This window comes from Streptomyces sp. NPDC048196 (assembly GCF_040652715.1).
GTDB classification, from domain to species: domain Bacteria; phylum Actinomycetota; class Actinomycetes; order Streptomycetales; family Streptomycetaceae; genus Streptomyces; species Streptomyces siderophoricus.
This window is the reverse complement of record NZ_JBEZMM010000006.1, coordinates 113,259-281,856: the sequence shown is the minus strand read 5'-3', so window position 1 is coordinate 281,856 and position 168,598 is coordinate 113,259. Positions and strand designations below refer to the sequence as shown.

The 168,598-nt window shown below is 71.8% G+C and carries 165 protein-coding genes, 2 pseudogenes and 1 riboswitch (1 of these 168 running past the window's edge); of the genes and pseudogenes, 81 read left to right on the top strand and 86 right to left on the bottom strand.

Annotated elements, in window-relative coordinates:
* Window positions 1-808: 808 nt before the first annotated feature.
* On the bottom strand, window positions 809-2,062 hold the full coding sequence (efeB, locus tag AB0E02_RS10590) for an iron uptake transporter deferrochelatase/peroxidase subunit (RefSeq protein ID WP_362137625.1): 1,254 nt from the start codon (window positions 2,060-2,062) through the stop codon (window positions 809-811).
* Window positions 2,063-2,383: 321 nt separating this feature from the next.
* Here efeB and AB0E02_RS10585 point away from each other — a divergent pair, with 321 nt between their 5' ends.
* Window positions 2,384-2,767, top strand: coding sequence for an acyl-CoA carboxylase subunit epsilon (locus AB0E02_RS10585; protein ID WP_362137624.1), 384 nt, complete (start codon window positions 2,384-2,386; stop codon window positions 2,765-2,767).
* A 22-nt stretch (window positions 2,768-2,789) separates the two neighbouring features.
* Here the strand turns inward: AB0E02_RS10585 and AB0E02_RS10580 are convergent, their stop codons facing one another.
* Both AB0E02_RS10580 and AB0E02_RS10575 read right to left on the bottom strand, forming a co-directional pair.
* Entirely contained in the window at window positions 2,790-3,044 is a 255-nt protein-coding gene (locus tag AB0E02_RS10580) for a hypothetical protein (RefSeq protein ID WP_362137623.1), read from the bottom strand.
* Window positions 3,025-4,527: an MFS transporter gene (locus tag AB0E02_RS10575; protein WP_362137622.1), complete on the bottom strand. Its 1,503-nt coding sequence runs from the start codon at window positions 4,525-4,527 to the stop codon at window positions 3,025-3,027. The genes AB0E02_RS10580 and AB0E02_RS10575 overlap by 20 nt, the downstream gene beginning before the upstream one ends.
* A 64-nt stretch (window positions 4,528-4,591) precedes the next feature.
* Between AB0E02_RS10575 and AB0E02_RS10570 the strand changes: the two genes are divergently transcribed.
* The 4 genes from AB0E02_RS10570 to AB0E02_RS10555 all read left to right on the top strand — a co-directional run bounded on the left by AB0E02_RS10570 (window position 4,592) and on the right by AB0E02_RS10555 (window position 9,194).
* The gene (locus AB0E02_RS10570) at window positions 4,592-5,383 is read left to right on the top strand and encodes a helix-turn-helix transcriptional regulator (protein ID WP_362137621.1); all 792 of its coding nucleotides are present in this window, start codon (window positions 4,592-4,594) and stop codon (window positions 5,381-5,383) included.
* A gap of 189 nt (window positions 5,384-5,572) precedes the next feature.
* Complete coding sequence (locus tag AB0E02_RS10565; protein ID WP_362137640.1) at window positions 5,573-7,159, top strand: APC family permease; 1,587 nt, start codon at window positions 5,573-5,575, stop codon at window positions 7,157-7,159.
* 150 nt (window positions 7,160-7,309) lie between these two features.
* The gene (locus AB0E02_RS10560) at window positions 7,310-8,206 is read left to right on the top strand and encodes a PP2C family protein-serine/threonine phosphatase (RefSeq protein WP_362137620.1); all 897 of its coding nucleotides are present in this window, start codon (window positions 7,310-7,312) and stop codon (window positions 8,204-8,206) included.
* A gap of 1 nt (window position 8,207) precedes the next feature.
* Window positions 8,208-9,194, top strand: a complete 987-nt coding sequence (locus AB0E02_RS10555; RefSeq protein WP_362137639.1) for an MASE1 domain-containing protein — start codon at window positions 8,208-8,210, stop codon at window positions 9,192-9,194.
* A gap of 27 nt (window positions 9,195-9,221) precedes the next feature.
* On the opposite strand, the gene AB0E02_RS10550 is transcribed toward AB0E02_RS10555, so the two are convergent.
* Window positions 9,222-10,283, bottom strand: coding sequence for an ATP-dependent DNA ligase (locus AB0E02_RS10550; protein WP_362137619.1), 1,062 nt, complete (start codon window positions 10,281-10,283; stop codon window positions 9,222-9,224).
* A gap of 74 nt (window positions 10,284-10,357) precedes the next feature.
* Between AB0E02_RS10550 and ligD the strand changes: the two genes are divergently transcribed.
* The 3 genes from ligD to AB0E02_RS10535 all read left to right on the top strand — a co-directional run bounded on the left by ligD (window position 10,358) and on the right by AB0E02_RS10535 (window position 13,258).
* Complete coding sequence (ligD, locus tag AB0E02_RS10545) at window positions 10,358-11,380, top strand: non-homologous end-joining DNA ligase (RefSeq protein ID WP_362137618.1); 1,023 nt, start codon at window positions 10,358-10,360, stop codon at window positions 11,378-11,380.
* 179 nt (window positions 11,381-11,559) lie between these two features.
* The gene (locus AB0E02_RS10540; protein ID WP_362137617.1) at window positions 11,560-12,789 is read left to right on the top strand and encodes a SpoIIE family protein phosphatase; all 1,230 of its coding nucleotides are present in this window, start codon (window positions 11,560-11,562) and stop codon (window positions 12,787-12,789) included.
* A 154-nt stretch (window positions 12,790-12,943) separates the two neighbouring features.
* Complete coding sequence (locus AB0E02_RS10535; RefSeq protein ID WP_362137616.1) at window positions 12,944-13,258, top strand: hypothetical protein; 315 nt, start codon at window positions 12,944-12,946, stop codon at window positions 13,256-13,258.
* Window positions 13,259-13,313: 55 nt separating this feature from the next.
* Here AB0E02_RS10535 and AB0E02_RS10530 read toward each other — a convergent pair whose 3' ends face one another.
* The gene (locus tag AB0E02_RS10530) at window positions 13,314-14,858 is read right to left on the bottom strand and encodes an AMP-binding protein (protein WP_362137615.1); all 1,545 of its coding nucleotides are present in this window, start codon (window positions 14,856-14,858) and stop codon (window positions 13,314-13,316) included.
* A gap of 448 nt (window positions 14,859-15,306) precedes the next feature.
* Between AB0E02_RS10530 and AB0E02_RS10525 the strand changes: the two genes are divergently transcribed.
* Entirely contained in the window at window positions 15,307-17,391 is a 2,085-nt protein-coding gene (locus tag AB0E02_RS10525; protein WP_362137614.1) for a SpoIIE family protein phosphatase, read from the top strand.
* Window positions 17,392-17,715: 324 nt separating this feature from the next.
* Window positions 17,716-19,185: an APC family permease gene (locus tag AB0E02_RS10520; protein WP_362137613.1), complete on the top strand. Its 1,470-nt coding sequence runs from the start codon at window positions 17,716-17,718 to the stop codon at window positions 19,183-19,185.
* A gap of 227 nt (window positions 19,186-19,412) precedes the next feature.
* Here the strand turns inward: AB0E02_RS10520 and AB0E02_RS10515 are convergent, their stop codons facing one another.
* Window positions 19,413-19,760, bottom strand: coding sequence for a hypothetical protein (locus AB0E02_RS10515; protein WP_362137612.1), 348 nt, complete (start codon window positions 19,758-19,760; stop codon window positions 19,413-19,415).
* 418 nt (window positions 19,761-20,178) lie between these two features.
* Between AB0E02_RS10515 and AB0E02_RS10510 the strand changes: the two genes are divergently transcribed.
* Entirely contained in the window at window positions 20,179-22,923 is a 2,745-nt protein-coding gene (locus tag AB0E02_RS10510; protein WP_362137610.1) for a SpoIIE family protein phosphatase, read from the top strand.
* 163 nt (window positions 22,924-23,086) lie between these two features.
* The gene (locus tag AB0E02_RS10505) at window positions 23,087-23,350 is read left to right on the top strand and encodes a hypothetical protein (protein ID WP_362137609.1); all 264 of its coding nucleotides are present in this window, start codon (window positions 23,087-23,089) and stop codon (window positions 23,348-23,350) included.
* 82 nt (window positions 23,351-23,432) lie between these two features.
* On the opposite strand, the gene AB0E02_RS10500 is transcribed toward AB0E02_RS10505, so the two are convergent.
* Complete coding sequence (locus AB0E02_RS10500) at window positions 23,433-23,918, bottom strand: MarR family transcriptional regulator (RefSeq protein WP_362137608.1); 486 nt, start codon at window positions 23,916-23,918, stop codon at window positions 23,433-23,435.
* A gap of 52 nt (window positions 23,919-23,970) precedes the next feature.
* Between AB0E02_RS10500 and AB0E02_RS10495 the strand changes: the two genes are divergently transcribed.
* From AB0E02_RS10495 to AB0E02_RS10485, 3 genes are all read left to right on the top strand, one after another.
* Window positions 23,971-24,690, top strand: a complete 720-nt coding sequence (locus AB0E02_RS10495) for a TIGR03086 family metal-binding protein (protein WP_362137607.1) — start codon at window positions 23,971-23,973, stop codon at window positions 24,688-24,690.
* 111 nt (window positions 24,691-24,801) lie between these two features.
* Entirely contained in the window at window positions 24,802-25,110 is a 309-nt protein-coding gene (locus tag AB0E02_RS10490) for a 2-oxoglutarate and iron-dependent oxygenase domain-containing protein (protein WP_362137606.1), read from the top strand.
* Complete coding sequence (locus tag AB0E02_RS10485; RefSeq protein ID WP_362137605.1) at window positions 25,026-25,871, top strand: 2OG-Fe(II) oxygenase family protein; 846 nt, start codon at window positions 25,026-25,028, stop codon at window positions 25,869-25,871. The genes AB0E02_RS10490 and AB0E02_RS10485 overlap by 85 nt, the downstream gene beginning before the upstream one ends.
* Window positions 25,872-25,899: 28 nt before the next feature.
* Here AB0E02_RS10485 and AB0E02_RS10480 read toward each other — a convergent pair whose 3' ends face one another.
* Complete coding sequence (locus tag AB0E02_RS10480; RefSeq protein WP_362137604.1) at window positions 25,900-26,130, bottom strand: hypothetical protein; 231 nt, start codon at window positions 26,128-26,130, stop codon at window positions 25,900-25,902.
* Between the two features lie 301 nt (window positions 26,131-26,431).
* Here AB0E02_RS10480 and AB0E02_RS10475 point away from each other — a divergent pair, with 301 nt between their 5' ends.
* The gene (locus AB0E02_RS10475; RefSeq protein WP_362137602.1) at window positions 26,432-27,670 is read left to right on the top strand and encodes a cytochrome P450; all 1,239 of its coding nucleotides are present in this window, start codon (window positions 26,432-26,434) and stop codon (window positions 27,668-27,670) included.
* Window positions 27,671-27,694: 24 nt separating this feature from the next.
* Here the strand turns inward: AB0E02_RS10475 and AB0E02_RS10470 are convergent, their stop codons facing one another.
* From AB0E02_RS10470 to AB0E02_RS10415, 12 genes are all read right to left on the bottom strand, one after another.
* Complete coding sequence (locus AB0E02_RS10470) at window positions 27,695-28,087, bottom strand: DUF6578 domain-containing protein (RefSeq protein WP_362137601.1); 393 nt, start codon at window positions 28,085-28,087, stop codon at window positions 27,695-27,697.
* Window positions 28,088-28,132: 45 nt separating this feature from the next.
* Window positions 28,133-29,338, bottom strand: a complete 1,206-nt coding sequence (locus tag AB0E02_RS10465) for an MFS transporter (RefSeq protein WP_362137600.1) — start codon at window positions 29,336-29,338, stop codon at window positions 28,133-28,135.
* A 105-nt stretch (window positions 29,339-29,443) separates the two neighbouring features.
* Window positions 29,444-31,252 carry a M4 family metallopeptidase gene (locus AB0E02_RS10460; RefSeq protein ID WP_362137599.1) on the bottom strand — a complete coding sequence of 603 codons (1,809 nt, stop codon included), beginning with the start codon at window positions 31,250-31,252 and terminating at the stop codon, window positions 29,444-29,446.
* 389 nt (window positions 31,253-31,641) lie between these two features.
* A complete protein-coding gene (locus AB0E02_RS10455) occupies window positions 31,642-31,941 on the bottom strand; it encodes a hypothetical protein (RefSeq protein ID WP_362137598.1) in 300 nt (99 codons plus the stop codon).
* Between the two features lie 214 nt (window positions 31,942-32,155).
* Entirely contained in the window at window positions 32,156-32,341 is a 186-nt protein-coding gene (locus AB0E02_RS10450; protein ID WP_234442032.1) for a hypothetical protein, read from the bottom strand.
* Between the two features lie 134 nt (window positions 32,342-32,475).
* Window positions 32,476-33,594 carry a PP2C family protein-serine/threonine phosphatase gene (locus AB0E02_RS10445; RefSeq protein ID WP_362137597.1) on the bottom strand — a complete coding sequence of 373 codons (1,119 nt, stop codon included), beginning with the start codon at window positions 33,592-33,594 and terminating at the stop codon, window positions 32,476-32,478.
* A gap of 20 nt (window positions 33,595-33,614) precedes the next feature.
* Complete coding sequence (locus tag AB0E02_RS10440; RefSeq protein WP_362137596.1) at window positions 33,615-34,328, bottom strand: flavodoxin family protein; 714 nt, start codon at window positions 34,326-34,328, stop codon at window positions 33,615-33,617.
* 96 nt (window positions 34,329-34,424) lie between these two features.
* Complete coding sequence (locus tag AB0E02_RS10435) at window positions 34,425-37,145, bottom strand: fumarate reductase/succinate dehydrogenase flavoprotein subunit (protein WP_362137594.1); 2,721 nt, start codon at window positions 37,143-37,145, stop codon at window positions 34,425-34,427.
* Window positions 37,146-37,158: 13 nt separating this feature from the next.
* A complete protein-coding gene (locus tag AB0E02_RS10430) occupies window positions 37,159-37,938 on the bottom strand; it encodes an ABC transporter ATP-binding protein (RefSeq protein ID WP_362137593.1) in 780 nt (259 codons plus the stop codon).
* Window positions 37,935-38,885, bottom strand: coding sequence for an ABC transporter permease subunit (locus AB0E02_RS10425; protein WP_362137591.1), 951 nt, complete (start codon window positions 38,883-38,885; stop codon window positions 37,935-37,937). Before AB0E02_RS10425 ends, AB0E02_RS10430 begins: the two co-directional genes overlap by 4 nt.
* Entirely contained in the window at window positions 38,882-40,258 is a 1,377-nt protein-coding gene (locus AB0E02_RS10420; RefSeq protein WP_362137590.1) for an ABC transporter substrate-binding protein, read from the bottom strand. The genes AB0E02_RS10425 and AB0E02_RS10420 overlap by 4 nt, the downstream gene beginning before the upstream one ends.
* Before the next feature lie 13 nt (window positions 40,259-40,271).
* Window positions 40,272-40,499 carry a ferredoxin family protein gene (locus AB0E02_RS10415; protein ID WP_030411784.1) on the bottom strand — a complete coding sequence of 76 codons (228 nt, stop codon included), beginning with the start codon at window positions 40,497-40,499 and terminating at the stop codon, window positions 40,272-40,274.
* Between the two features lie 361 nt (window positions 40,500-40,860).
* On the opposite strand from AB0E02_RS10415, the gene AB0E02_RS10410 reads away from it, so the two are divergent.
* The 5 genes from AB0E02_RS10410 to AB0E02_RS10390 all read left to right on the top strand — a co-directional run bounded on the left by AB0E02_RS10410 (window position 40,861) and on the right by AB0E02_RS10390 (window position 47,012).
* On the top strand, window positions 40,861-41,766 hold the full coding sequence (locus tag AB0E02_RS10410; protein WP_362137589.1) for a DMT family transporter: 906 nt from the start codon (window positions 40,861-40,863) through the stop codon (window positions 41,764-41,766).
* A gap of 13 nt (window positions 41,767-41,779) precedes the next feature.
* Window positions 41,780-42,115, top strand: a complete 336-nt coding sequence (locus AB0E02_RS10405) for a PASTA domain-containing protein (protein WP_362137588.1) — start codon at window positions 41,780-41,782, stop codon at window positions 42,113-42,115.
* 162 nt (window positions 42,116-42,277) lie between these two features.
* Entirely contained in the window at window positions 42,278-42,829 is a 552-nt protein-coding gene (locus AB0E02_RS10400; RefSeq protein WP_030801275.1) for a MarR family winged helix-turn-helix transcriptional regulator, read from the top strand.
* Window positions 42,826-45,414: an MFS transporter gene (locus tag AB0E02_RS10395; RefSeq protein WP_362137587.1), complete on the top strand. Its 2,589-nt coding sequence runs from the start codon at window positions 42,826-42,828 to the stop codon at window positions 45,412-45,414. The genes AB0E02_RS10400 and AB0E02_RS10395 overlap by 4 nt, the downstream gene beginning before the upstream one ends.
* 137 nt (window positions 45,415-45,551) lie before the next feature.
* On the top strand, window positions 45,552-47,012 hold the full coding sequence (locus AB0E02_RS10390; protein ID WP_362137586.1) for an SDR family NAD(P)-dependent oxidoreductase: 1,461 nt from the start codon (window positions 45,552-45,554) through the stop codon (window positions 47,010-47,012).
* On the opposite strand, the gene AB0E02_RS10385 is transcribed toward AB0E02_RS10390, so the two are convergent.
* Window positions 46,991-47,956: a LysR substrate-binding domain-containing protein gene (locus tag AB0E02_RS10385; protein ID WP_362137585.1), complete on the bottom strand. Its 966-nt coding sequence runs from the start codon at window positions 47,954-47,956 to the stop codon at window positions 46,991-46,993. The genes AB0E02_RS10390 and AB0E02_RS10385 overlap by 22 nt on opposite strands.
* 104 nt (window positions 47,957-48,060) lie before the next feature.
* On the opposite strand from AB0E02_RS10385, the gene AB0E02_RS10380 reads away from it, so the two are divergent.
* Window positions 48,061-48,678 carry a maleylpyruvate isomerase family mycothiol-dependent enzyme gene (locus AB0E02_RS10380; protein WP_362137638.1) on the top strand — a complete coding sequence of 206 codons (618 nt, stop codon included), beginning with the start codon at window positions 48,061-48,063 and terminating at the stop codon, window positions 48,676-48,678.
* 39 nt (window positions 48,679-48,717) lie between these two features.
* On the opposite strand, the gene AB0E02_RS10375 is transcribed toward AB0E02_RS10380, so the two are convergent.
* Window positions 48,718-50,775 (bottom strand): M3 family metallopeptidase, encoded by a 2,058-nt coding sequence (locus AB0E02_RS10375; RefSeq protein WP_362137584.1) that lies wholly within the window; start codon window positions 50,773-50,775, stop codon window positions 48,718-48,720.
* A 118-nt stretch (window positions 50,776-50,893) separates the two neighbouring features.
* On the opposite strand from AB0E02_RS10375, the gene AB0E02_RS10370 reads away from it, so the two are divergent.
* Window positions 50,894-51,328, top strand: coding sequence for a CBS domain-containing protein (locus AB0E02_RS10370; protein WP_030411793.1), 435 nt, complete (start codon window positions 50,894-50,896; stop codon window positions 51,326-51,328).
* Between the two features lie 204 nt (window positions 51,329-51,532).
* On the opposite strand, the gene AB0E02_RS10365 is transcribed toward AB0E02_RS10370, so the two are convergent.
* Window positions 51,533-52,234, bottom strand: a complete 702-nt coding sequence (locus AB0E02_RS10365; protein WP_362137583.1) for a transglycosylase family protein — start codon at window positions 52,232-52,234, stop codon at window positions 51,533-51,535.
* A gap of 768 nt (window positions 52,235-53,002) precedes the next feature.
* Between AB0E02_RS10365 and AB0E02_RS10360 the strand changes: the two genes are divergently transcribed.
* From AB0E02_RS10360 to AB0E02_RS10340, 5 genes are all read left to right on the top strand, one after another.
* Window positions 53,003-53,278 carry a hypothetical protein gene (locus AB0E02_RS10360; protein WP_362137582.1) on the top strand — a complete coding sequence of 92 codons (276 nt, stop codon included), beginning with the start codon at window positions 53,003-53,005 and terminating at the stop codon, window positions 53,276-53,278.
* Window positions 53,275-53,817: a sigma-70 family RNA polymerase sigma factor gene (locus AB0E02_RS10355; protein ID WP_362137580.1), complete on the top strand. Its 543-nt coding sequence runs from the start codon at window positions 53,275-53,277 to the stop codon at window positions 53,815-53,817. Before AB0E02_RS10360 ends, AB0E02_RS10355 begins: the two co-directional genes overlap by 4 nt.
* Window positions 53,817-54,488 (top strand): hypothetical protein, encoded by a 672-nt coding sequence (locus AB0E02_RS10350; RefSeq protein WP_362137579.1) that lies wholly within the window; start codon window positions 53,817-53,819, stop codon window positions 54,486-54,488. Before AB0E02_RS10355 ends, AB0E02_RS10350 begins: the two co-directional genes overlap by 1 nt.
* 214 nt (window positions 54,489-54,702) lie before the next feature.
* Window positions 54,703-55,527, top strand: a complete 825-nt coding sequence (locus AB0E02_RS10345) for an SDR family NAD(P)-dependent oxidoreductase (protein ID WP_362137578.1) — start codon at window positions 54,703-54,705, stop codon at window positions 55,525-55,527.
* A gap of 92 nt (window positions 55,528-55,619) precedes the next feature.
* Window positions 55,620-56,123 (top strand): metallophosphoesterase, encoded by a 504-nt coding sequence (locus AB0E02_RS10340; RefSeq protein ID WP_362137577.1) that lies wholly within the window; start codon window positions 55,620-55,622, stop codon window positions 56,121-56,123.
* An 18-nt stretch (window positions 56,124-56,141) separates the two neighbouring features.
* Here AB0E02_RS10340 and AB0E02_RS10335 read toward each other — a convergent pair whose 3' ends face one another.
* On the bottom strand, window positions 56,142-56,651 hold the full coding sequence (locus tag AB0E02_RS10335; protein WP_362137576.1) for a DUF664 domain-containing protein: 510 nt from the start codon (window positions 56,649-56,651) through the stop codon (window positions 56,142-56,144).
* 190 nt (window positions 56,652-56,841) lie between these two features.
* Between AB0E02_RS10335 and AB0E02_RS10330 the strand changes: the two genes are divergently transcribed.
* A complete protein-coding gene (locus AB0E02_RS10330) occupies window positions 56,842-57,591 on the top strand; it encodes a L,D-transpeptidase family protein (protein WP_362137575.1) in 750 nt (249 codons plus the stop codon).
* An 87-nt stretch (window positions 57,592-57,678) separates the two neighbouring features.
* Here AB0E02_RS10330 and AB0E02_RS10325 read toward each other — a convergent pair whose 3' ends face one another.
* From AB0E02_RS10325 to AB0E02_RS10310, 4 genes are all read right to left on the bottom strand, one after another.
* Window positions 57,679-58,185, bottom strand: a complete 507-nt coding sequence (locus AB0E02_RS10325; RefSeq protein ID WP_362137574.1) for a hypothetical protein — start codon at window positions 58,183-58,185, stop codon at window positions 57,679-57,681.
* Window positions 58,186-58,424: 239 nt separating this feature from the next.
* Window positions 58,425-60,551, bottom strand: coding sequence for a trehalose-6-phosphate synthase (locus tag AB0E02_RS10320; RefSeq protein WP_362137573.1), 2,127 nt, complete (start codon window positions 60,549-60,551; stop codon window positions 58,425-58,427).
* A 79-nt stretch (window positions 60,552-60,630) separates the two neighbouring features.
* A complete protein-coding gene (locus AB0E02_RS10315) occupies window positions 60,631-61,557 on the bottom strand; it encodes a carbohydrate kinase family protein (protein ID WP_362137572.1) in 927 nt (308 codons plus the stop codon).
* A 118-nt stretch (window positions 61,558-61,675) separates the two neighbouring features.
* Window positions 61,676-61,903 carry a hypothetical protein gene (locus AB0E02_RS10310; RefSeq protein ID WP_362137571.1) on the bottom strand — a complete coding sequence of 76 codons (228 nt, stop codon included), beginning with the start codon at window positions 61,901-61,903 and terminating at the stop codon, window positions 61,676-61,678.
* Here AB0E02_RS10310 and AB0E02_RS10305 point away from each other — a divergent pair.
* Complete coding sequence (locus AB0E02_RS10305; protein ID WP_362137570.1) at window positions 61,902-62,126, top strand: hypothetical protein; 225 nt, start codon at window positions 61,902-61,904, stop codon at window positions 62,124-62,126. The two genes, AB0E02_RS10310 and AB0E02_RS10305, sit on opposite strands and share 2 nt — an antisense overlap.
* A 1-nt stretch (window position 62,127) precedes the next feature.
* Here the strand turns inward: AB0E02_RS10305 and AB0E02_RS10300 are convergent, their stop codons facing one another.
* Window positions 62,128-62,988 (bottom strand): AraC family transcriptional regulator, encoded by an 861-nt coding sequence (locus AB0E02_RS10300; protein ID WP_362137568.1) that lies wholly within the window; start codon window positions 62,986-62,988, stop codon window positions 62,128-62,130.
* A gap of 98 nt (window positions 62,989-63,086) precedes the next feature.
* Between AB0E02_RS10300 and AB0E02_RS10295 the strand changes: the two genes are divergently transcribed.
* Window positions 63,087-63,458: a cupin domain-containing protein gene (locus tag AB0E02_RS10295; protein WP_362137567.1), complete on the top strand. Its 372-nt coding sequence runs from the start codon at window positions 63,087-63,089 to the stop codon at window positions 63,456-63,458.
* 69 nt (window positions 63,459-63,527) lie between these two features.
* On the opposite strand, the gene AB0E02_RS10290 is transcribed toward AB0E02_RS10295, so the two are convergent.
* Together AB0E02_RS10290 and AB0E02_RS10285 are read right to left on the bottom strand one after the other, a co-directional pair.
* Entirely contained in the window at window positions 63,528-64,229 is a 702-nt protein-coding gene (locus AB0E02_RS10290; protein WP_362137566.1) for a hypothetical protein, read from the bottom strand.
* Between the two features lie 123 nt (window positions 64,230-64,352).
* The gene (locus AB0E02_RS10285; protein WP_362137565.1) at window positions 64,353-65,000 is read right to left on the bottom strand and encodes a TetR/AcrR family transcriptional regulator; all 648 of its coding nucleotides are present in this window, start codon (window positions 64,998-65,000) and stop codon (window positions 64,353-64,355) included.
* A 64-nt stretch (window positions 65,001-65,064) separates the two neighbouring features.
* On the opposite strand from AB0E02_RS10285, the gene AB0E02_RS10280 reads away from it, so the two are divergent.
* Both AB0E02_RS10280 and AB0E02_RS10275 read left to right on the top strand, forming a co-directional pair.
* Window positions 65,065-65,844, top strand: coding sequence for an alpha/beta fold hydrolase (locus AB0E02_RS10280; protein ID WP_362137564.1), 780 nt, complete (start codon window positions 65,065-65,067; stop codon window positions 65,842-65,844).
* On the top strand, window positions 65,841-66,311 hold the full coding sequence (locus AB0E02_RS10275; RefSeq protein ID WP_362137563.1) for an SRPBCC family protein: 471 nt from the start codon (window positions 65,841-65,843) through the stop codon (window positions 66,309-66,311). Before AB0E02_RS10280 ends, AB0E02_RS10275 begins: the two co-directional genes overlap by 4 nt.
* Window positions 66,312-66,344: 33 nt before the next feature.
* On the opposite strand, the gene AB0E02_RS10270 is transcribed toward AB0E02_RS10275, so the two are convergent.
* The gene (locus AB0E02_RS10270; RefSeq protein WP_362137562.1) at window positions 66,345-67,082 is read right to left on the bottom strand and encodes a class I SAM-dependent methyltransferase; all 738 of its coding nucleotides are present in this window, start codon (window positions 67,080-67,082) and stop codon (window positions 66,345-66,347) included.
* A 51-nt stretch (window positions 67,083-67,133) separates the two neighbouring features.
* Window positions 67,134-67,682, bottom strand: coding sequence for a DoxX family protein (locus AB0E02_RS10265; protein WP_362137561.1), 549 nt, complete (start codon window positions 67,680-67,682; stop codon window positions 67,134-67,136).
* A gap of 781 nt (window positions 67,683-68,463) precedes the next feature.
* Here AB0E02_RS10265 and AB0E02_RS10260 point away from each other — a divergent pair.
* Window positions 68,464-69,201 (top strand): ribonuclease H, encoded by a 738-nt coding sequence (locus AB0E02_RS10260; RefSeq protein WP_362137560.1) that lies wholly within the window; start codon window positions 68,464-68,466, stop codon window positions 69,199-69,201.
* Between the two features lie 28 nt (window positions 69,202-69,229).
* Here the strand turns inward: AB0E02_RS10260 and AB0E02_RS10255 are convergent.
* Window positions 69,230-69,892 (bottom strand): annotated as a pseudogene (locus AB0E02_RS10255) (hypothetical protein); the annotation flags it as partial.
* A 153-nt stretch (window positions 69,893-70,045) separates the two neighbouring features.
* On the opposite strand from AB0E02_RS10255, the gene AB0E02_RS10250 reads away from it, so the two are divergent.
* Window positions 70,046-71,533, top strand: coding sequence for a PLP-dependent aminotransferase family protein (locus AB0E02_RS10250; RefSeq protein ID WP_362137559.1), 1,488 nt, complete (start codon window positions 70,046-70,048; stop codon window positions 71,531-71,533).
* Here AB0E02_RS10250 and AB0E02_RS10245 read toward each other — a convergent pair.
* A complete protein-coding gene (locus AB0E02_RS10245) occupies window positions 71,490-72,290 on the bottom strand; it encodes an alpha/beta hydrolase (RefSeq protein ID WP_362137558.1) in 801 nt (266 codons plus the stop codon). The genes AB0E02_RS10250 and AB0E02_RS10245 overlap by 44 nt on opposite strands.
* Before the next feature lie 238 nt (window positions 72,291-72,528).
* Between AB0E02_RS10245 and AB0E02_RS10240 the strand changes: the two genes are divergently transcribed.
* The 6 genes from AB0E02_RS10240 to AB0E02_RS10215 all read left to right on the top strand — a co-directional run bounded on the left by AB0E02_RS10240 (window position 72,529) and on the right by AB0E02_RS10215 (window position 78,201).
* Window positions 72,529-73,923 carry a tetratricopeptide repeat protein gene (locus tag AB0E02_RS10240; RefSeq protein ID WP_362137556.1) on the top strand — a complete coding sequence of 465 codons (1,395 nt, stop codon included), beginning with the start codon at window positions 72,529-72,531 and terminating at the stop codon, window positions 73,921-73,923.
* Window positions 73,924-73,956: 33 nt separating this feature from the next.
* Window positions 73,957-74,355: a DUF4345 domain-containing protein gene (locus tag AB0E02_RS10235; RefSeq protein WP_362137555.1), complete on the top strand. Its 399-nt coding sequence runs from the start codon at window positions 73,957-73,959 to the stop codon at window positions 74,353-74,355.
* A gap of 72 nt (window positions 74,356-74,427) precedes the next feature.
* Window positions 74,428-75,054 carry an alpha-ketoglutarate-dependent dioxygenase AlkB gene (locus AB0E02_RS10230; RefSeq protein ID WP_362137554.1) on the top strand — a complete coding sequence of 209 codons (627 nt, stop codon included), beginning with the start codon at window positions 74,428-74,430 and terminating at the stop codon, window positions 75,052-75,054.
* Window positions 75,055-75,225: 171 nt separating this feature from the next.
* A complete protein-coding gene (locus tag AB0E02_RS10225) occupies window positions 75,226-75,801 on the top strand; it encodes a hypothetical protein (RefSeq protein ID WP_362137553.1) in 576 nt (191 codons plus the stop codon).
* Between the two features lie 170 nt (window positions 75,802-75,971).
* The gene (locus AB0E02_RS10220) at window positions 75,972-77,204 is read left to right on the top strand and encodes an FAD-dependent oxidoreductase (RefSeq protein ID WP_362137552.1); all 1,233 of its coding nucleotides are present in this window, start codon (window positions 75,972-75,974) and stop codon (window positions 77,202-77,204) included.
* Window positions 77,205-77,298: 94 nt separating this feature from the next.
* Window positions 77,299-78,201, top strand: a complete 903-nt coding sequence (locus AB0E02_RS10215; protein ID WP_362137551.1) for an aminoglycoside phosphotransferase family protein — start codon at window positions 77,299-77,301, stop codon at window positions 78,199-78,201.
* Between the two features lie 42 nt (window positions 78,202-78,243).
* Here the strand turns inward: AB0E02_RS10215 and AB0E02_RS10210 are convergent, their stop codons facing one another.
* Genes AB0E02_RS10210 through AB0E02_RS10200 form a run of 3 tightly spaced genes read right to left on the bottom strand, consistent with a single transcriptional unit; the run spans window position 78,244 to window position 79,710 of the window.
* A complete protein-coding gene (locus tag AB0E02_RS10210) occupies window positions 78,244-78,468 on the bottom strand; it encodes a helix-turn-helix transcriptional regulator (RefSeq protein WP_362137550.1) in 225 nt (74 codons plus the stop codon).
* Window positions 78,468-78,965, bottom strand: coding sequence for a DUF2975 domain-containing protein (locus tag AB0E02_RS10205; protein ID WP_362137549.1), 498 nt, complete (start codon window positions 78,963-78,965; stop codon window positions 78,468-78,470). Before AB0E02_RS10205 ends, AB0E02_RS10210 begins: the two co-directional genes overlap by 1 nt.
* A gap of 31 nt (window positions 78,966-78,996) precedes the next feature.
* The gene (locus tag AB0E02_RS10200; RefSeq protein ID WP_362137548.1) at window positions 78,997-79,710 is read right to left on the bottom strand and encodes a TetR/AcrR family transcriptional regulator C-terminal domain-containing protein; all 714 of its coding nucleotides are present in this window, start codon (window positions 79,708-79,710) and stop codon (window positions 78,997-78,999) included.
* Between the two features lie 180 nt (window positions 79,711-79,890).
* Between AB0E02_RS10200 and AB0E02_RS10195 the strand changes: the two genes are divergently transcribed.
* The 4 genes from AB0E02_RS10195 (at window position 79,891) to AB0E02_RS10180 (ending at window position 84,690) form a co-directional block, all read left to right on the top strand.
* Window positions 79,891-81,663, top strand: a complete 1,773-nt coding sequence (locus tag AB0E02_RS10195; protein ID WP_362137547.1) for an FAD-dependent monooxygenase — start codon at window positions 79,891-79,893, stop codon at window positions 81,661-81,663.
* Between the two features lie 179 nt (window positions 81,664-81,842).
* Complete coding sequence (locus AB0E02_RS10190; protein ID WP_201801089.1) at window positions 81,843-82,052, top strand: ferredoxin; 210 nt, start codon at window positions 81,843-81,845, stop codon at window positions 82,050-82,052.
* Entirely contained in the window at window positions 82,042-83,412 is a 1,371-nt protein-coding gene (locus AB0E02_RS10185) for an FAD-dependent oxidoreductase (protein ID WP_030411827.1), read from the top strand. Before AB0E02_RS10190 ends, AB0E02_RS10185 begins: the two co-directional genes overlap by 11 nt.
* Before the next feature lie 45 nt (window positions 83,413-83,457).
* Window positions 83,458-84,690 carry a cytochrome P450 gene (locus tag AB0E02_RS10180; RefSeq protein WP_362137545.1) on the top strand — a complete coding sequence of 411 codons (1,233 nt, stop codon included), beginning with the start codon at window positions 83,458-83,460 and terminating at the stop codon, window positions 84,688-84,690.
* A gap of 86 nt (window positions 84,691-84,776) precedes the next feature.
* Here the strand turns inward: AB0E02_RS10180 and AB0E02_RS10175 are convergent, their stop codons facing one another.
* Together AB0E02_RS10175 and AB0E02_RS10170 are read right to left on the bottom strand one after the other, a co-directional pair.
* Entirely contained in the window at window positions 84,777-85,430 is a 654-nt protein-coding gene (locus tag AB0E02_RS10175) for a CAP domain-containing protein (RefSeq protein WP_362137543.1), read from the bottom strand.
* 342 nt (window positions 85,431-85,772) lie between these two features.
* Complete coding sequence (locus tag AB0E02_RS10170; protein WP_362137542.1) at window positions 85,773-86,681, bottom strand: LysR family transcriptional regulator; 909 nt, start codon at window positions 86,679-86,681, stop codon at window positions 85,773-85,775.
* Window positions 86,682-86,765: 84 nt separating this feature from the next.
* Between AB0E02_RS10170 and AB0E02_RS10165 the strand changes: the two genes are divergently transcribed.
* On the top strand, window positions 86,766-87,698 hold the full coding sequence (locus tag AB0E02_RS10165) for a PhzF family phenazine biosynthesis isomerase (RefSeq protein ID WP_362137541.1): 933 nt from the start codon (window positions 86,766-86,768) through the stop codon (window positions 87,696-87,698).
* A 101-nt stretch (window positions 87,699-87,799) separates the two neighbouring features.
* Window positions 87,800-88,588, top strand: coding sequence for an MBL fold metallo-hydrolase (locus tag AB0E02_RS10160; protein ID WP_362137540.1), 789 nt, complete (start codon window positions 87,800-87,802; stop codon window positions 88,586-88,588).
* Window positions 88,589-88,609: 21 nt separating this feature from the next.
* On the opposite strand, the gene AB0E02_RS10155 is transcribed toward AB0E02_RS10160, so the two are convergent.
* Window positions 88,610-90,877 (bottom strand): FUSC family protein, encoded by a 2,268-nt coding sequence (locus AB0E02_RS10155; protein WP_362137539.1) that lies wholly within the window; start codon window positions 90,875-90,877, stop codon window positions 88,610-88,612.
* Between the two features lie 365 nt (window positions 90,878-91,242).
* Between AB0E02_RS10155 and AB0E02_RS10150 the strand changes: the two genes are divergently transcribed.
* Window positions 91,243-91,707, top strand: coding sequence for a hypothetical protein (locus tag AB0E02_RS10150; RefSeq protein ID WP_362137538.1), 465 nt, complete (start codon window positions 91,243-91,245; stop codon window positions 91,705-91,707).
* A gap of 221 nt (window positions 91,708-91,928) precedes the next feature.
* The gene (locus AB0E02_RS10145) at window positions 91,929-92,219 is read left to right on the top strand and encodes a hypothetical protein (protein WP_362137536.1); all 291 of its coding nucleotides are present in this window, start codon (window positions 91,929-91,931) and stop codon (window positions 92,217-92,219) included.
* A 24-nt stretch (window positions 92,220-92,243) separates the two neighbouring features.
* Here the strand turns inward: AB0E02_RS10145 and AB0E02_RS10140 are convergent, their stop codons facing one another.
* Window positions 92,244-92,483, bottom strand: a complete 240-nt coding sequence (locus AB0E02_RS10140; RefSeq protein WP_362137535.1) for a hypothetical protein — start codon at window positions 92,481-92,483, stop codon at window positions 92,244-92,246.
* A gap of 308 nt (window positions 92,484-92,791) precedes the next feature.
* Between AB0E02_RS10140 and AB0E02_RS10135 the strand changes: the two genes are divergently transcribed.
* Complete coding sequence (locus tag AB0E02_RS10135; RefSeq protein WP_362137534.1) at window positions 92,792-94,228, top strand: FG-GAP and VCBS repeat-containing protein; 1,437 nt, start codon at window positions 92,792-92,794, stop codon at window positions 94,226-94,228.
* Here AB0E02_RS10135 and AB0E02_RS10130 read toward each other — a convergent pair.
* The gene (locus AB0E02_RS10130) at window positions 94,174-94,683 is read right to left on the bottom strand and encodes a hypothetical protein (RefSeq protein ID WP_362137533.1); all 510 of its coding nucleotides are present in this window, start codon (window positions 94,681-94,683) and stop codon (window positions 94,174-94,176) included. The two genes, AB0E02_RS10135 and AB0E02_RS10130, sit on opposite strands and share 55 nt — an antisense overlap.
* Complete coding sequence (locus AB0E02_RS10125; protein WP_362137532.1) at window positions 94,673-95,269, bottom strand: hypothetical protein; 597 nt, start codon at window positions 95,267-95,269, stop codon at window positions 94,673-94,675. The genes AB0E02_RS10130 and AB0E02_RS10125 overlap by 11 nt, the downstream gene beginning before the upstream one ends.
* An 18-nt stretch (window positions 95,270-95,287) precedes the next feature.
* Between AB0E02_RS10125 and AB0E02_RS10120 the strand changes: the two genes are divergently transcribed.
* From AB0E02_RS10120 to AB0E02_RS10105, 4 genes and pseudogenes are all read left to right on the top strand, one after another.
* The gene (locus AB0E02_RS10120; RefSeq protein WP_362137531.1) at window positions 95,288-95,977 is read left to right on the top strand and encodes a hypothetical protein; all 690 of its coding nucleotides are present in this window, start codon (window positions 95,288-95,290) and stop codon (window positions 95,975-95,977) included.
* Between the two features lie 103 nt (window positions 95,978-96,080).
* Complete coding sequence (locus AB0E02_RS10115; protein WP_362137530.1) at window positions 96,081-96,797, top strand: 1,4-alpha-glucan branching protein; 717 nt, start codon at window positions 96,081-96,083, stop codon at window positions 96,795-96,797.
* 171 nt (window positions 96,798-96,968) lie between these two features.
* Window positions 96,969-97,502 carry a hypothetical protein gene (locus AB0E02_RS10110; protein ID WP_362137528.1) on the top strand — a complete coding sequence of 178 codons (534 nt, stop codon included), beginning with the start codon at window positions 96,969-96,971 and terminating at the stop codon, window positions 97,500-97,502.
* 116 nt (window positions 97,503-97,618) lie between these two features.
* Window positions 97,619-97,765 (top strand): annotated as a pseudogene (locus AB0E02_RS10105) (TetR family transcriptional regulator); the annotation flags it as partial.
* A gap of 57 nt (window positions 97,766-97,822) precedes the next feature.
* On the opposite strand, the gene AB0E02_RS10100 reads toward AB0E02_RS10105, so the two are convergent.
* Window positions 97,823-98,323: an RICIN domain-containing protein gene (locus AB0E02_RS10100; protein WP_362137527.1), complete on the bottom strand. Its 501-nt coding sequence runs from the start codon at window positions 98,321-98,323 to the stop codon at window positions 97,823-97,825.
* 569 nt (window positions 98,324-98,892) lie between these two features.
* Window positions 98,893-99,291 (bottom strand): DUF3662 domain-containing protein, encoded by a 399-nt coding sequence (locus AB0E02_RS10095; RefSeq protein ID WP_362137526.1) that lies wholly within the window; start codon window positions 99,289-99,291, stop codon window positions 98,893-98,895.
* Between the two features lie 177 nt (window positions 99,292-99,468).
* Between AB0E02_RS10095 and AB0E02_RS10090 the strand changes: the two genes are divergently transcribed.
* A complete protein-coding gene (locus AB0E02_RS10090) occupies window positions 99,469-100,332 on the top strand; it encodes a calcium-binding protein (RefSeq protein ID WP_362137525.1) in 864 nt (287 codons plus the stop codon).
* Between the two features lie 138 nt (window positions 100,333-100,470).
* On the opposite strand, the gene AB0E02_RS10085 is transcribed toward AB0E02_RS10090, so the two are convergent.
* From AB0E02_RS10085 to gntA, 3 genes are all read right to left on the bottom strand, one after another.
* Entirely contained in the window at window positions 100,471-101,010 is a 540-nt protein-coding gene (locus tag AB0E02_RS10085) for a DinB family protein (RefSeq protein ID WP_362137524.1), read from the bottom strand.
* A gap of 51 nt (window positions 101,011-101,061) precedes the next feature.
* Window positions 101,062-101,754, bottom strand: coding sequence for an RraA family protein (locus tag AB0E02_RS10080; RefSeq protein WP_362137523.1), 693 nt, complete (start codon window positions 101,752-101,754; stop codon window positions 101,062-101,064).
* A gap of 107 nt (window positions 101,755-101,861) precedes the next feature.
* Window positions 101,862-102,614 carry a guanitoxin biosynthesis heme-dependent pre-guanitoxin N-hydroxylase GntA gene (gene gntA, locus AB0E02_RS10075; RefSeq protein ID WP_362137522.1) on the bottom strand — a complete coding sequence of 251 codons (753 nt, stop codon included), beginning with the start codon at window positions 102,612-102,614 and terminating at the stop codon, window positions 101,862-101,864.
* Between the two features lie 804 nt (window positions 102,615-103,418).
* Here gntA and AB0E02_RS10070 point away from each other — a divergent pair.
* On the top strand, window positions 103,419-105,056 hold the full coding sequence (locus AB0E02_RS10070) for an APC family permease (RefSeq protein WP_362137521.1): 1,638 nt from the start codon (window positions 103,419-103,421) through the stop codon (window positions 105,054-105,056).
* A gap of 146 nt (window positions 105,057-105,202) precedes the next feature.
* Here the strand turns inward: AB0E02_RS10070 and AB0E02_RS10065 are convergent, their stop codons facing one another.
* The gene (locus tag AB0E02_RS10065) at window positions 105,203-105,967 is read right to left on the bottom strand and encodes a Clp protease N-terminal domain-containing protein (RefSeq protein WP_362137520.1); all 765 of its coding nucleotides are present in this window, start codon (window positions 105,965-105,967) and stop codon (window positions 105,203-105,205) included.
* A 162-nt stretch (window positions 105,968-106,129) separates the two neighbouring features.
* Here AB0E02_RS10065 and AB0E02_RS10060 point away from each other — a divergent pair, with 162 nt between their 5' ends.
* On the top strand, window positions 106,130-106,354 hold the full coding sequence (locus tag AB0E02_RS10060; RefSeq protein WP_362137519.1) for a hypothetical protein: 225 nt from the start codon (window positions 106,130-106,132) through the stop codon (window positions 106,352-106,354).
* Between the two features lie 129 nt (window positions 106,355-106,483).
* Here AB0E02_RS10060 and AB0E02_RS10055 read toward each other — a convergent pair whose 3' ends face one another.
* Window positions 106,484-108,103: a M4 family metallopeptidase gene (locus tag AB0E02_RS10055; RefSeq protein ID WP_362137518.1), complete on the bottom strand. Its 1,620-nt coding sequence runs from the start codon at window positions 108,101-108,103 to the stop codon at window positions 106,484-106,486.
* A 427-nt stretch (window positions 108,104-108,530) separates the two neighbouring features.
* Between AB0E02_RS10055 and AB0E02_RS10050 the strand changes: the two genes are divergently transcribed.
* Window positions 108,531-108,992 carry an SRPBCC family protein gene (locus AB0E02_RS10050; RefSeq protein WP_362137517.1) on the top strand — a complete coding sequence of 154 codons (462 nt, stop codon included), beginning with the start codon at window positions 108,531-108,533 and terminating at the stop codon, window positions 108,990-108,992.
* Between the two features lie 23 nt (window positions 108,993-109,015).
* Here the strand turns inward: AB0E02_RS10050 and AB0E02_RS10045 are convergent, their stop codons facing one another.
* Both AB0E02_RS10045 and AB0E02_RS10040 read right to left on the bottom strand, forming a co-directional pair.
* A complete protein-coding gene (locus AB0E02_RS10045; RefSeq protein WP_362137637.1) occupies window positions 109,016-109,756 on the bottom strand; it encodes a class I SAM-dependent methyltransferase in 741 nt (246 codons plus the stop codon).
* Between the two features lie 179 nt (window positions 109,757-109,935).
* On the bottom strand, window positions 109,936-110,862 hold the full coding sequence (locus AB0E02_RS10040) for a hypothetical protein (RefSeq protein ID WP_362137516.1): 927 nt from the start codon (window positions 110,860-110,862) through the stop codon (window positions 109,936-109,938).
* Between the two features lie 478 nt (window positions 110,863-111,340).
* Between AB0E02_RS10040 and AB0E02_RS10035 the strand changes: the two genes are divergently transcribed.
* Window positions 111,341-111,679, top strand: coding sequence for a hypothetical protein (locus AB0E02_RS10035; RefSeq protein ID WP_362137515.1), 339 nt, complete (start codon window positions 111,341-111,343; stop codon window positions 111,677-111,679).
* A gap of 140 nt (window positions 111,680-111,819) precedes the next feature.
* On the opposite strand, the gene AB0E02_RS10030 is transcribed toward AB0E02_RS10035, so the two are convergent.
* Together AB0E02_RS10030 and AB0E02_RS10025 are read right to left on the bottom strand one after the other, a co-directional pair.
* Window positions 111,820-112,353 carry an ABC transporter substrate-binding protein gene (locus tag AB0E02_RS10030; RefSeq protein ID WP_362137514.1) on the bottom strand — a complete coding sequence of 178 codons (534 nt, stop codon included), beginning with the start codon at window positions 112,351-112,353 and terminating at the stop codon, window positions 111,820-111,822.
* Window positions 112,350-113,093 carry a 2OG-Fe(II) oxygenase gene (locus tag AB0E02_RS10025; protein WP_362137636.1) on the bottom strand — a complete coding sequence of 248 codons (744 nt, stop codon included), beginning with the start codon at window positions 113,091-113,093 and terminating at the stop codon, window positions 112,350-112,352. The genes AB0E02_RS10030 and AB0E02_RS10025 overlap by 4 nt, the downstream gene beginning before the upstream one ends.
* Before the next feature lie 356 nt (window positions 113,094-113,449).
* Here AB0E02_RS10025 and ctaD point away from each other — a divergent pair, with 356 nt between their 5' ends.
* Window positions 113,450-115,168: a cytochrome c oxidase subunit I gene (gene ctaD / locus AB0E02_RS10020; protein WP_362137512.1), complete on the top strand. Its 1,719-nt coding sequence runs from the start codon at window positions 113,450-113,452 to the stop codon at window positions 115,166-115,168.
* The gene (locus tag AB0E02_RS10015; protein ID WP_362137511.1) at window positions 115,165-115,554 is read left to right on the top strand and encodes a cytochrome c oxidase subunit 4; all 390 of its coding nucleotides are present in this window, start codon (window positions 115,165-115,167) and stop codon (window positions 115,552-115,554) included. Before ctaD ends, AB0E02_RS10015 begins: the two co-directional genes overlap by 4 nt.
* Window positions 115,555-115,612: 58 nt before the next feature.
* Here the strand turns inward: AB0E02_RS10015 and AB0E02_RS10010 are convergent, their stop codons facing one another.
* The 16 genes from AB0E02_RS10010 to AB0E02_RS09935 all read right to left on the bottom strand — a co-directional run bounded on the left by AB0E02_RS10010 (window position 115,613) and on the right by AB0E02_RS09935 (window position 128,518).
* Window positions 115,613-116,644 carry an NAD-dependent epimerase/dehydratase family protein gene (locus AB0E02_RS10010; RefSeq protein WP_362137510.1) on the bottom strand — a complete coding sequence of 344 codons (1,032 nt, stop codon included), beginning with the start codon at window positions 116,642-116,644 and terminating at the stop codon, window positions 115,613-115,615.
* 9 nt (window positions 116,645-116,653) lie between these two features.
* Entirely contained in the window at window positions 116,654-118,306 is a 1,653-nt protein-coding gene (locus tag AB0E02_RS10005; protein ID WP_362137509.1) for a cytochrome bc complex cytochrome b subunit, read from the bottom strand.
* Window positions 118,307-118,445: 139 nt separating this feature from the next.
* On the bottom strand, window positions 118,446-118,862 hold the full coding sequence (locus tag AB0E02_RS10000; protein ID WP_362137508.1) for a phage holin family protein: 417 nt from the start codon (window positions 118,860-118,862) through the stop codon (window positions 118,446-118,448).
* A gap of 140 nt (window positions 118,863-119,002) precedes the next feature.
* On the bottom strand, window positions 119,003-119,485 hold the full coding sequence (locus AB0E02_RS09995) for a DUF4383 domain-containing protein (protein ID WP_362137507.1): 483 nt from the start codon (window positions 119,483-119,485) through the stop codon (window positions 119,003-119,005).
* 40 nt (window positions 119,486-119,525) lie between these two features.
* Complete coding sequence (locus tag AB0E02_RS09990) at window positions 119,526-120,095, bottom strand: hemerythrin domain-containing protein (RefSeq protein WP_362137506.1); 570 nt, start codon at window positions 120,093-120,095, stop codon at window positions 119,526-119,528.
* A gap of 3 nt (window positions 120,096-120,098) precedes the next feature.
* Window positions 120,099-120,638 carry a DUF892 family protein gene (locus tag AB0E02_RS09985; protein WP_362137505.1) on the bottom strand — a complete coding sequence of 180 codons (540 nt, stop codon included), beginning with the start codon at window positions 120,636-120,638 and terminating at the stop codon, window positions 120,099-120,101.
* Between the two features lie 25 nt (window positions 120,639-120,663).
* Window positions 120,664-120,795: a hypothetical protein gene (locus tag AB0E02_RS09980; RefSeq protein ID WP_362137504.1), complete on the bottom strand. Its 132-nt coding sequence runs from the start codon at window positions 120,793-120,795 to the stop codon at window positions 120,664-120,666.
* On the bottom strand, window positions 120,792-121,577 hold the full coding sequence (locus AB0E02_RS09975) for a hypothetical protein (protein ID WP_362137503.1): 786 nt from the start codon (window positions 121,575-121,577) through the stop codon (window positions 120,792-120,794). The genes AB0E02_RS09980 and AB0E02_RS09975 overlap by 4 nt, the downstream gene beginning before the upstream one ends.
* Complete coding sequence (locus tag AB0E02_RS09970) at window positions 121,574-122,635, bottom strand: hypothetical protein (RefSeq protein ID WP_362137502.1); 1,062 nt, start codon at window positions 122,633-122,635, stop codon at window positions 121,574-121,576. The genes AB0E02_RS09975 and AB0E02_RS09970 overlap by 4 nt, the downstream gene beginning before the upstream one ends.
* Complete coding sequence (locus tag AB0E02_RS09965) at window positions 122,623-123,357, bottom strand: DUF6084 family protein (RefSeq protein ID WP_362137501.1); 735 nt, start codon at window positions 123,355-123,357, stop codon at window positions 122,623-122,625. Before AB0E02_RS09965 ends, AB0E02_RS09970 begins: the two co-directional genes overlap by 13 nt.
* Window positions 123,354-123,563 carry a hypothetical protein gene (locus AB0E02_RS09960; protein ID WP_030801082.1) on the bottom strand — a complete coding sequence of 70 codons (210 nt, stop codon included), beginning with the start codon at window positions 123,561-123,563 and terminating at the stop codon, window positions 123,354-123,356. Before AB0E02_RS09960 ends, AB0E02_RS09965 begins: the two co-directional genes overlap by 4 nt.
* 18 nt (window positions 123,564-123,581) lie before the next feature.
* On the bottom strand, window positions 123,582-124,223 hold the full coding sequence (locus AB0E02_RS09955; RefSeq protein ID WP_362137500.1) for a DUF5947 family protein: 642 nt from the start codon (window positions 124,221-124,223) through the stop codon (window positions 123,582-123,584).
* Window positions 124,220-124,753, bottom strand: a complete 534-nt coding sequence (locus tag AB0E02_RS09950) for a NifU family protein (protein ID WP_362137499.1) — start codon at window positions 124,751-124,753, stop codon at window positions 124,220-124,222. The genes AB0E02_RS09955 and AB0E02_RS09950 overlap by 4 nt, the downstream gene beginning before the upstream one ends.
* Window positions 124,754-124,761: 8 nt before the next feature.
* Window positions 124,762-126,549 carry a nickel-dependent hydrogenase large subunit gene (locus tag AB0E02_RS09945; protein ID WP_362137498.1) on the bottom strand — a complete coding sequence of 596 codons (1,788 nt, stop codon included), beginning with the start codon at window positions 126,547-126,549 and terminating at the stop codon, window positions 124,762-124,764.
* A gap of 162 nt (window positions 126,550-126,711) precedes the next feature.
* Window positions 126,712-127,761 (bottom strand): hydrogenase expression protein HypE, encoded by a 1,050-nt coding sequence (locus AB0E02_RS09940; protein ID WP_030417211.1) that lies wholly within the window; start codon window positions 127,759-127,761, stop codon window positions 126,712-126,714.
* Window positions 127,762-128,029: 268 nt separating this feature from the next.
* The gene (locus AB0E02_RS09935; RefSeq protein WP_362137497.1) at window positions 128,030-128,518 is read right to left on the bottom strand and encodes a helix-turn-helix domain-containing protein; all 489 of its coding nucleotides are present in this window, start codon (window positions 128,516-128,518) and stop codon (window positions 128,030-128,032) included.
* Between the two features lie 222 nt (window positions 128,519-128,740).
* On the opposite strand from AB0E02_RS09935, the gene AB0E02_RS09930 reads away from it, so the two are divergent.
* Complete coding sequence (locus AB0E02_RS09930; RefSeq protein ID WP_362137496.1) at window positions 128,741-129,814, top strand: FAD-dependent monooxygenase; 1,074 nt, start codon at window positions 128,741-128,743, stop codon at window positions 129,812-129,814.
* Between the two features lie 161 nt (window positions 129,815-129,975).
* Here AB0E02_RS09930 and AB0E02_RS09925 read toward each other — a convergent pair whose 3' ends face one another.
* The gene (locus AB0E02_RS09925; protein ID WP_362137495.1) at window positions 129,976-130,563 is read right to left on the bottom strand and encodes a histidine phosphatase family protein; all 588 of its coding nucleotides are present in this window, start codon (window positions 130,561-130,563) and stop codon (window positions 129,976-129,978) included.
* Between the two features lie 399 nt (window positions 130,564-130,962).
* Here AB0E02_RS09925 and AB0E02_RS09920 point away from each other — a divergent pair, with 399 nt between their 5' ends.
* From AB0E02_RS09920 to AB0E02_RS09905, 4 genes are all read left to right on the top strand, one after another.
* Window positions 130,963-131,316: a hypothetical protein gene (locus AB0E02_RS09920; RefSeq protein WP_362137494.1), complete on the top strand. Its 354-nt coding sequence runs from the start codon at window positions 130,963-130,965 to the stop codon at window positions 131,314-131,316.
* Between the two features lie 467 nt (window positions 131,317-131,783).
* A complete protein-coding gene (locus tag AB0E02_RS09915; protein WP_362137493.1) occupies window positions 131,784-132,512 on the top strand; it encodes a VC0807 family protein in 729 nt (242 codons plus the stop codon).
* A gap of 524 nt (window positions 132,513-133,036) precedes the next feature.
* Window positions 133,037-134,008 (top strand): DMT family transporter, encoded by a 972-nt coding sequence (locus AB0E02_RS09910; RefSeq protein ID WP_362137492.1) that lies wholly within the window; start codon window positions 133,037-133,039, stop codon window positions 134,006-134,008.
* 308 nt (window positions 134,009-134,316) lie between these two features.
* A complete protein-coding gene (locus AB0E02_RS09905; RefSeq protein ID WP_362137491.1) occupies window positions 134,317-134,589 on the top strand; it encodes a hypothetical protein in 273 nt (90 codons plus the stop codon).
* Window positions 134,590-134,891: 302 nt separating this feature from the next.
* Here the strand turns inward: AB0E02_RS09905 and AB0E02_RS09900 are convergent, their stop codons facing one another.
* Window positions 134,892-135,173, bottom strand: a complete 282-nt coding sequence (locus tag AB0E02_RS09900) for a DUF6355 family natural product biosynthesis protein (protein ID WP_362137490.1) — start codon at window positions 135,171-135,173, stop codon at window positions 134,892-134,894.
* A gap of 591 nt (window positions 135,174-135,764) precedes the next feature.
* Here AB0E02_RS09900 and AB0E02_RS09895 point away from each other — a divergent pair.
* Both AB0E02_RS09895 and AB0E02_RS09890 read left to right on the top strand, forming a co-directional pair.
* On the top strand, window positions 135,765-136,841 hold the full coding sequence (locus AB0E02_RS09895) for a mechanosensitive ion channel family protein (protein ID WP_030410941.1): 1,077 nt from the start codon (window positions 135,765-135,767) through the stop codon (window positions 136,839-136,841).
* 496 nt (window positions 136,842-137,337) lie between these two features.
* A complete protein-coding gene (locus AB0E02_RS09890) occupies window positions 137,338-138,213 on the top strand; it encodes an NAD(P)H-binding protein (RefSeq protein ID WP_362137489.1) in 876 nt (291 codons plus the stop codon).
* A gap of 98 nt (window positions 138,214-138,311) precedes the next feature.
* Here AB0E02_RS09890 and AB0E02_RS09885 read toward each other — a convergent pair whose 3' ends face one another.
* Window positions 138,312-139,832, bottom strand: a complete 1,521-nt coding sequence (locus AB0E02_RS09885) for a DUF4419 domain-containing protein (protein WP_362137488.1) — start codon at window positions 139,830-139,832, stop codon at window positions 138,312-138,314.
* Between the two features lie 378 nt (window positions 139,833-140,210).
* Here AB0E02_RS09885 and AB0E02_RS09880 point away from each other — a divergent pair, with 378 nt between their 5' ends.
* Complete coding sequence (locus tag AB0E02_RS09880) at window positions 140,211-140,855, top strand: hypothetical protein (RefSeq protein WP_362137486.1); 645 nt, start codon at window positions 140,211-140,213, stop codon at window positions 140,853-140,855.
* A 93-nt stretch (window positions 140,856-140,948) separates the two neighbouring features.
* A complete protein-coding gene (locus AB0E02_RS09875; protein WP_362137485.1) occupies window positions 140,949-141,209 on the top strand; it encodes a hypothetical protein in 261 nt (86 codons plus the stop codon).
* A 72-nt stretch (window positions 141,210-141,281) separates the two neighbouring features.
* On the opposite strand, the gene AB0E02_RS09870 is transcribed toward AB0E02_RS09875, so the two are convergent.
* Window positions 141,282-142,013, bottom strand: a complete 732-nt coding sequence (locus tag AB0E02_RS09870; RefSeq protein ID WP_362137484.1) for a hypothetical protein — start codon at window positions 142,011-142,013, stop codon at window positions 141,282-141,284.
* Between the two features lie 288 nt (window positions 142,014-142,301).
* Between AB0E02_RS09870 and AB0E02_RS09865 the strand changes: the two genes are divergently transcribed.
* Complete coding sequence (locus tag AB0E02_RS09865; protein ID WP_362137483.1) at window positions 142,302-142,988, top strand: Clp protease N-terminal domain-containing protein; 687 nt, start codon at window positions 142,302-142,304, stop codon at window positions 142,986-142,988.
* Window positions 142,989-143,491: 503 nt separating this feature from the next.
* Window positions 143,492-144,319 (top strand): EamA family transporter, encoded by an 828-nt coding sequence (locus AB0E02_RS09860; RefSeq protein WP_362137635.1) that lies wholly within the window; start codon window positions 143,492-143,494, stop codon window positions 144,317-144,319.
* A gap of 416 nt (window positions 144,320-144,735) precedes the next feature.
* On the opposite strand, the gene AB0E02_RS09855 is transcribed toward AB0E02_RS09860, so the two are convergent.
* Together AB0E02_RS09855 and AB0E02_RS09850 are read right to left on the bottom strand one after the other, a co-directional pair.
* Window positions 144,736-145,608 (bottom strand): alpha/beta fold hydrolase, encoded by an 873-nt coding sequence (locus tag AB0E02_RS09855; RefSeq protein WP_362137482.1) that lies wholly within the window; start codon window positions 145,606-145,608, stop codon window positions 144,736-144,738.
* A complete protein-coding gene (locus tag AB0E02_RS09850; RefSeq protein ID WP_362137481.1) occupies window positions 145,605-146,054 on the bottom strand; it encodes a helix-turn-helix domain-containing protein in 450 nt (149 codons plus the stop codon). The genes AB0E02_RS09855 and AB0E02_RS09850 overlap by 4 nt, the downstream gene beginning before the upstream one ends.
* A gap of 298 nt (window positions 146,055-146,352) precedes the next feature.
* On the opposite strand from AB0E02_RS09850, the gene AB0E02_RS09845 reads away from it, so the two are divergent.
* Complete coding sequence (locus AB0E02_RS09845) at window positions 146,353-147,108, top strand: hypothetical protein (RefSeq protein WP_362137480.1); 756 nt, start codon at window positions 146,353-146,355, stop codon at window positions 147,106-147,108.
* Between the two features lie 25 nt (window positions 147,109-147,133).
* Here AB0E02_RS09845 and AB0E02_RS09840 read toward each other — a convergent pair whose 3' ends face one another.
* The 5 genes from AB0E02_RS09840 to AB0E02_RS09820 all read right to left on the bottom strand — a co-directional run bounded on the left by AB0E02_RS09840 (window position 147,134) and on the right by AB0E02_RS09820 (window position 154,158).
* The gene (locus tag AB0E02_RS09840; RefSeq protein WP_362137479.1) at window positions 147,134-147,712 is read right to left on the bottom strand and encodes a GNAT family protein; all 579 of its coding nucleotides are present in this window, start codon (window positions 147,710-147,712) and stop codon (window positions 147,134-147,136) included.
* 156 nt (window positions 147,713-147,868) lie between these two features.
* Window positions 147,869-148,627, bottom strand: coding sequence for a class I SAM-dependent methyltransferase (locus AB0E02_RS09835; RefSeq protein WP_362137634.1), 759 nt, complete (start codon window positions 148,625-148,627; stop codon window positions 147,869-147,871).
* A 208-nt stretch (window positions 148,628-148,835) separates the two neighbouring features.
* The gene (locus tag AB0E02_RS09830) at window positions 148,836-150,296 is read right to left on the bottom strand and encodes an MFS transporter (RefSeq protein WP_362137478.1); all 1,461 of its coding nucleotides are present in this window, start codon (window positions 150,294-150,296) and stop codon (window positions 148,836-148,838) included.
* The gene (locus AB0E02_RS09825) at window positions 150,293-152,716 is read right to left on the bottom strand and encodes a PEP/pyruvate-binding domain-containing protein (protein WP_362137633.1); all 2,424 of its coding nucleotides are present in this window, start codon (window positions 152,714-152,716) and stop codon (window positions 150,293-150,295) included. Before AB0E02_RS09825 ends, AB0E02_RS09830 begins: the two co-directional genes overlap by 4 nt.
* An 8-nt stretch (window positions 152,717-152,724) precedes the next feature.
* Entirely contained in the window at window positions 152,725-154,158 is a 1,434-nt protein-coding gene (locus tag AB0E02_RS09820; protein WP_362137477.1) for an ATP-grasp domain-containing protein, read from the bottom strand.
* Window positions 154,159-154,499: 341 nt separating this feature from the next.
* On the opposite strand from AB0E02_RS09820, the gene AB0E02_RS09815 reads away from it, so the two are divergent.
* Both AB0E02_RS09815 and AB0E02_RS09810 read left to right on the top strand, forming a co-directional pair.
* On the top strand, window positions 154,500-156,038 hold the full coding sequence (locus AB0E02_RS09815; RefSeq protein ID WP_362137476.1) for a PAS domain S-box protein: 1,539 nt from the start codon (window positions 154,500-154,502) through the stop codon (window positions 156,036-156,038).
* A 209-nt stretch (window positions 156,039-156,247) separates the two neighbouring features.
* A complete protein-coding gene (locus tag AB0E02_RS09810) occupies window positions 156,248-157,114 on the top strand; it encodes a dienelactone hydrolase family protein (protein WP_362137475.1) in 867 nt (288 codons plus the stop codon).
* A gap of 104 nt (window positions 157,115-157,218) precedes the next feature.
* On the opposite strand, the gene AB0E02_RS09805 is transcribed toward AB0E02_RS09810, so the two are convergent.
* On the bottom strand, window positions 157,219-157,650 hold the full coding sequence (locus AB0E02_RS09805) for a VOC family protein (RefSeq protein ID WP_362137473.1): 432 nt from the start codon (window positions 157,648-157,650) through the stop codon (window positions 157,219-157,221).
* 466 nt (window positions 157,651-158,116) lie between these two features.
* On the opposite strand from AB0E02_RS09805, the gene AB0E02_RS09800 reads away from it, so the two are divergent.
* The 4 genes from AB0E02_RS09800 to metE all read left to right on the top strand — a co-directional run bounded on the left by AB0E02_RS09800 (window position 158,117) and on the right by metE (window position 165,760).
* Window positions 158,117-159,565 carry a glyceraldehyde-3-phosphate dehydrogenase gene (locus tag AB0E02_RS09800; RefSeq protein ID WP_362137472.1) on the top strand — a complete coding sequence of 483 codons (1,449 nt, stop codon included), beginning with the start codon at window positions 158,117-158,119 and terminating at the stop codon, window positions 159,563-159,565.
* 256 nt (window positions 159,566-159,821) lie between these two features.
* Window positions 159,822-160,328, top strand: a complete 507-nt coding sequence (gene lspA, locus AB0E02_RS09795; RefSeq protein ID WP_362137632.1) for a signal peptidase II — start codon at window positions 159,822-159,824, stop codon at window positions 160,326-160,328.
* Between the two features lie 115 nt (window positions 160,329-160,443).
* On the top strand, window positions 160,444-163,011 hold the full coding sequence (locus AB0E02_RS09790; RefSeq protein WP_362137471.1) for a SpoIIE family protein phosphatase: 2,568 nt from the start codon (window positions 160,444-160,446) through the stop codon (window positions 163,009-163,011).
* A gap of 14 nt (window positions 163,012-163,025) precedes the next feature.
* Window positions 163,026-163,248, top strand: a riboswitch (cobalamin riboswitch).
* A 175-nt stretch (window positions 163,249-163,423) separates the two neighbouring features.
* A complete protein-coding gene (gene metE, locus AB0E02_RS09785; protein WP_362137470.1) occupies window positions 163,424-165,760 on the top strand; it encodes a 5-methyltetrahydropteroyltriglutamate--homocysteine S-methyltransferase in 2,337 nt (778 codons plus the stop codon).
* 143 nt (window positions 165,761-165,903) lie between these two features.
* Here metE and AB0E02_RS09780 read toward each other — a convergent pair whose 3' ends face one another.
* Both AB0E02_RS09780 and AB0E02_RS09775 read right to left on the bottom strand, forming a co-directional pair.
* Window positions 165,904-166,077, bottom strand: coding sequence for a hypothetical protein (locus AB0E02_RS09780; protein WP_362137469.1), 174 nt, complete (start codon window positions 166,075-166,077; stop codon window positions 165,904-165,906).
* Between the two features lie 12 nt (window positions 166,078-166,089).
* Window positions 166,090-166,401, bottom strand: a complete 312-nt coding sequence (locus AB0E02_RS09775; RefSeq protein ID WP_362137468.1) for a hypothetical protein — start codon at window positions 166,399-166,401, stop codon at window positions 166,090-166,092.
* A 154-nt stretch (window positions 166,402-166,555) separates the two neighbouring features.
* On the opposite strand from AB0E02_RS09775, the gene AB0E02_RS09770 reads away from it, so the two are divergent.
* Both AB0E02_RS09770 and AB0E02_RS09765 read left to right on the top strand, forming a co-directional pair.
* A complete protein-coding gene (locus AB0E02_RS09770) occupies window positions 166,556-167,809 on the top strand; it encodes a histidine kinase (RefSeq protein ID WP_362137467.1) in 1,254 nt (417 codons plus the stop codon).
* The gene (locus AB0E02_RS09765) at window positions 167,794-168,441 is read left to right on the top strand and encodes a response regulator transcription factor (protein ID WP_362137466.1); all 648 of its coding nucleotides are present in this window, start codon (window positions 167,794-167,796) and stop codon (window positions 168,439-168,441) included. The genes AB0E02_RS09770 and AB0E02_RS09765 overlap by 16 nt, the downstream gene beginning before the upstream one ends.
* 88 nt (window positions 168,442-168,529) lie before the next feature.
* On the opposite strand, the gene AB0E02_RS09760 is transcribed toward AB0E02_RS09765, so the two are convergent.
* Window positions 168,530-168,598, bottom strand: partial view of a penicillin-binding transpeptidase domain-containing protein gene (locus tag AB0E02_RS09760; RefSeq protein ID WP_362137465.1) — the end only. It continues 1,581 nt past the right edge of the window; the window shows 69 of its 1,650 coding nt (coding positions 1,582-1,650); its start codon lies off the right edge, out of view; its stop codon occupies window positions 168,530-168,532.

The window sequence follows — 168,598 nt, the reverse complement described above, 5'->3', positions numbered from 1 at the left end:
GGGGCAGGGCCCGTGGACTGCTGCCGATTTCCGCCCAAAACCCCGGCCCCTCCGGCCCGTCCCCTCCCGTTGGGGGATGGGAATGCGGTGGGTGGGGGGCGGGCGTTGGGGGTACCAGGGGCCCTTGGGACCCGTAGGGGACGGTCGAACAGAACCCGTAAGGGTCGCGAGCACCCCCTGCGGGGCCACAACCCAACGGGCTGGGGGAGGTATTCCCGCTGACCGGCGACGTCAGAAGTACGTGATACGACGCGCGCCCCCACTCACCCGCACACTCCCCCCAGCGGGAGGGGACGGGCCGGAGGGGCCGGTGTTTGGGACGTAAAGCGACAGCAGTCCCAAACACCGGCCCCGGAGGTCCGTCACCGCACCCGACAACCACCCGCCCGCCGCAGGCGCAACGGCGAACAACACCCGCGGCGCAGCAGACAGCTACATGCGGGGCGCCGCAAAGCGCAACGGCGACCAAGCCCCGCAGCGCCGCAGACAGCCACGTGCGGAGGCGCCGCAAAGCGCAACGGCGAACAACACCCGCGGCGGGAAAGACAGCTACGTGCGGAGCCCCGCAAAGCGCAACGGCGAGCGAGCCCCGCGGCGCAGCAGACAGCCACGTGCGGAGGCGCCGCAAAGCGCAACGGCGAGCAACAACCGCGGCGGAGCAGCCAAGTACGTGGGCGGCACCGCAAAAGCGCACAACGGCAAGCCCCGCGGCGCAGCAGCCAGGTACGTGGGAGGCGCCGCAAGCGCAACGGCGAGACGACCCGCGGCGGGAAAGCCAGGTACGTGGGCGGCGCCGTAAAGCGCAGCGTCACGCCTTCAGGAGGTGGGAGCCGAACCAGTCGTCCTCGTCGCGGACGCCGGGGAGGACGAAGAAGTAGCCGCCGCCGATGGGGGTGATGAAGCGGGCCAGCGGCTCGTGTTGCAGGCGTCGTTGTACGGTCGCGAACTGACGCTCGGGGTCCTGCTGGTAGCCGCAGAAGACCAGGCCGAGGTCCATCCGGCCGGTGTGGTCGAAGCCCTGGTCGTAGTTGTAACTGCGCCGCAGGAAGCGGGAGCCGTCCGTCCGGTGGGTGCGCGGGTTGGCCAGCCGGATGTGGGAGTCGAGCGGGACGATCCGGCCGTGCGGGTCGTTGCGGTAGTCCGGTGCGTCCGTCTCGTGCCGGCCGTCCAGCGGTGCACCGCTCGCCTTGTGCCGGCCGAAGATCCTCTCCTGTCGCCGCAACGGCACCTTGTCCCACTTCTCCACGTGGAAGCGGATCAGCCTCAGCACCTGGTAGCAGCCGCCCAGTGCCCAGTCCGGTTCGCCGCAGGGCGGTGTCACCCACATCAGCCGGCCCATCTCGCGGGCCGATTCGGTGTCCGGGTTGACGATGCCGTCCTTGAAGCCCAGCAGGTTGCGCCGTGCCCCGGACGGCCGGGACGGGTTGAGGAAGGCGTCCGTCCGCCAGCGCGGCCGCAGCAGGCCGTCCGTCTCCCGCGCCAGGTCGCGCAGTACGTGCACGATGGCGTCCGGGTGCTCGCCGCAGATCTGCAGGGACAGGTCGCCGTGGCAGCGGGACGGCTCCAGCCGGTCGTCGGGGAACGCCGGCATCGCCTTCAGATGGCGCGGCTTGTGCCCGGACAGCCCGTAGCGGTCGTCGAACAGCGAGGCGCCCACGCCGAGCGTGATGGTGAGCGAGTCCGGCGTGGGGCGCTCCGACGACACCCGCTCGTCGCGCGGCTTCACCCCGCCCGTAAGGACCCGGGAGCGGTGGGTGAGCTTCTGGAACAGCTCCACCAGACCGTCCCGGTCCTCGGCCAGCACGTCGAAACCGACGAAACCCGCGAAGAGCTGCTGCGGCGTCACCACACCGGCCTGGTGGTGGCCGTGGAACGGCACCCGGTCGGGCAGGTCCTCGCGGCCGTCCCGCCGCCCGGCCGCCGGCCGCTCCGCGGCGGCCGCCTCGCCGCCGAGGCCTCCGGCGGCCGCCACCCCCGCGACGCCGGCCGCACACCTGAGGAATTCCCGTCGCCCGTCGCCCCGCGCCGCGGCACGCCCGTCTCCGGCCTGATCACATCTCATCGTCCCGCCCATCCTGACTGCGTCATCCGGCACCCGCGTGCCTGCACATACCTGTGCGTGATGCTCGCCGCCCGGGGCGCACGCGCCGGGACCAACACGGTCTCGGCGCCGGATATCACGCCTCGGGCCCCCGCCCGGTCGCCCGAACGGCGCAGCCGACCGCCGCCCCGCGCGCGAGGGCGCCGGGGCGCTCTTAGCGTCGCCCGTGTGACCTGCCCGAACACGGCACGGGCCGGGGCCGGCGCGGCTCCCGGCAGGGCCGCCCCGCGTGGCCGGCGGGCACCGGCCGCGCCCCGTCCCCGACTCCAGGAACCCCCGCACATGAACGCCTTCACCGACGAGAGCACCCAGACCGCCGAGAGCCCGCCGGCCGGCGCGCGGACACCGAACGGCCGGCCGCGGCCGGACGACCCCGCCGGCATCCCGCTGGGCCTGGTCACGGTGCTCGGCGCCCAGCCGGTCGACGAGCAGGGCCCGCCGGAGGAAGCGCCGCCCGGCCTGACCTTCCGCATCGAACGGGGGCATGCCGAACCCGAGGAACTCGCCGCGCTCACCGTCGTGCTGTCCGCCCGGCTCGCCGGTCTGCGGGCCCTCGTCGACGGTCAGGAGCCGGCCGAGGAAGAACGCCCGGCCGACCGTCGGCACGCACCGGGGCACCACCCGTACCGTTCCGCCTGCTGGTCGGGCTGCTGGACGTGCGGCTGAGCCGCGACCGGGCCGTGCCTCGTCAGCCGAAGAAGGCCAGCAGCAGCGCCACCGCCGTGACCACGACGGCGCTGAGGACGAAGCCGAGGATCACCTTGCGCTGCCAGGGCGCGACATACCCGCCGCGCAGCGCGCTGCCCATCCTGCCGTACTGCTCGATCCGTCCCATGGGCGTCAGCGGTTCCGTCGGACCCTGTGGCATCCCCTGTGTCCAGTCGGGGCCCGGCTGCGGGTAGCGGCGGCGCCAGCTCTCGTCCTCACGCCATGGCAGTGTCATCGGCTTCTCCTCGCCTCGTGCGCCGGCCACGGACGGATCCCCCCGTGCACCGATCCTCTGTTCCCGTCTTCCTTCCTACCCGCTCCCGCCGGTTGATGCCCGGAATCCGGCGCGCGGCGAGCGCGGCCGCGACGAGGAACCCCGCGGCGCCGATGACCACCGAGGTGTGCAGGCCCGTCACCAGGCCGCCGGCGATCAGCGTGCCGAACAGCGCCACGCCGAGTGCGCTGCCGGTCTGCCGGGCGGCGTTGAACACCGCGGCCGCGACACCGCTCCGCCCGCCGGGTGCGGCTTCCATCACCGCCGCGGTGGCGGCCGGCATGGTCAGCGCGGTGCCGAACCCGGCGGCCGCCATCGGCGCCACCAGCACCGCGTACGGCGTGCCCGGTCCCGCGGCAAGCCAGCCGGCCAGTCCGGCCGCGCCCACCACCAGGCCCACCACCATGGGCAGCCTCGGTCCCGTACGGGCGGTCAGCCGCCCGGCGAGCGCCGAACCGGCCGCCACCACGCCCACGGCGGGCAGCAGCGCGCATCCCGTCCGCAGTGCGCTGTAGTGGTGCAGCTGCTGGAAGTACAGCGGGGCCAGGAACAGCAGCCCGTAGAAACCGGCGTTGAGCAGCACACCGATGACCGCGGAGGCGGAGAAGGCGGCGTTGCGGAAGAGCGTGAGCGGCAGCATCGGGGCCGGCGAGCGCCGCTCCAGCACCAGGAACGCCACCAGGCCCGCGGCGCCGGCCGCGAACCCGCCGAGGACCGCCGGATGGCCCGGGCCCAGCGCCCCGGCCTCGATGCAGCCGGTGGCCGGCCCGCCCAGGCAGACCGCCGCCGCCAGCTGGGCCGGAAGGTCCAGCCCCGTCCGTGACCGGTCCGCCGGGGGCCGCGGCACGTACCGTACGGTCAGCAGCAGCGCGGCCAGGCCCACCGGCAGGTTCAGAAAGAACACCGACCGCCAGCCGAGCGCCGCGACGAGCACCCCGCCCAGCACCGGGCCGGCGCCCGCGGCGAGGCCGGCGACCGTGCCCCACACGCCGAACGCCCGGGCCCGGGCCGCCCGGCCCGGGTACGCCGTCCGCAGCAGCGCCAGCGAGGACGGCACCGTCAGCGCCGCGCCCAGGCCCTGCACCAGGCGGGCGAGGACCAGCACCGCGGTCGTCGGGGCCAGCGCGCAGCCGGCCGAGGCGAGGGTGAACACCACCAGACCGCCCAGGAACACGGACTTCCCGCCCAGCCGGTCGCCCAGGCCGCCGCAGAACAGCAGCAGAGCGGCGAACACCAGGGTGTAGCCGTCCACCACCCACTGCAGGCCGGTGATCCCGGCGTGCATCCGGGCCCCGATGACCGGCAGGGCCACGGTGACGACGGTGACGTCCAAGATGACCATGAAGTACCCCAGGCACACCGCGACCAGCGGCAACGGCGAGGGCCGGCCGGGGCGGTCGCGGTCCGGGGCGGGGGCACGGAGCAGGGCTGATAGATGGCGCATGCGGCCAGTCTCGGACCGGATCGGTACGGCATCCGCCGAAACGTCGTCGGCGTACCGTCGAGACATGGAGCCCCGGACCCGAGCCGCGAAGACCCGCACCCGAGACGCGGAGGCCGGCACCGGCGCCCGTGCCGAGACCGACGTCGCCCACGTCGCGGCGGCGATCGGTGACCCCTCCCGTGCCAAGGTGCTGCTGGCGCTCGCCGGGGGCGGCGCGCTGCCGGCCAGTGCACTGGCCGCCGAGGCCGGTGTCAGCAACTCCACCATCAGCGGCCACCTCGCCAGGCTCCTCGACGCCCGGCTGCTCACCGTCGAGCTCGACGGCCGGCACCGCTACTACCGGCTCGCCACCACGGACGTCGCCCGCGCCCTCGAACAACTCGCCCTGATCGCCCGCCCGTTGCCGGTCCGTTCGCTCAACGCCGACACCCGCGCCAGGGCCCTGCTGCGCGCCCGCCTCTGCTACGACCACCTGGCGGGCCGGCTCGGCGTCGCCCTGATGGACGCCCTCCAGGAGCGCGCCGTCCTCACCGCCGAACGCCCCGCGTCGGGCGGCGACGACACCGCCCCCGGGGCTGTCCGCTACGTCCTCACCCCGCACGGGCGCCGGGAGCTCACCGCCTTCGGCGTCGACACCGACCGGCTGCCGCGCCGCCGCCCCTCGGTCCGCTACTGCGTCGACTGGGGCGAACAGCGCCACCATCTCGCCGGTGCGCTGGGCGCCGCCCTCACCACCCGGATGTTCGCCCTGGACTGGCTGCGGCACGGCACGTACCGGCGGGTGGTCCGCCTCACCGACGCCGGCCGGGAGGGCCTGACCGCGACCTTCGGGGTGCCCGCGGACCGCCTCTCCTGATCGGCCGTCGGCCCGTAGTGCGGACGGGGGATTCCTCTCCGGTGCCGGTCAAGTAGGGTCCGGCGAACCGGGACACCGGCCGGGACCCGGCCGGGACAGTGCGACGAGGAGTCTTTTGTGGCGGAGAGTCACGTATCAGCGGGGTCCGACGGGGCCGGCGCGCCGGAGGTCCAGGCCGAGGAGCGTCGGCTGCGCCGGGACCTCGGCTTCTGGGGGCTGACCGGCATCGGCTTCTCCAACATCGTCGGCTCCGGCTGGCTGTTCGCGGCCCTGTACGCGGCGCAGACGGCCGGTCCGGCGGCGCTGCTGTCATGGGTCGGCGCCGGTCTGCTGTGCGGTCTGGTGGCCCTGGTGCTGATCGAGCTCGGCGCGTCCCGGCCGGAGGGCGGCGGCACGGTCCGCTGGCCGCTGTTCGCCAACGGCCGGCTGGTCGGCACCCTCATCGGCTGGTCGACCCTGCTGTCCGTGGGCGGCACCGCGGCCGAGATCAGCGCGATCATGCAGTACACGGCGCACTACCTCCCCGGCCTCTACAACGGCCACACCCTCACCCTCGGCGGGCTCGGCCTGGCCGCCGGGCTCAGCGTGCTGCTGACGGCGCTGAACTGGTACGCGGTGCGGATGTTCGCCCGGATGAACAACCTGATCTCGGTGTTCAAGATCGCCGTACCGGTCGTCACCGTGATCGCACTGCTCGCCTCCGGCTGGAACTCCGGTCGGCTCACCGACCACGGCGGCTTCGCCCCGTACGGCTACGTGGCCTGCCTGACCGCGCTGGCCGGCGGCGGCATCGTCTACTCCGTCAACGGTTTCCAGGCCCCGCTGGACTTCTCCGGCGAGACCCGCAACCCCCGCCGCACCATCCCGTGGGCGGTCCTCACCGGCATCGGCCTGGCCGTGGCGATGTACCTCGCGCTGCAGCTGGCGTTCCTCTTCACCGTGCCCGAGAGCCTGCTGGGCCACGGCTGGCAGGGCGTCTCCTTCGACTCGCCGTTCGGTCAGCTCGCCCTGATCCTCAACCTGCACTGGCTGTCCAGCCTGCTCTACGCGGACGCGGTGATCTCGCCCGGCGGCTCGGCGTACGTCGGTGTGGCCATCGACGCCCGGCACACCTACGCGCTCGCCAAGAACGGCACGATCCCGCGGTACTTCATGAAGGTCAACGAGCGGTTCGGCGTCCCGCGCCGGGCGCTGGCCGTCAACCTCCTGGTCATCGTGGTCTTCCTGCTGCCCTTCGGCGGCTGGCAGGACATCGTGAGCGTCATGGGCGACATGTACCTGCTGATCTACGCCGCGTCGGCGGTCGCGGTCGCGGTGTTCCGCGCCGCCCCGGGCGAGGAGACCGCCGGCTGGGTGCCCGGCCTGCGCTGGATCGCGCCGGTCAGCTTCGTCGTGGCCAGCGAGTTCGTCTACTGGTCGGGCTGGCACGACCTGCGGCTGGCCCTGCCGCTGGTCCTCGCCGGCCTGCTGATCTTCCTCGTCATGCGGCGCCCGGGCGCCCGCGGCGGCACCGCGGCTGTCGAGAGCGACGGCGCCGGGCCGCTCCGCCCGCTCTCCGCCGAACTGCGCACCGGCGCCTGGCTGGTGGTCTACCTCCTCGCCCTGACCGCCCTCTCCGGGCTCGGCACCTTCGAGGGCTCCGGCCGGCTGCCCGCCCCGTACGACTCGATCACGGTGGGCGTTCTCGCCCTCGGGGTCTTCTTCTGGGCCGTACGGTCCGGCGTCCGCCACCTGGCGGTGAACCGCTCCGCGGCCGGGGAGGGCCCGGCGTCGTGAAGCGGAAGTCACCCCGCAGAAATATGATGAACCGGACAGGCGGGCTCCCTCCGAGAGGCCCGTGAGCCCAGGTCAGGAGGCCCCCGCGGATCCGCCGCACGGAGCGCGCCGCCGCAGTGGCCCATGCACCGATGCCCCCGGGAGCGATCCATGCTTCGGCGTCGTCCCCCGCGGTCGGCGAGCGCCGACGATCTGCTGGCCACGCTCGGCCGGCTGACCGCCCAGGCGCGGGAGGGCGCCGAGAAGCAGCGGGCCCGCGTGGAGCTCGCCGAGGCGCTGCAGCGCGAGATGCTGCCGGCCCGGCTGCCGCAGCTCCCCGGGCTGCGCGCCGCCGCCACCTACGCCCCGGCCCGGCACGGCCTGGACATCGGCGGCGACTGGTACGACGGCTTTCCGCTGCCCGACGGGTCACTGGCGTTCTGCATCGGCGACGTGCAGGGCCACGACGTCGAGGCGGCCGCCTTCATGGGCCAGATCCGGCTCGGGCTGCGGGCCGTCGCCGTGCACGCCGCCGACCCCGGCGAGGTGCTCAGCCGCGCCAACGACCTGCTGCTCTCCGTCGACTGCGGGCTCTTCGCCACCTGCACCTTCCTCCGCTTCGACCCGGCCGGCTGGGAGCTGACCAGTGCCCGGGCCGGCCATGTACCTGCCATCTGGGCCACCACCGACGGCCGGTTCGGCCTCGCCGACGACCCCGGGGGCCTGCCGCTGGGCATCGTGCCGGGGGAGGAGTACCCGGTCACCCGCCGCCGGCTCGCCATGGCGGGCGCGTTCGCGCTGGTCACCGACGGGGTCGTGGAGGGGCCGTCGTTCCCGATGGAGGCCGGGCTGACGCAGGTGATGCGGCTGGTGCGGGCCAACGCGGGCAGCGATCCGGCGGCGGTCGCCGCGGCGGCGATGAGCGTGGCGGAACTGACCGGGCACACCGACGACTCCGCGGTACTCGTGCTGCGCTTCGACGGCGCCGGCGGCCAGGAGTGGGTGAAGCGCGAGCGGGGCGCGCGTGTCGTGGCCGGCGCCCGGTCGCCGGCGTTGTCTGATGGCTGATGTGGTGCGTACCGAGCAACTCCGCCGTCTCGCACCGGCAGCCCTGACGATCCTCGTCCTCGCCGCCGTCTACTACGCGTCCGCCCGGATCGGGCTGCTGGAACAGGTGGTGGTCGCCGGTGCCGTGGTCACGCCCTTATGGCCGCCCACCGGCATCGCGCTCAGCAGCCTGCTGCTGATCGGGCTGTGGACCTGGCCGGCCTACTTCCTCGGCACGCTCTTCGTCGTCGCCTCCCTCGGCCCGCTCGACGGATCCGTCCTCGCCATCATGACCGGCAACACCCTCGCCCCGGTGTGTGCCTGCCTGATGCTGCGCAAGGTGGGGTTCCGGACCGAGCTGGACCGGCTGCGGGACGGCGTCGCGCTGGTCGCCCTCGGCGCGTTCGCCGGCATGGTGATCAGCGCGACCTTCGGCAGCGGCACCCAGGTCATCACCGGTGACCTGCCGGCCGGGGACTTCTGGCGGACCTGGGCGGCGTGGTGGGTGGGCGACGCGATGGGTGTCCTCGTCGTCGCCCCGCTGGTGCTCGCCTTCCGCACCCTGCGGCCGCCCCGGGAGCTGCCCGTGGTCCGGTCGGTCGAGGCGGCGGCGCTGCTGGCCGCCGCGGTCCTCGCCTCCCTCCTGGCGGTGCACAGCGCGCTGTCGCTGCTGTTCCTGGTCTTCCCGGTGATCGTGTGGGCGGCGCTGCGCTTCCAGCTGGCCGGTGCGGCGCCCTGTGTGCTGGTGGTGTCCGTCCTGGCGATCTCGGCGGCGACCGACCGGACCGGGCCCTTCGCGGGCCAGAGCCTGCTGGAGGCCATGGTCAACCTGCAGGCGCTGAACGCCTCCGCCGCGCTGACCGCGCTGCTGCTGTCGGCGGTCGTCACCGAGCAGATCGCCGTCCGCCGCAAGATCGAGCTGGCCTGCACCGAACTGGCCGAGGTCGTCGACCGCCTCGCCCCGGGGGAGAGCCGGCGCCGCTGGCCGCCGGAGGAGGACGGGCGCTAGGCGGAGACGCCCCGCGGCCTCCCGGCGTCAGCCCCGCAGCAGTTCCCCCAGGTCGTAGCCCACCGGCTCCTCCAGCTGGGCGTAGGTGCAGCTCTCCGGCGTACGGTCCGGGCGCCAGCGGCGGAACTGGGCGGTGTGCCGGAACCTGTTGCCCTCCATGTGGTCGTAGGCCACCTCGCACACCCGCTCCGGGCGCAGCGGCACCCACGACAGGTCCTTGCCGCCGCTCCACCGGCTCGGCCCGCCGGGCATACGCCGGGACGCATGCGCCTCCTCGTCCGTCCAGGCGCCCCACGGGTGTTCCCCGGCATCGTCCGTCCGCAGCGGCGCCAGCTCCTCGACCAGTGCGCGCCGCCGGGCCATGGGGAAGGACGCGCACACCCCGACGTGCTGCAGCTGACCGGCGTCGTCGTGCAGGCCCAGCAGCAGCGAGCCGACCACGGGGCCGCTCTTGTGCAGCCGGTAGCCCGCCACGACGCAGTCGGCGGTGCGGGCGTGCTTCACCTTGAACATCACCCGGTCACCGGGCCGGTACGGCAGGTCCAGCGGTTTGGCGATCACCCCGTCCAGCCCCGCGCCCTCGAACTGGGTGAACCAGCGCTGCGCCAGTTCCTGATCGGTGGTGGCGGGCGCGGTGTACACCGGCGGCCCGGCCGTCCGCAGCGCCGCCACCAGCGCCTCCCGGCGCGCCGCCTGCGGCTCGCGCAGCAGCGAGTCGGAGCCCAGGGCCAGCAGGTCGAAGGCGACCAGGGAGGCCGGGGTGCGCTCGGCGAGGGTGCGGACCCGGGAGTCCGCCGGGTGGATGCGCTCCAGCAGCTCCTCGAAGTGCAGCCGGCCGTCATGGGCGATGACGATCTCACCGTCGACGACGCAGCGCGGCGGCAGCTCGTCCCGGACCGCCGCGATGACCTCGGGGAAGTAGCGGCTGAGCGACTTCGTCGTACGGCTGGCGATCTCGACCTCCGTACCGTCCCGGAAGACGATGACCCGGAAGCCGTCCCACTTGGCCTCGTACTGCATGCCGGCGGGGATGCCGGACACCGGCTTGGCGAGCATGGGGGAGACCGGGGGCATGACGGGCAGGTCCATGGTCCCGATCCTGAGGGCTCGGGCCGCTTCCCGCGCGCCGGGCGGAACCCCCGGGCACGCTCTAGCGTGGAGGCATGACCGGAGGTCGGGCCAACGAGGCCGTCGAGCTGGACGTCGCGGGGCGCACGGTGCGGGTGTCCAACCCGGACAAGACGTACTACCCGGAGCGCGGCTTCACCAAGCTGGACGTCGCCCGGTACTACCTCGCGGTCGCGGACGGGGTGTTGCGCGGGCTGCGCGACCGGCCCACCACGATGCAGCGCTTCCCCGACGGCGTGGAGGGCGAGTTCTTCTACCAGAAGCGGGCGCCCAAGGGCCTGCCCGACTGGCTGCCCACCGCCCGGATCGCCTTCCCCAGCGGGCGGTTCGCCGACGAGATGTGCCCCACCGAGCCCGCCGCCGTGGTCTGGGCGGCCAACCTCGGCTGTCTGACCTTCCACCCGTGGCCGGTCCGCCGCGACGACACCGAGCACCCCGACGAAATGCGGATTGACCTCGACCCGCAGCCCGGCACCGGCTTCGCGGACGCCGTACGGGTCGCCCACGAGCTGCGGGGACTGCTCGACGAACACGGGCTGCGCGGCTGGCCCAAGACCTCCGGCGGGCGGGGCGTGCACGTCTATGTGCCGATCCGGCCGCAGTGGACGTTCACCGAGGTCAGACGGGCCGCGATCACGGTGGCGCGGGCCATGGAACGGCGGTTGCCGGAGCTGGTCACCTCGGCGTGGTGGAAGGAGGAACGCGGCGCGAAGATCTTCGTCGACTACAACCAGATGGCCCGGGACCGCACCATCGCCTCGGCGTATTCGCTGCGCGCCCGGCCGCGCGCCACGGTCTCCGCCCCGCTGCGGTGGGAGGAGCTGTCCGACGCCGTGCCGGAGGACTTCGACCTGCGGACGATGCCGCGGCGGTTCGCGGAACTCGGCGATGTGCACGCCGACATGGCGGACCACGCCTTCGGGCTGGAGTCCGTCTTCGACCTCGCGGACCGGCAGGCGGCCGACGAGGGGCTGGGCGATCTGCCCTATCCGCCCGACCACCCGAAGATGCCGGGGGAGCCGACCCGGGTGCAGCCGAGCCGGGCCCGCAAGCGCTGACTCCCCGGCCGGTCCGGCAGCGGATGCCCCGGACGGCCGTACCCGGCCCGGCCGGTGCACCTCCGGGACGGCCTCGCGGTTCGCACGCGGGAGGCGGCCCGCGGCCGGTCGCCCGGTGTGCGCGGCGGCCCGCCGGCCGAGATCATTCCGCACGTGGCGAACGAGAATGCGGGCGGGCCGTGAACGAGTTCCCGATCGATTACGCGGCGGTCTTCCGGGCGCTGCCGGGCGGCGCGCTGCTGCTCACCCCCGACCTCGTGATCGCCGACGCCAACGAGGCCCTGCTGCGCCGGTCCGGCCGGCAGCGGCGTCAGGTGGTCGGGCACCACCTCTTCGCCGTCTTCCCCGACAACCCCCAGGACCCCGACGCCACCGGTGCGCGCAATCTGCGGGCGTCCCTGGAGCGGGTGCTGGCCACCGGCCTGACCGACACCATGGCCCTGCAGCGCTACGACGTCGAACTGCCCGGCCGCCCGGGCGAGTTCGAGGAGCGCTACTGGAGCCCCGTCAACGCACCGGTCCTCGACGCGGACGGGCAGGTGCGGCTGATCGTGCACCGGGTGGAGGAGGTCACCGAGATCATCCGGGCGGGCGCCCCGCGGGAGGACGGCGGCGCCCGGCAGCGGATGGCGGCCGAACTCTACGCCCGGGCCCAGGAACTCCAGCAGCTCAACGACCGGCTCCGCCAGGCCCACGCCCGGGAACGGCTGGTGGTGCTGGCCCTCCAGGCCGCGATGCTGCCCGCGCCCCGCCCGGTGGGGCACCACCGGGCCGCGGTGCGCTACCGGCCCGCGGTCGGGGCGCTCAACGTCTGCGGGGACTGGTACGACCTGGCGGAGCTGCCCGGGGACCGGATGGCGGTAGGGGTCGGCGACGTCGTCGGCCACGGGCTGGAGGCCGCCTGCGTCATGGGGCAGCTGCGCAGTGCGCTGAGCGCCGCCACGCTGGTCACCCCGGGGCCGGCCCGGGCGCTGGAGGTGCTGGGCGTCTACGCGCGCTCGGTGGAGGGCGCCGAATCCGCCACCGCGGTGGAGGCGTTCATCGACTGGACCACCCACACCATCGCCTACAGCAGCGCCGGCCATCCGCCGCCGGCGCTGCTGTACCCGGACGGCCGGGTGGAGTTCCTGGACGGGGCGACCGATCCGCCGCTGGGGGCGCGGCCGGAGCACGTGGACCGCCCCGAGGCCTGGGTCTCCTTCGCCGACGACGCCGTGCTGGTGCTGTACACGGACGGGCTGATCGAGCGCCGTCGCGAGGACATCGATGTCGGGCTGGCGCGGCTGGCCGGCTCGCTGTCCCGGCACCGGGGCGCCGGGGCGGAGACCCTCGCCGATGCGCTGCTGGCCGAGCTGCTGCCGCCCGACGGGGCGACCGATGACACCGCGCTCGTCGTCATCCGACTCTGACCTGTGTGTTCCCCGCCCGGCTTTGCCTTTTCATTACCGCGACTGGAGCAATTCTTGGGGCCGTTGGAGTGGCTCTTCGTCGTGTCTGCGCGGATCGGGACGCCGCGCGGTACTCATCGGAATGTCAGATTTCCTGCCAAACAGGAGAAACGCAATGCGCAAGATCATAGGTCGCTCCGTGGCCGCCGCGGCGATTGCCGCTGCCACCGTCGTCCCGCTCGCCGGTGTGGCTTCCGCCGCTCCCGCCAAGCCGGCGGCGTCTTCGTCCGGCCACGACCACTACGGCCGCGGTCACCACCGTCACCACCACCACCACGGCTGCCACCACCACCACTTCGGTTACGACCGTTTCGGCTTCGGCGGCTACGGCGGCTTCGGCAACGGCTACGGCAACGGGTTCGGCTACGGCAACGGCTACGGGAACGGCTTCGGTCCCTTCGGGTTCGGTGGCCTGTTCGGCTGGCTCTGACCAGCAGTAGCACAGCGAGGCCGCCGCAGCGCTGAGCTGCGGCGGCCCCACTGCGTCATCCGGCCGCCGCGGCCTCCTGCTCGGCCCGCCGGCGCAGCTCCTTCTTGTCCGGCTTGCCCGCATCGGTCAGCGGCAGCGCGTCGACGAACGTGAGGTGCGCCGGCTCGTACATCGCGCCGCGCTCCGCGCACACCATCGCGCGCAGCTCCGGCCCGTCGACCGTGCTTCCCGGCACCCGTACCACCGCGGCGTGCACCCGCTCCATGCGGTCGGCGTCCCGGACCCCGAACACGGCGCTCTGGAGTACCTGCGGGTGCGTGTTCAGCAGGTCCTCCAGCTCGGTGGTGTACACATGGCCGCCGACCACGACGATCATGTCCTTGATCCGGTCGACGATGGTCAAGTACCCCTCGTCGTCGAGGAATCCGATGTCGCCGGTGTGCAGCCAGCCGTCCCGCAGCACCTCGGCGGTCAGCTCCGGCTGCTTCCAGTAGCCCTGCATGATCATGGCCGAGCGCACACAGACCTCGCCGTGCTCGCCGTTCGGCAGATCGCGGCCCGACTCGTCGCGGATCGCCACCTCGACGTCGCGCAGCACCTTGCCCGCGGACCGCAGCCGGTCGGGCCGGTCCGGGTCGTGGTCCTCCGGGGTGAGCACGCTGATGCCGCCGGCCTCGTTCTGCCCGTACCCCTGCATCAGCACCGGGCCGAACGCCCGTATCGCGTCGGCTATCCGGGCCGGGGACGCCTGGCAGCCGCCGTAGGCCACCCGCCGCAGGCTGGAGGTGTCGGTGCGCGGCCGGTCCGGATGGTCCATCAGCTGGTAGAGCAGCGGCGGCAGCAGGAACAGGTCGGTGATGCGCTCGCGCTCGATGGCGGCGAGCGCCTCGGCGGGGTCGAAGTCGTCGAGCAGGACGACCGTGCCGCCGGCGTACAGGGTGCCGTCGGCCATCGCGCCGGCCGCGTGCGCCAGCGTCGTCACGACGAGCTGCCGCCGCTCGCCCTCCACCTCCGGCAGCACACCGCGGAACCAGCGGGCCTGCTCGAAGGTGGTGCAGATGCCCTTGGGGTGGCCGGTGGTGCCCCCGGTGTGCCGGATGGTGCAGACGTCGTCGGCCCGGGCCAGGCTCGCGAACGGCTCGTCGGACTGCTCGGCCGCCAGCTCCAGCAGGTCCGTGCCGAGCTTCGCCGGGCCGAGGACGAGGACGTCCGGCACCGGCGCCAACTCGGTCACCTCGGCGGCGCGTTCGGCGTACCGCGGGTCGACGATCAGCGCCCGGGTCTCGACGTCGCGGACGATGTCGGCCTGGGACTCGGCGGACAGCTTGTTGTAGAGGTGGTTGACCCGGGCGCCGATCAGGTTGGCCGCGTAGCGCGCGACCAGGGCCTCGGGGAGGTTGCCGCTCAGCAGGGTGACGGTGTCCTCGCGGGCCACGCCGCGGGCCCGCAGCGCCCGCGCCATCCGGTGGACCAGGCTGCGGAACTCGCCCGCCGTGACCCGGCGGCCCTGGTGGACCACGGCTTCGTGTGCCGGGTCGGAGCTAAGTACATCGAGGTTCTCCTCCACGTAGGTGCTAAATGTCCGGTCAGCGATGGACATGATGTCGGGCTTCCTCCTGACGCCGGCGGGCCCGGTCATGGCCGCCGGGTGCGTTCGCAGATCTTTAGTTGCTAGAGGCAACTAAAGATTCAGGGTAATCCCTGGTGATCGACATCTCCAACTCGGAGCTTCCGGCGGGGAGGTGGCGCGGCGGCCCGTGGCAACGCCACCACGGCCATGACCTGCCGGTCCCGCCGTGCCACCGGGACCGCACGACGGCCGGAATGCTCACCCCGAATATCGTCGACAAGGTCGCCGAGCCGGCACCCGCGGCGGATAATGCTCCCTCGCGCACCGGGCGCCCCGGCCCTGCCGCTCCCGCTCTCCCTGCGGGGCCGTCCCGTGGCGAGAGATGATGGAGGGCAGCGGAAACACGGCGAGAATCGGCCGATGTACGGAGAGCGCCACGGCTGTCGGTCCCGGGGGGACCGGCGGAAGGAGTGCCTGGATGGGTGCGACCGACGCGTTCCCCGAGGGTGCCACCCCGGTCGGGGCCACACCGGGGCAGCCCGGCGGCCTGCTCGACGTACTGGGCGTGGCCGCGGTGATGCTGGACGCGGACGGCCGGATCGCCCTGTGGAGCCCCCAGGCGGAGCAACTCTTCGGCTGGACCGCCAAGGAGGCGCTCGGCCGGCCCGCCGCCAAACTGCTGGTCCCGCCGGAACACCTCGACCTCGTCCTGCAGCTGTTCTCCGAGGTCATGGCGGGCGGCGAGAGCTGGGCCGGGGTCTTCCCCGTCCGGCACAAGGACGGCAGCACCCGGCTGGTCGAGTTCCGCAACATGCGCCTGCTGGACGAGCGCGGCGAGACCTACGCCCTCGGCATCGCCACCGACCAGTCGGTCCTGCGCCGGGTCGAGCGCGACCTGGCGCTGTCGGTACGCCTGGTGGCCCAGTCGCCGATCGGCCTGGCCGTCCTGGACACCCATCTGCGCTTCGTCATGGTCAACCCGGCGCTGGAGCGGATCAACGACCTGCCCGCGGACCGGCACATCGGCCGGCACGTCCGGGAGGCGCTGTCGTTCCTCGACACCGAGGTCATCGTGGACCGGATGCGGGAGGTCCTGGAGACCGGGCGGCCGCTGCTGGACCAGTTCACCGTCGGCCGCACGGCCGCCGACCCGCACACCGATCAGGCGTGGTCGGTGTCGTACTACCGGCTGGAGGACCCGGGCGGCCGGGTCCTCGGGCTCGCCACCTCCGTCGTGGACGTCACCGAACAGCACACCGCCGCCACCGAGGCCGCCCGCGCCCGGCGGCGGCTGGCCCTGATCGCCGACGCCTCGGCGACCATCGGCACCACCCTCGACGTCGACCAGACCGCCCACGAGCTCGCCGACGTCATCGTCCCCGAGCTCGCCGACCTGGCCGCGGTCGACGTCCTCGACGCCGTCCTGGACGGCCGGCGCCCGGCCGCGCTCGCCACCGGCGGCCCGGCCCGCTTCCGCGCCCTCGCGGTCTCCGCGGCCTACGCCACCGACGCCGTCCGCGCCGCCGACCCCACCGGCCAGATCGCCTCCTACGACACCGACCGGCTGATCACCCGCTGTGTGACCGACGCCTGCCCGGTGCTCGTCGCGCGGGTGGCCGAGGACGACCTGCCGCACATCGCCGCCGACGCCGAGGGCGCCGCCCTGCTGCGCCGGGCCGGACTGCACTCCTATCTCGCGGTGCCGCTGATCGCCCGCGGCGAGGTGCTCGGCGCGCTCTCGCTCTACCGCGTACGCAACCAGGTGCCGTTCGACGAGGACGACGCGCTGCTCGCCGTCGAACTGGCCGCCCGGGCAGCGGTCTGCATCGACAACGCCCGCTCCTACCAGAGCGAACGCCGGACCGCGCTCACCCTCCAGCGCCACCTGATGAACCACCGGCCGCCGCAGCCCACGGCCATGGAGATCGCCTACCGCTACCAGCCCGCGCAGGCGGCCAGCGAGGTCGGCGGCGACTGGTTCGACGCCATCCCGGTGGCCGGCGACAAGACCGCCCTGGTCGTCGGCGACGTCATGGGCAGCGGCATCAACGCCGCCGCCACCATGGGCCAGCTGCGCACCACCACCCGCGCGCTGGCCGATCTCGATCTGGACCCCGCCGAGGTGCTCAGCCACCTCGACCACATCGCCGCCGGCCTCGACCCGGCCTTTGCCACCTGCCTGTACGCGGTCTACGACCCGGAGCACGGCCGCTGCCGGATCGCCGTCGCCGGGCATCTGCCGCCCGTCGTCCTGCGGGAGGGCCGCCCTCCCGAACTGCTCGACCTGCCCACCGGCGCCCCGCTCGGCGTCGGCGGCGTCCCGTTCGAGCAGACCACGGTCCCGCTGCACGACGGCGACCTGCTGGTGCTCTACACCGACGGTCTGATCGAAACCCGCGACCAGGCCATCGACACCCGCCTGGAGACCCTGCTCACCGTGCTCGCCGAGCCCGAGGGGGACCTGGAGGGGCTGTGTGACCGCCTGCTGAGCGCGCTGCGCTCCGAGCACGGCCACGACGACGTCGCCCTGCTCATCGCCCGGGTCCGCAGCGCCGGGAAGTGACCGGGGGCACGCCGTCCGCTCGGGAGCGGGAGAATCCTGCGCCGGTTTCCGGATGCCGGGCGCAGAATCCGCACCCGCTCTCCAGCGCCGCGAAATCCGCTCCTCTATGGCAGTTAGTGAATGGATCCATGTTTCAGAGTGGTCATTGACGACGGATTTCGTCGTCTCACACTCTTAACAAGGTATTGACGGAGCTCGACGGCGAGGGTTTTATTCGGGCATCGAAGCGGCGCCCGTGGTCAGCCTGGCGCTTCCGCTCATGGCGCTCTTCCCCCACAAGGCGCCCCTCCTGGCCCCCGCACCGATGGGACACGGATAACCGATATGCCCTACACGCCTGTTGCCCCCGCAGCGTCCGAGCGGGACACCCCCAGTGCGGCGGAAGGAACCGCCGCCGCGCCCAAGCTCACCCGGTCCATCGGTGTGGTCGGCGGCACCCTGCTCACGCTCTCCTGCCTGACACCGGCCTCGTCGCTCTTCGTGATCGTGCCGGACTCGTTCGCCAGCCTGGGCACCGGCACCGCCCTGACCATCGCCATCGCGGGCCTGCTCTGTATCGGCGTGGCCTTCACCTACTCCGAGCTCGGCACCCTGATCCCGAGCTCCGGCGGTGAATACGCGATGGTCGGCACCCTCATGGGCCGCCTCGCCGGCTGGCTGGTCTTCATCCTGTCGCTGATCGTCGTCATGATCGTGCCACCGATCATCGCGCTCGGCACCGCCGACTATCTGGCGCCGATCGTCCATCTCGATCCGCAGTACACCGCCGCCGGCGTGATGCTGCTGGCCACCGCCATGGGCCTGCTCGACCTGCGCGCCAACGCCTGGATCACCGGCATCTTCCTGGTCCTGGAGGTCGTGGCCTGCGCGGTCGTCGCCTACCTCGGCTTCACCCACACCCACCGCTCCGCCTCCGTGCTCGTCCACCCCGTGATCGACGCCGGACACGGCCACAGCACCGCCGTCACCGCCGGACTGATCGTGACGGGACTGGCCACCGCGCTCTTCATCCTCCAGGGCTTCTCCACCGCCGTGTACCTCGCGGAGGAGATGGAGAACCCGCGCCGCAACGTCTCCCGCACGGTCCTGTGGACCCTCGGCATCGGTGCCGCGGTCGTGCTGATCCCGGTGATCGCGATCACCCTCGGCGCACCCGACCTGAAGACCCTCGGCGCCGGTGACGTGGCCGGCATGGTCCAGAGCTGGAGCAACTCCGGCATCGGCACCTTCGTCAGCCTCTGCATCGCCCTGGCCATCATCAACGCCACCATCGTGATGGTGATCCAGAACTCCCGGGTGGTCTTCTCCTCGGCCCGCGACGCCGCCTGGCCGACCGCCGTCAACCGCGCCTTCTCGCACGTCGGCCGGCGCTTCGGCTCCCCCTGGGTGGCGACCCTCGTGGTCGGCGTCCCCGGCGCGGTGCTCTGCTTCGTCAACCTCGACACCCTGAGCGAGGTCACCGGTGTCGCCGTCGCCGCGATGTACGTCTTCGTCGCCCTCGGCGCCCTGGTCTCCCGCCGCGGCGAGCACAAGCACCGGATGGCCTGGCGGATGCCGCTGTGGCCGGTGGTCCCGGCGCTGCTGATCGTGGTGCTGGCCTGGGTGCTCTACCAGCAGAGCACCAAGAGCCTGCTCATCACCGGCGCCCTCGTCGCCGCCGCCGCGGTCTACTGGGCGGTCTACCTCCGCCCGCGCCAGGCCACGCACTGGGTCATCTCGGTCCCCGAGGACGAGCAGGCCCCCGTCGAGGCGCCGCCGGCCACCACGGCCCCCCTGCCCGGGCTGACCGGGTAGCGGCACAGACGGCCAGGCACACCACGAGGCCCGCCCGGAGCATCGCTCCCGGGCGGGCCTCGTCGTGTGTGGTCCGAGCAGCCGTGGCCGGGCAAGTCGTGGCCCGGCAGTCGCATGGCGCCCCCGAGTCGGGGGTGAACCGCGGGAGTCGGGGGTGCGCCAACGGCGGGCCCCAGGTGCGCGTACGAGGGGCTCGTACGTGCGCCTGGGGGCCCGGCTGCCGGCTCCTACCGGCCGGAGGACTCCGCGGGGCGGGACAGCGCCAGCGCGTCCAGCAGCAGGCAGACATGGTCGACGGCGTCCCGCCCGGCGGGGCCGTCGGCCTCCGGGGCGTCGTCGAGCAGCGCGGCGGTGCCGTGCAGCAGCCTCACCAGCCGCTCGTCGGCCGGGTCCGCCGGTGCCGGGTGTGCCAGGGCGGACCGGATCTGCTCGCCCGTGAGCGGCAGCCCGGTCTCCAGGAAGCGGAACAGCGCGACGGCGACCTGACGGTCGGCGTCGTTCGGCTTCCACCGGCCGAGCGCGTGGTGGTCGATGAGGGCGGCCGCGTCGGCACGGATCTCCTCGGGAACATGCATGCCCAAGAACGTCTCATACCGGCCCGCCGGCGCGTAGGCGGCCGAGGCTCTCCCCGCGCCCGTCGCCACGGCCCCGACCGGAACCCGGCGAACCGTGCTGACCAGGCAACTTGCCCCGCGGTGCCGATCACCCGAGCGGTGCCGGCCGAACGGAAGCAGGAATAAACCTGTGGGGAGAGTTACATGGACGGTCCAGAACTCGGGCGCCCGTATGTCCCCTTCGTCGAAGACGTTCGCATATGTGCGGCAGTAAAACGTACCCGGGGGTCTTCCCGCCCTCTGGCGCCCGGACCCGGATCACGGGACGATCTGCGGACAGACCATGAGGCTCGGTCGCGTGCCGCGGGGCCGGCCGGCGGCGGCTGCGCTCCGCAACGCGCGGCTCGCCCACCGTATGCGGGAGGTGTAGAAAGAGGACATGGCCGGACGCTACGGCCGCCCGCGTTCGGTTCTCAGGATGCGAACTGTCGCAGGTCAGGTCTTTCTCCTGCAGGTGGCGATCGTGGTCCTGCTCGTCGCCGCCGCCATGGCCGCCCTCGTGCTGCAGTCCCGGACCGACTCCGAACGCGAGGCCAGCAACCGATCGGTCGCGGTCGCCCGCACCTTCGCGAGCGCACCGGGACTGGAGGCCGCGCTCAAGAGCCCGGACCCGACCGCCGTCCTCCAGCCGCGGGCCGAGGCCGCCCGCAAGCTCTCCGGCGTCGACTTCATCGTCGTGATGAACACCGACGGCATCCGCTACACCCACCCCCTCACCAACCGGATCGGCAAGAAGTTCGTCGGCACGCTGAAGCCGGCACTGGCCGGCGGGATCGTCACCGAACGGATCACCGGCACCATCGGGCCGCTCGTCCAGGCCGTCGTCCCCGTCTTCGGGCACAACGGCAAGGTCGTCGGGCTGGTCTCGGCCGGCATCACCATCAGGAAGGTGAGCGGGGTGGTCGACCAGCAGTTCCCGCTGCTGTTCGGCGCCGCGGCCGGGGTGCTGCTCCTGACCACCGGCGGCACCGCCCTGGTCAGCAGGCGACTGCGCCGCCAGACGCACGGCCTCGGCCCCGCCGAGATGACCCGGATGTACGAGCACCACGACGCGGTGCTGCACGCCGTACGGGAGGGCGTGATCATCGTCGGGGCCGACGGGCGGCTGCTGCTCGCCAACGACGAGGCCCGCCGGCTGCTCGGTCTGGCGGCGGACGTCGAAGGACGCCCGGTCGCGGACCTGGGTCTCGACCCGGACACCGCCCGGCTGCTGTCCTCCGGCCGGACCGTCACCGACGAGGTCCACCCGGTCGGCGACCGCCTGCTGGCCGTCAACCAGCGCTCCACCGCACAGGCCGGCGGCCCGCCCGGCAGCGTCACCACGCTCCGCGACACCACCGAGCTCCGGGCGCTCACCGGCCGCGCCGAGTCCGCCCGCGGCCGCCTCAAGCTGCTCTACGACGCCGGCACGGAAATCGGCACCACGCTCGACGTCGTGCGCACCTGCGAGGAACTGGCGGAGTTCGCCGCGGCCCGGTTCGCCGACATCGTCACCGTCGACCTGGCCGAGGACGTGCTGACCGGTGAGGAGCCCACCGACACCGCCGGCACCGGCACGGAGATGCGCCGCACGGCCGTCAGCGGCGCACCGCCGGACAGTGGTCTGTACCCGGTAGGCCACCTGGTCCGCTTCGACCCGTCCACCTCGGTGGGCTCCGGTATCGACCGCGGCGAGCCGGTCCTCGAACCGGACCTGACCGCGTTCCGGGGCTGGCACCTGCAGAATCCCCAGCGCGCCCGGCGGATCGTCGCGCACGGCATCCACTCGATGATCGCCGTCCCGCTGCGGGCCCGCGGCGCCATCCTGGGCGTGGTCCTCTTCTGGCGCTCCCAGGAACCGGGACCCTTCGAGGAGGAGGAGCTCTCGCTCGCCGAGGAGCTGGTCGCGCGGGCCGCGGTGAGCATCGACAACGCCCGCCGCTACACCCGCGAGCACACCATGGCGATCACCCTCCAGCGCAGTCTGCTCCCGCGCGCACTGCCCGAGCAGAACGCCGTCGAGGCCGCCTACCGCTATCTGCCGGCGCAGGCCGGCCGTGGCGGGCTCGGCGGCGTCGGCGGCGACTGGTTCGACATCATCCCGCTGCCCGGCGCCCGGGTCGCGCTGGTCGTCGGCGACGTCGTCGGCCACGGGCTGCACGCCGCCGCCACGATGGGCCGGCTGCGGACCGCCGTGCACAACTTCGCCAACCTCGACCTGCCGCCCGACGAGATCCTCTGGCACCTCGACGAACTGGTCACCCGCATCGACCAGGACGAGGGCGCGGAGGAGGCCGGCGGCTCGATCACCGGCGCCACCTGCCTGTACGCCATCTACGACCCGGCGTCCGGCACCTGCACCATGGCCCGCGCCGGGCACGTCCAGCCGATGGTGCTGCGGCCCGACGGCACCGTCGAGACCGCCGAGGTGCCGGGCGGCCCACCGCTGGGCCTCGGGGGCCTGCCGTTCGAGACCTGGCAGCACCAACTGCCGGAGGGCAGCCGGCTGGTGCTGTTCACCGACGGGCTCGTCGAGGACCGCGACCGGGACATCGACGAGGGCACCGCGCTGCTCGCCCGTACCCTCGCCGACCGGCCCGGGCGGACCCCGGAGGAGACCTGCGAGGCCGCGCTCGGCGCGCTGCTGCCGGAGAGCCCGAGTGATGACATCGCGCTGCTCGTCGCCCGCACCCGGGTGCTGGACGCCGCGCACATCGCCGACTGGGACGTCCCGCCCGACCCCTCCGCGGTGGCCCAGGTCCGGGCCGCTGCGGTGCGCAAACTCATCGAATGGGGCCTGGCCGCCGAGGCGTTCACCACCGAGCTGATCCTGAGCGAACTGGTCACCAACTCCATCCGCTACGCCTCCGGCCCGATCGGCGTGCGCCTGATCCGCGACACCTCCCTGATCTGCGAGGTCTCCGACCGCAGCAGCACCTCACCGCACCTGCGCCAGGCCGCCACCACGGACGAGGGCGGCCGGGGGCTCTTCCTGGTCGCCCAGCTCGCCGAGCGGTGGGGGACCCGCTACACCGCCGGCGGCAAGGTCATCTGGACCGAACAGGCGCCGGCCGACGGCGCTCCGTTCGCCGGGGCGGACGATCTGCTCGCGGGGACCGTCGACGGCGAGGATCCCGGCATGTGACCGGGCTCGGCCCGGGAGGTCACACCGGGCGCCCCCTTCTGGCTATGGCGACGGTGGATTACTCCGACTCGCCCAATTAACGATGAGTCAGGTTTTAGGAGGTTCTGTGAAGGTGATCCCTGAAAAGGTCGATATACCTCTTTGATCCTCCTGAGGAGCAGACATGCGCATTCGCGCCGCGATCGCCGCTAGCGCCCTGGCCACCAGCATCGTCATGGGCGGTGCGAGCGCCGCCATGGCTTCCGGCAAGGACCACGGCTCCAAGCACCACCACAAGCGCCACCACCACTACAACCACCACCGCGGCCACGGCAACTACGGTGGCTGCTGGCTGAACGCGGGCGTCAGCGACTACTTCGGCCCGTACTTCAGCGAGGGCTGCCAGCACGGCGGTTACGGCTGGGGCGGCGACGGCGACTGGAAGTGATGCCGGCAGCATCCGGCCGGTGCCGGCCCCGGCGACCACGGGTCGCGGGGGCCGGCACCGGCTTTTGTGCGCTCGGGTGCCCCTAGGGCCGCTTGCGGGGCGGTCGCAGCTCGGGCAGCGCCGACAAGGTCTGCAGCGCACGGAGGAAGGCGGCGCGGTCCGCGGCCGGCAGCCGGGCCAGCAGCCGTTCCTCGTTCTCCTGGATCGCCGCCCGGGTGGCGTCGCGCACCCGCCGCCCCTCGGGGGTGAGCGACAGCAGCCGTACCCGGCGGTCCCCGGGGTCGGGCTGACGGCGGATCAGGTCCCGGGATTCCAGGTCGTCGAGGACGGCGATGATGCGGGTCTTGTCCGCGCGGATCGCCTCGGCGAGCGCGGCCTGGGTGCGGATCGGCGTCTCGTCGAGGTGCAGCAGGACCGAGTAGCCCCACATGGTCAGACCGTGGGCGTCGAGGGCCGGCTGCTCGGCGGCCATCAGGGCGCGGCCCAACGGCACCATCATCGCCGCCAGATCGGGGCGGTCCGCCCGTTCTCCGGAGGGGGTGCCGCGGTCGGCCGGTTTCTCGGTCATGGCACGAAAATACCCGTTGACAAATTCATACGCGGAAGCAGATCGTAAGCGTATGCACACCAATGAAGGAGCCGCTGACGGCGCGCTCACGGACTCCCGCGCCACGGACTCCCGCGCCACGGACTCCCGCGTCGCGGACTTCGTCCGGCTCAAGCGGCTGCACGCGCAAGCGGTCCGGGACAGCGTGGCGCTCGTCCGCCGGATCCGCCCCGACGACCTCACCCGGCCGACCCCCTGTGCCGCATGGACGCTGGCCGATCTGCTCGCCCATATGACCGTCCAGCACCACGGGTTCGCCGCGGCCGCGCGCGGGGACGGCCGCGACCCGGCGCACTGGGCGGTCCGCCCGCTCGGGCCGGACCCGGTCGCGGCGTACGGCTCGGCGGCGGAGCAGGTCATCGCCGCCTTCGCGGCCGTCGACGACCCCGACCGCGAGTGCCACCTCCCCGAATTCACCGCCGCGCGGACCTTCCCCGCGCGCCGGGCGATCGGCTTCCACCTCATCGACTACGTCGTCCACAGCTGGGACGTCGCCCGCGCCCTGGGCCTCCGCCACGAGCCCGGCCCGGAGCTCCTGCGGGCCGCCCTGCCGATAGCCCGCGCCGTCCCGGACGACGACTCCCGGCTCGCCCCCGGCAGCGCCTTCCGGCCCGGCCTCCCCGTCGACGACACCGCGGGCGAACTGGACCGCATCCTGGCGCTGCTCGGCCGCTCCCCGTCCTGGCGCGCCCCCGGGCACGCCGCCGGCCCGGCAGCTCCCCGCGACGCGTAGCGGCCGGTTCCGGGCGGAGACAGGGGCGTTCCGTTTTCGGCAGAATGGTGACCAGGCGGACCGGCGTGGCCGCACCCCGCGCCCCCAGCCGCGACGAGAGGGCGTCCCACGATGGGCGGCAGCGACGGGCGCACCGGCGACCGGGCCGCCCCGGACGTACCCGTCATCGACATCTCCGGCTGGGAGAACGGCACCGAGGCCGCCCGTACGGCCCTCGCCACCGCGGTCGACCGGGCGGCGCGCACCGTCGGCTTCCTGCAGATCCGCGGCCACGGCATCCCGGAGGAGGCGGCCGAGCCTTCGCCGACGCGCTGGACGCCTTCTTCGCACTGTCCATGGAGGAGAAGCAGCGACTACGGGCGCCGTCCCCCGGCATCAACCGCGGCTACACCCCGCCGCGCACCGAGAAACTCAGCCTGAGCCTCGGCGTGCCCGCGGCCGCCGAGGACCTCTTCGAGACGTTCGACGTCGGCGCCGAGGCATCGTCGTTCCCCGGGCTGGACCTGCCCGAAGCGCACTACCCGGCCAACATCTGGCCGGCGCTGCCGGACTTCCGCCCGGCCGTCGAGGAGTGGTGCCGCCGGGCCGGCGGGCCGGCCCGGCGGATGACCGGGATCTTCGCGCGCGCACCGGGCCTGCCGGAGGGCTGCTTCGCCCCGTTCACCGACCACTCCCTCGACGTGCTGCGCATGAACCACTATCCGCTCCCGGACCGCGAACTCACCCTCGACCGCGGCCGGATGGGGATGGGTGCGCACACCGACTACGGCATCGTCACCGTGCTGTGGGCCGACCGCGTCCCCGGGCTGCAGATCCTCGACGGGGACGGCTGCCGGCACGACGTCCTGCCGGAGCCCGGGTGCCTGCTGGTCAACCTCGGTGATCTGCTGGCCCGTTGGACGAACGACCGCTGGCTGTCCACGATGCACCGGGTGCTGCCGCCCACCGATGAGCGGGGGCGGGTCGTCCGGCGCCGCTCTGCCGCGTACTTCCACGACGGCAACTGGGACGCGGAGATCAGCGCTCTGCCCGGCTGCGTCCCGCCCGGCACCGCACCGCGTCACCCGCCCACCACGGTCGGCCGGCACCTGACCGAGAAACTGGCGGGCTCCCGGGCCGGCCGCCGCAACGACAACTCACCCCGCGAGGCCGCCCGCCTGCGGGCCGCCAGAAGTGACTGAGCCCTGCCCGGGGCCGACGGTGGTCGCCTCAACTCCTGTCGGGCGCATGCGCGTTGGCGTACCGTCTGCGGGCGGCCGTGACCAGGCCCGCGGTCGCGAGCACGGCCAGGCCGGCGACGGTGCCCAGGCCCATGAACACCAGCGGCTTGCTGCCGGCCGCCGCGCTGGTGGGCTTCCCGGGCGGCCCGGCGGTGGACCGCTGGCCGGCCGCGGCCGGGGCGGCGACGGCGTACAGCAGCGCGACGAGCGTGGCCGCCACGGCGAATCCGCGGCGGAGACGGCGGCGTGACGGCGGTGGGTCGGACGCGGACATGGCGGGTCTCACCCCTGTCTGGGACGATCGCGCTCCGGTCCCGGAGCGGTCGTGCGGCTCCCAGCGTCGACGCCCGGGGCGGGCGGGGCGCCCCGTACGGGGCAGCGGAGTGACGGCGGCCGACCGTCCGGGTGAAAGAGGGCGCCCCGGACGTGTGGACCGGCGGCCAACGATGCGCCCCCGGCGCACCCGCACACCACCCACGCACCCTGGCCGACCCCGCGCCCCGGCCCTAGCGTCCGGCGGCGTGACCACCCTTCCTCCGCCGCCCGACATCCTGGCCCCGGAGTTCGCCGCGGACCCCTACTCCGGGTACGGGGTCCTGCGCGAGCACTACCCGCTGTTCCACGACAAGGGCACCGGCAGCTACCTCCTCTCCCGCTACGAAGACGTCCAACGCGCGTTCCGGGAGCCGGTGTTCACCACCGACAACTACGCCTGGCAGATCGAGCCGGCCCACGGCGGCCGCACCCTGCCCCAGATGAACGGCCGGGAGCACGCGGTGCGCCGCGCCCTGGTGGCGCCCGCCTTCCGCGGCCGCGAACTGCAGGAGACGTTCCTGCCGGTCATCGAGCGCAACGCCCGCGAGCTGATCGACGCCTTCCGGGACGCCGAGGAGGCCGATCTGGTGGCGCGGTTCGCGACCCGCTTCCCGATCAACGTGATCGTCGACATGCTCGGGCTGGACCGGGCCGACCACGACCGCTTCCACGGCTGGTACACCGCGGTGGTGGCCTTCATCTCCAACCTCGCCCAGGACCCCGGGGTCGCGGCCGCCGGACGGCGCGCGGGCGAGGAGATCGCCGGTTACCTCCGGCCGGTCATCCGGGAACGCCGCGCGGCCCCCGGCGCCGACCTGCTCTCCCGGCTCTGCACCGCCGAGGTCGACGGCGTCCGGATGACCGACCAGGACATCATCGCGTTCGTCAGCCTGCTGCTGGCCGCGGGCGGGGAGACCACCGACAAGGCCATCGCGCTGATCTTCCGCAATCTGCTCGCCCGCCCCGAGCAGTTCGCCGCGGTGCGCGCCGACCGGTCGCTGATCCCCGCCGCGTTCGCCGAGACGCTGCGGTACACCCCGCCGGTCCAGATGATCATGCGCCAGCCCGCCGCGGAGGTGACCGTCAGCGGCGGCACGATACCCGCCGGCGCCACGGTCACCTGCCTGATCGGCGCCGCCAACCGCGACGCGGACCACTACGACCGGCCCGACGAGTTCGACATCTTCCGTCCCGACCTCAGCCCGGCCGGCGCCTTCACCGCGGCCGCCCAGCACGTCGCGTTCGGCCTCGGCCGGCACTTCTGCGTGGGGGCCCTGCTGGCCCGGGCCGAGGTGGAGACCGGCGTCAACCAACTCCTCGACACCTTCCCCGATGTGGCCTTCGCGGACGGGACACCGCCGGTCGACACCGGCGTCTTCACCCGCGGCCCCAGTCACCTGCGGTTACGGCTCGGACGGGGCGAAGGGGGGCGGAAGCCGGCCTGAGACCGGCCCAGGGCCGTCGGTTCCTCACCGGGCCGGGGCGTCGAGCTCGACGAGGAAGCCCACGAACCGGAGGTCGCCGCGGTCGGCGTGCCACCGGGGGGCCGAGGACAGCGGGGTGAGCGTACCGCTGCCCGGCACCGGACAACGGGTGTGGCCGGGCTCGCCGGGCAGCGGTGCGAAGCGGCAGTGCACGGCGCGGATGCCGGTGACGGTGCCGCGGACCGGCGCCGGCTGCTCGGGGCGACCGCCGTGGTGCTCCTCGACGCCGTCGACCGTGGCCGCGGTCGTGGCGCCGAGCACCTTGGTCAGCCACTCCCGGTCCGGGGCGACGACCGCCCAGGACACCTCCGCCCCGATGGCGAAGGGCTCACCGCAGCACTCCATCTGCCAACTGTCCATCCAGACCGTGGTGTTCATGCCTCCCGATTCTGCCCGCCCGGTCCCGGCTTGGGCCGCGGGGCGTCAGTCGTCGACGGCCGGCGGGTGGCGCAGTACGTACAGGCCGACGGTCACCGCGAGCACGATGACGCAGCCGGCGAAGGTGAGGCCGGCGCCGCGCAGTCCCAGTTCCATGGTGAGCGCGCCGACCCCGACCACCGGCAGCGAGATGCCGAAGTAGGCGACGAGGAAGAACGCCGAGATGGTGCCGCCGCGGTGCGCGGCGGGCGCCGCCCGGCCCACGGCGGTCAGGCCGGCGCGGAAGGCCAGGCCCTGGCCGGTGCCGCCGCACAGGGCGCCGAGGACCAGCACCGGCAGTGAGGTGACGGCAAGTGAGGTGGCCACCAGTGCCAGACCGATGACCAGCACCAGGCAGCCGCCCGGCAGCGCCTTGCGCACCCCGATCCGCCCGGCGAGCGACTGGCCGGCGGTCGAGCCGAGGAACACCGAGAACACGATCGCGCCGGCGACGGCCAGGTTCGTCACACCCAGCGTCTGCCCGACGAAGCTCGGTGCGACGGCGGTGAACAGGCCCAGCAGCGCGAAGCCGGCGAACGCGGCGACGGCCGAGGGCGTGAACACGCCGCGTACCTCGGGCGGCAGGTGGAGGCGTTGGGGACGCAGCCGGTGCGGCCGGTGCGGATCGCGGACGGTCTCCGGGAGCAGCCAGGTCGCCACGGCCGCCACCGCCACCAGCACCAGGTGCACCGCGAACGGCAGGACCAGCGGCCAGGGCGCGTACTGGGCGAGCAGCCCGGACAGCAGCGGGCCGCAGCCGAGCCCGCCCATGTTCGCGGCGGTCGCGGCGAATCCGGCATGCGCCTCCTGTCCCGGCTTCGCCAGCTCCAGTACGGCCGCGGTGGCGGCACCGCTGAACAGCCCGGCGGCGAACCCGGAGAGCACCCGGCCCAGGAAGAGGAAGGGCAGCCCGCCCTCGAAGATGAAGCAGAGTGCGCTGGCCGCGGAGAGCGCCAGGGCGCAGAACAGCACCGGTCGCCGGCCCACGTCGTCGGAGACGTTGCCGGCGAGCAGCAGCACGGTGATCACGCCGAGTGCGTACACGGCGAAGACCACGGTCACCATGAGCTCGGAGAACCCGATCTCCTGGCGGTAGAGCCCGTACAGCGGGGTGGGGAGGGTGGTTCCGGCCATGCCGATGGCGAACACGCCCGCCGCCACGGCATATCCGGGACGGCGGCCGGTTGCTGCTGCCTTGCGATCGCTGATCATGGCCTCAACGTAGGCTCCGGCCGGCCGGGGCGTCGAGGAGCGCGGCACAAAGCGGCACGGTGCCCCCGCCGGCCGGCGGGGGCACCGTGGGACGGAGGTCCGGGCTCAGTGCTTGGCCGACGGGGCGTTGGCCGCCGTCACGTTCACCGCCGACCAGGCCTTGTTCACCGTCTTGTACTCGGTGCTGGTGGCGCCGTAGAGGTCCTTCGCCGCGTGCAGCGTCGCGGTCCGGGCGTCGTGGAAGTCGGTCGTGGAGACCATGTACCGGGTGAGCGCCCGGTAGAAGATGGCGAGCGCCTTGGTGCGGCCGATCCCGGTCACCCGCGAGCCGTCGCGGGTGGGGGAGTCGTAGGCGACGCCGCCGATGGTCTTCTTGCCGCTGCCCTCGGCGAGCAGGTAGAAGGCGTGCGAGGAGACGCCGGAGCCGGCGTGCACCTCGGTGTCGTAGGACGCCTTCGACCAGTAGTCGACGGTGCCCTCCAGCTTGTCGAGCGACGGCTTGTCCAGGCGGCGCAGGAACTTCTGCTCAAGGCCCAGCTTCTCGCCCATCAGGTAGTTCGGCGGGTTCTTCGGGTTGTTGGTGGCGAACTCCACCGCGCTGCCGAAGATGTCCGCGAGCGACTCGTTGAGCGAGCCCGGTTCGCCGAACTGGTTTCCCTCCTCGTCGACGCGGGTGGGCTGGAGGTTGGCGGTGGCGTCGACCACGCCGTGGGTCAGCTCGTGGCCGGTGACGTCCAGGACGACCAGCGGCTTGGCGAACGTCTTGCCGTCGCCGTCGCCGTAGAGCATGCAGCCGCAGTCCGACGACCAGAAGGCGTTGCCCACGTTCTTGCCGAAGTGCACCAGGGCGTGCGCGCCGCGGCCGTCGTTCTTGATGCCCTTGCGGCCGAACGTCTTCTTGTAGAAGTCCAGGGTGCTGGTGATGCCGTACTGGGCGTCCACGGCGGCGGTGGTCCGGTCGCTCGTGGTGCCGTTGCCCCAGCGGTTGGTGGCGGAGGTGAACGCCTTGCCGCCGGAGAACTTCTCCAGCTCCTTGTCACCGGCGTCGCGGGTCTCGGTGTTGCCGCGCGTCGAGTCCTTGAGGACGAAGGACTTCTTGGCGGTCCGCGTGGTGGACAGCGGTACGCTGCCGACGAAGAAGGACGCGCCGGTGCCCTTGGCGGCGGCCGGGTAGCCGGCGGTGGCGGCCGCCTGGCCGGTGGCCGGCGCGGCGGGCGAGAACTCCCGGGTCGCGGGGTTGAGCCGCTCGCCCCGCTTGCGCAGCTTCTCCTGGACGGCCGGCGACAGGAAGGAGTCGTTGGCGGGGGTGTTGCTCAGCACCGCGCCGGTGGCCGCGTCGAGGACGACCGTACGGGCGCCGCCGGCCTCGTCGGTACGGCTGTCCGCCACCTCGACCTGGTAGGCCAGGGTGAGCCGGTCGTCACGGGCGTCCACGACCAGTTCGGCGGTACCGGCCTCGCCCTCGGCCACCTTGGCGGCCTTCGCCTCGGCCTGACCGGCCGACAGCTTGGGGTCGGTGTCGGAGAGGTCGACCTGGTGCCGGTAGGCCCGGGTCACGCCCTCGTACGCCGAGTGGGCGCTGAGGTGGACGACGAGGTCGCCGCCGAGGACGGGCAGGCCGCGGTGGGTGCGGACGAAGCGGACGTGCTGCCGGCCGTCCGGGTCGACCATCGTGTCGACGGCCTTGAGGGTGTCCTTCTTGCCGACTCCGGTGGCCGAGCCGTGCGCGACCGCGGCGGCGCGGGCGGCTTCGACGATCTTGCTGGAGGAGGGGGCCGCGGAGGGGGCGGCGGCGGCCGGAGCGGCCGAGTGGTGCGCGGTGGCGGCGCCCGCCACCCCGGCCGTCAGGGTCGCGGCCGTCGTCACCGCGACCGCGATGGCCAGGCGGTGGCTGCGTATGTGGGGTCTACGCACAGATGTGGGTCCTTAGCGCTGCGGGGGCGGTGGCCACGCCAACCGCCCGTACACGCGGTGCCGTTGGGCACCGCGGGGGCCGGTCGGCCCCGCGCAAACCCTGTCTGCCTGGCATGAGCATGTAAAGCCATATGCTCGGTATGCGAGATTCGTGGTGAAAATTTGACAATTGATCACCTTTGGGTGATGGCAAGGTGACCAACGGTGCCTGTGTTGTCAGGGGAGACTCGATGCGACCGGAATTGGTTGCTCCGCCGGCGCAGCAAAAAGTCCACGACCCGTCAGGTCGTGGACTCGCAAGGCCGGGACGCGGGCCCGGACTTCAGCGGAGGATTCCGGCACTCACGGACGATCCAGGCGCCCGCTGCCCGCTGTGGTGCGACTGCCTGCTACTGCTCCTGCCGGTGGAACAGCTCGTCGAGGGACGCCTCGGCCCGGTCCCCGCCGCGGACCGCCTCCACCACGGCCTGGTGGAAGCTGCGGCTGGCCGCTTCGGAATCGCAGGGCACGGGACTGCCGGCCATCGTGTACCAGTCCGAGGACCCGGTGTACTGCACAGCTACGTGCGCCAGATTCTCCGACCAGGTCGTGTGGATGGTCAGATCGCCGTTCATCACGCCGATCTCCTCCGCGCGCACCGCGCCGGGGAGCGCGTGGATCCCGACAGTGGTCCAAGATGCCCAGGTCATGATGTTCCCCTCGGCGGCAAGGGCACCGGCCGGCGGCCGGGCGCGGTGTCTTTCAGTTTCGCATCTGCCGTCCGGCGGCGCACCGCATGCGGGGGCGCGGATTCCGCCACCGGCCCCCGACGCCCTGTGACCGTCCGCTCACGCCGTGTCGCCCGGCGCGGCCCGTGGCGGACGGCTGTGCACCGGTGCGGTCCCCGGTGTCTCGGGTCGGGACTCAATCGATGACCGTATGGAAGAACGTGACCCCGGCGCCGAACGCCGCTCCGCCGACCAGGGCGGCGGACGCCAGGGTTCCGCCGTTGACACAGGTGAGCACACCGGCGCCGAGGGCGGTGAGGGCGCCGAGCAGGAAGATGACGGCGGCGCGCTGGCTCAGCAGGGCTGATCTGTTCTCGGACACATCAACTCCGATCTGCGCGGGAGCGGAGGACCGCTCGGGGCGGATGCTGATGCTCTGATCGATCTTCTCATCCGCCGCCCCGAATCCCCGGTAGCACACGCTGTCGGCGCCGGTCGGCCACCCGATCCGGGCAGTCAGCCGGCCGCCGCCCGCCGGGTGAGCGCGAGCACCGCCATGTCGTCGTCGCGCGGCCCGCCGGTCCACCGCTCGACCTCCCGCACCAGGACGTCGATCAGCTCCTGCGGCCCGCCGAACGGGCCGCGGCCCGCCAGCTGCGCCGCCGGGTCGTAGAACCGCCCGCCGCGGTCCCGGGCCTCGGTCACTCCGTCGGTGACCAGCAGCACGGTGCTGTCCACGGGGAACGGCACGCCGACCGGCTCCGGCCGGGCCGGCGCCAGCCCGCCCAGGCCGAGCGGCAGTCCTGGTTCGCCGGTCGCAAGGGCCCGCACCTCGCCGTCCCGGCACAGATACGGCGCCGGGTGGCCGCAGTTCAGCAGCCACAACTCACCGCTGTCCGGCCGGACTTCCCCCAGCAGGGCCGTGATGAAGCCCTCCAGACGGCTCTCCTGGGAGAGTTGCTCGCCCGCCCGCAGCAACGACCGCTCCAGCCGCTCGGCCAGCCCGGTCAGCTCCGGCTCCTGCTCCGCCGCCTCCCGGAACGCGCCCAGCAGCACCGACACCGCGCTCACCGCGCCCAGCCCCTTGCCCCGCACATCGGCGATCAGCAACCGCACCCCGTACGGCGTCCGCTGCACGGCATAGGCGTCACCGCCGATCCGGGCCTCGCTCTGGGCGGCCTGGTAGCGGGCCGCCACGGACAGCGGCCCGATGCGCTCCGGCGGGGCCGGCAGCACGGCGAGCTGTGCCGCCTCCGCCACCATCCGCACCACGTCCAGATGGCGGCCGTGTCGGGCGATCACCCGGTTCACCCCGATGCCCATCAGCGCGGCGAACAGGGTGTTGGCCAGCTCCAGATGACCCACCGCGTCACCGGCGGTGCCGTCCTTCACCGTCAGCGCGAACACCCCGAGCACCAGCACCAGCCCGATCGCGACGGTGTGCCGCAGCGTCAGCAGCGCACCCGCCGTCACACTGGCCGCGGTCAGCATCGGATCACCCCAGTAGTCCTGCGGCGACAGCGCGTCCCAGAGGAGACCGCCGGCCACCAGGACGGCCGGGGCGAGCCGCGCGTAGCGGGGCCAGCGCACGGCCGGCGGCCGGAGCGCGGGCGCGGGCGCGTGCGGATCGGCCACCGCCGACCCGGCGGGGGTGCTCAGCGGTGCTCCGGATTGGCCTGGTCCGCCCGGCAGCCGGCGTCCCACTCGGTGCGCTGGTTGCCGTGCGCCGGGATGCCGCCCGCCCGCTTGAGCATCGCCGCGACATGCATCAGGTTCCAGCTCATGAAGGCGGTGTTGCGGTTGGTGAAGTCGTTCTCCGGCCCGCCCGAGCCCGGATCCAGGTACGACGGTCCGGGCCCGGCCTCACCGATCCAGCCGGCGTCGGCCTGCGGCGGGACGGTGTAGCCCAGGTGCTGCAGGCTGTAGAGGACGTTCATGGCGCAGTGCTTGACGCCGTCCTCGTTGCCGGTGATCAGACAGCCGCCCGCCCGGCCGTAATAGGCGTACTGGCCACGGTCGTTGAGCACGCTGGAACAGGCGTAGAGCCGCTCGATGACCTGCTTCATCACCGAGCTGTTGTCACCGAGCCAGATCGGCCCGCACAGCACCAGGATGTCCGCGGCCAGCACCTTGCGGTACAGCGCCGGCCAGGCATCGGACGCCCAGCCGTGCTCCGTCATGTCCGGCCACACCCCGGTCGCGATGTCCTCGTCGACGGCCCGGATCACCTCCGTCGTGACCCCGTTGCCCGCCATGACGGCCCGGCTCCGCTCGACCAGGCCCTCGGTGTTGCTGATCTCCGGCGAGCGCTTGAGCGTGCAGTTGATGAAGAGGGCGCTCAGGTCGTCGTAGCGGTACGCGGGGGTCATCGGAACTCCTTGCACGGGCGGCTGCGCCTTCGGGGATCTCTCCCCGAGCCTTCAACCCGGCCGGGCCCCCGGCCACCCGGACGGCCCGAACGTGTGTCACCCCTTCGCCGCCAGCCGGGCGTAGGCCCGGACATCGGCGTCCGGGTCGTCGGCGGCCGCGGCCAGCGCGCTCCGCGCGTCCGCCCGCCCCGCGTGGGCGCGCAGCGCCAGCACCGCGGCCCGGCGCACGTCCGCCTCCGGATCGGCCAGGGCGGAGCCCAGCGCGGGCACCGCGACGCCCGGCCCGGCGGCGGCCAGTGCCCGGGCGGCGCCGGCCCGGACCTGCCATGCCGGGTCCCCGAGCGCGGCGACCGCGGCGGCGTCGTACGGCGCCGGGCAGCCCGTGGTGGCCAGCGCCGCCAGCGCCGCGGCCCGTACCAGCGGGTCCGGGTCGGTCAGCAGCGCCGCCAGGTCGTCCGGGCCGCCGGCCGTGCCCAGCCCGTGCGCGGCCGCCACCCGTACCTCACGCGACCCGTCCCCGGCGGCCCGCCGCAGGTCGGCGACGGCGTCCAGGGACACCAGGGCGCGTACGGCCTGGATCCGGACGTCCACGGCGGGGTCGTCCAGCGCACCGGCGAACAGCGCCCGGTCGCCCAGGCGCAGCGCCCGCAGCACCTCCACCGCGGCCCCCCGGACCGCCGCGTCGAGTCCGGCGTGCACCGCGGCGGCCAGCGGCGCGCCCAGCTCCGGCTCCGGTTCCAGCACCTCGACCAGTTCCCGCAGCGAGGCACCGGCGGCCGCCCGTACGGCCGGGTCGGGATCGGCGAGCGCGGCGGCGAGCGCCGGGCCGGTGCCGGCCGGCACGCCCTCGGTGAGCGCGTCGACCGCGGCCCGCCGGACGGCCGGGTCCGGATCGGCCAGGTAGGGCCGCAGTGCCGTCAGGCCGGGCTGCTCCTCGGCGAGCGCGAGCAGCCCGAGCAGCCGCGGCGAGGGGCCGCCCGCGGCCACCGGGTGGGCCGGCCCGCCGCCCGGCGATCCACCGGCCGTCCGGGACCCCACCGGCGGGGTGTCCCGTGGGCCCGCGGTGGCGACCTGCTCCGGTTCGACCTCCCCGAGGAACCGGGACGGGCCGCCGGTCGGCGCGTACTCCGGCACCGGGACCACGTAGGGCGCCACCGGGCGGGCGGTGAACTCCATCCGGCCCGCCGCCGACCTGCGCAGATCGAGATGGTGCAGCCAGCGGGCGTCGTCGGTGTGCGGATGGTCGGTGCGCTCGTGGTACAGGCCCCAGCGCGACTCGGTGCGGGCCAGCGACGACCGGGCGGCCATCTCGGCGCAGTCGCGGATGAAGTGCACCTCGGCGCAGCGCATCAGCTCGTGCGGCGTACGGGCGCCCATCCGGTCGATCTCGCCGCGCATCCGCTCGAAGTGCTCGACGGCCAGCGACAGCCGGGCGCCGCTCTTGGGCGGGGCGACGTAGTCGTTGACGAAGCGGCGGAGTTTGTACTCGACCTGTGTCTGCGGGGGGCCGTCGGGGTGGCGCAGCGGACGGTAGATCAGCTCGTGCGCGGCACGCAGCTGGTCAGCGGGCAACTCGCCTTCGTGGGCGCGGAATCGGGCCGCGTCCTCGCCCGCCAGATCGCCGAAGACGAACGCGCCGATCATGTAGTTGTGCGGGACGCAGGCCAGGTCGCCCGCCGCGTACAGCCGCGGCACGGTGGTGCGGCCGTGGTCGTCGACCCGCACCCCGGACGCCGAATGGCCGCCGCACAGCCCGATCTCGGAGATGTGCATCTCCACGTCGTGGGTGCGGTAGTCGTGCCCCCGCCCGGCGTGGAAGGTGCCGCGGGTGGGGCGCTCCGTGGTGTGCAGGATCGTCTCCAGGGCGGCCACCGACTCCTCGGGCAGATGACTGAGCTTCAGGTACACCGGGCCGCGGTCGGAGGCCACCTCCGCCGCGAACTCGGCCATCATCTGCCCCGACCAGTAGTCCGACGTCACGAACCGCTCGCCGTGCCGGTTGACCTGGTACCCGCCGAAGGGGTTCGCGACGTAGGCGCAGGCCGGGCCGTTGTAGTCCTTGATCAGCGGGTTGATCTGGAAGCACTCGATACCGGTCAGCTCGGCGCCCGCGTGGTACGCCATCGCATGCCCGTCACCGGCGTTGGTGGGGTTCTCGTACGTGCCGTAGAGGTAGCCCGAGGCGGGCAGCCCCAGCCGGCCGCAGGCGCCGGTGGCCAGGATCACCGCGCCCGCCCGGACCGTGGTGAACCGGCCCGTACGGGTGTGGAAGCCCGCGGCCCCGATCGCCCGGCCGTCGTCGCCGGTCAGCACCCGCACCGGCATCACCCGGTTCTCGATCCGGATCTTCTCGCGCATCTCGCGCCGCCGCAGCTGCCGGTACAGGACCTTCTTGACGTCCTTGCCCTCGGGCATCGGCAGCACGTACGAGCCGGACCGGTGCACCTGGCGGACCGCGTACTCCCCGTGCTCGTCCTTCTCGAACTTCACGCCGTACCGCTCCAGCCGCTGCACCATCGCGAAGCCCCGGGTGGCGGTCTGCCGGACGGTGGACTGGTCGACGACGCCGTCGTTGGCGCGGGTGATCTCGGCGACGTAGTCGTCGGGCTCGGCCCGGCCGGGGATGACCGCGTTGTTGACGCCGTCCATGCCCATGGCCAGCGCACCGGAGTGCCGGACGTGCGCCTTCTCCAGCAGCAGGACGGACGCGCCGCGCCCGGCGGCGGTGAGCGCGGCCATCGTGCCGGCGGTGCCGCCGCCGATGACCAGGACGTCACAGACCAGTTCCTCGGCGTCGGCGAGGGCGGGGATGTCCATGTGGATCTGCCTTTCAGCTGCAGAGGGAGGCGAGGGCGGTACGGCGCAGCTCGGCCGTGGCCGGATCGGTGTGCGCCGCGCGGTCGCGGGGGCGGGGTACGCGGATGACACGACGGGTCCGGCCGGTGCCGAGCAGGGCCACCCGGTCGCCGAGGAAGAGCGCCTCGTCGACGTCGTGCGTGACGAAGACGACGGTGGCGCCGGTGCCCCGCAGCACCTCGACGAGGAGTTCCTGCATCCCGGCCCGGGTCCGGACGTCCAGCGCGCCGAACGGCTCGTCCATCAGGACCGCACGGGGCCGGCCGGCCAGCGCGCGGGCGAGCTGGGCGCGCTGCCGCTGACCGCCGGAGACCTGGTGCGGCAGCCGGGCGGCCTGCTCGCCGAGCCCGACCCGGGTCAGCCATCCGGAGGCCCGCGCCCGGCGCTCGGCACGCGCCAACCCACGTACCGCAAGCGGGAGTTCGACGTTGCCCCGCAGGGTGCGCCAGGGCAGCAGCGCGTCCTCCTGGAACACCAGGGCGCGGTCGGCGCCGGGCCCGGTGAGCGGCTCGCCGTCCTGGCTCAGCCGGCCGCCGAGCGGGGGCAGCAGACCGGCGAGGGTGCGCAGCAGCGTGGACTTGCCGCAGCCGGACGGGCCGACGACGGTGAGGATCTCGCCCGGGGCGACATCGAGGTCCAGGCCGTGCAGAACGGGCGCGCCGGGCCGGCCCAGCACGGCATCGGCCAGGGTCAGCCGCAGGCCCTGCGCGGGGGCTTCGGCGGGCGCCGGGGCGGTGCGTTCGGTGCGGGTCATACCTGCTCCCTGATCGTCGCCGGGCCGGTGTGCGCCGGAGCCCGTCCCTCGGGAGGCGTCTCGGCCGGCAGCGGGCGCCCGGGGGCCTGGCTGGCCTCCGTTCGGGGAAGCCGGCGCGTCGGCGCCTGGCTCCCCTCCGCACCGGGTGGCAGCCAGCGCCGGGGCGCCCGGCCTCCCTCCCGGTGGGGTAGCCAGCGCACCAGGCGCCGTCCCGTCAGCTCCACCGCCGTGGCGGTCAGCCGTCCCAGTAGTCCGATGGTTGCCATCCCGACGAATACGCCGGGGTAGTCGACGATGGTGTAGTCCTGCCAGGTGCGGTAGCCCACGCCGTACTCCCCGGAGATCATCTCCGCGGAGATCACACAGATCCACGAGACCCCGATGCCGACCGACAGTCCGCCCAGGATCCCCGGCAGCGCCCCCGGCAGCACCACCGACCGCAGCACCCGCCAGCGGCCGCCGCCCATGGTCAGCACCGCCTCCTCCCACACCGGGGTCACCGCCCGCACCGCGTGCCGGGTGGAGACCGTGACCGGGAAGAACGCCGCCGCGAAGGTGATGAAGACGATGCCCTGCTCATTGCTCGGGAACAGCAGGATCGCCACCGGCACCAGCGCGATCGCCGGTATCGGGCGGAGCACTTCGAGCAGCGGGCCCAGCAGGTCGGAGGCGAGCGGGGAACGGGCGACGGCGGTGCCGACGGCCACGCCCAGCACGGCCGCGAGCGCGAAGCCGCTGATGATCCGGGTCAGGCTGTCGGTGACGTCCTGCCAGTACGTCGCGGTGCCGAGCCGGCGGACGAACTCGCCCGCCGTCTCGGTGACCGTCGGGAACTGCCCGAACCGCAGCCACAGGTTCACCCGGAACTGGGCGAGCAACTGCCAGCCGGCCAGCGCCGCCAGGACCGCCGCGGCACGTCGGGCGCGCCGGGTCCACGGCGCGCTCACCGGGCCTGCTCCAGAGCGGCGGGGTAGCCGATGGTGCGGGCACCGGGGTGCTTGTGGGTCCAGGCGTCCGCGGTGGCCCGGGTGACGAACGGCAGCAGCCGCCCGCCGTCGTGGACCCAGACCGCCTTCTCGGCGAACCAGCGGCTGCCGGTCGTCGCATCGGCCACGTACGCGGCCCGCACCGAGGCGCGGTGCGCGGCGACGAACCGCAGCAGGGCCGCCGGGTCGGCGAAGGAGTGGGTGCGGTCCTCGCCGCGCAGCCACACCTCGTCGGCGGACGGATGCGCGGTGGAGCGCACGGCCGTGGCGTAACCGCTGCCGTAACCCGCCTTGACGAAACGGTCGTTGACGAAGGAGTCGACATCGACCGGCCCGGTCAGCCGGGCCGCCCGCAGCACCGGGACGTCCTTCTTCAGCGCGGCGATCAGCTGCGGCTTGAGGGTGGGGTCGAAGGTCGCGATGCCTCCGGCGCCGTTGTAGAGGTAGACCACCTCGGCCGGCAGCCCGGTGGCCCTGGCGACCCGCTCGGCGGCGTCGACCGGGTGGCGCTGCACGTACCGGGTCGCCTCCCGTTGCGCGGCGAGGAACGCCTTGACGACCCCGGGGCGTTGACCGGCGAAGGCGTCCCGCACGGTCACGCCGTGGAAGGTGGGCAGACCGAGCGCGCCGCCGTCGTAGAACGCCTGCGCCTTGCCCTGGAAGGCGAGCAGCCCCGGCCAGGCGACGAACTGCGAGAGCGCGTCGGCGCTGCCCGACTGCAGCGCCGAGGCGCCCACCGCCGGCTGCTGGTTGAGCTTGTGGACGCCCTGCTCCGGGTCGATGCCGGCCCGCTGCAGGGCCCGTACCAGCGTCCCGTCGGAGGCCGAGCCGACGCTGCTGGAGACCTTCTTGCCGCGCAGGTCCGACAGCGAACGCAGCGCCGAACCGGGCTTGGTCACAATGGTGTTGAGCGCTCCGCGCAGGTTGTAGCCGGTGACCGACACCAGCCGGGTCGGGGCGTGCAGCTGCTTGCCGCGGGCGGCGTTGATGAGCAGCGGGAAGTCGCCCATCGAGCCGATGTCGACCTTCCCGGCGACCATCTGCGCGGTGATCGGCGCACCGGTCGCGTAGTCCTGCCAGGCGACCTTGTACGTCCGGCCGTCGCGCTTGCCCTGCGCCCGCAGCTCCCGCTCGAAGTAGCCGAGCGAGCGCAGCAGGGTGCCGGCGGTGACGGTGTTGATGGTCTTGGACTGGTAGCCGACGGTGACGGTGACGTGCTTGCCGTCGCCCGCCTCCGCGGCACCGCCGCAGCCGGCGAGGGCGAGGGGGAGGAGCAGGGCCGCAGCCGCGAGGGGGATCGCGGGCCGGGTGCGCTTCAGGGTGGTGTGCCGCATGGGGACGTGCCTCTCATCGCAACAAATAGGGCATGTTGACCGTGACCGCGCCGGTGGGACAGCGAGCGGCGCACGGGCCGCAGTACCAGCACTCGTCGACGTGCATGTACGCCTTGTTGCTGGCCGGATCGATGGCCAGTGAGTCCAGCGGGCACATGTCGACGCAGAGCGTGCAGCCGTCGATGCACTTGGACTCGTCGATGGTCACGGGCACGTCGGCCCGTTGCGACGTCAGAGGCATGGCGGTCTCCAGGAAGCGGGGAGGCGGGGGAGGCTGGGGGAGCGGGAGGCGGGAGCGGGGCGCGGACCGCGTGGGGGAGCGGCCCGGCGAGCGGCCGGGGCGCTCGGCGGGTATGCCGGGACCATAGCGATGCCTTCCGGCCAGTGGTGTTGCCGCAGTATTGCGCCACCCACGGAACCCGAGGCACCCGCTGTGACCTGGGCTTGTGTGCGGTCCGGGGGAAGATCTGCCACCGGGCGGGCCGGCCGGGTGCGGTGCCGCCGGCCGGACCACCCGGCCCCCGTGTCGGCAGGCCGGCCGCGCCGCCTCCGGTTAGCGTCGAAGCTCCAAGGCTCCGCCGCCGTGCCCGGGAGGTTGCCGCATGGCCACATGGCCGGCCGTGCTCTTCGCCCTGCTCGCCGCGGCCAGCAACGCGCTGGCCACGGTGCTGCAGCGGCGTGCGGCCCGCACCGTCCCGCTCGCCCGCGGCCTGCGCGTGGGCCTGCTCGTCGACCTGCTGCACCGGGCCGCCTGGCTCGGCGGCATGCTCGCCGTCATCGCCGCGGCCTGCTTCCAGGCGCTGGCGCTCTCCCAGGGCGCGCTGTCCGTGGTCCAGCCGATCTTCGTCCTCGAACTCCCGCTGGCCCTGCTCATCGGCCGGCTGCTGCTCGGCGGGCGGATCTCCCGCGGCGGCTGGACCGGCGTGGCGCTGATCGTCGTCGGCCTCGGCTCCGCGCTGGCCGCCGCCGCCCCCACCATCGGCACCGACCACGCCCCGCTCAGCCGCTGGGTACTCGCCCTGGCGGTGTGTGCCGCGGTGGTCGGGACGGCGGTCGGCGCCGCGCTGCGCCGCGGGGCCGGCGGCGTACGGGCGGCCTGCTTCGCCGCCGCCGCGGCCGTCTCCTACGCCCTGACCGCGGCCCTGATGAAGGACGCCACGCACGCCTGGCAGACCGGCGGCCCGGCCAGCTTCTTCGCCTCCTGGCAGACCTACGGGTTCGCGGTCGTCGGCGTGCTGGCCCTCTTCCTCTTCGAGAACGCCATGCAGTCCGGCCCGCTGACCGCCTCCCAGCCGGTGCTCACCCTCGGCGACGCGCTGGTGAGCCTGTCGCTGGGCGTCACCCTCTTCGACGAACGGGTCCGCACCGGCTGGTGGCTGATCCCCGAATGCGCCGGCATCGCGCTGGTCCTGTGGGGCGCCCTGTACCTCTCCCGCGTCGCACTGACCAGAGACGTGGTCACCGGCCAGGAGACCCCTTCGGCGGTCAGTGACCGGCCCGCCCGCTGATCGTTCACCGGAGATGAACCACACCGGCCCCGCCAGAACCGCCCTCGCCACGGCCACCGCCGCCACGGCCCTCGCCGTCTCCCTGCTCGGCCCGGCCGCACCGGCCCGCGCCGACGGCCGCCCGATGCCCGACGTGACGGGCAAGAACCTGGTCACCGCCTACGGGGAGCTCAACTACAACACCACCGTCCGGTTCCGGGACGGCCGCGGAGCCGGCCGCCTGGTGCTCTGGCCGGCCTCGTGGAAGGTCTGCGGTCAGGACCCGGCGCCGGGCACGCCGATGGACGACCGGAAGATCACGCTCACCGTGGTCAAGGCCACCGAGGAGTGCGCGGCCCCGGCCGCGTGAGGACCACCGCGGTGCGGCCGCCGCGAGCCGCCGGACGGTCGCACCGGAAGTCTCCGCCCCCGGTGCGCAGCACCGCCTCCAGGGCGCTAAGCTTGCTGGATACAAGCAATCTATTGGCCCGGATCGAGCCGGATCGATGCTTCACCGCTAAGGATCAACACGATGAGTAAGGGTCTCGTGCCGGGATGTGACCGGGCGGCCCCGCGGATCACCGTCGAGTCGGCGCTGGAAGAGGCGGCGGCCGGGCTGGGAACGGAGATCGTCCGTTTCTCCCGGCTGCTCGCGGCCTGGAAGCAGCGGGCCAAGACCGACGGCGGCGCCGCGGACCGGGTGCTGCTGGCCCGGCTGGTGGTCGGCGGGGACATGCGGGCGACCGACCTGGCCGCCGACGCGTTCCTGGACCTGTCCACGGTCAGCCGCCAGGTGCGTTCGCTGGTCGAGCGCGGCCTGGTGGCCCGCCGTCCCGACCCGGAGGACCGCCGCGGGTCACTGCTGGCCGCGACCGACGCCGGACGGGCCGCGTTCGAGAACTACCGGCGTCAGCGCGACGCCGAACTGGCCGCGCTCCTCGCGCCGTGGTCGCCCCAGGACCGGGCCGACCTCATCCGGCTGCTGGGCCGGCTCAACGAGGACATGGCGACACGACAACACACACGGCTGGGTCCCGGGGGAGACCAGGGTGCCGCCGTGGAGCAGGGAGAGATACGTACATGAGCACCACCTCCCCGCCCGAGGCGGGAGCCAAGGCGATACCCGGGTCCGGAGTGCTGACCCACCGTCAGATCCTCACCATCCTCAGCGGCCTGATGCTCGGCATGTTCCTCGCCGCGCTCGACCAGACCATCGTCAGCACGTCCATCCGGACCATCGCCGACGACCTGCACGGCCTCAGCCAGCAGGCCTGGGCGACCACCGCCTACCTGATCACCTCGACGATCGCCACCCCGCTGTACGGCAAGCTGTCCGACCTGCACGGCCGCAAGCCCTACTACCTCACCGCGATCAGCATCTTCGTCATCGGCTCGGTGCTGTGCACCTTCTCCACCTCGATGACCGAACTCGCCGCGTTCCGCGCGGTGCAGGGGCTGGGCGCCGGCGGTCTGATGTCGCTGGCGCTGGCGATCATCGGTGACATCGTCCCGCCCCGCGAACGCGCCCGCTACCAGGGCTACATGCTCGGCACCTTCGCCACCTCCAGCGTCGCCGGACCGCTGATCGGCGGCGCGCTGGCCGGCCAGGACCAGCTGCTGGGCGTCACCGGCTGGCGCTGGGTCTTCCTGGTCAACGTGCCGGTCGGCATCATCGCGCTGTTCGTCGTCGCCAAGGTCCTCAACATCCCGCACACCCGGCGCGACCACCGCATCGACTGGTGGGGCGCGCTCACCATCTCCGTCGGCGTCGTCCCGCTGCTGCTCGTCGCCGAGCAGGGCCGGGAGTGGGGCTGGGACTCGTCCCGGTCGATCGCCTGTTACGTCATCGGCGTGGTCGGCATCATCGCCTGGATCTTCGTGGAGCGGTGGATCGGCGAGGACGCGCTGATCCCGATGCGGCTGTTCCGCAACGGCACCTTCAGCAAGACCAGCCTGATGTCCGTGCTGATCGGCATGGGCATGTTCGGCGGGATGCTGATGATCCCGCAGTACCTCCAGATCGTGAAGGGCGCCAGCCCCACCAGGTCCGGCCTGGAGATGCTGCCGCTGATGGCGGGCATGTTCATCGCCTCCATCGCGTCCGGCCAGATCACCGCCAAGACCGGCCGCTACAAGGTCTTCCCCATCGTCGGCACCGCGCTGATGATCGCGGCGATGCTGCTCTTCCACTACCGCGTCCAGTGGGACACCCCGCTGTGGGAGACCACGGCGTACATGCTCGTCTTCGGCCTCGGCCTGGGCGGCTGCATGCAGACCCTGGTGCTGGCGGTGCAGAACGCCGTGCCGCCCAAGGACATGGGCGTGGCGACCGCGTCGTCCACCTTCTTCCGGCAGATGGGCGCCACCGCCGGTACCGCGATCTTCCTGTCGGTGCTGTTCAGCACCGTCGGCGACAAGATCGCCTCGGCGTTCCGGGACGCGGCGGGCACCAAGCGCTTCCAGGCCGCCCTGCACGACCCCGCCGTCCTGCACGACCCGGCCAACAAGCCGGTGCTGGACATGCTCAAGCACCCGGGCAACGGCAACTCCTCGGGCGTGCTCAGCGATTCGTCGTTCATCCAGCAGCTCGACCCGCGGCTCGCCGAGCCGTTCAAGCGCGGCTTCGCCGACTCGATGCACACCGTGTTCCTCATGGGCGCGGTCGTCGTGGCGCTGGCGTTCCTGCTGATGTGGTTCATCAAGGAGGTGCCGCTGCGGCAGATCTCCGGACTGCAGGCGCGGGCCCAGGCGGAGGCCGAGGCCAACGGCGAGGCCCCGCCCGCCGCGGACGCCGCCGAGGCCCCGGCCGAACCGGCCGAAGCCGCTGCACACGCCGCCGCCCCGGCCGGTGACGCCGTACCGGTACCGGCGCACACCCCTGCGACCGCCGCGGCCGACGCCACCGGACCGGCCATCAGCGGCGCGGTCCGGGACGGCTCCGGACAGCCGGTGACGGGCGCCGCGGTCACCCTGATCAGCGTCGGCGGCCGGCAGCTCGGTCGTACGCGGACCACGGCCGACGGCGGCTACGCGCTGCCCACCACGGGCGCCGGCACCTATGTGCTGATCGCCTCCGCCGGTGCCCGGCAGCCGCAGGCCGTGACCGTCGTCGTCGGCGACGGACCGCTCACCTACGACCTGGTGCTCAGCGGCGCCGCCGGGCTCGCCGGCGAGGTCCGCGAGGAGAAGGGCGACGAGCCGGTGCCCGGCGCGCTGGTCGTGGCGACCGACGTGCGCGGCGAGGTCGTGGCCTCCGGTGTGGCCGGCCAGGACGGCGGCTTCGCCTTCGGGGAACTGACCCCGGGCAGCTACACCCTGGCCGTCAGCGCCGAGCAGCACCGCCCCTCCGCCCTCCAGGTGGAGGTCACCGTCGGCACCCGCAACTGGTACGAGGTCCGGCTGACGCTCGGCGCCCAGGTCCGCGGCACCGTCCGCACCCCCGAGGGCGCCCCGGTGGACGACGCCCGGGTGACCCTGCTCGACCCGGCGGGCAACGTGGTCGGCACCGCCACCAGCGGCCAGGACGGCGAGTACGTCTTCACCGACCTCGACAGCGGCGAGTACACGCTGATCGCCAGCGGGTACCCGCCGGTCGCCACCCCGCTCCGGCTCGGCGCCGCCGGCCAGAGCGACTGCGACATCGAGCTGAGCCATGACGCGGTGAACTGAACGGCACCCTCGGCGGTGTGCGGGGCCCGGTGCGTGAGCGCGCCGGGCCCCGCACCGGTTTGGCGGACCCGGCCCCGGCTACGTACAGTTCCGCCGGTACAGCAATCGAACACAGATCCAGGAAGCGGCAGCGGCTAATGACGGTGACCGAAACAGGCCGGGCCGAGGGCACGGGCATCGACGCGGAGCGCATGGCCATCTGCCTGAGCGTGCTCGAAGAGCTGGACGCGCTGCCGATCGACCACCCCGACGCGGTCACCATACGCCGCGCCACCGCCGGCATTTACCGCAAGGTCAAGCAGCGCCGGCGGCAGGAGTCCCGGGCGGCGAAGACGGCCAACGACCGGGCGGTCACCGCGGCCACCGCCACCGGCGCACCCGACCGGATCGACGACGAGACCGAGGGCCTGGCCCTCACCAGCTCCGTCACCACGGAGATCGCCGGGATCCTGACGCGCCCGCGCTCCTGCTACGTCTGCAAGAGCCGCTACACCGAGGTCGACGCCTTCTACCACCAGCTGTGCCGCGACTGCGCCAAGGAGAACCGCGCCCGCCGCGACGCCCGCACCGACCTCACCGGCCGGCGCGCCCTGCTCACCGGCGGCCGCGCCAAGATCGGCATGTACATCGCGCTGCGGCTGCTGCGCGACGGCGCGCACACCACGATCACCACCCGCTTCCCCCACGACGCGATCCGCCGCTTCACGGCCATGCCCGACAGCGCCGACTGGCTGCACCGGCTGAAGATCGTCGGCATCGACCTGCGCGACCCGGCGCAGGTCCTCGCGCTCGCCGACGCGGTCGCCGCCGAAGGCCCGCTCGACATCCTCATCAACAACGCCGCCCAGACCGTGCGCCGCTCACCCGAGGCGTACGGCCAGCTCCTCGCCGCCGAGTCCGCGCCGCTGCCCGCCGGCGAACTGCCCGCCTCCTTGGTCCTCGGCCACTTCGGCAGCGGCGCTCCCGCGGCACTGCCCGCCGCCCCGGGTACCACCGGCGCCCTGACCGCCGAGGACGTCACCGCACTCGCCCTGACCACCGGCTCCGCGACCCCCGCGCGGATCGCCGCGGGCACCGCGATCGACGCCGGCGGGCTGGTACCGGACCTGCACGCCACCAACAGCTGGATCCAGAAGGTCGACGAGGTCGACCCGGTCGAGCTGCTGGAGGTCCAGCTGTGCAATATGACCGCACCGTTCCTGCTGGTGAGCCGGCTGCGCCCGGCGCTCGCCGGATCCCCCGCGCGCCGCAAGTACGTGGTCAACGTGTCCGCCATGGAAGGGCAGTTCAGCCGCGGCTACAAGGGCCCCGGCCACCCGCACACCAACATGGCCAAGGCCGCGCTGAACATGCTCACCCGCACCAGCGCCCGGGAAATGCTGGAGACCGACGGCATCCTCATGACCGCCGTCGACACCGGCTGGATCACCGACGAACGCCCGCACCCCGAGAAGATGCGGCTGGCCGAGGAGGGCTTCCACGCCCCGCTCGACCTGGTCGACGGCGCGGCCCGGGTCTACGACCCCATCGTCCGCGGCGAACAGGGCGAGGACCTGCACGGCTGCTTCCTCAAGGACTACGCGCCCAGCCCCTGGTGATCCCGGGCCGGCCCGGCCGGTCCCTCGTCCCCGCCCGCCGGCACCGGCAGGGCCGTGTGCAGCCGGTCGCGCAGCGCCCGGGCCGCGGGCGTGGCCGGGCCCGCCGTCCGCCAGGCCAGGGCGACCCGGCCGCGCGGCTTCGGATCGGTGAGGGCGAGGGTCCGCAGCCCGTGGCCCGCCACGACGTCCGGCGGCAGCGCCGGGATCACCGCCACCCCCAGCCCCCGCGCGGCGAGCTGCGCCAGCACCGCCGGGGCCGCCGCCTCGAACGCGATCCGCGGCCGGATACCGGCCTGGGCACAGGCCCGCTCCAGCACCCCGCGCAGGCCGGTCCCGCGCGGCAGGCTGATCAGCGGACGCCCCTGGAGCTCGGCCAGCGGAACAGCGGCCCGGTCCGGCGGGGTGAGCAGCGGATCGCCCGGGGCCACCGCGGCGACCAGCGGCTGGTCGACCACCAGGCGCAGCGAGACGCCCGGCGGCGCCTCCTCCTGCGCCAGCCCGATGACCGCGAGGTCGAGCTCCCCGCCGCGCAGCGCGGCCAGCATCCGCTCCGAGGTGTCCTCGGTCAGGGAGATCTCCACCTGAGGATGGTCGTCGTGGAAGGCGGCCAGCAGGGCCGGCACCTCGAAGGCGTCGAGGGCCGCGCCCGAGACCAGGCCGAGCGCGACCCGGCCGCGCAGCAGCCCGGTGAACTCGTCGACGGTGTGCCGGATCCCGTCGACGGCGGCGAGCGCGGCCCGGGCGTACCCGAGGACCGCCTCGCCCACCTCCGTCACCGTCACCCGGCGGCCGGAACGGTCCAACAGCGGCTGTCCCAGCTCCCGTTCGAGCTGCCGGATCTGTGCGCTCACCCCCGGCTGGGCCAGGTGCAGCCGGGCGGCGGCCCGGGTGAAGCCGCCCTCCTCCACGACCGCGACGAAGTACCGGAGCTGGTGGAGTTCCATGCCGGCGATCCTAACCAGCCCCATAACCACTGCTTCTGGCAGGCAGAACCAGTTGCTCTTGGACTTATGGCCGACGGAACAAGATCCTTGACGGTATGGACGGTATGGACATCAGAGCGGCGATAGCGGCCGAACGCCGGGAGCTGGCGGACATGTTGGACGGCCTGCCGGAGGCGCGGTGGGACGCGCCGACGCTGTGCGCGGGCTGGCGGGTGCGCGAGGTCGCGGCCCACATGTCGATGGGCTTCCGTCACCCGCTGCCCAAGGTGGCGGCCGAGCTCCTCAAGTCCGGCGGGAACATCAACAGGATGGCCGACCGGCTCGCCCGCAAGGACGCGGCGGCCGCCACCCCGCGGCAGCTCGCCGGCTTCCTGCGGGATCACGCGCACCACCCCTGGAAGCCGCCGGTCGGCGGGCTCGCCTCGGCCCTGGGCCACGACGTCGTCCACGGCCTCGACATCACCGTCCCCCTGGGCATCGACCGCCGGGTCCCCGAGGACCGGCTGCGCATCCTGCTGGACCACGTCACCCCGCGGTCCGCCAAGTTCTTCGGCGCCGACCTCCGCGGTCTCGCCCTGCACGCCGACGACCTCGACTGGTCCTTCGGCACCGGCACCCCGCTGACCGGCAGCGCCCAGGACCTGTTGCTGGTCGCCTTCGGCCGCAAGCTCCCGCCGGGCCGGCTGCACGGCGCGCAGCAGGACCGGTTCCTGGCCGCCTGAGCCGCCCGGCCCTGCCGCGGGCCCCGGGAACCACGGGAATCAGCCTGCCGGCCCGGGGCCGTCCGTCCCGGGGCCGTCCAGTCCGTGCCGGGCCAGCAGCGGGGCGATGTCCGCATCGCGTCCGACCACCGCACGGAAGGCTGCCATGGCGTCGACGCTGCCGCCCCGGGCGAGGAGTTCGCGGCGGAAGATCTCCCCGCTCTCACGGACCGGCCGCCCGTTCTCCCGGAACCACCGCACGGTGTCCGCGTCCAGCACCTCGGCCCAGCGGTAGCCGTAGTAGCCGGCCGCGTAGCCGTGGGCGAAGATGTGGTTGAAGTAGCCGGTGCGGTAGCGCGGCGGGATCGCCGCCGACGCCAGGCCCGCGCGCTCCAGGGCGGCCGCCTCGAACGCCTCGGCCTGGTCGGCGTCCGGCAGGCCGTCGTCCGCGGACAGCGAGTGCCAGGCCCAGTCCAGCACCGCGGCGGCCTGGTGCTCCACCATCCGGAAGCCCGCGCCGAAGGTCGTCGCCGCGCGCAGCCGGGCCGGCAGCTCGGCGGGCATCGGCTCGCCGGTGCGGTGGTGCCGGGCGTAGTGCGCGAGCACCTCGGGCCGTTCCGCCCACATCTCGTTGACCTGGGAGGGGAATTCCACGAAATCCCGCGGCACCTGGGTACCGGACAGCAGCGGATACCGGACGTCCGAGAACAGCGCGTGCAGCGCATGCCCGAACTCGTGGAAGAGCGTGGTGACTTCGCTCCAGGTCATCAGCACCGGTTCGCCGGCCGGCGGTTTGGCGATGTTCAGGTTGTTCACGACCACCGGCCGCTGACCCAGCAGAGCGGACTGGAGGATCAGCGAGTTCATCCAGGCACCGCCCCGTTTGGACGGGCGGGAATGGAAGTCGCCGAGGAACAGGCCGAGCGGGCCGCCGTCCGCGTCGTGCACCTCGAAGACCCGGGCGTCCGGGTGGTAGGCGACCAGGTCGGGCCGCTCGGTGAAGGTGATGCCGTAGACCAGCCCGGCGGCGTGGAACACCCCGTCGTGCAGTACGGTCTCCAGCTCCAGATAGGGCCGCAGGTCGGCCGCGTCGAGGTGGAACCGCTCCTTGCGGACCCGTTCCGCGTAGTACTGCCAGTCGGCCGCGCGGATCTTCGGCACCCCGGCTGCCTCGGCCAGCGCCGCGGCCTCCCGTTCCGCATTGGCGAGGGCGGGCCCGGTCAGCCGGGCGAACATCTCCTCCACCGCGTCCGTGGTGCCGGCCGTCCGGTCGGCGACCTCCCAGGCGGCGTGGCTGGCGTGGCCGAGCAGCGCGGCACGTTCGGCGCGCAGCCGGGCCAGTGCCACGGCGACCGGGCCGTTGCTGTCGGTGCCGCGGCCCAGGGAGGCGGCGAGCAGCCGTTCCCGCAGCGCGGGGTCGTCCAGCGCGGCCAGCTCGGTCTGCTGGGTGAAGTTCTTCAGCACCAGCGCGAACCGGCCCGCGTGGCCCAGCGCCCGGGCGTTCTCCGCCGCGGCGGCGATCTGAGCCTCGGGGAGGCCGGACAGCTCCCCGGCGCTGTCCACGATCAGCGCCGCGGCGGCGGTGGCCGCCCGGACGTTCTGCTCGAACCGCGTGGACAGCGTCGCCAGCTCGCCGTTGATCTCCCGCAACCGGCGCTGCTGTACGGCCGTGAGCCGCGCGCCGGCCCGTACCCGGAGGGTGTGGTGGCGTTCCAGCAGCCGCAGTTGTTCCGGGTCCAGGCCGAGCTGCTCGCGCCGGGCGTACAGCGCGTCCAGATGCGCGAACAGGCCGGGGTCGAGCAGCAGCGCGTCGTCGTGGGCGGCCAGCCGGGGCGCGATCTCCGCCTCCAGCGCCTCGATCTCGTCGTCGGTGTCCGCCCCGGCCTTGAGGAAGAACACCCGCCGCACCCGGTCCAGCAGCGCACCGCTGCGTTCCAGTGCCTCCACGGTGTTCTCGAAGGTCGGCGGCCCGGTCCGGCCGGCGATCGCCGCGACCTCGTCCAGCTGCTCGGCCATGCCGCGTTCGAAGGCGGGCAGATAGTGATCGGTGCGGATCCGCGCGAAGGGCGGCAGCTCGTAGGGAAGATCACTCGGCTCGAAGAAGGGGTTCGGCGTCACGGGTTTTGAGCCTACGCCGGGGGTGGCTCGGCCGGGGCCGTTCCCGGGAAGCGTCGGGGGGCCATTCGTGGTGTCATCGAAGGGCGAGGCAAGCAACGCTCCTGAGACGGGAGGAATCATGGCCGGCAAGCTGCGAGCCCGAGAGATCATGACCGGCGGTGTGCGCTGTATCGGCGCGCACGAATCGCTGCAGGACGCGGCCAAGATGATGCGCGACCTGGAAGTCGGAGCCCTGCCCATCTGCGGTGACAACAACAAGCTCATGGGCATGATCACCGACCGCGACATCGTCATCACCTGCTGTGCCGAAGGTGTGGATCCGGCGACCGTGCAGGCCGGTTCGCTGGGCGGGGAACTGCACTGGATCGACGCCGACGCGGACGCCAACGAGGTCCTGCAGACCATGGAGAACCACCACATCAAGCGTCTGCCGGTGATCGACGTCGCCGGTGGCCACCGTCTGGTGGGCATGATCACCGAACAGAACCTGGCCAAGAACCTCAGCGACCGCCAGATCGCCGAGTTCGCCACCCGCGTGTACGCGACCGCCTGAGGGGAACGCCCTCGGCGCGGCCCGCACCCGTCCGCCCGCGGGCCCGGCCCCCGGCCGGGCATGCGGGCAGGCCGTCCGCGGCGCCACGGACGGCCTGCGACCCTCACCGTGCGTCAACCGGTAAGCCGGTGAGCAGGGTTGCCCGGACGGTCCGGCGCGCCGGACCTCCAGGAATTCCCCCACGCCCTTCGGTGGCTACCGAATTCACTCGGTGGCGCCGGAGTGCGAGCGCGGTACGGCGAGCCGGGTCCCCGGGAAAATGAGGTGCGGATTCGCACCGATCACCTTGCGATTGGCCCGGTAGAATTCCTGCCAGCGGAATCCGTGGGCGGCGGCGATACTGCTCACCGTATCGCCGGAATTGACGACGATCGGGCCGTGGGCACTCCGGTGCCGAATGGCCTTGTACCGCTTTTCGTGGAACTGCGGGTGGTGGACCCGGGAGCGGGCCGGCGCCTGGACGTGCCGCCGGGGTGCCAGGTGCGCGGTGCCGGACCGTGGAGTGGTGTGCCGGGCCGCCGAGTTGAGCCCCAGGCGGGCCGAGCAGGCGGGCCAGGCCCCCCAGCCCTGGCGCGCCAACACCCGTTCCGCCACCTGGATCTGCCGTGCACGGCTGGCGTGCGCGGCGCGCGAGCCGTACGCCTGGCCGCCGAACGAGCGCCAGGTGCGGTGGGCGAGTTGCAGCCCTCCGGAGAATCCGTTGCCGGTGTCGATCCGCCAGTTCCCGCCGCTCTCGCACCCGGCCAGCCGGTTCCAGGTGCCGCCGCTCACCGCGTCCGCGGGCTGCTCCGTCGCCACGTTCAGCGCCCCGGCCGCCAGCAGGACGGCCGCCGCCGTGATGCCCCGGACTCCATTGCCCCGGAACTCACCCCGGGCGGTCGATTCCGATACCTGAGGAAATTCCATGCGTTGCTCCCCTCGCTCGCCGCGCAGTTTCCTGGCGGCTCTTCGGGACACCTGACGCCGTATCGGATTTCGCGGCCGAGTGCGGTGGTGCGGGGTGTTCGTGCACTCGTCGGCGAATTCCCGGTGCGGCGCCGTGAATTCGACGGGCAAGAGACAACCACGCGCCGAGTTCGGCCCGGGAGAGCGCGCGGTAGCGCCGCCGCGGCCCGCCCTGCCCCCTTGTCGCGGCGGCCCGGCCGTGCCTGCGGAGGGTGCACCCGCTGTGACCGGCAGGGGCGCAACCCCCGTGCCGTGGCGCATCCCTCCGGTGCTGCCGGCGATCACCCACCGGCTCCGGGGGGTGTCCGCCGAGCGCATCCGGAGCTCTTGGTGCATGCGCTGCGCAGGCACGCACGCACCGCGCACAGACCTCTGGCCAGTGCTACGGCTCGTCGGGCCGCGGGGTGTGCGGGCCGCGGCCCGCATCGCCGGTGAGCGCGGTGCTGCTGACGCACCGTCGCGTTCGGCGCGAACCCAACCCCCGGGTTTCGAACGCTAGTTACCCGTGATTAAACCTCACGTCAATGTGGCATTGATCACGCCGCATGCACAAAAGTGCAGGTCGGAAGCACAGTGTGCAATTGATCGATCACTTTCTGCTGATTCTGTGCGAAGCCTGATTAACCCTGAGGCCCCCTCTCATCGGTGAGAGGGACAGGAACGGCTTTCCGTTCCGCCCCCTCCGCAACGACGCGGAGCGGGGCTGCACCTCACAAGAAGGGAGGGCTCGTGGAGCACTTGCGGCACGAATGGCCCTGGTACGCGCTGGCACTGGTCGGCGCCTACCGGTTGACCGCCACAGGACTCGACGCCCTTGTCCGCCGCGTGGTCCGCGCCGCCTCGCAGGCCCGCGCGGAGCACCCGTACGCCCCCGCCCGTCCGTACACCGGCCCGGCCCCGCGCGGCCCCCTCGGCCCGTACCGCCCGCGCCCCGGCGCGTTCCCGGACGTCATCCCGCCGCCACTGCGGCCCACGGCCGGCTCCCGCTGTGAGGAGAGCCGGTGAACGAGCACTCTCCCCTGGCCAGCCCCACCGACCTGCCACTGGACTTCGAGGTCTTCTTCCAGCGCGAGCAGAAGGCCCTCCTCGCCGTCGCCGCCTCCCGGCTCAGGGACCGCCGGGACGCCGAGGAGGCCACGCTGGAAGCCGGCCGCCGCATGTACGTCAAATGGGAACGCATCCTCGCCCACGTCAACCCCAAGGCCATGACCTACACGATCCTGCACGGTGTGATCTCCGACTTCTACCGCCGCGAGATCCGCAACAGCCGGGTCCAGCCCTACGCCGACCCGCCGGACACCGCCTACCTCCAGGAGCTGCGCAGTTGCGAACCGCTCGACCTCGCCCTGGACGCCCTGGAGGCCACCGCGCCGCTGCAGGCCAACTCCGTGCGCCTGCGCCACCTCGCGGGCCTCTCCTACGAGCAGATCGCCGAGCGGCTCCACACCACCCCGGGCGCCGCCAAGGTCAGCACCAGCATCGGCCTGCAACGGCTCAAAGAGATGATGACGAACGGTTCCTGCGGGACCGGAGAGGACGCGTGATGCCCGACGACCTGCTCGTGGACCTGCTGCGCCGGCAGGCCGAGGCCATCGGCCGGGAGTTCGCCGACCACGACCCGGTGGCCTTCACCCAGCGGCTGGCCGCCCGCATCGCCGACGGCACCGGCCGGGAACCCGACCCCGTCACCCGCGGGCCGGTCGGCGGCATCCGCCCCACCCCCGTACGCCCGGCCGCCGCCCGCGGACGCCGGCGCCGCCGCCCCACCCCCCTCCTCGACGCGGGCGTCCCGCCCGCAGCCGTCCTCGCCGAGGCCCGGCGGCTGTGCCACGTCGTGCTCCGCTCCAAGGACATCGACACCCTCGGCGCCTTCGCGGCGGACTACGACGCGGCCGGCGCACGCACCTTCGCCTGCCTCCTCTACACGCTCGACAAGTGGGACAGCGCCCTGTACTGGTGGCGGTTCGCGGCCGGCGCGGGCGACGAGCTCGCCGCCCACCTGCTGGCCGTGCACCACGCCGCGGTCGGCCGCAGCACCGACGCCCGGCTCTGGCGCGCCGTCGCCCGCATGATGGGCTTCGCCGCCGAACGGCACCTCCCGCTCCCGGTACGGGGCACGACCGAACTCGCCCTGGGCTTCGCCCGCACCTGGGACCGCACCCTGCAGTCCTTCCTCCAGCGCAACCACCTCCCGCGCGAACTCGCCGCCCACTGACCCCCGCCGGACCCACCGCCCGGCAGGCACACCATGCCTGCCGGGCCTCACCCATGAAGCGCAAAGACCGCCCGCCACCGGGCTCCCCGGGTGATTCCGCCCCGAGGAGGGGTACGGGCAGGGCGGGACCGGCCGGCTCGCCTCGCGCGTGACCAAGGACGCGCGGGCGAGCGATCAAGGTCCCCGAGGCGAGCGACCAGGAGGAGCGGCGGACATGCACACCGAAGAGAGCGGCCACAGCAGCGCGGCGGGCGGGTCCGGGACCGCAGGGGCGCCCGGTCGCGCCGGCCGCGCACCGCTGGCCGGCACCGTGGCGCTGGTCACCGGCGCCTCCAGCGGCATCGGCGCGGCCACCGCGCTGGCCCTGGCCCGCGCGGGCGCGTCCGTCGCACTGGTCGCCCGCCGCCGCGCACGGCTGGCGGAACTCACCGCGACCCTCGACGAGCTGGGCGTTCCGTCCCTGGCGGTGGCCGCCGACCTGACCGACCCCGCCCTGCCGCAGCGCACCGTCGACGAGACCGTCGCCCGCTTCGGGCGGCTCGACATCCTGGTCAACAACGCGGGCTACGGCGCACGCAGCCCCGTCGAGCAGAGCGACCCCGAGGACTGGGACCGGATGGTCGACCTCAACCTCCGGACGGTGCTGCGGATGTCGCACGCCGCGCTCCCGCATCTGCTCCGCGCCGCGACCGACGCCCCGCGCGGCGTCGCCGACCTGGTGACCGTCAGCTCGGTCGCCGGGCGGGTGCCCCGGAAGGACAACAGCGTCTACTCCGCCACCAAGCACGCGGTGTGCTCCTTCAGCGAAGCGCTGCGGCAGGAGGTGACCGGCCGCGGCGTCCGGGTCGGACTGGTCGAACCGGGCATGACCACCACGGAGATGACGCTCGGCAGCCAGGCCGCCGCGGCGCACGGGATGCCGCAGGAGAGCTGGCTGCGGGCCGAGGACATCGCCCGCTCCCTCACCTTCATGGTCACCCAGCCGGCCCATGTCGCCATCAACGAGATCACGGTCCGGCCGACCGCCCAGGAACGCTGACCCGCGGCGCACGGGACAGGGGGCGCACAGCCAGCCGGGCAGGGGCGCACGCCGACATGCCGGGCGGCCGGGGGAGGGCTACCGTCGGGGCCGTGCGACTCCTGCTCCTCTCCGACACCCATCTGCCCAAGCGCGCCAAGGCCCTGCCGCCCCAGCTGCTCGACGAGGTACCGCGCGCCGATGCCGTCCTGCACGCCGGGGACTGGGTCGACACCGCCACCCTGGACCTGCTCCAGACCCGCGCCCGGCGGCTGATCGGGGTGTACGGCAACAACGACGGCCCGGAACTGCGCGCCCGGCTGCCCGAGGTGGCCCACGCCGACCTGGCGGGCCTGCGGTTCGGCGTGGTGCACGAAACCGGCCCCGCCCAGGGCCGGGAGCGCCGCTGCGCCGCCCGCTTCCCCGACCTCGACGTCCTGATCTTCGGGCACAGCCACATCCCCTGGGACTCGGTCGCCGACGGCCGGCTGCGCCTGCTCAATCCCGGCTCCCCGACCGACCGCCGACGCCAGCCGTACTGCACGTACATGACCGTGGAGCTCGCCTCCGGCCGGCTGACCGGGGTCGAACTGCACCGCCTGCCCCCGCGGACCTGAGCCCCGTCGGCGGCGCCCTCAGTACCCGAGCAGCCCCCGTACGTACGCCGCCTGTCCCGCGTGCTGCAGACCGTCGGCGATCACGCTGACGAGGCGGACGCCCATGGTGACCGACGGCGTCCAGGACCGGTCGACGACGCGCTTCAGGTCCTTGTCGGCGATGCCGGCCAGATACTGCACCGTGGTGTCGTGGACGACCTCGTGATAGCCGGTGAGCAGCTCCTCGCTGAGGTCCTTCACCGCCGCCACCTCCTTGCGGGAGTGGCCGTAACCGGTGTCATCGGCCGGGAACGGCAGGCCGAAGCGCTCGTACCAGCCGTCCGACGTCCACAGCTGCTCGGTGCCGGCCACCCCGGCCAGGTGATCGTCCTGGATCCGGGTCAGATGCCAGACCAGCCAGCCGATCGAGTTGGCGTCGTCCTCGGGACGGGTGCTGAGCTCGTCCGGACCGAGTCCGGTGACCGCCTCCTCGACGGCCTCCCGGATACGGCCGAAGGCATCGACGAGCAGGTCCGTGCTGGCGGTCATGACAGCCTCCTTGGCGGCGACACAGTTCCCCCGCGGCGTGCCCATCGTCGCAAGCCCGGGGCACGAATCGTGGGAGGCCGGTCCGTCCCCTCACCACCCCGGAGACCACCGGCGGCCGGATCCGGCGTATCCGATATTCCGGGTCGGTCACGGCTGCAACCACCAGGTGGGGCAAACAGTCCTACCGGGCATGAAAAGACGATTCTCGCTGCGCATACCCCGGCGCATCCCGACGCGGCCCCGTGCCGGACGCCGGGCCGCCGCCGCGCTCGCCCTCACCACGCTGACCGTTCCGCTGACGGTCGCCCTCGGCGCCCCGGCCCAGGCCGCCACCGCGGCCTCGGCCTGCACCGCGTCCCGCGGCCCGTACCAGAAGCAGGCCGAACGCTTCCTCGGACTGCCCGTGGACGGCCGGCAGTCGGCCGCCGACTGCCGCGCGATCCGGGCCTTCCAGACCAGCCACGGCATCACCCCGAACATCGGTTACGCCGGGCCCGTCACCTGGGGCGTGATGAGTCTGGTCACCCAGCAGCGGGCGGCCGGCCACCACCCGAACAAGGCGCACCACTGCCCGACCACCAAGGGCCGCATCGCCTGCGTCGACCTCACCCGTCAGCTCAGCTGGATCCAGGACGGCTCCCGGCTGGTCTACGGGCCGGTGCCGATCCGCAGCGGCCGGGACGGGTACGAGACCCGCACCGGCGCCAAGAAGATCTACTGGCGCCATCTGCACCACGTCTCGACGCTGTACCACGTGGCCATGCCGTACAGCCAGTTCTTCGACGGCGGTCAGGCCTTCCACTCCATCAGCGGCAGCGTCTGGTCGGCCCCCGGCTCGCACGGCTGCGTCAACATGCGCAGCGGCGACGCCGCGAAGTACTGGTCCCTGCTGCGGACCGGCGACGACGTCCACGTCTACGGACGCAAGCCCGGCACCTGACGGGCCGGGCGATGGGGCCGGTGACGGCGTCGGGAGACGGCCGGGGGTGAGGCGCCGTGGAACGGACCGCCGCCCCCGGCCGCCCGCTCAGTCGGTGGCCAGCAGCGTGTACAGCGCCATCGGCGTCACATAGCCGGACCAGCGGCCGTCCGCGAAGAGGTGCACCCCGCCGTCCTGGTAACACTGGTCGACGAGCTGGGAGCAGATCATGTGCCGGGTGCTGGCGACATAGCGGCGCAGGCCCGGCACGGGCACATGGAAGCGGTGCGTGGCGATCGCGAGGTAGTCGAGGAAGCTGTAGGGCACGCCGACATAGCGCGTGGCGGCCCGGCAGATGGCCGAGCGCTGCTGTGCGGTGAGCCCTTCCGGGCAGACGTAGAGCACCTCGGCGTCGTCGTACCAGGTGAGCGGCCGGATGCGCGCGCCGCCCGGCTCGGCCTCCAGCAGCCGGTCGTCGGGCAGGACCAGGAAGGCGTGTTCGTAGTCGGCGAAGCCGTCGCCGTTGATCCACTGGCCGAAGCGGATCAGCCGGCCGGTGACGCCGTTGATGCGGGTGAGCCCGATGTCGCCGGGCTGGGGGTGGGTGTGCTTCATGAGCGGCTCCCGGGAGCGCGGAAGGGTGAGGCGCGAAGGGGGAGAAGGAGAGAAAGGGGGAGGTGCGGAGAAGCGCCGCGGAGGAGTGGCGCGGAGAAGTGGTGCGGAGAAGCTCCGCGGAGAAGTGGTGCGGAGAGGTGATACCCGCTGTGCGTGCCTGTGCACCCTGGGTCAAGGGGGGAAATTCGGCCAGGCCGGTACCGGTGTCGGGCCGTCCTGACGTCATGTCACCTACGGAGCTACGCCCGGGGCCGCCGGTCCGCCGCCGCTTCCCCGATGGCCGTGAGGATGTCGCGGGCCCACCGGGCGGGCGATGGATCGTCGAGCAGCGCCGCCAGGCGGCCGAGGTGGGCGGTGCGTTCGCCGGGCGTCATGGTCAGCGCCCGGTGCAGCGTGTCGACGAGGTCCTGCGGTGAGCGCGGGTCGGTGAGCAGTGCCGCGGTGCCCAGTTGGGCGGCCGCGCCGGTGTGCCGGGAGAGGATGAGGACCCCGGGACGGCCGGTCGCGGCGTGGCTGGCGATGAATTCCTTCGCGGTGAGGTTCATCCCGTCCTGGAGAGAGGTCACCCAGAACACCTCCGCCGCGAGGTACTGGTCGACCACCTCGGCGAACGGCAGGGCCCGTGGCAGATAGTCGACCGGCCGCCAACTCCCGTTGTCCCAGTGGCCGTTGACCTCGTCGATGGCGTGTTCCAGGGCCGCCCGGGTGGCGTCGTGGATCCGGATCCCCGGCTCCGGCGGCGGGCACACCAGCCGGAACACCAACCTGCCGCGCAGTGACGGTCGCTGGGTGAGCAGTGTGTCGATCGCCCGGACCTTCTCCAGCGGGGCCTTGGCATAGTCGAGCCGTTCCACCGACAGGACCAGGAGCGGCCCGCCGCGGGCCCTACCGGCGCGGACGTTGCGCGCGCGGGCCAGCTCTTCGACGGCCCGGCGGTCGATGCCCAGCGGATGCACACCCGTACGCGGCATCGGCGCGGCACCGGCCAGCACCTGCCGGAAGTGGCCGGCGAACGCCTCGGTGTGGAACCCGGCCCAGTCCAGGCAGGCGAGGGACTCGCGCAGCTGCCCCGCCGTCGGCAGCCGGTTGAAGGCGTCCGCCGGGGGAAAGGGCGTGTGGTGGAACAGCCCCAGCCGCAGGTCCGGGCGCGTGGCGCGCAGCATGCCGGGCACCAGCCACAGGTTGTAGTCGTGCAGCCAGACCGTGGCGTCACGGGCCGCATGGGCGCTGAGGTGGTCGGCGAAGCGGGCGTTGAACCGTTCGTAGTGGCGCCAGGCCGAGGCGCTGTACCGCATCCGGCCGGGCTGCGACATCAGCACCGGCCACAGCGTCTCCTTGCAGGCGCGGTGGAAGTACTGCGTCCACTGCGCGCCGTCCACCGGCAGGAACGCCAGCGGAAGCCCGGTGCGGTGCGGACGGCCGGACTCCGGAGCGGCGTGCGGTGCGGTGCCGTCCTCGACCAGCGCGGTGGCCCACACCCCGTCCGGCCCGTCGGTGCCGAAGAGGCCCTGCAGGGTGGGCAGTACGCCGTTGGGGCTCACCGGCCGCCGCCACCGCCCGTCGGCCCAGCGCACCGGCGGCCGGTGGTACCCCACCACCACGTCGTGCGTGCGCTCGATCCAGCCCAGGCCCTCCAGGGCGGCGAGGATGCCGGCCGCACCGGCCCGGTCCGGCCGGTACACCTCGGTGCGGTCCGCGATCCGCTTCCGCAGGGCCGGTTCCGCCTCGCTCATCAGGACGCCGTGGGCGCCGAGTTCGAACAGCGACAGGTCGTTGAGCGAGTCGCCCGCCACCAGCACCGACTGCATGGACCACTGGAGTTTGCGGGCGAGCAGGGCGAGCGCCCGGCCCTTGCTCGCCGCGGCGGGCAGCACGTCGAAGTAGCGCCCCGCCGAGTACGTCCATCCGCAGCCCAACTCCCTCACCGCGGCGGCGATGTCGTCGGTGAGCCGCCCGGGTCGCAGGAAGAACGAGCAGCGGCCCTCCTGGACCACCCCTTCCTGGTACTCCAGCTCCGGGAACCGTGCCATCCGCTCACGCACCCGCCGGTGTCCCGGCCAGCCTTCGCGCAGCTGGTTCTGCACCACGTCGACGCGGCTCCGGTCCGATCCGTCGATCACGCTCGCCCCGACGTCGGCGATGATCCACCGGGGCCGGGGGACCAGCGGGTCCCGGTCCAGGATCCGCTCGACCGACGCCAGTGAGCGGCCGGTGGCGAACACCACGGTCACCTCGGGGTGCCGGTCCAGCGCCGCCCGCAGCCGCCGGCGGTCCGCGCGGTCACCGCCGAGCAGGGTGCCGTCCAGGTCGGTGACGAGCACCTTCGGTGCGGGGGCGGGCCGCTCGTCCGGTCGCAGCGATGTCATGGTGCCCCCGTTGTCCTCGGATGCCGTGGGTGGTGGAACGCGGAAGACGCTCAGCCGTGGTGTGTGAGGGTGCGCGCGGTCATCCGGGGAGACGCGCGAGCCAGCGCTCCAGGCCCGCCGCGTCCGGTGCGGCGGCCGAACCCGCGGCCGTGACGGCCGCCGCGCCGCAGGCGACACCGGCGGCCAGGCACTCGGCGAGCGTCCCGCCCGCCAGCCGCCGGTGCACGAAGCCCACGTTGAAGCAGTCTCCCGCGCCCGTGGTGTCCACGACCTCCACCGGCACCGACGGCTGCGCGAGCCGTACCCCGTGCTCGGCGGCCAGGGCGCCCGCGGCGTCCTGCTTGACCACGACGGTGCGCACGAGCCCGGCCAGCACCTCGACCGCGTCCGCCACGGAACCGGCCCCCGTCACCCGCAGCGCCTCCGCGGCGTTGGGGGCGAACACGGCCACCCTGCCGAGCACCTTCGCCACCTCCGGCACATCCACCGTGCCGGCGAAGTCCTGGCAGTCCATGAAGACCTCCGCCCCGACGCGGTCGGCAACGTCCAGCGCCGCGGACACCTCGGCCCCGTACTGGAGATGCGGCAGCATCACCAGCGCCGGCCGGTGTGTCTCGATCAGTTCGGCCAACGGGCGGACGGCGACCGGGTCTTCGTAGGAGACCATGGCGCGGTCCTCCGGCCGGGACAGGGCAACCGTCACCCTGCGCACGGGGCCCGGATGGTGCCGGAAGCCCCGCTCGTCCAGGCCCTCGTGGCGCGCGGCGGCCAGCACCTCCCGGCTGAACGGGTCGGTACCGAAGTCCGTCGCCCAGACGACCTCCCGGCCCAGCCGCCGCAGCCCCATGGCGAGGGTGTACGCCCCACCGGGCGCCATCCCGAAGCCGTCGGCCCACACTTCCTTCCCGTACGCGACGGGTTCCGCCGGCTCCCGGAACACCAGATCCACCGAGTAGGACCCGGCCACCAGCACCCGGCCGTCCACCGCGTCACGCCCATGCCTCATGGCGGGACTGTAGGCAGCCACGCAGCGCAACAAACCTGTTGCGAAGGTGAATTGGCCGAAATGACGGTCTTTCCCGGCCGGCGCGACCCGAAGTGCGGTCTTGGGGAACGGCCCTGGGTCATGCCCCCGCCGGCGCCCGGGCGACCGCGATGCGGGTCGCCGCCTCCGCGTGCGCGGCGCGGCCCTCGTCGGTGAGGGCCGGCGCGGGGAGCGCGGCGCGACGGGTCCAGCCGCCGGCCGCGCACTCCGCGATGATGCCGTCGAGTTGTGGCTCACCGTGCGTGCGGACCGCCGCGCTGCTCGGCGTCGACCAGCCGAGGTCCAGTCGGCCGACCGCGCAGGCCATGGAGGCCGGGCTGCTTCGGCGCGGGGTCGATCAGCGGGACGGCCGTCGCTCGCTGTTCGTCCCCCCTCAGGAGGGGCGGGACGTCCTCGCGCGGATCCGCGGCTTCCGCTGCCGGGTCATCGCCGAGTCCACCGCCGGCTGGTCCACCGCGGACCGCGCCGCCCCGGCCCGCCTGCTGACCCGCTTCGTCCGCGACTTCGAGGCCACCACTACGGGCACCTGACCTACGGCCGTGCGCGGTCCGCCCCCGCGGCGAACCGTGCCGGTGTCGTGCCCATGTGCCGGGTGAAGTGCCGGTTCAGATGCGCCTGGTCGTGGAAGCCGACCGCCGCCGCGACCGCGGCCGGCCGTCGGCCGTCGAGCAGCAGCCGGCGCGCCCGCTCGATCCGCTTTCCGGTCAGATAGGTATGCGGCGGCAGCCCGTAGGTCTGCTTGAAGCAGCGGATCAGATGCGTGGGGTGGGCGTGCAGGGTGGCGGCGGCCTCCTGCAGCGAGAGGCCGGCGCTGACGCGGGCGTCGAGCAGCTCCCGCAACTCGGCGGCCAGCCGGCTTCCCTCGCGGCCGGGCGTGCACGGCCGCCAGGTGTCGAGGTGCCCGTGCAGCCGCTCCCGTATGAACACCAGCCGGGACTCGGCCTCGAACGTGTCGCCGGTGGCGTCCAGGGCCGTGTGCAGCTGGTGGATGCGCCGGCGCAACAGGGCGTCGTCGAGCAGTGGCCGGTCCACCGCGCGGCCGGTCAGCCGCTCGGGAAGCACGGACGTGTCGAGGTAGAGCACCCGCTTGCGGAAGCCGCCCGCGGTGACCGTCCGGCCGTCGTGGGGGACCCCGGGAGGCAGCAGGACGACCGTCCCCGTGCCGGTCGCGCCATGACGGTCGCGGTCGAGCGTGAAGTCGACCGTTCCGTCGTCGAGGATCATCAGGTCCCAGGTGTCATGGGTGTGCGTCGGGTAGGCGTGGTCGGTGAAGTGCGCATGCAGGACCTCGGAGATGCCCGCCACGGAGGGCCGCCAGGCCGTGACCGAGGTACGGGGCGGGGCGAGCGGCGTGCGGGGCCGGGACGCGGAGGGGGGCCGCTCTGCTGTCATGTCAGGAACGTACAAGACCGGCGAGCGCGCCGTACGGGAGGCTCTCACCAGCCCGGATGCGAACGGTCCGGGCCGACGTACGGTAAGGAAGGACCGGTATGCCCCAGGCTCCCGTCGCGATCAATCTCGCGGACAAACTCGCGCAGTTCTCCGACCTGTGGTCGCAGAAGAAGGTGGCCGACCTCAATGACTACGAGGTCAAACTCGCCAAGCTGAAGGGGGAGTTCGTCTGGCACACCCACGAGGACACCGACGAGCTGTTCCTGGTGATCAGCGGCCGGCTCACCATCCAGCTGCGGGACGGCGATGTGGTCCTCGGCCCCGGCGAGTTGTTCGTGGTGCCCCGCGGTGTCGAGCACTGCCCGGTGGCGGACGAGGAGACCGCGGTCCTGCTGCTCGAACCGGCCGGCACGCCCAACACCGGTGACGCCGGAGGCCCGAGGACGAAGGCGACCGAGGTCCTGGACTAGCGGAGCCGCCGGCCGCCTCCGGTCGCTGTGCCGCCTCCCGTCGTCCGGGAGGCGGCACCGGCGCAGGCGTCAGTGCTGCACGACGAATGCCCGGCCGTGCTTGCTGCCGGCCGCGCACGACGACTTCTCGGCGGCCGTCATCTTGCGGGTCTTGACCGTCACCGCGTTGCTCTGCCCGTCCGTCCCGTTGGTCGCGGGACCGGTGACGGTGTCCGGCACGAACCAGTAGTAGTGGCCCCACTTCGGGCTGTCGTAGTGCGTCTGCCAGGTGCCGGAGACCGTCTGCATGACCTGCGCGCGGGAGATCCAGCCGACCTCACCGGGCTTGACGGTCATGCTGAGGGAGCTGTTCTCGGTGTGCGAGCTGGACCAGGTGTGGCTGTAGGTCGCGGTGACGCTCAGGTCGATCAGACCGGCGATCTTGCCGCCGGCGGTCACCGAGACGCCCGCGGAGTCCGTCGAACCCACCGTGTCCGACCAGCCCATCGACTGGGTGGCGTCCGACGTGCTGCAGTTGTAGAGCGAGTCGGAGACCTGGTGGAAGTCCCCGAGGTACGCCTTGCCGAGCACCGGCTCGTTGAAGCTGCACTTGCCCTCGCCGGAGGCGCAGTCCGCCATGAGCTGCTCACGTGTCGGATCGTCCGCCGCGACGGCCGGTGCGGCCATCGCGGTCACCAGTCCCAGCGCCACCGCGGACAGTACCGCTCCTCGGCCCGCCGACCGTATGCCGCCGCTCGTCCACCGGCTCGTCCCCCGGGTCATCGTGGTCATCGTGCGCCCGCTCCTCGTGTCTCTTCCCCCGTGTCCATCGCTGTTGCATTTGAGACTGGAGTGAAAAGTGATTCAACTACACCAAGAATTCGTAAAGTTGTAGTTGATGATGCAACAGAGCGTTTAAAGGGGGTTAGAAGTGCCCGCGCCTTTGAGGACGGTGCGGACCGCGTGGGACGCGAAGTCCTGGTCCAGCGGGAGTTGACGTAGCGTCAGTCGGAACCATGCGGCGCCGGCCAGTAGATCCACCAGCAGCGTGGGGTCGGCGTCCGCCGCGAGTTCGCCCCGGGCAACGGCCCGGTCGAAGACCGGCAGCTCGCGGGCGAGCCGGTCGGCGAAGAACTCCCTTATGTGGCCCGCGAGTTCGGGGCTGTGGGTGACGGCGCCCAGCGTCGCCACCGCGATGTCGCAGGACGGCGGTGCGGTCAGGAGGGTGACGATCGTCCCCAGGAGCGCCTCCAGATCGCCCTGGAGGCTCCCCGTGTCGGGCGGGTCGAAGTCGAGCCGCCGCGCCCCGATGAGCGCGGCGCCCAGAAGGGCCCCCTTGGACGGCCACCAGCGGTAGATCGTGGTCTTGTTGACGCCGGACCGCTGGGCGACGCCCTCGATGGTCAGCCCCTCGTAGCCGTGCGCCGCGAGCAGGTCCAGCGTCGCGTCGAAGATCTCCTGCGCCTTGCGCGGCCCCCCGGCCCGCCGCTCGCCCGGGCGCCCGCCCGACTCGCTCCGTTCGGCCCGCCGCTCCGGTCCGCCCCGCTGTCCACTTCCGTTCATGGGGGAAGCCTACCAGCAAAAAACAACGCAACGTTGCGTTGCATTTCCTGCTAGCGTGCCGGCCATGACACCACCACCCTCACAAGCCGGGCTGCCTCTCGTCTTCGTCCACGGCATGCGCGTGAGCGGCACGATGTGGCGCCCCGTGATCGATGCCCTCGGCAGCCGCCATCCCGCACTCGCCCCCGACCTGCCGGGCCACGGCTCCCGGCGCGGCGAACCGTTCACCCTCCCCGGCGCTGTCGCGGCGGTCACCGACGCCATCGACGAGCTCGGCGGCCGGGCGATGCTCATCGGCCTGTCCCTGGGCGGCTATGTCGCGACGGCCACCGCCGCCCGCCACCCGGAACGGGTCGGCGGACTGATGGCGATGGGCTGCACCGCCGTACCCCGCGGAATGCTCCGCACCGCCTACCGCCGAGCAGCGCGCCTCGGGGGCAGGCATCCCGAGGCGGCCAACCGGCTGAGTGCCTACGCGTTCCGCCGTGCGCTGCCCGCCCCGCTGGCCGAGGCCATGGTCGCCGGCGGTCTGAGCAGCGAGCTGATGCCGAGCGCCATCGAGACCGTCTGCGGGATGGACCCGGTGTCCCTGCTCGCGGCCTACCCGGGCCCGGTCTGGCTGGTGAACGGCGCCCGCGATCAGCTCCGCCGCGACGAGCGCCGCTTCCTCGCGGCATGCCGGGACGGCCGCCTCGTCGTCCGGCCCCGCTGCGGACACCTCTCCGTCCTGTCCGACACGGCCGCCGTCACACGCCAGATCCTCGACGCCGCCACGGTCGTGGCCGCCCGCACCCACACCCCCACCACCGCAGACGGCACTGTGCAGGAAGGAGCCGGACGATGACCGCACGTGAATGGACCGTCGAGGAGTCCCTGGAGTGCGCCGCCCCGCCGCATGCCCTCCACCGGGCCGTATCGGACCTCCGGCGGATGAAGGAGTGGAGTCCGGAGGTCATCGGGGTGTGGCGGCGCGGTGACCGGTTCGTGGGGTTCAACCGCCGGGCCGGCTGGGTGTGGTTCACCCACTGCCGGATCGTCGTCGACGAGCCCGGCCGGGAGTTCGCCTTCGACGTCGCCACCTTCGGCCTGCCGGTGGCCCGTTGGGGCTACCGCTTCGCCCCTACGGCGGACGGCGGAACCCGGGTCACCGAGTACTGGGTCGACCACCGGCGCGGTGGATGGCGCGCCCGGATCGCCGAAACGCTCGGGCTGCTCTTCACCGGCACCCCGGCCGGGCGGCGCGCCACACGCAACCGCGCCGGTATGCGGGCCACGCTGCGACGGGTGTGCGCGGCCTGTGAACTCCCTTGATCCGGTGCCCGGTTCAGGGCCGCGGGCGGGCCGTCATACCGCCCCGGTCCGGGTGGCCACCACGAGCCGGCACCGGGGGCTGCCGTCCGGGCGCCGGCCTAGCTCCGGCAGGGCGCGCAACCGCACGGTGAAGCCGGCGCGGGTCAGCTCCGCACGGACGTCACTCAGCCGGAACGGCCGGTAGTACATGACGAACGGCGGGTGCCACAGCGCGTTGCGGACCCGCATCGCCGCGTCGAAGGCCGCCAGCATCCAGTACGCCGCCGACCCCGGCCGGGAGGGCGCCGCGATCGGGAAAGCGAACCGGCCGCCCGGCCGCAATACGGAGTGGACCTGTGCGAACAGCCCGGGGCGCTCGCCCGGCAGGAAGTGCCCGAACGCCCCGAAGCTCACCACGAGGTCGAAGACCGGCCCGAACGGCAGGGCCCGCGCATCCGCGCGTACCCACTCCTGCCGTGGCGGCCGGGCGGTCACCGTCTCCCGGGCGCGGCCCACCGCGAGCATCCCCGCGCTGATGTCGACCCCGGTCACCCGCTCCCGGCACACCTGGCGCAGGACGTCCATGCCCGCGCCCGTACCGCAGCACAGATCGAGGCCGCTGCCGAACGGGCCGAGCTCCCGCAGCGCCCGCGACACCGGAGCCAGCACCGACTCCGGCGTCCGGAACGGCGTGTGGTCGAACTTCGGGGCGAGCAGGTCATAGCCGTGCTCGACGGACGACAGCGCCTGCACGGCGAGTTCACGGAACGTGGGACCTTCGGGTGCGAACATCGGCCTCAGCATAGGTCGGCCCACGGTAGAACGGGGGCGGGCCGGCCGGCGTCACAGCCCCAGCAGCTGGATGAGCGCGGCGCCCAGTCCGCCCATGCCCAGGGCGAAGGCGGCACAGCCCAGACCACCGTCCCGCCACCGGAACGGCCGGTCCAGCGCGAAGCGGCCCGGTCCGATCGCCGCGATGGAGAGAGCGGCGGCGCCGAGGCACAGCGGGTACTCGATGCCGCCGACGTTCGTCCAGAGCCCCTGGGGCACGCCGAGGATCATCGCGTTGATCATCACGCCGAGGACGGCGGCCGCGGCGAGCGGGGTGAACAGACCGGCCGCGAGTCCGAGGCCGCCGAGGAATTCGGAGGCTCCGGCCAGACCCGCGTAGAACCTGCCCGGGTGGAAGCCGAGGGCGGCGAACGCCCGGCCGGTTCCGCCGAGCCCGTAGCCGTCGTAGAAGCCGAAGAGTTTCTGGGCGCCGTGGCCGGCCATGAGCAGGCCGACGGTCAGGCGCAGGAGGAGCAGACCGAGGTCCGCGCCGAGCGGGGGAGAGCGAAGGGCGTCGGGCCGGGCCTGCACGTCCGGCCGCCGCTCAGCGAGCAGTCTCATGATGGTGTCGATTCCGGCACCGGCGCGTCGGATGCCGCGGTGTCGAACACCGGCGCCGGTGCGCTCACAGTGGGGAACGTCGAGAGGGTGGAGCCACGTCGGTCCGTGCCGACCTGTTGAGTGCTGTGTCCATGGGGGCCCGAGCGGGTTCGGGCCCGGACCCTCTACGGCCGATGGTGCTACGCCCGGCAGCCCCTGCCTAGAGGCTCAGGAAATTTTCCTTTCCTTTTCAAGGGCGCGCGCCCGCCCCGTCGGCGCGGCCCCGGGATCGAGGCCCAGCTGCGCGTCGAGCCAGTCGAAGAAGCGCTGCTCGAAGCGGGCGCGGCCCCCCGGTTCGCAGGGCAGGTGGGCGCCTTCGGCCGCCGTGCAGCGGATCAGTTCCTTGGGGCCCGGCAGGGCGTCGTGGAGGCGTGCCGACGCGCCGGCCCAGATGCGGCCACCAGCTCGCCACCACCTCGACGACCCCGGGATCGGCGACCGCGGCGGCGATACGGTGCTCGAACGAGCAGGGACTGCCGGCCGGGCCCGTCGAACAGCAGGGCGCGGTACCCGCGCTCCACCGCGGGCGCGCCGAGCAGCGTCCAGGCGGCCGAGATCGGGCCGTCGCTGCCGTGGTTGACGCTCACCGTCGGCAGCGCTCCCGTACGTGGCGCTTCTCCCGTTACGGTGCGCGGCCCCCGGTTCCCCACCTAGGAGCGGCCCCCGCACCGCGCCCGGCGCCGCCCGTCGCGTAGCGATCACCGCACCCTGCGCGACTTCGCCCCGCGGCCCCTGGCCTGGCATGATCGCGGGCATGGCTGAACGCGTGATTGCCGCCTGTGACGGCGCCTCCAAAGGAAACCCCGGGCCCGCGGGCTGGGCCTGGGTCCTCGCCGATGCCGGCGAGGCCGTGGTCCGCTGGGAGGCCGGTCCGCTGGGCACCGCCACCAACAACGTCGCGGAGCTCACGGCGCTGGAACGCCTGCTCTCGGCCACCGACCCGGCCGTGCCGATGGAGATCCGGATGGACTCCCAGTACGCGATGAAGGCCGTCACCACCTGGCTGCCCGGCTGGAAGCGCAAGGGCTGGAAGACGGCCTCCGGCAAGCCCGTCGCCAACCAGGAACTCGTCGTCCGCATCGACGAACTGCTCGCCGGCCGCACGGTGGAATTCCGCTATGTGCCCGCGCACCAGGTGGACGGCGACCGGCTCAACGACTTCGCCGACCGCGCCGCCAGCCAGGCCGCGACCGTCCAGGAAGCCGCCGGCAGCGCCCTCGGATCGCCGGAACCACCGGCCGCGCCGGACCCCGCCCGGCCGGCCGGCACCCGCCGCCGCGCCACCACCGGGCCCACCGCGAAAACGGCCTCCGCGCCGCGCCGCCGCACGTCCGGGAACGCCGGTCGCACGCTCAACGCCAAGTTCCCGGGCCGCTGCCGCTGCGGGCGCTCGTACGCGGCCGGCGAACCCATCGCGAAGAACCCGGACGGCTGGGGACACCCGGACTGCCGCGACGGGGTCGGAGCGACCGCGGACTGACCCGGCCTCCCTCGGCAGGACTCCGGTAGGCGAACCGGGGCAGGAAGAACTGCGTCGTCGGGCCGACCGCGAGCGCGTACAGCACGGTGCCGGCACCGACGCTGCCGCCGAGCAGCCGGCCCACGACCAGCACACCGATCTCGATCAGCGTCCGGACCAGCCGCAGCGAACGCCCGGTGGCGGCGGACGCGCCGGTCATCAGCCCGTCCCGGGGGCCCGGGCCGCACCGCGCGCCGACGTAGACGGCGATGGCGAACGCGTTGAGGAGAACGCCGCCGGCGAGCAGGCCGATCCGGGCGGGGAGCCCGAGGTGCTGGGGGAGGAGCCGGAGCCCGAGGTCGGACGAGCCCGCCAGGACCACGATGTTGGCGAAGGTGCCGAACGTGGGCCGCTGCCGCAAGGGGATCCACAGGAGCAGCACGAGCACCCCCACGAGACCGGTGAGGGTGCCGAAGCTCAGGCCGGTGCGCCGGGCCAGCCCCTCGTTCAGCACGCTCCAGGGACTGAGACCGAGCCCGGCCCGCACCATGAGCGCGAGGCTGCCCCCGTAGAGGGCGAGGCCGGCGAACAGTTGCGGCAGCCGCCGCAACGGGCGCTCGGCGAGCGGGAGGTGGCTGAGCGGGGGAGGGGCGGGAACCGTGGCCTCCCGAGGGCGTCGCTCCGGGTCCGTGGTGCTGATGTCGTGCCGCATGGGCGTGCTTGCCTCCTGCCGTGCCGTACGGCTGTCTCCCCGTACGCGTCACATCCGTCGTCCTATGTGCCTGCCAGGCCCGCTCTCCAGGCCAATGCGGCCACTCTGTACAGTGATTGGCCCGGTTGACACGGCCAATTTCAGGAGAATGGTGTGGTGGACGCAGCTTCGTCCCGGCCCGCGGACCGGGCGCCCCGCCCGGGCCGGACGGTGGGGGCCCGGCAGCTCGCCGCGTTGCTGCCCGACCCGGCGGGCACCCGGCCCGCCTACCGTCATCTCGCCCAGGCCGTCGGCACATTGATCCTCGACGGCCGCCTCGCCCTGCACACCAAGCTCCCCGCCGAACGGGAACTGGCCGTCGCCCTCGGCACGAGCCGGAGCACCATCACCGCCGTGTACGACCTGCTGCGCGAGAGCGGTTACGCGCACAGCCGACAGGGCTCCGGCACCTGGACCGACCTGCCCGAGGGCCGCACCCCGCGCGGCGTTTCACGGCTCATCGGCCCGCAGGACACCGCGATCGACCTGGCCAGAGCCGCCCCCGGCCTGCCGGAACGGACGCTCGTCGACGCCCTCACCCGGGTCGCCCCGCAGCTGGCCGAGCACGCTCCCACCCCCGGCTACCACCCCTACGGCCTGCCGGACCTGCGCGCCGCCGTCGCCGAGCGCTTCACCCGGCGCGGCCTGCCCACCCTCCCCGAACAGATCCTGGTGACCTCCGGCGCCCAGCACGCCCTGACCCTCGTCATCGGACTGCTCTGCCGCCCCGGCGACCGGGTCATGGTGGAGAACCCGTCCTACCCGAACGCCCTCGACGCCCTGCGCCGCGCCCAGCTCCGTACCGTGTCGGTCCCGGTGACCGACGAGGGCTGGGACATCGAGATCGTCGAGTCCACCCTGCGCCAGGTCGTGCCTCAACTCGCTTATCTGATACCGGACTTCCACAATCCGACCGGCCTTCTCATGCCCGAGCAGGAACGCGTCCGCACCCTGCGCGCGGCCGGACGGTCCGGCACCTGGCTGGTCGTCGACGAGACCCTGTCCGACCTCGCCCTCGACGTCCCCGCCCCGCCGCCGTTCGCCGCGCACGCCGCTGCCGGGGGGACCGGGCAGGTCATCACCATCGGCTCGATGAGCAAGACCCACTGGGGCGGTCTGCGCATCGGCTGGCTGCGGGCGCCCGCCCGGCTGGTCACCGAACTCGCCGGCCAGCGCGTCGCCACCGACATGGGCGGCTCCGTCGTGGACCAGCTGCTGGCCCTCACCCTGCTGGCACAGGCCGAGGACCTGCTGCCGCCCCGCCTGGACCAGCTGCGCCGGCAACGCGCCGCCCTCGCCGCGGCGCTGGCCGAGCACCTCCCGCAGTGGACCTGGTGGCTGCCGCCCGGCGGGCTGTCGCTCTGGGTCGACCTGGGCGAGCCGGTCGCCTCGGCGCTGGCGGAACGGGCGCTGGAGCACGGCGTACGGATCGAGAGCGGTGCCTACTTCGCCACCGACCCGGGCATCTTCGAACAGCGCCTGCGCATTCCCTACACCATGCCGGAGGACACCCTGCGCGAGGCGGTGCGGCGCATGGCCACCGCCCTCGCCGACGACCTCACGCTCCGGTCCGCCGACCGTCGGCCCCATTGGGTGGCGTGAGGGCCGCCGCGGTGGCCCTCACGAAGCCCGTCGGATTGTCGAGCATGATGTTGTGCCCGCAGTCCGGGACGGCCACGACCTGCACCCCCGCCCGGACGAGGTCGTCGGCGCCGGGGAGCGGACCGTCGGCCTCCGGCAGCAGGTAGGTGCGCGGGACCGCGAGCTTCAGCAGGAGCTCCCGCATGGTCGGCGACGTGCCGCGGACGAGGTGGGTGGCACTGCGATGCAGCGCCTCCCGGCCGGCCAGCCGCATGGTGGACCACCAGTGCGGCCCGGCCCGCTCGCCGACCTCCGCCCAGCCGCGGGAGAGGAACTCCTCCTCGGAGTACGCGGCGATGCCCCGGCTGCCGCCTGTTCCGGGCGCCGCCGTGAGCGGATCGAGGTTGGCGTCGACGAGCACCAGGCGGGACACCAGCCGCGGATGCCGGGCGGCCAGCACGATGGCCACCGAACCGCCCATGCTGTGCGCGATCAGCTCGGCACCGGCGACCCCGGCCGCCTCCAGGGCGGCGGCCAGGGCATCGGCGTGCGCTTCCAGGGTGTAGTCGAAGTCCGTGGGGCGGTCGCTGATGCCGTGCCCGAGCAGATCGACGAGCAGGGAGCGGCGGCCGGCCAGCTGGGGGTGCACCGCCACCTCGGTGAAGTACGGGAGCGACGCGGCGCCCAGCCCGTGCACATACACCCGGCAGGGCTCGGCCCCCGGCAGCTCCACCCACCGCATCCGGTCGCCCCCGGGCGTCACCACGGCACTGTGCACAACCTGCTCCCCTCGCAGCGTTTCTCTTGCCCACGTCGCTCCACACGGCGGGTACGGGATGCCCCGCACGCCCGTGCGCAAGGTCATTGTCCCGGTCGTGTCCCGCACCGGTCCCGGAAGGGCCCCCGTCGCCCCGGCTGCGCCGATTCGGCCAGTTACCGCGGAACGGCCCGCTGAAGCCGGTCCGTGCCGGGGACGATGGTCATCAGTGACGATGTTCCCGGCACCAGGAGCCCCCATGAGCACGGACCGCCACGGGCACGTGATGAGCGACACCAGTTCCGCAGCCCTCGTCCACTACGAACAGGCGCTGGACGACCTGCTCTTCTTCCGGCCGCGGGTGGTGGACTCGGCCCGGTCCGTGCTCGCCGACTCGCCGCGGTCGGTCATGGGCCGGGCCCTCGCCGCGTATCTGGGGGTGCTCGGCACCGAGGAGAAGGACGCGGCCGAGGCCCGCACCGCCTTCCACGGCTTCCTCACCGGCCTGGACGAGAAGAAACTGACGCCCCGTGAGCGGATGCACCTCGCCGCCGCGACGACCTGGCTGGACGGCGATATGCACGGCGCCGGCCGCATCCTCGGCGAGCTCACCGTGGCCTTCCCCCGCGACGTGCTCGCCCTCGTCGCCGGGCACCAGCACGACTTCCTCACCGGCGACGCCCAGCGCCTGCGCGACCGGGTCGGCGGGGCCCTGGACGCCTGGGACGAACACGATCCGCACCACGGCCCGCTGCTCGGCATGTACGCCTTCGGCCTGGAGGAGTCCGGCCACTACGCACGCGCGGAGGAGACCGGCCTGGCCGCCCTCGCGCAGCACCCGAACGACGTCTGGGGCATCCACGGTGTCGCGCACACCTACGAGATGCGCGGACGCTTCACCGACGGCATCCGCTTCCTGGACGACCGCACCGGCAACTGGTCCGGCGACACCCTCCTGACCGTCCACAACTGGTGGCACTACGCACTCTTCACCCTGGAGACCGGCAACACGGCCCGGGTACTGGAGATCTACGACGCGGCCCTGCACCACGACGGGTCCCCGGGCGCGGCGATGCAACTGCTGGACGCCGCGGCCCTGTTGTGGCGGATCCATCTGGCGGGCGACGACCATGGCACCCGCTGGGCCCGGCTCGCCGATGCCTGGGAGCGCCGCGCGGACGGTCCGCACTACGCCTTCAACGACGCCCATGCCGTCATGGCCTACGTCGGCGCCGACCGCATCGACCGGGCGGAGCGGCTCGTCAAGGACCGGGAGAACTGGGTGACTTCGGCCCCCGCGGTCTCCAACCGGTGGATGACCGCGGAGATCGGCCTGCCGGTCTGCCGGGCGCTGATCGCCTACGGCCGGCAGGACCACGCCGCGGCCGTCGAGCACCTGCTGCCGGTCCGCCACCGCCTCAACGACTTCGGCGGCAGCCACGCCCAGCGGGACGCCCTCCAGCGCACCCTCGTCGAGGCCGCCCTGCGCGCGGGCCGTACGGACCTGGCGCGCACCCTGCTCAGCGAACGCAGCAACCTGCGCCCGGTCTGCCCGTACAACTGGTCCGCCAAGGCCCGTCTCGCCGAGCTGCTCGGCGACCGCGCCGGGGCCACCGCGGCCCGCCGGCGCGCCACCGCGCAGGCCACGGTCTGAACCGCACGGAACGAAACGAAGGGGGCAACAGCCATGGACAGAGTGCTCAGGTGGCTGGTGTGGGCCATGGGGATCGCCTGTGTGGCGATCGGGGCCTTCCACCTCGTGCTCGGCATCGCCTCGGTACCGGGCGAGGGCTCGGCCGGGGCGACCGTGGACAGCCGGGAGCGGTTCTACAACGCGGTCTTCCTCGGGTACGGCCTGGCCTGGATCTGGGCGGCCCGGCAGTCACCGGTCCCGGCGAAGGCGGTGCGCGCACTCGCCGGGATCTTCCTGCTCGGCGGGATCGGCCGACTGCTCTCCCTGGCGGTGCACGGTCCGCCGCAGTGGTTCCAGGTCCCGCTGACCGTCCTGGAGCTCGTCCTGCCGCCGGTGTACTTCTGGCTGGCGGACGCGGACGAGCGGACCCCTGCGGCAACCGCGGAGCGCTGAGCGGCACCACGCGCGGCACCCTGCACACCGCGCGACAGAACACACTTTCGAATCTCTCGGTACGCTGGAGGCATGGGCACGCAACTCCAAGGCTCGCTCTTCGACCAGACCGACGAGATCCGGCTCGGACCGCTGCACGGCATCCGCCGGACCGAGCTCGGTGACGGGGCCTGGATCGATCTGCTGCCCGGCTGGCTGAGCGGGGCGGACGCGCTGTTCGTACGGCTCGTCGCCGACGTTCCCTGGCAGGCCGAGCGCCGGCAGATGTACGACCAGGTCGTGGACGTCCCGCGGCTGCTCGCCTTCTACCAGGCCGACGACCCGCTGCCGCACCCCGTCCTCACCGAGGCCAGGGAGGCGCTCTCCGCCCACTACGCCGACGAACTGCGCGAACCGTTCACCACGGCCGGGCTCTGCTACTACCGCGACGGCCGGGACAGCGTGGCCTGGCACGGCGATCGCACCGGCCGCGGCAGCCGGGCGGACACCATGGTCGCCATCCTCTCCGTGGGCGCGCCACGCGATCTGCTGCTCCGGCCGCGCCGCGGCGGCAGCACCGTACGGCGGCCGCTCGGGCACGGCGATCTGATCGTCATGGGCGGCTCCTGCCAGCGGACGTGGGAGCACGCGATACCCAAGAGCACCCGGGCGGTCGGGCCGCGGATCAGCATCCAGTTCCGGCCGCACGGCGTGCGCTGACCGGCCGGTCCGTCCGATGGCCGGCGACATCGTCCCACCTCGGCCGGTAACCCCTTTTTCACGACAACTTCCGTCAGGCGCTGACCGGAATGCGTCACTCGGGCAACGTCCGTGCCGTCCCGTCGGTCCTACTGCGCGGACTTCATCCATCACCTTCCTTTGGGGGCAGAAATGCGACGGTTGGCGACAGCGGCCACGGTGGTCGTCCTGACGGGCGCCGGGGTGCTCGGGACGGCCGGAATGGCCGGCGCCGCGACCGGCCCGGTGGGCAGGCACGGCACGGTCACCGCCTGCACGACGCACTGGGGGAGCCTCGACAAGACGGCGACCGAGGCGAACGCCCAGCCGCTGAAGAACATCACCACCAGCCGGAACACCTGCTACGACCGCATGGTCTTCGACCTCGGCGGCGCCACCGGCAAGATCGGCTACCACGTCGGCTATGTCGACGCCTTCCACCAGGACGGCTCCGGCGAGCAGATACCGGTCCAGGGCGGTGCCATCCTGCAGGTCTACGTCTCCGCCCCGAGCTACGACCCGGCGACCGGCAAGCAGACCTACGCCGGGACGGCCGGCAAGCCGCTGCCGGGCGTGAACATCAGCGGATACCGGACCTTCAAGGACACCCGCTTCGGGGCGAGCTTCGAGGGACAGACGCAGATCGGCCTCGGCGTGCGGGCCAAGCTGCCGTTCCGGGTGCAGCAGTCCGGCAACCAGCTGATCGTGGACGTCGCCCACACCTGGTGAGCCGCCTCCGCCGGTGAGACCGTGAGCCACTTCCGCCGCAGCAGACCCGGGGCCGCCCGGCCCCGGGTCTGGCTACCGGGGCGTACGGGCATATATGCCTGTGCCGATGCCCGTGCGCATGCCGGTGCGGAGGTGGCGGACCCGGGAATCCCGCGGAAGGAGCGGTGGCGATGGAACGGACCACGTGCTGTGTGATCGGCGGCGGTCCCGCCGGAATGGTCCTCGGCCTGCTGCTGGCCCGGGCCGGCGTGCAGGTCACCGTCCTGGAGAAGCACGGCGACTTCCTGCGCGACTTCCGCGGCGACACCGTGCACCCCTCGACGCTGGCGCTGCTGGACGACCTCGGCCTGGGCCGGCGGTTCGCGGCCCTGCCGCAACGGCGGGTGACGAGCGTTCAACTGCCGCTCGGGCCGGGCCGTTCGCTGGTCACCGTCGGGGACATCGGGGCGCTGCCGGCCCCGTTCAACTACATCGCGATGGTGCCGCAGTGGGACCTCCTCGACCTCCTGGCGGACGAGGCCCGGCAGGAGCCGTCGTTCGCCGTCCGTATGAGCACCGAGGCGACGTCGTTCCTCATGGAACGCGGCCGGGTGAGCGGCGTGCGGTACCGGACGTCCGACGGGCGGACCGGGGAACTGCGCGCCACCCTCACGGTGGCCTGCGACGGCCGCGGCTCGCTGGCCCGGACGCTGCCTGAGCTGGGCCGTGAGGAGTTCGCCTGCCCGATGGACGCCTGGTGGTTCCGGCTGCCGCGGCGGGACGGCGATCCGCACGGGCTCGTGGGTGGCGTCGGCGACCGCTTCCTCACCGCCATGATCGACCGCGGTGACTACTGGCAGTGCGCCGGACTGATCCCCAAGGGCACCGACGCCGAGCGCCGCGCCGCCGGCCTCGACGCGTTCATGGCCCAGTTCACCGCCGCCGTCCCCTGGCTCGCCGACCGGGCGCACGCCGTGCGGTCCTGGGACGAGGTCAAGCTTCTCGACGTACGCATCGACCGGCTGCGGCGCTGGCACCGGCCCGGTCTGCTGTGCATCGGGGACGCCGCGCACGCGATGTCGCCGGTCTTCGGCATCGGCATCAACCTCGCGGTCGAGGACGCGGTGGCCGCCGCCCGGTACCTCGTCGAACCGCTGCGCGCCGGGGCGGTGGGCCTGCGGGACGTGCGCGGTGTCCAGCGCCGCCGGTGGCCGACGACGGTGCTCACCCAGGGGCTGCAACGGGTGGCGCACGCCCGGGTCATCGAGCCGGTGCTGACCGGCCGGCCGCCGTTCGGCCACCCGCGGCGCGCCGAGCGGATGGCCGAACTGCTCACCCGTTCCCGGTGGTTGAACCGCGTGCCGGCGTACTTCCTCGCCTACGGCGCCCTGCGCGAACGCCCACCGGCCGCCTCGGTGCGCTGACGCGGTGCGCTGGCCCGGTGCGCCGCGCCGGCCGGTGCGCCGGCCCCGAAAAGCGTTTGACGCCCGCCACCGTCCGGCGGTCGGATGACGCCCCATGAGCAGCACCGAGCCGATGCATCCCGGCCTGCACCCCCTCGACGACGACCTCGTACGGCGGCTGATCGCCGGGCAGTTCCCGCACTGGGCCGGGCTGGCGGTGCAGCGGGTTCCGTCCGGCGGCACGGTGAACGCCATGTACCGGCTGGGCGACGACATGGTCGTACGGCTGCCGCTGGTGCCGGGCGGGGCACCGGACATCTCGTTGGAGCAGGAGTGGCTGCCCCGCCTCGCGCCGCGGCTCCCCACGGTCATCCCCGAGGTGCTCGCGGCCGGGGAGCCCGCCGAGGGGTATCCCTGGCCGTGGTCGGTGTACCGGTGGCTGGCGGGGGAGAACCCCGAGGCGGGCGCGCTGAGCGAGCCCGTGCTGCTGGCCGAGGACCTTGCCGGGTTCGTGACGGCGATGCGGAGCCTCACCCTCGACGGGGCGCCGGCGGCCCACCGCGGCGGGCCGCTCGCCTCGCTCGACGCGGCGACCCGGGCGGCCATCGAGGAACTGCGCGGCATCCCGGAAGAGGCCGTGGACGGCGATGCGGTGGCCGCCGTGTGGGCGGACGCGCTGCGGGCCCCCGGCTGGGACGGGCCGCCGGTCTGGCTGCACGCCGATCTGATGCCGGGCAATCTGCTGGTGGCCGGCGGCCGGCTGACCTCGGTGATCGACTTCGGCTGCCTGGGGGTGGGCGATCCGGCCTGCGACCTGTTCCCGGCGTGGAACCTGCTGCCGGCCGACGCCCGGAAGGTCTTCCGCGCGGCGCTGGACGTGGACGACGCGACCTGGACCCGCGGCCGGGCCCGGACGCTCTCGCAGGCACTGATCGCGCTGCCGTACTACCGGCGGACGAACCCGACGATGGCGCACAACGCCCGTCAGGTGATCCGGGCGGTGCTGGCCGAGGGCTGATTTCCGGGAGCGGCGGCCGCCCCGGCAGCGGGCCGAGGCCCCTCAGCCCTCGTCCGCGCCGTCGTCGGGCACCCAGCGCAGCACATCGCCCGGCTGGCACCGGAGCGTGCGGCAGATCGCTTCGAGCGTGGTGAACCGCACCGCCTTCGCGCGTCCGTTCTTCAACACGGCGACGTTGGCGGGCGTGATGCCGACGGCAGCGGCGAACTCGCCGACCGACATGTGGTGCCGGGCGAGCTGCACATCGAGGTCGACGACGATCGGCATCAGACCACCTCGGCCATCTCGGCCCGCAGATCCGTCGCCTTGCGCAGAAGGCCGCGCAGGATCACCACGAGCATGGCGAACGCCGCCCCCACGCCGACGCCCGCGAGCGCGGCGGCCAGGGCGCCGAGGACCGCCATGCCGTCGTCGGGCGACGGGATGTCGGCCAGTGCCAGATGCCCGGTGACCCCGAGCGCCAGCAGCGTCGCCACGACCGACGCCCCGATGATGAGGTCGACCCAGCGGAAGGCCGGCGGGCTGAAGAGCGCGTCGCGCCGGACCATGGTGAGCAGCCTCCACACCGCGACGAGCGCGGCCTGCACGCAGGCGACGCCGACGATGGCGACCGTCACATACGGCGTGGCGAACGGGGCGTACGGCGGGAAGCGGTCGACCTCATCGGCCGCCGTCGTCGGGATGACCACGATCTGGCCGAAGAGGCCGACCAGGATCGCCGCGACGACACCGGCCCGGAGCGCGAGGATGAAGAAGCGATGCATCTATCGATTGTCGATAGGTTTCGGTCGGAAGTCAATCGATGAGGGCCCCGACCCCGTCGAGGATGCACCGCAGGCCGAACTCGAACTGGTCGTCCGGACCGGTCTCCGCCGCCTCGATCACCCGGCGGGCGAACTGCGGGTACGCACCGCTCTCGACGACCTCGCGGATGTACGGGCCCACGCTGGCCTGCCACTGCTCCTCGGTCAGGCCGGTCCGCTGCCGGGCCTGGATCTCGGCGAGTTCCTGGGCGACCGCACCGAAGACGTACGCCAGCACGGTGTCGACGACGCGGGTGGCCAGGGTGATGTCCGGGGTGAGCGTGCCGGCCGCGGTGAGCGCGACGTCGTGCTGGCGCAGTGAGTTGGCGCCGAGTGCCGGGCGGCCGGTGAGCTCGGCGGCCAGCCACGGGTGGCGCAGCAGGGTGGTCCGCACCTGCCGGGCCACGTTCGCGAGGTCGGTGCGCCATTCGCCGGTCAGCGCGGGCGGCGCCTCCGTGCCGTGCACCTCGTCGATCATCAGGTCGAGCAGCTCGTCCCGGCCGGCGACATAGCGGTAGAGCGAGGCGGTACCGGACCGGAGTTCGGTGGCCACCCGGCGCATGGACAGCGCGGTCAGTCCTTCGGCGTCCGCGATCGCGAGTGCCGTCCGCACGATCTCCGCCACGCTCGGGGCCTGGCGTCGTGGGGTGCGCCGGTCCTTCGTCCAGACCAGGGGTGGCGCGGGCTCCTTCGCCGCGTCGGCCATCGCAGTCCTCCTCGTAGTGGGTGGTGCCGGGTCGGTCCGGACGCCGAACTCCCCGTTCAGCTGCGCCCGTTGCGAACAGCGTAGCGCAATGGCTACGGTGTTTCCGTTATGGCTACGGCGTCCTCATTCGGGCGCCGTGGTCTCCATCGCCTGCCCGGCAGCCGAAACGGGGGAGTTGTCATGCCCGAAAACCCTGCACGTCCGATGCCCGTCCACATCCCGGTCCTGATCGCCGGCGGCGGCACGGTCGGCCTGTCCGCCGCGCTGTTCCTGGCCCACCACGGCGTCCCGTGCCTCGTCGTCGAGAGCGAGGACCGGCCGTCCCGCCACCCGCGCGCCACCGGCATCGGCCCCCGGACCGTGGAATTCCTCCGGGAGACGGGAATCGCGGAGGCGGTCGACGCGGTGGCGATCGACATGTCCGCCGGAAACCTCGGCAAGATCTCCACCACCACGCTGGCCGCGGCCGAGCTGCCCGAGCCGGCGCCGTCCGCCACCGCGCTGCCCGCGGCCGACCCCGACGGGAAGGGCCGGTTCACCCCGGCCGCGCTGCGCGGCACCTGCCCGCAGAACCGCCTCGACGCCGTCCTGCTGCCGGCCGCCCGCGACCGCGGCGCGCTGGTGCACCACGCGACCCGGCTGCTCTCCTTCGAGCAGGACGCGGACGGTGTCACCGCGATCGTGCAGACCCCGCCCCGGCCCGACGGCCAGGGCGGCCGCCAGGTCGTCCGCGCGGAATACCTCCTGGCCGCCGACGGCGCCCGCAGCCAGGTGCGGGCCGCGCTCGGCATCGGCACCTCCGGCCCGGGCGGCATCGGCACGCCGATGGTGAACATCCTCTTCCGCGCCGACCTCCGTCCCTACACCAAGGGCCGGTCCTTCGTCTCCTGCGACATCATGTGCCCCGAAGCCCCCGGCATGCTGCTGACCGTCGACGGCGCCGAGGAGTGGATCTTCCACACGCCGTACGACCCGGGCCCGGACGAGCCGGGCACGCACGCACCGAACCGGGACGCAGCGGGCCCGCGCGCCGCCGGCACGGCCCCGCCGCTCGACGCGTTCACCCCCGCCCACTGCCGGGCGCTGATCCGTACCGCCGTCGGCGCGCCCGGCCTCGACGTCGAGGTGCTCAGCACCCTGCCGTGGCGCCCCCGCGCCCAGCTGGCCGACCGCTTCCGCGACGGGCGGGTCTTCCTGCTCGGCGATGCGGCCCACACCGTGCCGCCCGTCGGGGCGTTCGGCCTCAACACCGGGATCGCCGACGCCCACAACCTCGCCTGGAAGCTGTCCGCCGTGCTCGCCGGCCACGCCGGGCCCGCCCTCCTCGACAGCTACGAAGCCGAACGCCGCCCGGTCGCCGCCCGCACCCTGGAGCAGTCCCGGTTGCGGCTGGCCGACCCCCGGCTGCACTGGGACCGCAGCCCGCGGACGGCCGCCGCACGGCGCGCGGCCGGCGTGCTCGACCCGATGGTGGTGCACCTCGGATACCGCTACAGCTCCGGCGCCGTGCTCGACCCGCAGCCCGAACTCCCCGACCAGGACGACCTCGCACGCAGCCTGGACGGCACCCCCGGCTCCCGCCTCCCGCACCTCTGGCTCGACGGGGACGGACGCCGGCTCTCCACGCTCGACCTGGTGCGGTCCCGTTTCACCCTGCTCACCGGCCCCGGTGGCGACGCCTGGGTGGCCGCGGCCCGGGAGGTGGCGGACCGGCTCGGCATCGACCTCGCGGCGCACCCGATCGGACCCGGCGCCGCGGTGACCGACCCGGCAGGGTACTGGCCGGGCATCGCCGGACTCGCCGGGGACGGCGCGCTCCTGGTGCGGCCCGATCAGTTCGTCGGGTGGCGAGCGGCCACCCTGCCCGACGATCCGGCCGAGGTCCTCGCCGGAGCCCTCACCCGGCTGCTCGCCCGGGACGGCGGGCCGGCGTCCGGCGGCCGTGCGCGGTAGCGGGGCCGCCCGCCCCTCCAACGGCCCCTCCCCACCTGCCCCGCGCCCCGGCCCGCGATAGACAGGGACGACGAGCCGACGCCCGGTGCGCATGCCGCTCACCGCACGCATGCGCCGCACACCACGCGTACCCCGCGGACGTGCCGGGCCCTGAGGGTGAGAGGAGTGGCAGCGGACCGATGAACGTCGTCGTGGACCTCAATCGCTGTCAGGGCTATGCACAGTGCGCCTTCCTCGCCCCCGAGGTGTTCACGATGCACGGCGAGGAGGCCCTGCTGTACCGCCCGGTCGTCCCGGACGGGCAGCAGGAACGCGTGCTGCGCGCCGCCGCCGCCTGCCCGGTGCAGGCCATCCTCGTGGGAGAGGAGGCCGGTACCGGTGAACGGTGACCCGCGCGACGGCCGGATCGTCATCGTCGGCGCCTCGCTCGCCGGTCTGCGGGCCGCCGAGACGCTGCGCGACGAGGGCTTCGCCGGCTCGCTGACCCTGATCGGCGACGAGGCCCAGCCGCCGTACGACCGGCCACCGCTGTCCAAGCAGGTGCTGCTCGGACGGGTCTCCGCGGCCGACACCGGGCTGCCGCGGCGCCGCCCGGTGGACGCGCACTGGCGGCTCGGCGTACGGGCCACCGGGCTCGACCCGCTGGGCAAGCGCGTGCTGCTCGCCGACGGCACGGAGGAGCCCTACGACCGGCTGCTGATCGCCACCGGAACCCGGGCCCGCCCCTGGCCCAACCCGGAACAGGCCGCCCTGGAGGGCGTGTTCACCCTCCGCACGAGCGGGGACGCGGCCGGGCTCGCCGCACGGCTGGACGCCGGGCCGCGCCGCGTCCTGGTCATCGGCGCCGGCTTCACCGGCTCGGAGATCGCGTCCGGCTGCATCGAGCGGGGCCTCGCGGTGACCGTCGCCGAACGCGGACCGGCGCCGCTCGTCGGTGCGCTCGGCGGCACCCTGGGCGCCCTCGCCGCCAAACTGCAGCGTGCGCACGGCGTCGACCTGCGCTGCGGCGTGACGGTCACCGCCCTGGAGGGCGACCGCGCCGGGCGGCTCATCGGCGCCCAATTCTCCGACGGGACGCGGATCGACGCCGACGTCGCCGTGGTCGCCCTGGGCGCGGTCCGCAACACCGAGTGGGTGGCCGAATCCGGCATCGCCGCCGGCCCGCGCGGGGTCACCTGCGACGCGGGCTGCCGGGCGTTCGACATGTACGGGATCGTCACCGACGACGTCTTCGCGGCCGGCGACGTGGCGCGGTTCCCGCACCCGCTCTTCGAGTACCAGCTGCTGTCCCTGGAGCACTGGGGCAACGCGGTCGCCCAGGCAGAGGTGGCCGCCCACAACATGGTCAACCCCGGGCCGCGCCGACGCCCGCACCTGACCGTACCGGCCTTCTGGTCCAGCCAGTTCGGCCTGAACATCAAATCCGTCGGCGTCCCCACCTTCTCCGACCAGGTCGTCATCGCCCAGGGCTCCCTCAAAGAGCTCCGGCTGGTCGCCGTCTACGGCTACCGGGGGCGGGTCACCGCGGCGGTGAGCGTCAACCAGGCCAAATCGCTGGAGTACTACCAGCGCCTGATCGAGACCGCGGCACCCTTCCCGCCCGCGCCGGGCGCCGCCGACCAGGGCGAGTCCCCGGCCCCGGTCCCCTCCGACGTCCCGGACCCCAAGGTGCTCTCGCACGGCCCGACCGTCGCCCTCACCGGTCACCTGCCCGACCGTCGCCTGACCCTGGTCCAACCGGGCCGCTGAGACACGGACCGACCACCGTCCCCCACCGCGTGAGGAGCCCCGCCCATGGCCGCGGACCCCGAGACGCTCTTCGAGCGGATCACGGACTACGCCAGCCGGCCCGACCCGTACCCGCTCTACGCCGAACTGCGCGAGCACGGTGTGGCCCGGCAGCAGAACGGCAGCTACCTGGTCGGGACGTACCACGAGATCAACGCCCTGCTGCACGATCCGCGGATCAGTTCCGACCGCCGCAACCGCACCGACCCCGACGATCCGGGCGACGCGGAGCAGGGCATCCCGCCGTCCTTCATCGGCCTGGACGACCCCGAACACCACCGGCTGCGCAGCCTCGCCATGCGCTCCTTCGGGCCGCCCCACAACCCCGGCCGGATCGACGCCCTGCACGGCGAGATCACCCGCATCGTCCAGGAACTGCTCGTCGAGCTCCGGACCAAGGACCGCATCGACCTCGTCGACGAGTTCGCCTACCCGCTGCCGGTCACCGTGATCTGCCGCCTCCTGGGCGTACCGACCGAGGACGAGCCGAAGTTCCGCGGCTGGTCGGACACGATCGTGTCCGGGCTCGACCCCTCCCCGGGCGCGGACCCCGCCGAACGGCAGGGCGCGGTCGCCGACGCCCGGCGGGCGATGGGCCTCTACCTCGGCGAACTCGCCGAATCCCGCCGCGGCAACCCCGGCGACGACATGCTCTCCGCGTTCGCCACCGACCCGGGACCCGACCACGGCGGGTTCAACCAGATCGAAATCATGACGACCGCCGTGCTGCTGCTGATCGCCGGCCACGAGACGACCGTCAACCTGATCACCAACGGCATGCTCACCCTGCTGCGCCACCCCGAGGCGCTCGAACGCCTCCGCGACGAACCGGCGCTGATGCCCCGGGCGGTCGAGGAACTCCTGCGCTACGAGCCCCCGGTGCAGATGCTGCCGCAGCGCACCCCGCTCGCCGACATCGAGATCAACGGCGTCACCGTCCCGCGCGGCGCCCCGCTGATCCTCGTGCTCGCGTCCGGCAGCCGCGACCCGCGGCGGTTCGCCGAACCGGACCGGTTCGACCCGGGCCGCGAGGACAACCAGCACCTCGGCTTCGGCGGCGGCGTCCACAGCTGCTTCGGCGCCCCGCTGGCCCGGCTGGAGACGCAGGCCGCGCTCACCGCCCTCGTCCAGCACCTCGCCGGCCCCCGGCTCGTCGAGGACCCGCCCCCGTACCGCCGCAGCCCCGTCCTGCGCGGCCCCCGGCACCTGCTGATCGACCACGACCGGGCGGGTGGCTGAGGGCCGCGCGGAACACGGCGGAAGAACGCGACGGGGCGGGAACGGAGGAATTCAGCCGGCCGTCATCCGGCCGTTCCGCAATTGCCTCAGCCGGCCGTGCCGAAGTCCTGCGTCCAGTAGTCCCCGGGCTGGGCGAGACCGACACCGAGCTCCTTGAAGGAGCAGTCGAGGATATTGCGCTTGTGGCCGGGGCTGTTCATCCAGCCCTTCATCACGCTCTCCGGCGAGGAATATCCGTAGGCGACATTCTCGCCGTACGCGCTCCAGTTGTATCCGGCGCGGGTGATCCGCTGGCCGGGGTCCGATCCGTCGGAACCGGTGTGGGACATGTTGCGGTGCGCGGCCATGTCCTTGCTGTGGTCCTGCGCGGCCTTCGTCAGCTTCGCATTGAGCTTCAGCGGGGAACAACCGGCCTTGCTGCGCTCGCTGTTGACCAGCTTGAGGATGCTGGCCGCCGCGCTCGACGCCGGCGCGCTGCTCGGTGCCGCGCTCGGTGCCGCGCTCGTGGACGCGGCGGGCTTCGCCGTGGTTCCCGCGCTCGGCTCGGTGTGCGATCCGGCGCTTCCCGAGTGGTGTCCCCAGTGGTGGTGGGCGTGCCCGTGCCATTTCCCGTGGCCCCAATGGCCTTCGGCCGGTCCGTTCAGGCATGCCATGGCGGCGGTCGGCACGGCGAGCGCGCTGACGGCCAGGGCGCCGATGGCTATCTTCCGGTAATGCCTCGTCCGGCGGTGCTTCGTCATCGATGACCTCACTCGGTGATGGGGGTCGTCATTTTTGGAAAGCCCCGCCACATAAGGCAAGGAAAGGCAGGAGGGGGTATCTACTAATCCGTTTAGTAGCACGTGCCGGCCCTTGTCGTCGGCGGTGAGGTGTGCTGCCCGGTACCGGCAATTCCCGGGAATGTCTGTCGCCCCGTCAGAATTGCCCTCATGCTCGTCCCGTGGGGACAAAAGGCCGACCGGTCGCATACCGTCCGCGCATCCACGGGGAATCACCGCCTCAAGGTGGACAAATCCCTTATGTCGGCGGAAGGGATTCCTACTAGGCGGCTTAGTGGCGGCCGGTGGAGGTTATGGCAGATGTCACAGGGAGGTGTCGGCGAAGGCGGCGGTCAGTTCCTCGGTGACCGCCCGGGCGCCCGGCGAGACCCACCGCCTGCGGTGCCGGACGAGCTGCACGGGCACGGGCGGGGCCTCGGGCCCGTGCACGACGGCCAGTCGGCCGTCCGCCAGCTGCCCCTCGACCGTCAGTTGCGGCAGCAGGGTCAGCCCCAGGCCCGCCGCCACGCACGAGCGGGCGGCATCGATGCTGCCGAACCGGGTGATTCCGGGACGAGTTCCCGGTACGCCCCGCAGGGCACGGACCAGCCGGTCGCTGTACGAGCAGCCCTCCTCGTGGACGAAGAAGCTCTCCCGGGCCAGCTCCTCCCAGCCGGCGGTCCGCCCGGCGAGCGGATGGTCGGGCGCCGCGACGTACGCCAACGGCAGCTCGGCGATCCGGTGGGCCAGGAGATCGCTCTCGGCCACCTCCGGCTCCAGCACCAGGGCCAGATCGAGCCGGCCACCGCGCAGCCCGTCCATCGCCGCCGCCGTACCGACCGCGTTCAGATGGACCTCCAGACCGGGATGGGCGCGCCGCAGGGCGGCGATCACCGACGGCAGCCGCGAGGCGCACAGCGAGTCCGCCGCCCCGATCGTGACCTGGCCCGCCACGCTCCCGTCCGCCGCGTCCCCGTGCCAGGACGAGGCCGTCGCCCGCAGCCTGGCCACCGCGTCGAGCACCGCCTCGGCCTCCGCCAGCAGCCGCAGCCCGGCGGCGGTCGGGACCGTCCCCGACGGCAGCCGGTCGAACAGCGGCGTCCCCAACTCCTTCTCCAGCGTGCGGATCTGGACGGTGACCGTGGACTGCGCAAGATGCAGGGCGCGGGCCGCGGCGGTGAAGCTGCCCGCTCGCGCGAGCGCCACGAACGATTCCAGAAGCCGGGTCTCCATCCCTCCACGCTATCGCGAAGCCCGATGGAGTCCAGCAAGATTTATCGTTGGACGCGATGACTGTGGCGGTGACACGGTGAACCCATGACGAACCACACGACGCCCTCCCTCGACTCCCTTGACTCCCGTGACTCCCTCACCCACCCCGCCGCACCCGCGGACACGGACGTCGAGGTGCTGCGCTACTCCGCCTTCACCACCGACCCCGCGGGCGGCAACCCGGCCGGTGTGGTGCTCGACGCCGAAACCCTCGACGACACCCGGATGCTGGCGATCGCCGCCGAGGTCGGCTACTCCGAAACCGCCTTCGTCACCGCACACGACACCGCCGCCCGCCGCTACCGGCTGCGCTACTTCAGCCCCCTCGCCGAGGTCGCCTTCTGCGGCCACGCCACCATCGCCACCGCGGTCGCCCTCGCCTCCCGGGCCGGCACCGGAGAGCTGGTCTTCGACACCCCGGCGGGGGAGATCCGGGTGTCCACCACCGTCCAGGACGGCTCCCTGCGCGCCACCCTCACCAGCGTGCCCGCGCACTCCCGCCCGGCCGGCGACGCCCTCGTCGACACCGTCCTCGGCGCGCTGGACTGGAGCCGGGACGACCTGGACCCGCACCTCCCGCCGCACATCGCCTTCGCCGGCAACGACCACCTCGTCCTGGCCGTCCGCAGCCGGGAGCGGCTGGCGGCCCTCGACTACGACTTCGACGCCCTGCACGACCTCATGCGGGAGCACGGCTGGACCACCGTGCACCTCGTGCAGCGCCAGGCGCCGGACCGCCTCGACTTCCACGCCCGGGACCCCTTCCCGGTCGGCGGCGTCGTCGAAGACCCGGCGACCGGCGCCGCCGCCGCGGCCTTCGGCGGCTATCTGCGCACGCTCGGCCTGGTCACCGAGCCGGTGCGGGCCCACCTCCGCCAGGGCGAGGACATGGGCCGGCCCAGCGACCTGTACGTCGACATCGACCCCGACGACGCGCGGATCAGGGTGACCGGCGCGGCCGTTCCGCTCACGGACTAGGGCCGGAATGCGCCTGGGCACACCGGCGTTACGGATCATGCGGACGGCCTCCCGCCGTCCGCACCGTCGCCCCGCGGCGGCCCTGCAAGCGAGAGGCAGTCATGAGCGCATCCCCGTCGTCCGGTGGAGTCACCGTCCGGTATGTGGGCGGTCCCACGGCACTCCTGGAGATCGCCGGGGTGCGGCTGCTGACCGACCCCACCTTCGACCCGCCCGGTGACCACCCCATAGGCGAGCGGAAGTTGGTCAAGACGGCGGGCGCCGCGCTCACCCCGGAGGAGATCGGCCCGGTCGACGCGGTGCTGCTCTCCCACGACCACCACCCGGACAACCTCGACCGCACCGGCCGGGCGTACACCGCGAAGGCACCGCTGGTGCTGTCCACCGCCGCCGCGCGCGAACGGCTCGGCGGGCCGGTCCGGGCGTTGGCCGACGGCGAACGGATCGCCCTGCCCCGCCCGGACGGCGGCACCCTCACCGTCACCGGAGTCCCCGCTCAGCACGGCCCCGACGGCACCGAGCACCTGGTCGGCGAGGTCACCGGCTTCGTGCTGTCCGGCCCTGGCCTGCCGACGGTGTACGTCAGCGGCGACAACGCCTCACTCGACGTGGTGCGGTCGATCGCCGAGCGGTTCGGGCCGTTCGACGTGGCGCTGCTGTTCGCCGGCGGGGCACAGACCCCGCTGCTCGGCGACGCGTACCTCACCCTCCCCAGCGACCGGGCCGCCGAGGCCGCCGGCATCCTCGGCGCCCGCCAGGTCGTACCCCTGCACTTCGAGCACTGGGGCCACTTCACCCAGGGCGGCGACACGCTGGTCGACGCCTTTCGGAAGGCTGGCATCGAGGACCGGCTGCGGCTGCCGAAGCCGGGGGAGCAGATCGATCTGTGACCGCCCGGACCGGCCGGCGCGTCAGGCCCGCGGGCCGGCGTTCCGGCCGGCCACCGGCACGTCCAGCGGCCGGGCGATGCCCACCACGTTCTCGTCCAGCCGCTGCAGATGCCGCAGCACGCGGAAGGTGACGGTCCCCGACCGCAGCGCCGGGGAAGCGCTCGCCTCCAGCATCGCCGCGATGCTGGCCCCGGCCTCCACCTCGCCCTCGGCCGGCTCGTCCCGCACCCGCGCGGCGATCAGGTCCAGGTTCCGCGCGATGCGCTTCCCGGCGAGCGAGAGCCGCGGATCGGCCGCGATCGTCCTGCTGTACGGCACGAGTTCGGCCGTCGCCGCCAGCGACCGGGCGTGATAGGCGCAGGTCTCCAGCAGCGCCACCAGATACTGCGCGGTCTGCCGCCGCACCCGCAGCGGCGTGATCGGATGCGTCAACGGCCGGGTGGAGGCCCGCAGTTCGTCCAGCGCCGTGTCCAGATCACGGGCCAGTCCCAGCAGGTCGACGGCGGGCCCGCCGCTCAGCTGCTCGACCGCCGCGGCCACCACCTCCCGCAGCCGCACCAGCACTGTGTCCAGGTGCTCGTCCGTCCGCCGGTCGGTGTGCACCGGCAGCACCAGCATCGCGGCGATGATCCCGCAGGCCGCGCCCAGCGCCGTCTCCTCGATGCGCAGCACCAGCACGGACAGGCTGTAGGTGTCGAGGAGGGTGTAGAGCAGACCGAGCATCGCCGTGACGAAGAACGACATCAGCGCGTACGACAGCGGCGCGGTGAAGAACATGCCGAAGACGCACACCAGCACCAGGGCGAACGCGGTCCAGGTGTGGTTGCCGACCAGGCCGGCCAGCGCGACACCGGCGACCACCCCGAACACCGTGCCCACCAGCCGGCGGTAGCCCTTCACCAGGATCTCGCCCGTCGACGAGGTGTTGAGGAAGACCACCCAGCAGGTGAGCACCGCCCAGTACCAGCGCTGGCTGGACAGGAACTCCCCGCCGACGATGGCCAGCGCCGAGCCCACCGCGACCTGGCAGGCCGCCCGGGTGGTGGGCCGCTGCAGCCCGGTGCGGTCGTCCTCGGGCTCGTCGCCGGCCTCGCCCGTCCCGGCCACGATCGCGAGGTCCTCGGCGTCGAACTCCTCCCGGGATCGCGTGGTGGCCGGCGAGTCGTCGGACTCGTCCTGCGGCCCGTCCAGCGCCAGCCGCAGACCCAGCACGGCGCGCGCGGCCTCACCGATACCGCGGAAGGCGTCCTGGACGGCCGGCGAGGCCGGCGGCAGCTTGTCCTCGTCGCGGTAGCCGAGCAACCGGTTGCGTACGTGCGCCAGCGCCGTACCGCGGTCGTCCGGCGCCCGCCGCGCCACCAGCAGGTTCAGCGCCTCCAGATCCCGGCGCAGCCGGGTGTGCACATCGCCACCGGTCTCCAGCACGCTCGTGGTGGTGGGCAGTGCGGCGTGCGGGAGGTGCAGGGTGAGGGTGTCCGCGCGTTCCGCGCTGCGGGCGTTGAGCAGCAGCATCCCGAGCCGTTCGGCGGCGATCTCGGCGTCCGCGACCCGGCGCTGAAGCAGCCCGGCCGTGGTCTCGTTGGGGGTGCCCTCCTCCAGGCGGCCCTGGATCATCAGCGCCGCCTCGTGCAGCCGCGCGGTGTCCCGGCGCAGATCGTCGAGGACGTCGTCCAACTGCCCGGGCTCCGCGTCCATGAGGGCGAGGTGCGTGGCCACCAACTGCGCCAGTCGCGCCCGGAAGGCGGCGCGCAACCGGCCGAGGGTGCGCTGCGGGGTCTCCGGGACGACGGTGAACCGTACGACCGCGCTGCACGCGAAGGCGACGGCCAGGGTCAGCGCCACCTGGGGCAGTGCCGGCACGGTGGCCCGCACGAACAGCGACACGAAGTAGACCTGGAACCCGATCAGTCCGAGCGCCGTGCCGCGGTCACCGAACCGGCGGGAGTACACGGCACCGAAGATCAGCGCCAGGAAGGCCAGGTCGCCGGCGATGACGTCGGCGTGCAGCAGCGCTCCGAGGGTCATCGCGGCGAGCGCGACGGGCAGGCCCAGCGCCAGCGTGATCGCCTGGCCGCGGACCTCCTTCTCCCGGATGGCGAAGGTCGCGACCATCGCCGTCATCGCGCCCGCGACCATCAGGGTGACGCCGGTGTGGAGCAGCGCCAGGACGACGAGCGTGACCAGGATCGCCCCCACCGTCCGCAGCCCCGCCATCAACCGCAGCAGTCCGGGATCGGAGGCCGCGAAGCGGTCCCAGGTACCGGTCACAGCCCGTCGTATCGCTGACATCACGCCGCCCTACACTCCCGATTCTCGTCCTGAGCAGGGACGACTCAGCATCCCATGGCGGCTTTCCGGGGCCGCGGCCGGTCGGCGCGCCCGATCCGGAAGACGAAGAAACGGGCGAATTGCCCTGTCCGGCGGGTTATTACGGTACGGCGCCGAATGCCGCCCGAGGCCGGGTGAATTCCCGCGGCAAGACATTGTCCCGAAGGGCATTGCCCACCCGTTCAACTGCCCAAAGATTCAATACCCAGAAGACCGCGCACTCGCAAAACTCTTCACCAGTCGATCGGAACTTCCGGTCCAGGTAAGGCCGCTTCCGGACCACCTGCGGGTACGGCCGTACCGCACCGTTGATTTGAGGAGTCTTCATGCGCAACAAGATGCGAATAACCGCAGCAGCCCTGACCGCCGCCGTGGCCCTCGGCGTCGCCGCGCCGGCCGCGTCCGCCGCCACCGAGGCCCCGGCCCGCACCGCCGCCGTGCAGACCCTCACCGTCGACCAGGCCCGCACCGTCCTGCCGGCGAACCTGTCGCAGCAGCTCGCGGACGCCGCGGCCAAGACCGGTGGCGCCAGCACCGCCGCGCAGACCGGCGCGAGCCAGGTCAAGCCGCACGGCATCATCGACAAGCTGAGGAAGAAGGCCCTGAAGGCCGCCTTCAAGCGCCTGCCGAAGAGCTGGCAGAAGAAGCTCATCTCTTGGGCGAAGAAGGGCAAGGGCTACTTCACCAAGCAGTGGAACAAGCTTCCGAAGTGGATCCGCAAGACGCTGACGCTGGGCGGCATCATCTCCACGAAGGTCGCCATCGAGTGGCTGATCGACATCATCCTGTGAATTCCCGCCGCTAGCGGAATCCCAGGCTGAACGACGTGCGCCCCTGGTACGCTCCGGCGACCCGGGGCGCACGCCGTATATCCACCAATTCCCGTTCCATGGCAGCGAGTTAGCGGAAGGCCACTGGTCGCCGGACACACCCTCGGCGGGCCTTTCCCACACTCGCCGCCGACCCCCGGACGCCGGCACCGCCCGCCCGCCCACGTAACCGAGGAGCAACCATGGCGCACGAAACACAGCAGGCTTCCGGAACCGACGAATCGCCGTTGAACCACACCTGGCCCGTACTGCTGTTCATCGTGGCGAACATCGGTACCGGCTTCGCCGCCGACCGCCCGGTCATCTTCTGGATTTCCGCGGCCGTCGGACTTCTCGGCATTCTGGCCACCGTCGGCTGCCTGAAGAAGATGTGGAACATCCGGCACGAACAGCCCAGTGCCTATTTCTGGGGCCTGGTGCTCATCGCGTATTCGGCCTACCTCATCTATTCCGTCGCCGATCACGTCGTCTGACCTCGGACGAGGGGGCCGTGCCCACTACTGCCCCTTGTTCAGCACCCGGCTGACCGGGGTGAGCAGCTGGAACACCGACGTGAGGGAGGTCGCCGCCCGGGCCACTTTCCCGTTGGGCCCCAGCTGATTCAGCTTGGCCAATTCCTCGTCCACGCTGAACAGCAGCGGACGGTCCGTCTGCGAGGCGTTCGCGGCAGGATGGACGGCGGCCGAGGCCCCGGCAGCCAGCAGCAGGGCGGCGAACGTACGGTTCATTTTGGTCATGCCGTTCTCAACGACAGCGCGGCCCGATGGCAACCGCGGTCGCGAAACTCACACTTTATGACGCCTGGCGCCGCCGTCGGTCCGGTTCCACGATCACCACAACCCCTCCGGGGGCTGAACTGTCTCCCTGGGCAAAGACACCTCGGGAACCCGCCGGACCACGGGCTCCCGGCGCAGAGAACGGACCTGCCATGCCCAGCGTGCAGCACATCGGCGGAGCGACCAGGACGTCGAGGGAGGCGGGGCCGACGGTGCCCCCCGGGAACAGCCCGAGCCCGGCCCACGCCGTCCGTCCCGCCGGACGCAGGATGTCCACGCTCGCCTCGGCGGCCTGCTCGGTACTGCTCGCGGCCGGCCTGGTTTCCCTGGACGCCGGCCCGGCCACCGCCGCCACGCCCGGCCTCCGCGGTGACTTCAACGGTGATGGCCACGGCGACGTGGTGGCCGCCTCGGACGGCGGGGCGGGCCGGATCACCGTGCTCTACGGCGCGGCCGGCGGCCTCGGCTCTGCACGAGCCGTCCTCGACCAGGAGTCGCCGGGCGTACCGGGCCACAACGAGGACGGGGACGGCTTCGGCCGGGCCCTGGCCGCGGCGGACTTCGACGCCGACGGCTTCAGCGACCTCGCGGTCGGCATCCCGCACGAGGTGGTCGGCACCGGCCCCTGGGAGGCCGGTTCGGTGACGATCCTGTGGGGCGGACCGTCCGGCCTGTCCGGCGGTACGCCCCTGCCGACCGGCGCGTCGGACCCCGAGGGCCCGTACAGCGCGGTCGGCGCGACCCTCGCCGCCGCGGACTTCACCGGTGACGGCCACCCGGACCTGGCCGTCGGCCACGAGGGCGGAGTGCGGCTGCTCAAGGGCCCGTTCACCCGCACCGGTGCGAACGGTGGCGTCACCGTGCACCGGCTCCCCGAAGGGAGCGAGTGGATCGACGCCGTACGGTCCGCCGACATGGACGGCGACGGCCGCGCCGATCTGCTCGCCGAGGCGAATCCCCAGCCCGAGAACGACGCGGACACCTCCTCCGGCATCTGGTGGTTCGCCGGGGCGTCGGACGGGCTGGCAGCCGGAAAGGTGGTGCCCGGCCTGCCGGACGGCGCACACCTCGCCGGCCGCAAGGCCTTCACCGCGGGCGACCTCGACGGCGACGGACGGGCCGATCTCGCGGTCGGCAGCCGGGGCGAGGACAGCAGCAGTGGCGGTGTGGGCGGCCGGGCGACCGTCGTCTACGGGGCGGCAGCCGGCCCCGGCACCGGGCGCCCGACGCTCTCCGTCGACCAGGACACCGAGGGCGTCCCCGGCACGTCCGAGCCCGAGGACGCCTTCGGCGGGGCGCTCGCCATCGGTGACGTGGACGGCGACCGCATCGGCGACCTCGTGATCGGTGCCCCCGGGGAGACGCTCGGTTCGGGCACGGTGGCCGTGAAATCGGCCGGCGCGGTGACCGTACTGCGCGGCTCACCCGACGGACTCACGACGGCCGGGGCGCAGATGTACACCCAGGACAGCCCCGGAGTTCCCGGCGCCGCCGAGTCCGGCGACCGCTTCGGCGCGGCCCTGCTGCTCACCGACACCGACCACGACACCCGGGCGGACCTCGCCGTGACCGCCGACGGCGAGAACGGCACCGGCATGGTCTGGCGCCTGCCCGGCAGCCCGGCCGGCCTGACCGGCACCGGCTCGGCCTACTACGGGGCTCCGGCCGCTCCCGCCGTACGGTTCGGCGTGCCGCTGGAGGGCTGAGCCGGCCCGCCGGCTGCCGGTGGCCTCCCGGGGGCGGCTTGCGCCGCGATGAGGCCGAGCAGTTCCGTGGTGGCCTCGCCGATGTCCAGGAAGTCCCGCATGGCCTTCGTGAACACCCGGAACCGGCCCTCGGCGATCGCCCGCCGGCAGCCGGCGCCCGCCTGCCCGCCCCGCCGCTGCAACTGCGCCCACCGCTGTTGGGCCCGCGGGTCCGGCAGCGGAAAGTAGCGCCCGGCTTCCGTCACGACCTGCTCGACGGCGATGCAGTGCGGACGGATCCGGCGGGCGGCGAAACCGCGGTCGGTGAGCGCCGACTTGTCCTGCAGCACCGTGACGATCCCCAGCACCTCGGCCCCGAAGCGCCCGGTGAGGTTCCTTCCGCCCAGCCGGAGCCAGGCGTCCGTCTGCGCACCGAGGACCTGGGGCGAGGCGGCCGGGATCGCCTCACGGGGCACCAGCTGCTTCGTGCTCCAGCGCTTCCCGGATACCGGTCCCGGAGTACGCCCACCCCATGGTCAGCACATGGCCGTCGGACTGCCACCAGGCGTACCACAGGGCGAACACCGCCCAGGTCGCCGCCAGCCCTAGCAGCATCGCCGGACGCAGCGTGCGTCCCCGCCACGACCGCACCGACAGCTCCGCGTACTGCGCCGTCCAGCACAGGATGTCCACGCCCATCACGATGAGCAGGACGAACGCCTCCGGATGCCGCGGCAGCCACCGCGTGCTCCCGGACGTCGTGCTCATCAGCAACTCGCCGACGACGAGCCCCACTCCGAGCCACCACCCCGCACGCAGCCCCGACGGCACCCGCCCGCCGGTCAGCACCGCCCGCGCCACACCGCGCCACAATGCCACGCCCGGAATCGCCGCGATCAGGCCCGCGAGCAGGGCCGTCAGCGGCCCGAGCACCCACCCCTGTCGCACGCCCGGCAACAGGTCCGTCAGCTGGTCGCCGACGATCGTCGACGTGGCACCGGCGACGAAGAGGGTGCCGGCGTGGGGCGCGAACAGCTCCCGCGGATCGCTGAGCGACGCCACCCGCCGGTCCCAGGAGGGATGCGTCCGCCACAACGCGGCGAACGATCCCCAGAACCCCCCGGCCCCCCGGACCCGCCGTCCCTGCCGTCCCCGCCGTCCTGCGCCAACTGCCCTTGCGGCGGCGGCAGCACCAGCCGCGCCACCACCCGCTCGGCCAGCGCGGTCGCCGTCTCCGACGCCAGCCCGCTCTCCGCCCCCAGCTCCAGGACCCGCTGTCGTACCGACTCCAACTGCTCCGCCGTCAGCGGGGGAACGACCCTGACCGCCGCGGGCCGGCGCGCCACCCTGCGCAGCCACGCCTTCGACCGGCGGCCCACGTTCTCGACGGCCGCGCCCGCCACCTTCCGCGCCGCCTCGTCCAACGCCAGCCACACCACCGGCGTCACCAGCGCCATGAGCTCCTGCACCCCGAACCCGAGAGGTTCCCGGGCCCGTCCCCGCCCCCTCAGCCGCGCCACGGCCCGCTCGTCGTCGATCCTCAACAGCCCTTCGACCAGGACGACTTCGTCCGGCGCAACCTCACCGACGACCTCCCGGACCACCTCCCGCACCGGGACCCCGCCCCGGCCACCCCCGCCGGCCCCGGCCCCCACGCCCTGCCCGCCCGCAGCACGACCGTCGGTCCCCCGCACCGATTCCATCCGCCCCAGCCCCCTCGTCGCCCTCAACCTCACCCCGAACGAACGACCCACCGCCCCCACATCGTAGTAACGCCCTCTCTCCGGTGCCTCCGACAGCGGGCTTTCCGTCTTGGCAAGATGGCCGCAACAGGGGGAAACCCTGGGGAAGTCCGAGAAGGGACCGAGGCACCATGGCCGTCGTCCACCACACCACACTCAAGCCCGGCAAACTGGAGCTGCTCACCTCATGGCTGCCCACGCAGCCCTGGTACCTCGGCACCGGGAGCGCGCCGGACCTCACCAAGGCCGGGGGATTCCGGCTCGACGATCCGGACGGTGAGGTCGGCCTCGAATTCATGGCCCTCACCGATGCATCCGGCGACCGGCCGGTCACGTACCACGTACCGCTCAGTTACCGGGGCGCCCCGCTGGAGGGCAGTGCGCACGCGCTCGTCGGGAACACGGAGCACGGGGTGCTGGGACGCCGCTGGATCTACGACGGCACTCACGACCCGGTCCTGATCGCCCAACTCTTCGCCCTCATCGCCGGCAAGGCGCAGGCCCAGGACCAGAATGCGAGCGACGCCGTCGACCCGTCCGTCACCGCATCGTTCACCGCCGCCGCCCTGGAGGCGAGCGTCAGCGGCGGCGGGTCGGCCGCGCTCACCCTCGTGGACGTGCTCAACGGACCGCGCGGCACCGACGCCCTCGTGGCCGTGGAGCCCGGCGGGCGCCTCACCCTCGCCATCCATCGCGTACTCCAGCCGCACCGTGAGGACGATTCAACTCCCTCCGAACCGGAGGTGATTGGGCACGTCACCGCTGGCTGGAAGCTGCCCGACGGCACCACAGCACACGGACCGTTCGTCACCGTCCATGACGGTGCGCCGGACCGCACCACCGCATAGGGGGAGTTGCGGTGGACCGACAACCCGTATGTGCCGGGCCGACCGCCCATATGGCCCAGAGCGGCAGAAGGCTCATCCGGAGGGGGACTGATGCCCGCCGTGCAGGTCGCGGCAGGTAGCCTGCCCCGGTCAACATCCCGTTGATCTTCAGCCTCAGTCGAGCAGTCCACCATGGGGGACCCCGGAATGTCCGCACCGCCGCCGTACCAGAACCAGCCGCCGCACCAGCAGTACGGCTATGCGCAGCCGGTCCAGCAGCCCTACGGACAGCAGCCGTACGGACAGCAGCCCTACGGACACCCGCAGCCCCCCGGCGGTCCCCAGCGGCCGCCGCAGCGCAGTCCATTGCGGGGGCTCATCACCGCCGTTGTCATTCTGGCCATCTTCGGCGGCGGGGCCTGGTACGTGTGGGACTACAACACCAATCCCCACGGCGGTAAGGCCAAGGAGGAGGCCGATCGGGTTGCCCGGCGCGAGGCGGCGGACAAGAAGTACAACCCCAAGATCGGCGACTGCGTCAAGATCAAGGACCCCCAGGGCGAGCCGGTGACGCTGATCGTCGACTGCGGTTCCGCCGATGCCGAGTACAAGTTGGGCGAGCGGCTGGACGGGCCCGCCCAGAAGTGCGGGCCGAAGTGGGACTACGGCATCGAGTACGTGGGCCGGCACACCGCCAGCTACACGTTGTGCTTCAGCAAGGTCTGATCCGCCGCTCGCGGCTGCTCGCTCCTCGCTTGTCCTGTTCATCATGTGACGCCGGCCGTCGCCCGTATCCTGCGGGCGGCGGCCGGCTTCGAGGTACGGGGGGCGAGGGTCGGCGCAGGCCGCCCGCCCTCTACGCGCGCTTTCTGGAGCGTCAGGCTCAGTGGCGCGACGACCTGTCGGCGGAGTTGGCGGATCGCCTGGACCTCGATGCGGACACCGACCTGTACCCGCGGATGGCCGCCGGCATGGCGCTGAACGCCTGGCGGAGCGGGAAGGCTGCCGGATCCGCCGCCCCGCCAGGTTGAGATGGTGCCGCGGGCTCAGCCGATCAAGGGGATCCACCGCTGGTCGTCGGACCCGGTGCACGGTGCGAGGGCTACCGCGCTGCGATTTCCGGCATCGGCGATGCAACCCCTCGCGAACTTACGGCTGATGAGGGCCGAGCCCTCGTCTCTGTTCGCGTAGTCCCAGTACTGCGCCTGGATTCCGGAATTGCAGTCCTCCAGTGCGATCTGCTGCCCGATGGCCTTGGCCGTGACGCACCGGCCGGGGTGGATGGCGCTTTCCAGCTGGTAACCCTGGAACCTTCCGGACTTCAAGAAGAAGTCCTGAGTTCCGGAGATGTCGGGAGTCCAGGACTTGAGGGTGTCGTTTCCGAAGGCGTCGAGGTTGCGGTCGCTGCCGACGTTCTGGAACGTGTACCGCACGTCCGGCCGGATCGTCGGGACGGTCGCCGCCTGGGCGCTGCCGGTGGCCAACAGACCCACGCTCAGCAGGGCGGATGCGGACAGAACGGCGGCGATGGCCTTGCGACTTGCCACGGGCTCCTCCTGACCTGGTGACGCTGTGCGCGCCACGCGAAAAGGTTGGTTGTGCACTTTCCCAAGGCATGTGCCTCGGAAAGGAACCTATGGCTGTCCGCTGCCCGCCCGGAAGCCGAGTTCCGGACGTCGAATAGGCCGAGCGGTTTCCCTTTCAAGGGAATTGCATTCCCAGAGTAGGGGCTTTACGGCAAGGGGTCGTTCGGCCTGTCCGAAGGCCGTCCGTACGGCATGCCGGCCGGTTCGGCCGAATGCGGAGAATTTCCGGCCAGTACTCGGTCGTCAGTATGCGGTGCCGGACGGGAGAGGATAGAGGGCGGCCGCTACGGGGGCGGGGGCGGCCCGCTGGTTTCCTTGCCCGGGAGGGAGGTTTGCTCCGACGGTTGCGTCGTCATCAGGGCGTGCGTGAGGGGTGGCGAAACCCGTCCTTCGGCGCGAAACGGTGCGCGACGGCGACGGCGTACGTGGCCGGATCCCGGCAAAGCGTGACATCGGCGCAGGTGTCGGCGTAAAGCTGCCGGGCGCGAAGGACGGGCGCCCGGGGGGGAGGGGGAGGTGTCCGCGCGGGGTCAGCCTGTCCGTGGGCCGAGGGCACCCGCGGGGATGTGGGTGCGCGCCGAACTGGTGATGCGGTAGCGGCCGTTCGGCACGGGCGCCGCGGTGACGTGGACGGCGAGCGGGCCGGCCCACTCGTAGTCGTGTTGTGCGGCGTGCTGCGCCAGGACGTCAGTGAGTCGCTGGCCTATCTGGCCGCCCTGCGCGGCCAGTTCGTCATGGACCTCGGGTGCGAGTTCGACCGTGTACTCATTGGGCACGAGGACGCGGTGCTGGCTGCAGACGATCGCGTGGTCGTCGCATTCACGCCGCAGGTCGTCGCACAGTTCGACGGGATCGTTCCCGGTGATCTTGGCGATCAGCGCGCTCTCGCAGTCCTCCACTACCTGTTCCATCTGCTTCAGAAGTCCCATGGGAGGGCGCGTGCCCGCGAGCGCCGTGGACATGCGGACACAAGAACTCCAGGTGAACGCACAACCCTTCACATCCTTCGTGGGTCTCGTGATCGGAGTCAGTGGACTCCACGACCGATCCGGGTCCCGCCGGGCGTCTTCCACGCCGGCGGTTCCCCTTTCTCATTCGAGGAACACATGCGCATTCGTGCCACTGCCGCCGCACTGTCCGGCGCCCTGGCCATATCCGCCCTCGCGATCCCGGCCGCACAGGCCGCGGACGCCCCGGGCGCAGGCGCCGCCAAGGCGCAGCTCTCGACGTTCGCCGCCCAGTCCCCCGCCGTAGCAGGGGCGGACGACGCTCAGGGAGACACCAAGATCACGAACGTCACCGTCAACGGTGGCAAGGACATCGTGGTCGGCACCAGCCTGAAGAAGACGTACACCGTCTCCGTCACCGCCACCGACCCGGCCGGCATCTACGACGGCTACGCCTTCCTGTGGCACGGCACCGACCTGGATTCCAAGACCGGTGTGGACGGTGCCATGACCCCGGGCACCGACCACGGCAGCTGCAAGCAGGTCAACGCCACGACCTCCACCTGCTCGGTCACCCTGGTCGCCGACCCCGCCTCCACGATCTACGGCAACCTCCTCGCCGGCAGGTGGCACGTCTACGCGGCCGCGGTGGGCAAGGACGGCGACTACACCATCAAGGACACCTACAAGTCCGGCTGGGTGAAGCGTGCCTCCAAGCTGACCACGAACGCCGGGCCCGAGCCGGTGAAGGCGGGTGCGACCCTCACCGTCACCGGCGCCCTGACCCGGGCGAACTGGGACACCGACACGTACGGCGGGTACGGCAACCAGTCCGTGCAGCTGCAGTTCCGCAAGCAGGGCGCCAGCAGCTACAGCACCGTCAAGACCGTGACGTCGGACAGCCGCGGCAACCTGAAGACGACCGTGAAGGCGTCGGCCGACGGCTACTGGCGCTACGTCTTCGCCGGCACGCCGACGTCGTCGGTGGCCACGTCCACGAGCGACTACGTCGACGTGAAGTAACACGCCGAGGTGAGGTCCCCGGCCGCGCGAGGTGACTCGCCGAGGTGAAGCCGGGGACACAGGTGCGGGGCGGCCGCTTGTCGGCCGCCCCGCCCGCACTCTTTGGTGCGGGGCCGTGGAGTCGGGTCCCGCTGCCGCTCACGCCCCCGTGACGCCGTCGATGCGCTCCCGGAGCAGGTCCGCATGGCCGTTGTGGCGCGCGTACTCCTCGATCATGTGGACCAGGATCCAGCGCAACGACACGTCCTGGCCGCCGACATGGCCGGCCTCTTGTTCCGAGAGCCGGCCGGAGTCGTCCAGGGAACGGCCCGCGAGCAGCTCGCGGCTCCGGGCGACTTCCGCCCGCCAGGCCGCCAGCGCCTCGTCGATCCCGCGCCCGGGAAGGAGGGCAAAGCCGTCGCCCGCTCCCTGGCCGTGGTCATCGGCGAAGACCGCGGGCACCTCCTGGCCGGCGAACACCCGCTGGAACCAATTGCGTTCCACCTCCGCCATGTGCTGCACCAGGCCCAGCAGCGTCATCGGTGACGGCGGCACCGAGGCCGCCCGCAGTTGCCGATCGTCAAGCCCCTCGCACTTGAGGGGGAGCGTGGCGCGGTGGAAGTCCAACCAGGCCTCCAACGTGGCGCGTTCATCGGCGAGCGGTGGCGGTACGGTGCGTCCGTCCGGTGTCATGACCATGAACCACACCTTCGCACAGGGGGCAGGGCAGAGCCTCCTCCCGCTCCTCGATCACTCCTCGATGGCACCGCCGATGCGGCGGAGGTGCTGCCGGAAGGTGTAGGCGGGATCGGCGGCGCGGCGGGCCAGGTAGTCGTCGAAGGCCGTTTGGTGGCGCAGGGTCTGACCGGCGCGGATCTTGCGGGCCTGTTCGCGTTCGGTCCGCCGGATCTCGTGTGCGGTGGCGAGCACCTCGTCGGCGTGTTCGGCGGCGAGGAACAGCACACCGTCGTCATCACCGAAGACCAGGTCGTCGCGGCCGACCAGGTGCTCCCCGAACCGTGCCGTCGTGAGCGCCTCGGACTCCTGCTCGTCGAGCCGTACCGGGCCGGGGGGACAGGCGCCGTAGCTGAACACCGGGCGGCCGATGTCCACCAACTCCGGTGTGTCGCGGTGCAGGCCCCACACCACCAGCCCCGCCACCCCCGCCGCTTCGGCCTCCAGGACCGTCAGGTCCCCGATACACGCTTCGTCCGTCCGCCCGCCGTTGTCGATGACCAGTACGTCGCCCGCTTCGGCCTGGGCGAAGGCCTCCAGGAACACGTCCACACTGCCGTAATGCCGCACCGGCAACGCGCGGCCGGCGACCCGCTGACCGGGGACGACGGGGGCGATACCGGCCGGTGCCGGACGCAGCGGTACGCCATGGCGGACGCATGCGTCGGCCACCAGTGGGGTGGACAGGTCGGTGAAGGTACTCAACATGGTGTGATCCCCGCTCTCTGACGTGCGGCTTTCAAGATCTCTTACCGGCCGGGACTCTACGCGCCGACGCCGGACCGTGGTGCGGAGTGCCGGCCGGCCCTCCTGGCTCATCGGCCGCGCGGGGCGCCGTGCTGGGCCCCGTGCTGCAGCAGTCCCTCGGTGAAGTCCTCGGTCGCCGGTGCGTGCCGCGAGGTGTACGGACACGTCCAGTCCTGCTCCGTGAACCGACCGGAGAAGTGCCGTGCGGGCTGCTCGTATTCATACTCGGTGAAGCTCGGATTGACGGAACCGTTGTTCGTGGTCTCGCGCCGGCGAATGGCGCCCTGCATCGAGTAGAACTTCTCACCGAGAAGCATGAACTGCGCCAGGGAGTTGAAAGCGATCGCCGCCGTCGAGAAGCGACGGCTCGCCCTGGACGCGCCCGGGTGCATTCCCACGACGAAGAACGCGTGGCCGCCCGTGTGAAATCCGAAGTTCGGGGTGCGGGGATCGGACGAGGCGCCCTTGTCCAGCCCGAAGGTGCGGCTGTCGAGGTCATGCATGAGCTGGAGGTGCCGCCATATGAGCCCCTCGTAGGTGAGCTCGTCCACGGTCCCCGGCTCGTCGAACGTCGCGACGAACGTACGGAAGCTCCGGTCCGACAGCAGCGGCCGCACGGTCTCCACATATTCAAGGAGGTCGCGGTAATTCTCCCGGGCCGACCTTTCGTCGCCCATTCTTCGGTAGTGCCGGTGTGTGATGGTGTCGCGTTTCAGTGCGGCACGGGCACCCAGGCAGCTGAACTCCCGGGTTTGAATGAAGCGGTCCAGTTGGCTGCGTATGGCTGCGGTGCTGCGCAGGGCGGTATCGGGTTCAGTCATCGTGAGACCTTGCCTTGGCTGGATGTGAGCGCTTGATGTCAGCGGTGCGGGCGGCCCGGATGCGTCCCCTGCTTCAGGGGTGCCGTCGGCGTGCCGGTGGGGGAGCGCTGGGCACCGTGGCTGCTGATCGCCGCCCTCCCGGGACGTGATCAACGGCTGACCGAATCGACACTGAGGTGTACGAGTCCCCTGGGCAATACCTAAAGCGGACAAACTGTGGCTCATGGCGGCATCCAGCCTCAGGACGGGCAGCCCCGTCCGGTCATGGGAAGCGTCTGTGCGGCGGCCTGAGGTGAAGTCGGTGCGGCCTTTCCGTGGGGCTGTGGGTGCGGCGTGCAGCAACTTGCCGAAATCGTAAGGGCGTTGGGGTTCGGTATTCCGCCGGGCGGCATGTCGTGATCGCTTGCGGTGATGAGCGCAAGGGCCGGCAGGACCGCCCGTCCGGGTCGTATCCACCGAGGGGGTGGCTCCCCACTCCCATCCCGCCGCAACTACCCCGAACGCCGACTCTGAGCAATACCTGCCAGGCCAATTTATCCGCCGTGAATGTTCAAATTTTCGCCAACTCGAATTCTAGAATTTCCGGCCCGTATGAGTAATCGGCCGGTAGCTCTCCGGTGTGCCGCGGGCGCTGTGAGGCTCAACTGGGCGCCCCGTGCCGCCCGAATGGCCTGACGCTAAATCTCTGTATCGGGCACGCATTTCCGCCGAATGTAACTATTCAGTCAACGGCTCTTTGCAGGGCTCTGAATGCTCTCTAATCTGAGGCAACTTTTCGGCCAGCCCTGTCTTGAAAGGCCTCCTATGGCAAGCGTTGACCAGATCGCTCCCCTGAAGACACGCGATCCGGGCTCCCTCCGCAGGGACGTGGGACTGATCGGCCTGATGTGGGCCTCGGTCGGTTCGATCATCGGCTCCGGTTGGCTGTACGGAGCCCAGAAGGCCGTGGTCGTGGCCGGCCCGGCCGCGATCATCTCCTGGACCATCGGCGCGGTCGCGATCGTGCTCCTGGCCCTGGTGCACGCCGAACTCGGCGGACTCTTCCCGGTGGCCGGCGGTACGGCGCGGTATCCGCACTACGCCTTCGGCGGCCTGGCCGGCATGTCGTTCGGCTGGTTCTCCTGGCTCCAGGCCGCGACCGTGGCTCCCATCGAGGTCGAGGCCATGATCGGGTACGCCGGTCACTGGTCCTGGGCCCAGGGCTTCCTGCATGCCAACGGCACCCTCACCACCAGCGGTTTCATCGTGGCCGTCATCCTGATGGCGATCTTCGTCGCGGTGAACTTCCTCGGTGTGAAGGTCCTCGCCCACACCAACAGCGCCGCCACCTGGTGGAAGATCGCCGTACCCCTCGGGGCGATCTTCGTCATCGCGGCGACCAACTTCCACCCGCACAACTTCACCTCGCACGGCTTCGCACCGTTCGGCGCCAAGGGCGTCCTCAGCGCCATCAGCACCAGCGGCATCATCTTCGCGCTGCTCGGCTTCGAGCAGGCCATCCAGCTGGCCGGCGAGAGCCGCAACCCCAAGCGTGACCTGCCGCGCGCCACGATCGGTTCGGTCGTGATCGGCGCCGTCATCTACACCCTCCTGCAGGTGGTCTACATCGGCGCGCTGCCGCTGGCCTCCTTCGCGCACGGCTGGGCCAAGCTGGACTACGTCGGCATCAGCGGCCCGTGGGCCGGTCTGGCCACCGTCATCGGCCTGGGCTGGCTCGGCTGGGTCCTGTACGCGGACGCCATCGTGTCCCCCGGCGGCACCGGCCTCATCTACACCACCTCCACCTCGCGCATCTCCTACGGCCTGAGCAAGAACGGCTACGCCCCCAGGCTGTTCGAGCGCATCGACAAGCGCGGTGTGCCGTGGTTCGGCCTGATCATCTCCTTCCTGACCGGCGTGATCTGCTTCCTGCCGTTCCCGAGCTGGCAGGAGCTGGTCTCCTTCATCACCTCGGCGAGCGTCCTGATGTACGCCGGTGCCCCGCTCGCGTTCGGTGTCTTCCGTGACCGCCTGCCGAACCGCGAGCGTCCGTACCGCCTGCCCGGCGGCAACATCATCTCGCCGCTGTCCTTCGTCGTGGCCAGCCTGATCATCTACTGGGCCGGCTGGGAGACCCTGCAGCGGCTCGGCTGGGCGATCATCCTCGGGTACGTGCTGCTCGGCAGCTACGCCTGGTACGCGACGAAGAAGCAGCTGCCGAACGCGCCCCGGCTGGACTGGAAGGCCGCCCAGTGGCTGCCGGTCTACCTGATCGGCATGGGCCTCATCGCCTGGCAGGGCGGTTTCGGCGGCCAGGGGCACATCCCGATGTGGTGGGACATGGTGCTCGTCACGGCGTTCGCGCTGGGCATCTACTACTGGGCCCGCAGCACCGCGGTCTCGACCGAGGCCATCGAGCAGAACATCGAGGAGGTCGCGGTCGTGGACGAGGGCGGCCACTGACCGCACTCGATCCTCCACCTGAACGACCAGGAGCCGAGGGGCCCGGCCGGATTTCCGGCCGGGCCCCTCGGCCTTCGCGTGGGCGTCCGGCGGCTTCCGCGCCGGCCTCTGCTTTTCCTCGTCAGGATGCCGAGGCCGGGATCCCGCTATCCGTCCGCCTTCTCCTGCTCGTCCGCCGCTGCTCCCTGCACCCCCTTGAGCACCGCCAGGGCGGCTTCCACGCGCTCCTGCGTCGCGGCCTTGCTGAGGCCCGTGTCGGTGAGCAGTCCCGAGCCGTTCTCGTGCTCCAGCAGTGCCAGCAGGATGTGTTCGGTGCCGATGTAGTTGTGGCCCAGCCGCAGGGCCTCGCGGAAGGTGAGTTCGAGGACCTTCTTCGCCTCGGCGTCGAACGGGATGAGCGCGGGGACCGGTCCACCGGACGGAGGCAGGGCCGCCGTCGCCGCCTCCCGGACGGCGTCCAGTGACACGCCCTGGTCGAGGATCATCTTCCCCCCGAGCGCATCGGGTTCGGCGAGCAGCCCGAGGACGAGGTGCACGGTGCCGATCTCACCGTTGCCCGCCGCATGGGCCTCCTTCTGGGAGGCCACCACGACGCTCCTCGCCCGCGTGGTGTACCGGCTGAAGCCCTGGCTCGGGTCGAGGTCCGAATCGCCCGACGTCTTCGGCACGAACCGCTTCTGGGCGGCCTGGCGGGTGACGCCCATGCTCTTGCCGATGTCCGTCCAGCTGGCGCCGGAACGCCGGGCCTGGTCCACGAAGTGGCCGATGAGGTGATCGGCGATGTCGCCGAGGTGGTCAGCGGCGATCACCGCGTCGGTGAGCTGGTCGAGGGCGTCCGGATGGGCCTTCTTGATGGCCTCGATCAGGTCGTCGAGGCGTACGGGATGGGTGGGTCCGCCTGGATTCGTCATGTGACAACCGTAGGTTGACAGCGCGAAGGGTGTCAACCCGTGGTTGACGATGGCTGGATCCGGAACGAAATCGGCTCGCGCGAGGCCGGGGGAGAAGGTCACGATGGCGTGCGATGCCCGTTCCGGGGCGACTCTCCCGGACGGTGGCGAAGGGGGGAATCGGTGTCGAGGGCGCAGGGTTTCACGTACGAGGAGCAGGGTGACGGCGTCGTGGTGTGGCACCACGGGCGACGGGCGGCGGTGCTGCGCGGCGATCGGGCCGGGCGGTTCCTGCGCGAAGTGACGTCCGGGGACGCCCAGTTGGTGATGGCGCGGTGGACGGGCAACTACCGTCGCGGGAACGAACGGTCGGCGCGCCGTCATCCGCGCAATACCGCCGGCCGCTGACGGCCTTCGCCGCGCACGGACGAAAAGCGTCCCGGCGCCGACGCCGATCTCGATGTCCGTGCATCGAGGTCCGCGCGGTGCCGGGACGCCCTGGTGCCTGGTGCCCGATGCCGTGAGCCGGCCAGGGGCTTACTTCACGTTCACGCCCGCCCAGGCGGCGCCGACTGCCTTGTACTCGGCGCTGGTCGTGCCGTACAGGTCACCGGCCGCCTTCAGGGTCGCGGTGCGCGCGGCCTTGTAGTTGGTGGTGGAGGTCATGTACGTGGTGAGGGCCTTGTACCAGATCTTCTCGGCCTTGTCCCGGCCGATGCCGGTGACCTTGGAGCCGTCGACGGTGGGGCTGTTGTAGCTGACGCCGTTGATGGTCTTGGCGCCGCTGCCCTCGGAGAGCAGGTAGAAGAAGTGGTTGGCGACGCCGGACGAGTAGTGCACGTCCTTGTTGCCGACCGTGCTCGACCAGTAGTCCGCCGAGCCGCCGTCCTTGCTGGGCTTGTCCATGTAGCGCAGCGGGGTGCCGTCACCGTTGATGTCGATCTTCTCGCCGATGAGGTAGTCGCCCGGGTCGGTGGCGTTCTTGGCGTAGAACTCGGCCGAGGTGCCGAAGATGTCGGACGTCGCCTCGTTGAGACCGCCGGACTCACCGCTGTAGTTGAGGCCGGCGGTGGCCGCGGTGACACCGTGGCTCATCTCGTGGGCGGCCACGTCGAGGGCGGTCAGCGGGTGGCTGTTGCCGCTGCCGTCGCCGTACGTCATGCAGAAGCAGCCGTCGTCCCAGAAGGCGTTGACGTAGCTGTTGCCGTAGTGGACGCGGGAGTACGCGCCCTTGCCGTCGTTGCGGATGCCGTTGCGGCCGAAGGTGTTCTTGTAGAAGTCCCAGGTGACCGCCGCACCGTAGTGGGCGTCGACACCGGCGGTCTGCCGGCCGCCGCCCCACACGTCGTCCGCGTCGGTGAACAGCGTCCCGGTGCCGGACGTCTTCTGGTTGAGGTCGTACGTCTTGTGGCCGCCGCGGGCACCATCGGTGAGCTGGTACGTCGACCCGCTCTTCGTGGTGGTCAGCGGGACCTTGCCGCTGTAGGTGCTGGTACCGGTACCGGTCTCGATCGCCTCGTCCTCGAACAGCTTCTTGCCGGTGGCCGCGTCCGTGATGACGTGCAGTGCGCTCGGGGTGCCGTCCTTCTGCGTGCCGGTGACGACGGTCTCGTAGGCGAGGACCGGCTTGCCCGAGGCGGCCCAGATCACCTTGCGCGGCGTGCCGGAGGTGCCGGTCTCGGTGTCCTTCTTCGCCACGGCAGCGCTGAGGGCGCTCTTCTTCGCGGCGGAGGGGGCGAGCGAGGCGGTCGTACTGGCCACGGATATCCGGGACTTGGCCGCCTTGGTGACGCTGCGGGTGCCGTTCTTGGCCTGGTGCACCACCAGGTCACCGCCCAGAACGGGCAGGCCGGCGTAGGTGCGGTCGTAGCGGGTGTGCACCGTGCCGTTCGCGTCCTTGATGACGTCCCGGACGACGAGCTTCTCCTTCGCGCCAAGGCCGATCTTGGCGGCGATCGTGGAAGCGCTGCTCTGTGCCTCCTGCAGCGCGGACACCCGCTGCGCTGCGGAGAGTTGGACCGCCGACGCGCCGGTCGCGCGGTCCGCCTGCGCACTGGCCGATCCGGCCTGGACGCCGACCGCGACCATCGCGGCGGAGGCGACCAGGGCGGCAGCGCGCAGGGTGTTCTTGCGGGGGGTGGACGAAGTCCGTCTCAACTCGGTCTCCCTTGTGAGGGCCACGGGGTCGCGGCCCAAGAGGTGGGGCCGGGCAGCCGAGGGGTGGGGTGCCCGGTGGAGGAGTGAATCGACCGAAGATTGCCACGAGTTGAGATCGATTGACAGATGTTCAACAAGCAAGAAACTGCGAATTTACGAATCGGACCGCTTCCTGACAGGTTTTGTCCCGCAGTGCGGCGTCTTGTGGATGCCCAGCTGTGCTCGCGGCCCCCGTTGACCTGACTCCTGCTGCTCGCACCCACCACGTGCCGCAGGACTCACACCCGCCACGGCCCGCGGGAGCAGAGCGCATCGGCACGCTCACCGACCGTGTGCTGCCCGGGGGAGGGCATCCCCTGCACCTGCCAACCACGGCGCAGCGCCCTAGGCTGAACGCCAAGGCACACGGTGAGGCGGTGGCGTGCACATGGCACTACGGCACCAGCTGATCAGGACCCGGCGGGACACGGTATGGGCCGTCCTGGCGGACGGCTCGCGCTACCAGGACTGGGTGGTGGGAACGGTCCACTCGCGCCCGAAGGACGGCAACTGGCCGCGGCTCGGCTCCGCCCTTGCGTACACGTTCCGGCTGGGGCCGTGGGAACTCGACGGCCAGACCATCGTCCGGTGCAGCGAGCCACCGCGACGGCTTGAGCTGGAGATCGACAGCGGACGGCTCGGCACCGCACGCATCGCCCTGGAACTGCGCCCCTGGGGCGAGCACACCGTGGTCATCGCCGACGAGCACCCGCTGACCGGCCCGAGCGGACGACTGCACAATGCCGGCGTCGACATGCTGCTCCAGCTGCGCCACCGCCGCATGCTCGCCAACCTGGCCAAAGTGGCGGAAGACACCGACCAGGAAGGGGCCGAGGCGAGGGACAGGTAGCGCTCCGCGGCGGGAACGCGCGGTCAGTCGGCGGGCTTCTCCCATACGGAGACGTGCCGGTCGCTCTCGCTCGTGAAGGGCCCCTTCCCCCAGCCGTCCCACCGCTCGCGCCGCCGCAGCCCCGCCAGTTGAGCCATCAGATCGAGCTCCGAGGGCCAGACGTACCGGAACGGGATCGACCGGTACTCCCCGCGGCCGTCGACGACATCGACGTAGTTCGAGCTCATGGCCTGGGTGGCGACGTCGTAGAGATCGAAGGCCCAGCTGGTCGGGCTCACCTTGAAGGGCACGACGTTCTGGCCGGGTGGCAGCCTTCTCAGCTCCGGGACGCCGACCTCGATGACGAAGCAGCCACCCGGTGCGAGGTGGGCCGCGGCGTTGCGGAAGCACGCCACCTGCTCCGCCTGGGTCGTCAGATTCATGATCGTGTTGAACACGAGATACGCGAGGGAGAACGTCCCTGGTACGCGCGTCGTCGCGAAGTCGCCGATCGTCACGTCGATCGCATCGGCGCCGGGCTTGTCCCACAGCCGCGCGACCATCGCCCGTGACATGTCGATACCGTGCACCGGAACCCCGCGGCGCGCCAGCGGCAGGGCGATCCGCCCCGTTCCGATGCCCAGCTCAAGGGCCCGGCCTTCACCGGCCAGCCCCGCCAGCACCTCGACCGTCTCGGCCACGACGTCCGGGGCGAACATGTCCCCCGAGGACGCGTCGTACCTGGCAGCGACCTGCTCTCCGAAATACCCGTCCTTATCGTCCAGTTCATCCACCTCGCGACCGTACCGCGGAGCCGCTTCCGCACGCTCCTCATTTTCGACGGTCGGGCCGGGCCGGGCCGGGCCGGGACCTGGCCTCCGCCTCTGCCTCTGCCTCGGACTCCGATTCCGACTCCGACTCCGAGTCGGACTCGGTCCCGGACCGGTGCGAGATCGCACCGGCGTCAGTCGCGCATCGGCCGGTCGAGGAGCGGGGTGAGCTCGGCATCGGTCGCCGGCCTGAGGGTCGTCAGCAGGTGCCGGGCCCCGGACAGGCCGGGGCGGCCGCTGCCCTGAACGGTCACCGTGTGGACCAGCCCGTTGCGGCGCAACCGCAGTTCCCGCCACTTGTAGTCGCCCTCGTGGATGACCAGTTGGCGGCCGTCCCCGTCGTCCGAGCAGCGGATCGTTTCGCCGAACGGGACGGGACAGCCGCGCGCATCGGAACGCCGGGTGTCGTGCCCGATCCGCTCCACGGAGAGGTGCAGGTCCGGGGCGCCGGGGCGCGTGTAGGTCGCGCCGAAGGAGCTCTCGCTCGCTCCGACGTCTTCCAGCGTGTATCCGGACGGGGGGTCACCGACCCGCAGCAGGGTGCGGTCGACATCGTTGGCGGTGAGCCACTCGGTGAGCGTGGGCGGCTGGGCGGCCTCCCAGGCGAGGTACGAGCCGCCGGCCGCGAGGAGGGCCGCGGCGGCGAGCGTGGCCGGCCGGGTCCGGGTGCCCGGGAGGAAGAAGGCGGCGCCCAGCGTGTACCAGAGGCCGCCCCAGGGATACAGCAGAACGGTGCTGTGCAAGCCGTCGTCGCGCAGGTTCGCCGCGACGGCTGCCACCGCCCCCGCTGTGCCGCAGACGTACACGCCCGCCGCCCAGGCCCACCGTCCGCGCGCCCGGCGGGTGAGCGGCACGAACGAGCGGACGGAGGTGGCGAGCGCGGCGAGCGACGTCATGCCCAGCACCGGCCCGGCGACCAGGACGGCCACGAGCGCCGCGGTGCTGCCGGCGAAGAGCGCGATCAGCACCGCCTGGAACTGGACGGCGGTCAGCACACAGCCGACGCACGCGACGGCTGCGAGGTGGGCGAAGAGGCGCCCTGCTGCAAGCTTCCGGACCATACTTCGTGATCACGCGGAGGCGGGCACGGCGGTTCCGCACCGACGGGACTCACCTCACCGGGTCAATGCCGAAAGCCGGTGCGCCGAGGTCGTGCGTCGCGCGGCAGCCGCTCGTAGTCGACGGCGACGGTGTCGCAGGCCGTGCGAACGGCATGCAGATGGGGTGCTTCGATCGTGAACGAGGGCGGTAGCCCCCCTCTCCGAATCGTCGAACGGGCGGGGCGTAGCCTGCCGTACCGAACATCCAACGGCGAGGGGGAACACTCTGTCCGCGTACACACCGCCACCTCCCGGCGGACCGTCCCCGCATGACCAGAACGGCCCGAACCTCTATGGTCCGCCGCCCGGACCGGCCCCCTACGGGCAGAGCGGGCCCGCCCCGTACGGGCCACCCGCTGCGGCCCCCTACGGCCAGTCGGCGCCGCCGCAGTGGGGCCAGCAGCAGTGGGGGCAGGTCCAGCCGCAGCCGGGTGCTCCCGTGTTCGTGCCGACCGGGCCGAATCCCCGGCAGTGGCTCAGGCCGGTGATCGCGCTGGCCGTCGTGGTGGCTCTCGGCACGGTGTTCTGGCTGCTCAGTGACGGCAAGGAGCCGGAGAAGACCGCCCGTGAGGCGAGCGTCGGGGACTGCCTGGAGAACCGGGGCACGCACGCCGAGCCGGTGCTCTTCACCGTCAACTGCACCGATCCCAAGGCGGATTACAAGATCCGGTTCACGCCGGGGCCGCGCGGTGAGTGCCCCGCTGAATTCACCCAGTACGAGGAGAGGGGCGGCAGGCTCGGGGACACCACGCTCTGCCTGACCCACGTCGACCACTGACACCCCAACGGCACTGATACTCCAATGCCACTGACACTCCAACGGCACCGGCACTGACACCCCAGCGTCACCGAGATCCCATAGACACTGACACCCCGCAGGCGCCGGACGGGGCCGCCGGGCCGGCCGCTATGAGTGGGTCACCGCTGGGGCTCGGCCATCGCCACCGGCGCGTAGTGGGTGGTCCAGCCCCGGCGCAGTTCCCAGGTGCCGCCGTCCCGCGCTGCGCCGCGCAGCCCGTGGACGGTGTCGGCACCGGCGAGTTCGACCAGCCGGGGCGTGCCGAGGGAGGCGAAGCCGACGGTGCGGGCGGGGTCCCAGTCGGTGGAGCGGCGCAGGCGCCGGACCAGGTGGGCGACGCCGGCCGGTGCGCCGGCCAGCACCCAGGCGTCCGGGGTCTGGGCGGTCAGCCGCCGGGCGGGGCGCAGCCACGAGGCCGCTTCCTCGGGCCAGTCGACGACCGCGAGGACGTCCTTGCCGAGTGTCTGCCAGGCCGCGGTGAACGCCCGCGCGGCGGCGCGGGAATGCCCGTCCCGGCCGTGACCGACGGCGAGGGACCGGATCCGCGAGCGGTGCGCGGTCAGCAGGCCGGTCAGGGCGGCCAGCTCCGCCTCGGTGTGCGGTGCGGGCAAACCCTGCGTACCCGGCCGGGGGCCGCTGGCGGGCTCGTTCATGACGCGTCGTGGAAGACGAGGCCGAGCGTCCGTCGCACCCCGGTGCGGACCGTGCTCACGCCGTGCCGCATGGGTCCGACGGACCAGCCGCGGCGGGAGGCCACCGGCCGGTCGCGCGTGGTGAAGACCAGTGCGTGGCCCTGGGGGAGCGTGGTGGACGATCCGCGGGACTGGGCGCGGGGTCGCTGTTCGGTCATCAGGAACTCGCCGCCGGTGAAATCGACACCGGGTGCGTCGAGGCCGATGACGACCTGGAGCGGGAAGACCATCTCGCCGAACACATCGCGGTGCAGCGCGTTCCAGTCGCCCGCGCCGTAACGCAGCAGGATCTGGGCGGACTTGGCCTGCCCGGCCCGGTGGCACATCGCCAGCCACCGTCCCAGGTCGTCCGGCCACGGGGCGCTCCGCCCGAGCTTGCCGGCCCAGTCGCGGGCGATCGGCAGCAGGTGCGGGTAGAACGCCTCGCGCAGTTTCCGGACGGCGTCCGGCAGGTCGTGGGTGAAGTAGCGGTACTGGCCGGAGCCGAAGCGGTGGCGGGCCATGTCGACGGTGGTGCGGAAGCGTTCGGCGTCGTCGTACAGGGCGGCGATCTCATGGCACTGGCCGGGGCTGAGCAGCGGTCCGGTGAGCGCGCTGCCGTACTCGTTGAGCTCGTCGGTGAGGGCGTCCCAGTTGGCGGCGTCGACCCGTGCGGTGAGGCTGCCGTCCGGTCGGGCGGCGTCGGTCTTGGTGAGGGGCATGGCCCGGGGCATGGTGGGGTCCTTCGTTACGGTGCGTCGCTTGAGTCGCTTGCATCGCCTGAGTCGCTTGCTTGCTTGCTTGCGTCGCTCAGGCACTGGGCATTCAGGCGGCTGCCCGGGTGGCGCCCTCGTGGAAGGGCGTCGTCACCGGGTTCCTCCTCCACAGGCAAGTCTGCGAGGTGCCCCGCAGCGGGGCTGGCGGTATTCGGACGTGATATCGGGATGACCTGCGACGGGCCCCGGCGCGCGGGTCTGGATGGTCGAAAGCAGGTTTGGCGGCCAACGGTTGCGGCTACACAGTGAGGCGCGGTGATGGGCCGGAACCCGCCGCCGGCCGCCAGTTTCTCGGAGGGGCGATGTCGCAGCTGGACCACGACCGGCGGCGGGAGCCGCTGGACGCCTCCCAGAATCCGCGCGTCAAGGCGGGCAGCAGGATCCGGAAGTACGTGACGACCACCGATCACAAGGTGATCGGCAATATGTATCTCGTTACGTCCTTCGGGTTCTTCCTGTTCGCCGGCATTCTGGCGATGCTGATGCGCGCGGAGCTGGCCCGACCGGGCATGCAGATCGTCAGCAATCAGCAGTACAACCAGCTGTTCACCATTCACGGCACGGTCATGATGCTGCTCTTCGCGACCCCGACGTTCGCCGGATTCGCCAATGCCGTCATGCCCCTGCAGATCGGCGCCCCCGATGTCGCCTTTCCCCGACTCAATGCCCTGACGTACTGGCTCTTCCTCTTCGGCGGGCTGATGGTGGTGTCGGGTTTCGTCGTGCCGGGCGGTGCGGCACCCTTCGGATGGTTCGCCTACGCGCCGCTGAACAGCGAAGTGTTCTCGCCGGGTGCCGGCGGCGACCTGTGGGCGGCGGGCCTGGTCGTCGCCGGTCTCAGCACCACCCTCGGTTCGGTCAATTTCATCGCCACCATCATCACGCTGCGCGCCCCCGGAATGACGATGTTCCGGATGCCGATCTTCACGTGGAACATCCTCTTCACCTCCATCCTGGCGCTGCTCGCCTTTCCCGTGCTCACCGCCGCACTCCTGGCTCTGCTGGCCGACCGCAGGCTGGGTGCGCACGTCTATGACGCGGCCAATGGCGGGGCGCTGCTGTGGCAGCACCTTTTCTGGTTCTTCGGCCATCCCGAGGTCTATATCGTCGCGCTGCCGTTCTTCGGCGTGGTGACCGAGATCGTGCCCGTCTTCAGCCGCAAACCGGTCTTCGGATACGTCGGCATGGTCGGCGCGACGATCGCCATCACCATGCTGTCCGCCACGGTGTGGGCGCACCACATGTTCGCCACGGGCGCGGTGCTGCTGCCGTTCTTCTCCCTGATGTCCTTCCTGATCGCGGCACCGACCGGGGTGAAGTTCTTCAACTGGATCGGGACGATGTGGCGGGGCAGCCTGTCGTTCGAGACGCCGATGCTCTGGGCCGTCGGATTCATGGTGACCTTTCTCCTCGGGGGGCTCAGCGGCGTTCTGATCGCCTCACCGCCCATGGATTTCCATGTCACCGATACGTACTTCATCGTCGCGCATCTGCATTATGTGCTGTTCGGCACGATCGTCTTCGCGATGTTCGGCGGCTTCTATTTCTGGTGGCCGAAGTGGACCGGCCGGATGCTCGACGAACGGCTGGGGAAGATCCACTTCTGGACGTTGTTCGTCGGCTTCCAGACCACCTTCCTCGTCCACCACTGGCTCGGCGAGATGGGCATGCCGCGCCGGTACGCCGACTATCTCGCCGCCGACGGCTTCACCCTGCTGAACACCATCTCCTCGGTCGGTGCGTTCCTGCTGGGCCTGTCGACCCTGCCCTTCCTCTACAACGTCTGGAAAACCGCGAAGTACGCGCCCAAGGTGGAGTCCGACGACCCGTGGGGATTCGGTCGGTCGCTGGAATGGGCCACTTCCTGTCCACCGCCCCGCCACAACTTCGTGGCGCTTCCCCGGATCCGCTCCGACTCGCCCGCCTTCGACCTCCATCATCCCCAGTACCTCGAACTCGCCCCGGGTGAACGCGGCACGTCCGAACCGACCCCGGACACCTTGGGAGACGAGCAGAAATGAAAGCCGAGGCGTATCTCTTCGCGGGGGTGGCTATTTTCTTCCTGCTCACCGACGCGGTGTACATCTGGTTCGCCCGGGAACCGGCCGGCATTGCCGCACTCACGGTGTCCTGTTTCATGGCGGTCGTCATCTCGTTCTTCTGCGCAATGAACTACCGCCGCAAGGGCGAACGGCCGGAGGACCGGCAGGAATCCGAGATCCAGGAGCGCAGCGGCCCGCTGGATTTCTTCCCGCCGCACAGCGGCTATCCGATCGTGGTCGCGCTGGGTGGGGCACTGCTCGCGCTCGGCATGGTCTACGCGGTGTGGCTGCTCCTCATCGGGGTCGGCGTCACCGTGTCCGCCGTCTTCGGCATGGTCTTCGAATTCGCCCGCCGCGACGACTGAGCGGTGAGATGACCGAGCGGGCGAGCTGACCGAGCGGGCCCGCCGGGCGTTCCTCGCCTCATCGGGGCGGCCGTAGCGGCGCGGTGGGCAGACCGGCGTGTTCCCGTAGGCCGCGCAGGAAGTCCTCAAGGGCCTCCTGGGCGCTGTACCGGGGAGTCCAGCCCAGTTCCTGCCGGGCCCGGGCGGTGTCCATCAGGGGCAGCCGCAGTACGGCGTCGAAGAGGTGCGGTGAGGTCGGTAGCAGGCGCAGATGCCAGGCAGCCGACAGCAGCGCACGCGGCGGTCCGGCCGGCAGCCGCACGACGCGGGCTCCCAGGAGGTCGCCCAGCAGCGCGGCGTCGACCACCGGCCCGGCGGCCAGGTTGAACGCTCCGGAGACCGGCCGCAGTACGGCCAGCCGGTAGGCGTCGGCGACGTCGTCGGCGTGCAGCACCTGGAACCGCAGACCGGGCAGGTCGGGCACGACGGGGAAGAGCCGCTTGGCGGCCAGGGCGCGCGGCGGTGTGAAGCCCGCGAACAGTCTGCTCTGCGCGCAGGCCGCGGCCCGCTGAAAAATGAAGCCCGGCCGCAGCCGTACGACCCGGACCCCGGGATGCGCGGACGCGAAGCCGTCGAGGAAACGCTCCAGATAGGCCTTCTCGCGGCAGTAGGCGGCATCGGGCCAGCCGTGCGTGGGCCAGGACTCGTCGACCTGCCGGTCCCTCGGGCCGGGCGAGTAGGCGCCGACCGACGAGGCGTACACCAGCGCTCCGACACCGGCCGCGGCCGCCGCCTGGAAGACCCGGATGCTGCCCAGTACGTTGTTCCGCCAGGTGCTGACCGGGTCGCGGGTGGGCTGGAACCGCCAGGCGAGGTGGATCACCGCATCGGCGCCGGCGAAGTGCCCGGTCAGGTCGTCGTCGGTGACGTCCACGGCGGCCCACGTCGTCTTCGCGGGGGACCACTGCGGCCTGCGCCGCGCCAGCCCCAGCACCGACTCGACGGCGGGCTCGGCGCCGAGCGCCCGTACGACGCTCGTGCCCACGTTGCCGGTCGCACCGACCACCACGACGCGCAGCCCCGCGGCATCCCTGGGAGAGTCGGCAGCCATCGGTTCCTCCTACGGGGTTTCTTCCTCGCCCGCGTGGCCCGCGCCGGCCACCGGATCCATCGTCCTTCCGGAAATCTGCAGGCGCTCCTCGGCGGTGGCCGGCATGTCGACCCGGTCGCGGTAGTACCAGGCGCTCAGCGCGGCGCGCAGCCGCTGCCGTCGCGGTGCCCGCTCGCCCGGATGCTCCAGCGGCGCGGGAACGTCCCGCACCAGCAGGCGGTACCGCTGCTCGGTGCCGAGCGGACGGTGGCTCTCACCGATCCCGCCGTAGACGTTCTGGCTGATCCGACCGGTCTCCTCGCCCTCCTCCAGCAGCTCACGGTCATGGGCCTGCAGGGCCAGGCAGAAGCGTTTGGTGATCAGGAACGCGAGGATCGGGCCGACGATCACCGCGATGCGGAAGATCCAGGTCAGCGCCTCGACCGACACCTCGAAGACCGCGGCGACCACGTCGTTGCCGCCGGCCACCAGCAACACGGCGTAGAAGACGATCGCGGCGACCCCCAGGCCCGTACGGGTGGGGCGGTCGCGCGGCCGGTCACAGAGGTGATGCTCCATCAGGTCACCCGTGACCCACTTCTCGAAGTACGGGTACAGGTAGAGCACGAGGAAGAGCACACCGGGCAGCACCACCGCCGGGAGGAAGACGTTCCACATGATGGTGTGCCCCGCCACATTGGTCTCCCACGGGGGCATCAGCCGCAACGCCCCTTCGAGGAAGCCCACGTACCAGTCCGGCTGGGCATCGGTGGACGCCTGGTCCGCCACGTAAGGGCCGTAGTCCCACACCGGGTTGATCTGGGCGACCGCCCCCAGCCAGGCCACCACCCCGGAAACCATCAGGAACAGACCGGTCGACTTGGCGGTGAACTGCGGGAACATCGGCTGCCCGACGGCGTTCCGGTTGGTCTTCCCCCGGGCCGACCACTGAGTGTGTTTCAGATAGACGACCATCACCAGATGCGCACCGAGCAGGGCGATCAGGAGCCCGGGCACGAACAGCACATGCACGGTGTACAACCGGGAGATCAGGATGTGGCCGGGGAACGACCCGCCCCACAGGAAATAGCTCAGATACGTCCCGACGACGGGAATGGACAGCACGATGCTGTTGGCGGTGCGCAGCCCCGTCCCGGACAGCAGGTCGTCGGGGAGGGAATAGCCGGCGAATCCCTCCAGCAGGGCGAGCAGGAAGAGCGTCACGCCGATCATCCAGTTGAATTCACGGGGACGGCGGAAGGCCCCGGTGAAGAACACCCGCAGCATGTGGACGCCCAGCGCGGCCACGAAGACCAGGGCCGCCCAGTGGTGCATCTGCCGGATCAGCAGCCCGCCCCGGACATCGAAACTGATGTCCAGGGTCGACGCATAGGCGTCCGTCACCACGAGCCCGTCCAGCGGGTGGAACGCACCGTGGTACGTGCTCTGGCTCATGCTGGGTTCGAAATACAGCGTCAGATAGCTCCCGGTCAGCACCAGCACCACGAGGCTGTACAGCGCGATTTCGCCCAGGAGGAACGACCAGTGGTCCGGGAAGGCCTTGCGCAGCAGCTCCTTCGCCAGTTCCGAGACCGGCGCCCGGCGGTCCAGCGCGCTGTAGCCGGTGACGGCCGCCTCGCGGGTCTGCGCCGCAAGCCGGGCCTTCCGCTTCTGGAACAGCATGCTCCACTCCCTCTTCGCCCCTAGGGTGCCTCCCTGGGCCCGGCGCCGCACCGACGAGCACGGACCCGGGTACCCGTCCCGCGCGGAGCCAACCGGGCCCGGGCCGACGGCCGCCACCGGCGCGCCCCGGCGTACGGGCTCAGTCGGCCGTCCGGTCGGGGACCATGTGCGCCAGCGCCTCGCGCGAGGCGGCGCGGGCCTTCCGCAGCCTCCAGCAGCCGAAGGAGGCGAACGCCGCGGCGCCCGAGGCGTAGCCGAGCCCCACGACGGTGGCGGCCCGCTGAGGCGGCGGCCAGTGGCGTTCCGCCGCGCGCAGCACGGCCTCATGAGCCGACAGCAGGGCCAGCAAGGCACAGACACCACCGGCGGTCAGGGCCAGGGAGCCCAGGCCCGTCTCGCGGGCCGTTTCGGTCAGTTCGTACCTCGCCCGATCGAGCTCCGCCCGGACCAGGGTCGCCACCTCCTCGGACAACCGTCCCGCAGCCTCGGAGAACCTGCCCGCCGGGTCCGGCTGATCGGACACACCACCGTGTTGGTCCGGATGCTGCTCGGTCATCACACGAGCCCTTTCTCGACGCACACCACGAGCGCACCGCCTAGCCGTAACACCGCCACGGCACGGCCAAACGGGCCGGGCGCCGCCGCCACCCGCCTGGCGCGTCGCTTTCCGGCACATGGCCGCCGTCCGGGCACCGGTCACTGACCGGGCTTGTTCCGCGGCGCGAGAAGAACACCGAGGGCCACCATGCCGAAACCGAGCAGCAGATGGAGCCAGTTGTCCGGACCGTTCAGCGTCAGGAAGTTCCAGGGCGTGGCCCGGTGGATGGCCAGGCCGTACACCCACAGCGCCAGGTAGACGAATCCGCCGCCGACCAGATACGGCTTCGCGTACCGGGGCGCCCGCCGGCCGACGGCCAGACCGAGCAGCCCGAAGACCACATGGACGAGGTTGTGCAGCATGGAAACGGCGAACAGCCCGAACAGGCTGCCGGCGCCGTGCGGATCGGCGAAGGACATCTGGTCGTAGTGCGTCGTGACGCCCGGGACAAAGCCCAGCACCCCCACCAACAGGAAGAGCGCACCCACCAGAGTGGCCGCCCGGGCCGGCGCACGCGGGGCCGGCCGCTGCCGGCCTTCGGGGGAGGACTCCCCGTCGCGGGGTGGCTCTTGGGTCGGCATGGGTCGTCCCTCCGCCGGTCATGACTCTCGGGCCGCCCGGTCAAGAGCGCCGGGTACGGCCCCGCCGGGTGAAGAAGTCCCGTACGCCGTCCAGCAGGCCGAGGCCGGGGCTCACCGCGCGGGTGGCCAGGGCGGAGTCCGGTGCGTTGGGCCGGGGGTGGGTCGGGGCGCTGTTCCTCGCCCGCCGGACCTTCTCGCCGAGTTCCCGCCGGGTGTCCGCGGGGCAGGTGGCCTGCAGCCGGGGGAAGAGCCGTTGTTCCTCGTCGAGGATGTGGCTGGTCACCCGGGTCGACAGGGCCAGGACCAGGGCGGTGAAGTCCTCGTCCTGGGGCTCCCGCCGCTCCAGGTCGTGCAGCAGCTCCTCGATGCGCCCGTGGTCGGACAGCTCCTTCTCGGCCCACCGCCGCCCGTGAGCCACATGGTCCCGTACGGCCGGGTACAGGTGCTCCTTCTCCGCGACGGAGTGCCGGACCAGGGCCGCGGACACCTGCTCGACGAGGGCCTTGCGGGCGGCACTTCCCGGTTCGGCGGCGCGGATGCGGTCGAACAGCCGCTGTACCGCGCGGTGATCGGCGGTGAGTTCCTCGATGACGTCCGGGGCAGTTCCCATCGGTCAGCGTTCCTTCGCGTAGGTGTGGGGAGGCTTCACCGGCGGCGCGGCCATGACACCGGCGTGGCGCAGGGAAAGGTCGGCCACCAGGTCCCACTTGGTGTCGATCAGCGCGGCGGCCGCCCGCTCCTCGGCGATGTGCTGCTCCAACAGCCGCGCGGTCTGTTCGTCACCGTTGCGCACCGCGAGGTGGTGCAGCATCTCGTACCCCGCGAGCAGCAGATGGATGAGGGTGTAGGCGTCGCGGGCGTGCTTTCCGGCATGGTCGCGCCGGGTCCGGGCGAGCAGCGCATAGCCGGTCCCGACGAGCCGCAGGGTCAGGTCCTTCACGGTCGACGGCTGTTCGTCGTACGCGTGCAGCCGGCTCCCGAGTGCGGTGATGTGCCGGCGGGTCACCTCACGGTGGGCCACCAGCGGTTTCCTGAGTTCCGGTGCGTGGGTCGAGGCGATGAGGGAACCCAGGGCGGTGTCGATCAGCCGCTCCAGGGAGCGGGTTTCCTTGAGGTGACGCAGGTACTGGTCCTCTGCCGTTTTCTCGCTCATCGGCGCACCGTCCTCGGCTGGTCTCTCACATCATTTCCATCTTGATGTAGCGCACCGCGTCGGGCGCGCTGAAGGCGAGGGCGGTCAGCGCGGCGGCGGCCAGGACGCCGACGGTGATGCGCACCGCGATCGCGGGAATGAAGATGCCGTTCTTCATGGCGTGTTCTCCCTATGGGTGACGGGATTCCTGTGGGTGACGGGATTCCTGGGGGGAAGCGGTCCGCTGCACAGGCTGCCGAGGAGATCCGCCAGCAGCTCCACGGCCTCCTCCACCGCCTGCCCGTTCCGGGACGGGGAAGGCTCACAGGTCAGGACGAAGAGCCGGGGGAGTGGCGTCTGCCGGGCGCGGGCCAGGCGCTCGGCGGCGGCCAGCCGGCGGAACGGCCCGGCCGACTCCGCCGCGCCGGCAGTCCCGTCGGCCGCCGCGGCGCCGCCGTACTCGATGAGGTCCAGGGTGCCGGCCGGCCTGCCGAGCGACGCCGTGCCCACCACGACCGCCGATCCGTAGCCGGCCAGGAGGCGGTGCGTCAGATCGGCGCCACGGATCCCGAAGTCGACGAGGTGCACCTCGTCGGGCAGCGGGAGCTCGCCCAGGGCGGCCAGGAGCGCGGAGCCGAAGGCGTCGTCGGCGGCGAAGGAGTCGCCGGTGGCGGCGACGAGGACGCGCGAACCGCCCGCGGACCCGCCGACCGGTTCGACCTCCTCCGGTGCGAAGAAGAAACGGTGCCCCAGCCCGGTGGGAAAATCCCGGCCCTCGTCGTCCACCAGGGTGACGACGAGATGTGTCTGCCCCTCGGAGTCCTCCTCGACGGCGTCGACCTCGGCCAGCCGGCCGGCCAGGGCCAGGTCGAAGATGTCGCTGCGGCGGCCGGGGCGCAACCGCACCCGGCTCCCCGGCCGCAGGGACCCCGGCCGTCCGGCGGGGCGGGACGTGGTCATGCGTCTTCCTTGATCGTCCGGCGGCTCCGGATCGTGCCGCGCAGGGCGAGCAGGTCCTCGGGGGACAGCGCGGCGCAGCGATCGAGGATCTCCCGGGCCCGGGGATCGGTGGCGCGGGCCTCCCGCTGTTCCGCGGGCGTCAGGCTCAGCACGTTGAGGATGAGGAGGTGGTCGATCTCGCCGCCGTCGAAGAGGTCGCCGGGGCTCTCCGGCGCGACCGCGGGAAAATCGGAGAGGGTGACGGGCGACGAGAGGACCGTGGGGGACCGGTGGGGGTCGCGGTCCGCTTCGGGCGCGTCGCCGATCAGTACCGGCCAGGTGCCCTCGTTGCGGCAGCCGCCCGCCGCCTCCACCAGTTCTGCCGGCGGGTCGGCGAGGGAGACGAAGCTGCCGTCGTGGGCGGTGAGCACGGTGTGGGTGGAGACGAACGCATACGGGGCGAGCTTGTCGCGGCCCTCCCGCGGCTCACCGGTGTGCGGGGGACACGGGGTGGTGTTGGTGAAGGTCACCGCCAGACGGACGGTGTCCTGCGGCCCGTTGCCCGGCACCGGCTGCCCGTCGACCTCCACGGTGCCGTGCAGCCGCTTCCAACGGCGTACGAGCATGCCGACGGCCCGCCCGTGCTCGTCGCGCAGCGGCTCCTCGTGCACGCCGTCCGGCAGGTCGACGACGTCGAGGGTGCGCCCGTGGGAAGGCGACCAGGCGGGCAGCACCCATTCGCGTTCCGCGGCCTCGTGCCAGGTGAGGTGGGTCTCGCCGGCGACGGTGAGGGTGTCGACCGGCCGGTGCTCCCCGTCGTCGCGGCGGTAGACCTGCCGCTCGACGACCTGTAGGAACCGCAGGCGGATCGTGACGGAGGTGCCGGGGGCGGTCTCCAGGAGGGTCTCGGTGCGCGTCCGGGCCGGCTCGCCGAGGGCTTCCGCCTCGCCCTTCGGGTAGACGCCGCCGAACGTCCAGCGCTTGGTGTTCTTGAGCGCCGACCGCCGGTAGGGCCACAGCAGGTAGCCCTCGTACAGGCAGGTGCGCGCGATCTTCTCGACCGAGGCTAGGGGGTCCATGTCGCTTCCGTGGTCTGTGCGGGCCGGGGCAGGGCGGTGTCCAGGAGGGCGCTGACGGCCTGCTCGGCGTCGGTCAGGCCGTGTGACGTCTGGTAGGCGCTGAGCCTGTCGTGGGTCCCGGGCGACAGGCGCAGCCAGGAAGTGGCGCCGTAGTAGCGGCTGTTGAGGTCGTGCCAGAGTTCCGCGGGCAGCCGGCAGGCGGCCTCCTTGTCCCAGGGGATCTGAGCGGTGGCCAGCCGCCCGCCGGGGTCCGTGTGGAAGACGGTGCCGCGGAAGAGGAGGTCCAGGGGGACCTCGCCGTCGCGCACGGCACGCAGATAGGTGACGACGGCGAGGCCGGCGTCGCCGCCGCACGGGATCGCGAGGTCGATCTCGGTCCGCTCGTCGAAGGGCGGCACCACGGACGTGACCTGCGCCCAGGACAACGGCTGCATGCTCGTGGCCCATTGGTCGGGCTGCCCGAACAGCTGGGCCAGGGCCAGGGTTTCCGCGGGCGTGTAGCTCCGGCGCGCGGCATCGATCCGGACGGTGGTGGACAGCGTGAGGGACCGGATCGGGCCACCGCCGGTGCGGGCGACGGCCAGCGTGAGGACGAGGGTGGGCACCGCGGCGTGCGGCAGGGCGCTCACTCCGGTCACCGCGAACGACAGGTCGGGCAGCCCACGGTGCGCCTCCGCCACGCTCACCGCGCGCACGCCGCTCACTCCGGTGCTGCCGGTCATGCCGGTGACAGGTTGGGCATGCCGGGCAGGATGGGGTTCTTGGTCTTCGGATGGACCCCGGTGGACCGGCGCGAGGTCGACCTGCCGTAGGGGAGGTGACCGGGCTGCCGCTTGTAGTGGCCCTCGTGGTTGCCCCGGCGCACTCCGGGGACGTGGGCGGTGAAGTCCGGTCGTACCTGTCGCTTTCCGACGGTGATGTCAGCCATGGCTCTCCTCGGGTCCTGTTAGGCGTCCGGATCGACGGGGGTGAGGTGGTCGAAGAACTGCCGTACGTGCTGCCACACCTCGTCCCCGCCGGCCAGTCCGCTCCAGTGGGTGCGCAGCAGGGCGGCGAGCCGGTAGCAGTCGTCCAGCGGCACGATCCAGTGCTCCTGACTGCCGCCGGCCCGGTTGACCAGCAGCGCCTCGGTACGCGGAACGAGGGTGGCGAGGGCCGGCCGGCCGGCCTCGATGCCGGCCCACACCCCGCGGTCCACGGGGGCGCGGACCACGCCCATCGGGCCGGGATAGCCGGCGGTGATCTCGTCGTCGGGCGGGCCGCCGCGCAGGAAGAACGCGAGCCCGACCGGCACCCGCAGGGCGGCCCACTGCCGCGCATCGAGCCGCATGCCGTCCAGCCGCCGCCTGCGTTCGGAAATCAGCAGGTAGGGTCGGCGGCCGCCGCTGTGCCGGTCGGTGTCGAAGAGCAGCGCGCACGCCCGGCAGGTACACAGCAGGGTGTCCGCCGTGGTGTCCAGCAGATGACGGTGTTCCGCCGGAACGGGCTCCGCGCACAGCTCGCACCGGTCGTCGTCGTCCCGCGGCTCCGGCAACGGGCGGCGGGCCAGGTCCCGCAACGCCGAGGCGGTGCAGACCACGGTGCTCATGAGCGCGCCCCGCCGGTCCGGGCACCGCCGCGCGACAGCGCCTCCACGGGGATCAGCGGGGGCTCGACGGCCGCCGCGGCCGCCTCCTCGATCTCCACCCGCTCGATCTCCGGCGCGGCCCAGGCCACCGCCTCCTGCACCGCGGTACGCAGCGTCTCCCCGGAGGACCCGCAGCCCCGGGCCCGTACCCGGACCCTGGCCAACGCCCCTTCCACCGCGACGAGTTCGGCTTCGCCCAGGGCGCGCAGGCCGGCGAGGGCCGTGCGGATGCGGCCCTCGGCAGGTTCCGGGTGCAGCCCGTGCACGAGCAGCAGATGACCGACGAGTTCGTCGTCCGCGACGGCCCGGGCGGTGTCCGCGCCGGCCAGCGCCATGACCCGGGCCAGGCATTCCCCGTAGAGCGCGACGAGTGCCTGGGCGGCCTCGGTCGCCCGGTCCCGCGCGGCGGGGTCGTCCAGCGCGGAGAGCGAGGTCAGCAGCGTCTCGGTGCGGACCACGTGGTCCCGTGCCTGCCGGTCGTCCCAGGTCATGACACTCCTCACGCCCGGTGGCCGAAGGTCGGGGAGTGACTCTGCGTCAGGGTCCGGCCGTCTCCGAGGTACATGTGGACGCCGCAGGGCAGACAGGGGTCGAAGCTGCGGACCGTCCGCATGATGTCGATGCCCTTGAAGTCCTCCCGCCCGTTCTCCTCGAAGATCTGCAGTCCCTGCACCGCGTCCTCGTACGGGCCGGGGGTGCCGTAGGAGTCGCGGGGGCTGGCGTTCCACGGGGTCGGCGGGTACGGGTGGTAGTTGGCGATCTTCTTGTCCCGGATCACCAGGTGGTGCGAGAGCACGCCCCGTACGGCCTCGTGGAAACCGACCCCGATGGCCTCCTTGGGGACGTTGAAGTCCTCGAAGACCTTGGTGCGGCCGGCCCGGACCTCGTCCAGGGCCCGCTCGACGAAGTACAGCGCCATCCCGGCGGCGTAGGCCACGAAGTACATCCGGGCCCGGTCGCGCTCGATGGTGTTGGGGAACGGCGGAGGCGTCCATTCCAGCCTGACCTCCGGGCTGTTGGGCGTCTGCGGGAGGTCGATCTCCACGCTGTGGCCGGTGGAGCGCACGTAGGGCGTACGGACCTTGCCGGCGAGCGCCGTGGCCCACAGACGGGCGATCGGTCCGCCGCCGGTGTCGAGCGCCAGGTGGTCACCGGTTCGTTTGTCGAACCAACGAGGGCTCATCACCCAGCTGTAGTTGCCGCCGTCGAGGTCCCGCTTCTGCGGCTTCGGAACGGTGGTCTGGTTCCACGGATGGCGCTGGTCGACGGGGTTGCCGAGCGGGTCCCGGTCGACGTACGTCTCCTCGCCCGTCCAGTCCTGATAGTAGGAGCTGCCGAGCAGGATGCGCATGCCGAGGTTGATGTCGACGAGGTCGGTGGTGACCAGTTCGTTGTCCACGACGATGCCGGGGGTCACGAACATCGCGTTCCCCCAGGTGTTCATGGTCCGGTAGTCGTAGTCGACCACCTCGGGGTCCTGGAAGCAGCCCCAGCAGGCCAGCATCGTGCGGCGGCGGCCCACCTCCTCGTAGCCGGGCAGCGCCTCGTACCAGAAGTCGAAGACGTCGTCGTTCATGGCCACCGCGCGTTTGACGAAGTCCAGGCAGCGGGTCAGCCGCACCAGGTAGTCGGTGAAGACCTGCGGGGTGGCGACGGTGCCCACACCGCCCGGGTACAGCGTCGAGGGGTGGACGTGCCGGCCCTCCATCAGGCAGCACATCTCCCGGGTCAGCCGGCTCATCTGGAGCGCCTCTTTGTACGTCTGACCCTCGAAGGGGTTGAAGGCGCGCATGATGTCGGCGATGGTCTTGTGGCCGTGGACGTCGGCGTGCGGGGCCGGGGTGCGTTCGGCCCGCTCCAGGACACCGGGGTTGGTCTCCTTCACCATGCGTTCGCAGAAGTCGACGAACACCATGTTGTCCTGGAAAATCGTGTGGTCGAACATGAACTCGGCGGCTTCGCCCAGGTTGATGATCCAGTCCGCCAGCGGGGGCGGTTTGACGCCGTAGGCCATCTGCTGGGCGTAGAGCGAGCAGGTGGCGTGGTTGTCGCCGCAGATGCCGCAGATCCGGCTGGTGATGAAATGCGCGTCGCGCGGATCCTTGCCCTTCATGAACACGCTGTAGCCACGGAAGAGCGAGGAAGTGCTCCGGCATTCCACGACTTTCCGTGCCGCGAAGTCGATTTTGGTGTAGATGCCGAGGTTTCCGATGATGCGGGTAATGGGGTCGAAGGCGACCTCGGTGAGTTCGCGTCGCTCCGCATCGCTGTTCTGAACGGTCGCCACGGGGTTTCCTCTCGCGGATGGCGTGGTGGGCGGGGTGGGCTTGGGGCCGTGGTGGCTTGGGGGTTCGGGGGGTGTGCTGGGCGTCGTGGTTATCGTGCGCGTGCGGGGCGTGGGGGCCGTGCGAGGCGTGCCGGGTGTGTTGCGCGTGGGGGCGTGCGGGATCTATTTACGTCCGGTCCAGTGCGGGTCGTAACCGCTGGTCAGCGCATCCTCGTTATGGCGCCACTTGGGCTCTTTGTTGGCGGTGATATTGGTGAGGGAACGCAGGGTGCGGATGAACGGCCCGTACACGCCCATCAGGGCGGAGGACACCGTGCCACCGGGCGGCTCGTCCATGAACGGCATGAATTTGTCCGGGAACCCCGGCATCGTGCAGCCGATGCAGATGCCGCCCACGTTGGGACAGCCGCCCACCCCGTCCATCCAGCCGCGTTTGGTGACGTTGCAGTTGACCACTGGGCCCCAACAACCCACCTTCACCTGGCACTTGGGTGAGTTGTAGTCCTTCGCGAAATCCCCCTGCTCGTAATACGAGCCCCGGTCGCACCCCTCGTGCACGGTCTTGCCGAACAGCCAGGTGGGCCGGAGCTGTTCGTCCAGCGGAATGGGCGGAGCCAGCCCGGCGGCCTGGTGCAGGACCCACAGCAGGGTCTCCATGAAATTGTCCGGCTGAACGGGGCAACCCGGGACGTTCACAATGGGCAGGCCGCCGGCCGACCGGAAATCCCATCCCAGATAGTCGGCCAGCCCCATGCACCCGGTCGGGTTACCCGCCATCGCATGGATGCCGCCGTACGTGGCACAGGTGCCGATGGCCACGACCGCCCACGCCTTGGGGGCCAACCGGTCGATCCACTCGTTCACCGTGATGGGCTCGCCCGTCTCCGGATCGTTGCCCATGGCCGACCAATAGCCGTCACCGTTGATGTTCTCGTTGGGAATGGAGCCTTCGACGACAAAGATGAACGGTCCGAGCTCATCGCGGGCCGCCTGGTGAAAGGCCGCCATGAAATCGTCGCCGGTCTCGTAGGCCAGCACCTTGTTGTGCAGATGCACCTTCGGCAGCCCCGGAATCGCGCCGAGAACCACGTCCTCCAGGCTGGGCAGCGTCGCCGCGGTGACCGAAACCGTGTCCCCGTCGCAGCTCATGCCCTCCGAGGTCCACAAGATGTGCACCTCGTCCAGACCCGGCGTCATCGGTTCAAAGCCCATGGTTCGTCCCTTCGGCTGCCACCGGGGCCGACCGGCGGACTCCCAGAACCTCAACACCACCAAATCTCACATAGCTCTGAGATCGCCACAAATGGGGCGGGGTGTGGGAGTGGGGGGTGGGGGTGGCAATGGCGGCGGGGGCCGGGGTGAAGGGGGGGTGAAGGGGAGGGGCGAAGGGGGCTATCGAGGGGTGGGAATCCTTGGGGGGTGACCCCTGGGGGTCGACCCTTGGGGGCCAGCCCGTGAGCCGGCCCCCAAAGGCATTGGTTCAATTCAGGGACGTCGAGCGGAGTTCCGCGATGACTTCCGCGCCCGACGGTGCGTTCTCCGGGTCCACCAGCCACTGCAGCATCAGACCGCCCAGCAGGGCGAGCGGTACCGAGCCGCCCAGCCCCTCCCGCGCCATGCGCTGCCCCTCGGCGAGGTGCGCCCGTACCTCCGGTGACCGCTCGGCCTGCACCGCGGCCTCCAACTGGGCGACCCATAGCGCCCGGTGTGTGGTGAAACTGTCGATCAGTGCTTGCCAGCGCTGTTCCGGCGTCCCTTCGGGTGCGCGACTCGCGAGCTCGTCACCGAGCTCGTCCACGGCCTCCACGAGCGCCTGGGTGAGCAGCGCGTCTCGGGAGCCGAAGTGGTAGCCGATGGCGGCATGGCTGACTCCGGCCGCTGCCGCGATGTCCCGGACCGTGGTCCGGGCCCAGCCCCGTTCGATCAGGCACTGCTTGGCGCCGGCGAGGAGGTCCTCTCGATTTCCCATGTCCGCAGCGTATCTGGGGGTTGTCCGCTTGGTTCAGCCGAACGGTTCAGCCGCTTGGTTCAGCTGATCGGTTCAGCTGTTTGGCTTGTCCGAGGGGCAGCCGACTGATCCAAGCGTGCCCCGGTGGTGCACGAGCTGCCGTCCGCTGCCACTTGCCATTAGACCGCATGGTTTATCCAAATGGTTTGTCCATATGGTCAAACCCTGGCTATGGTCAGTCCCATGACTCACGCAACGGTTCTGATCTCGGGTGCGAGCGTGGCCGGACCCGCCCTCGCCTACTTCCTTCGTCGCGACGGGTACGACGTCACCGTGGTCGAACGCGCCCCGGACCTCCGGGACAGCGGATACGCGGTCGACTTCCGCGGCGCCGCGTTCGACGTGCTCGACGACCTGGGCATCCTCGCCGAGGTGCGCGGCCACGAGACCAAGATGCGCGGCACGGCCCTGGTGGACGAGACCGGCACCGAAACCGGGATGCTGCCGGCCGAAGCCTTCGCCGGCGAACTAGAGGTACCCAAGCGGGAGTTGACCCGGATCCTGCACCGGATCACCGCGCACGACGTGGAGTACGTCTTCAACGACTCGATCAGCGCCCTCACCGAGCACGACTCCGGCGTCGCCGTCGAGTTCGAGCGCGGCGCGCCCCGTACCTTCGACCTCGTCATAGGGGCGGACGGGGTCTACTCGAAGGTCCGGCGGCTCGCGTTCGGCCCGCACGGCGACGTGGTTCGGCACCTCGGCCTCTCCGGCGCCGGCTTCAGCACCGCGAACCACCTCGGCCTCGACCACAGCGGTGTGCTGCAGCACGCACCGGACACGGCGATCTACGCGTTCAGCGCGGGCGACGCGGACCGGCTGACGGTCAGCCTCTCGTTCGCCACCCCGACGCCCGCGCTGGACCGGTGCGACCGGGAAGAGCAGGAACGGGCGTTGCGCACCGCATTCGCGGGACGTGGCTGGGAAGCTCCACGACTGCTGGACGCCATGACCGAGGCCGACGACTTCTACTTCTCCTCGGCCTGCCAGGTCCACCTGGACCGCTGGTCGCACGGCCGGGTCGCCCTGCTCGGCGACGCGGGCTACTGCGCCGCGCCCACCAGCGGCATGGGCACCTCCCAGGCCCTGATCGGCCCGAGGACACTGGCCCGACACCTGGCCGCCGCGAACGGCGACCACCCGGCCGCCTTCGCCGCGTACGAGGCGGAACTGCGGCCGTACGTGACGCAAAACCAGGCGACGGGCGTGAAAGGAGCGGCGATGTTCGGGGGCGGGGGCGAGGGCGGGGGCCGGTGATTGGTGGCGGGTGGGTGCGGGCGGGTGGGGGCGGGTGGCCGTTGGCCGCGCTGGTCGGTGGCCGGTGGCCGGTAGCCGGTGGTCGTCCAGTCGGTGGGTGATCGGTGGCCGATCGGTGGGCGATGGAGGGGGAAGCGGAAATGTGAGCTGAGCGTTCCGAGTCACTTCCCGGGGGCTTCGCCGCGCGGGACGGCGAAGCTCGTGAGGGCGGCGGTCCCCGGCGCGAGGTCCGCCCAGGCGCCCGACAGAGCCAGAACCGCAACCCCCGCCGTCGGGAACTTCGCACGCACCCGAGCCAACGCTTCCCCGCCCACGTCCCCCTCACCCTCTACCGCTCCCTCTACCGCTCCCCCTGCCTCTTCCTCTTCCGCTTCCGCCAGCGACAGCACTACGTCCTGGACACCCGGCTGATGTCCAATCAGCAGCACCGTCCGCCACTGCTCCGGAACCTCGCGCAGTACATCGAGCAGCTCGGCAGCGCTCGCTCCGTACACCCGCGGCTCGAAGACCACCTCCGGTCGGCCGCCGAGCTCCGGTGCCACCAGGTCCCAGGTCTCGCGGGTGCGGCGGGCCGTAGAGCACAGCACGAGGTCGGGTACGCACCCGTCCGCGAGCAGCCGGCGCCCTGCCGCCGGTGCATCCCTGCGGCCGCGCTTGGCCAGTGGGCGCTCGTGATCGGGCACCTCCGGCGGCCAGGCGGACTTGGCATGGCGCAAAACCACCAGCCGGGCGGGAAAGGGCGACGTCATGGCTCCATTCTCCTCCGGGGCGCCGGTAGGCGCGGGCCTTGCATTCCGGTCCCGGTTCACGCTCATGCTGACTGCTGACTGCTGACTGCTGACTGCTGACTGCTGACTGCTGACTGCTGACTGCTGGCTGCTCGGTACTCGGGGCTCGTGCTGACGGCGATACGTGGGCCAGCGGCCGCCCGACGACTAAGTACGAGTCCCCACCCCCATCACCCCACCTGAGTAGCCACCCCCTGGCAACCGCGCTCCCCAGCCACGTTCACTCATCCCATGACCGACCACGCAACTGCTCCGCCGCCTCAGCCTGCTCCCACCACATACGCGACCACATACGCGCCAGAGCCCGTTGCCCATCCCCACGCCGTACCTGCCACCATGCCCCCGCCGCCCCACCCTGCCGTGCCCCTGCCCCACGCCGATTCCGCCTCGGCACTGCGGCGCCGTGACCCGTGGTGGTGGTGCCCGCCGCTGGTCGCAGTCGGCGTGATCGGCGGTCTCTTCATCCCGGCCTTCACCCTCTACGCCTTCGCAACCATGGCCACGGATTCCTGCGGCCCGGACCACTGCCCCGCCAGCGTGACCATCCCCCTGATCAGCGCACCCTTCCTCTACCTGACCGGCGCGGGCAGCGCCCTGCTCTCCTTCGCCTTCCCCTGGACCGTACGTTGGCGCAAGGCGCGGCTTTCGGTCGCTTGGGTCGGTACCGCAGCCTCCGCTTCGGTGCTGCCACTGCTTCTCTTCGTCATGGTCTGAGGTGGTGGCGCGAATCGCTAGGGCTATGTCCTGACCTGGCATCACATCCCGTAACGCCACATCTCGACGTGAGACCAAAGACGCGGGACACCATTGACCCGTACCAGCACCCGTACCAGCACCCGTACCGGCACCCGTACCGGCCGGCGCCGGATTCGAGCGCTGTCGGAGCAGCTAGCTCACCCTCCTCACCTGGACACCCACCCTCCTCGCCAACGCCTGCACCGCGATGGTGCCGGCCAGCAGGTCGAGCTCAACCCATCGGTTGAGGAGCACGGGTGGAGAGCCAGGGCCACCGGACCAACCCTGGGGCCGACGCCTCTCCACCCTCCCGACACCTAACGTCGACGCAGGTGGTCGTCAGCGATTGCGCTGCACGGCCAGACGGCCAGACGGCCAGACGGCCAGACGGCCACACAGCCATACACCTCGTCATCTTTGCTTCGTTCGAACCGCTGGGGGGTCTCATGAACACCGTGGAGGACAGGAAAACCATCAAGGAGGTGACGGCCATGGAAGCCGTTGCTGGCGCGGAAGCCACGGGAGGCGCGGAAGCCACAAATACGGACGGCACACGCCGACGACGCGCCGCCTTCCTCATCCCGCTGATCGTCAACCTCCTCCTGCCATTCGTCGTGTACTACGTGTTACGCGCTCAGGACTTTGCCCAGTGGCAGGCGCTGCTGCTGAGCGGCGCCATCCCGGCGGCGCACGCCGCAGGCACCGCAGTGGTACGCCGACGCGTCGAATTCTTCGACCTGCTGGTGATCGCCCTTCTGGTGGTGTCGGCCGTCACCTCACTCAGCGGCAGCCCACGGGTCCTGCTACTGAAGGACGCCGCCATTCCCGCCGTCCTAGGGATATGGATGCTGAGCTCGCTGTTTGCGGCCCGGCCGTTGGCGTACCGGTTCGGACGCCGACTACGCGGTCCGGGTGCGGAGCAAGCGGCGGAACGCACCTGGAGCGAGCAGCCGGACTTCCGTGCCGCGCTCCGCGGCCTCACGGTGCTGTGGGGCACCGCGCAGCTGCTCGACGCCGCCTTGAGCACCGTCGAGGCATTGACGCTGCCCGTCGACCTGGTGCCGATCGTCGGCCGCTTCCAGTCCCTCGGCATCCTGGCCGCCACGGTGGCACTCACCGTGCGCCACAGCCGCTCCTTCCACCAGCGCTGCGGCATACCCCTCTTCAGCCCCTGAACAGCGGTCACCACGCCCCCGACGTAACGGCCGCCGTGCTGCCCACGGCCCTACGAACCGTCCGCGTGCCTGCCTTGGGAGCTCCCCATAGGGCTCACCGCCCGATGGGTACTGCTAGGGCTACGGCTACGCGCACTCCGGAAGGGCCCGTCGCCACCATCGCAACAACAGCGTGGGAGACGGAACCGTCGTCGGCCACCAAGCAGTGACGGCCACGTGCTGCCCCAAACCAGCGGCCTAGCTTTCCTGCCGGACACGGGCTCAGCTTAGGCACCAGCCGGGGACCACAGCCGCCGTTCATGCATCACGCCAGGTCGACTCACGCCCGGACGGTCCAGGTCGACTCCCGCCCGGACGGCCATGACGAGGCGGGGACTGGCGAGGCAGCGACGCGCTAGGCGGAGCAGGGAGGCGAGGTGGAGGAGGAGGGAGGCGGGGGGAGGTGGGGGGAGGGGGAAGGGGGCGGGGGAAAGAGAGGCGGGGGAAGGCTAGGCCTCTAACCGGAGGTGAGGTTCCGGCCGTGGGTGGCCGTCGTCGTCATCTGGTGGCGTGCCGTGCTCCGCGCATTGCGGGTTGCTCTGCCACGGTTGCTGACAGGGACCGATGGCTTAACGACCCGAGGTGATCGCACGGTGGCGGCTGTGTTGTCTGCGCTGTTCGCGCTGCTGGCGGCCGTGGGCAATGCCACGGGTACCGTGCTCCAGCGCCTGGCCGCACGGACCGTCCCGGCGGGTGATGCGTTCAGCCCCAGGCTGGTCCGGCACCTGGTGCGGAATCCGGCGTGGCTCGGCGGGATCGCCGTGGTGGTCGGCGCTGCGGCGTGCCAGGCGCTGGCCCTGGCGCTGGGTTCGCTCGTCCTCGTCCAGCCGATCCTGGTGACCGAACTGCCACTGGCGCTCGTGATCGCGTGCGCGCTGGCCCGCCGACGGCTCCCGGCGGCGGGCTGGGCCGGTTCCCTCAGTGTCGCCGTCGGACTCGGTCTGGCCCTGGCCGCTGCCGCACCGTCTGGTGCGGGCACCGAGGTCTCGTCGGCCACGTGGGTGGTGACGCTGCTGGCCACCGTCGGCGCCATCACGCTGTGTGCGGCGGCCGCGGCACCCCGCCCGCGCGGGAAGGCCCGTGCGGCCCTCTTCAGCGCCGCCTCAGCGATCGGTTACGCCCTGACGGCGACATTGATGAAGTCCGCGACCGACATCTTCGACCGGCACGGCCCGGGCGCCTTCTTCGCCTCCTGGCAGACCTACGGTTTCGTGGCGGCCGGCGCATGCGCGCTGTTTCTGCTGGCCAACGCTCTCGAATCCGGCCCGCTGGTGGTCTCCCAGCCCGTCCTCACCCTGGGAGAGGCCCTCGTCAGCCTGGCCCTGGGCATCGTGGTGTACGGGGACCGCGTGCGCACCGGATGGTGGTTGATTCCGGAGGCGATCGGGGCAGTGCTCGTCACTTGGGGTGTGCTCGTTCTGTCGAGGGTCCGGATGGAAGACGAGAGGGAAGAGTAGGGAGAGGGAGAGGGAGAGGGGGAAGGGGCGGCGGGGGAGCAAGGGCCGCCCGCGGGAGGCACCGCCACCTGACGGACCGCCCGTACTCGTGCAGTCCTCGCACCTACGTCGGCACCGCCGCGGCCGGGCCGGCCCCGGGGTGCGCTACCGGCCGAGGGCACCTGTCTGTGACGCGAGCCCACACCGCACCCCAGGGGGCGTAGCGGCGTAGGGGCTTCAGGCATCGGCCGGGGCGATTCCTGCTGGGCTGTCCCCCGGGGGGAGGGCACCCACTCGTGGTCCCGACCAGCTCCCGTAGGGTTGCGGCCATGGGCAAGGGAATGGGGCGGTGGCCCGAGGGGGATCTGGACAGCGGTGTCGAGGATGCGACGCTGCTCATCCTGGAATGGCTTGGTGAGCAGGGGATTGGGGCCATGATCCGCGTCGATGCGGAGCGCCTGCGCGAGGGCCGGCCGGCATGGACCTTTGCCGCCGGCGGTGGCCCGTTGCCACCGATGAGAGCTGACGGTGCCTCGGCTGCCCAGTGCATGAGCCGGGCCCTGAGCCGAATGCGAGAGGCTGGGGTCGCCGTCCCCTTCTGAGCCGCCGACCGAGGTACCTCATTGGTGCGCCAGATGATTGTGCGGTGTCCTCCACTGAATCGTCTGCATACTGCACTTCACTCGTGGGGTACACGAATTCGCAGACCAGCGCCATGAAATCCTGTCCGTTCTCAAGCGTGCGCTGCGTATGGCGTCTATGGCAGTAGCGGTATCCCCAAGTGCAGTGGTGTCTATTGGGGTCACAGGGCTACGGATGCCACGGCCACGTCCCGCAGCGCGTGCGCACAAGGGGGAGGGACAGCAGGGGGACGCCGCGCTGCCAGCATGCAGGTCGCCGCTGGTCAGCAGGTGCGCCCCACGTAGTACGCGCCCTGGATCCTGGAGGCGGAGCCCAGCCACGTACGGCCGGGGCCCACGCAGCGTTCGTAGTCGGGGGCCCAGGCGACCTTTACCTTGATCACGACGTTCGAACCGTTGTTGGTGCAGTGGCGGTAGTACGCATCACTGCCCGTCTTGTAGAAGCCACATGGTTCTTTGGTCAGGGCGATGGCCTGACCGGGTGCGGCGGCGACCGTTCCGCAGAATGCGGCGGCACCGAGCATGAGAGCGGCAAAGCGGCGCATGGAACACCCTTCCTCAAGGCTCGACTTGGTCCTTGGTCCCTGGTACTTGCACTTGGTGTTTGATCCTTGGCGCTTGGTCATTTTTGGTCTTTCACCCGACCAAGTCGGCCCTTCTCAAACACCAGTTGGTCCGCCGCAGTGTCGGTCGACGTGTGCGGCTCCGCATGACTGCCCCTCGCGGAATCGTCCATGCACCGGGCCGCACGTGTGGGTGACGGCAAAATAGGCCAGATCGGGTTCGAAGCGTGGGGTGGGGTTCGTAACGAGCGCACGTGTGACGGAGGCGGCGGACAGGGACGGTTGGTTTCTCCTAGGGTGCCCGCTGTGTGCCACGCCGCGTGCGGCAGGATGGCTCATCGCGTCAGGACGACTACGTCTGCGGGACGTCTGCGTTTACCTTTGCGTCTTCGTCTTCTCTTCGTATTCGTCCAGGTCCTGTCCGCGTCCCGTTCACGTCCCGTCGACGTCCGCGGTCGGGTCCCCGGCGCGTTCGAAGTCCTAGAGACAAGCAGGTAAAAACCGAATGATGGAGCATCACATGCGCTGCGTGGCAGTGGCAGGGCCGCAGTTTCCGGGAGTGGGGGTCGACCGGTGAACCGTGCTGTCACGCTGCATGACCTGATACTTGCCGGTGCCGCGCTGGTTGCCGGTATCGTGGCCGGGCTGTTGTGCAAAGCGGTTCTGCGGTGGCTGGGGAAGCACGCGAGCAGAACGCGATGGAGCGGCGACGATGTCATTGTCGATTCACTGCGGTCCGTGGTGCCCTGGGCGGCGATTTCCGGCGGTCTGGCGGCCGCGGCCGCTGCGTTGCCGCTGACGCCTACGGTCGGACGGAACGTCAACCGGACGTTGACCGTGCTGCTCATCCTGGTCGTCACGCTGACCGCGGCCCGGATGATCACTCGACTCGTGAGGTCCCTGGCGCAGTCGCGTTCCGGCGTGGCCGGATCGGCCACCATTTTCGCCAACATCACCCGCATCGTGGTGCTGGCAATGGGCGTCCTCGTCATCCTGCAGACCCTGGGCATTTCCATAGCCCCTCTGCTCACCGCGCTCGGTGTGGGTGGCCTGGCGGTCGCCCTGGCGCTGCAGGACACCCTCGCCAATCTCTTCGCCGGCGTACACGTATTGGCTTCGAAGACCGTACAGCCCGGTGACTACATTCGGCTGAGCAGCGGCGAGGAGGGATACGTCGTTGACATCAACTGGCGTAACACCGTGGTGCGCCAGCTCTCCAACAATCTCGTCATCATCCCGAATGCGCAGCTGGCCGGCACCAACATGACCAACTTCACCCGGCCGGAACAGCAGTTGTCGATCCTCGTCCAGGTGGGCGTCGGCTACGACAGTGACCTTGAACACGTCGAGCGGGTCACCATGGAGGTCGTCAAGGGTGTCATGACCGATGTCAGCGGCGCCGTTCCGGAACATGAACCGGCCGTTCGTTTCCACACCTTCGGAGACTCTCGGATCGGCCTTACGGTGATTCTGGGGGTGGGCGAATTCAGCGACCAGTACCGGATCAAGCATGAATTCATCAAGCGGCTGCACCAGCGGTACCAGGCCGAAGGCATCAGGATTCCCGCACCGACACGGACGGTGGCACTGCAGCACCCCGAAGACGTGGGAATTCCGCAGCAACGAGGCACGTCCGATCCGGTGCTGTAGGGCTGTCGGTGAGGTGAGGTGAGGTGGGGCGGGGCGGGGCGGGCTGAGGTGAGGTGAGGGTTGGGTGGTGCGCCGGTATGGTGACCGGCGCTTCGGGGGCGGCTTGTGTTCCGCTGCGCGCGGCCCGGCTCAGGTGCCGTCCGGCCCCGGGGCCGTCGCTGTACGGACCGCCGCCTCCCTGCGGTCTGTCTCCCTGCGGTCCGACCCCGTACGGTCCGCCTCGTACGGCCCCAAGTCCGGCGCGCTCAGTGCCCTGACAACCCGGACAGCCCTGGCAGCCCTGAGCCCCGCCTCATCTCCGGAGCACGCCTCCGAAGAATGACGGGAACTGTCGTCCTGACGCTTGCCATGCCGGTATCCGCCAATCTCCCCGCTGTGGTGGCCGGCCCCGGAGCTCCGTTGCGCACTGTGGATGGCGGCAAGTGGGACAGACATCCACTGAAGAGGGAGTAGTGCGGTGGACAGGGATACGGCGAAGAACAGGGGGGCGGAGGGCATGGCGGAGCCCACCGTGCTGATTACCGGTGCGACGGGGAACGTGGGTCGGCAGGTCGTCGCCCTGTTGTTGGCAACGGGTGTACGCGTACGGGCTCTGACCCGGCATCCGGACTCGGCCGGCCTGGCGTACGGCGGCGTCGACGTACGGGCCGGCGACCTGGCCGATCCGCGCGGCCTGGAAGAGGCTCTCAAGGGCGTCGATCGGGCTTTCCTCATGTGGCCCTTTCATACGGCTGACGCCGCACCCGGTGTCGTCGAGGCGTTACGGCGTCACGTGGACCACGTCGTCTTCCTCTCCTCGGGGGCCGTCCAGGACGGGCTCACCCCCGAGCAACAGCGGCACCCGGTAGGCCGCTCCCACGCCACGGTGGAGCGCCTCATCGAACGGTCGGGACTCGGCTGGACGCATCTGCGACCCAGCACCTTCGCCAGCAACACCCTCTGGTGGGCCGACCAGATCCGCGCCGGTGACGTGGTGCGCGGCGCGTTCGGGGCGGTGCCCATGGCCCTGCTGCATGAGGCCGACATCGCCGCCGTCGCTGTACGCGCCTTGACCGAGGAGGACGGCCACGACAACGCGGCGTACACGCTGACCGGGCCCGAGGTCCTGACCCAGGTCGACCAGGTCCGCATCCTCGGTGAGGCCATCGGACGGCCTCTCCGGTGGGAGGAACTGTCGCGGGAGAGTGCCCGGCAGCAGCTGCTCGCCGACGACACCTTCCCCGACTCCTTCGTGGCCACCCTGCTGGACGGGTACGCCGAGATGCTTGACGCCCCGCCTCCGGTCACGACCACGACGGTCGAGGACGTGACCGGGAGGCCGGCACGCACCTTCCAACAGTGGGCTGTTGACCACGCCGCCGACTTTCGTTAGCCCAGCCCACTCCGTCCAATTAGCCCCACACATGCCTTTTGTCCCCTGAACGTCGAGAGGCAAGCGCCCTCGGAGCCGGTTGGTTGGCTGACTGGCTGCTAGAGGGCGCGCAGTGCGTTGCCAAGATCCGGGCCGTACGAGGCCCAACACTGGATGTCGCCGGCGTCGGAGACCAGATCGCCCAGATACCAGTTGCCGTCGCCGTCGCCATTGCCGTCGCGGGCCCGGACCGCGCAGATGCCGTCGAGGTTGATCACGCAGTCGGCATGGAGGGGCCTGCCGTTATGGGTAACGATGCCGACAGTGGTAAGCAGATGGGCCTGTGGGTAGCCGGTGAGGCACTGGACGTCCGACAACGTCCAGGGTTCGGGCAGGCATACGCGAGACGGCCTGTCCTGCGGTTCGCCGTTCGGTTGGCCGTTCTGGGCGTCCGCGTCGTCGTTCGGCTTGTCATACGGTTCGCCGTTCGACTGGCCGTACGGTTCGGTATGCGGTGCGTCGTACGGATCGGCGGCGGGGTTGTGTCCCTTGGGTGAGGGGGTCAACTCGACTACTGCGTGGCCGAGTTGGGGTCGAATCCACTCTTCCTCGCGCTCAATGCCGAGGACGCCTCCGAGGAACGTCATGTCCAAGGTTCCCGTGGGGGTTTCCCAGCGGAACGGGACCCGGGAGACGTGCGAGGGAAATTCGTCCTCGGCGGTCGTGCCGGGCCCGAACGACTGCTTCGGGCGTGGCCCGTCGTCGGTGTACCGGTGGGCGAAGAACGCGGTGATCCACCCGGTGACCCGGTCGCCACCCGAGGCCGACTCCCACTTGTAGAGGGAACGCCAGAATTTCTGGTCGATGCCCCACCCCGAGGCCGTCGCCCAGATCGCGTCCAGCACCGGCTGCAGTGCCGTGAACCACGGCCGCAACTCCTCGAACCACTCCGCCAGTTCCCGCACCCGGGCCGCCAGCAGACGCCAGTCCCGGTCCGTGCCCTCCAGTCGGATCCGCGGAATGCCGCAGAGGGTTTCCCACCGAAAGCGGTAGTACGGGCTGACCACGTCCATCAGCGCCACCAGCATGGCTGTGGCGTCCGTGTCCGTGGTGGTGGAGAAGGTGGTCTGGAAGAGGTCGGCGACCTCGTCACCGATCCGGGCGCGCAGGGGCTGTTGGACCAGATTGATCGAACGCTCCCAGTCCAGCGGGGCCAGGTCGTCCCGTACGGTGATGGTCTGCCGGTACCCCGGCGTCTCCGTAAAGATCCCCTCGTACGTCTTGGGGTTCAGCCGGACGTGCACGGCCACCTCGTGCACGACTGCGTACCAGAGGAGGTCGGGCGAGAGGCTCAGGGGGAGGTGAGCGGTGAAGCAGGTGTGGAGGGCTCGGAGCAGGAGGCTGGAGGTGGGTTCGGCGATGTCTGGGACGTCAGTGGACCAGCCTACGAGGCGATCGGTGCTGCGGTGGTGGAAGCGTGTCGGCGGCTGATCGCGGAGCACCGCTCGCAGGAAGCCTTCGTTGCCGAGTTCGGTGAGTTCTGAGGTGAGTCGGGCGGCCTCGTTGTCGGCTGCGTCCTCGTCGCGTGCTTCGCGCTCGTCGCGCTCTTCGTCCAGCGGCAGGTCTATCTCATATGCCATCGGTTCCCCTCCGATTCCGCTCGCTGAGCGGCGGTCTGAACGGCCATGGATGGCGCTATGAACGGCGATGTGAGCGGCGCTACGAGCCGCGCTATGAGTGGCGCTGTGAGCGGCGATCGTCCGTGATCTTAAAGCGTCGATCTTCAAGCGTCGACGGGCGCACGACGAATGACTGACAGAGAGCCGACATCAGACATCAGTAGCGGTGGCCAATGGCCACTTGCCGTAGTGAACGGCCGGCCACTTTCCGTAGTACCGCCACCTTTCCGTACTGGCGGGTCGGCGGGCCGAGGGGCCGTACCGGATGCGACTCCCGTCCGGGGAGCCCAGCATGGCAGCAGGGACGCCGGACCGGACGGAGCCGACCGGAGGTTTCGTATGACTCACCCTGACACGACGCCCAAGCCCGGCGATGCGCCGTCGCCGAGCGACGCACAACGTCCCGACGGCGCACGCGGTGTCAACCTCTTCCTCGGCTTCGCCCCCTGGATCATTTTCGCCGTGGTGGCGAGCCCCAGCTCGTGGGGGTTCGCCGCGCTTGCCGCGCTCATCACGGCGATCGGGGCCAGCATCCCCGACATCAGGCGCCGCAGCTTGAAGATCCTGGACATCGCCGGCCTGCTCTTCTTCGCCGTCATCTGCATCCTGTCGCTGGTCCTCGATCGTCACGACCTGATCTGGCTGGAGACGTACGCCCAGACCCTGTCCGGTGCGGTCCTGGCCGCCGTGGCCTTCACGTCCCTCGCCTTCATGCCGTTCACCGAGCAGTACGCGCGGGAGTCCGTACCTCGTGCGTACTGGGGGAGCCCGCTCTTCCGGCACGTCAACCGGGTGCTGACGGCGGTGTGGGGCGCGGTGTTCCTGCTGACGGCCCTGCTCGGCGTCCTCGCTCTGCACGTCGCGTCAGGGGTGGACTGGTTGAACTGGATCATTCCGATCGCGTTGTTCGTGGGCGCGGTCCGCTTCACGAGGTGGTACCCGGATCAAGCCCGGGCGCGAGCTCGGCAGACGGCTGCCACGTAGGCGTTGGGCGGACTTCGAGTCCTCCAGGCTGGCTGCCGGGATTCACCCGTACGTGTGCTGCACCTCAATTCGAACATGTGATGCAATCTTCGTGTGACTCCTCCCTACGCCTTCCCTGAAGATCTCGTGCAGGCTCAGCGCGCCTGGTACATCGCGTACCGAGAGCTTTCGCATGAGGAAAACCCGTCCCAGACCACGGTGCTGCGCCGCAGACTGCAGCAGCTGTCCGTGCGGATCGCCACGCACCCGTACTGGGCGAGCATCCCTGGCCGAGCACCCGCCGCGCGAATGGCGCTCAAGCAGCAGACCTGGGAGCTCGACCTGGAGCCCGAGTCCGAGGAGGTCAGGCCGTGAAACACGAAAGAGCCCCGCCGTGCCCTGGGTGCCGTGCCGTGCCCCGCCGTGCTCCACCGGCAGGACGGGCCCCTACGAGGCTGGCTCCGCAACGACACCCGCACCCGCCACCCGCACCCGTGCCCGCAGACGTGTCCGTATCTGCACCCGCACCCGCAGCCGTATCTGCACCCTTGCATGCGCATGCGGAGTCGAGATGTGGGGGAGTTCCGGTTCTACCTGGCAAAGCCGGGCCGGTGCGCCGTCGCGGCGGATGTCTTCCTTGAGGAGTTCAGCCCAGTTCGGGCGCCAGTGGGCCGCTCGGCGTGCCATTTCGAGGCGGACGGTGTGGGGCAGGGTGGCGATGACTCCGCGTCTGGCCGGCCACCAGTCCGGGAGGCAGTCGTAGCCGCGCTCGATGGTGCTCTTGGCGTCAGTATCGGTATCCGTATCGAGGCTGGTGCTGGTGCTGGTGCTGGTTTTGGTCTTGGTCTTGGTCTTGGTCTTGGCGTCAGTGTTGGTGTGGGAGTTGGTGTCGGGAACGGTTATGCGGATGTACGGCCAGCGGCCCCGTTCAAGGTCGGCTTCTGCGTCCCGTAGGGCGGTCAGCAGGGTGGCTGCCTCGCCGGAGATGCGGCGGCCCAGGTCGTCCTGGGATCCATCCGCACCGCGACCGTGATTGGTGTCCCCGGTGTCCACGAAGGCCGCCGCGCGTACTGAACTACCGCCCGTCAGGGCGTCGTTGGTGTGCAGCCAGGCGATCGGCCGTTCCTGTTCCGATGTCGCTGGCGGGGTCGGGCGGTTGAGTTCGGTGGACGTCTTCATCTCCACGGCGAGTGCCGCGGCGTGCTGCTCGGGCAGCCGGCACGGGACCTGCGGTCAGCGGAGGGCGTCGGGCGTCGGGCGCCGGGAGGTATGAGGTGCCATCTGTGGTCACCGCGCTGCACCGTTCAGAACGGGGTGGGGAGGTGGGCGAGTGGATGAGTAGGTGAGTGGGGGAGTGGTGGGCATGGGCGTCGGGGCAGCGTATGCGACGTTGGGTGGGGAGAGAGGCAAGTGCGCCTTGACAAAAGGAAATTGTCAATGCGTACTTGCCTCATGCCTCTTCCAGACTTGGACGACCTGATAGCGGAAGTAGACCGGACCTGCGACGCCGCGCACCGACCAGGCGGGCAGGAACAGCCGGACTGGCTCGCACTGCTCACGGTGGCGGCGAGCCTGGCCGGTCAACTGCAGGCACTGGCCGACGACTTGGTCGAAGACTATGTGGAGCACTGCCGGATGCACGGAAGCTCGTGGACGGACATCGGGACGGCGCTCGGTGTGACCAGGCAGGCCGTGCAGCAGCGCTTTCACGCTCCCCACAAGCGCTACGGCCCCGAGACCATGACTGACGACCTGCGCCAGGCCATGGTGCAGGTGAAGCAGGTCGCGGTGCATCACCGCAACAACTACATCGGGACGGAACACCTGCTCTGGGGCCTCACCGCGGAGGACAACACGGCTACGCGTCTGCTGCGGGCCGCCGATGTATCGCCCGAGGACCTGCACCGGGCCGTCGGGGCGCGCCTGAGTATGGGGGCGTCGCAAGCGGCCGAGCGGATTGCCTGGACGCCCTACTCGCGTAAGGCCATGGCGATTGCGGAAGAGCGGGCAGAAGCGGCGGGTTCGGCGCGTATCGACTGTGACCAGTTGCTTCTGGGGCTCGCACAGATCGGCCGTGGAGTGGCCGCCGGGGTGCTCAGTGACGCGGGAGTGGAGCTGGCGACACTTGATGACTGTCTTCGTCGTTCCGGCTGAGTTGCCTGGCGGACGCGACCGACTTGACGGATGCGGTGGACGCGACCGACCTGACGGTCGTGGTGGACGTGGTGGACGCGACGGACGCGGTGGGCATGGTGGGCGCGGTGGACTTCGTGGGGCCTGCAAAGTCCGCGCAAAGACCTGAGTCGGCTGTCTTCCCCTTCCACGGAATCCAGACCGGTGGTCGCCGCTGCGATGGGCGGCGTGGCTGCATAAAGGCCAGGTCAACCGGCCCTGGAGGATGCGGATTTCGTTGAGCGTCGGGGGTTGTGGCCATGTTTTCGGCCTGCCACATTTCACGTCGTTGCCACGCCGAGATTCTTCGCCGGGCCGGACGCACGCGCGCTGACCAAGGGTGGCCGGTGCCCGGCTTGGTGGGCCTCCACCGGGGCGGACGGACCGTGGAGGAGGGCATCATCAGTCAGCTCGTCGGCCGCCGTGCGCATGCTGTCGCCGTGATCAGCCGGGGGCTGGGCGGAGTGCCGGCCCCCGGTCTCGTCATGGCTGGTGTGCTCGGTCTGCAGTGCGGGGCCGCGCTGACCACTCGGCTCTACCCCGTCGTGGGCCCGGCAGGGGTGGTGAGCCTGCGCCTGTGTCTGGCCGCCGTGGTTCTCACTGCCCTGTGGCGGCCCGGGTTGCGCTGGGATCGGAGCACCCTTGGTGTTGTGGCGGCCGCCGGAACTCTGCTCGCCGTCCACCACCTCAGCTACTACGAAGCGGTCGACCGTCTCCCTTTGGGCGCCGCCACCACGATGGAGTTCCTCGGTCCCTTCGCCATCGCACTGTTCGGCTCACGCCGGGTCGCCGACCTGCTGTGGGCCTGCCTGGCCGCGGCAGGTGTCGTGTTGCTCAGCCACTCCGGCATTCCGCTCGACGCAGCGGGACTGGCCTGCGCCCTTCTCGCCGGATGTTGCTGGGGCGGCTACATTCTGGTCGGCAAGCGGCTCGCGGAACGGGTCCCGGACGGCCGCGGTCTGGCCCTCGCCGTCACCTGGGGCGCCCTCCTCAGTCTCCCGTGCGGCATCGCCCAGGCGGGCAGCAGACTCCTCGACCCCACCGCCCTCGCCCTGGCCGTCGCCGTCGCCCTGCTCTCCAGCGTTCTGCCGTACACCTTCCATCTCGAGGCTCTCCGCCGGTTGCCGCCCCGCGCCTTCGGCGTCCTCACGAGCCTCGAACCCGCCGTCGGTGCCCTCATCGGCCTCCTCGTTCTCGGCCAGCACCTGGCCGCCCCCCAATGGGCCGGCGTCCTGGCCGTAGCCCTGGCCTCCATCGGCGCTACCCGCACGCCGGAACCCGTCAGCCCCGAGAAGAGAGTTGGGAGTTCGTGAGGAGGGCGGTTGGGGTGGCGGCCGTTGGCGGCGGGCACGGTGTGGCTCGGGGGTGGGGGTGGGGGCTGCCCTGGTCGGTGGTGGTGAGAGCCAGGGTTCCAAGGTGGTGAGGGCTGAGGGGCAGTGGGCAGTGGGCAGTAGGCAGGGGGTGAGGGGGTGGAGCTTGTTGGGGAAGGCGTCGAAGAAGGAGTCGGTGTGGGTGCCCGGAGAGAGCGCTGAGTGGTTACTGCGCGGTCTGCGTGGTCTATGCGGTCTGCGCGGGCGCGCGCAGGTGAGTTGGGTGACGCGTTGGTTCCGTTCGGCGATTGCGTCACCTGGGGCGGTGCTGTTGTGGGAGAAGTAACGGCCGTTGTTGCCCACCTGGCGTCCCACCTGGCGTTCCTCCTGATGTCCCACCTGGGGTTTCGCGAAGGGGGTCAGTTGGTGCGGAGGAAAGTGAGGATGGAGTCGGTCTGGTTGAGGAGGGCGTGGCCGGCCTCGGGCAGGACGTTCACTGTTGCGTGCGGGAGGCACTGGCGTACGCGCCGGGCGGTGTCCTCGGAGTCGAAGAGGGTGTCGCGGCTGCCGACCGTCACCAGTGTGGGCATGGTCAGGCGGCGCAGCGCACTGTCGGGGAAGAGGGGGAGCCGCTCGGTGCGGGGCTTGAAGTGAGTGAAGGTCAGCATGACGTGGTCGAGGAGGTGCTGGACCTCGGGTGCTTCCAGGCCCGTGCCGGTCGCCACTGACCGGCGCACTCCCCGGCGTCCCAACGCGCGCAGGAGCACGACCTTGAACAGCCACCCCATCTTCTGCCTGCCGAGACCGCCGGGGCAGAGCAGCGCCAGGTGGGTCACTCGGTCCGGCCGGCGGGTGGCGTAGTCCAGTGCCACCCATCCGCCCAGGGAAGTGGCGACGATCGCCGTGCGGGTCACGCCCAGATGCTCCAACACCTCGTCCAGCCACAGCGCATGGGCGTCGGAGGACAAGGGTGGGCGGGATGCGGCACTCAGTCCCGGTTCGCCTATGAGGTCGAGGGCGTACGTCCGGAAGTGCCGGGACCAGGAGGCGATGTCGTCCTGCCACATCGTCGTATTCGCTCCCGATCCGTGGATCAGAAGCACGGGCAGCGCGTCCTTCGGGCCGGAGACGAGGACGAAGGTTTCGCCTTCGCGGGTCGGTATCCGCACCTCCTCGGCGGGGACCGGCCAGGCGTGGAGCATCTTCCGGTAACGCTGCTGGATCTCCCTCGCACCGGCTTCGCTCTTGTAGATCGTGCTGGTGCTGGTGCTGGTGCTCGTGCTGGGGCTCATGTCGCGAGTACTCCTTCCATGTAGTCGAAAATCCGGGCCGTGTCGGCGAGACCGCCCAGGACGATGACCTTCATCCGGGCCCTTCCCTTGTCGTAGGCCGTCTCGATCCGCAGGGGCGCATGGCCCGGGCCGCGGTTGGTGGCCAGGCTCATCAGGAGGGCGGTCAAGCGGTCGGCTGTCTCGGGGGTGATCGCGTCGATCTCGACGATGCTTGAGACCTCGGTGTGCTGGTGCTGCTGTTCTTGCGGTCGCCGTCCGTCCGTGTCGCCCTGGGGCGCGGGTGCCGGGCGGCCGGTGAAGGCTTCCAGGTCCTCGTGGGCGATGCGGTACTGCTTGCCGATGCGGACCGCGTGGAGACGTCCGTCCCGCACGTAGTTCCGGATGGTGCGGACATGGAGGCCCAGGTGCTCCGCCACTTGTTCCACGGAGTAGAAACGATCAGGCATGAAAGTACCTTAACTTCCCCTACTGGTAAGCACAATGAGGAAGTTTGAGGAATATAGGGGATGGAAGGGGAAGGGGTGAGTGGAGGGGAGCGGTGGGGAGTCGTTGGAAGTGACGGGAGTCGGGGGAAGAGGTGGGGTGGGTGACCTGCCCCGGTGCTCACGGGCTTCAGGGACTTCGGGGACTTCAGGGGCTTCAGAGGCTTCAGCGTTTCCGGGGCTGTAAGCCATCTCAGTGGCTGTGAAGGGAAGCCGGTGGCTGTGCAGCTGGTGGGGGATGAGGTGGCGCCACGATGGGGCGATGGAGGAGAGACACTCTCTTGAGGCCACGTCGGGCAGGGTGCTGCGTACGCCGCGGGCGGCCGGGGCGGCGGGAGTGCTGGCGGCGCTGCTGCTGGCCGCCGTACTCACGATCGTCCGCATCAGCTTGCCCTCCGCGATCCCGGCCCACGCGGGGGAGTGGCCGTCGCGCTCGCCCCACCGGCAGGTTCTGGAAATCGCCCTGGGCCTGCTGCCGTTCGCCGGCATCTTCTTCCTGTGGTTCATGGGTGCCGTACGGGACTACACCGGGCGCACGGAGCGGGGTACCGACCAGCCGGCGAAAGCCGTTTCTGCCAATGCCGTCTCGGGGAATGCCGTCTCCGGGAATGCGGAAGGGCGAGTGGAGAACAGGTTCTTCGCGACGCTCTTCCTGTGCAGCGGGCTGATGTTCACCGCTTTGGTGCTCGCGGCGGGGGCCGCCGCCGGCGGCCTGCTCGCCATCACCGGCAACCTCCCGGCCGGCGTGCAGGTCCTGTGGACCTACGGGCGGACGACGCTCACCTTGCTTGCCAGCTACGCCATGCGGATGGCCGCGGTGTTCACGCTCTCCACCACGACCATCGGACTCGCCCTGAGCGTCTTCCCGCGCTGGCTGGCCTGGCTCGGCTATGCGGCCGCGCTTGTGCTGTTGTTCGTCGTCGGTACGGTCCCCTGGACCGAACTGGTCTTTCCTGTCTGGATGCTGGCCACCAGTACGTACATCCTGGGGGCCTCCTTCCGGAGGGGCGGCGGGTGAGTGGGCCGCCAGGGCTCCCGGCTCCTTAATCTCCCCGCTTGGCCGCGCGCCACTCAGGGGCCAGTACCGACCAGACTTCGATGTCGTGCCGCTCGCCCCGGTAGAGATAGCCCTCGCGCAGGACGCCCTCCTTGGTCATCCCCAACCGCCTGGCCACCGCGATACTGGGCTCGTTGGCCGCCGAGACCAGCCACTCCACACGGTGGATGCCCCGCTCCTCGACGGCCCAGTCGATGAGCACGCGTACGGCACGGGTCACCAGCCCCTTGCCCACCGCCGACGGCTCCAGCCAGCAGCCTGCCTCGGCAGTGCCCTGGTTGACGTCCATGGTGCGGAAGAGGACCCCGCCGACCAGTCGGCCGTCCAGCCAGATGCCGCAGATGCGGCCGGTGTCGGCGGCGGCCTTCTCCGCGTACGAGTGGAGGTACGAGCGGCTCGCGTCCAGATCCACGATCAGGTCCGCCAGGCCGATGTACTGCCCGATGAATTCCCGTCCCCGGTCGATGTGGGCGAGGAATTCCCCGGCCTGCCAGGGCTCCAGCGGACGCAGCTCGGCGCGGTTGCCACCGTTGGCAGCGTCGCCACCCAGGGGTATCGCGTACATCGGTCACCTTCCACTCGGCCACTTAGGCCACTTAGGCCGCTCGGGCCGTTCGGCGTGCCAGGGCTTGGAATGCGGCGGGGGCTGGAATGCGGAGGGGCTGCAACGCCAGGGACCGGAACGCCAGCGACCGCAACACCAGGGACTACCGCCACGGGTTCATGGGGGTGGTGAGGGGGTTGGGGAAGTGGTGTGCCGGGGTTTCCAGCCCCAGGCGGTGAGCATTCCGGGGGAGAGGGCGGCGGAGTGCGGGGAGGACAGGGCCTGACGGGCCTGTTCGAGTAGGGGCTCGTCCACCTGGCCGGTGGCGAGGAGGGCGTCGTGGGTGCGCTGCCAAGTGTCCTCCCAGAAGCGGCTGATGGGGCTGCCGGGCAAGAGCGGAGGGACGTGGATTTCGGCGGCCACCGAGTGCAGGCCCTCCTCCAGCAGGAAGGCGGGATAATCGGGCACCCAGGAGATGTCCGTACCGATGGTCGTGCGCAGGGCCTGCCACATCGCGCGCATGACCCGGGTGTACGGGGTGGCCGGGGCGGAGGAGGTCGTCAGGTCGACGGCGTCGCTGAGTACGAGGACGCCGCCCGGGGCGAGCAAGGAACTCAGCCGGTTGATCATGCGTCGCCACGGGCGGAGGTGCATCAGTACGAAGCGGGCGTGGACCAGGTGGAAGCGGCCGGGGTCGAAGTCGGGTGCGGTCACGTCGGCGGTCTGGGCCACGAGCCCCGGCGGGGCATCGACGGTGAGGAAGCGGGTGTCACGGTCGACGGCCAGGGCGGACGTGACGTCCGCGGACTCCAGCAGCCACCGGGCGACGGTGCCGGTCCCGGCGCCCACGTCGAGGCAGTGCCAGCCGGGACCGGCGCCCAGCGCCGTCAGCCGTGCGGTGCTCACCGCGTCGTAGGCGAGCGCTCCCAGGTCGATGCGATCCGCCTCGCCGGCTGCCTCCGGGCGGAAGGCGTCTTCACCGTAATGCCCGGCAGCCGGTCCGGAAGGCTCCGCCGGTCCAGAGGGCTCCGCTGGTCCAGCCGGTCCAGAGGGCTCCGCTGGTCCAGCCGGTCCAGTAGGCCCGGCCGGCCCGTCCGGCTGTCGCACCCCTCCAGTACGCACGCCTCCAGTATGGGCGCGGGAGTCAGGGCTTTCCTGCTGTGGCGAGCGGCCGGATCTCCTCGGTACGGCCCGTCTCCCCGTGGCCGCCCTCCGTGTGTGCCCCGGCGTTCTCGGTACGGTTCCCGGCGTTCTGGGTACGGTCCCCGCCGTTCTCCGTACGGGCCCCGCCATTCTCCATATGGGCGCCGTCGTTCTCCGTACGGTTCCCGCCCTTCTCCGTACGGGGCTTGCCGTGACGGCGTAGGAGCAGGTGGAGGACGGCCAGCAGGACGGCGGTGGCCAGCGCGCTGTGCCACAGCAGGGCGTCCAGGCGGTGCGCCGAGAGGTACGCGCCCGCGGCAACGGCCGCCAGGGCGCAGACCGCGCGGTCCACGAGGCTCTCGACCGACAGCAGGGTGGCGCGGGGCGCGCCCGCGGGGACCGCGTCGTTGACCAGCTTCCGCTGGAGGGGGGACGCGAGGCCGGTGACGGCGGCGAACACGCACAACAGCGCGACGGTCGTCCAGGGACCGCCGAGCGTGCTGCCCGCCAGAGCCGCCGCCATCGTGAGGCTGAGCAGCGACACCCATGCCACCGGGGAGAGCCGCGAGGTGAGCCATTGCGGACGGGCCGAGGCCACCGCCTCCGCGACGGTCATGGCGGCCAGCACGGTGCCGTGCGAGCCCTCGCCGATGCCGTGGTCGAGCAGTACCGGCTGGAAGAGATTGACCTGGCAGATACGGGCGAGCGTGAACAGAGCCACCCCCTGCACCATGACCAGGGCGAGCCAGGGCGTGCTACGGACGGCGCGGAGGGCGGCGGCCGCATCGTGGCCCGCGGCGCGCTTGCGGCCCCGGGCGGGGGCGGCCGCGGCCTGGCGGGGCAGCAGTACGGCGCAGACCAGGGAGGCGCCCGCACTGGCCGCGCTCAGGACGTACGGGGCGGAGTGCGCCAGGGTCATCAGCGGGCCGAGCAGCGGCCAGCACAGCACCTTCGCGGCGAGGCCGAGCGCGCGGGCCTGGCCCTCGGCCTTCAGATAGTGGGCGCCCGCGCCCTCGGCCCGCAGGCCCTCGTAGAGGTACGCACTGGCGGCACCGGAGGTGAGGGAGCGGCCGGCGGCGATGAGCAGGAAGTGGACGAGGAAGCCGGTGTAGCTGGGGGCCCAGACCGGGGCGAGGTTGGCCGCGGTCATGACGACCGCGCCGGCCCGCAGGCAGTTGCGGGTGCCGATGCGGTCGGCGATCAGTCCGGTGGGGATCTCGAAGAGGCAGAACGCGGTGTAGTAGATGCTCTGGATGCCGAAGATCTGGCCGTCGGTGAGGCCCGCCTGCCGTTGGTAGGCGTAGAACACCGGCATCCACCAGAGCAGGTTGAACAGGAGCTGGAAGCTGTTGTTCAGGCGGATGATGCGGCGGGCTCGGGGCGGCAGGGGAGCGTCCGTCGTGCCCTTCGTGCGCCTGCCCGCACGACTGAGGACCCGGGGGCCGGGGAGGTGGCGGCTCATCGGGCGGCGTAGGGGCGGATCTGGACCAGGTGGAAGTCGCCCTGATCGGTCATCAGCCATTCGATGTCCAGCGGCCGGTCCACGTCCGCGTCCACGTCCGCCTCCCCGTCCGCGTCCGCATCTGCGTCCGCGTTCGGATTGGCGTCCATATACGCGTTCAGGTCCGCGTCCGGGTTGTCGGTGGGGTTTGTGCCACTGTTGTCGGTGGGGATTGTGCCGCTGAAGTGGGACTGCAGCAGCCGGCCGGTGAGGGCGAGGTCCGCCAGTCGTTCGCGGGTGGCGGCCGGCAGGTCCTCGGCGGACGAGCCCAGCGCGACGGTGCGGCCGCCGCCTTCGACCGTGTTGTACAGGTACTGCAGCGGCAGCGCGGTGCCGTCGACGACGTTCTCCGGGGAGCCGGACGAGCAGTTGAGGTACACGTTGCGGAAGTCCGCGCGCCGGGTCGGGTTGCAGGTCACCAGTACGCCGCCGAGGTCCGCGGGCTGGTAGCGCTGAATGATCACGCCCATGTAGGTGTCGTCGGGAGAGATGCCCGCCTGGTGGCGCAGCCGGACGCTGCGCGGCGACAGCAGGGACGCCCACACCCGGCGTACCGCGGCGAGGAGTTCGTCCGCACCGTGCACCGCCGTGACCGAGTCGTACACCCCCGCCGCCGAGAATCCGGGCAGGTCCTCGGCGTTGGAGGACGAACGCACCACGAGCCGGCCGGGGGTACCGGACGGGCCGGAGGGCAGCGCGTGAGCGGCGGCCGTGATGGCACGGGCCACGTCGTCGGGCATGGGGGCGGCGTGCTGGACGAGGTGCTGCAGCCGCCGGCAGAGCGGGTCGATCGTGTCGACGGTCTCGCGCTCCAGGGCGGCCTTCAGGTCGCTGATGCCCTGCTGTATGGCAGGGGAGGAGGTGAGAAAGCGGTGCTGCAGGGCGAACGGGAGGGCCATGCCGTCGGGAGCGGTGACCGTGGCGCGGACGAAGTCCCGTGCTGCGGCGCGGAGTTGGGCGCCCCGCGCACCCTCCGAAAGGCCAGGAAGGTCAGGAAGCTCGGAAACAGGAGGAAGTGCAGGAAGGTCCGAGAGGCCCAGGCGGGCGGTGAGACGCGCGGTGAGGTGGGCGTAGAGGTCGGCCCGCGGTGGCCTGGGGCGGCCGTAGTACGCGGTCAGATCGATGGTGTGGTCGGGCCCTTGGCCGGCGTGATCGGGCTTACCGGCCGGAATGTGCGCGCCGCCGGCCGCCAGGACGTGGTGCAGCTCCCCGAGGTTGGCCGCCTTGGTGCCGTAGCGGTTCCGGTCGGTGCGGCGCAGTTGGTGCAGGGGCAGCGCGGGTATGTCGGCGTGCAGCAGCGGGGGTTCCAGCCGGATCCGGGGCGCCGGACGCCGGTCGGTCGCGCCCGGTGCCGACGCCTGGGTGAGCGCCGCGGACGTCTGGGCAAGCGTCGGGGAGAGTGCCGAGCCCGGCGCCTGGAGGAGCGGCGCCGGCGCCTGAGGGAGCCGTACGAGGGTGATGTCGTCGTCCTGCACCTCGTAGCGGACCCATGCGCCCGCGAGTTCCTCCGCCTCGATGAGCTGGTCCAGGTCGCGGATGATGGCGTTGGGGATGCCCCAGCCGGACGCGAGGACGTTGGTGTGCGAGAGCGGGGTGGTGGGCGCGGTGTTGATGAAGCCGGCGACCCTCGGTACGTCGTCGGGCAGGCACGGCATGGCGACGATGTCGGACCCGCCGAGCGGGCCGGCACCGGCCGCGTACTCCTCGTACTCCCGGGCGGTACGGAAGTGGCGCAGTTGGCCGACGGCCTCGCCGGGGTTGAGCGGTGTGCGGGTGCGGCTGCCGAACAGCTGGTGGCTGAGGATCCGCGGCACCCGGACGTCACTGATCGCGGCGAGGGCGTGTTCCTGACCGTGGTTCGCGGGCTTCAGCAGCAGCGGCAGCCGGCTGTCGAGCCGGTGGCGCACGAACGTGTAGAACTCCTCCAGCATCGGGCCGCTCATGGTGTCGGCCTCGGTGGTCTCCAGCACGAGGAAGGGGCGTGCGCGGCGGCCGGTGGGCACGTGGTTGCCCGCGTTCGCCGCGGCGCCCGGCCTTCCCGCACCCATGTCGGTGTGCAGGGAGAGCACGCCCAACAGGAACCTGCGCTCGGGGGCGGCGTAGACCGAGGCGTTGAACGCGTCCAGGCAGGCGTCGAGTTCCGCCAGCTCCATGCCCAGGACGCGAGTGGCGATGTAGTCGACGTGGAAGGGGTGCACGGCGGCGTCCAGGAGGTGCCAGGTGTTCTCGACGCGGTCGACGACGACCTTCACGTAGGGGTGGCCGGCCAGGGTGCCGCAGAGGGTGTGGAAGAGCGGGAGGGCCAGGTGCGCGCCGATGGTCGTACGGTCGCCGATGGCCGGACGGTCGCCGGCGGTCGTGTGGTCCTGGGCGGTGGTCATGGTGAGGGTCATGAGCGCGCCTCCGCGGTCTTCGTCGTGCACTGGGTGTCCGTCCCGGCCTTCTCCGTGTCCTCGTGCTCGTCGTGGCTCTCCTCCTGGGGGAGCACCGACGGCAACGCGTCCACCAGAGTCCGGAAGTCGCGGATCACGGTTTCGGGGTCGGTGGCGGACAACAGGCACAGCGCCGCCATCGTGTTGGCGCCCGCGGCCGGGTCGTACACCGGGACCGGGGAGCCGTCCGGGAGCGAGTTCTCGGCCACTACGGACAGCCGGCTGCCGGCGCTGAGCGGCACCGCGTCCCGTACGGTCGGGAAGTCCCACCGCCGCCGGTCCGGCCAGGCGTCACCGGCACCGTCCACGGCCAGTACGACGAGGGAGCCGGCCGCGCCGCGCGCCTCCTGCGGGGTGAGGGCCCGGGCGGGCCAGGACACCGGGCGGCCCAGCAGATGGTCGACGAGCATGCCGATGAGGTCCAGGCCGAAGACCTCCTCGATCTGCGGCACGGTCATCGCCCCGCCGAACCGGGCGGCGGTCTCGATGACCCACATCCGGCCGTCGGCACCGAGCTTGATCTCGGTGTGCGTACCGCAGTTCTCCAGCCCCAGCGCGTCTACGGCCTCGCGGGCGAGGGCCACGACGCGCCGCTGGGCGTCGGCCGGCAGCGCGGCCGGGGTGATGCCGGCGCGTTCGGTGAACGGTTCCACCGTCGGCATCCGGCCACTGAGGCAGACCGGCCGGAACACGCCGTCGACGACGACGCCTTCGACGCTGACGTAGTCTCCCCAGCCCGCCTGGTCGAACCAGCCGTCCGCGGTGCCCGGCACGATCTCCTCGACCAGGAAGTCGGCCCCGGCGTCGGCCACGTGCAGCTCCGCGTAGCCCAGTTCGGCGGATTCGGCCATCACCTCGCGGGCCCGCTGCCAGGCAGCCGGGACCTCGTCGGTGGAACGGATGATCCGGTGCGCGGTGGAGCCGGCGCTCCAGGCGGCCTTCAGCAGCACGGGGAGGCGGAGCGCGGCAGCCGCGTCCTGCAGCTCCCGCTCGTCGGCCACCGGGCGGAACCGCGGCTGGGCGATGCCCTGCCGCTCCCAGACCCGGCGCATCAGCCGCTTGTCACGGGCGAGCGCACAGGAGGCGCCGGCGCCGGCCAGGCCGAGCTTCTCGCAGGCCTCGGCGACCGCGACGACGGCGTACTCGGAGAAGGTGATGACCGCGTCCGCGCCCACGGCCTGGGCCCGGGAGACGATCAGGGACACCAGGTCGCCCCGCTCGGGCCCGGTGGCGGTCCGTACGGACGCGCACCGGCGCTCGGCGGAGGCGGCGACGGTGGGCGGAAGCGTGCTGAGTGCCAGCAGGTGCACTGCCGACCGAGCGGCGACCCGTGACAGGGCATACCCCAAGGGCGGTCCGCCCTTGGCATACACGAACAGCACCGTGCTCACTGAAATCCGACTCCTTCACAGGCGGGGAGGGCCGTGGGAACGGCCGTTGTCGTCGCGGCGGCCGACTGCCTCGCCGCGGTACTTCCAGAGAACCAGCCGGACGGTGCCCAATCTGCTCTCACGGGCGCCGAACCCTCAGGCAAACGCCAGAGTTGTGGAGTTCGCCGAGCGGCTGTGAAGGTTCTGTGATGCCGTATGGGATTCCGCGCCACCAGATCGGCCGAGAACCGGGCATACGGCGTGGTGGCGGGGGATACGCATGCCAGGGGCGAGCCGGCCCGGGACGCCAGGTGGCCGAACGCCCCGCCATCTCTCCGTCTCTTCGTCACAGAGAGGCCGTCGTGGACGAGACCGGTCTGAAGTCGCTGCTCCAACACCTCCCGGTGTCCTGGTGGGAGGCCGACCGCGAGTTACGGGTGATCGACAGCGGAGGAGGAGCCTTCGACGACACCCGCACCGCCCAGCGCTTCCTCGACACCGTCACGGACCAGTGGCAGGCCCTCGACCAGCCGCGGGCGAGCCATCGGGCGCAGTCCACCGGCCAAGGGCGGGCCGGCGAACCGGCACAGGTGACTGACGCCTCACGGGCCGCGGACACCTCACGTGTCACAGACACCTCACGGGCCGGCGACGGATGGTGGACCGGTGACCGTTGGCGGACCGGTCACCACTGGCGAGCCCGGTTCGACGGTCGGCTCTTCGACGTGAACTGGCCACTCGACCCACCCCGACAGGACCGCCTCCGCGGCATCGCGGTCGAGGTAACCCCGGAACCGGCCACGGAACCGGCAACAGAACAGGCCCCGGAACCGTCCCCGGAATCGGCGTCAGCCCCCGGCCCGGAGCCGACCCCGCCCCCGGCGGCCGCCCCTGCTTCCCCGCCCGCCACCACCACCCGCCGCTACGACGCCTTCGCCGACCTCGCGCCCGCCGCGGCCTTCATCCGTGACCCCAACGGGCTTTACGTATGGGCCAACCACGCCTACGCGCACCTCTACGGAACCACCCCCGAGCACGTCATCGGCAAGGACGTACGCCAGGTCGACGCCCCGGCCGACGCCGACCGGGTGCTCGCCCTGGACCAAGAGGTGCTGGCCCGCGGCAAACCGGTGCGGCACACCCTCACCTACCACCGCGCGGACGGCACCACCGGCCACGCGGCCGGCCACCGTTTCCCCGTACGCGAGGGCACCCAGACCTGTGTGGCCGGTATCTACATCGACATCAGCGACCACACCCGCGCCCTCCACCAGCGCCAGCAGGCCGAGGAGAACCTGTACGCGCTGCGCGACCACAGCGGTCTGCCGTGCGCCCTGATCTCCGCCGGGGGAAGGATCCTCCAGGCCAGCGCGGCAGCCGCAGAACTCCTGCAGACCCGGCTCTCCGACCTCGTGGGCCGCCGGGCCCACACCCTGCTCGCACCCGCCCCGGACCTACCCGCACTCCGGCGGAGCTGGCACGCCCTGATAGCCCGCCGCAGCCGGCGCATCGAGACCTCCACCGTCCTCGTCGACGGCCGCGGTCGCCAGCGCCGCGCCCAACTGCACCTGACCACCGTGGGTCGCGGCCCGTCCCGCGCGGCCAGTGTCTGGGCAGTGATCACCCACCAGAGCCTGGCCCACGAACCCCATCCGCCGCTGACGGCCAGCCAGGTACGCATCCTGTCCCTCCTGGCCGCGGGCCGCAGCAACGCCGAGATCGCCACCTCCCTCCACCTCTCCCGCCAAACCGTCGACTACCACCTCAGCCGCCTGCGCGACCTCCTCAACGCCCCCACCCGATGCGCCCTGGTCGCCCGCGCCTACGTCCTCGGCATCCTCGCCCCCCAGTCCTGGCCGCCCCGTTCGGCAACGGCAGGCCATCCACAGAGCGCCACGTGAGGGTCGGGGGCGCGGAAACACGGCCTGCAACCGCGCTGCCACGCCCCTCACCCCCGCCGTGATCCTCGCCCCGCCATGCCCCTCACTCCCCGCCGTGATCCTCACCACTGCCGTGATGCTCACCGCTGCGCTCCCGGCCCCGGACCGGCATCATGATCCAACTCCCACGGAATTCCGCGGCACTTGACCAGGACAGGATGGGGCACTCCATGGCAGCAGATCAGCACCCGACCGGCTTTGACCGCGACGCCTTCACCCACGACGGAGTCACCCGCGAGGTCCTGCGTCGCGGTACCGGCCCCGCGGTGATCGTGATGGCGGAAATTCCAGGGATCACGCCCAAGGTGCTGCACTTCGCGGAACGGGTGGCCGCCATCGGCTGCACCGCCGTCCTCCCGGTGCTCTTCGGCACGCCCGGCCGCCCCGCCGACTTCGCGGCCGGCCGTCGGCTCAAGTCCGCCTCGTATCTGGCCTCTTCCCTCGGGAAGGTGTGTGTGAGCCGCGAATTCACCACGCTGGCCACCGGGAAGTCCTCCCCCGTGGTGACCTGGCTACGGGCGCTGGCCGCCCATGAGCACCAGCGCTGCGGCGGCCCCGGCGTCGGCGCCGTCGGCATGTGCCTCACCGGCGGCTTCGCCCTGGCCATGGCCGTCGACGAGCGCCTCGTGGCCCCCGTCCTGTCCCAGCCCTCGCTGCCCTTGCCCGTCACCAGGAGTCGCGCCGCCGGCATCGACATCTCCCGCGAGGACCTCGCCGCCGTCCGCACCCGCTGCGAACGCGACGGCCTTCAGGTCATGGGGCTGCGCTTCCGCACGGACCGCTTGGTGCCGGGCGACCGGTTCGCCTTCCTCCGCCGCGAACTCGGCGACGCGTTCCTCGCGGTCGAACTCGACGACGACGCCGCGAACCCCGACGCCGTGCTGCGGCCGCACTCCGTACTCACCGAGCACCTCATCGACGAACCGGGCCAGCCGACCCGCGCAGCACTGGACGGCGTGCTCGACCTGTTCCGCAACCGGTTGCTGGAGGGGCACGACGCCACCCCCGCCGCCACCGCGGAAACGCCGGCCGGTTAGGAACGGTGGACTGGCCTTGCCGACGGGTGAACGCGCCCTGTCGACCGATTAACCCACCCTGTCGGCCCGGGAGTTGACCCGGGCCGACAGGCGTGGTGACGAACCTACGGACGGACGTAGGGCCGGGTCATGATCTCCATGTTGTGGCCGTCAGGGTCGACGAAGTACGCGCCGCGGCCGCCGAAGAGGTGGTTTATCCGGCCGGGTTCGGTGTGGTGGGGGTCGGCGAAGTAGGTGACGCCGAGCGTTTCGAGACGGTCGATCATGGCGTCGAACTGCGCGTCCGGTACGAGGAAGGCGTAGTGCTGCGACTGGATCGGTTCGTCGCGCTTCTCGAAGTAGTCGAGCGTGACGCCGTTGCCGAGGTCGACGGGCACGAAGGGGCCGAACGGCGCGCTGACCTTGAGGCCCAGGATCGCGGCGAGGAACTCGGCGGACAGTTGGCGGTCACTGGCGTAGACGGCGGTGTGGTTGAGCTGGGCGACGGTGGTCGGCAGCTCGGAGGTGTCGGGCTGCTGGTTCGGGTCGTACGGCACGGTGTGGTGTGTCTCCGGGTCTTGGGAAGTGCTGGGAAAGCGGCGCCACGTGGGGGCGCCGCGAGCGAGAAGACGCGGAGAGGGGGCGGGGCTCTTGCCCGCCTCGGGCTCACGCCGAGGCCGGGAGCCTCACTGTGGAATGGCCCATGGCCGACCCGGCAGTCACCCGGCTGACCTTAGTGATCATCGGCGGCTGGAGCAACGTGGTTTTCGGTCCCCGCGGGGTGGTGATCCGTCCGGCCGGGGGAGGTGGCTCGTACCGGGTGCCCCTGGGGCCGGGAGCGCGACCGGAGCGGATCGGGTGAATCGCCTCACAATGCCACGCACTTACGCCGCATAGCGGGACATTTCGCTCACTGGGCGGTCATGGGGGCGATGGCCGGATGCCGTTCAGGTGGGACCGCTTGAATGATCAAAAAGACGAGGGGTTAGCATATGAGCACCGCCTAGCTCGAAAGATAAGCCTGTGACTGTCAACGACGACTCGTTCACCAATTGGAAGACCCGCGAGGAGATCGCGGAGTCGATGATCCCGATCATCGGGAAGCTGCACCGGGAGCGGGACGTGACGGTCCTGCTTCACAGCCGCTCCTTGGTGAACAAGTCGGTGGTCAGCATCCTCAAGACCCACCGATTCGCCCGGCAGATCGCCGGGGCGGAACTCTCGGTCACCGAGACGCTGCCGTTCCTGCAGGCTCTCACCACGCTCGATCTCGGCCCGTCGCAGATCGACATCGCCCTGCTCGCCGAGTCGTACCGGACCGACGACCGCGGTCTCTCGGTGGAGGAGTTCACCGCCGAGGCCGTCGCCGGTGCCACGGGTGCCAACAAGATCGAGCGCGGCGATGGCCGCGACGTCGTGCTCTACGGCTTCGGCCGCATCGGCCGCCTCGTCGCCCGCCTGCTCATCGAGAAGGCCGGCTCGGGCAACGGCCTGCGGCTGCGTGCCATCGTCGTCCGTGGGGGCGGCGAGCAGGACCTCGTGAAGCGGGCCTCGCTGCTGCGCCGTGACTCCATCCACGGCCAGTTCCAGGGCACGATCACCGTCGACGAGGCGAACAGCACGATCATCGCCAACGGCAACGCGATCAAGGTGATCTACGCCAACGACCCCTCCGAGGTCGACTACACGGCGCACGGCATCAAGGACGCCATCCTCATCGACAACACCGGCAAGTGGCGCGACCGCGAGGGCCTGTCGAAGCACCTGCGCCCCGGTGTCGAGAAGGTCGTGCTGACCGCCCCGGGCAAGGGCGACGTCCCGAACATCGTGCACGGCGTCAACCACGACACGATCAAGCCGGACGAGCAGATCCTGTCCTGCGCGTCCTGCACCACCAACGCGATCGTGCCGCCGCTGAAGGCGATGGACGACGAGTACGGTGTGCTGCGCGGTCACGTGGAGACCGTCCACTCGTTCACCAACGACCAGAACCTGCTGGACAACTACCACAAGGCCGACCGCCGCGGCCGCTCCGCGCCGCTGAACATGGTCATCACCGAGACCGGCGCCGCCTCCGCCGTCGCCAAGGCGCTGCCCGACCTCAAGGCGCCGATCACCGGCAGCTCGATCCGTGTGCCGGTGCCGGACGTCTCGATCGCGATCCTCAGCCTGCGGCTCGGGCGCGAGACCAACCGCGAGGAGGTCCTCGACTACCTCCGCGACGTCTCCCTGCACTCGCCGCTGAAGCGCCAGATCGACTTCACCACCGCCCCCGACGCCGTCTCCATGGACTTCGTCGGCTCGCGCCACGCCTCGATCGTGGACGCCGGCGCCACCAAGGTCGACGGCGACAACGCGATCCTCTACCTCTGGTACGACAACGAATTCGGCTACTCGTGCCAGGTCATCCGCGTCGTCCAGCACGTCTCCGGGGTGGAGTACCCGACCTACCCGGCGCCGCCGGCGGTCTGATCCCGGCGGACCGCCCGGTCGCACCTCTCCGATCTCTCTGATCCGGCCTGTCTTTCGGTCTTCCGGAAGGCAGGCCGGAGGTGTTCGGGCGGGGCGAGTGAGTCGCGGAGTATGCCCCGGCTCCGCAGGCGGCATGAGCGATCATGGGTGGGACATACAGACGTCGAGGGGACCGACAGTGACGAATCCGGGGCGGGGCGCGGCGGCGGATGGCCGGAGCGAGCACGGGGGAGCGGAAGCCAAGGGCAGGCGGCGCATCCCGCTCCTCCTGGCGGTGGCGTGCCTGGCCTACGCGGTAGACCTGTTCAGCAAGCTGGCCGTGGTGGCGAAGCTGGAACACCACGACCCGGTGAACGTGATGGGTACCTGGCTGCAGCTGCGGGTGATACGCAATTCCGGTGCGGCGTTCGGCATGGGCGCAGCCAGTACCGTCGTGTTCACGGTGATTGCCGCGGCCGTCGCGCTGGTGATCGTTCGTCTGGCGCGCCGTCTCTACAGCGTCCCGTGGGCGATCGCCCTGGGCCTCCTGCTGGGCGGTGCACTGGGAAATCTGACGGACCGTCTCTTCCGCACTCCCGGCCAACTCCAGGGCGCGGTGGTCGACTTCATCTCCGTCCGCGGTTTCAGTGTGATGAACCTCGCCGACTGGGCGATCGTCTGCGGGGGCGTCCTGATCGTGTTCTTCGCCTTCCGGGGGTGGGAGCTGGGCGAACCCCGCGAAGAGGCGACCGACACGGGCCCCTCCGCCCCCGCCCAGGCCTGATCCGGCCGCCCGGCGCCGTTCGGCTTCACGAGGCCCTCGCGCACCCTTGGTAGTGGACCCCTTGCGTCGGGTCACCGTCTGGGCCGCCGGGCCCGCCTCTGCGCACACTGGAGGCATGGGCCGGTCGACCGTGCGCGAGGAGACGGCGGAGCGCGACGACCTGCTGGCGGCAGCCGTCGTCAAGGCCGTTCAGGGGGCGGGCGCCTACGCCGGAAGCGTCTTCCTGCGCTCCCGCGACCGCCGCTCCCTGGTGCTCGCCGCGACCTGCGGCGTGCCGCCGTCCCTGCTGGGCGGTTGGGGCCTCGTTCCGGTGAGCAGCCCGATACCGGTCGCGGTCGCGTACGGCACCGGGCGCACCATCCATCTGGCCGACGCCGACGAGACCATGCGCCGCTTCCCCCAGCTCGCGGTGGCCCTGCCGTACGCCTTCGGCTCCTGCTCCGTACCGGTGGGCGCGGGCGGGGAGGCCTTCGGCGCGCTCGCGGTCGTATGGGCCGCGCCGCCCGGCAGCGACGGGCTGACCAGGACCCAGCGGCGCCATCTGCGGGCCGTCGCCAACCGCCTCGGCGCGTCCCTGGCGGCCTTGCGTGACCGCACCGGCGACTCCCTGGAGGGCGATGCGGGCACGGCCCCGGTCGAGACCCCGGCCCCCTCCGCCCCGGCCGTCCGGGCCGGCCTGTTCGACTGGGACCTGGCCGCGGGCACCCTCACCGCGGACGGCGATTTCTGCGCGATCTTCGGCCTCGACCCCGAAGCCTTCGACGCGCGGGCGGACACCCTGGCCTCCCGTCTCCATCCCGGTGACCGTGCCGCGTTCCGTGCCGCGGCCCGTACGGCGGCTGCCGAGGGGAGGGTCGTGTCCCGGACCCTGCGGGTACGTGAGGGCGCGGGCGCCGGGCCGGGCGGTGGCGCGGAAGGCGGCGGTGAGGGGCACGGCAGCAGCGAGGGGTACCGCACCGTGGTGCTCTGGGGCCGGGTCCCCGATCTGCCGGACGACCGGGCGCGCACCCATCTCGTCGGAGTGGTCGTCGACGCACGGGCCGGCCGCGCGGCGGCCGCGGCGGTCGAGCGCCTGCGGGACGGACTGTTCTCCCTCACCCCCGACGGCCGGGTCAGCTACGCCAACCGCAGTCTGGAGCAGTTGCTGGACGTCAGCGACGAGGAGGTGGTCGGGCACTGCCTGTGGGACGCCCTGCCGTGGCTGTCCGACCCCGCGATCGAGTACCAGCACCGGTCCGCGATGGTCTCGCAGACGCCGACGTCCTTCCTCGTCTGCCGCCCGCCCGACCAGTGGCTCGCCTTCTCCCTCCACCCCGACCCGAGCGGCGTCACCGGCCGGGTGGTCCCCACCGGCCGCCCGGACGCCGCCCCGGAACCCGCCGGGCCGCCCACCGTGACCGCACCGCCACAGCCGGCCGCATCGCCGACCGCCCCGGCCCCCTCCACCACCGTGGCCGCCGCACCGGCCCGGCTGGGCGTCATGTACCACGTCCTGCAACTGGGCAGTGCGCTGACCGAGGCGGTCACCACCCACCAGGTCTGCGAAGTCGTCGCCGAGCAGCTCCTTCCGGCGTTCGGCGGCCAGCAACTCGCCCTCTACGCGGTCCGTGACGGCACGATGCAGCTGATCTTCCACACCGGCCACCACGAGGGCTTCCTCGACTGGCTGGACGGCATGCCGCTGCACGCGCCGCTGCCCGGCACCGAAACCCTGACCTCCGGCGTCCCGCTCTTCATCGAGTCACAGCAGAGCCTCTCCCAGGGGTACCCCGGTATCCCGGTCGGCGGCGTGAACTCCTGGGCGTACCTCCCGCTGATCGCCTCCGGCCGCCCCGCCGGCACCTGTGTCCTCGGCTTCGACGAGATCCATCACTTCACGGCCAAGGACCGCAGCGTGCTCACCGCGCTCGCCGGCCTGATCGCCCAGGCCCTGGAACGCGCACGGCTCTACGACTCCGAATTCGCCCTCGCCCGCGGCCTCCAACAGGCCCTGCTGCCGCACCGGCTCCCGGCCCTCCCCGACCTGCGGACCACGGCCCGCTACCTCCCCTGCACCAGCGGCATGGACATCGGCGGTGACTGGTACGACGTCATCCCGGCCACCGACGGCGTGTCCCTGGTCATCGGGGACGTCGAGGGACACAGCATCGCGGCGGCCGCCACCATGGCCCAACTCCGCAGCGCGGTACGGGCGTTCGTCGCGGTGGGGCACGCCCCCGGCGACGTCCTGGCGGGCGCCAACCGCACCCTCATCGACCTCGGCACCGGCCTCCTCGCCAGCTGCTGCTACCTCCACCTCGACCCCGCCGGCCACCGCGTCCGGGCCGTTCGCGCGGGTCACCCGCCGCCCCTGCTCCGCCACCCTGATGGACACACCGACGTACTGGACCTGGAGACCGGCCCCCTCCTCGGCGTGGACCACTCCAGCGACTATCCGCAAACCCCCGTCGACCTGCCACCCGGCTCCGCGCTCGCCCTCTACACCGACGGCCTCGTCGAAGAGCGCGGTACCCCCATCGACGTGGGCATCGACCACCTCCGCGCCTCGATGGCCCACGCCCGCGCCGACTCCCTCGACGAACTCGCCGACCGCCTCCTCCACCACGCCCAGCGCTCCTCCTACCGCGCCGACGACATCGCCCTCCTGCTCACCGAATACCGGCCGGCCGCGACGGGCCGATAGCCACGGAGGGGGGTTAGGCTGGTCGGGCAGCTGGTTCGCCCTGTCCGCCAGGCAGGTGCGTCGTAAGAGGGAACCCGGTGGGATTCCGGGACTGCCCCGCAGCGGTGAGTGGGAACGAGCGCCGTCATACGCACTGGACCCGGACGGGTCTGGGAAGCGACGGCCAGTAGGTGTCCGCCCTTCGACGGGTGGATGTGCCCGCGAGTCCGAAGACCTGCCCGTTGCCCGCGCGTGAGGGATCACGTGCGGACATCCCGGTGACCTTCGAGGGCGGGTCGGCGTACAGACCGGGCAGTGGCCTGCCGTTGCTGAACTCTTCGGCCGTTCCGTCCGGTTCGTTCGTCCTTCGCGCCTCCGTTCCGTCTCCGGGATCCGTAGGAGACAAGCTCGCGAAGGAGAGTTTCTTGTGACCGTGACAGCGACAGGGGCCGGGAAGTCCGCGGCCGCGACCGTACGGGCCACCGTGTACGGCTACCCCCGGCAGGGCCCGCGACGGGAGCTGAAGAAGGCCGTAGAGGGATACTGGAAGGGCCGGGTCACCGCCGACGCCCTCCGGCGGACCGCCGCCGAGCTCCGCAGCGCCAACTGGCGGCAGCTGGCCGACACCGGCATCGACGAGGTCCCGACCGGCGACTTCTCGTACTACGACCATGTCCTGGACACCACCGTCATGGTGGGTGCGATCCCCGGACGCCACCGGGACGCCGTCGCCGCCGACCCGCTCGACGGCTACTTCGCCATGGCCCGCGGCACCCAGGACGTCGCGCCACTGGAGATGACCAAGTGGTTCGACACCAATTACCACTATCTGGTGCCGGAGTTGGGCCCGGACACGGTGTTCACCACCGACTCGGCCAAGCAGGTCGGTGAGCTGCGCGAAGCGCTCGCACTCGGCCACACCCCGCGCCCCGTCCTCGTCGGCCCCGTCACCTACCTGCTGCTCGCCAAGCCCGCGCCCGGTGTCGCCGCCGGCTTCGAGCCGCTCACCCTCCTGGACCGCCTGCTGCCGGTGTACGCCGAGGTCCTCGCCGACCTGCACGCGGCCGGCGCCGCATGGGTGCAGCTCGACGAGCCGGCCCTCGTCCAGGACCGCACCCCGGCCGAACTGAACGCCGCCGAGCGCGCCTACCGAGAGCTCGGCGCCCTCACCGGCCGGCCGAAGCTGCTGGTCGCCTCGTACTTCGACCGCCTGGGTGAGGCCCTGCCCGTACTGGCCAGGACGCCGGTGGACGGGCTCGCGCTGGACTTCACCGGGGCCGCGGCCGCCCAACTCGACGACCTCGCCGCCGTCGGCGGCCTGCCCGGCAAGCGGCTGGTCGCCGGCGTGGTCAACGGCCGGAACATCTGGATCAACGACCTCGAGAAGTCGCTGTCCACCCTCGGCACCCTCCTCGGACTCGCCGGACATATCGATGTCGCCGCGTCCTGCTCCCTCCTGCACATCCCCCTCGACACCGCCGCCGAACACGACATCGACCCGCAGATCCTGCGCTGGCTGGCCTTCGCCCGTCAGAAGACCATCGAGGTCGTCACCCTGGCCCGTGGTCTCGGCCGCGGCACGGAAACCATCGCCGCCGAACTCGCCGCCAACCGCGCCGACCTGGCCTCCCGTGCCGCTTCGCCGATCACCCGCGTCCCCGCCGTACGTGCCCGGGCCGCGGCCGTCACGGACCGCGACACCCGCCGCTCACAGCCGTACGACCGGCGGGCCGCCGCGCAGCGCGCCCAGCTCTCGCTGCCGCTGCTCCCGACGACCACCATCGGTTCCTTCCCGCAGACCGGCGAACTGCGCACCGCCCGGGCCGACCTGCGGGCCGGCCGCATCGATGCCGTCGCCTACGAGGAACGCATCAAGGCCGAGATCCAGGAAGTGATCTCCTTCCAGGAGAAGGCCGGGCTCGACGTCCTGGTGCACGGCGAGCCCGAACGCAACGACATGGTCCAGTACTTCGCCGAACAGCTCTCCGGCTACCTCGCCACCCGGCACGGCTGGGTCCAGTCCTACGGCACCCGCTACGTCCGCCCGCCGATCCTCGCCGGTGACCTCGCCCGCCCCGAGCCCATGACCGTGCGCTGGACGACCTACGCCCAGTCGCTCACCGGCCGGCCCGTCAAGGGCATGCTCACCGGCCCGGTCACCATGCTCGCCTGGTCCTTCGTCCGCGATGACCAGCCGCTCGCCGACACCGCCCGCCAGGTCGCCCTCGCCCTGCGCGACGAGGTCAACGACCTTGAGGCGGCCGGGACTTCGGTCATCCAGGTCGACGAGCCGGCCCTGCGTGAGACCCTTCCGCTGCGCGCCGACGCCCGCCCGGCGTACCTGGCCTGGGCCACCGAGGCGTTCCGGCTGACCACCGGCGGCGTACGCCCGGACACCCAGATCCACACCCATATGTGCTACGCCGAGTTCGGCGACATCCTCGCCGCCATCGAGGACCTCGACGCCGACGTCATCAGCCTGGAGGCGGCCCGCTCCCACATGCAGATCGCCGGCGAACTCGCCGCGGCCGGCTACTCCCGCGAGGCCGGACCCGGCGTCTACGACATCCACTCGCCCCGCGTCCCCGATGTCGACGAGGCGGCGGCCCTGCTGCGCAAGGGGCTTGCGGCCCTCCCGCCGGAGCGGCTGTGGGTCAATCCGGACTGCGGCCTGAAGACCCGCGGTTGGGCGGAAGTGCGCGCCTCCCTGGAGAACCTGGTCACCGCGGCGCGCACCGTCCGCGCCACGCTTCCGACCAGCTCCTCCTGAGCACCCGGTGAGCGAACCCCACGTCCGGTGCGGCATCGCGACGGTGCCGGACGTGGGGCCCGGCGGCTCATGAGTCGCTGCCGGCGAGGTAGTGCCATGCCTGGATCTTGGCAGGCACCACGGCGTGGTCAGAAGATCCCTTCCTAGGAGCCCTTGGGCAAGGCAGCCCGCAGGCGGGACCCGTTGCTGACGAAAGCGGCTGCGGCGAGGGGGAGGGCGGAGGCGGCCTGGATCAGGGCGAACCACGGCGGACAGATGCCGGGGATCAGGTCGACGCCGACGATCACGAGCGGCATGAGCACCGAGAGGATGCGCACGCGAAGATAGGCTCACCGGGTTCCCCGTGCGGCGAGGACGGTCATCCAGTAGATCACCGCGGCGCTCGCGAGCACTCCGCCCGAGCGGCCCCACAGGAACGAGGTCACCGGATGTCCCGTCATCGCGCGGACGGCGACCGTGATCAGGACGACGGAGCTGAGCGCACCGTAGGCCGCGACGAGCTTCTTCACCGTGCCGAAGTCCCGCCGGGTGCGCGGAGGGTGGAGGTGGTCCGGCGCGGCCGAGGGCCGGCCGGTGGTGCCCAGGCCGTGGGTGCCGGCGGTGTGCGGGCTGGTGTCGTTCGTGCTTCGTGTCGTCGTCATGGCGTCGACGCTACGGAGCGCACGAGGGGCGCGGTATGCGCCTGGACGTACGGGTGAGTGGGGCCAGGCCCACTACCGGGTCGGTCCGGCGGGGATCACGCTGTGCGCAGCGCAGAGTGGAAGCACTGCCGAGGAGAAGCGACAAGGGATGGTCATGCGAAAACTGGGGTGGTGGGTGGCGGGTGCCGGGACGGGGTTCGTCCGGGCGTGTGTGGTGGCGGCCGTCAGCTTGCTGGTGCCGGCCGTGTGGGCCGCCGTCGCGCTGGGGGTCCGGTGGGCGGGGAACCCGTGGGCGTGGACAGCGGTGTTCGTGTGGGCGGGCATCGGCACGTTCGCCGTGTCCCGGCCGCTCTGCCGGGCGGTCCGCCACCTCGTCGCGAAGTGGACCGGCACCGTCATCCCCGCCGGGTACCGGCAGGCCGAGCCGGTGGTGCGGATGTCCACCGGATACTGGTGGAACGGGTTCTCCTACCGGCGCAGCAGCCGGGACGCCCGCCAGGAGCAGCGGTGGCGCCTGTGGTGGAGCGATCCCGCGACCTGGCGCGACCTGCGGTTCATGGTGATCGCGCCGCTCACCATCGGGGTGACCGGGGCCGTCCCGCCGGCCGGAGTCGCGGCGGCCGTCCTCGGCCTCGGCCGCTCGGAGCTCCCGCTGCGCCTGGCCGGGGTGCTCGGCCTGGTCCTGGCCGTCGCGAGCGCCCCGTACGCCTGGCGGACCGTCGAGCCGGTGGCCGTCCGCTTCCTGCGCCCTTCGCCGGCGATGGCGCTGGCGGGCCGGGTGGACGAGCTGACGGCCCAGCGTGCGGACACCACCCTCGCGCAGGCGGCGGAGATCCGCCGGATCGAGCGGGACCTGCACGACGGCGCGCAGGCCCGTCTGGTCTCGCTCGGGCTCTCCCTGGCGACTGCGGAGAAGCTGATGGAGACCGACCCCGACCGGGCCAAGGCGCTGATGCGGGAGGCACGGGCCGGCGCCGCCACGTCACTGACCGAACTGCGCGAACTGGTCCGGGGCATCAACCCGCCGGTGCTCAACGAGCGGGGGCTCGTCGACGCCGTACGCGCCTTGGCCCTGGACAGCCCGCTGGAGGCCGATGTCCACGCCGACCTCCGGCTCCGCCTGGATCCGCCGATCGAGTCCGCCGTCTACTTCGGTATCGCCGAACTGCTGACCAACGCGGTCAAGCACGCCCGTGCGACCCGGGCTCGGATCTCCCTCGCACTGGACGGCACCGAGCTCGTCGTCGAGGTGGCGGACGACGGCCGCGGCGGAGCCGGCGAGCGTGCGGGCGGCGGACTTGCCGGGCTGCGCCGCCGTCTCGCGGTCTTCGACGGCACCCTGGAGATCAGCAGTCCGGCAGGCGGCCCGACCTGCGCGAGAATGGTGCTGCCATGCGAATCGTCGTAGCCGAAGACCTCTACCTCCTGCGTGACGGGATGGTCCGCCTGATCGAGGCGTACGGACACCAGGTGGTGGCGACCGCGGCCACCGGACCCGAGACGCTCGATGCCCTGCTGACATGGCGGCCGGATGTGGCCGTCGTCGATGTCCGCATGCCGCCGACGCAGTCGGACGAGGGCCTGCGGGCGGCTCTGGCCGCCCGCCGCGAACTTCCCGGGCTGCCGGTCCTGATCCTCTCCCAGCACGTGGAACAGCTCTATGCCCGCGAGCTGTTGGCCGACGGCGCCGGCGGTATCGGCTATTTCCTCAAGGAGAGCGTGTTCGACGCCGATCAATTCATCGATGCGCTGGAACGCGTGGCCGGGGGCGGGACGGCGATGGACCCGGCCGTCATCGCCAAACTGCTGTCCAGCGGCTCCTCGAACCGCCGCCTGGAACGGCTCACCGAACGCGAACATTCCGTGCTCGGCCTGATGGCGGAAGGACTGTCCAACCAGGCCATCGGCCGGCGGCTCTTCCTCAGCGACAGCGCCATCAGCAAATACACCACCTCCATGTTCGGCAAACTCGGCATCACCGATGATGACAACAACAACCGCCGCGTCCTCGCGGTCCTGGCCTATCTGAACAAGGCGTGAACGGGAGCATTCAGGTACGGGTATCGGCGCACCCGGGAATTCCACGGCCAATTGGTGACGGAATTCGATCAGGACGGTGCTGCCGAGGTCACGAGGGATCGGTGGGCACGGCGTTCAGCAGGTCGCGGATGACGGGACCGGCCGAGCCGCCGCCAGT

Bases quoted from the DNA above. Each gene is read 5' to 3' on its own strand.
- efeB (WP_362137625.1), bottom strand. From the start codon at position 2,062: ATGAGATGTGATCAGGCCGGAGACGGGCGTGCCGCGGCGCGGGGCGAC.
- AB0E02_RS10585 (WP_362137624.1), top strand. From the start codon at position 2,384: ATGAACGCCTTCACCGACGAGAGCACCCAGACCGCCGAGAGCCCGCCG.
- AB0E02_RS10580 (WP_362137623.1), bottom strand. From the start codon at position 3,044: ATGACACTGCCATGGCGTGAGGACGAGAGCTGGCGCCGCCGCTACCCG.
- AB0E02_RS10575 (WP_362137622.1), bottom strand. From the start codon at position 4,527: ATGCGCCATCTATCAGCCCTGCTCCGTGCCCCCGCCCCGGACCGCGAC.
- AB0E02_RS10570 (WP_362137621.1), top strand. From the start codon at position 4,592: ATGGAGCCCCGGACCCGAGCCGCGAAGACCCGCACCCGAGACGCGGAG.
- AB0E02_RS10560 (WP_362137620.1), top strand. From the start codon at position 7,310: ATGCTTCGGCGTCGTCCCCCGCGGTCGGCGAGCGCCGACGATCTGCTG.
- AB0E02_RS10550 (WP_362137619.1), bottom strand. From the start codon at position 10,283: ATGGACCTGCCCGTCATGCCCCCGGTCTCCCCCATGCTCGCCAAGCCG.
- ligD (WP_362137618.1), top strand. From the start codon at position 10,358: ATGACCGGAGGTCGGGCCAACGAGGCCGTCGAGCTGGACGTCGCGGGG.
- AB0E02_RS10535 (WP_362137616.1), top strand. From the start codon at position 12,944: ATGCGCAAGATCATAGGTCGCTCCGTGGCCGCCGCGGCGATTGCCGCT.
- AB0E02_RS10530 (WP_362137615.1), bottom strand. From the start codon at position 14,858: ATGTCCATCGCTGACCGGACATTTAGCACCTACGTGGAGGAGAACCTC.
- AB0E02_RS10525 (WP_362137614.1), top strand. From the start codon at position 15,307: ATGGGTGCGACCGACGCGTTCCCCGAGGGTGCCACCCCGGTCGGGGCC.
- AB0E02_RS10520 (WP_362137613.1), top strand. From the start codon at position 17,716: ATGCCCTACACGCCTGTTGCCCCCGCAGCGTCCGAGCGGGACACCCCC.
- AB0E02_RS10515 (WP_362137612.1), bottom strand. From the start codon at position 19,760: ATGCATGTTCCCGAGGAGATCCGTGCCGACGCGGCCGCCCTCATCGAC.
- AB0E02_RS10510 (WP_362137610.1), top strand. From the start codon at position 20,179: ATGGCCGGACGCTACGGCCGCCCGCGTTCGGTTCTCAGGATGCGAACT.
- AB0E02_RS10505 (WP_362137609.1), top strand. From the start codon at position 23,087: ATGCGCATTCGCGCCGCGATCGCCGCTAGCGCCCTGGCCACCAGCATC.
- AB0E02_RS10500 (WP_362137608.1), bottom strand. From the start codon at position 23,918: ATGACCGAGAAACCGGCCGACCGCGGCACCCCCTCCGGAGAACGGGCG.
- AB0E02_RS10495 (WP_362137607.1), top strand. From the start codon at position 23,971: ATGCACACCAATGAAGGAGCCGCTGACGGCGCGCTCACGGACTCCCGC.
- AB0E02_RS10490 (WP_362137606.1), top strand. From the start codon at position 24,802: ATGGGCGGCAGCGACGGGCGCACCGGCGACCGGGCCGCCCCGGACGTA.
- AB0E02_RS10485 (WP_362137605.1), top strand. From the start codon at position 25,026: ATGGAGGAGAAGCAGCGACTACGGGCGCCGTCCCCCGGCATCAACCGC.
- AB0E02_RS10470 (WP_362137601.1), bottom strand. From the start codon at position 28,087: ATGAACACCACGGTCTGGATGGACAGTTGGCAGATGGAGTGCTGCGGT.
- AB0E02_RS10465 (WP_362137600.1), bottom strand. From the start codon at position 29,338: ATGATCAGCGATCGCAAGGCAGCAGCAACCGGCCGCCGTCCCGGATAT.
- AB0E02_RS10455 (WP_362137598.1), bottom strand. From the start codon at position 31,941: ATGACCTGGGCATCTTGGACCACTGTCGGGATCCACGCGCTCCCCGGC.
- AB0E02_RS10440 (WP_362137596.1), bottom strand. From the start codon at position 34,328: ATGACCCCCGCGTACCGCTACGACGACCTGAGCGCCCTCTTCATCAAC.
- AB0E02_RS10435 (WP_362137594.1), bottom strand. From the start codon at position 37,145: ATGGACATCCCCGCCCTCGCCGACGCCGAGGAACTGGTCTGTGACGTC.
- AB0E02_RS10430 (WP_362137593.1), bottom strand. From the start codon at position 37,938: ATGACCCGCACCGAACGCACCGCCCCGGCGCCCGCCGAAGCCCCCGCG.
- AB0E02_RS10420 (WP_362137590.1), bottom strand. From the start codon at position 40,258: ATGCGGCACACCACCCTGAAGCGCACCCGGCCCGCGATCCCCCTCGCG.
- AB0E02_RS10415 (WP_030411784.1), bottom strand. From the start codon at position 40,499: ATGCCTCTGACGTCGCAACGGGCCGACGTGCCCGTGACCATCGACGAG.
- AB0E02_RS10410 (WP_362137589.1), top strand. From the start codon at position 40,861: ATGGCCACATGGCCGGCCGTGCTCTTCGCCCTGCTCGCCGCGGCCAGC.
- AB0E02_RS10405 (WP_362137588.1), top strand. From the start codon at position 41,780: ATGAACCACACCGGCCCCGCCAGAACCGCCCTCGCCACGGCCACCGCC.
- AB0E02_RS10400 (WP_030801275.1), top strand. From the start codon at position 42,278: ATGAGTAAGGGTCTCGTGCCGGGATGTGACCGGGCGGCCCCGCGGATC.
- AB0E02_RS10395 (WP_362137587.1), top strand. From the start codon at position 42,826: ATGAGCACCACCTCCCCGCCCGAGGCGGGAGCCAAGGCGATACCCGGG.
- AB0E02_RS10390 (WP_362137586.1), top strand. From the start codon at position 45,552: ATGACGGTGACCGAAACAGGCCGGGCCGAGGGCACGGGCATCGACGCG.
- AB0E02_RS10385 (WP_362137585.1), bottom strand. From the start codon at position 47,956: ATGGAACTCCACCAGCTCCGGTACTTCGTCGCGGTCGTGGAGGAGGGC.
- AB0E02_RS10380 (WP_362137638.1), top strand. From the start codon at position 48,061: ATGGACATCAGAGCGGCGATAGCGGCCGAACGCCGGGAGCTGGCGGAC.
- AB0E02_RS10370 (WP_030411793.1), top strand. From the start codon at position 50,894: ATGGCCGGCAAGCTGCGAGCCCGAGAGATCATGACCGGCGGTGTGCGC.
- AB0E02_RS10365 (WP_362137583.1), bottom strand. From the start codon at position 52,234: ATGGAATTTCCTCAGGTATCGGAATCGACCGCCCGGGGTGAGTTCCGG.
- AB0E02_RS10350 (WP_362137579.1), top strand. From the start codon at position 53,817: ATGCCCGACGACCTGCTCGTGGACCTGCTGCGCCGGCAGGCCGAGGCC.
- AB0E02_RS10345 (WP_362137578.1), top strand. From the start codon at position 54,703: ATGCACACCGAAGAGAGCGGCCACAGCAGCGCGGCGGGCGGGTCCGGG.
- AB0E02_RS10335 (WP_362137576.1), bottom strand. From the start codon at position 56,651: ATGACCGCCAGCACGGACCTGCTCGTCGATGCCTTCGGCCGTATCCGG.
- AB0E02_RS10330 (WP_362137575.1), top strand. From the start codon at position 56,842: ATGAAAAGACGATTCTCGCTGCGCATACCCCGGCGCATCCCGACGCGG.
- AB0E02_RS10325 (WP_362137574.1), bottom strand. From the start codon at position 58,185: ATGAAGCACACCCACCCCCAGCCCGGCGACATCGGGCTCACCCGCATC.
- AB0E02_RS10320 (WP_362137573.1), bottom strand. From the start codon at position 60,551: ATGACATCGCTGCGACCGGACGAGCGGCCCGCCCCCGCACCGAAGGTG.
- AB0E02_RS10315 (WP_362137572.1), bottom strand. From the start codon at position 61,557: ATGAGGCATGGGCGTGACGCGGTGGACGGCCGGGTGCTGGTGGCCGGG.
- AB0E02_RS10305 (WP_362137570.1), top strand. From the start codon at position 61,902: ATGGAGGCCGGGCTGCTTCGGCGCGGGGTCGATCAGCGGGACGGCCGT.
- AB0E02_RS10310 (WP_362137571.1), bottom strand. From the start codon at position 61,903: ATGGCCTGCGCGGTCGGCCGACTGGACCTCGGCTGGTCGACGCCGAGC.
- AB0E02_RS10300 (WP_362137568.1), bottom strand. From the start codon at position 62,988: ATGACAGCAGAGCGGCCCCCCTCCGCGTCCCGGCCCCGCACGCCGCTC.
- AB0E02_RS10295 (WP_362137567.1), top strand. From the start codon at position 63,087: ATGCCCCAGGCTCCCGTCGCGATCAATCTCGCGGACAAACTCGCGCAG.
- AB0E02_RS10290 (WP_362137566.1), bottom strand. From the start codon at position 64,229: ATGACCACGATGACCCGGGGGACGAGCCGGTGGACGAGCGGCGGCATA.
- AB0E02_RS10285 (WP_362137565.1), bottom strand. From the start codon at position 65,000: ATGAACGGAAGTGGACAGCGGGGCGGACCGGAGCGGCGGGCCGAACGG.
- AB0E02_RS10280 (WP_362137564.1), top strand. From the start codon at position 65,065: ATGACACCACCACCCTCACAAGCCGGGCTGCCTCTCGTCTTCGTCCAC.
- AB0E02_RS10275 (WP_362137563.1), top strand. From the start codon at position 65,841: ATGACCGCACGTGAATGGACCGTCGAGGAGTCCCTGGAGTGCGCCGCC.
- AB0E02_RS10270 (WP_362137562.1), bottom strand. From the start codon at position 67,082: ATGTTCGCACCCGAAGGTCCCACGTTCCGTGAACTCGCCGTGCAGGCG.
- AB0E02_RS10265 (WP_362137561.1), bottom strand. From the start codon at position 67,682: ATGAGACTGCTCGCTGAGCGGCGGCCGGACGTGCAGGCCCGGCCCGAC.
- AB0E02_RS10260 (WP_362137560.1), top strand. From the start codon at position 68,464: ATGATCGCGGGCATGGCTGAACGCGTGATTGCCGCCTGTGACGGCGCC.
- AB0E02_RS10240 (WP_362137556.1), top strand. From the start codon at position 72,529: ATGAGCACGGACCGCCACGGGCACGTGATGAGCGACACCAGTTCCGCA.
- AB0E02_RS10235 (WP_362137555.1), top strand. From the start codon at position 73,957: ATGGACAGAGTGCTCAGGTGGCTGGTGTGGGCCATGGGGATCGCCTGT.
- AB0E02_RS10230 (WP_362137554.1), top strand. From the start codon at position 74,428: ATGGGCACGCAACTCCAAGGCTCGCTCTTCGACCAGACCGACGAGATC.
- AB0E02_RS10225 (WP_362137553.1), top strand. From the start codon at position 75,226: ATGCGACGGTTGGCGACAGCGGCCACGGTGGTCGTCCTGACGGGCGCC.
- AB0E02_RS10220 (WP_362137552.1), top strand. From the start codon at position 75,972: ATGGAACGGACCACGTGCTGTGTGATCGGCGGCGGTCCCGCCGGAATG.
- AB0E02_RS10215 (WP_362137551.1), top strand. From the start codon at position 77,299: ATGAGCAGCACCGAGCCGATGCATCCCGGCCTGCACCCCCTCGACGAC.
- AB0E02_RS10210 (WP_362137550.1), bottom strand. From the start codon at position 78,468: ATGCCGATCGTCGTCGACCTCGATGTGCAGCTCGCCCGGCACCACATG.
- AB0E02_RS10205 (WP_362137549.1), bottom strand. From the start codon at position 78,965: ATGCATCGCTTCTTCATCCTCGCGCTCCGGGCCGGTGTCGTCGCGGCG.
- AB0E02_RS10200 (WP_362137548.1), bottom strand. From the start codon at position 79,710: ATGGCCGACGCGGCGAAGGAGCCCGCGCCACCCCTGGTCTGGACGAAG.
- AB0E02_RS10195 (WP_362137547.1), top strand. From the start codon at position 79,891: ATGCCCGAAAACCCTGCACGTCCGATGCCCGTCCACATCCCGGTCCTG.
- AB0E02_RS10190 (WP_201801089.1), top strand. From the start codon at position 81,843: ATGAACGTCGTCGTGGACCTCAATCGCTGTCAGGGCTATGCACAGTGC.
- AB0E02_RS10180 (WP_362137545.1), top strand. From the start codon at position 83,458: ATGGCCGCGGACCCCGAGACGCTCTTCGAGCGGATCACGGACTACGCC.
- AB0E02_RS10175 (WP_362137543.1), bottom strand. From the start codon at position 85,430: ATGACGAAGCACCGCCGGACGAGGCATTACCGGAAGATAGCCATCGGC.
- AB0E02_RS10170 (WP_362137542.1), bottom strand. From the start codon at position 86,681: ATGGAGACCCGGCTTCTGGAATCGTTCGTGGCGCTCGCGCGAGCGGGC.
- AB0E02_RS10165 (WP_362137541.1), top strand. From the start codon at position 86,766: ATGACGAACCACACGACGCCCTCCCTCGACTCCCTTGACTCCCGTGAC.
- AB0E02_RS10160 (WP_362137540.1), top strand. From the start codon at position 87,800: ATGAGCGCATCCCCGTCGTCCGGTGGAGTCACCGTCCGGTATGTGGGC.
- AB0E02_RS10155 (WP_362137539.1), bottom strand. From the start codon at position 90,877: ATGTCAGCGATACGACGGGCTGTGACCGGTACCTGGGACCGCTTCGCG.
- AB0E02_RS10150 (WP_362137538.1), top strand. From the start codon at position 91,243: ATGCGCAACAAGATGCGAATAACCGCAGCAGCCCTGACCGCCGCCGTG.
- AB0E02_RS10145 (WP_362137536.1), top strand. From the start codon at position 91,929: ATGGCGCACGAAACACAGCAGGCTTCCGGAACCGACGAATCGCCGTTG.
- AB0E02_RS10140 (WP_362137535.1), bottom strand. From the start codon at position 92,483: ATGACCAAAATGAACCGTACGTTCGCCGCCCTGCTGCTGGCTGCCGGG.
- AB0E02_RS10135 (WP_362137534.1), top strand. From the start codon at position 92,792: ATGTCCACGCTCGCCTCGGCGGCCTGCTCGGTACTGCTCGCGGCCGGC.
- AB0E02_RS10120 (WP_362137531.1), top strand. From the start codon at position 95,288: ATGCGTCCGCCACAACGCGGCGAACGATCCCCAGAACCCCCCGGCCCC.
- AB0E02_RS10115 (WP_362137530.1), top strand. From the start codon at position 96,081: ATGGCCGTCGTCCACCACACCACACTCAAGCCCGGCAAACTGGAGCTG.
- AB0E02_RS10110 (WP_362137528.1), top strand. From the start codon at position 96,969: ATGGGGGACCCCGGAATGTCCGCACCGCCGCCGTACCAGAACCAGCCG.
- AB0E02_RS10095 (WP_362137526.1), bottom strand. From the start codon at position 99,291: ATGGGACTTCTGAAGCAGATGGAACAGGTAGTGGAGGACTGCGAGAGC.
- AB0E02_RS10090 (WP_362137525.1), top strand. From the start codon at position 99,469: ATGCGCATTCGTGCCACTGCCGCCGCACTGTCCGGCGCCCTGGCCATA.
- AB0E02_RS10085 (WP_362137524.1), bottom strand. From the start codon at position 101,010: ATGGTCATGACACCGGACGGACGCACCGTACCGCCACCGCTCGCCGAT.
- AB0E02_RS10080 (WP_362137523.1), bottom strand. From the start codon at position 101,754: ATGTTGAGTACCTTCACCGACCTGTCCACCCCACTGGTGGCCGACGCA.
- gntA (WP_362137522.1), bottom strand. From the start codon at position 102,614: ATGACTGAACCCGATACCGCCCTGCGCAGCACCGCAGCCATACGCAGC.
- AB0E02_RS10070 (WP_362137521.1), top strand. From the start codon at position 103,419: ATGGCAAGCGTTGACCAGATCGCTCCCCTGAAGACACGCGATCCGGGC.
- AB0E02_RS10065 (WP_362137520.1), bottom strand. From the start codon at position 105,967: ATGACGAATCCAGGCGGACCCACCCATCCCGTACGCCTCGACGACCTG.
- AB0E02_RS10050 (WP_362137517.1), top strand. From the start codon at position 108,531: ATGGCACTACGGCACCAGCTGATCAGGACCCGGCGGGACACGGTATGG.
- AB0E02_RS10040 (WP_362137516.1), bottom strand. From the start codon at position 110,862: ATGGTCCGGAAGCTTGCAGCAGGGCGCCTCTTCGCCCACCTCGCAGCC.
- AB0E02_RS10030 (WP_362137514.1), bottom strand. From the start codon at position 112,353: ATGAACGAGCCCGCCAGCGGCCCCCGGCCGGGTACGCAGGGTTTGCCC.
- AB0E02_RS10025 (WP_362137636.1), bottom strand. From the start codon at position 113,093: ATGCCCCTCACCAAGACCGACGCCGCCCGACCGGACGGCAGCCTCACC.
- ctaD (WP_362137512.1), top strand. From the start codon at position 113,450: ATGTCGCAGCTGGACCACGACCGGCGGCGGGAGCCGCTGGACGCCTCC.
- AB0E02_RS10015 (WP_362137511.1), top strand. From the start codon at position 115,165: ATGAAAGCCGAGGCGTATCTCTTCGCGGGGGTGGCTATTTTCTTCCTG.
- AB0E02_RS10010 (WP_362137510.1), bottom strand. From the start codon at position 116,644: ATGGCTGCCGACTCTCCCAGGGATGCCGCGGGGCTGCGCGTCGTGGTG.
- AB0E02_RS10005 (WP_362137509.1), bottom strand. From the start codon at position 118,306: ATGCTGTTCCAGAAGCGGAAGGCCCGGCTTGCGGCGCAGACCCGCGAG.
- AB0E02_RS10000 (WP_362137508.1), bottom strand. From the start codon at position 118,862: ATGACCGAGCAGCATCCGGACCAACACGGTGGTGTGTCCGATCAGCCG.
- AB0E02_RS09995 (WP_362137507.1), bottom strand. From the start codon at position 119,485: ATGCCGACCCAAGAGCCACCCCGCGACGGGGAGTCCTCCCCCGAAGGC.
- AB0E02_RS09990 (WP_362137506.1), bottom strand. From the start codon at position 120,095: ATGGGAACTGCCCCGGACGTCATCGAGGAACTCACCGCCGATCACCGC.
- AB0E02_RS09985 (WP_362137505.1), bottom strand. From the start codon at position 120,638: ATGAGCGAGAAAACGGCAGAGGACCAGTACCTGCGTCACCTCAAGGAA.
- AB0E02_RS09980 (WP_362137504.1), bottom strand. From the start codon at position 120,795: ATGAAGAACGGCATCTTCATTCCCGCGATCGCGGTGCGCATCACCGTC.
- AB0E02_RS09975 (WP_362137503.1), bottom strand. From the start codon at position 121,577: ATGACCACGTCCCGCCCCGCCGGACGGCCGGGGTCCCTGCGGCCGGGG.
- AB0E02_RS09970 (WP_362137502.1), bottom strand. From the start codon at position 122,635: ATGGACCCCCTAGCCTCGGTCGAGAAGATCGCGCGCACCTGCCTGTAC.
- AB0E02_RS09965 (WP_362137501.1), bottom strand. From the start codon at position 123,357: ATGACCGGCAGCACCGGAGTGAGCGGCGTGCGCGCGGTGAGCGTGGCG.
- AB0E02_RS09960 (WP_030801082.1), bottom strand. From the start codon at position 123,563: ATGGCTGACATCACCGTCGGAAAGCGACAGGTACGACCGGACTTCACC.
- AB0E02_RS09955 (WP_362137500.1), bottom strand. From the start codon at position 124,223: ATGAGCACCGTGGTCTGCACCGCCTCGGCGTTGCGGGACCTGGCCCGC.
- AB0E02_RS09950 (WP_362137499.1), bottom strand. From the start codon at position 124,753: ATGACCTGGGACGACCGGCAGGCACGGGACCACGTGGTCCGCACCGAG.
- AB0E02_RS09940 (WP_030417211.1), bottom strand. From the start codon at position 127,761: ATGGGCTTTGAACCGATGACGCCGGGTCTGGACGAGGTGCACATCTTG.
- AB0E02_RS09935 (WP_362137497.1), bottom strand. From the start codon at position 128,518: ATGGGAAATCGAGAGGACCTCCTCGCCGGCGCCAAGCAGTGCCTGATC.
- AB0E02_RS09930 (WP_362137496.1), top strand. From the start codon at position 128,741: ATGACTCACGCAACGGTTCTGATCTCGGGTGCGAGCGTGGCCGGACCC.
- AB0E02_RS09925 (WP_362137495.1), bottom strand. From the start codon at position 130,563: ATGACGTCGCCCTTTCCCGCCCGGCTGGTGGTTTTGCGCCATGCCAAG.
- AB0E02_RS09915 (WP_362137493.1), top strand. From the start codon at position 131,784: ATGAACACCGTGGAGGACAGGAAAACCATCAAGGAGGTGACGGCCATG.
- AB0E02_RS09905 (WP_362137491.1), top strand. From the start codon at position 134,317: ATGGGCAAGGGAATGGGGCGGTGGCCCGAGGGGGATCTGGACAGCGGT.
- AB0E02_RS09900 (WP_362137490.1), bottom strand. From the start codon at position 135,173: ATGCGCCGCTTTGCCGCTCTCATGCTCGGTGCCGCCGCATTCTGCGGA.
- AB0E02_RS09890 (WP_362137489.1), top strand. From the start codon at position 137,338: ATGGCGGAGCCCACCGTGCTGATTACCGGTGCGACGGGGAACGTGGGT.
- AB0E02_RS09885 (WP_362137488.1), bottom strand. From the start codon at position 139,832: ATGGCATATGAGATAGACCTGCCGCTGGACGAAGAGCGCGACGAGCGC.
- AB0E02_RS09880 (WP_362137486.1), top strand. From the start codon at position 140,211: ATGACTCACCCTGACACGACGCCCAAGCCCGGCGATGCGCCGTCGCCG.
- AB0E02_RS09870 (WP_362137484.1), bottom strand. From the start codon at position 142,013: ATGAAGACGTCCACCGAACTCAACCGCCCGACCCCGCCAGCGACATCG.
- AB0E02_RS09860 (WP_362137635.1), top strand. From the start codon at position 143,492: ATGGCTGGTGTGCTCGGTCTGCAGTGCGGGGCCGCGCTGACCACTCGG.
- AB0E02_RS09855 (WP_362137482.1), bottom strand. From the start codon at position 145,608: ATGAGCCCCAGCACGAGCACCAGCACCAGCACCAGCACGATCTACAAG.
- AB0E02_RS09850 (WP_362137481.1), bottom strand. From the start codon at position 146,054: ATGCCTGATCGTTTCTACTCCGTGGAACAAGTGGCGGAGCACCTGGGC.
- AB0E02_RS09845 (WP_362137480.1), top strand. From the start codon at position 146,353: ATGGAGGAGAGACACTCTCTTGAGGCCACGTCGGGCAGGGTGCTGCGT.
- AB0E02_RS09840 (WP_362137479.1), bottom strand. From the start codon at position 147,712: ATGTACGCGATACCCCTGGGTGGCGACGCTGCCAACGGTGGCAACCGC.
- AB0E02_RS09830 (WP_362137478.1), bottom strand. From the start codon at position 150,296: ATGAGCCGCCACCTCCCCGGCCCCCGGGTCCTCAGTCGTGCGGGCAGG.
- AB0E02_RS09825 (WP_362137633.1), bottom strand. From the start codon at position 152,716: ATGACCACCGCCCAGGACCACACGACCGCCGGCGACCGTCCGGCCATC.
- AB0E02_RS09810 (WP_362137475.1), top strand. From the start codon at position 156,248: ATGGCAGCAGATCAGCACCCGACCGGCTTTGACCGCGACGCCTTCACC.
- AB0E02_RS09790 (WP_362137471.1), top strand. From the start codon at position 160,444: ATGGGCCGGTCGACCGTGCGCGAGGAGACGGCGGAGCGCGACGACCTG.
- AB0E02_RS09775 (WP_362137468.1), bottom strand. From the start codon at position 166,401: ATGACGACGACACGAAGCACGAACGACACCAGCCCGCACACCGCCGGC.
- AB0E02_RS09770 (WP_362137467.1), top strand. From the start codon at position 166,556: ATGCGAAAACTGGGGTGGTGGGTGGCGGGTGCCGGGACGGGGTTCGTC.
- AB0E02_RS09765 (WP_362137466.1), top strand. From the start codon at position 167,794: ATGCGAATCGTCGTAGCCGAAGACCTCTACCTCCTGCGTGACGGGATG.